Below are 230,686 nucleotides of genomic sequence, written 5' to 3'. Positions count from 1 at the left end.
ACCCGAATTAGCGACACAGATTGGGAAGTTCCTGACTGAAGGCGCCTGGATAAATACTTTGCCAACAGTATTCCCAGCCCCATAAAGCCAACAGAAAGAAGAATGGTTACTCCTTCGCCTGTTTGTATTATAGGTGTCAGGAACAACTCTGCTATGGTAGCGCCAAGAATCAACCCCAAAATGGGTAGTAGGTAGATAATCGAGGCGTATTTGACCAGATTTTGCTCCGACAAACCAATTTCAACGGTCTGCCCAACCTCAACCAGCTTATCTGTCATCAGTTCCCACTTATGGGTTTTGTTACCAATGGCTTTTGACACCAGGCCAGTCCCACAGCTTTTTTGTGATGAACAGTGACTGCAGCTAGTCTGTTGCTCACAGCTCAAACCAACTTTATTGCCTTTAGTTGTCGCCTCAACCGAGACGACTGTTGCTAGTGCAGTGATCATGGGTTACTCAGTAGAAGGCTCAGCTTTAGTAAACTCAACCGAAAGCGCTATCTGCTCCGCCGTTGCCGGAGGTATATCCCCCACAATCGAGATCTCTTTGTTCCCTTTAACCAGGCTGTGCAAAGTTCTTCGGCCTTGCCTAACTAGCTGGCTCTTAAGTGATGAATCATCAACTTCAGCGACATAAACAGAAAAGCTAAACAAGCCATCACTGTACATCTGGCTTTCTACCACTTTCTGCGTCATCAACATCTTATAACGGTTAAGATTATGTGGTTTAAAACCATCAGGAATCCAGTTTACTTTCCAGAAAGAAGACGTGGGCTCCTGTTTTGGAAGCGTTAAAACATCTGGTAACCGAGCCTGCTCCAACCCTTTCATCATTTCTGCTATCTGGTCATTCACCATGTAGGAGATAACACGATACTGCTCTAGAACCTCGCCATCGCGATCGACCAAATCAGCCCTCAAAGGCAAATGAGATTTTTCATCCACCCACATAACATAAGAGTAGCGTTGACCATCTTTAGGAACGACACGGACAACCTGAGCGGCAGTTCCAGCTTCTCGTGCTCTACCCATCAGAACGAAGTCGTAAAACTCACTAAGTACATCAATATCGTTTTCCAGAAGAGGAACGATGGGCGCTACCATATTTCCTGATTTAATTGAGAATGGCTCTACACCCGGTTCGATATAACTTACTTCTTCACCGCGGCGGATGACCTCACGAACAGGGCCACTTAAATAGACCAGATGTGCGAAGGTACTTCCTTCCACTTTCGCGTGTCGATAAAGGATTGGTTCAATACTATTTTTCTTAATCAGGATATAAGACAATTCATAATTAAGTTGCTGACCTGATTGGTTCATTTGATGCAACAAAGCCTCAGCTGAGATCTCCTCTGCTGAGGCTTGCGGTTGTATCAAACTGAACAGTGTCAGCGCACTGATCAGAAATTTTTTCATTCAACTACCGATTGTATTTCTTCTTTTGCTGCATCATCTGCCAAACGAAGTTGCAATTCATAATCCTGCAGCATTGCATTAATTCTACGGCGCTGTTCTAACAACTGCGCTTCATTCATCTGCTGCGCTTTTGGTGCTACAGATTCACGAGTAAGACTTACCGGTTCTACACTACCTGCGACAGGGATAGTCTGCAATACAGGAATTTCAGATTGTGTTTGATCCGCTTCTCCGCCGCCGTACTGTTGAACGCCAAGAATAACCGCTAACGATACACACGCAGCCATCGCAACCTGACCCACCTGAGTTAACCACGAAGGCAGATGTCTTTTAGCCTGTTGTGGTGTTGGCTGGGATTCTTCAACAAAAGGAGTGACCGTACTATGAGCAGGTTCACTTTCCAATGCAGCTGCAACACTTTCAGCGATATTCCAGCTTGGAGTCTCCGGCGCTTCTCCTCGCATAACATCACCAATCAGGTGGTAGTTTTGCCAGGATTTTTGGCTTTCCGGATTCTGTTCAAGCTCTGCGATTAAGGCCTTATCGACCGTTTCTCCATCCATGAGAGCTGAAAGCAGTTCTTTGTCAGACATGTTTTTCACCATAGTCTCTGAGTTATCTCTCGATTAACGGCTGAATTTTTTTCTCAACCGCTTCCCTTGCACGGAAAATACGCGAACGTACTGTCCCTACCGGGCAATCCATCACTTCAGCAATTTCCTCATAGCTTAAGCCATCTAGCTCTCGCAAGGTCATTGCTGTCTTCAAATCATCAGGAAGTGCTTCAATTGCACTGAAAACAACACGTTTCAACTCGTTGGACAACGTCATGTTCTCAGGGTTCGAAATTTCTTTCAGCGCACTTCCCGTTTCGTAATATTCAGCTTCTTCAGCGTCCACATCGTTAGCTGGCGGTCTTCTGCCTTGAGCAACAAGGTGGTTTTTAGCAGTATTAACAGCAATACGGTATAACCATGTATAGAATGCACTTTCTCCCCTAAAACCAGGGATAGCACGATAAGCCTTTATAAAAGCTTCTTGCGCCACATCTTGTACATCTCCCGAATTACTCACGTACCTCGAAATCAGATTACAAACTTTATTCTGGTACTTAATAACCAGTAGGTTAAATGCTTGTTTGTCCCCGTTCTGTACTCGCTCAATTAATACTTGATCGGTCAACTGCTCGTTCATTCGAGCACATACTCCTATTGTTATCGCCCGTACCTTCTCAGATATGAGCACTAATTATGCAAAATGTAGTGTTGACACCACTGTTTACATGAGCACTATTGTGACTATGTAAAAAATAGAAAGTTCCAAACTTTCTGAACATTTTATCTAATAATTTGATAATGTGATGAATAAGACATTTTAAAACTCCACAGGAATAGTGGAGGCACCTGAAAATAAATGCAACTCATTTATCAGGGAGTGTCAATTTTGAGAGTAGCTGTTTAACAGCGTAGAGTGTCGATTGCTCTACTATAGTTCGGGAAATTAAAAGTTTTATGAACGAAAACCGAGAACATCAGTGTGATGTATTAGTCGTTGGTAGTGGTGCTGCTGGATTATCACTGGCTTTAAGAATTGCAAAATATGCAAAGGTGATTGTCTTAAGTAAAGGCCCAAGAAGCGAAGGCTCGACCTTCTACGCGCAGGGCGGTATCGCCGCAGTGTTCGATGAGTCTGACAGCGTAGAATCGCATGTTGAAGATACATTGATAGCCGGTGCTGGATTGTGTGAAGAAGATACCGTTGAATTTATTGCCAAGAACGGTAAGCGATGTGTTCAGTGGCTAATTGATGGTGGTGTCCCGTTCGACAGAATCGAAGACGACACCAATGAAGATCCTAAATATCACCTAACGCGCGAAGGCGGACACAGCCATCGCCGTATCCTGCACGCCGCTGACGCAACCGGCATGGCGATGCAAACGTCCCTTCAGGAAAATGTTCTCAACCACCCTAATATCACCATCTTTGAACGTCATAATGCATTAGATCTAATCACTGAAGATAAAGTTGGTGGCGACAAAAATAAAGTAGTAGGCGCTTACATCTGGAATCGCAACGACGAACATGTTGAAGCAGTTCGAGCCAAGTTTGTTGTTCTGGCAACAGGCGGGGCATCTAAAGTTTATCAGTATACTTCAAACCCAGATGTCTCTTCCGGTGATGGTATTGCTATGGCATGGCGTGCCGGCTGCCGTGTAGCTAACATGGAATTCAATCAGTTCCATCCAACCTGCCTGTATCACCCGGAAGCACGAAACTTTCTACTGACAGAAGCGCTACGTGGTGAAGGTGCTTATCTGAAGCGTCCGGATGGCTCTCGCTTTATGCCTGATTTTGACAAGCGCGAAGAGTTGGCACCTCGCGACGTTGTTGCCCGCGCAATTGACTTTGAAATGAAGCGTCTTGGCGCTGACTGTATGTACCTTGATATCAGCCATAAGCCTGCAGAGTTTATAGAGAAACATTTCCCGACGATTCATATGAGACTTCAGGATCTTGGTATTGATATGACCAAGGAGCCGATCCCTATCGTTCCCGCAGCTCACTACACATGTGGTGGTGTAATGGTTAATCAGAAAGGTCGTGCTGACCTTGATAATCTCTACGCTATCGGTGAAGTTAGCTACACTGGCTTGCATGGTGCAAACCGTATGGCTTCTAACTCTTTGCTTGAGTGTGTGGTTTATGCCCGTTCTGCAGCTAAAGATATTCTTAAGAGGCTGGAAGAAGTTGAGCTTCCTTCGGATCTTCCAGCCTGGGATGAAAGCCAGGTTTGTAACTCTGATGAAGAGGTTGTACTTCAGCACAACTGGCATGAACTGCGTCTGTTTATGTGGGACTACATGGGCATAGTAAGAACAGATAAGAGACTGGAACGTGCTTTACGCCGTATTCAGTTACTTAAGCAGGAAACTCATGAGTACTACAGCAACTTCCGTGTATCCAATAATCTGCTGGAAATGCGAAACTTGCTTCAGGTAGCAGAATTAATGGTTAGATGCGCAATGCAGCGTAAAGAGAGCCGTGGGCTTCACTATACGCTGGACTACCCTGAGATGCAGGATAATCCAAAGCCAACAATTCTTAGTCCTGGTGACTTTCAGTAAATAGCCAATATATGCTAAAGGGGTGACATCTGTTCACCCCTTTTCTTTCGGTGCAATAACTTCAGAACGACTAACAAATGGCGGTAATCCGCTTCTTCACAAGCACCTCGCCAGATAATTACCTTCTCTCCCTGCTCACTATAGATAACAACAAACAAGGGCTTAAAGCTAAGCTCCGCCACCTTAAATTCATGGTTTTTGTAGCCCCATTCAAAATAACCATCCAATGAGATCTTAAACAAGCCAGAGGCTCTGTTAACGGATGAATACCAACAAAGCGAAAAAATAAGATAAACGGAAACAACAACAGGTGCGGGAGATACGAGTACAGCCCAGATAACAATTGCGGTAATTCCCCATGCTGCTATCTGAGCATTAAACGACTTTACAAGATAAAGCTTAGCGGACCTTACTGAGGTTATGGGCAACAATTTTATCTACCATTTTTGCCAACGCTTCGTCTTCACTTCTGCCATGTTGCATAACCCAGGTAAACAGGTCCGGGTCATCACACTCAAGCAGAGCAACAAAGTCCTGTTGTTCTGATTCACTCAGAGTGTCAAAGCACTCTTCGAAAAACGGCATAATGACGACATCTAACTCAAGCATTCCCCTGCGACATGCCCATTTGATTCTAGCCTTCTCTTCTGGCGTGTACATCTGGCTTCCTCTAATTGTTTTATATTTAATGAAAACTATATTAGCCTTTTAAGCCAATTAGAACGATGAAAACATCTGATAGCTGACAAATTTTTGTAAGCCGATTAACATTACGGCTATCTATTCGCCCGTTCTCTATTAGTAAAGGGTAACTAAATTATGACATGGCAAAATAAATTCACTTCTCTGAAGCTAAATGAAAAAGATGCACTGCCAGAGTTAGCAATATCATTGCTGAGTTCATGGAAGGTAATCACCGTATCTGGAGAGGATAAAAAGTCTTATCTTCAGGGGCAACTAACCTGTGATGTGGTTACCTTAGCCGATAGCGAATCAACGCTAGGTGCCCACTGCGATGCAAAAGGTAAGGTGTGGAGTACATTCCGCCTCTTTAACCATAAAGACACATACGCTCTTTTCCAGCACGGTTCCGGCATCGAGAAATCGCTCGCTGAAATCAAAAAATATTCGGTATTTTCAAAGGTTGAAATAGAGATATCCGATGCCGTGATTTTAGGTATCACTGGCACTGAATCTACCGCATTTATAAACCAGAACACAGAGACCCAAGGTTCTGTTCGAACGTTTGGCAATGGCACTGCAGTTAAGGTAGATGATAAGCAATGGCTCCTTATCATTGAAGAACAGGAAGCAGAATCTATAGTCGCAAATTTTGAAGGTACTCTTGCCTCAGAAGATTTATGGGATCTTTATGATATTCAGGCTGCAATCCCTAGAGTGACAGAGGCACAGCAGAACGTTCACATTCCTCAAGCTCTGAATCTGCATCTAGTTGGAGGGGTCAGCTTCAGCAAAGGGTGTTATACAGGCCAGGAGACGGTTGCCAGAGCGAAATATCGAGGCACAAACAAACGTGCTATGTATTTGGTTAAAGGTCATTCCCGTGACACATTGACAGGGACAGACGAGTTAGAGCGCAACGTTGGAGAAAACTGGCGCTCAGCAGGTGAGCTTTTAGCTGGTTATCAGTTTGCAGACAACGCCATTTATGGGTTGATCGTACTACCAAACAACCTCGAACCAGATACGCAGTTCAGGCTAACCAGCGATCCTGATTCGCGCTTTAGCCTTGTTCCTATGCCGTATAGCCTTGAAGATCCGGAAGCATGAACGAAAGAGTTACCTCTACTAAGATAACTGAGTTTTTAGATGTGCAGGGTGTACCTTATACACTCCTGCACCATCAAAGCCCGGCGATATCAATAGAGGATGCAGCACAACAGCGTGGTATATCTCCACACCAGATGGTGAAAACAATTCTGCTAAGAGACATGGATAATAACTATACGTTAGCCTGTGTTCCCGGAAATATGCAGGCAGATCCTAAGAAGGTAAGAGCGATATTGAATTGTCGGCGTATGACTTGTGTAGAACTCAGTGATGTTCCCTCAATTACTGGTTATGCTCCAGGAACAGTTGCCCCCCTTTTACTGCCTTCAAAAATGAACATATTTTTTGACTCCCGTTTTAGAGAACTAGATAGCATTACCATCAGCAGTGGCAGCAATATGGCGGGTATTGCGATGGAAACGACCCACCTTATTGCCTTGTGTGAACCAATATTCGCCGATATCACCCGATGAGACTAGCCACTTAGTATTGGATAAAACAATCAATCAGGTGATCTAGATCACATATCTAACGTAAAAATCATGAATTTAAAATCACATTTAATAAATAATTATTCATAACCATAATTAATGTGTATTATCGGAACCCTACTCGGTTGAGTGTTTTTCCTTCAAGTTTGGCAGGAAATTCAACCGGTAGTAAAAGTGAATCCACTGAATTATTCAGTCATATCCACTTTTGTGTAATGCATCTGTGACTATTGGCCCGCTAGAATAGCGGGCAATTTTTTTGCTTATTTAGTAGCAAACTTTCCGATGAGACATAAAAAATTAGTCTATCCTTATATAGTACCTTTGAATGATTCATCTCGGTTATTGTTGCGAGATGTATTCACAGCAAGGAATAAATATCCAATTTAGATTTTTGAGTGTAACGTCACACGGAAAATAGATTACAACTTCTATAGTGTTGTTTGCAGCACAAAACTCTTAATTAGTGCAGAAAGCGAGACTTTTAGTCGGTTTGAGTCACATAAATGTCACGCTCAATTATTTATAATTTACCGCGCTGTATAGAACACAAGGATTCAAGTATGAGGCTGTTTAAACGCTATTCACCAGGTATGATAGCGAAGCATGTAAGTCGGCTTTTTAAGGGGAGAATTTATATTTACGGGATCGGAAAGTTTGAATTTGATAACGGTAAACTCATTATACCGGATAGAGCAGAAAAGCGTCACTTTCAAGCAGTTAAAGAAGTTAATCAAGAAATCATGAGACTTCGCTGCTCCTATGCATAGATTCACCTCGCATAAATAATCACTATTAATAGATTTGAATTCTGAGGAACAAAAAGGGCTGATTTAACAGCCCTTTTGTTTTTCTGATAATAAAGTTTATTTACAGCTCATTGCTTAAGTTTATAGCTCATGGCTGTAGTTTAGAGCTTTAGCCAACTCAGGTAACTCACCCTTTAGCCCCAGGGCCCTTTTCATAATCTCATCTTTGGCTCCGGGCAACTGTGCAGCCAGCTTCATTCCAATACCACGGAACAGTTTCTTAGCAGGATTATCTCCTTCAAACAGATCTTTGAACCCCTGCATCGCCGCTATCATTTTCGCCGCTTCAGCCTTTCTCCAACGTTCGTAGTTTCTAAGATTCGAGCGCAGGCCTATATCCTCGCCTTCTTTCCAGATATTTACTAATGTCTGAGCTAATGAAGCAGCGTCTAGCAAACCAAGGTTAACTCCCTGCCCAGCCAAAGGATGAATGGTATGAGCGGCATCTCCTACCAATGCGATACGCTCAAGGGCAAAATCCCTTGCATATCTCATCTTTAATGGGAACGCCTGACGCTCGCCAATCACTTTGCAGCGTCCCAGTTTCATATCAAATTCTGCTGACAAGTGTTTATTGAACTCTTCATCTGGCATTGCAAGAAGCTGTTCCGCCCTATTGGGATCGGTCGACCAGACGATAGAGCTCATTTGAGGCTCTGACATTGGAAGGAAAGCTAAAGGACCCATTGGTGAAAAGGATTGTCTCGCTACACTATCATGAGCTCTTTCGGTCTTAACATTTGCCACAATTGCACTATGGCCGTAATCCCAGTTTGTTAAAGGAATATCAGCTTGCTGACGTACCCAGGAGTTTGCGCCATCAGCACCAACGACTAACTTAGTCGTCAACGACTGGCTATTATCCAGAGTCAACCATGCTTCACTTTCTCCCATCACCATAGACTGACACTTTGCAGGCATAAACATAGTGACATTATGCTGCTTAGAAACTTGATCCAACAAAGCCAGCTGAATAACACGGTTCTCTACAATGTGTCCCAGGTTTGGCTGTCCGAGGTTGTTCGCATTAAACTCGATACGGGCAAAGCTATCCTGTTCCCACACCTCCATTGCATTGTAAGGTGACAAACGCCTCCTTTCGATACCCGGCCAGGCACCGACATTTCTCAATATCAGCTCACTTGCCCTGCTTAGCGCTGATACTCTTACATCAGGCAGTAAATCTAAGTCTTCTGCTGGTTTGTTACCTTCAACTATAGCGATTCTCAAATCGGTGTTTTTTAATGCGGCTGCCAGGGTAAGCCCAACCATGCCTCCACCAATAATGGTGATATCAAAACTTTGCATCATAACTATCTTTTCACCAGTCCCATGGTTCTGTTCAGCAACGGACTTTTTAATGCCGGAATATTATCCATTGCCATCAATGAGAGATTACGCCCAACAACCATTGGCAGCCACTCATTAGAGAATATATGAACCAACCCGGCGGTTAGATCAATTGTAGAGTTTCTATCTGCGTCTCTTCTTTTCTGATATCGGCTTAACGTCTCGTAGCTACCGGGATCTGCAGACAAAGAAATTTCTTCAGCCAGAGAGGCAACATCTCGGTTCCCCAAGTTAAATCCCTGCCCGGCAATGGGATGAAGTGCCTGTGCCGCATTTCCAATAGTCGCAAAGCGATGAGCAGTAATCTGAGATTTCTTGTGTAAGATTAGCGGATAACTGGCTCTTGAACCTACGTGGCTAATTGCCCCTAATCGCCATCCAAACTCTGACTGCAATTCGGAGATGAAATCGTCTTCTGTAGCACTCATCATTTGCTCAGCTTTGTCAGCAGACAAACACCAGACCAACGACATGCGATTTTGGCTCATAGGCAATAGTGCGAGCGGTCCATTTGGAGTAAAACGCTCGAAAGCTCTGTCCTGATGCAGTTGAGAGACTCCAATATTGGCAATAACAGCAACTTGCTCAAAGTCTACCTGCTGATTATCAATCTTCATCAACCTGCAGCACTCAGAAACCGCACCATCTGCTGCAACCAGCAAAGCACACTCTATAACATTGCCTGATTCAAGAGTAATTCGCGTAACATGCTGTTGGCTATCAATTGACGCTACTGAATCAGGACAAATAAATTCGATATTAGAACTCTGTTCAATGCAGTGCTGATATACACGTCCGACATTGGCTAGCTCGACAACATACCCCAAAGCCTGGACGCCATAGTCCCTACTATCGATGTCTGTCATGCCTGCATGCCCTTTATCAGAAACATGTATGGTATTGATTGGTGTTGCGTCAGGTAATAGTTGCTCCCATAAGCCAAAAGCCTCAAGTATTTGAGTTGTACCGTATGAGAGAGCGATTGATCGGGAATCGAATCCCGGATGCTCGTTACTATCAACCTGATAAGGCTCTATTACCGCAATAGATAACGTTTTGTCACAGAATTTTGACAACGCCAGCGCAAGGGTTGCACCGGCCATAGCCCCGCCAGCAATTACAATATCGAAGTGCTTCTCTGCCATCCTTTCTTCCCTGCAAATCAAGCTTATTGATAAGATTCGTCATCCCTGCGAAGGCAGGGATCTAATATGTTGATTTATTGAGATTCCCGCCAAGGCGCACGGCTAGTGCGGGAATGACAATGTTGGGTCTGCCATCAGTCTGGTAAATCGCTTTTAATGAATAGTCTGAGACTCTTCTTCGCTTGGCTTCATGCCGTATTGAGCATGAATGGTCAGCACACATGCTTTAACATGCTCGATAACCTGTTCTAATAGATCAGCCTGCTCTTCCATATCGTCTTCTTCGTCGATACCAAGTTTGCCGATTTCCTCAAGGTCAGCCAGAGCTTCTTTCACATCTTCTGGCATATCTTTGAGAGAGACGTTGATCAGACCCAGACCAGAAATAAAGTGGTTTACCCACTCAGACAAAGCGTCTGCAAGATCAAGCAGCCCCGCATCTTCATCAGGAAGCAAAATAGACATCTCCATCCCGGTGCCAGTTAATTCAGATGTCGTTGTCTTAAGTAGTGTTTCCGCCGCAGCTAATGCTCTGGTTGGCCATCCCATGCCATCATTGGTGTAATCAAAAATTAGTGGCTGCCAGCTTTTATCGTTTAATGATAGCCCGCCACTCAACATACCTGTTAATAGTCCGTGTAACTCCGCCGGAGTAACAGACAACTCAGAAGACTGCAGTTCAGTTTCTACACTAAGATATTCTGGAAGCGTTGTTTCGCTCATGATGACTCACTTTATTTCGAAATGGATTGGGATTATTTATGCTCCATCGTATCATTTACTCGCTTCATGGAAAACTTTAGCCTCTCTTGCTTACCAATTATCCATTTTGCTTGTTTAGTGGGTAATTGTTATGTCAAAAGAAGATATTTGCGTGAGAAGCCCTTGAATCTTATTTGGGCTTTACCTATAGTTCCCCTTCGATGGCAATATTCCATCTTTGTTACACATTAAGAGTTCAGTCACTATGGGTCATCACGCGGTCGAAATCGAAATTCTGGGAAAAATCACCCGGGTTAACTGCCCTCCAGGGCAAGAACAAGCTCTGTTAAACGCAGCGCGAGATCTAAATAACCGCTTGAAAGAGATGACTGAAAAAACTAATGTTGCAAATACCGAAAAGTTACTGACTATTGCTGCTCTAAACGTCTGCTACGAACTCAACCAGTTTAAAGCTGATGAAGATAGTCAGAAACAGATAAAAGAACGAATGGAATTACTTAATCGCATCGCTGGAAGATGCGCTAAGTGGCGTTACACAAGAGAAGTAACGCAAGCACAGAACAAAAATTACCCTGGGGTGTTCGTCAGTAGGATTACGTCCCTGAGCCGATAAGCAATACCTAAGGGTTAGTACTTGGTAGCTATTGAGCAAGCTCGGCCCGTACCGAGAAGCCTACGGTTATCATTGCTGATCCGCCTTGAACCAGCTGGTTCAAGGGTCAAAATCCTCAACGGCACTCTGGGGTTTCTATTCAATGAGTTTTCTCATGAAGGGGTTCTTCTACTCATGCCTATGAAAAACAGAACCGAAATCCGCAAACTTATCCGTAGTAAACGACAATCCCTTTCTGCCTTAGAGCAGACACTCGCCGCAGAAGAAGTTCTGCAACAACTAAAATCTGTTCCTGAAATCAATAATGCTCAACGTGTTGCTATCTATTTGTCTGCCGATGGCGAAATTGATACCCACCCTATTATCGAGTATTTCTGGCAACAGGGAAAAGAAGTCGCACTACCTGTTTTGCACCCTTTTTCTAAAGGCCACCTGCTGTTTTTACGCTATACGCCAGATTCACCAATGTGTGAGAACAAGTTCAATATTCCGGAGCCCGTGCTCAACCAAACCGAGGTCATTCCGGTATCCCAGCTTGATATTGTATTCACACCACTGGTCGCTTTCGATAAAACAGGAAACCGAATGGGCATGGGTGGTGGCTATTACGACAGAACTCTGGAAAAGTGGTTTAAAACCGGGCAAGGACCAACGCCAATGGGAATAGCGCACAACTGCCAGCAAATAGAAAAGGTTCCTGTTGAACCATGGGATGTACCTTTGCCAGTCATTATTACCCCTGACAACATATGGCTAAGGGAAACAAATATACTCGGGTAGAATAAACCGTTATAATCCCGCCGAAATTACCCCCTAAGAACTAACTCTGGAGAATGGCATGACTCAAGATGAAATGAAGAAAGAAGCTGGCTGGGCAGCGCTTAAATATGTTGAAAAAGGCAGCATTGTAGGTGTTGGTACTGGTTCAACAGTGAAGCACTTCATTGATGCGCTAGGCACTATGAAAGATGAGATTAAAGGTGCAGTTTCGAGTTCTGTGGATTCTACTGAAAAACTAAAAGCGCTTGGCATTGAAGTTTTTGACTGTAACGAAGTAGACAAACTGGATGTTTACGTTGATGGTGCGGACGAGATCAACCCTGAAAGAGATATGATTAAAGGTGGCGGTGCAGCTCTGACCCGAGAAAAGATCGTTGCAGCTATCTCTGACAAGTTTATTTGTATCGTTGATGGAACCAAAGCGGTAGATGTTCTGGGTAAGTTCCCGCTTCCTGTTGAGGTTATTCCAATGGCTCGTTCTTATGTTGGACGTGAAATGGTAAAACTAGGTGGAGATCCTGCATACCGCGAAGGCGTTGTAACAGACAACGGTAACATCATCATTGACGTTTACGGCATGGAAATTACCAATCCAAAAGAGCTGGAAGACAAGATCAACAGTATCGCTGGTGTTGTAACTGTTGGACTGTTTGCACACCGTGGTGCCGATGTGGTTATCACTGGCACACCTGAAGGTGCAAAAATCGAAGAATAATGTTTTCAGGAAATTAGATTACAAAAAATCTGTAATTTCCATCATTTAAAGACAAACGGCGCTACTAAGTGCCGTTTTTTATTGCTTATTCCGTAAATTTCTTACCCAACCAGCCTTTTTTTTGATAAGTTTAATCCATATTTGACGCATAAATACTCAGTTCCGTGCGTCGGTTACCTTTTGTTTTAAGGATGAGAAGAGATGGCGAAAGTATCACTGGAAAAAGATAAGATAAAAATACTGCTTTTAGAGGGATTACACCCTTCAACAGTAGAAGTTTTAGAAGCAGCTGGTTACACCAATATTGAGTACCATAAAGGCTCGCTACCAGAAGAGGAGCTTCTTGAAGCAGTCAAAGATGTTCACTTTATCGGTATTCGTTCCCGTACTAACCTAACGGAAGAAGTATTCCAGGCTGCAAACAAATTGGTTGCTGTTGGTTGCTTCTGTATTGGTACTAATCAGGTAAACCTGCCCGCAGCTGCTAAACGCGGTATTCCAGTATTTAATGCGCCATTCTCGAACACTCGTAGTGTTGCTGAGCTTGTTCTTGGTCAAATTCTGTTACTGCTTCGTGGTATTCCTGAAAAGAATGCACTTGCACACCGTGGCATCTGGAAAAAAAGCGCCGATGGCTCATTCGAAGCTCGCGGCAAGCGCTTAGGTATTATCGGCTACGGTCATATCGGTACTCAGCTAGGTATTATTGCTGAAAACCTGGGGATGAAAGTTTATTTCTATGACATTGAGAATAAACTCTCACTAGGTAACGCGACTCAGATTCACACCATGAGTGAACTGCTAAACAAGTGTGATGTGATTACCCTGCACGTACCAGAAACAGACGGTACTAAAAATATGATGGGTGCTGAAGAGTTCTCACGTATGAAACCAGGCGCGATCTTTATCAACGCAGCACGAGGCACAGTTGTTGATATCCCTGCACTATGTGAATCTCTGGAATCTGGTCATCTAGGTGGTGCAGCAGTCGACGTATTCCCGACAGAACCAAAAACTAACGCAGACCCATTTGAGTCTCCACTAATGAAGTTTGATAACGTTATTCTTACTCCGCACGTTGGTGGTTCAACTCAGGAAGCGCAGGAAAATATCGGTGTTGAAGTAGCAGGTAAGCTGGCTAAATACTCGGATAATGGCTCAACACTATCTAGTGTTAACTTCCCTGAGGTATCACTACCAATCCATAGTGGCGCTTCCCGAATTCTGCACATTCACGAAAACCGCCCTGGTATTCTGAATCAGATTAACACCATCTTCGCAGAAGACGGTATCAACATCGCAGGTCAGTACTTACAGACTAACGCGGAAATCGGTTATGTTGTCCTTGATATCGAGGCAGATCGTTCAGAAGAAGCACTGGCTAAACTGAAAGGTATTGAAGGTACAATTCGAGCAAGGCTACTTCACTAATTTACCAGTCAGACTATAAAGCCCTCGATTGAGGGCTTTAATCTTAGATTAGTACTAGTTCTGCTGAAAGCGATATATCACATTAACACTATCGCTAATAGTTATGGATGTGTCCTGATAACCTGTGTCAGATGCGCCACCAGCGTCCATAGCCATAGCTCTCATCATTGGCTGTCGGCTTCTTGCCTGATAACTCACTTTCCAGACACCGTCTAAAGTTCCGTGAAAACCTTCAGCCAAAGAATGCGCTTTTCGGTTTGCATCCTTAATAGCAAGAATACGAGCCTGCTCTTGATACTTTTCCCGGTCACTGACTTTTAATAGGATGTCATCTATACGGCTAATCCCATCGCCCAATGCCTTATCCAGCAAATCATTCAGCTTCGGCAGGTCATCAAGGGTAACCGTAATCTGTCTTGAGGCGCGATAGCCAACTAACTCGGCGCTACCTGACTTAGGGTAATGGTATTGTGGAGCCAGGTGAATATTGGTCGAGCTAATACTGCGTCGATCAATTCCGGCTTCAGCAAGCCTTTTATGGAAAGCAATAACTGCACGATCAACGGCTTTCTTGGCTTGTTCGGCGTTTAGAGCAGACTCCACAACCTGCACTTTAAACTCAGCAAGATCAGGTTTAGCCACAACCTCACCATAGCCATTAGTTTCTATATGAGCGAAATCCGGCGTAGCAGCGTGCAAAGAAAAAGAGGTTACAAAGCTAACGGCCACTAATAATTTTTTCATTTTTCTAGACCTTATTAATTATGCTGGTCTATTTTATCGTCAATCTCTATTAATTTAGTGTTTTGTTGATTACTTTTTACCAAATTCTAACTCTGTCAATTTATATACAATACCGCCTATATTATTGAGGGAGGTACTCTCGCGCATAATCAATAATTGTGTCTGATAATTCCCTTAAAACGCCACTTTCCAATTGCCAGTGATGCCAATATAACCTGTGAGGGATGCTGAGATGAGGTGTAATATTTATCAACTTACCACTGTTTAACTCTTCTTCAATCTGAGGTTTGGGAATCAGAGAGTAAGCTATTCCCAGAGTAGCCATCTGAACAAAGGCTTCCGAACTTCTGACCGTATGTTTTACAACATGGCTAATAGAGAGCCCGAAGTGCTGTTGGATAAACTTTTCATGCATATGGTCATACTGATTAAATACTACGGCCGGAGCTTGTAACAGCGCTTCTTTCGAAGTGCCATTCGGAAAGTATTTCTCACAAAACTCCGGGCTTGCAACACAAATGTACTCCATTGTTCCCAGGTAGTCCGCAACACAACCGGGAATAGAATCAGGCTCAATACTGACAGCTCCTACTACCTCGCCAATACGCAGCTTTTCTAATGTTCGATGTTCATCATCGACATTTAGGTTGATAGCTAGGTTAGATTTCTTCAATAAACCCGCCAAACTCGGCAACAACCAGGTCGCCAACGTGTCTGCGTTGGTAGCTATCGAGACATCCAGCACCTGCTCACTATCGTTAATATCAAGATCTGGTAGCAGATCCTGTTCCAACAGGCGTACTCGCTTATATAAACCAAGTAGCTTCTGACCTGTAAGCGTTGCTCTAGGGGGCTGCTCTCTGACAAGTACTGCCTGAGAAGACCACTTCTCTAGCTGTTTAATTCTCTGCGACACCGCTGACTGAGAAATAAATAGCTTCTGAGCCGCACGTTCAAAGCTTCGGTAAGTGATTACTGCTTCCAGCGCCTCTATCCAACGATAATCTAATCCACGCATCGCTTTCTCACCTAGATAAGTTAAACTTATTAAAGATTAATATTATTAGTTATATTTATTAAATCAACCACCCTAAACTTAGCTTCAATTTGGAACAACACAGTGGTATTAACTTGAACTTTTGGATCTTACTGCAGGGCTTTAGCCTTGGAGCCAGCATGATTATCCCTATTGGCGCTCAGAACGCTTATGTACTCAATCAGGGCATAAAAAGGAATCACCATCTAACCACAGCCACACTATGTAGCACTCTGGATATCCTATTTATCTCACTGGGTGTGTTTGGAGGTGGCGCACTTTTATCCAGGAATGAAGCCTTACTGACTCTGGTTACTTTAGGTGGAATAGCCTTTCTCTCTTACTATGGGTATTTATCTCTAAAAAGCGCATTTAGTACAAGCGACGACGAGTTGGAGCTAAATAGCTCCGTTAAGGGGCGAAAGGCGGTGATTCTCGGTGCTCTTGCTGTTACTGTCCTCAACCCACACGTTTATCTGGATACGATTGTTGTCCTCGGCTCTATAGGCGGGCAATTCGAACACGATGACCGTATTGCATTTGCTCTGGGAACCATGATCGCATCGATTGCCTGGTTCTTCGGGCTATCTATAACCGCAGCCAAAGCAGCCCCAACACTCTCAAAACCTTCGGTTAAAAAAGCTATCGATATCATTGTTGCGCTTATTATGTTTGCGATTTCAGCATCGCTGGCTAAAGAACTCTGGTTGCAATATATGTGAGGTGAGCTATGAAATTACTGGAGCAAATTTATCAAAATAATCTGACCCTTTTTGACCAAACAGGTATTAACTATCAATCGTGGTCACACGAGCCAATACTGGATTTTGCAACCGATGAAAGAGTGGCTCTGGAGCTAGGCTGGACAGGTACACACAGCAAAAGCCTATTCCTGAAACTTAAAAGTGGTGGTTTTGCTCTTTACCTGACAGAAAAAAATAAGCGGTTAGATAGAAAGCCCGTTCAAAGCGTATTAGGGAAAAGAGTCTCGATTTGCAGCAACGAAGAGATGACAAAGGCTATTGGCTGTGTTCCGGGAGCGGTATGCCCGTTTGGCCTACCAGAAGAGATTCCTATAGTAGTAGATAAAGAACTGTTGGAAAAGGAGGAGATCTTGTATACGCCGGGTCTTCCTGAGGTAACCTTTGGATTCAGTGGCAAGGATTTAAAGCCATTGCTGGAACATAATCCAAATACCATCCACTACATATAGATCAAAAAAGCGCATGTTACCTTGCAACATGCGCTTTTTTAAATCAGCAGGCTTTAGCTTGCTTTATCAAGATGTACATCCATTTGAGGGAATGGAATTTCAATACCTTCTTTATCAAGCGCTTCTTTGATTGCCTGTAGTGAATCAAAGTATACGTCCCAGTATTCAGACGTCTTAACCCAAGGGCGAACCACAAAGTTCACTGAAGAGTCTGCAAGAGCAACAACACCAATCTGGATGCCCGGCTCTTTTAGAATACGGCTATCTGCTTTCAGAGTTGCTTCAATGACAGCTTTAGTTTTCTGTAGATCCGCACTGTAAGAAACACCAATAACATGGTCAATACGGCGCTTATTGTGGCGAGAGTAGTTTGTAATTGCGCCACCGATAACAGAGGCGTTTGGTACTACTACCATTTTATTGTCTGGTGTTGTCAGCACTGTCTGGAAAATCTGAATAGAGTCAACAGAACCAGCAACACCACCGATCTCAACATAATCACCAGATTTAAACGGACGGAAAGCTACAATTAACACGCCTGCCGCGAAGTTAGATAGCGAACCTTGCAGAGCAAGACCAACAGCAAGACCTGCCGCACCAATAACCGCAACAACAGATGCCGTCTCAACACCAACACGACCAAGAGCCGCGATAAGAACAATAACGAACAACAGGTAACGAACAAGAGCCGATATAAAGTCTACAACAGCCTTATCCATATCCCGCTTAGAAAGTAACCTGGATACACTGCCAGCAATCGTCTTAACAATGATATTACCAATAAATAGGATAATAATTGCGGAGAGAATATTTACACCATACTGGATAAACAAATCAGAGTTACCTGAGATCCAGTTTTCAATCTTTGAGATACCCTCTGTTACCTCAGACATCGTTTCTTCAACTGCCATATTAATTTCCCTTAAAGCTATAAACTATTATTAGTTTGGCCAATCTATTAGCTTTGAGCTGAGCTAATAGCAAGCCCAATAAGCGTAGCGACTATAGATTGTATGAAAAAAAGTAGAGTCATATTTCTGTAAATAAAAATAAGCACTTACAGATCCCAACGCTTAGTAGATATAAGATAACTTAGTGTGACAGGAAACATCCAGCTCCTGAATTAAGAAAACACGAAAATAACATATTTGCTCTAAAAATCAGGATTTTCAGACATAAAAAAACCGCTCCGAAGAGCGGTTTTTGAATTCTTTGCTACAGACGGATTATAGTACGTCTACAGCATTAAGGTCAGCGAACGCCTGCTCAAGACGAGCAACCATAGAAGCCTGACCAGCACGTAGCCATACGCGTGGATCGTAGTACTTCTTATTTGGAGCGTCTTCGCCAGTTGGGTTACCAATCTGACCTTGTAGGAACTCACGGTTTTCCGCTTCGTATGCACGGATACCATCCCAACATGCCCACTGAGTATCAGTATCGATGTTCATTTTAATTACACCGTAGCCGATAGACTCTTGGATTTCTTCCTGAGAAGAACCAGAACCACCGTGGAATACGAAGTTTAGAGCATTAGGTGCAATACCAAACTTCTCTGCACAGTATGCTTGAGAGTCACGTAGGATAGTTGGAGTTAAAACAACGTTACCTGGTTTGTATACACCGTGTACGTTACCGAAAGAAGCTGCGATTGTGAAACGTGGGCTTACAGCGTTTAGTTTCTCGTATGCGTATGCAACATCTTCAGGGGAAGTGTAAAGCTCAGATGCGTCCATATCAGAGTTATCAACGCCATCTTCTTCACCACCAGTACAACCTAGTTCGATTTCTAGAGTCATGTTCATTTTAGCCATGCGCTCTAGGTACTTAGCAGAAATTTCGATGTTCTCTTCTAGAGACTCTTCAGAAAGGTCAATCATGTGAGAAGAGAATAGAGGCTTACCAGTTTGAGCGAAGAACTCTTCACCAGCGTCTAGTAGACCGTCGATCCAAGGAAGAAGTTTCTTAGCCGCGTGGTCAGTGTGAAGAATTACAGGTACACCGTAAGACTCAGCTACAGCGTGAACGTACTTAGCACCAGCTACAGCACCAAGGATTTGAGCTTCCTGACCTTCTAGTTTCAGGCCCTTACCAGCGAAGAATGCAGCACCGCCGTTAGAGAACTGAACGATAACTGGAGACTTAACTTTAGCAGCTGCTTCTAGTACTGCGTTTACAGAGTCAGTACCAACACAGTTTACTGCAGGTAGAGCGAAGTTGTTTTCTTTAGCAACTTCAAATACTTTTTGTACGTCATCACCAGCAATAACGCCTGGCTTTACGAAATCGAAGATCTTAGACATGGAATAAGTCCTATTTTCTGTCGTATAAATTAAAAATTACAATCGAATTTTGCAATCGTTTGCTAACAACGTGCGGCATTTTAGCAACAAAATGGCAACTTCAGCAAACAAGAAAGCGGGAAAAAAATTCCCGCTTTATAAATCAATAATTAAGCTTTAGCGCGCTCTTCTAGCATTGCTACTGCAGGTAGTACTTTACCTTCTACAAACTCAAGGAAAGCACCGCCACCTGTAGAGATGTAAGAAACGTCAGCTTTGATACCGAACTTGTCGATAGCCGCTAGAGTGTCACCACCACCAGCTACAGAGAAACCAGCAGATTCTGCGATAGCTTTAGAGATACCAGCTGTACCAGCTTCGAAGTTCTTGAATTCAAATACGCCTACAGGGCCGTTCCAAAGGATAGTTTTTGCATTGCCGATGATTTCAGCAAGAGCAGCAGTTGAATCAGGACCAAGGTCGAAGATCATGTCGTCGTCAGCTACGTCTGCAACGTTCTTGATTTCAGCTTCAGCGTTTTCGTCGAATGCTTTTGCACAAGCAACGTCAGTAGCTACTGGGATTGAACACTCTTTCATTAGCTTCTGAGCAGTTTCAACAAGATCTGCTTCGTATAGAGATTTACCAACATTGTGGCCATCAGCAGCGATGAATGTGTTTGCGATACCACCACCAACAACAAGCTGGTCAGCTACTTTAGATAGCGACTCAAGAACAGTTAGTTTAGTAGAAACCTTAGAACCACCTACAATAGCAACAAGTGGACGCTCTGGGTTGTCCATTGCTTTACCTAGAGCTTCAAGCTCAGCAGCAAGTAGAGGGCCAGCACATGCTACAGGAGCGTTCATACCTACACCGTGTGTAGAAGCTTGTGCACGGTGAGCAGTACCGAATGCATCCATTACGAATACGTCACATAGTGCAGCGTATTTCTTAGAAAGCTCTTCTTCGTTCTTCTTCTCGCCTTTGTTGAAACGAACGTTTTCAAGAACAACTAGCTCACCAGCGTTTAGCTCAAGACCGTTCAGGTAGTCTTTAGCTAGTTTAACGTCACAATCAAGTGCATCGTTCAGGTAGTTAACTACAGGCTGTAGAGAGAACTCTTCTGCGTATTCACCTTCAGTTGGGCGACCTAGGTGAGAAGTAACCATTACTTTAGCACCAGCTTCAAGACATAGCTTGATAGTTGGAAGTGATGCAAGGATACGTGCATCAGAAGTTACTTTGCCATCTTTAACTGGCACGTTTAGGTCAGCACGGATAAATACACGTTTACCTGCTAGGTCCAGGTCAGTCATCTTGATTACAGACATGGTTCGTCCTCTCGATTTTAAATTTAGAAAGTTTGATTAGCCTGACAATACGTCAAGCCTTATTAATTCTTTACTACAAATTATTGTGGGGATATTTATATTTTTTTCAAGTCATGAAATAAATATTTTCCCCCCTGCCCTACCTACAGCTCAAAAGGTAGGGGGCTACGTTCAGCAATACACTACTTACCTGAACATAACTAACGCGGTATCCAGCATACGATTGGCAAAACCCCATTCGTTGTCACACCAAACCAGCATTTTCACCAGATGACCGTCACTTACTCTGGTCTGCGTACCATCGACAATCGCACTATGCGGGTCGTGGTTAAAGTCAATCGAAACCAGAGGTGATTCAGTATAGTCAACAATGTGACGTAATGTACACTGAGACGCCTCTATGATGGTTTGATTTACGTCATTAACTTTCACATTTGTATTGATTGTTACACTCAAATCCATTGCCGTGACGTTAACGGTTGGTACTCTAACCGAAATTGCCTCAAATTTGTTGGAAAATTTCGGAAAAATTCTTTCAATTCCTTTGTGAAGTTTTGTATCTACAGGAATGATAGACTGGCTGGCTGCGCGTGTTCGTCTCAGGTCAGAATGATAGGCGTCGATAACCTGTTGATCGTTCATTGAGGAGTGAATAGTCGTGATTGTACCAGACTGAATACCAAAGGCTTCATCTAACACTTTGATAATAGGGACAATACAGTTTGTTGTACATGAACCGTTGGAAACGATCTTATGTTCTGGCTTAAGAGTGTCGTGGTTTACGCCATAGATAATTGTGTTGTCTAAGTCGTTGGCTCCGGGATGAGAGAACAACACTTTCTTGGCCCCAGCGGCGATATGCTTTTCACCATCGGCTTTATTGCCAAACACACCTGTACAGTCAAAAACGATATCTATATTAAGATCGCGCCACGGTAGAAGCTCTATATCGGCAAGGTGAAGAATACGAACAGAGTCGTAACTGTTGTCGTCGTTATGGATAAACAGATGTTCCTGATCATTAGTAATTTTTTTACCAAAACGACCATGGCTGGTATCGTACTGAAGGAGGTGCGCCATGGCATCAGGCTGCGCCAGCTCGTTAACAGCAACAATCTGGATCTGCTCTCGCTTCCCACTTTCGTATAAAGCACGAAGGACATTGCGTCCTATCCGACCAAATCCATTTATAGCGACTCTTAGCATTTTAGTGTTGTTCCTTTTTTATTCTTGGTAGCCCTTTTACCATAAAGCCTGAATGTCGTCATTCCTGCGAAGGCAGGAATCTAAAAAAATGCCCTCATAATTATTGGAACAACATTTTCTTACTGTATGTATGGATTAGATCCCGGACAATTGCTAACGCAATTTCCGGGATGACAATGATAAAACGAGAGAACGATGGTATAAAAAAAACCGGGCATCTATAGCCCGGCTCTCGTAGTCGTTATTGCTTATTAAATTAAGCTAGTACTTCTTTCGCTGTCTCTACTGCATTTTCAACAGTGAAGCCAAACATCTTGAATAGCTCACCTGCTGGTGCAGATTCACCGAAGGTTGTCATACCGATGATGCGGCCGTCGAAACCAACGTACTTGTACCAGTAATCAGCGATACCTGCTTCGATAGCAACGCGAGCCGTCACGTCAGAAGGCAGTACAGATTCACGGTACTCAGCGTCTTGCGCGTCGAATACGTCCGTTGCAGGCATAGATACTACGCGTACCTTCTTACCTTCTGCCGTTAGTACTGCTGCAGCTTCAACAGCTAGCTCTACTTCAGAACCAGTAGCTATGAAGATAAGCTCTGGCTTGCCATCACAATCTTTCAGTACGTATGCACCTTTCGCGATGTTCGCTACCTGCTCTGCATCACGCTCTTGCTGTGCAAGGTTCTGACGAGAGAAGATAAGAGAAGTAGGACCATCTTTACGCTCAATCGCGTACTTCCATGCTACCGCAGATTCAACCTGGTCACATGGACGCCATGTGCTCATGTTTGGAGTGACACGCAGAGAAGCGATTTGCTCCACTGGCTGGTGCGTAGGGCCATCTTCACCCAGACCGATAGAGTCGTGAGTGTACACCTGGATGTTCTGCACCTTCATCAGTGCCGCCATACGCATTGCGTTACGCGCGTATTCCATAAACATCAGGAAGGTTGCACCGTAAGGAACAAAACCGCCGTGAAGGGCAATACCGTTCATGATAGCGGTCATACCAAATTCACGTACACCGTAGTGGATGTAGTTACCAGAGAAGTCTTCACGAGTTAGCGACTTAGAGCCAGACCACATAGTCAGGTTAGAAGGCGCAAGGTCAGCAGAGCCGCCCATGAATTCTGGCAGCATTGCACCGAACGCTTCTAGTGCGTTCTGAGATGCTTTACGTGATGCGATGTTTGCTGGGTTTGCCTGAAGGTCAGCGATGATAGCAGATGCTTTTTCTTCCCACTCAGCAGGCAGTTCACCGTTTACACGACGTTTGAACTCAGCTGCAAGCTCTGGGTAAGCCGCTGCGTATGCGTCAAACTTCGCGTTCCAGTCCGCTTCTTTTGCTGCGCCCGCTTCTTTTGCATCCCACGCTTCTGCGATGTCAGCCGGGATTTCAAATGGACCGTGCTCCCAACCCAGGAATTCACGCGCTGCTGCGATTTCTTCATGGCCTAGTGGTGCACCGTGACAGTCATGAGAACCAGACTTGTTAGGAGAACCAAAGCCAATGATAGTCTTAGTACAAATAAGAGTTGGGCGTGGGTCTGCTTTCGCTGCGATGATAGCCGCATCAATTGCCGCTGCATCGTGACCGTCAACAGCAGGGATTACGTGCCAGCCGTACGCTTCAAAACGCTTGGGAGTGTCATCTGCGAACCAGCCTTCAACGTGACCATCGATAGAGATACCGTTGTCATCCCAGAATGCGATTAGCTTACCAAGACCAAGCGTACCCGCCAGAGAACATGCTTCGTGAGAAACACCTTCCATCAGACAGCCATCACCCATAAATGCGTAAGTGTAGTGGTCAACGATGTCGTGGCCTTCTTTGTTGAACTGCTCTGCAAGAGAACGCTCAGCCATCGCCATACCAACAGCGTTAGTAATACCCTGGCCTAGTGGACCTGTTGTGGTCTCAACACCTGGCGCATAACCGTACTCTGGGTGGCCTGGAGTTTTAGAGTGTAGCTGACGGAAGTTCTTCAGGTCATCAATAGACAGCTCGTAGCCCGTCAGGTGAAGCAGAGAGTAAATCAGCATTGAGCCGTGGCCGTTTGACAGAATAAAGCGGTCGCGGTCAGCCCACTCTGGGTTTTGTGGGTTGTGGTTCATGTGGCCGCGCCATAGTACTTCGGCGATATCAGCCATACCCATAGGTGCACCTGGGTGACCAGAGTTTGCTTGTTGAACACCATCCATGCTTAGTGCGCGGATTGCATTTGCTAGTTCTTTTTGAGACGGCATGTCTGCTCCTGAATAGATAAGCGAATTCGTAAGAAAAAGGTAATAGAAAACGAAAAATTACTTGATATTCGTATTTACTAAATTGTATCCGGTCAATTTAGCGCGCCTATTCTCTCAAAGCCCCCATTTGACTGCAATCGTTTTCCCTTAAGAAAATACGGAATTTCCGAGTAGAAACCTCTTTTTTAAAGCGGTTTTTTTGTGCAATTTTCTCCATCGGAAAGATAAATTTTACTTGTAATTATGTAATCGCAAACTAGAATAGACGTCCAGATGTCGAAACACCCATACGTATGGTGTTTCCATAAATAATTATTTAAAGGGTGCCACTCGCATCCTTTTTCACTCTTAACTGGAGTTGACTATCATGGCTAAGCACCTATTTACTTCTGAATCTGTATCAGAAGGCCATCCGGATAAAATCGCGGATCAGATCTCTGACGCAGTACTAGATGCAATTCTTGAGCAGGATCCTAAAGCACGTGTTGCGTGTGAAACATACGTTAAAACCGGCATGGTCATGGTTGGTGGTGAAGTAACAACCTCTGCATGGGTTGATATTGAAGAACTGACTCGCCAGACTGTTCGCGAAATCGGTTATGTTCACTCGGACATGGGTTTCGATGCAAACTCTTGTGCCGTACTTAACACTATCGGTAAACAGTCTCCGGATATCAACCAGGGTGTTGATAAAGCAGATCCTAAAGAGCAAGGCGCTGGTGACCAGGGCATCATGTTCGGTTACGCAACGAACGAAACCGACGTACTAATGCCAGCTCCTATCACTTACTCTCACCTTCTTGTACAAAAGCAGGCTGAAGTACGTAAAGGCGGTCTTGACTGGCTACGTCCAGACGCTAAGTCTCAGGTAACATTCCAGTACGACCAGGGCAAGATCGTTGGTATCGATGCTGTTGTACTTTCAACTCAGCACTGTGACTCAATCTCTACTCCAGACCTTCGTGAAGCAGTGATGGAAGAGATCATCAAGCCAGTTCTTCCTTCTGAGTGGCTAAACAAAGAGACTAAGTACTTTATCAACCCAACCGGTCGTTTTGTAATCGGTGGCCCAATGGGTGACTGTGGTCTGACTGGCCGTAAGATCATCGTTGATACATACGGCGGCGCAGCTCGTCACGGTGGTGGTGCTTTCTCTGGTAAAGATCCATCAAAAGTTGACCGTTCTGCTGCATATGCTGCGCGTTACGTAGCTAAGAACATTGTTGCTGCTGGCCTTGCTGACCGCTGTGAAATCCAGCTTTCATACGCTATCGGTGTTGCAGATCCAACCTCTATCATGGTTGAGACTTTCGGTACTGAAAAAGTATCTCACGACATCATCATCGAAGCGGTACGCCAATTCTTCGACCTACGCCCATACGGTCTTCAGGAAATGCTGAACCTTCTTCAGCCTATCTACAAGAAGACTGCTGCATACGGTCACTTCGGTCGTGAAGAATTCCCATGGGAAGCAACAGATAAAGCAGCTCTAATTCGTGAGTTCGCAGGTCTAAAATAAGTAAATAGATTTTCTAAGCTTAAAGACAGATAATCGGGGTGCATTACGCACCCCTTTTTTATACTTAATTACGCTCACAGGGACATAAAATGACAAAAGCAAAAATTGGTATTGTTACCGTCAGCGATCGAGCAAGTGCCGGCGTTTACGAAGATATTTCAGGCAAAGCCATAATAGAAACACTCAACGATTACCTTACTTCTGAATGGGAGCCTGTTTACGAAGTTATCCCTGATGAGCAACATATTATTGAAGCCACTCTGATAAGAATGGCAGACGAAGAAAACTGCAGCCTGATCGTTACTACCGGGGGAACAGGGCCAGCGAAGCGCGACGTTACACCAGAGGCAACGGAAGCGGTATGTGATCGTATGATGCCAGGCTTTGGTGAGCTGATGCGTGCTGAATCATTAAAGTTTGTTCCGACCGCTATTCTTTCTCGCCAGACTGCAGGTCTTAGGGACGACAGCTTGATTGTTAACCTTCCAGGAAAGCCAAAATCAATTCGCGAGTGTCTGGATGCGGTATTCCCGGCTATCCCTTACTGCATTGACCTGATGGAAGGTCCTTTCCTAGAGTGCAATGAAGAGGTTATCAAGCCTTTCCGTCCTAAGAAAAAATAACTCAGATGACCGTCCTACCTTCAAACTTTGAAGATGATATTCGAAATAGAACAGCCTGGTGTATCCACCGGGCTGAAATTGCATTTCAGCGACCTTTCTCTCAACCGGAGATAAGCTTTAAGCTTCGTGGCAAAGCTGCCGGAAAAGCTTATTTACAAACCAATCTGGTTCGCCTGAATCCTGTTTTATTTCAGGAAAATTACCAGGCTTTTATCGATGAAGTCATCCCACATGAAATAGCTCATCTAATCACTTATCAACTTTTTGGTAAGGTTCGTCCCCATGGGTATGAATGGCAAATGGTGATGGAAAAAGTATTCCGTATTCCAGCTAAAACTACCCATAGCTTCGAAATTGCCTCTGTACAGGGAAAAACCTTTGAGTACAAATGCGGTTGCGAGACCTACCCCCTATCTGTGAGACGCCATAACAAAGTCCTAAGGCAACAAGCTAGCTATATGTGCAAAAGCTGCCAGCAACCGCTAGTATTTACAGGCACGCAACTTACCTGAACCTAAAGAATAGAAAACCCTTGTTTTTTTAGTTCTCTGCATCCATGTTATGGAAAGTTATTTATTTTCTTTCAGGAAACCACTGGCATGCGAGTTCCACGTATTTATCATCCAGAGTCAATCAACCAGCTAGGCACTATTTTTCTTAGTGATGACGCAGCCGGACACGTTGGACGAGTTCTTCGCATGAAACCCGGTCAGGAAGTTCTTTTATTTGACGGAAGTAACGCTGAATTTCCAGCCAAAATTACCGAAGTCAGCAAAAAGAACGTTCAGGTAGATGTTCTTGAGCGTATAGAGAAGAGCATTGAATCACCTTTAGATATACACCTCGGTCAGGTGGTATCTCGTGGTGAGAAGATGGAATTTACCATCCAGAAATCAGTAGAGCTTGGCGTCAACACCATTACCCCTCTCATCTCAGAGCGTTGCGGTGTAAAGCTGGACCCTAAAAGGTTTGAAAAAAACTCGCTCAATGGCAAAAGATTGCTATTGCGGCTTGCGAACAATGCGGCCGGAACCGCGTGCCTGTAGTAAGGCCTCTAATGAAGCTGGAAGATTGGTGTGCCGAGCAGGATGACGCACTAAAGTTAAATCTACATCCAAGAGCAAAATATTCCATCAATACCCTTCCAGAGCCTATACAAAAGGTGCGTCTGTTAATTGGGCCTGAAGGAGGCCTGTCTGCTGAAGAAATTAGCATGACCGAAGAACACAAGTTTGAAGAAACACTATTAGGGCCAAGAGTCCTTAGAACAGAAACCGCAGCACTCACTGCAATTACAGCATTACAAGTTCGCTTTGGCGACCTTGGTTAATATGGAGAGAACAATGATTAAGCTAGGCATAGTAATGGACCCTATCTCGTCCATTAACATAAAAAAAGATTCAAGTTTTGCCATGATGCTTGAAGCGCAGAAGCGCGGTTACGAAATTCACTACATGGAGATGGGTGATCTCCATCTTGATCAGGGCACAGCTGTTGCAGACACAAAAGTGGTTGAGCTAAAAGAAGATCCAAACGGCTGGTACGAATTCAAATCAGAGCAAACCATAGAGCTTTCTGAACTTGATGCTGTCCTTATGCGTAAAGATCCTCCTTTTGATACAGAGTATATCTACGCTACTTACATTCTGGAACGCGCAGAAGAGAAAGGCACTCTGATTGTAAACAAACCCCAGAGCCTACGAGACTGCAACGAAAAGCTATTTACCGCCTGGTTCCCGGAACTAACTCCAACGACTATCGTTACCCGCAAAGCAGAAAAGATCCGTGAGTTTCAGGCTGAGCATGGCGACGTAATTCTTAAACCACTTGACGGTATGGGTGGTGCTTCTATTTTCCGTGTTAAGCAGGGCGATCCCAATGTATCAGTGATCATTGAAACTCTGACTAACCACGGCCAGTACTACGCTATGGCTCAGACCTTCGTCCCTGACATTAGCAATGGTGACAAGCGCATACTGGTAGTAGATGGTGAACCTATGCCTTATTGTCTGGCGCGCATTCCTGCCGAAGGAGAGACACGCGGCAACCTTGCGGCTGGAGGTACAGGAGAGGCAAGACCATTAAGTGAGACTGATCTCAAAATTGCGCAAGCAGTTGCACCTACACTAAAAGAAAAAGGTCTTATTTTTGTAGGCCTTGATGTCATTGGAGACAAGCTGACGGAAATAAATGTCACCAGTCCTACCTGTATTCGTGAAATAGAAGCTGCATTTGACGTGTCTATTACAGGTAAGCTCATGGATGCAATTGAAAGAAGACTTGGCAAATAAGTCTGTCTTCTCACGGGAGAGATAACATGAATTTAGCTAATCATTTCCTTGTTGCTATGCCTGGTATGCAAGATCCACTATTTAAACGTTCTGTTATCTACATCTGTGAACACAACGAAGAAGGGGCGATGGGGCTTGTCGTTAATGTTCCCATCGATATTACCGTAGGTGGTATGCTTAAACAGGTTGATGTGGAGTCAGCCCATCCTCAGGTTAATCAGGACAGTCTGACTCAGCCAGTGCTAAGTGGAGGCCCGGTATCCGAAGATCGCGGGTTTATCCTCCACCGCCCTAAAGATCAATATCATTCAAGCGTCAATATGACGGATGACCTTACAGTAACCACATCCAAAGATATTCTTGGAGTGCTGGGAACAGAGGCCGAGCCAAAAGATTATATTGTCGCCCTGGGTTATTCTGGCTGGACAGCGGGACAACTTGAAAACGAACTGGCAGATAACTCCTGGCTAACCGTGGAAGCAGACCCAAGTGTTATCTTCGATATCCCTGTTCAGGAGCGCTGGAGCAAAGCGGTAGAAATGTTAGGTATTGATGCAGCGCAGCTATCGACAGATGCAGGACACGCGTAACGATAGCTTACGTAGAGCCTCATTCCCACGGTCTCCGTGGGAATGCATACCTGAGCTAGTAGTAACTTTATCCGCGTTTGCACCTGTATGAGATCTTTTAACTACAGTATGCGTTACCACGCAGGAGCGTGGTAACGAGTAAATATGAGCTAACTAATGTCTTCAAGAACAATAATGGCCTTCGACTACGGTACAAAAAGTATCGGTAGTGCGATTGGACAGGAAATTACAGGAACTGCTTCTCCACTGAAAGCATTCAAAGCCAATGATGGCATTCCAAACTGGGATGATATCGAAAAACAGCTAAAAGAATGGAAGCCAGATCTGATTGTCGTTGGGCTGCCAACGGATCTTCACGGTAAAGTTCTTGAAGCGATTACTCCAAGAGCGAAGAAGTTTGCTAATCGTCTGCATGGCCGGTTTGGTCTTCCTGTAGAGCTGCACGATGAACGCCTGTCGACGGCAGAAGCTCGTGCTGAACTCTTTGAGATGGGGGGTTACAAAGCCCTAAGCAAAGGAAATATCGACTGTCAGTCTGCTGTTGTTATTCTTGAAAGCTGGTTTGAAGCACAGTGGGGGTAATTCCCCACTGTTAATTCTGCTTAGTCCATATCTATAGTTACATTATCCAATAAACCGCTGCCGCCAATATCGCCTCGTTTGGTTTTTAGCATCATTCGAAGATCATTGGCTGAATCCGCGCTGTGCAGAGCATCTTCTTCCGAGATCTTAGCTTCCGCTACTAACTGATAGAGAGACTGATCGAAGGTCATCATTCCGCTTTCATTAGATCGAGCCATTGTTGCTTTGATCTCATGTAGATCGCCTTTACGGATAAGATCAGAAACTCGTGGAGTATTTAGAAGCAGCTCGAAACACCCATGACGACCATTTCCATCTTTGTCGCGAATAAGCTGCTGACCAATGATCCCTTTAAGGTTAACTGACAGATCAAACAGGAATTGCTCTCTGGCATCTTTAGGCACCAAATTAAGAATTCGTTCTAAGGCCTGATTAGCATTATTGGCGTGCAATGTTGCCATACAGAGATGTCCAGTTTCCGCAAAGTTCATTGCGTACTCCATGGTTTCCCGGGTTCTAATTTCGCCGATCAGAATCATATCTGGCGCTTGTCTTAGAGAGTTTTTCAGTGCAACTTCAAAGCTCTCCGTATCCAGGCCAACCTCACGCTGTGTAACAATGCATTTGTCATGCTGATGCACAAACTCTATAGGATCTTCTACTGTCAGGATGTGCCCGCTACGTTGCTGATTGCGGTATCCAGTCATCGCAGCCATGGTTGTTGATTTACCTGAGCCAGTGGCCCCAACCACCAGCACTAAGCCTCTCTTAGCCACTGCCAGGTCTTTCATGATATTAGGTAATCGCAGTTGCTCGATGGTCGGGATCTCTGTTTCGATCCGACGAATAACAGCCCCCGGAAGCTCTCTCTGGAAAAATGCACTGATACGAAAACGCCCATTGTCGCGAACGATGGCAAAATTAGCCTCTTTGGTTTGCACAAACTCTTGCTTGCGCTCTTCATCCATACAGGAATCAAGCATCTGAGATACATGCTCTTCGTCCATAACTGCACTGATTGCTTTCAGCTCTCCATCAATCCGCAAGAAACATGGTGCATCAACAGTGATATAAAGATCAGAGGCTTTGTTATCCAGCATCTGATTAAGCGCATAATCCAGTAGCATAGTGACTTTTCCTTTAAAACCCGTTAGCTGAAATAGTGGTTACTTCAATCTTTTTATTTACTTCCTGCTGATCAACAAAGCCTTGAGCCAGCAACTGTTTGGCTCCCTGTTCCATTGTCTTCATACCAGTTGCCGCCCCCGTCTGGATAATGGATTGCATCTGAGCCACTTTATCTTCCCGGATAAGATTTCGGATAGCGCTATTGGCAATCATAATTTCGTGACATGCGACCCGACCACCACCGATTCGTTTCAGCAACTTCTGCGCGATTACCGCTCTTAGCGATTCAGACAGCATAGAGCGAACCATGTTCTTATCTTCGCCTGGGAAGACGTCAATGATTCGGTCGATAGTTTTTGCGGCTGAGCTTGTATGCAGAGTACCGAATACCAGGTGCCCTGTTTCTGCTGCGGTAAGAGCAAGACTAATGGTTTCCTGATCCCTAAGCTCACCAACCAATATTACATCCGGATCTTCACGTAATGCAGAACGAAGCGCTGCTTTAAAGCTATGCGTATCCCTGTGAACTTCCCGTTGGTTGATCAGGCACTTATTATTTTCATGAACAAACTCAATGGGATCTTCAATCGTCAGGATATGTTTATTGTGGTGCTGGTTTATGTAATCCACCATCGCCGCAAGAGTCGTCGACTTACCAGAACCAGTTGGGCCTGTCACCAAAACCAGGCCTTTTTCATAGTTAGCTATTTCATTAAAAATATCCGGTGCTTCCAACTCATCCAAAGTTGGTATTCTGGTAGGAATAGTCCGAAATACCGCAGCACATCCCCTGCTCTGATTAAACGCATTCACACGGAATCGGCCAATTTGAGGCAACTCAAAAGAAAAATCGACTTCAAGTTTCTCTTCAAACTCAGCTCTTTGAGCGTCATTCATGATATCGAATACAAGTTTGTGCACATCTGAATGACTGAATGCTGGCACTCCAAGCTTTCTTACGTCACCATCTATCCTTATCATTGGAGGAACACCTGCAGAAAGATGTAGATCTGACGCATTATGCTTTACACTAAATTGCAGTAATTCGGCGATATCCATTTAATTTTCCTAAAAAGTTATTTATGTCTAGTATTCAACAAAATATTGAACAGGTCATCAAACAAATCCACACTGCTGAAGTTAAGTGTGGTCGACAACAAATTTCCGTGCAACTGCTGGCGGTAAGTAAAACCAAACCAATAGAAGCTATAGAGCAGGCAATCGAAGCGGGTCAGAAAGCTTTTGGTGAGAATTACGTTCAGGAAGGTGTAGAGAAAGTCGCGTATTTCAAAGAACACCACGCAGAGCAAAATCTGGAATGGCACTTTATCGGCCCTTTGCAGTCCAACAAAACCAGACAAGTTGCAGAAAGCTTTGACTGGGTTCACTCTGTAGACCGAGCCAAAATAGCGCAGCGCTTAAACGATCAGCGTCCGGGCTCACTAGAACCTTTAAAAGTCCTGATTCAGGTAAATACCAGTGGTGAAGAATCAAAATCGGGAACCAATGAAGAAGAAGTTTTTGCTCTGGCTGAGTTGATTTCTTCGTTGCCAAACCTCACTTTAAAAGGGTTGATGTCGATTCCAGCTAACGTATCCGACTACCAATCTCAGCTAGCCGCTTTTAACCAGCTTGCTGAACTGAAAAACAAATTAGAATCCCGCTATAACGGATTGGATACCCTTTCAATGGGGATGAGCGGAGATTTAGAGGCAGCCGTTGAAGCAGGTAGTACAATGGTAAGAATCGGTACTGCCATTTTTGGTGCCAGAGATTATTCCAACAAAAAATAACAAGCAGCACAGCCTAAGGAAGAAAGGTATGGAAAACAGAAAAATCGTATTTATTGGAGCTGGTAATATGGCTCGCTCTATCATCGCGGGGCTTGTTGCTAGTGGCTATGACTCTAAAAGCATCACTGCAACCGATCCAAATCAGGAGCAGCGTGATTTACTGACACAGCTTTATGATGTAAACACCACAAAAGATAACTTCGAAGCAGCACAAAATGCAGATGTCATCGTGCTGGCAGTAAAACCTCAGTTAATGGAGTTGGTATGTGGTGGCCTGACTGGTATCGATTTTTCTGACAAACTTGTTATCTCTATAGCAGCTGGTATTTCAGCTTCGCGCCTAAACGAGTTCCTGGAGACTAAACTAAAGCTGGTGCGTGTTATGCCAAATACACCCGCTTTAGTTGGTAAAGGAATGAGCGGGCTATTTGCAGCTGAGTCTGTTGATGACTCTGATAAAACTTTCGCAGGCCAGCTAATGGAAGCTGTGGGTGAAGTTTGCTGGGTTGATGAAGAATCAGGGATTAATGGCGTTATCGCAGCAGCAGGCAGTGCACCAGCCTATTTCTTCCTATTTATGGAAGCGATGCAGAAAGAAGCCATTGCTCAGGGTTTCGATAAAGATACAGCCCGACAGCTAGTTCAGCAGTCGGCTCTAGGCGCAGCAGAGATGGTTATCGCTAACGCTGATACTGAACTGTCTACGTTGCGTGAACAAGTAACTTCTAAAGGCGGTACCACGGCAGAAGCGCTACGAGTATTTAATGAAAATCAGCTTACCGAGATTGTATCTAAAGCAATGATTGCTGCGGTAGAGAGAGCTGAAGAGATGGAAAAATTATTTTAAACAAATTCTCCTAAACTACTAAAAGGTTTAATAATGAGTTCAATGAGTTTTCTTATATCCACCCTGTTTGACTTGTACATCATGGTGGTATTACTAAGAGTATGGCTTCAGGCAGCAAGGGCTGATTTCTACAACCCGTTCTCTCAGTTTGTCGTTAAAGCAACTCAACCGGTTGTAGCACCACTGCGCAGAACAATTCCTTCTATCGGCAGTATAGATTTAGCGACCATTCTGTTTGCTTATGTGCTTTGCACTATTAAGTTCGTTGCTCTAATAGCCATCGCTTCCGGTGGCAACGTTGTATTTGATGCCAGCTTCCCTCTGCTAGCTCTTCTATCCTTAGTAAAAGCTGCTGGCGGTCTTCTGTTCTGGGTACTATTACTTCGAGCAATTATGAGCTGGGTAAGCCAGGGTCGTAGCCCTATCGAGTATGTATTCCATCAGCTAACTGAACCGATGCTTGGTCCAATTCGCCGAATTATTCCTGCTATGGGCGGCCTTGACCTGAGCGTGCTTGTTCTATTTATCGGCCTTCAGTTTGCTAACTTTCTGATGGCGGACCTTATTGGCCCTATCTGGCACCAGCTATAATGGCTGCTGTAGTTATGGAAGGCGAAGACTTAGTGCTTCGCCTTTATATTCAGCCTAAAGCCAGCCGAGATAAAATTGTTGGCTTGCACGGTGAAGAACTGAAAATTGCGATTACTGCGCCTCCAGTAGACGGAAAAGCCAATGCTCACCTGACAAAGGTGTTAAGTAAGCAGTTTAAAGTGGCTAAGGGGCAGATTGATATTGAGAAGGGTGAATTGGGCAGGCACAAGCAGGTGCGGATTCATTCTCCTGCTTTGATACCATCTGAAATACAAGCCCTCTTATAAGCCCAATACCGCAACATACCTATACACAGACAACAAATCTCAATATCGTCATTCCCGCGAAGGCGGGAATCTAATAGAATCAAAAGTATTGTTTCAACCAGACCCCGGAATTCGCATAGGCTCATCCGGGATGACAGTTTTTTGTCGTTCCTCACGGTCCTCCGTGGGAATGCATATTAGGCGTAAAAATCTCAGATTAAGGTATGCGTTGCACCATAGAGCGTAGCAGCGAGACCTAAAACTTAAAAAGAGAATACACATGAGCAAAATAGTTTTAGCGACAGGTAATCAGGGTAAAGTCCGTGAAATGGCAGACTTACTGGCTGATTTCGGCTTTGAAGTAATAGCACAAAGTGAGTTTAACGTTTCTGAAGTGGCAGAAACGGGAACTACCTTTATTGAAAACGCGATTATCAAAGCTCGGCATGCAGCAAAAGAGACTGGCCTGCCAGCAATAGCAGATGATTCAGGCTTAGAAGTGGACTACCTGAAAGGCGCTCCGGGCATCTACTCAGCTCGTTACTCAGGTGAAGGCGCGACCGATCAGAAGAATCTGGAAAAGCTTCTAGTAGAGATGGAAGGTGTACCTGAAGAAGAGCGTACAGCACGTTTCCATTGTGTTCTGGTGCTTATGCGCCACGAAAACGATCCAACACCAATTGTTTGCCATGGTAAATGGGAAGGTCACATTCTTACCGAGGCTCGAGGTACAAATGGCTTTGGTTATGATCCAGTATTCTGGGTACCAGAAAAAGAGTGTGCTTCTGCTGAACTGGAAGGTTCAGAGAAGAAGAAATTATCACACCGAGGCAAAGCCCTAAAACAGCTTTTCGAAACGTTATCCCAGAAGTAATGATTTGAAGATACAATGAAAATCACCCCACCACCTCTTAGTCTTTATATCCACATCCCATGGTGTGTTCAAAAGTGCCCATATTGCGATTTCAACTCTCACGCATTAAAAGGTGAGATACCAGAACAACAGTATGTTGATGCTCTTCTTGAAGATCTTGATAAGGATATCGAAAACTACAAGCTAAAGAATGACAGCCGCAAGCTGCACTCAATATTTATCGGTGGTGGTACTCCAAGCCTGATTTCACCAGAAGAGATTGGTCGTCTGCTTAATGGAGTTCAAGAACGCATCTCATTTAAAGACGATATCGAAATCACCATGGAAGCCAACCCTGGAACCATCGAGGCTGAACGCTTTTCACAATACCAAAAGCAAGGTGTTACGCGTATCTCCATTGGCGTACAGAGCTTCGAGCAAAGCAAACTAGAAAAGCTGGGCAGAATTCATGGAGAGAACGAAGCAATAAATGCAGCCAAACTGGCACACACTATTGGATTGAAGAGCTTTAATCTGGATCTGATGCATGGCTTACCGGATCAGTCTGTAGAGCAGGCACTTAGTGACCTGGATAAAGCGATAGAGCTAAATCCCCCTCATCTATCCTGGTATCAGCTAACCATAGAGCCAAATACCCTGTTCTATTCAAAACCGCCTGAATTACCAAATGACGATGATCTTTGGGATATTTTCGACGAGGGTCATAAAAAACTAGCTGAAGCAGGTTACGTTCAATATGAAATATCGGGTTACAGCAAGCCGGGCTATCAGTGTCAGCATAATCTCAACTACTGGAGGTTTGGAGATTATCTGGGTATTGGTTGTGGCGCACACGGAAAGCTGAGCTTTGAAGATGGCAGGATTATCAGAACAACCAAAGTAAAACACCCAAGAGGCTACCTGAACCTGCTTAAACCATATCTGGATAGCGAAACTCAAGTCGCAGCAGAGGACCGTCCGTTTGAGTTCTTTATGAATCGGTTCCGGTTAATGGAAACATGCCCTAAGAATGAATTTCAAGAGCGAACTGGCCTGGATTTTTCAGCCATTCAGGAGCAGTTAGACTGGGCTTTCGATAAAGGGTATCTGGAAGAAACTGAAGCAGAATGGCAGATCACGAAAAAAGGCAAATTGTTCCTAAACGATCTGTTAGAAGGCTTTATGTAAGGGGATAACTCCCCTTATCTATTCAAAATATCGATCGCCCGAGTTTGGTTGTAAGTAACTCCAACGCAGCGGTTCCAGCAAGAGAATTTCCGGAGTCATCCAATTCAGGAGACCAAACCGCGATTGTCATTTCTCCCGGAATCACAGCCATGATGCCGCCACCAACGCCTGATTTGCCGGGCATACCAACCCTGTAAGCAAACTCGCCAGCACCATCATACAGGCCACACGTAGCCAGAAGCGCATTCAGCTGCTTGCTCTGTTGTGTCGTAATGATCTGTCGGCCAGTTTCAACAGATACTCCCTGATTCGAAAGGTAACTAAACGTTTTAGCCAGATCCACGCAACTCATCTTTAATGCGAATGCATGAAAATAGTTGTTCAGCACCGGAATCACGTCATTGTCAAAGTTACCAAAGGACTTCATCAGATAAGCGATTGCCGCATTTCTGTCACTGTGCATCATTTCAGAGGCCGCTACAATCTTGTCATAAACAATATGAGTCTCCCCTGAAAGATTCCTTACAAACTCAAGTAACCTTTGCTTGGGTGCAGAAAAGCGACTCTGAAGCATATCGGTAATAACAATAGCGCCTGCATTAATAAATGGATTGCGTGGGATTCCCTTCTCCATTTCCAGCTGGATTAATGAGTTAAATGCCTGACCAGAAGGTTCTTTACCTACACGTTGCCAGATTTCATCCGACTCATACACCATCATTCCCAAAGTCAGGCTCAGAACTTTTGATATAGACTGGATGGAGAACGCCTCATCCGCATCTCCTGCTTTATATATTTCACCTTCATTGGTGTAGATAGCCATGCCGAGCTTGCCACCGGAAATCTTAGCCAACGCTGGAATATAATCAGCGACTTTTCCCTGACCAATTAATGAACGGACTTCATCCAGAATATCCGATAACATTTCTTGTGTTGGCATATCTACTCCCACTAAGACCAAAAGAGCCAACATAATGTCGGCTCTCTAGAAAACTTAAACTGTACGTTTGTACTTAATATCCCAGACGCCATGCCCAAGCCTGTGCCCCCTAGCCTCAAACTTAGTTAGCGGACGTTCATCCGGACGAGGGATGTAATCACCGTCTTCGGCAATATTTTCAAAGCCTGGAGCCTGATTCATAATTTCAATCATATGCTCTGCGTAGTTTTCCCAGTCTGTTGCCATATGGAAGATACCGGCTTCCGGGATCAGTTTCGTACGCACCATCTCTGCAAAATCTAGCTGAACGATACGACGTTTGTGATGACGCTTTTTATGCCACGGGTCAGGGAAGAATAACTGCAAAGTAGACAAGCTACCCTCAGGAATCATATTTGCAAACACTTCTACCGCATCGTGACACATAACTCTAAGGTTTGTTACACCCGCTTCCTGGGCAGAGCTAAGACAAGCACCAACACCCGGACTATGAACTTCAATACCGATATAGTTCTTCTCAGGAGCATTCTTAGCCATTTCAACTAACGATGCACCCATACCAAACCCAATCTCCAGTACAACCGGATTATCATTACCGAACACTTCATTCCAGTTTAGAAGCTCTTCTTTGTAATCAATACCCATTGTAGGCCAGCATTCATTCATCGCTTTTTCCTGACCTTTCGTTAAACGCCCTTCCCGACGTACAAAACTACGCACCTTACGTATCAATTTGCCATCTTCGTTATATTCGTTTGTGGTCACTTCGCTCATGAATTTTGCCTGTTTAATTGAGTGAGATTTTAGTCAGAGCGGGAATTATCCAAAGATCTGCCTTCTGTGCAAGCTTTAATCGCCTTAAATACCCATACTCTTTGTCTGTTTTACACAGCGTGATAATTGTGGTGCAATTTCCAGCCAAAATAAAACCAATACAGAGTATGTCGTGACACCTTTCGCAAAGGCAATATTAACCTGGTACGACGCTTACGGTCGTAAAGAACTTCCGTGGCAACAAGAGAAAACACTTTATAAGGTTTGGCTATCTGAAATTATGCTTCAGCAAACTCAGGTAACTACGGTAATACCTTACTTTGAAAGGTTTCTTGAACGGTTTCCAACCATTACCGATCTCGCTAACGCGAATCAGGATGAAGTGCTTCATCTATGGACAGGACTAGGCTATTACGCCAGAGCCAGAAATCTGCATAAGGCGGCTCAGGTAATAAGAGATCAGTATCAGGGTAACTTCCCAACCAATATTGAAGAAGTAAACGCGCTTCCGGGAGTTGGTCGTTCTACCGCTGCTGCTGTACTCTCATCGGTGTTAAAACAGCCGCATGCGATACTGGATGGCAATGTAAAACGAACGCTTTCCAGAGCATTTGCTATCGAAGGTTGGCCGGGTAAAAAACAAGTCGAAAACCAGTTGTGGGAGATCGCGGAACAACATACCCCTCAAATCGACGTCGATAAATATAATCAGGCAATGATGGATATGGGGGCGATGGTATGCACAAGAAGCAAACCTAAGTGCGGACTGTGCCCAGTTGAAGCGACTTGTGCGGCCAAGAAGCAGGAGCGACAACTGGACTTTCCGGGCAAAAAGCCGAAAAAGAGAAACCGATACGTGAAACCTGGTTTGTGATGCTTTGTTATGACAACCATGTCTGGCTTGAACAACGGCCACAGTCCGGCATCTGGGGTGGACTATTCTGCTTTCCTCAAAATGGAAGCAAAGAAATACAAACACAACTTGATAGTCGCCTAATAACCGATAGAAGTATCGACTCAGTCCAGACGCTGATCGCATTCAGGCATACGTTTAGTCATTATCACCTGGATATCACGCCAGTATTAGTAAAACTCAATAAACAGCCCGATTTGATAATGGAAGGAACGAAAGGTCTCTGGTATAACTTATCTCAACCAGAAGAAGTAGGTTTAGCTGCTCCAGTAAAGCAGTTAATTGAAGCCTTACCCTTTGAATTGAACTAAAGGAATAATTATGAGCCGCAGCGTATTTTGTGCACGCCTTAAAAAAGAAGCAGATGGTCTGGATTTTCAACTTTATCCGGGTGAACTAGGCAAAAAGATTTTTGAAAATATCTCCAAAGAAGCCTGGGCTCAGTGGCAAAGCAAGCAGACGATGTTGATTAATGAAAAGAAACTAAACATGATGGACCCTGAGCACAGAAAATTGCTTGAAACCGAAATGGAGCAGTTTCTGTTCGAAGGTAAAGACGTCGTGATTGACGGCTACACACCACCCTCAGAGTAATTGAATCTAGTTTAAAAGATGGCTAATTGCCATCTTTTCTGTTTATAGCCGTACTATGAAAAAATTCTTCTATCTGATTTTGCCATTTTTGCTCGCAGGATGTAGCCGCGAGTTTATTGAAGCGCTATGTCTACAGTCCAAACTACGAGCCGACTAACCGTTTTGCTAAAAATCTGGCCCAGCTTCCGGGACAATTTCAAAAAGATACTGCGGCTTTAGATGCCCTGATTAATAGTTTCTCCGGTTCTATTGAAAAAAATGGGGGCGTGCTGAGATTCGGATTGCAGGCAAGTCAAACTACGTAAAGTATATCGATAACTATCTCAGCCGGGCGGAAGTTAACTTTTCAAACGGTATGATCACGATAGAAACCGTTTCGCCAACCGATCCCCAAAGACACCTTAAAACGGCTATCGTAACCACCCTTCTTACACCGGATGATCCTGCTCATGTCGACCTTTTCTCCTCATCAGATATCAAACTAGAAGGGGAACCATTTTTATATCAGCAGGTAGTGGACCAGGATAACAAGGCCATACAGTGGTCATGGCGCGCAAACAGATTCGCGGATTACCTGATAGCAAACAAGCTACAAACCAAAACCGTTGACTACAAAAAAGCTTACTATGTTCAGATACCTATGGTTAAAGAACACTATGAACTGCGTAGTTACAAATATGCAGACATAGTAAGGCGAGCCTCAAAACGGTATGACATTCCAGAAGATCTTATCTACGCCATCATCAAAACGGAAAGTAGCTTCAACCCCTATGCTGTGAGCTGGGCAAATGCTTATGGATTGATGCAGGTTGTACCTAAAACCGCTGGCGCTGACGTATTTAAGTTGGTGAAAAAACGTTCGGGAATACCAAGCCCCGAATACCTTTTTGACCCTGAAAACAATATCGATACTGGAACAGCATATTTCTACATTCTCAAAAATCGTTACTTAAAGAGTGTCGGTCATCCACTATCTTTAGAGTACAGCATGATTTCTGCATACAACGGAGGAACCGGTGGCGTATTAAACACGTTTGATCGTAATAGCCGTTCCAATGCAATGAAAAGGCTGAATTCTCTTCAACCAAATCAGGTTTACTGGGCTTTAACCAACAAACATTCGAATGCCGAAGCAAGAAATTATCTAAAGAAAGTGACCCGATACAAGAAGGATTTTAATAACGGAAAGAGTTGAATTTGAGCAAAGTGGTTAAATTCACATCAAACAGTCACAAATTTACTATTTTTTTCAAAAACAAGTTGACGTAGCGCCCGAAAATCCGTTTAATAGCGCTCCGTCGCCCGGATAGCTCAGTCGGTAGAGCAGAGGATTGAAAATCCTCGTGTCGGTGGTTCGATTCCGCCTCCGGGCACCACAATTTCTTATTGTTGGTGCTAGTCACGAACAGTAGTAAAAGAATAAAGTGTGCCGACTTAGCTCAGTAGGTAGAGCAACTGACTTGTAATCAGTAGGTCACCAGTTCGATTCCGGTAGTCGGCACCATTCTTTTGCCTCGATAGCTCAGTCGGTAGAGCAGAGGATTGAAAATCCTCGTGTCGGTGGTTCGATTCCGCCTCGAGGCACCATTATTTCTCGAAAGAGATAAAAATTTGTTCCCCCTTAGTTCAGTTGGTAGAACGGCGGACTGTTAATCCGTATGTCGCAGGTTCGAGTCCCGCAGGGGGAGCCACTTTTCCAAAAGCCAGGTCGCAAGACCTGGCTTTTTTGGTTTCAATGCGACTGATTTCTCCGAAATCAATGCAACTGATAGGAGACTGCCCAATCGTATCCTTTTCAATTTGACTGCAATCGATTTCTGTTAAAACAAGTCAAACTAAATAGTAACCAACTACCCCCTTTTCCAGTATTTCCAAGCCTCCAACACACGTATTAACACTCCCATAACTAAAATTCACTTTGTCTCCAAACATTGAAATCACTACTCCAAGTATAATTAACTGTCATAAATCACCCATTAAGTATAGAAAATCATCAAACAGGCATTTTTTTCTATTTTTCTATTGACCTGAAAGCCGAAAAACCGTTTAATACACACCGCGCCCGGATAGCTCAGTCGGTAGAGCAGAGGATTGAAAATCCTCGTGTCGGTGGTTCGATTCCGCCTCCGGGCACCATTTTTGTATTTGGTGCTTCAATAGTCGAAATATCAAATAATTGAATATAGTGCGCCGACTTAGCTCAGTAGGTAGAGCAACTGACTTGTAATCAGTAGGTCACCAGTTCGATTCCGGTAGTCGGCACCACTTATTTCTCGTAAGAGACAAAAATTTATTCCCCCTTAGTTCAGTTGGTAGAACGGCGGACTGTTAATCCGTATGTCGCAGGTTCGAGTCCCGCAGGGGGAGCCACTATTTAGTGTGCCGACTTAGCTCAGTAGGTAGAGCAACTGACTTGTAATCAGTAGGTCACCAGTTCGATTCCGGTAGTCGGCACCATTTATTTCTCGTAAGAGATAAAAATTTGTTCCCCCTTAGTTCAGTTGGTAGAACGGCGGACTGTTAATCCGTATGTCGCAGGTTCGAGTCCCGCAGGGGGAGCCATCATTAAGAAAAAAGCTGTAGCATTTGCTGCAGCTTTTTTCGTTTTAAACGCGAATAAATGATAGACTTCGCGCTGCACAAACTCTTTGTGCCCTGTCGTAGCACCAGGTAAAAAACACCGTCTTCAGTGATGCTGAAGATGTAGTGCTGCATTGTATATGAACATCTGAAGGACAATGCACTATGTACAGAATCCGTAAATCTTTCCAGTTCTCAGCTTCTCATCAATTAATGGGTTTGCCTGAAGATCATCCATGCACTCGCCTTCACGGACATAACTATGAAGTTATCGTCGAGCTGGCTTCAGAAACCTTAAACCAAACAGGCTTCGTAAGAGACTACAGAGAGCTTTCTGACTTAAAAGAGTATATCGATGGCACCTTAGATCACAGGCACCTGAACGAGGTTCTGGGCGAAGATAACACCACGGCAGAAAGAATAGCTAAACACCTTTATGACTGGTGCAAAGATCGCTGGCCTGAAATTGCTGCTGTAGCGGTTTCTGAAACGCTTAAGACATGGGCCGAGTATCGCCCTTAATTCGACTTTATAAAGCCCTGAGAAAAAGCTCAGGGCTTCTATCCTACCCAAATAACTTTTCTCAACCACCGTCCTTCTCAAAAATAATCTTGATCCCTTTTCTTAAGAACCTCGTATCACCTTAAGAATTTCATCCAATCAGGTGAACATCATTAGAAAAGGAATTGATCATGTTTAAGAAACTTATTACCGCAATTTTCACCTTCGCTATTAGCCTGTCATCATTTGCCGGAGGTAGTTACGCGATGAAAAAAGATATTGTCGATACTGCCGTAGAAAGTGGCTCCTTTAATACACTGGTTGCAGCGGTACAAGCAGCCGGACTTGTTGACACTCTTAAAGGAGATGGCCCATTCACGGTATTTGCACCTACAGATGAAGCATTTGCAAAACTACCAGAGGGAACTGTGGACAGTCTTCTTCTACCCGAGAATAAAGAGCAACTAATTGCAGTTCTTACCTATCATGTTGTTCCTGGGAAGGTAATGGCTTCAGATGTAGTTGGAATCAACAGTGCAGCTACCGTTCAAGGTCAGAACATCATGGTTTCGACATCAGGCAACAGCGTGATGATAGACAATGCCAACGTTGTCGCTACAGATGTTTTAGCAAGTAACGGAGTGATTCACGTGATTGATAGCGTGATATTGCCGAGGTAGCCCTCAGATTCAGGGAGCACCAGACGCAAAAAAGCCTTGTCTTACGTCGGGGACACCTAGTTAAGGCTTTAGAAGAAGTGGCGGAACGGTGGGAACGCCTAGTTCGGGATTGCGGTCATCGGGCTGGCCTTCCTGCGGGACTCGTACGACCGAAGGGCGTAAATTTCAGACATTAAAAAACCCGACGCTTTCGCATCGGGTTGAAATAAGTGGCGGAGCGGACGGGACTCGAACCCGCGACCCCCGGCGTGACAGGCCGGTATTCTAACCAACTGAACTACCGCTCCGCACTGGTTAGACTATAAGAGTCTAAATTTAAAGCCTGGCGATGTCCTACTCTCACATGGGGAAGCCCCACACTACCATCGGCGCTATTGCGTTTCACTTCTGAGTTCGGCATGGAATCAGGTGGGTCCACAACGCTATGGTCGCCAAGCAAATTCTTTAATTCGGAAAACTGATGTTAATTCTAGTTCTGTAGTTACACATTCAATATTCTTGGCTCTGAGCCCACAAAACCCTTTGGGTGTTGTATGGTTAAGCCTCACGGGCAATTAGTACAGGTTAGCTCAACGCCTCACAACGCTTACACACCCTGCCTATCAACGTCGTAGTCTACGACAACCCTTTAGGACACTTTAAGTGCCAGGGAGAACTCATCTCAAGGCTCGCTTCCCGCTTAGATGCTTTCAGCGGTTATCGATTCCGAACTTAGCTACCGGGCAATGCCATTGGCATGACAACCCGAACACCAGAGGTTCGTCCACTCCGGTCCTCTCGTACTAGGAGCAGCCCCTTTCAATTCTCCAACGCCCACGGCAGATAGGGACCGAACTGTCTCACGACGTTCTAAACCCAGCTCGCGTACCACTTTAAATGGCGAACAGCCATACCCTTGGGACCGACTTCAGCCCCAGGATGTGATGAGCCGACATCGAGGTGCCAAACACCGCCGTCGATATGAACTCTTGGGCGGTATCAGCCTGTTATCCCCGGAGTACCTTTTATCCGTTGAGCGATGGCCCTTCCATTCAGAACCACCGGATCACTATGACCTGCTTTCGCACCTGCTCGAATTGTCATTCTCGCAGTCAAGCGGGCTTATGCCATTGCACTAACCTCACGATGTCCAACCGTGATTAGCCCACCTTCGTGCTCCTCCGTTACGCTTTGGGAGGAGACCGCCCCAGTCAAACTACCCACCAGGCACTGTCCTCACCCCAGATAATGGGGCTAAGTTAGAACATCAAACATACAAGGGTGGTATTTCAAGGATGGCTCCACACTATCTGGCGACAGTGTTTCAAAGCCTCCCACCTATCCTACACATGTAGGCTCAATGTTCAGTGCCAAGCTGTAGTAAAGGTTCACGGGGTCTTTCCGTCTAGCCGCGGGTACACTGCATCTTCACAGCGATTTCAATTTCACTGAGTCTCGGGTGGAGACAGCGTGGCCATCATTACGCCATTCGTGCAGGTCGGAACTTACCCGACAAGGAATTTCGCTACCTTAGGACCGTTATAGTTACGGCCGCCGTTTACCGGGGCTTCGATCAAGAGCTTCGACACAAGGTCTAACCCCATCAATTAACCTTCCGGCACCGGGCAGGCGTCACACCGTATACGTCATCTTACGATTTTGCACAGTGCTGTGTTTTTAATAAACAGTTGCAGCCACCTGGTATCTGCGACTCTCAATAGCTCCAAGAGTAAATCTCTTCACCGTCGAGAGCGTACCTTCTCCCGAAGTTACGGTACCATTTTGCCTAGTTCCTTCACCCGAGTTCTCTCAAGCGCCTTGGTATTCTCTACCCGACCACCTGTGTCGGTTTGGGGTACGATTCCTTACAATCTGAAGCTTAGAGGCTTTTCCTGGAAGCATGGCATCAATGACTTCACACCCGTAGATGCTCGACATCGTGTCTCAGCCTTAAAGAGAGCCGGATTTACCTAACTCTCAAGCCTACGCACTTGAACCTGGACAACCGTCGCCAGGCCCACCTAGCCTTCTCCGTCCCCCCATCGCAATTGTAAGAAGTACGGGAATATTAACCCGTTTCCCATCGACTACGCCTTTCGGCCTCGCCTTAGGGGTCGACTTACCCTGCCCCGATTAACGTTGGACAGGAACCCTTGGTCTTCCGGCGAGGAGGTTTTTCACCCCCTTTATCGTTACTCATGTCAGCATTCGCACTTCTGATACCTCCAGCAGCCCTTACAGACCACCTTCAACGGCTTACAGAACGCTCCCCTACCCCGCTAGCAAATGCTAGCAGCCGCAGCTTCGGTTTATTACTTAGCCCCGTTACATCTTCCGCGCAGGCCGACTCGACTAGTGAGCTATTACGCTTTCTTTAAATGATGGCTGCTTCTAAGCCAACATCCTAGCTGTTTTAGCCTTCCCACATCGTTTCCCACTTAGTAATAATTTGGGACCTTAGCTGGCGGTCTGGGTTGTTTCCCTCTCCACGACGGACGTTAGCACCCGCCGTGTGTCTCCCGGATAGTACTTACTGGTATTCGGAGTTTGCAAAGGGTTGGTAAGTCGGGATGACCCCCTAGCCTTAACAGTGCTCTACCCCCAGTAGTATTCGTCCGAGGCGCTACCTAAATAGCTTTCGGGGAGAACCAGCTATCTCCAGGTTTGATTGGCCTTTCACCCCTAGCCACAAGTCATCCGCTAATTTTTCAACATTAGTCGGTTCGGTCCTCCAGTTGATGTTACTCAACCTTCAACCTGCCCATGGCTAGATCACCTGGTTTCGGGTCTATATCCAGAGACTGAGCGCCCAGTTAAGACTCGGTTTCCCTACGGCTCCCCTAAACGGTTAACCTTGCCACTGAATATAAGTCGCTGACCCATTATACAAAAGGTACGCAGTCACCCCACAAGGAGGCTCCTACTGCTTGTACGTACACGGTTTCAGGTTCTATTTCACTCCCCTCACAGGGGTTCTTTTCGCCTTTCCCTCACGGTACTGGTTCACTATCGGTCAGTCAGTAGTATTTAGCCTTGGAGGATGGTCCCCCCATATTCAGACAGGATATCACGTGTCCCGCCTTACTCGATTTCACGTAAAAGGGTTTGTCGGTTACGGGGCTATCACCCTGTATCGCCAAGCTTTCCAGCTTGTTCACCTGAACCATTAAACGCTTAAGGGCTAGTCCAATTTCGCTCGCCGCTACTTTCGGAATCTCGGTTGATTTCTTTTCCTCGGGGTACTTAGATGTTTCAGTTCCCCCGGTTCGCCTCATTAACCTATGTATTCAGTTAATGATAATTGCTTATGCAATTGGGTTTCCCCATTCAGGAATCGCAGACTCAAGTGGTTTTTACTACCTCATCTGCGCTTATCGCAAGTTAATACGCCTTTCATCGCCTCTGACTGCCAAGGCATCCACCGTGTACGCTTAGTCACTTAACCATACAACCCCAAAGAGTTTCGAAGAAACCTTTAAGATTGTTTAATCAAACAACCAAAGTTGTCTGCAATTATTTAAACATGATGCAGACACGATTTTGCCGGACTCAAATATGAATACTTACATAAAATGTAAGATTCCCAAGAACACTTGAATGTGTGTTGGTACCTACATCTTTAAAAGACATAGGATTTGAGAACTTTTAATTGAATAACAACGCATATCAATTGATATGGGGATTGTTGTTATTCGTCAGCTTTCCAAATTGTTAAAGAGCTAGATGTACAAAACATCATGAAAACTTCTCGTTAGAGAAACCTTTGATGATGTTTGTTTTATTTCATAGAACATAATGGTGGTAGCCTAAGGGATCGAACCGATGACCTCTTCGCTGCCAGCGAAGCGCTCTCCTAGCTGAGCTATAGCCACCACTATAGGTAACTGCTCTAAGAGAGCAATCTAGATAGGAGATTTCGATATAAGCTCCTAAGATACTCTATTACATTAAACCTAATCAATCTGTGTGGACACTAATCAACAACAATCTTATCGTTAAGGAGGTGATCCAGCCCCAGGTTCCCCTAGGGCTACCTTGTTACGACTTCACCCCAGTCATGAACCACAAAGTGGTAAGCGTCCCCCCGAAGGTTAAACTACCTACTTCTTTTGCAGCCCACTCCCATGGTGTGACGGGCGGTGTGTACAAGGCCCGGGAACGTATTCACCGTAGCATTCTGATCTACGATTACTAGCGATTCCGACTTCATGGAGTCGAGTTGCAGACTCCAATCCGGACTACGACGCACTTTTTGGGATTCGCTTACTCTCGCAAGTTAGCCGCCCTCTGTATGCGCCATTGTAGCACGTGTGTAGCCCTACTCGTAAGGGCCATGATGACTTGACGTCGTCCCCACCTTCCTCCGGTTTATCACCGGCAGTCTCCCCAAAGTTCCCACCCGAAGTGCTGGCAATTAAGGATAAGGGTTGCGCTCGTTGCGGGACTTAACCCAACATTTCACAACACGAGCTGACGACAGCCATGCAGCACCTGTCTCAGAGCTCCCGAAGGCACACCTGCGTCTCCGCTGGCTTCTCTGGATGTCAAGAGTAGGTAAGGTTCTTCGCGTTGCATCGAATTAAACCACATGCTCCACCGCTTGTGCGGGCCCCCGTCAATTCATTTGAGTTTTAATCTTGCGACCGTACTCCCCAGGCGGTCTACTTAACGCGTTAGCTCCGAAAGCCACTCCTCAAGGGAACAACCTCCAAGTAGACATCGTTTACGGCGTGGACTACCAGGGTATCTAATCCTGTTTGCTCCCCACGCTTTCGCATCTGAGTGTCAGTATCTGTCCAGGGGGCCGCCTTCGCCACCGGTATTCCTTCAGATCTCTACGCATTTCACCGCTACACCTGAAATTCTACCCCCCTCTACAGTACTCTAGTTAACCAGTTTCAAATGGCCTTCCGAGGTTGAGCCCCGGGCTTTCACATCTGACTTAATTAACCACCTGCATGCGCTTTACGCCCAGTAATTCCGATTAACGCTCGCACCCTCCGTATTACCGCGGCTGCTGGCACGGAGTTAGCCGGTGCTTCTTCTGCAGCTAACGTCAAATGATGAACGTATTAAGCTCACCACCTTCCTCACTGCTGAAAGTGCTTTACAACCCGAAGGCCTTCTTCACACACGCGGCATGGCTGCATCAGGCTTGCGCCCATTGTGCAATATTCCCCACTGCTGCCTCCCGTAGGAGTCTGGACCGTGTCTCAGTTCCAGTGTGGCTGATCATCCTCTCAGACCAGCTAGAGATCGTCGCCTTGGTGAGCTCTTACCTCACCAACTAGCTAATCTCACTTAGGCTTATCCAATCGCGAAAGGTCCGAAGATCCCCTCCTTTCCCCCTTAGGGCGTATGCGGTATTAGCTATCGTTTCCAATAGTTATCCCCCTCGACTGGGCAAATTCCTAAGCATTACTCACCCGTCCGCCGCTCGACGCCCAACAAATCATCCGAAGAGTCAATGTTGTCGTTTCCGCTCGACTTGCATGTGTTAGGCCTGCCGCCAGCGTTCAATCTGAGCCATGATCAAACTCTTCAATTTAAGATTTTGTTCGACTCAATGAATACTGAACATTCTTTTGCTAATAAATAGCTAAGTAATGTTTGAATTGACTGTGCTCTTATTGGTTTTCACTTTTAAAAAAGTAAAACAAAACAGCTCAAGGCTGATTCCCAATTTGAATTGGTCACTCTGTATCATTGAAATCAAGTTGAAACCGAAGTTTCGCTTTTGATTATCATCAACGAGTGCCCACACAGATTGATAGGTTTAAATTGTTAAAGAGCAACTTCAACTAAAACTTTCAGTTTTAAGCCTTTCAGCTTTTCCGTTGAAGTGGGCGGCTATTTTAGCGAGATAACTTAGCGTGTCAAACACTTTTTTAAGTTATTTATTTCTCTATTCCGCTTGTTGGTAGTAGAAGTTTCTTTTAAGAAGTTCCCCGTGCCAACGAGGAGCGCATTATAGGGAGCAGATTTTCTTTGGCAATACTTTTATTGAAAAAAGTGCACTTTTTTCGCCTTTTTATCATATACAGACTTAGACACTAAAAAGGAACAAGTTACCCACAAAGTATTGTGGATAACTATTGATTTTGATTAATCATCGCTATCAAAGAAATAAGAGATACGAGATCTTGGATTTAAGTATTCTCTAACAGCATCTGGAAGTTTTGCTGGTAACACTGCACCTTCTATCTTTATATCCTTATCCGCCAGATCAACAATAGGAGCCTGTGTGCGAGGTACGTTAGGATCATATAAAAGAACGTTAGGACAAAGAATATTGCTGGAGTTAACCGAAATAACTAAGCCAACCATCTTATTAGACAGATGAACAACCGTCCCTGGAGGATAAACCCCCATGAACTTGATCAAGATATTGAGATTTTCTGCATTGTATTGGCGTTGGCAGTTCTTATACAGATGAGATAAGGCCGTATAAGGTACTTTTTGTTCTGCGATGATATTGGTATGGCACAAGTTATCATAGGCATTCGCAACAGCAACGATCTGAGCCAGTTCGTCAATGTCATCCCCTTTTTTCCCATCGGGATAACCAGAACCATCTATAAACTCATGATGCTGTGAAATTATATTCTTAGCACTATCTGGAAAGCCATCTATGGCTTCTGCCATATCCTGGCCATATTTAGTATGTAACTTTAGATAATTACTTTCTGGACCTGATAAAGGAGTCGTTTTACGCAGAATCGCCGTTGGTATTTTGATTTTACCGATATCATGGAACAGCGCACCAAACGCGACTTCCTTGATAGCCTTACTCGATAGCTTTTTACTCTTAGCTATCATCATGGCCAAAATGGACACATTGAGTGAATGAAAGTAGATATCTTCGAATTCACTTTTTCCATTCATTAAATGAAGAGTAACGTTATCGTCTGAAAGCAGTTTTTCGACGATATCATCAACCATTACTGTCGCTTCTTCTACAGCCGATTCTGGTCGATTTCGAATTTTGCTCATCACTGAACGTAATTGAGAAAGGGAACGTTCAAACTCCTTTTCACACGCAATAACTCTTCTTCTATAATTGTTAAGCTTGTCGATGCGAGACTGTTTTTCATCCCACATTTTTTTTGCTTCTCTGTTTATTGCGTCAGCTTGTTCTTTGCTTTCTTTAACACCAACAGATTCTTCAACAGGAAGAGGAGTAGTATCACTCTGATTAGGGTCAATAAAGACATGCTGAATCCCAAGGTGCCTGATCAAGTTGATCTGCTCTTGTGATTTCAGTTTAAAGCTATTAAACAGAAACGGGTGCTCATTCCATTTTACTGGTAGACGAACGTGCAGCCCCGGTCTAATTCTGTCTACAGTAATCTTGATACTAGCCACTTTTTCCTTAAAAAATGCTCTATGGTTGAACAAAGGCTAGATTCTGGGGGTGTAATCCAGGCAGCCAATACATTCATAAACAATAATCATAACTTTAAATTATAAAGTAATAGTTATGAAGCGAAAAGAACCTGACCGTAACTTATGAAAGTATTGCATAAAAAAAGCAAACCGTTTTAACTTGACTGTATTTTAAGCGATTATTTTATGCCTTTGTATTATATGTAATTGTTTTGAAAGCACTTGGCTGTTTTATTGAGACACGCACCTTTATGCAACTATACTCACTACCTTTTACAGGGAAGCTAATGCTTTGCTTACTCGAATAACTTACTTACGCAGCCTCTTACTCATCACCCTAATAGTTTACCAGTCTGTTGCTAGTGCAAATGACCTCGGTAGTAATGTCTTAAAACACACTAACTGGAGTAACGGAAGAGCCATTATCAATCCAGATATTGGCTTCACTGACTTCCACTCATATAACATTAAAAACGATCCCTATTACTCTGTGCCATCTTATCCAGAAACCAGCGTTATCTACTTTCGATTTTATTGGGACCAAATAGAGCCTAACGAAGGAGAGTTCCATACAGGAAAGATAGAAGAGGTTTTTCAGCAGGCTAAAAAATTAGATAAGAAAGTCGTTTTACGCTTTATGACACTCGCCGACTCTTATCATTACCATTCAGGCATACCTTGCTGGGTTAAAAACAGGATTGAATTTAACAATAGTTATGATTCAGCACAAAGTTGTCCTATAAGCAAATCAACTGTCAAAAGTATGTATAAAACCCCTGAATTTAGACGGCTTGCTGAAAACTTCTTGATTGAGATGGGCGAAAGGTTCGGAAACAAAGAAGAACTCTTACGAGTGGATGTTGGTATGGTTGGCTCATGGGGTGAGTGGCACCTATCTGGTTGGGAGTTAGGTAATCCTAATCTTGGTTCAGAAAGTATTGGTCTAACCAATGATGACCTAAAACCATACGTTGATATGGTAAACAATGCCTTCCCAAACAAACAAAAAACAATGCTTATCGGTTCTATACACGAAGATATGTTGAGCTACGCAACCTCTATAGGTATGGGTTGGCGAGCCGATTGCTTGGGTGACTGGGGATATGGTGGCTGGAGCCATATGAAAAACGGATATCCGGAATCTATAGAACACGCAAAAAGCTTTGGTCCCATTTACAATCAATATCCGGATCCTGAATTCGATCAACGATGGAAAACAGCTCCGGTAGATTTTGAGATATGTTGGGGCAGCCTGAAGGAGTGGCAAAGCAGGCTTACTTATGACCAAGTGGTAAAAAGTTTCGAATGGGCACTGGAACACCACGCTTCTTTAATCAATGCTAAGTCTAGTTCAATACCAGATGAATATTATTCGCTGGTACAGGATGTACTCAGCAAACTAGGTTATCAGTTTGAGCTGCTTGGTATAGACACTGAAAGCAATATGAATAGAGGGCAAACGTATAAGGTAAAGAGTCAATGGGTAAATACTGGAGTTGCACCTTCATACTTAAACTACCCAATAATGTATCGATTGAGAGATAGCTCTAACAACATTGTTGCCACATTTGCTACAGATAGTGACATTACAAAGTGGATGCCAGCAGAAACATTAAATACCTATCCTGAAATATTCCATGAAACTGACTGGATTTATATTCCAGCAGATATTGATTATGGTACATATTCGCTAGATGTAGGCTTAGTAAAACCAGGGACTCATGACGCTAAAATACAATTGCGTAATCGATATGAAAGCCCTGATAGATGGTATAAGGCCAAAACAATTTACATATACCATTAAAGCTAGAGGTGCTGACGTTGTCAGCACCTTAAATTTATACACCTTAAACCTATAGCGTCCAGATAACCCTTAATGCTAATGCAATAAGCACTACACCAGATAGTTGATCAATTATCTTGGCTTTGGAGCGAAGTCTTTCGATAAAGATCGGAGACGAGAGCATAATCGTAATCAATGTGTACCATAAGCCATCTATGACATATGGCGTTGCAACAATAATCGCTTTTGATCCTACTTCATTTCCAACTGTAATAAATTGACTAAATAAAGCAGTAAAAAACATCATGATCTTAGGGCTAGTTAGCGAGATCAAAAAGCCTTCTTTAGCAGATTGGAAAACACTGACTTTCTCGCCTGATTCTAGCTTAGCCGCTATCCCCCCTTTAGACCTCAACGCATTCATACCAAGATAAGCAAGATACAGTGCCCCTACGATGCTTATGCCTTTAAAGAGTAGTGGCGATTGTTGCAGTATCGCGGCTAAACCAATTAACGTTATTAATGCATATATTGCGATCCCTGTAGCATGAGCCCAAGCCGTTGCAATTCCATTTATGCGTCCACCAGCCAGACTATGTTTCGCAACTATAGCCAGGCTTGGTCCTGGCGACATCGCTCCCAAAAGACAAATAGTAAAAAGTGAAAGCCAAACAGTTAAAGACATATATCCTCCTATTGATGGATGAACAGTATCAATATACGGACATCAATTGAAATCAAATATAATCATCAAGACCATGACTATAAGTCATAAGCAATGGAGTACATAGAAGTTTGAATGGCTCTGGTTGCCTGCTCCCTCATCCAGCGGTGAGCAGGATCTCTGTCATATTTAGGGTGCCATATAAGCCAGTATTTATGACTGACTATTTCCAAGGGGAATGTTCTATAAGTAATATCAACAGTCTCTGACACGTTTTTTGCCACATGCTCTGGGACTACAAGTAAATAGTCACAAACCGTTAATGTATCAAATGCGGCCGAAAAGAACGGAATTGTTAAACCAATGTTTCTGGTTTTATTAAGCCGGGATAACGCACTATCTATATGCGAGTTTTTATCTCCCCCGCCTGAGATCAGAATGTGTGGGAAGCCCAGAATATCTTCCACCGACAGTTCATCCTTTAACGCCAAAGGATGATGTTTCCCCATAACAACAACCGACTTATCTTCTCCTAACAGAATGCTTGATAAACCTTCGGGCTTTTCAGGCAGCATGGTTGATGCCAAATGTATATCAGACTTAGACAGATCAGACAGAAAATCACGCTCCCACATTACGTACTTAAAGCTCGCTTTAGGCGCTAGCTTCGAAGCTTGTGCCACTAATCCTGGAAAAATATACTGAGCGACATAATCGCTTGAGGAAAATACCATCTCCCCTTTCCATTCGTTAGGCTCAAACGCTTGTTCATCGAGTAGATGATCAAATTCTTCAAATAACGAGTCGAGCTTAGCTTTGATTTCAATTGCTTTAGAGGTTGGTACTAACTGGTTACCTTCTCTTATTAATAAAGGATCACCAAAAAGATCTCTCAGCTGAGAAAGCTGTCTACTCACCGCCGATTGGGTTACATGTAATCTTATAGCGGCCTTGCTGACATGGCACTCTTCCAATAAGACATGTAATGAACGAAGGAGGTTCAGGTTAATTTTGCTTAACATGGCGATTTCTTTATGAATGCGGGTCTCACCATTCTAGCAAACAAAAAAAGCCTCGAAAATTTCGAGGCTTCAAACTTATGTGTCCGGTATCCAGTAGTACTAGTTACCTTTCTTTTTTATCCCAGCTTTTTGTGAAAGAATCTTGAGCTTCGCAGCAAGGACAGTATGGCAAAACCTTACTATCATCTTCCAATACGACAGCGATTCGACACTTCTCACACATATAAGAACCTTTTCCAGGTTTATCGCCAGTAGAAAACATCCAACACCTCCCCTGTGAATATTTACTGGAAAAAATTCTAACTTAATTCAGTCTCTTCGCCGAGCAATAAAATCACATTTACGCAACATTGGGGATACATTTTTACATTCGAATGATCTCGATCAAAATACATGCATCAAACGAATAACATTGGAGTAACAATTCTATTTTATGAATGATTGTGAACTCCAGGAAACATTAATTGAGCGCCCATGCAAAAGAGGCCCAACATACTGTTGAGCCTCTTTTATAGTTAAAGCTTACTACTACTCTTTGTATTCAAACTCATCGATAATCACTTCTACACGACGGTTTTCCATACGACCTTCTGCAGTGTCATTAGACGCTTTAGGTTGAGTTTCACCCGCACCGGAAACCATTACACGAGACTTGTCGATTCCTTGAGTATACAGGTAATCAGCAACAGCCTGAGCTCGCTTCTCTGATAGAGCCTGATTGTAAGCTTCGGAACCTCTTGAATCAGTATGACCTACAATTTTTGCCTCAGCCTGAGGATACTTTTTCATAACCCCAACTAACCAATCGAAGTACTGCTCACTACCAGCCGCCAATTTATAGCTATCATTATCAAACAATTCAACACCGAACTCTTTGAACATTTTGATTTCTGGTACTGGCTCAGCTACTACTTCTTTTACTGGTTCAGGTTCAGGTTCAACTTTCTCTTCAACCATAGCCGCTGGAGCGGGCTCTACTGGCATAGGTTCTGATTTCGCACCAAATTTATAGGTCATACCCAGGAAAATAGAGTCTATGTCCATACCGTCAACGAACGAATCATCAATATCGTTGATTCTCTGATACTCTAATCTGGCAGCCCAATCACTAGAAAATGCATATTCGGCTCCAAGTGCAGTCAATAGAGTTACATCATCAATTGAACCGTAGTCAACCTTAACAGCACCAGCCTTCGCAAAAACAGAAAACGCATCAAACGGAAGCGTAAATTTCGGTGCCAATGACAAACCTCTTGCACTACCATCTATAGTATTCGAACTCGCAAAATTAGATTCGAATTTTCCAAGATAATCTAAACCAGCCTCAAGGCCAAAGTTCTCCGTAAAGTTGTAGCCCCCGTAGAGACCACCACCTACACTTTTGTCATCGCATGGTGAAGCGACATAACATGAATCATCCAACCAGGAATGGCCCAACTTACCACCGATATATGTATCAGCACTAACTGAAAGAGAGGATAGAGCAAGAAGAGATGAAACCGCCACAGCTACTTTCTTCATATTAATTCCTTTTATATTTATGAGTATTATTCATCAAGTATAACTATATCTATTTACCATACCTATCCATAGGGTGTGTATATCTAGAGCGTGTAAATGAATAATATTTGACATGCATCTCAAGAATGAGATTGCATTTACATGAATTGACATTTTGTGACAGGATATTTACCACATCTCTGTATATCGAAGTCTAATAAATTGCTTTTTTACAATAAACTACTAGGATCTAAGTAACCCCAAATACCGTAGAGGTACTGGGGCTCCTAGCCAAATGACGTTTTGTTTTATTTGTTTGATTTAAGCCAATCATCCCCATGGTTGGCTTTTTTATCAATAAGGATCGTAGTTATTCTAGAAAACTGTTTTCGTGTGTAATTGCTGCCCTGATATTAATTTATCCATCATTAACGTTGGCGTTTTTGTAGATTCACGCACAATGAATTCTGAAGATTCACAACAAGGACAATTAGGTAAAATACTATTACGTGAATCAATAGTAATTGCTATTCGGCAACTACTACATAAATAGGTACCCCGACATAACTTCTCTCCAGAATATACAAACATAACCAACCTCCATCGAAGTAAAATATATTCGGCAATCATTGCCATTTTTGTTTATTATTTAATCAAAACTAAATTACTGGAGTTGTTAACATTAAGAAATAAAATAAATATAAATAAATATAAAAAAACTAAATTTAGAAAAGTGAAAGAAAGTAAAACTAGGTTTATCATAAGGTTAAATTAACAGCCACCAAATAACTAAGGCCACACATGGTGACCTTAATTTAATGATTAAATGTTATCTAACTGGTTAGAACTTGGTATTAGCGTGCTGATACAGCTCTTCATACTCAACAGCAGTATGATGCCATGAGAAGTCTGTTGTCATCCCATTTACAACCATTTTTTCAACAGCAGGTTTGTCATAACGGTATATAGATGCAGCCCACCTTAGAGTATCGCGCAATGCCGCTGCGTATAGATCATAAAACTTAAACCCAGTTGCTTTGTTAATGTCTTTTGCAGAGTAGTTAATAACCGTATCCTCCAGGCCACCAGTTGAACGAACAATTGGGATAGTTCCGTATCGCATGCTGTACATCTGATTCAAACCACATGGTTCATAGCGTGAAGGCATAATGAAGAAATCAGAACCAGCCTCTACCAGGTGCGCTAGCTTATTGCTATAACCTACAAAGCTACCAAATTTTCCAGGATAGGTTCTTGTATAGTGTTTCAGCGCGTCTTCCTGCCACTCTTCACCAGAACCAACAACCACAACCTGAATATCATCTTCCCGAAGCATCTCATCAATACATTCAATAAAGACATCCAACCCTTTTTGAGTTGCCAGGCGCGACACTACACCATATACCGGCACATCTGCTCGTACTGTTAGTCCAAATTCTTTTTGCAGTTCAGCCTTACATAAGGCTTTACCAGAGAGATCGTTGTGCGAATAGTTATGAGGCAATAGTGGATCTGTAGCAGGATCCCACTCGTGTATATCAATACCGTTAAGAATTCCACGCAATTTCCCTTGAACAGCACGGTGCTGCAATGAATGTTCAAGACTAAAGCCATACTCTGGGGATAGTATTTCCATAGCGTAAGTCGGGCTTACCGTTGTTACCATATCAGCCATTTCTACCCCTGCTTTCAGGAAGTTAAGCTGATCGTAGTATTCAAGGCAGTGGAAGTTATAGTAATCCCAGCCTAAACCAGTCCAATAAAGGTTCGATTTATTGAATACGCCCTGATAACCAATATTGTGAATCGTCATTATTGACTTAGCATTGCTAAAATTGCTGTATTGATTATATAAATCACTTTTCAGATACACATTACATAGAGCGGTATGCCAGTCATTAGAGTGTAGAACATCTACATCAATATCCAGCGCAAGAACGGCTTGCATAATGGCGCGACTTAAGAAAATAAAGCGCTCTGCGTTGTCAGAATATTCGCTTCCGCCCCAATCATACAACTTAGGACGATCATAGTATTTGTCATTTACAATAAAGTAGAACGAGAGGTTTTCACTAACTTTGTGACGGCGAATACTGCCCCACTCTTCTCTGCCTTCACCAAAAGGAACGCCTAGAAGTTCGTATACCACTTCTGTGTCCGCACATTTGTCACCCATTACTTGGGGGTAGTAAGGCATGAAAACAGAAACATTATGTCCATTCTCTGCCAGAGCATAAGGCAGTGAGTACGATACATCAGCCAAACCACCGGTCTTTGCGTATGGTGCAGCCTCACTTGTTGCCCAAACTATATTCATTGTATTCCCTCAAATTATTCTTACTTACAATCCAAAATGGCTCAATGGCAGAAAACACTGCCGTGCTGATGTATAGAGCAAGCCCTAAATCAGCTAACTAATTGTTCTAACACTAGGGGGTGTGAAAATAATACAGTGAAAAGCATACAGAGTTACATGTTGTAATCACATTTTGTCATGAAAAGAAGAGAATACTGCCCCGATAAGCCGCATTTATGTCGGAACAGTAAAAAAATACACTATTCAGAGTTTCATTTTGCCGAATGGTAATCTTATAACCTATGCCAGCCCAGGAAACAGATTGCGTAATCCATTAGCAATAAACTCAACACCCAGAGCTCCCAGAATCAAGCCCATAATACGAGTGATAACGTTGATACCTGTTTGCCCAAGGAAGCGAACAATTAAAGGAGCAGATCGGAACAATAGCCATGCACCAGTACAAAACAGCACTATAGTGACGATAATTCCTACGGTATCCAACATGCCCGGATAACGAGAGCCATAAACAATGGTAGAACTGATAGCACCTGGCCCAGCCATAAGTGGCATAGCCAATGGCACGACACCTATCTGCTGACGACTGACGTATTCTGACTTCTCTTGTTTATTCTGCTTATCTTCGCCTAACTTACCGCTCATCATGGTAGAAGCAATACTTAACAGTAGAAGCCCACCAGCAACCCGAAAGGAGTCTAGCGATATGCTGAACATATCCAGCAATATCTGACCAGCTAACAATGAAACAGTAAGACTAATAGCAACGGAGATGTTTGCAGTAATCGCTACCTTACGCTTTTCTTCCACTGTCATATGATTGGTTAGAGAAACGAAAATAGGCATAATCCCTACTGGGTTCACAGCAGCGACCAAACCAAGGAAAAATTGCAAAAATATAGCCAATTCAAATTATTGCATCAGATCTATCCAGATAATTAATATGGGGAGGTATTTGATGGCGCGACTATAATCGATAAGCGAAAAATCTGCGAACAAAAAATATGTGAAAATGCTATGGCTCCAAAAATCAGAATTTTCGGGCACAAAAAAACACCAACTATCTCTAGCTGATGTTTTAAATTTTCTTCTTTTCAAAACGACGAAAGGTCGCTATAAAAGCGACCTTCCTATGTATGGTACCGGTGGGCGGACTTGAACCGCCACGCCCGAAGGCAACGGATTTTGAATCCGTCGTGTATACCAATTTCACCACACCGGCAATTTGTTCGATGCATTATACGGATGAAACTAACAGGCGCAAGGGAAAAACTTTTATTTGTGAATCAGTTGCTGCTTTAATCACCATCCTGACGTTTACCGAAAATGATAATCGCAAATCTATTTACAATGACTAAGTCAGCTGAGATGGATAATATGAGCTATTGGATAAACTCATATCTACCAACTGGCGGCTTGTTATAGTCAAACAGCATTTTTGATCGTTTTTCTCACCCCGTTTCCACATATGCAATTTGATCTATTCAGAAAGACGACAATACTTACTTTTAGAAATAGATAAAAAAAACAAATGGAATTGCTATGGCTAGGTACTCTATCGTTACGGTAGTGACGTTATTTGCCGCTTTAGTGTTCTCACCGGGGACGGTGCTTGCTGATACAAATAATACGATGAACTATATCGTAACCAACCCTTCCGTTCCCGATAGTGAGCTCACAAAGCAACAAATACGTGCTATCTATCTGGGTCAGCGGACACATTGGTCTAATGGCTCCAAGATTGTATTGATCATTTTTCCTCCCTCAGAAGTAAAACACAGCAATTTTGTTAAATATTCTCTCGGCTTATACCCGTATCAATACAAACGAAGATGGCAAAAACTAGAGTTCAGTGGCTTTGGTGTTAAACCAATCGAAGTATCCAGCGATGAAGAAATGTTTGAAATGGTTGCATCACTTCCTGGTGCTATTGGCTATGTAGAAGAGAACGTCATATTTGAGGGGGTGAATTATGCGAGCCTTAAATAAGTTAATACCAACTTTGTTTTTGGCTTCAATGCCCTGCTATTCCAGCGATTTTTTCTGGAGTGGTTTTGTTTCGCAAGGCATAGTCTATAACTCGGATAACCAATATTTTAGTGATCATGATGTCAGCCTGGATTTAACTGAAGCCGCTCTACAGGGTGGGTATGTGTTTAGTAATAACCTTCGATTTGCTGGTCAGATTCAGTATCGAAATTGGGGACATTACGACGATTTTAATATGGATCACCTTTTTCTTGATTACACAATATTTACCCGTCCAACCTCTACTGCCGGAATCAGACTTGGCCGAATAAAAACAGAGTTGGGCATTTATAACACCTCACGTGATATACCCAGTGCAAGGCCGACTATCTTCCTTCCTCAGTCTATTTACCTCGAGTTCATGAGGGAGCCTGAATCTTATTATGACGGAGGTAACTTATACGGAAATATGATGCTTTCAATCGGCACCATCAATTGGTCTGTGGCTTATGGAATGCACTCAGTTGGTGAAGATTTAGTAGAAAAAATATTTGACGATAGTCTGCAAGGTGAGTTTGACCCAGATTTCAGTCAGAAGCTTCACTTGTCTTGGGAGTCTTTAGAAAGTGACTGGCTCATTGGAGCAGGATTCCAAACTTTAGATATCACGTTCATTACCACCCCGAACCCAGTTATATCTATAGATAACGGTTCGTTTTCTCTGGATAAATACACTGTGTTTGCCCAACATTATCGGGAACGTTGGGAATGGACCCTCGAGTTAATGTACATGGATATAACTGGTGAAGGCTTTGACGCCAGTATAAACGGCATTCCAATTCAAAAACCATTTGGCACTAACACAGCAATGGACGGAGGTTATTTCCAGGCAAGGTACTTTGCTACTGACCAGATTACCCTATTGGCTCGTTATGATGTTTATTTCAAAGATAGAGATAACCGTTACAACAGTACAAATGCCAATGTAGTGGACTATGCACAATACTCCAAAGACTTTACCGCAGGTCTTATGTGGCAGTTCAACAAAGACTGGACACTTAAGGCAGAAGCGCATTTTGTCGAGGGAGCAGGCTTTATCGCTCCAATGATTCGAGTAAATAACAAGAATATTGGAGATAAGTACTGGCAAATGTATGCAGCAGAAATTTCTTACTCATTCTAAAGAAAGCGGTGATACATCAGCACCTCGATCCAGACTAGGCAAAATGGGGCTAATCTGGAAGGTATTTATCGTGCTTTTTATCTTCCTCACTACCGTGATGGGAACATATGCCTATATCTCTAACAAAGCGCTAGAAGAGCGCCTTGAACGCGAAACACAGTTGATAAGAGCTAAGACTCAAACTTACTTTTCCAACTCCATTGAGAACCATATAAACGACATTCAGGAAAGTATCTCTATGCTTTCCGGCTTTGAAAACAGCAAACTGAATACTTTTGTGTCATTTTTTGAGCGCCAATGGGACACTCTAGCGCTGGATTGGGAAGGTAAATCTGTAGGCATCTATAAGGGTTCAGAATTAGTTTTTGAGAAAGGGCATCAAACAGTAAGGGAACAGCCTCCATTTGCTGATTCTTTCACGGAGTCTTCGCAAAAAGGCTTTCCCGATTATTATTTCATATGCCAGCAAGAGTGTTCGATAGTCATAATCATCCCCGTACTAGTCTCTGGTGAAGAAATTATCGTTGTTGTTGAGACTTCACTTTTGAATCCTATACTCAGATTCAGAGAGTTTACTCAACTAAAAACCCTGGTTATAAGCCAAAAAGATCCAAATGAAACCATCACCAAGGTTCATTCATCTGAATTGCAGGATAAGTACCTCATAATGCGGCCGGAAAATAATCAGGTTCAGCTCAACGTACTAAAAAGAGCGGTTGAACAATATCCTCTGGATCACATTTACGCTTCGGGAGGAAACGTAAACCTGGGAAATCGTAATTATCTTATTGATATTATTTTATTTCCCCATCAAAAAGCCTCTAAGAGCTATTTAGTCATCATGTACGATATAACTCATAAACGCCAACTTGATAGTGCTTATTACCGATGGTTTTCTACCGTATCTATCATCTCGATCATATCCCTGGCTTTCATCATCTTCGCAGTGCTATGGCAACCCATTAACAGAATAAAAAAACTCAAAAACTATCTGCCGACATTGGCTCATGAAGGCGACATCCGGCCCCTTGATTTAGAGGAGCAAAAGATAACTTTCTATGATGAAATCAATGCATTAGAAAAGACCTCAAACAATCTAGCTATGCGTCTGATGCAACTTAATAATGTTGTTATCGAAAGAGAGGGGCAGCTTAAAGAACTGGCTCATTATGACAGTCTAACAGGACTCGCGAACAGGGTTAACTTCTATCAATCATTGAATAAATCGATTAATACACTGAAAAACAAGCAGGGCTTTCTGGCTGTTCTCTTTCTGGATCTGGATAGATTCAAACATATTAACGACTCTCTTGGTCACGATGTCGGCGATCAAGTGTTAAAAGTAACGTCGAAAAGGCTTTTGGCTAGTATTCGGGACACTGACTTGGTATCTCGTATTGGAGGAGATGAATTCACTATCGTACTAACAAATATCCATTGGAAAAGTGATGTAGTTAGGGTTGTAAACACCATACTGACTAAGTTTACCGACCCCATCCATGTAAACAATGAACGAATTGACCTGACTCTTAGTATTGGTATTACACTAATCGATAGTCCGTATGCCGATATGAGTAATATTATCCGCCAGGCTGACATCGCCATGTACTGCGCCAAACGAAACAAATTAAGTAGCTACGAGTTCTTTAGCACTGAAATGCAAAGTGAGATGTCTGAACAATTTAATATCATCAACGACTTCAACAATGCGCTGGAACAAGAACATTTCGTTCTGTATTTCCAGCCCATTATGTATGCTGGAACTTCTACTATCCGAGGGTTTGAGACCTTAATACGCTGGGAACATGAATCACGAGGTTTGTTAACACCAGATAAGTTTTTACCTACACTCCGAGAAACCAAACAGTTCAGGAAACTGGAAGAGAGGATCATTTATCAGGGAATCCTTAGTTGTAAACAAATTAACCAGGTTTCTGAACGGGAAATAATGGTATCCATTAACCTTACTGCAGAGATGTTTATGTCCTCTCATCTCTGTGAAGATATTCGCCTTCTGTTGAAAAAATTCAATGTAAGTGGTCATCTAATTCGTATCGAGATTGTAGAAGACACTCTGCTTGATGATATTGAGCTTGCAAGTCAGAGATGCCATGAGTTGGCTTCATTGGGTATTAATGTGTCTATAGATGATTTTGGTGTCGGCTATTCTTCTCTTAGTTATCTGACTCAACTGCCGGCAGACAACATAAAGATAGACCGTAGCTTTGTTACCCAATTTCTTGCAGCAGACGGCGACAGCAAAATATTGCTATCACTCATAGACTTTCTCAAAGACATGAATAAGTCAGTAACCGTAGAAGGCATTGAAACTCAGGTACAGGTCGATAAAGTCACAGACTTCGGATGTGACTTTATTCAGGGATATTTTTACAGCAAACCAGTACCACTGACTCATGCAATCAAATTACTGGAAGGCAATTTTGCAGATGCCGAGTTTTCTCCTCTTCAGCTCTCTTTTCCACTTAACGAGAGCTTTCAATAACCTTTACAAATAGCTATCCTGTTGCAAAACAAACGGTAAAGCAGCAAAAATGAAATCAAAAGTAGACTATCCAAAAGCGGGGCTGATCCGAAGGTTATCGGCACTCATATATGACGGGCTTGTTATCGCTGCCATTGAAATGATGGCTGCAGGCATAATTATTGCGGTTCTGGAAGCTTTGGTTGCTGCCGGACTAATGAACTATGCACCCTATTCAGATGCCAGTGACCTCCTTACTAAACACCCAATATTCAGCCATGTTTTTACCTTATATCTTGGTGCTATCTGGGTAGGGTTCCTTGTCTATTTCTGGACCAAAGCAGGTCAAACCGTAGGTATGAGAGCCTGGAGATTAAGGGTTCAAAAGTTGGATGGTACAACTATCACACCTACTCAGGCTCTAATACGTGTAGGAACCTCAGGCTTCGGGCTGGCGAATCTCACTGTGCCAATCGATCCTAAAAAGAGGGGATTTAATGATATGTGGGCTAAAACTGAGGTTGTCGTTCTACCAAACTAAATCAGCAAACCATATATGGAAAGAAGGGAAAGCTCTGCGCTTTCCCTTCTTCGTTTTATAGCTTCCGCCTCAACAGCATAAGTGCCACCATCAGGAATAATATACTTGGGGCTATCGCGCCGATATATGGTGGTATTTTATATACCAGACTAAGTGGTCCAAAGAACTCACTGGATATATAAAAAGTAAATCCAGCGATAACACCCGACAGTATTCGGGCCCCCATAGTTACACTACGTAGTGGTCCAAATACAAATGAAAGCGCCATTAGCATCATAACGGCAACTGAGAGCGGCTGAGTAAGCTTTCTCCAGAAGGCTAGCTCGTAACGAGATGCATCCTGCTCTGAAGCTTTAAGGTAATTTACATAATCATAAAGACCGCTCAATGCGAGCTCTTCAGGTTTTACAGTAACAACAGCCAGCTTGTCGGGCGCTAGTGATGTAGTCCAGTCGTAGGTATCGTAAGTTGCCTTTGACACCTCTACTTCGTTCTCCATATCGGTGATCTGGACATTGTTCATTTGCCATCGGTTATCACTGATATAGTCTGCTTTTTCTGCGTAAATCACCTGACTAAGCTTTTTATTGTCATCGAATCGCCAAAGGTTAATACCTGTCAGCTCATCGTCATCAACTCTTCCTATAAATATAAAATCACTGGCATCACGCGCCCACACACCACTTCGCACTGAAACAATCTGTCCCCCAGAGATAGAGAACGCTCTCAGTTCACGAGCCATTTTTTGTGCCTGTGGCGCTCCCCACTGACCTAATGCCATAACAATAAGCATTAAAGGAACCGCTGTTTTTAGCACAGAAAGACCGATATCAACTTTAGAGTAGCCTGCCGCTTGCATTACCGTTAGCTCAGAACTTGCAGCAAGCATACCTAATCCCATTAGTGCACCAAGCAGTGCTGCCATAGGGAAAAACATTTCGATATCACGAGGGATAGATAGAAGCACAAAATAGAGAGCATGCAACAGATCATAAGTACCACGCCCTACTTTCCGAAGCTGTTCAACATACTTGATGATGCCAGAGAGTCCGACAAGTGTAACGAGCACAAGTGAACTGGTAGCGATAATGGTTCTGCCAATATAGAGATCCAGAATTTTAAACATGCTTTACGCTACCTTCTTATTTACTTTTCTTTGTCTGAATCTGTCTTTGAACTTACGTACCGGAATACTATCCAAAGAGTTCATAATAATGCCCGATAGCAGAAGCGCAGTATTAATCGGCCACATTCCAATGTGTGGCGGTATCGAACCGTCCTCCATCGCCGATTTCATCGCACTGAGGGACAAGAAGTAGGCCAGATAAAGCAATATTGCCGGCCCCATCTTAGCAAAGCGCCCTTGACGGGGGTTAACCGCTGAAAGTGGTACCACCAACATGGTTAGCATTGGTATACAGATAATCAAAGAAATACGCCAGTGCAACTCGGCATTCGCTTTAATATCCGGATTACCAATGAGATCAAGGGTAGGCAGTGCTTCCCAGTCACGACCTTTTCTCTTCACTTCTCGCTGACCAATTAAAGCGTCATACTCATCAAAATGAGTAATCATATAATCAACGCGCGATGGAACCCCCTCATATCGAGAGCCATCCAGAAGTGTCAGCACCTGACGCCCATCAGACATCTCTTTTACAACCCCGCTTTTTGAAAGCGCGACACTAGGAAGTAAAGAGTCTCTCGGCACTATTTGAGCAATAAATACACTGTCGAGAGTTTTGTCCTCAACATCATCAATAAATACTACAGCAGTACCATCAGGCGTACTCTGAAATTGTCCTTTTTGTAACAACTCAACACTGTTGTCGGAAGCAACTTCTTCCATAAGCTGCGCTTCTTTGTCCTGCGCCCACGGGGCTAACCACAAAGAATTAAAAGCCGCCACGGATGCAGTGATAATTGCAAGATAAAGAGCAGCCTGGATAAGAAACTTATTTCCTATACCAGTGGCGTTCATTACCGTTATCTCACTTTCAGCATACAAACGGCCAAAAGTGACCAAAATTCCGATATACAAGCTGAGTGGCAACATTAACAACCCCATTGCAGGCATATTCAAGCCAACAATTGAAAGAATGAGGCTAGCAGGTATATCACCATCCGAAGCGTCAGCAAGAACACTGATGAATTTCTGACTAATAAATATCAGAAAGAGCACAAAAAATATGGCGAACTGGCTCTTAATTGTCTCGCGGGTCAAATATCTGACAATAATCACGCTAAAAGTACCTATACAAAACTTGTTTTTTTAGTCTAATCACTATAATTTCTCGATGAACCTTTCATTTTATTAATTTTTCGACTAAATGTTAGACAATAGGTTCAGAGCATTTTCTAGAATTCTACGTATTTAATTCTGATTATCTAACATTTAGTTCTATTTGTCTTCACGATGTAGGAGTACGCATGGAGTTTAGTGTAAAAAGTGGCAGTCCGGAGAAGCAGCGCAGTGCATGTATTGTCGTTGGTGTATTTGAACCACGTCGCCTATCTCCAGTGGCGGAACAGTTAGATAAAATTAGTGATGGCTATATAAGCTCACTACTACGCCGCGGTGATTTAGAAGGCAAGCCAGGTCAGATGCTGCTATTACATCAGGTACCAGGAGTCCTATCTGAGAGGGTATTGCTGGTTGGGTGTGGTAAAGAGCGTGAACTTGGTGAACGCCAATACAAAGAGATTATTCAAAAAACCATCAGTACGTTGAACGAAACAGGTTCAATGGAAGCGGTATGTTTCCTTACTGAGCTACACGTTAAAGGCCGCGACACCTACTGGAAAGTACGGCAGGCTGTAGAGTCCACTAAAGATGGACTGTACACTTTCGACCAATTTAAGAGCAATAAGCCTGAAACGCGCCGCCCTCTTCGAAAACTGGTGTTTAATGTTCCGACTCGTCGAGAACTTAACCTTGGTGAAAAAGCTATTACCCATGGACTAGCGGTTGCTTCCGGTGTTCGTGCCTCAAAAGATCTGGGCAACATGCCACCAAACGTTGCAAACCCTGCATATCTTGCTTCTCAAGCCCGTCGCCTTGCTGATGATTTCGAAACAGTAACAACCAAGATCATCGGTGAAGAAGAGATGGAAAAACTGGGCATGACTTCTTATCTTGCCGTAGGTCGTGGTTCTAAAAATGAATCCATGATGTCGGTGATGGAATACAAAGGAAATCCAGATCCCGAAGCTAAACCCATAGTTCTTGTAGGTAAAGGGCTAACATTCGATTCAGGCGGTATCTCACTTAAGCCGGGCGAAGGCATGGATGAGATGAAATATGACATGTGTGGTGCAGCTTCTGTGTTCGGCACTATGAAAGCACTAGCAAAACTAAACCTGCCAATTAATGTTGTCGCTATTCTTGCTGGTTGTGAAAACATGCCAGGAAGCAACGCATACCGCCCGGGTGACATCCTGACTACTATGTCAGGTCAAACTGTAGAGGTTTTAAATACCGATGCTGAAGGCCGTCTGGTTCTTTGTGATGCTCTAACCTATGTTGAACGCTACGAACCAGAGTGTGTTGTTGACGTAGCAACTCTGACTGGTGCATGTGTTATTGCCCTTGGCCACCATATCAGCGGTTTGGTATCCAACCATAACCCACTTGCCCATGAACTTGTAAATGCCTCTGAGCAAGCTGGCGACCGTGCATGGCGCTTACCGATGGCTGATGAGTATCAGGAACAACTGGAAAGCCCGTTTGCTGATATGCAGAACATCGGTGGCCGTCCAGGTGGAACTATTACCGCAGGTTGCTTCTTATCCCGCTTTGCGAAGAAGTATCACTGGGCTCACGTTGACATTGCAGGAACAGCATGGAAATCTGGTAAAGCAAAAGGCTCAACAGGTCGCCCTGTTTCTATGCTGGTTCAGTTCCTGCTGAATCGCAGTGGTCAGGAAATAGAAGAGTAAAAGTTAAATTAACTGTTATTCCTGCGCAGGCAGAAATAGTCTCGTTCCCACGGTCCTCCGTGGGAATGCATACCCTAGGTTAAATTGAACGCATACGCGCTAGTTCGACTACGATATGCGTTACCACGCAAGAGCGTGGGAACGAGTTAAGTATCACGCTATGCCTACCGCTACCTTTTACATCATCCAACCCGAATCACCCCAAAGCACCAGCGATGGATTTGAAGAATACGTGCTATTTCTGATAAAGCACTTTGTCTCTCAGGGGGCAAAGCTCTATTTGAATACCGCGGATAAACAAGAAGCAGAAAAATGGGACGACAAGTTGTGGCAGCTATCAGGAGATAGCTTCCTTCCTCACAATCTTGTAAGTGAAGGACCTAAGAACGGGACTCAGCTAGAAATTGGCTACAACAAGTTAAAGCCAAGCTGGAATCGCCAGATCATAATAAATTTGTCTAAAGATGAGACAATCTTTGCCCGAACCTCTGCACAAGTGGTAGACTTCGTGCCTTGCGATGAAAAAGCGAAGCAACTGGCTCGTGAAAGGTATAAACTATACCGTCAGGCTGGTTTTCAGATGCAAACCATCGATATTGAACACCAAATTTAATACTAACCGTATAGGTAACGTCCTTCTCCTCACTTAAGAGAAAGAAGAGGAAATTTACCTATACGGTTTATCTAGTTTAAAAATCAACGAAAAGTATCCATTAAGAACGCTATGGAAAAGACATATAACCCACAATCAATTGAGCAATCTCTATACCAAAACTGGGAAGAGAAAGGCTACTTCAAGCCACACGGTGACACCTCTAAAGAATCATACAGCATCATGATCCCGCCACCGAACGTCACAGGTAGCCTGCACATGGGTCACGCATTCCAGGACACTATCATGGATACGCTGATTCGTTGTGAGCGAATGAAGGGCAAAAACACCCTTTGGCAGGTTGGTACTGACCACGCTGGTATCGCAACTCAGATGGTTGTTGAGCGTAAGATTGCTGCCGAAGAAGGCAAAACCAAGCACGACTACGGACGTGACGCTTTCATCGACAAAATCTGGGAATGGAAAGGTCAATCTGGCGGCACAATCACTCAGCAGCTTCGTCGCCTTGGCGCATCTGTAGACTGGGAGCGTGAGCGCTTCACTATGGATGACGGCCTTTCTGACGCAGTTAAAGAAGTTTTCGTTCGACTGTTCGAAGAAGATCTTATCTACCGTGGTAAGCGCCTGGTTAACTGGGATCCAAAACTTCACACGGCGATCTCTGATCTAGAAGTTGAAAACAAAGACAAAAAAGGCCACATGTGGCACTTCCGCTACCCTCTTGCTGATGGAGCAAAAACTGCGGAAGGTAAAGACTACATTATCGTAGCAACCACTCGCCCTGAAACCATGCTTGGCGATACCGGTGTTGCGGTAAACCCTGAAGATCCACGTTACAAAGATCTTATCGGTAAAGAAATTATTCTTCCTATCGTTGATCGTCGCATCCCTATCGTGGGTGACGAACACGCGGATATGGAGAAAGGTACTGGTTGTGTGAAGATCACTCCCGCACATGACTTCAACGACTACGAAGTTGGTAAGCGCCACCAGCTACCGATGATCAATATCCTGACGTTCAACGGTGAAATTCTTGACGCAGCAGAAGTTTATAACACCAACGGTGAAGTATCTGATGTTTACGGCACAGAGCTTCCTGCGAAATACCACGGCGTTGAGCGTTTCGCTGCACGTAAACTGGTTGTTGCTGAGTTTGAAGAACTTGGCCTTCTGGACGAAATCAAAGATCACGACCTAACAGTTCCTTACGGTGACCGTGGTGGTGTGGTTATCGAGCCAATGCTAACTGACCAGTGGTATGTACGCGCAGCTCCACTAGCAGAAACAGCAACCAAAGCGGTTGAAGATGGCGAAATTCAGTTCGTTCCTAAGCAGTACGAGAACATGTACTTCTCTTGGATGCGTGACATTCAGGACTGGTGTATCTCTCGTCAGCTTTGGTGGGGCCACCGTATCCCGGCATGGTACGACAATGACGGCAATGTTTATGTAGGTCGCACTGAAAAAGAAGTTCGTGAAAAGAACAACCTTGCTCCTGTCGTGGTTCTTCGTCAGGACGATGACGTACTGGATACCTGGTTCTCATCTGCACTTTGGACTTTCTCTACTCAGGGTTGGCCAGCAGATACTGAAGATATGAAGGTATTCCACCCTTCTGATGTTCTGGTTACTGGTTTTGACATCATCTTCTTCTGGGTTGCTCGCATGATCATGATGACCATGCACTTCATCAAAGATGAAAACGGCAAACCGCAGGTTCCGTTTAAAACGGTTTACGTTACAGGTCTTATCCGTGATGAGAACGGTGATAAGATGTCTAAGTCTAAGGGTAACGTACTTGACCCAATCGACATGATCGATGGTATCGATCTTGAGTCACTGGTTGAGAAGCGCACTGGTAACATGATGCAGCCTCAACTAGCGAAGAAGATCGAGAAAAACACTCGTAAGACATTTGAAAACGGCATCGAAGCGTATGGTACTGACGCACTTCGTTTCACTCTTGCTGCTATGGCATCTACAGGTCGTGACATCAACTGGGATATGAAGCGTCTGGAAGGTTACCGTAACTTCTGTAACAAGCTATGGAACGCAAGTCGTTACGTACTGATGAACACAGAAGAACAGGATTGTGGCCTTCATGGCGGTGATATGGAATTCTCACTAGCTGATAAGTGGATCGAATCTCAGTTCCAGATTGCAGCGAAAGAGTTTAACGCACATATCGACAACTACCGTCTGGATATGGCAGCTAACACCATCTATGAGTTCATCTGGAACCAATTCTGTGACTGGTACCTTGAGCTGACTAAGCCCGTACTTTGGAAAGGCAACGAAGCACAGCAACGTGCAACTCGCCATACTCTGATTACTGTACTTGAGAAGACGCTACGCCTAGCGCATCCGGTAATTCCTTACATCACAGAGTCTATCTGGCAGAGTGTTAAAGGCCTTGCTGGTGTTGAAGGTGAAACCATTATGACGCAGGCACTGCCTCAGTTTGATGAAGCAGCTTACGACGAAGCGGTTGTTGCTGATATCGAGTGGGTGAAAGGCTTTATCTCAAGTATCCGTAACCTGCGCGCAGAATACGACATCAACCCAGGTAAACCTCTTGAAGTAATGCTGAAAGCAACAGATGAAGCAGATGCAGCTCGCCTTGAAGCGAACAAGCAGGTTCTGATTTCTCTGGCTAAGCTGGAAAGCGTACGTGTTCTTGCAGCGGACGAAGAAACACCAGCATGTGCAACGGCACTGGTTGGTAAGTCTGAGCTGATGATTCCAATGGCTGGCCTTATCGATAAAGATGCAGAACTTGCTCGCCTGGAAGGAGAAGTGAAGAAGACGCACGGTGAAATCAAGCGTATCGAAGGCAAGCTAAGCAACGAAGGTTTTGTAGCGAAAGCTCCAGAAGCTGTTGTTGCGAAAGAACGCGAGAAGCTCGAAGGTTACAAAGAGACTCTGACTAAGCTAGAAGAGCAAAAAGCGACTATTGCAGCTCTGTAACCCTTCAATGAAATAACAGTAATGAGGCCTGGTGAAAACCAGGCCTTTTTCTTTTCTACAAATAGCAGTGAAATTTTTTTTCCTTGTCTCAGGTCTGAATAGAAGTAAGCAACAGTGGAAGTTCCAAATAATTGAACAGAGTAAGATCTTTATAAATCTTTGCTAATCAATATTAGATACAGGCCGATAACAGTGATAGTATTTTTCAACTGAATATCACAAGGACTATTTCGGTTTATGCCACAAGAGAATCACGAACAACGACGCCAGTTTTACAGGTTACGTTACCCAAGGAATGACAGACCTGTTATTACACTGATGGACAAGAAATATCATGTCTGTGAGATCTCTGAGCAAGGGCTGAGAATCGTATTTCTTAGTCATACTCCTGTAGCTATTGGCTTAACTGTATCTGGAAATATTACGTTTCATGACAATGAAAAGATCCTTATAGAAGGTGACATTCTAAGACAAGACGACCTGGAAGTGATTATCAAACTCAGTAAGGGCGTTTCATTTAAACGTATGACCGTAGAACAGCTGTACTTACGTAAAAAATATCCCAAGGTTTATGCTAGAAAGAAAAAAGCGACTAAGAGTTAAAGCGTTATTTCCTGAGCAACCCGGTGACATTTATTTGTAATCAAGCTGTCACCATCTTCTCATTTAACTGACGCTTATTTGCAACTTAAACTTCATAGCATACCTTGAAATCATTACGTGAATATTGAGGTAGCAAGCTATGGAAAGTGTCAGTCCATTTCGCCTTCCAAGGAAAACACCATTTGGTATCGGAGAGTCATTCGCAGAATGGGCAACCGGTCTTAGTACACTAGACAAGTTTTATGCTCAACGTCCTGCTGGCTGTAATACCCAGGAGTTTCTTCGCTTTACTCTGGAAATACTGGGGATTGATTATCAGGTGATGCACGGTTCACTCAACTCCATTCCGGAAAAAGGAGCTACCGTCGTTGTAGCAAACCACCCTCTTGGATGTGTTGAAGGTGTTATTCTGGCAGAGATACTGCTTTCGGTAAGAAGTGACATTCAAGTACTGGCTAATCAATACCTGAAAACAGTTCCCGAGCTGGATAAATTATTTATTGGTGTGGATGTCTTCGAAACCCAAGATGCAACCAGAGCAAATATGCGAGCACTCAGAGCTGCAAATAAGCACCTTGCTGATGGTGGTTTATTACTTATGTTTCCGGCTGGAGAAGTATCTCAACTGGTCGATAGAAAGGCAAAAAAACTGGAAGATAAAGAGTGGAGCCGCTCAGTTAGTTCCTTGATACGTAAAAATAAAGCGGTAACCGTGCCTATGTTTATCAATGGCATGAACTCACAAAACTTCTATATGGCAGGTAAAATCCATCCTCTGCTGCGAACACTGATGCTTGGTCGCGAGTTGCTCAACAAAAAACAAGATACGATTTCCATCGCTATTGGTGATGCAATTAAGTACAAAGAAGTGAATAACCTGGATGACAAAAGCCTGGTTAATTACCTTCGCTTAAATACTTATCTTCTAAATAGAAGCGCTTACCCGTCAGCCCAAACTATGCATAACAATGAAAACGCAGAGCCTGTTGCTGACGCGCTCCCAGTAGATGCAATATTGGCGGATATTGACGCACTACCAGAGCAAGCACACCTACTGTCTAGCGCAGACTTTGATGTTTACTGCACCACAGCAGACAAAATACCAGCTTTAATGCACGAGATAGGCCGCCTGCGCGAAATAAATTTCCGTAAAGTAGGCGAAGGTACAGGGCTTGCGTTAGATATTGACGAGTTCGACAACTATTATCTTCACTTGTTTGTCTGGGATAGAGAGAATCAAAAGCTAGTTGGCGCTTATCGCCTTGGACTGGTCGATAAGATCATGGAGTCTCAGAAACTGGATGGCCTTTATTCAAGAACCTTGTTCAATTATGACCAACGCTTTCTAAACAAAATGAATAACGGTCAAGCTATAGAAATGGGACGCTCTGTGATTGGTGAAGAGTACCAACGTAGCATGAGTGCGCTTCTCCTGCTTTGGAAAGGTATTGCGACCTTTGTTCATCGTAATCCAAGTTACACTCACCTCTTTGGCCCGGTGAGTATAAGCAACGACTATAGCCATGAAGCACGTCAGCTTCTGGCTGAAACCATGACGCTACATCATTACGATGTAGAAAGTGCTAAGTGTGTAACTGCATCCAATCCACTTAAGAGTAAGCCATCTTCATGGAATACCAGCTTACTTACCGCGCTTGGTGATCTTCAGTTGCTTTCCCGGGTTATAGGACGCGTAGATATAGGAAAAGGGGTGCCGGTACTGTTAAGACAATATCTTGGCTTAAACGGTAAACTGGTGTGCTTTAATGTTGATCCTGCGTTCAACGACGCACTAGACGGGTTGATTGTGGTTGACTTACGTAAGGTTCGTCAAAAGACATTAGGTCGCTATATGGGTTCAGAAGAGAGTGTTGATTACCTTTCCCGCCACGAAGTTGTAGAAAGATAAATTCAAAATACAGCAAAGCCCGCCAAAAAAGCGGGCTTTATTCACTCTGCCGAGTCTAAAACTGGTGCAGATGGGGAGACTTGAACTCCCACGGCCGTGAGGCCACTAGCACCTGAAGCTAGCGTGTCTACCAATTCCACCACATCTGCCTGTAAATCAGATAATCCGCTTCGTTGTCAGATATTTAAAGCGAATTTAATCTGATTTGTGAGCTCAAGTTGAAATCCGTTTGTTAAGTGGTCATAAAGGGGACTATTACCCCCCTCAATCATTACTCAACCGTCACCGCTTTAGCCAGGTTACGTGGCTGGTCTACGTCAGTACCTTTGATTAAAGCTACATGGTAAGCAAGTAGCTGTGTTGGTACTGTGTAGAAGATAGGTGCGATAATTTCACTCACCGGAGGCATCTTGATCACTTTCATGTTTTCATCGCTTTCAAAGCCTGCATTTTCACCAGCGAATACATATAGCAGACCGCCGCGTGCACGTACTTCTTCAACGTTCGACTTCAGCTTCTCAAGCAGGTCATTGGTTGGCGCAATAACCACAACTGGCATATCTGCATCAATCAGAGCCAAAGGTCCATGCTTAAGTTCACCAGCTGCGTAAGCTTCCGCATGGATGTAAGAAATCTCTTTCATCTTAAGCGCTGCTTCCATTGCGATTGGATAGTACTCACCGCGACCAAGGAACATAGCGTGCTGCTTGTCAGCAAAGTCTTCAGCCAGCGTTTCAATCTCTTTGTCATATGCCAGAGCGCTTTCCATATAAACAGGAAGAGCATGGATCTCTTTTACGATTTCTGCTTCTTTGGCTGCATCTACACGCCCCTGATGTTTACCGATAGCGGTAACAAGCATCAGCATTGCTGTTAGCTGAGTAGTAAATGCCTTTGTTGATGCCACGCCGATCTCTGTACCAGCACGGGTCATAAACGCGATATCAGACTCGCGCACCATCGAAGAACCAGATACGTTACAGATAGTCATTGCAGACATGTAACCTTTCTCTTTTGCGATTCGAAGTGCAGCTAGAGTATCGGCGGTTTCACCAGACTGAGAAAGAGTGATAAGTAAGCTATTCGGGCGAGTTACAAAGTTACGGTAACGGAACTCAGAAGCGATTTCCACATCACAGCTTACGCCTGCAATATCTTCAAACCAGTAGCGAGCAGCCATACCTGAGTTGTAAGAAGTACCACAAGCGATGATCTGTACGTGCTCAACCTTAGACAGAATCTCTACCGCATTTACACCAATGCTTTCAGTAATAACGCTATCATTGGTTACTCTGCCTTCCATAACATTCTTCATAGAAGTAGGTTGCTCAAAGATCTCTTTCTGCATAAAGTGGCGGTAACCAGCTTTTGTACCAGCATCAAGCTCAACCGTTGATTCAATAATCTCACGCTCTACAGGTTTACCATTTACATCAAGGATATTTACTTCACGGCGAGTAATTTCAGCCACATCACCTTCTTCAAGGTAGCTAAAGCGGCGAGTTACGCTTAGAAGAGCAAGTTGGTCAGAAGCCAGGAAGTTTTCTCCGACACCGTAACCCACAACAATCGGGCTACCAGAACGCGCAACAACTAGGCGCTCAGGATCTTTACGATCAACAATTACTGTACCGTATGCACCTTCAAGCTGGGCTGCTGTTTTATGCAGAGCTTCGATAAGAGTATCTGAGGTACGGTATTCCCACTCCACTAAGTGAGCGATGACTTCTGTATCCGTCTCTGATTCAAATACATAACCGCGCGCTTTCAATACTTCACGCAGCTCTTCGTAGTTTTCGATAATACCGTTGTGTACAACCGCGATGTCACCAGACATATGAGGATGAGCGTTTGCTTCGGATGGTTCACCGTGAGTTGCCCAGCGTGTATGAGCGATGCCTGTACCGCCAATTACGTTTGCAGCTTCAACAGCGTCAGCCAATTCCTGAACCTTACCAAGACGACGTACACGAGTCAGATTGCTCTCTGCATCCACTACAGCAACACCCGCAGAGTCATATCCACGATATTCAAGGCGGCGAAGGCCCTCAACCAAAATTTCAGCCACATCACGTTGTGCTACCGCACCTACGATTCCACACATAGGAATGTCTCCATTTTATTTTTTGTTTCTTTCCTGCGTCGCAAGCAGAACGTTATGACAGGAAAGTAAATTAACGATACTTGTTTTTAATTTGACGCTCGCAGTACGCGAACACCATGAGATTCAATTTGTACTTTTTGTTCGTCTGGAAGCATTGCATCCGTAACCAGGATGTCGATCTTCTCCCAGGACAATTCTAAATTTGGTATTTTTCTTCCAACTTTGTCGGATTCAATCATAACGATGACCTCACGAGACACCTCCGCCATCACATTACTCAGGCCTGTCATCTCGTTGAACGTTGTAGTACCTCGCGCAATATCCACACCATCAGCACCAACAAATAGCTGGTCAAAATCGTAGGAACGCAAAACAGATTCCGCCACCTGCCCCTGAAAAGAGTCTGAACGGTTATCCCACGTCCCACCAGTCATAAGCAACGTCGGCTCATTTTCTAATTCTTTCAATGCATTAGCGACATACAATGAATTAGTCATCACTACAAGGCCATGCTTGTCATTCATTCTCGGAATCAGGGCACCTGTTGTACTTCCGCTGTCGATCACAATGCGATTATGGTCCTTAATTAGCTCTGCTGCACATTTCGAAATTTTAATCTTTCGTTCCGAAACCTGCAAAGACAGACCTTCAGTCACTACTTCTTTCGGAATAGAGATAGCACCACCATATCTTCTTAATAGTAGACCATTGGATTCAAGAGACGCGAGATCTTTTCTGATTGTCACTTCTGAGGTATCGAAACGCTGAGCAAGTTCTTCAACGCTGATTTCGCCTAGCTCGTCAACGAGCTTTGAAATCATATGCCGACGCAATTGTGTATTTCTTTTAGTCATTAAATCGAAAGTTATAAGTTACGAATCGAAAGAATTATATTCACTTCGTAACCTAGATGTCTATTTTTTTGATGCAAAAATTAAATATTTTGAGCAAAAACCTTGTCCTAAAACAATTCTGAGAAGTGATCTTGGTCAGATTCAGTGTTAGAATTCGCGCCGAAAAGAAAAAAAATTACAGAATTAGTCGTTATTTTTTTGCAATCTTTCACTGATAACATTGAAAGTGTTGTACTTGTATTTGAGATGTAAACCGCACATCCAGCCATTGTGAAACTGGGTCTGCCGTATTAATTGATATAAATTCAGGAAGTTGCCTCCTCAGGTAGCGAACAGAAAGTGAACTAAAAAATGTTGTCATTTTCTTTCTTATGTACTTACTCCTGAATGAACTAAATTTAAAACTGTAACTATACTTACCGGAGAGTATTTTCCATGAAAAAGACCAAAATCGTATGTACGATTGGCCCTAAAACAGAATCTGTTGAGAAGCTACGTGAACTAGTAAATGCAGGCATGAACGTAATGCGCCTGAACTTCTCACACGGTGACTTTGAAGAGCATGGTACTCGTATTGCTAACTTCCGCACTATCATTGCAGAACAGCAAAAAGAGCTAGCTATCCTTCTTGATACTAAGGGTCCAGAAATCCGTACTATCAAGCTAGAAAACGGCGATGACGTTGATCTAGTAGCTGGTCAAGAATTCACTTTCACAACAGATGCTTCTGTTGTAGGTAACAAAGACATCGTTGCTGTAACTTACACTGGTTTTGCTGCTGACCTAACAGCTGGTAACACTATCCTTGTAGATGACGGCCTAATCGAAATGGAAGTTATCTCTACTTCTGAAACTGAAGTTAAGTGTAAAGTTCTTAACAACGGTGCACTAGGCGAAAATAAAGGTGTTAACCTTCCAGGCGTATCTGTACAGCTTCCAGCTCTTTCTGAGAAAGACAAAGCTGACCTTAAATTCGGTTGTGAGCAAGGCGTTGACTTCGTTGCTGCATCTTTCATCCGTAAAGCGGCTGACGTTAAAGAAATCCGTGAGCTACTAGACGCGAACGGCGGTTCTGACATCCACATCATCTCTAAGATCGAAAACCAGGAAGGCGTTGATAACTTCGACGAAATCCTAGAGCTTTCTGACGGTATCATGGTTGCTCGTGGTGACCTAGGTGTTGAAATCCCGGCTGAAGAAGTAATCTTCGCTCAGAAGATGATGATCGAGAAGTGTAACCGTGCACGTAAGATGGTTATCACTGCAACTCAGATGCTTGACTCTATGATCAAGAACCCACGCCCAACTCGTGCAGAAGCTGGTGACGTTGCGAACGCAATCATGGACGGTACTGATGCAGTAATGCTTTCTGGTGAAACTGCTAAAGGTAAGTACCCTGTTGAAGCTGTAACTATCATGGCTCAAATCGCTAACCGTACTGATTCAGCTCTTAAAGCTGAGCTAGGTGACCGTCTGGACAGCCCACGTCTACGTATCACTGAAGCAGTATGTAAAGGTGCTGTAGATACTTCCGAGAAACTAGCTGCTCCACTAATCGTTGTTGCAACTGAAGGTGGTAAGTCTGCGCGTTCTATCCGTAAGTACTTCCCAACTGCAAACATTCTGGCTCTTACTTCTAACCAGAAGACTGCAGCTCAGCTTGCACTAACTAAGGGTGTTCGCCCAATCGTTGTTGAAGAGTTCGCTAACACTGACGCATTCTACACAAGCGGTAAAGAGCTAGCTCTTGAAACTGGTCTTGGTAAGAAAGGCGATATCGTAGTAATGGTATCTGGTGCTCTAGTTGCTTCTGGTACAACTAACACTGCATCTGTACACGTACTATAAGACGTCGTATTTCAGATACTGAAAGGAGAGCCTCGGCTCTCCTTTTTTATTTTCTGTTTGACTCAGACTTCTATCATGGGTTTACCGTGTATACCTGATGGAATTCCCTAGTTCCCACGCTCCTGCGTGGGAATTCATATCTGAGTTAAACTATTCCCTTTAGCACAGAACTAGATGCTGAAATTAGTCAGTACGTAGATAAATGAAAGCTAGGTAGGCATTACCACGCAGAGCGTGGGAACGAGTTTGCATTCGGTGACTCCCCCACCAAATTAGACCTTAGTCTAATTCGCAGACAGCTCACTTCGTTCAAGCGGTTGAATTTCAGATATAAAAAATCGGAGCATTTGCTCCGATTTTTCCTTACCATCCAAAGAATTCTTTATGATGTGTATTGAGTAGTAATACCATTGGCAAAAAGTAAATTGCAGAAAGTTTGATACCAAGTATTACTAGACTTCCGACGGTAAGCCTCACTAGAGATTGCGTTAACATACAATAGCCCCATGTACCCAGACAGTATGATTTCCTTAATAAAGCACGGAATACCGCGACTCGTCCTAGATAAGCTAACTGGGAGTTGTTTATAAAACACTCAGTTTACTCATTTGCAATTATAGCTCAAGCACAAAATGAGGTTATACTTTAGTCTAATGATGTTTTTTTAGGCGGTTGCAGAGACATTTGTGCTGTAGAAGGAGAAGGTTTTATTTATCTCCAATGACTTATAGCGCAGAAAAAAGGGACTGTACCGTCCCTTTTTTTAGTATCTCATTTGAACAGCTAAAGTTTACGCTTTCAATGCTCTGTCACCACGGACAATTCCAACTACTCCACTTCGGGCAACTTCAATCACATCCGTGATGTCTGAAATAGAAGTAATGAACGCATCCAGTTTGCCACTGCTACCAGTAAGCTGAATGGTATAGAGCGATGATGTCACATCAACAATTTGACCACGGAAGATATCAGATAAACGTTTCACTTCTTCGCGAGCCTGCCCACCAGCTTTTACTTTAACAAGCATCAGTTCACGTTCAATATGTTGATGCTCTGTGACTTCCTGAACTTTAAGAATATCGACCAACTTGTTCAGTTGCTTCTCAATCTGTTCCAAAACCATGTCATCACTATCGGTTGTAATATTCAGACGAGAAAGCGTCTCATCATCCGTTGGTGAAACTGTCAAAGACTCGATGTTATAACCACGCTGAGAAAACAGACCTACAACGCGGGAAAGAGAGCCTGGCTGGTTTTCTAATAATAGGGAAATAATATGTCTCATTAGGTTCTCTCCGTTTTGCTTAGCCACATTTTATCCATACCCTCGCCCTTAATCTGCATTGGGTATACGTGCTCGGTCTCATCCACATTGATATCGACAAACACTAGTTTATCTTTCATGCTCAACGCTTTCTCAAGACCAGATTCCAGCTCATCTTTTGAAGAGATGCGAATTCCAACATGGCCATATGCTTCTGCAATAGCGGCAAAGTCTGGAACGGAGTCCATATAAGAATGAGAGTGGCGACCTTGATAAATCATATCCTGCCACTGCTTAACCATCCCAAGGAAACGGTTGTTCAGGTTGATGATCTTAACCGGAATATCGTACTGCATTGCAGTAGAAAGCTCCTGAATGTTCATCTGGATACTTCCGTCACCAGTAACTACAACCACTTCTTCCTGAGGCATCGCAAACTTAATGCCCATAGCGGCTGGAAGGCCAAAGCCCATGGTTCCAAGGCCACCAGAGTTGATCCAGCGACGCGGCTTATCAAACGGATAGTAATGTGCAGCAAACATCTGGTGCTGACCAACATCCGAAGCAACGTAAGCGTCTCCGTTAGTTAGCTTGTACAGAGTTTCAATAACCTGCTGAGGTTTAATTCTGTCCGATGACGTGTCGTAACTCAGGCACTTACGTTCCTGCCATACATTAATCTCTTTCCACCACTGCTCAATCGCATCATGGTCATTAGTGCTATTTTGCTCTTCAAGCAGCTTTAACATCGCATCCAGTACAACTTCCGCAGAGCCGACAATTGGTAGATCAGCACGAATAGTTTTGGAAATAGAAGACGGGTCGATATCGATATGCATAATTTTCGCATTCGGACAGTATTTTTCTACGTTGTTTGTTGTTCTGTCATCAAATCGAACGCCGATACCAAATATCAGGTCAGCATTATGCATCGCCATGTTTGCTTCGTATGTACCATGCATGCCAAGCATACCGAGATTATTCTTGTGGGTTCCTGGGAAAGCACCCAGGCCCATAAGGGTATTTATTACCGGGATATTCAGTTTCTCAGCTAAGGATAGGATCTGCTCGTGACACTCTGAGATAATTGCGCCACCACCAATGTATAGCACTGGTTTTTTTGCTTCAAGAAGCGCCTTCAGTCCTTTCTTAATCTGGCCTTTGTGGCCTGATGTTGTCGGGTTATATGAACGCATCTTGATAGATTCTGGGTATTCATATGGAAACTTAACTAATGGGTTAAGCATATCCTTAGGAAGATCGACTACAACTGGTCCTGGGCGACCTGTTGAGGCAAGGTAAAATGCCTTTTTAATGATTTCTGGAATAGTCTGAGGATCGGTTACCAAAAAGCTGTGTTTTACTACAGGGCGAGAGATGCCCACCATATCACATTCCTGAAATGCATCATTACCGATCAGTGTTCCCGGCACCTGACCAGATAGCACAACCATAGGAGCAGAGTCCATGTAAGCAGTTGCAATGCCTGTTATCGCATTGGTTGCGCCCGGTCCTGATGTTACAAGAACGACACCAGTTTGACCTGTTGCACGAGCGTAGCCATCGGCCATATGCACAGCAGCCTGCTCATGACGAACTAATACGTGTTCAATATCGCTTTTTTCATGAAGAGCATCATAGATGTCTAGAACTGAGCCACCTGGGTAGCCAAAGATGTGTTCAACGCCTTCGTCGATCAAAGAGCGTACAACCATATCCGCGCCGGATAACATTTCCATTGAGTTGTCTCCTTAATACGCACAATACAGCTCCAATAGGCCTGATGAGGCACGTTACCTGTAACCTGTAACCTGTAACCTATTTTTCCGATTGTCGTATTTCATGTTAGGGCTTATTCGTAGCCTAAAAAATACCGCTATAAAGCAGGAACAGAGGTACAGCTTAAACGTGTTCTAATAGCGATATGTTCATGACAAACGCAAGGGATACCCTTGCGTTTTCACTCTAATTTCCAGCTTTACAGAAGCTAAATCAAGGGGGAATCCAAAAAAACATGAATCTCTTTAGGCTGAACTTTATACAGACAAATGTTCTGATTATTATCATAGGTTTAGATTAAAGGAATTATTGGCTGGATTTTTCACTAAAAAAAGCCCACTAATCCAAAGGGATTAATGGGCTTATGATCTCATTTTTAGAGTCGGCTACTTATCGCTTTTCTTTTCTGAGTACATTTCTTCAATCTCATCTTCGTAGCGTTCTTGAATCACTTTACGACGAAGTTTCTGAGTCGGCGTTAGCTCACCTTTGTCCATTGAGAATGCTTTTGGTAGCAAAGTGAACTTCTTCACCTGCTCAAACTTAGCCAAATCTTTTTGCAGTTCAGCCACACGCTTATCAAGCATCTCTACGATCTGACTATGCTTTAAAAGCTCTAAACGATCATGATACTTGATGTTTAGCTCTTTGGCGTACTCTTCCAGCGCTTCGTAGCTAGGAACAATCAAAGCAGAAACAAACTTACGCGTATCCGCTATGACAGCAATTTGCTCAATAAAGTGATCTTTACCAATCGCGCCCTCTACCACCTGAGGAGCAATATACTTACCACCAGATGTTTTCATAAGCTCTTTAATGCGATCGGTAATAAACAGGTTACCATCTGCGTCGAACTCACCCGCATCACCTGTTTTAAGGAAACCTTGTTCGTCAAAGGTTTTAGCTGTTTCTTCAGGCATTTTATAGTAGCCGCGCATCACCATCGGACCACGAACTAAAATCTCGTTGTCAGCGCCAATTTTAACTTCTGCTCCAGGGATTAGTGTACCGATAGAGTCAGGATTAAAAACATTGTCTCTCCAGCAAGAAACTGTCGCGGTTGTCTCTGTCATGCCGTAGCCAAGTTTAACATTGATACCAATAGCATGAAAAAAACGTCCAATTGTGGCATCCAGTTTCGCACCACCACATGGCATGAAGTTGATTCTGCCACCGAGAAGGTCACGCAACTTCTTTAAAACAACCTTATCTGCAAACTTGTAGCTTCTTTTAAGAAGCCATGAAGGCTCACGCCCCTCTTGCTTACATGCTGCAACTCTCGCGCCCATATTTACCGCCCAGGTAAATACAAGCTTTCTCTGAACTGGCGCTCGTTGAACCTTCTCGTGAATGGCTGAGAAGATTTTTTCGTAGAAACGAGGCACTGCACACATTACTGTTGGTTTTATTTCACCAAGTGCATCTCTCACCTGCATGGTGTCTTGTAGGTAGCAGTTAGTAGCGCCTTTATAAAGAACATAAAAAGTCCATGCTCTTTCATATACATGAGATAGCGGAAGGAAAGCCAGAGAAACATCATCAGGCGTTACTGTCATGCTCTTATCGTGGCTATCGCACTGAAACCCCATATTACGATAATCAAGCATAACGCCCTTCGGCTGCCCCGTAGTGCCAGACGTATATATCAGCGTAAACAAGTCATCCATATCAGCACCGCTTAGGCGCTCATTTAGCTGTTCCTGATATTCCTGCATACCTTTGGCAATAAATGCGCTCCAGGAAATCGCTGCCGGGTGTTCTTTTAGATCGATGTCATCAGACATAGCAACGATCAGCTCAAGCTTTTCACATTGTTCGAACGTACTTATCGCTGCATCAAACTGAGGCTGTTCGCCCACGAACAGTACTTTTACATCGGCATTTTGTGTAATGTAAGCCGCCTGATCAGCGGTATTGGTTGGATAAATAGGAACGGTGATACAACGGATCTGCAATGCACCTACATCGGCAATCGTCCACCGGGGCATATTGTTCGAGAATATGCCGATCTTGTCCTGTACTTTCAATCCCTGAGCCAAAAGTGCTAGCGACAGTGCGTCTAGCTTCTCACCAAATTGCTTCCAGCTAATGCTCTTCCATGCATTATTTACTTTATGACGAAGTGCTGTACGTTCACCACCTCGTGCAACCTGGTCCCTGATTCTTGTTACTATATGAAAATCTAAATTGGCCATCTTTCTACCTGTGGCTTACACATGTAAGCTAATTCGGCGTACAAGTGTACCTCCGGCTAATGAAAAGGCAACTAAGAATCCATGTCTTAACTGTTAAATTTATAAAAAATGTGTCCTGTAACTAGGTTGGTCAGATTTGCCCTCCAGAAATAAAAAACACCAATAAGCAATACGCTTATTGGTGTTTTTTTATAATCTTTTTATACAAATGATTAACGTTGAGTTGAAGCCACTGCTTCGCCACAAATCATCATCAGTTGATCACGCATCCAGATGTGACCTTTGTCTTTTTCACTAGACTCATGCCAGCTTAGGAATCCGCTGATACGTTTATTTGCCAGAGGGAAACTTAGAATCTTAAGCTGCTCGTTGTGTGGCAAGTTTTCAACCAGCCAGCGAGGTGCCACAGTCACTAATTCTGACTGGCTAACAACATAAAGGATGTTGCTAAGGCTAGTACCTTTGTAAGCAGCCTGTATATCGATATCGCGATATGCTTGCTCAGAGAAGCTACGCATGCCGTGCATCTTAGAAAGCTTCGCATGTTTTTCTGCTAGCAGTTCTTTTTCAGAAATAGTATCACCGATGCGAGGATGGCTTGTTGAAGCCACAACAACAAGCTCGTCGCTGAAGATTTCAGTGCTTGAGAAGCCAGGTTGCTCAAAACGTGCGTAATCAACAACAAAATCCACTTCCTGATAACGCATCTTTTCAGATAGATTCAGGTCAAAATCTGCATCCACATGTAACTGGATACTTGGCGCTTTTTCACCGATTCCCGCAAGAATTTTAGGTGCAAATCTCACATCACACGGGCTGCAAATCGCAAGCTTAAACATGCGACTTGAAGTTTCCGGAGTGAAGATCGAAGAAGGTAGTTCATTACGGACAAGCTGTAGCGCCTGACGGATAGGACCAAACAATTGGCGAGCACGCTGTGTTGGCTGGATACCACGACCATGACGCATGAACAACTCGTCATTGAACATAACTTTCAGACGAGATACAGCGTTGCTAACTGCTGGTTGTGACATACCAAGGTTATGAGCTGCTCTTGTAATGTTCTGCTCTTGCATTACTGCGTCAAAAACAGTTAGTAGGTTTAGGTCTACTCCGCGAAGTGTCGATTCCATTCGATAAGCTGTCGCTGCACTATTCAATTCATTTTTATTCAACATTGATGCGCCTCGTGTCATCTTTAAACTAGGACATAAATTACGGTAGGAGGACAACGATAATCTCAGGATCCTCCTCCTGAGTTATGGTCTTTTGTCCAATTATGTGTGACTAAAAGTCACGGAATAGAAACCTGTATTGATTATATTATTTGTCCGACAAATTTTTCGGCTTGGGGCTACTATCCACGAACCAGATAGCAACATCAATTAGTTTTACAAATAATTAGTATGTTTTAGTTAAAAAACAAAAAAGACCATATAAAACATGACATTAACATTAAATATAAAAAAATATAAATGGCAATTTTATATGTTTATATAGACACTCATAAGCATTATATATATGTAGGATAATTATGAGCATTTTCGATATGTTTTTGCCGAATTATTTGTAGTAGGTTTTAACGTAAAAAGCTGTCCAATTAGACAGCTTTTTACAGTGATACTTAATCGCTACTTATAGATCGAACATCAATCGTGAATTACTGCGTGGCTCGGGAAATCAACTTTATCCCACAGTGATTTCCACAAACCTTCTTGAACTTCCCAATCACCTTCAAGTAGCCAATCGGCAATATGACCTGCTACATCAGGATAATTTACACTCTCTGTATCCTGTTCATCCAACCATGTCCTCACCGCTGTTGGATCCAAATGGTCCATCGAATTCGCCAGCCCTAACGTCTCTAATGTAGCAACATTGCTTTCTTGCTCAAACTGACCCGATAAAGGTTTTAACAGCAGCTTTTTTCCAAGTATCAAAGACTCCGAAGGAAGTTCGAATCCACCATTAGCAATAACGCCCTGGCACTTGTGTAAGTCACGTTGAAAATTACTATGCGATAGCGGTTTAAGGTGAATATTTTCCATTACCTGCTCGTCATTAATATCGGGGTGATAGCAGATGAACTTTTGATTCATGAACCTTAGTAATAATGCGGTAATATCTTCCGCGCTTTCAAATGGCAGATAAACCAAAACAAAAGCCTCCTTTGCTACATTATGGTGATGGTTGGTGTGTACAATTGGCGGCAGAATCGGCTGTCCAAAGTGATACCAGTGCAAACCAATCAGAAAGTCTGCCGGCGCAAAGTTTTTGATAATACTCTGATCAAGCCAGCTTTCTCCTTTTTTGGGAACATCAAAACGGAAAGCGTTTTGATGGCTAATACCAATGCAAGGCACTTTCTGCAACTTTGCAGCCCATGCGGAAATGGGCTCGAAGTCATTAACCACAAGATCATAAGCGGATAAATCAAGTTCTTTAACTTCTTTGTGCAATTTCAGAATGTTGTTGTTAAAAGCTGTTTTGACGTAATTGATCCTTCCTTGCTCAGTAACAAAAGTCAGACCTTGGCGAGTCTGATAGTCACCAAAAGCTTCCATCGAAAAGTATTTTGATTCCTCCCGACCGCTAAAAAGGAAATCTACATCGACATTACGCTCTTTCAGTGCATAAGCCATCGCTCTCGCACGAGCACTATGACCGTTACCGGTGCCCTGGACGCCATAAAGTATCTTCAAAATTTGTTACACTCCGATAAGAGATATTGCAGCGGTTGCGCTACCAATACCAAGGGCTGCACCAATAACCACATCCGTCAGAAAATGAACACCTAACAGTATTCTGGCGGCGCCAATCAAAGTAGCCCAGATAACCACTCCTGAATAAACTTCCGGATAAAAATGTCCGATTAGAGTAGCCATTACAAAAGCAGCAGCGGTATGACCTGATGGCAAGCTGTATCTGTCAGAAGGAGTAATAAAAGAGTTTAATTTGGCAGATAGCTCTTCTGGTCGACGTCGGCGAAAACTATTCTTGGTTACCCAGTAAATTGGTAGTTCAATAGCAAACGCGGCAAGACCTGTAACTAAAAACAAGCTCCCAAAAACGGGCTCCATCCACCAGGCGAGCAAACCGATAACAACATAAAGGTGACCGTCGCCAGTATGTGAGATTGCTTTACTTACGCGAGCAACGTGATTGTTGAACTTGTGTGACAGGCAAAATAGCGAAAATGCTAAATCAATTTTGGCAATAGGCTCTATTCGCATCATAGACTCCTTACTAGAGGTTCCAATCTCCCTCAAATCTAGGGTATTCAAATGACAGCAAGGTGACGCTCTTTTTTATAATTGATTACAGTTTCATCTAATTTTAATGAACTAAGCCCTTTTCAAGGGCAATCTTTACAAGCCCAGCGGTTGAGGTTACACCTAGCTTTTTCTTGATGCGAAGCCTGTGAGTTTCTACAGTACGGACGCTAATATGCAAAGAATTGGCTATATCTTTGTTGCAATAGCCATTCACTATAGCTTTAAGCACATCCGACTCTCTCTTAGAAAGCGTTTCATCCTTCTGTTTTGGCTCTTCATTAAACTGTTCGAGCAACTTATCCGATGCCTGAGAGCTAAGATACGAACGCCCCTGAGCCACCTGATTGATTGCCATTACAAGCTCATCAGAACCCACATCTTTTAAAACATAACCTTTTGCTCCGGATTTCATAGAACGAACAACATACTCTTTGGTATCGTGCATAGAAAGCATAACCACTGACGTCTCCGAACCTTCTGATTTCAGCTTCTCCAATACCTCAATGCCATTTAATCCAGGCATATTGATATCAAGAAGCAACACATCAGGCTTCAGTTCTTGAGTGGCTTCATAAGCTTCTGTCCCAGTCCCGACACACTTTATAATCTGGAAATTGTCTTCTCGTTCTAGTCTGGACTTTAACCCATCCTGCATAAGGCGATGATCATCCGCCAAAATCAAGCTAATCATATAAACTCCATATTCAGACTGACCCGCACTTCTGTGCCCTCTCCTGGTGTGCTGGCAACCTTAAAGTCACCACCAATGGCCTGGATTCTTTCTCGCATATTCTGCAACCCCATATGCTCCAACAACGGAGTACGTCCTTTCTTTGTTTTGAGTAAGTTTGGAGATATACCTCTTCCGTCATCACTCACTGTTAGAATAATCATATGACCTTCACGCTGTAAAATCACATCCACTCCCTGAGCTTCAGCGTGTTTTTCTACGTTATGCAGAGACTCCTGAACCACCCTGTATAACGTAGTTTCTACCTCTGGTAGCATTTCGATATCATCAATGTCATGTTCAAAAATGAGCTCCAGATCGGTTCTGCTTCTCAACTCATTGATATAAGCCTCGATACCAGCAACTAAACCAAGATCATCTAACTGAGGTGGTCGAAGATCTCTTGAGATCCTCCTGAGCTCCACAATAGCGTGCTCCATTGCGCTTTTGCTCGCCGTAAGCTCCTGCTCTTTTTTAGCGTCATCTTTTTCCTGGGCCAAGTTATCAAGGCGATACTTAGCCGCCACCAATAGTTGGTTAACGCCGTCATGAAGCTCTCTGGAAACCCGCTTTCTCTCATTTTCCTGAGAATCGATAATCTGTTGATTTAATAGACTAAGTTGTTGGTTTGCCAACCTTCTCACATTTAAGTTCAGTGATGCTCCTAGGCCTGCTATGACAGAGACTGCGATAAACACCACCACAAACAGAGCGGAGGAACTTTTACCCACGTTTTCATCGAAGCCACTCTGCATATGTAGCATCTGTCGTTCGACATCATCCAGATAAATACCGGTTCCCACCATCCACTGCCACTTATCTAGTGATACTGCATAACTAAGCTTAGGTAGCGGCTCTTGCTTAGAAGGTTTATGCCAGAAATAATCAACAAATCCCCCTCCCTCACGGGAAACCCGAACCAACTCCTGAATCAACTTCTTGCCATGGAAATCTTCCACTTCCCACCAGTTTTTTCCAACCCTCTCTTTCTGGTAAGGAAGCACCAGAGAATCCCCTTCCCAGGTGTACGCAAAGAAGTATCCATCACTGCCATATGTGAGCGCGCTCAACTTTTCTGCAACTAATCGCTTCGCTTCTCGCTCATCCAGCTCTGAACTATCGTAATAAGGCGTGATGCTTTTTACTGCCAGTTCGACGTACTGTTTCAACTCCTGTTTTTTCGCCGCCATGATGTTGCTTCTGGTTATATGAACCTCATCAGCCACCAGCTGTTTTGCCTGACTAAACAATATGCTAGCAACAATAGTAACCACCAGAACCAGAGGAACTATCGAAAGCAAAATAATGTTAATTTTTAACTTTCTATTACTGATAAAACTCATAATTCCACCGCTATAACATCAAACAAAAGTACGTAGTAATACGGACAAGACATCGTAAAAACTGCACAAAATACCGACAAAATTTGCGCATTTATCCCAATAGAGCCATAGAAACAACCATTCTAAACTTAAGCTCAAATGTAACATCACATTAACAATAATTACCACACGATGTTCACATTTAAAACGTAAATCAAGGATATTCCTGATAAGGAGAACGAAATGAATTTCAAGAAAGTCGCCCTCGCTACCACTATTGCTCTAGCATCAACGGGATTTGCTGTAAGTGCAAACGCAGCCGGCAAAATTTTGCTCAAAACCCCGGTTGCATTCGGAACCCACCTTCCTGCACTTGGCACACCTATCAAATGGTATGCAGACCATATTACAGCCACTTCCGGTGGTACCATTAAGATGAAGATTTACGAGCCAGGCAAGTTAGTAAACCCTGCAGAAATTCTTGATGCCGTATCAACGGGTAAAGTGAACTCCGGTTATGCAACTGCCGGTTACTGGCAAGGCAAACTTCCAGCTTCAGCACTATTTTCTGCTGTACCTTTTGGACCTGAGGCTGGTGAATACATGGCGTGGTTATATTTCGGCAATGGCCTGAAGCTTTATCAGGAGATGTACGACCAGGGCGGCTACAACGTGAAAGTTCTGCCTTGCGCCATCATTTCTCCGGAAACATCTGGCTGGTTTAAAAAACCAATTGAGAAACCTGAAGACCTGAAAGGTTTGAACATGCGCTTCTTTGGCCTTGGTGCATCAGTTATGGAGAAGCTAGGAGTTGGTACCGTGCAGCTACCTGGGGGCGAGATCTTTGGTGCTCTGGAAAAAGGTGCAATCGACGCTTCTGAATTTTCTCAGCCAGCTATCGACCAACGTTTAGGCTTCCATAAAGTGGTGAAGTACAACTATTTCCCTGGCTGGCATCAACAATCAACCGTCTTTGAACTGCTGATTAACAAAGACACCTGGAACAAGATGGATGAAGCGCAGCAAAGCGCTGTTGAAACAACCTGTATGGCAACCATGACTTATTCCATTGCAGAAGGTGAAGCTATGCAGTTTAGCGTCATGCAGAAAGCGAAAGAAAATGGCGTAGAGATCCGTTACTGGAACGATGAAATGCTTAACTTGTTCGAGACGACCTGGATGGAGGTGGTCGATGAGAAGACATCTTCAGATCCGTTCTTTAATAAAGTCTGGAAAGACCTGAGTGAGTTCCGAAAAGGCTATGAGCTTTGGGAAGCCAACGCATTCCTACCTCGCGCCACCCGTCAATAATTAAATAGCTAACCAATGTCAGCCCCACTGTCCTCCCCCAGGGGCTGGCATTTTTTAGGAGGAGTCCATGAACAAGGTTGTATCTTCACCTCCCTCAGTTCCTTTCTATCTTCGTATAGAGAACTTAATTACCGCAGTCAGCAAGGTTTTTGCCTGGACGAATTTGGCACTGGTGGCTGTTATTATCATTCAGGTCATCTTGCGAAAAGTTTTTTCCAACGGGCAGATCGCTCTGGAAGAGTTGCAATGGCACCTTTATGCAACTGCGGTAATGTTTGGTACCGCGTATGCTCAGATATCAAATCTTCATGTGCGAGTTGACCTCTTTTATCACACTTTTAGCGCGAAAAAGCAGGCCATTATCGACCTGATTGGAATCCTGTTTCTCGCCGCGCCTTTTGTCATCATCGTCATTCTTCACTCTTATGATTTTGCTTACGAATCATGGCGCGTAAACGAAAGTTCTTCATCACCATCCGGGCTTCCATTTCGCTGGTTGATAAAGAGCGTTATTCCCGTGAGTTTTGCCTTGCTGTTGCTATCGCTGCTGGCACGAGTACTCAGAAACCTGGAAACCATTACAAAAGGAGCATCTCATGGAAGCTAATGAATGGATTGTTATCGCCATGTTTGGCTCTTTTATCCTGCTGCTGTTTACCGGTATTCCGGTAGCCTATGTGCTTGGCGGAATCGGCGTAATATTTGCTGCTGTTGGTTACTATGCTGATATCTATCTTGATACGTTTACCGGGCTTGATTACACCAGTCTTGGCTTGGTGGTAAACCGGATCTTTAAGATCATGGACAACTGGATTCTGGTTGCCCTTCCTATGTTTATCTTTATGGGAAACATGCTTGATAAGTCTGGTATTGCAGAAAAGCTAATGGCATCAATGCAGGCTTTATTCGGTAAGGTTCATGGTGGTCTGGCCGTAACTGTTATGGCTATCGGGATTATTCTGGCTGCCTCCACGGGCATTATCGGTGCATCTGTTGTCTTGCTTACTGTTATGTCTCTGCCAACCATGATGCGTCAGGGATACCACCTACCATTAGCATTAGGGACCGTTGCATCAGCAGGTACGTTAGGTATTCTTCTTCCGCCTTCCATAATGCTAGTTATCATGGCGGATCAGCTAGGTCTGTCCGTTGGTGACCTGTTTATGGGGGCGATTTTGCCTGGTTTACTACTGGGTTCACTATATATTGCTTACATCTTGATTGTCGGCAAGCTGAACCCTGAAAACGCACCGATTCCAGATGATGTAAAGCCTGTCGACTGGAGCCTGATCTTTCAGGTATTCAAAGATATTACCCCAACAGTGATCCTCATCTTCGTGGTTCTTGGTTCAATCTTTGCGGGTATTGCTACACCAACCGAAGCTTCTGGTATTGGTGCAATGGGTGCGACTATGCTTGCAGCCTACAACCGTAAATTGAATCTCAAGGTATTAAAAGAAGTATTACTCACCTCATATGGCACGACAGCTTATATCTTTATGATCTTCCTAGGTGCTTCCTGTTTCGCTTTGGTGTTACGAGAATTGGGAGGAGATGAGCTTATAGAGTCATTCTTGAGCGGGCTACCGTTTGGGCCATATGGAATTATCGCTTTTATACTGTTTATCGTATTCTTGCTTGGCTTCTTCCTGGACTGGATTGAAATTACCTTGATAGCACTACCCCTTCTTGCACCTGTGGTAAGCAGCTTAGGTATAGAGTTAGACGGTCATGGCGTGGTAGATAACCCAAGCCTGGTATGGTTCGTAATGTTGGTGGCAATGGCTCTGCAAACGAGCTTCCTGACTCCACCCGTCGGCTTTGCTCTCTTCTACCTGAAAGGAGTTTGCCCGGAAGGCGTTGCGTTGAAAGATATATATAGAGGGGTTATTCCTTTTATCATCATCCAGCTAATCGCACTGGTATGTCTGATAGCCTGGCCACAACTGGTACTCTGGTTCCCAAGTGTAGCTTACGGATAATAACGAGTTAAGGAGGGCTAAGCCCTCCTTAACTCACGCATAGATTTATTACTCCCCATCCCACTCTTCTACATGTTTATGGACAAGCCCCCAGTCAGCTAATATTGCGTAAGCTGAAGGGATCATAAACAGCACCAACAGAGTCGAAGCGAAGATACCAAACACAATAGAGATAACCAGTGGCTGAATAACCTGAGCCTGCAAACTTGTTTCCGCCAGTAGCGGTAACAAGCCAGCCGCAGTTGTCATAGAAGTCAGGAATACCGCACGAAAACGCTCCCGACTCGCCTTCACTACTGAGTCGTGTACGTTATCTCCTTCATCAACATGATGCCGGATATACTGCACCAGAAGTATCGAGTCATTAACCACCACCCCTGCCAGTGACACAAAACCCATCATGCTTGGCATACTTAAAGAGTGCCCTAACAAGAAGTGTCCCCAGATAACGCCAATAAATGCCAGAGGAATAGCTAACATAACCACAAATGGTTCCAGATAGCTCCTAAACTGGAAGCTAAGAATCATATAGACGCCAAACAGCCCAAGCAGAAAGCCTTTCTGCATTGATGATGAAGTATCTGCGCTATCTTTTGCCTGCCCCTCAAAGTCAAACTTTAAGCCTGGATACTTCTTAGTTAACTCCGGCGCTTTTTCATTGCGAAACTTATTTATGACCTCGGTAGAGCTGACTATTTTGTTATCAACATCACCAAAAATACTGATCGTTCGAACGCCTTCGATTCGGTTGATACGAACGTAATTTCTCTGGAAGTCGAAACTCGCAACGGTAGCGAGTGGGATCTGCACCCCATCAGGCATCATGATTGGGAAGTTAGCAAGCTCCCGAAGATCTCCCGCTTCGGTTTTTTCTAGCTTAACTTCGATCTTAATGTTTTCGACGCCAACCTGAATTTCATCTGCAGTCTGACCGTAGAATGCTGCACGCAACTGGCTTGCAATCATCTGACCATTAACACCGTATGTTTCAGCGCCAGGGCGAAGTTTAATTAGTATTTCCTCCTTACCCATACGCATATCATCCATTACACCGTGAATACCAGCAAATTTATTGAGGTAAAGCTGAACTTCTGTTGCAGCGGCTTTAAGTTCCGTTAAGTCGTCATGTCGGGCACGAATTTCAATATCCCGACCACCAGGTCCCATTGTTGGTTGCTTGAATACTAGTGAAATTGGTAACGCCAACTCCCCAACGTCTTCACGCCATGCATCGACAAAATCATCGATAACTGTATTTCGGCTTTCAGCCCCCAATAAATCAAGTCTTACCGTAGCAAGGTGAGGACCAGATTCATCGGCATCGGCATTCGCATTAAAATTACTTGTAATATGCTCAATTAAGTTCGTACCACCTTCCACTTCTGCAGACCACTTTTCATTCAGTCGCTCAGCCGAAGCGACAATATGGTCGACCACCATTTCAGTCTGGCTTAAAGAAGAGCCCGGAGGAAGAATGATTCTGGCTTCCGCTATGTCACCATCCAATTCAGGGAACGGCACAAACTTAACTGCGCCACCAACTATCAGAGCAACAGAGCTCAAGAGGATCGTGAACACCAGACCAATAAAGGCGTATCGATACTTAACCACTCTATCTACAGCGGTAACCAGTTTAGTATTACGAAAGTGTTCAAATCCATCCAGAAGCTTCTTCTTTAGCTTCATTGGTTCTCTCTCTTTTTTCGCCTTATGTAGCGAATGAGAAAGGTGATTGGGAAGGATAAGGAACGCTTCAATCAAGCTGAGCGAAAGTACCAGTATCAACACCTGAGGTACTACTTTGAGCACAGCCCCCATCTGACCTTCAAGGAACATTAAGCTACCGAAGATACAAACTGTGGTCAGGAAAGATGAGATAACGCCGGGAAGCACTTTCTTGACTCCCTTGATAACCGCATCATCTACCTTGTGCCCCCTATCGATATGAGCAGCAATGGATTCGGCAATAACAATGGCGTCATCCATCATGATACCGATAGCCATTAGCAGGCCTACAAGGCTCATAATGTTAATGGAAAGCCCTAGGTTCGCCATCAAAAACATACCACCGAGGAAAGCTACGGGCAGACCTGCTGCGACCCAAAACGAATACCTGAAACTAAAGAATAACCACATGGTTGCGAATACCAGAATGATACCCTGCCAGCCATTTCTTACCATCATGGTTAAGCGATCCCACAACACTGAAGAGAGATCATTTGTCATCTCCATTTTCACCCCATCGGGGGCAATGGCACGCTGATCCTCCAGAAACTGCACCACCTGATCTTTAACTCTTAATGCATCATCGGCTTTGTTTTTACTAATTTTCAACACCGCCGATGGTTTACCATCAAACAGTACCTTCTGCTCATCCAGTTCAAATCTGTCGGTGATGGTTGCGATATCTTTTAAGCGAATGACAGATCCATTTTTGCCAGAACCAACGACAATATCCTCTAGAGCTTCTGGCGTTATACGGCGCTCATCAAAGCGAATCAGAAAGTTTTTATCCGGCGTTTCTACATTACCACTAGGCAACTTAATGTTTTGTTTGCCAATTTGATTAGCGATATCGCTGATACTCAGACCAAGTTGTCGCATCGCCAGTGTATTTAATTCAATAAGATACTGATGGTCGGAAAATCCACTCACATCAACAAGAGATACGCCATAATCTAGCTTTAAGGTTCGTTTTAGTTGCTCAGCATAGGCTTTGAGTTCTGGCCAGGATAGATCTGCCGTAATAGCAATATCGACCACAGGTTCATTCATATCCAATTCCTGAACAACAGGAGATTCAATCTCGTCTGGGAAGTCCTGAATCGCATCTATCTGGGTCTGCACATCAATCAACATGCGTCCCATATCGGCATTATCATCTAGTTTTAGCACCAAACGAGCAGAGCCTTCTATCGCTTCGCAACGGGTTTCCTCAATGTTAGACAAACCATCCACGGCATCTTCAAGGCGAACACAGAGGCTTTCTTCAACTTCAAGTGGTGACGCACCGGGATAAGTAATACCAGCCATGATGTATGGCGGGTCAAACTCTGGAAAGGTTTCACGCTTTAGCGTTGGCAGTGCCGATAGCCCCACCACAAACAGAGCCAACATCATCAGATTGGCTGCTGTAGGGTGTTTAGCAAAGAAGCGAATCATACTGCATCCCCCTCTGCACTCGTATCAGCGCCATCTCTTAATTGCATGCCTTCTATTGCAGGCAATAAATCGTTAAGAATCAGTTTATCACCCGGGTTAATTGCCCCCTTGATAACCACCATGTTGTCTCTGCGGAACAAAACTTCTACTTCAAGAATCTTCAGTTTTTGCTCTTCATTCATTAGGTAGATTCTTGAGCCATGCAGAGCTCGCTCTGGAATAACCCAGTGCGATTTAGAAAACCCTTCAATACGAGCCTTAACAAACATACCGTTTACCAGAGGCGTTGCGCTTTCGGGGGTAAGATTATTGTAATCCTGCTCAATCTCCAGAATGACACCCGCTGTCGCCTGATTGGCATCGACCGTGTCGCTTATTCTGGCGACTTTAGCTGGCCAGCTAGCTTTCAAGTTTCCACTGGAGAGTTCTATCGTTGCATTAATGTTGCTTAGTTCAGGGCTAATAATGCCTTCTGCATTTTTAGCAAATGTTTCTAAGCTGGCACCCAACATCTGCATATCGTGAATAGAGAGCTGGGCGTCCACTTCCATCACATCAGTGCGGTGTGCTTCTACCATGGTTTGTTGAAGGTTAACGACCTGATTTTCTTCGACACTTACTTCGGAAATTCTCATCTGCTGTGGAAGTACGATCGTCGTCTTCTCCAGAGAACGCTGAGCCTCAGACACTTTAGAACTATTTACTGCAACCTGAGCTTCGGACACTTTTCTTTCATCAGGGAAAAGTGACAGCTGATTTTCCAGTTCCTGAACCAGTTTTTGCTGGGAAAGATACGATTGTTGCTGTTGATCAACATCGGACTGAGAGGTAAGGCCTCTACCTTTTAAGTTTTGTTTTCTTTCCAGCTCCTTCTTGCTAATCGTTAAGCGGTTCTTCTCTATCTGAAGAGTGTTACGGGTATTTTTCTCTTCAAGGTTTAGCTTCGCTAACTGAGTTTTACTGGAGTTAAGATCGGCATTCGCCTGCGCTAACTTAAGTTCATAATCCAGCGGATCAATTCTTAAAATTTCAGTCCCTGCAGGCAATACGCGCCCCTTTTCTAGCGCCGGATTTCGGTAGATAACCTTTCCAGAAACTTCTGCAATCGCTTTCCAGTCGAATTTAGGTGCGACCTTGCCATAACCGATAGCAATTGGAGCGATATCTTGCTGCTCCATCACTTGTGTATCCACCAATCTTGCACGATCAGTAGCAGGCTTTGCCGGAAGGTCTGGTTTGGTTTTTATAGCTATCACCAATATTGCAATTCCAATAGCTAATACAGGAAAGAAGAGCAGGCTTCGTTTAATTTTCATTGTTGTCTCCAGAAATTGTGTTCATTTCAGTAGCCTGAAATCCGTGTGCGAATACTTTGAGATTGTGTTCTAGAAGCTCGTCTAAAAATTCCTGATTCAGTTCGATACCATGAACCTTCATCATGGAAGGAGGAGCGAGAAATGGAAAAACCATCATGCTCATAAAGGTAATTCGGCAAAGCTTAGGATCCATATCCGGACGTATTTCATTCTTCTCCGCCAATTTTTTTCAATTGGCGATGAAACCTCACTAAATATTTTTTCCAATAACTTTCGCTGAACATCTGACGGAGGCATATTCATAATTTGTGCAATAAGTCGGGGAAATTGTGGCGTTTTTCCCATAGTTTGGTAGTAAGCTTTCATTATTTCACCCAACCCTTTATGGGTGTCATCTTCAGAAAACTGCCTCAGCTGTTTCACTACAGGCTTCATTGTTTCCCGAATCATTGCCTCAAACAGGCCTTCTTTGTTGCCAAAGTAATAACGAATCATTGCCGCATTAACGTTCGCTTTCTGCGCTATCATTCGGGTCGAAACTTTGTCGTACGGGAGTGTTACAAACAGCTCTCTTGAGCACGAGATTAGCGACTCCCTTGCGTCGGTCTTTTCATTGGGTCTACCCGCTTTTCTTACCATCAATACCTCAGAATTAATCAACTGGTTAATTATAGTTGCTCTGATCTATTTCCTACAGATGATTAATTAATCGATATTTAACCAAGTGATTAATTAAGTTCAATATCGTCAATTCCCCAGTGATTTGAATAAAAAATCAACTTTGTGCTTGACGCATGTGGGTGAGTGCGGTACTAATTGAACATCAATTTGTGGAATGACTAATTAATCAAAAAATGACAATACGTTTTTCATCACTCCTGAACCTCCTCCTTATCGTGAAAACTTCGCGCGGGTAGGTTGTGGACGAAAAACACCACAAAAGAATTTACGAAACCCGCTTAACGCGGGTTTTTTTATACCTAAATAAACTAAAGCAAACACAGCAACAACTGACATCAGACAAGAAAAGGAAGCAATCATGAACGATCAGGTCATTATTTTCGACACCACATTGCGTGATGGCGAACAGGCACTATCAGCAAGTTTGACGGTAAAAGAAAAACTGCAGATCGCATATGCTCTCGAACGTCTTGGCGTTGATGTTATCGAAGCAGGCTTTCCGGTATCCTCACCAGGTGACTTTGAGTCGGTACAGACAATTGCAAAACATATTAAAGATAGCCGTATCTGCGCTTTGTCTCGAGCTGTTGCCAAAGATATTGATGTTGCAGCGGAGTCGTTGAAAGTAGCCGAAGCATTTCGAATTCACACCTTCATCTCGACTTCAACCATCCATGTTCAGGATAAGCTACGCCGTAGCTATGATGATGTTATCGAAATGGGTGTACAGGCTGTTAAGCGCGCGCGTAACTATACCGATGATGTTGAATTTTCATGCGAAGATGCAGGTCGAACGCCAATCGACAACCTATGCCGTATGGTAGAAGCAGCTATTAATGCTGGCGCAACGACGGTCAATATTCCTGATACTGTGGGTTACACCATTCCAAGTGAATTCGGTGGAATAATCGAGCAATTGTTTAATCGGGTTCCGAATATCGACAAAGCGATAATATCTGTTCACTGTCATGATGACCTTGGTATGTCGGTTGCAAACTCTATAGCAGCGGTTCAGGCAGGTGCTCGTCAGGTAGAAGGTACGATTAACGGCATCGGTGAGCGTGCTGGTAACTGTTCTCTTGAAGAAGTGGCAATGATCATCAAGACGCGCTCTGAGTTTATGGGCGTGAACACAGGCCTTAAGCATGATGAAATTCACCGTACCAGTAAGCTGGTGAGTCAGCTATGTAATATGCCAGTTCAGGCAAACAAAGCGATTGTAGGTGCTAATGCATTCAGTCACTCTTCTGGCATCCACCAGGACGGCATGTTGAAAAACAAGAATACCTACGAGATTATGACTCCTGAGTCTATCGGTCTTCAAAATCAGGTTCTTAACCTAACCAGTCGTTCTGGTCGCGCTGCAGTGAAGAGTCATATGGACAGAATGGGTTATAAAGAGGAAGAGTACGATTTGGATACTCTGTATACTGAGTTCCTGAAGCTTGCCGACCGTAAAGGGCAAGTATTTGACTACGACCTAGAATCACTAATGTTCTTCGCAAATCTGCGTGAAGAAGATGACTACTACAAACTAAACTACTTTAGCTCACAAGCAGGTAGCGTTATGGCTACAACAACCATCAAGTTACAGTGCGGTGAAACAGAGAAATGCGAAGCGGCTGTAGGTAACGGTCCGGTTGATGCGCTGTACCAGGCAATCTATCGTTTGACTGGTTACGATATCGTTCTTGATAAGTTCGACCTAACCGCAAAAGGTGAAGGTGAAGATGGACTTGGTCAGGCTGATATTATCGCCAACTATAAAGGGCGAAAATACCATGGAACAGGTATCTCAACCGATATCATCGAAGCTTCAGGTCGAGCACTTTTACATGTAATTAATAGCATCCACCGTGCAGACAAGATTGCTGAGATTAAGCAAGCAAAACAAGAAGTACAAACCGTTTAACCATTTAACTGTTTGGCAAACACAACAATTTAAGACAACTTTAAATACAGGGATTAAATAACAATGGCAGGCAAAGAGTACAAAATTGCAGTTCTACCGGGAGACGGTATTGGCCCAGAGGTGATGCAACAAGCGCATAAAGTGCTGGATGCAATAGAAAAGAAGCACGACATCTCTTTCTCTCGTGAAGAACACGATGTCGGTGGTATTGCAATTGATAACCATGGCTGTCCACTACCGGAGAGCACTGTTAAGGGTTGTGAAGAAGCAGATGCTGTACTGTTCGGCTCGGTAGGTGGCCCTAAGTGGGAACACCTGCCACCAAATGACCAACCTGAGCGTGGTGCACTTTTGCCTCTGCGTAAGCACTTCCAGCTTTTCTGTAACCTTCGTCCGGCTCAGATCCACTCTGGCCTGGAAGCTTTCTCGCCTCTGCGTGCAGATATTTCTGAAAAGGGTTTCGACATTGTTGTTGTTCGTGAACTAACTGGTGGTATTTACTTCGGTCAGCCAAAAGGTCGTGAAGGCGAAGGCGCAAATGAAAAAGCGTATGATACCGAGGTTTATCACCGCTTTGAGATTGAACGTATAGCTAAGATCGCGTTTGAATCGGCACGTCTGCGCCGTAAAAAAGTTTGCTCAATAGACAAGGCAAACGTACTTCAAAGCTCTATCCTTTGGCGTGAAGTAGTAGAAGAGATCGCAAAAGATTACCCGGATGTTGAGCTGTCACATATGTACATCGACAACGCAACCATGCAGCTAATCAAAGACCCAGCGCAGTTTGACGTAATGTTATGTTCAAATATCTTCGGCGATATCATCTCTGATGAATGTGCAATGATTACCGGTTCAATGGGTATGCTACCTTCTGCAAGCCTTAACGAGAGCAAGTTTGGTCTGTATGAACCAGCAGGTGGCTCAGCTCCGGACATCGCAGGCAAGAACATCGCAAACCCGGTAGCTCAGATCCTTTCTGCAGCACTAATGCTACGTTACAGCCTGGGTGAAGAAGAAGCGGCTCAAAATATTGAAGTTGCAGTAAGTAAAGCGCTTGCAGCTGGTGAATTAACTGGCGATCTTGCGGGTGACAAGCCAGCATTATCTACTTCAGAGATGGGCGATAAGATCGCTCAATATATCGCAGAATAACTTAATACCGTCAGAGCAGAACAACTAAAAACCGTCATCCCTGCGTAGGCAGGGTTCTGGTCTGCCAATACGATAAAGGTTAACAAGATTCCTGCCTTCGCAGGAATGACAAAATTATAATCTTCTGGCGACTTACTTAAGTGGCACAGAGGATAAAGGACAATAGCAATGTCAAAAACACTATACGAAAAAGTTTATGATGCTCACGTTGTGGTTGCAGCGGAGGGCGAAAACCCGATTCTTTATATCGACCGCCAGTTAGTACATGAGGTAACGTCACCTCAGGCGTTTGATGGTTTGCGTGAAAAAGGCCGTAAGGTTCGCCAGCTTGGTAAAACCTTTGCGACCATGGATCACAACGTTTCTACTACCACTAAAGATATTAATGATGCCGGTGAAATGGCACGTATCCAAATGCAGACGCTTATCAAGAACTGTATGGATTTCGGTGTAACCCTTTACGACATCAACCATAAATATCAGGGTATCGTACACGTAATGGGGCCTGAGTTGGGCATTACTCTTCCAGGCATGACCATCGTTTGTGGTGATTCACATACGGCAACTCACGGTGCGTTTGGCTCTCTGGCATTTGGTATCGGTACATCTGAAGTTGAACATGTAATGGCAACTCAGACCCTGAAACAGCCTCGTGCCAAGACAATGAAAATCGAAGTGAAAGGCAAAGTAGCCGAAGGTGTTACCGCTAAAGATATCGTTCTGGCGATTATCGGTAAAACAACTGCGGCTGGTGGTACTGGTCACGTTGTAGAGTTCTGTGGTGAAGCTATCACTGACCTTACAATGGAAGGTCGTATGACGGTTTGTAATATGGCAATTGAGATGGGTGCAAAAGCAGGTCTTATCGCTCCGGATCAGACAACCTTCGATTACATTAAAGGCCGTAAGTTTGCACCAACAGGTGCTGACTGGGACGACGCGGTTGAATACTGGTCATCTCTGAAAACAGACGAAGGCGCTGAGTTCGATACAGTTGTTACCCTTGAAGCTGCAGACATCAAACCACAGGTAACCTGGGGTACTAACCCTGGTCAGGTAATCGCAGTTGATACACCAATTCCAGCTCCTGAGTCTTTCTCTGATCCGGTAGAAAAAGCATCTGCTGAAAAAGCACTGGCTTATATGGGACTTGAGGCTGGTAAATCTCTGACTGATTACAAAGTAGATAAAGTGTTTGTTGGCTCTTGTACCAACTCACGTATCGAGGATATGCGCGCTGCTGCGGAAGTCGCGAAAGGCCGCAAAGTAGCTGAACATGTGCAGGCACTGATTGTACCTGGCTCTGAACAAGTTAAAGCACAGGCTGAAGAAGAAGGTCTGGACAAAATCTTTATCGAAGCAGGCTTTGAATGGCGTCTGCCTGGGTGTTCTATGTGCCTTGCGATGAACAACGACCGCCTTGGCCCTCAGGAGCGTTGTGCTTCAACAAGTAACCGTAACTTTGAAGGTCGTCAGGGTCGAGATGGGCGTACCCACCTTGTAAGCCCGGCGATGGCTGCAGCTGCAGCGGTTGCAGGTCACTTTGTAGATATCCGTGAACTGGACGCATAAGGAGAGAACAGAAATGAGCGGTTTTAAACAACACACAGGCTTAGTCGTTCCTCTGGATGCAGCGAACGTTGATACAGATGCAATTATCCCTAAGCAATTCCTACAAAAAGTAACTCGTATAGGCTTCGGTAAGCACCTATTCCACGACTGGCGCTTCCTTGACGATGCAGGTGAACAGCCAAACCCGGAATTCGTAATGAACGAAGCTCGCTATCAGGGCGCTTCTATCCTACTGGCTCGTGAAAACTTTGGTTGTGGTTCATCCCGTGAACACGCACCTTGGGCACTGGCTGATTATGGCATTCGCGTAATGATCGCACCAAGCTTTGCTGACATCTTCTACGGTAACTCCATCAATAACCAGATGGTGCCAGTTAAGCTGACGGAAGCGGAAGTGGATGAGATCTTCACATTTGTACAGGCAACGGAAGGCGCCGAAATCAAGGTTGATCTTGAAGCGATGAAGGTAACAGCAAATGGCAAAGAATACTCATTTGAGATTGATGAGTTCCGCCGCCACTGTTTGCTGGAAGGTCTGGATAATATCGGCCTGACACTTCAGCATGAAGATAAGATTGCTGAGTATGAGAGTAAAATCCCTGCGTTTATGAGATAGGTTACTGGTTAAACTTTATAAAGCTTCGGGGTAATATTCGAAGCTTTTTTCTTTTCTAATGAAAGATATTCTTTGGTGGTAAGGTCTTGATAGTTAGTCATCTGATTAAGCTATTGGAACCCTTATGAAGCTACTTTTCACAATATTACTTTCGGTAATATCTTTTTCATCATTTTCAGCTCCAAAGTCTGAGTTATGGGCTTACTGGAACTTATCTGATGAAGCCAATTCAAATCAAATATCTCATTCTGAATGGCAGAATTTTTTGGAAAATTATTTAGTCACTCAAGGTGAGAACGCATTAGTTCGTTATGCTGATGTCTCCAAAGACGACCATCAAACGCTAAAGAGCTATATCAAGAATTTAAGTTCATTGAACCCTCTAGCGCACAACAAAGCTGAACAATACGCATACTGGGTAAACCTCTACAATGCTGTGACGGTTGATCTGATTTTGGATAACTACCCTATTAAGTCGATTACTAAGCTAGGTGGCCTATTTAGCTTTGGCCCCTGGGGAGAAGAGATCGTTACCGTAAACGGAAAAGAACTGTCTCTAAACGATATTGAACACCGTATCCTGCGTCCTATCTGGAATGACCCAAGGAGTCACTATGCAGTAAATTGTGCCAGCCTTGGATGCCCAAATTTACAAGCAGAAGCATTCACATCAAAAAACACACAAACCCTGTTAGAACAAGCAGCTAAAGACTTCATCAATAGTTCGAAAGGTGTAAGTTTAGGTAAGAACTCCACACAACTATCATCTATTTATGACTGGTTTATTGCTGACTTCGGAACTCAGACAGAGCTTGTTGAACACCTAGGTAAATACCGTAATGACCTGCCAGCAAGCCTGGGTAAAATCAAGTATGACTATGACTGGTCATTGAATGAACTCAAAGAGTAAACCCATAAACCCTGTCATCCCGCTAGCCGCGCGCCTGCGAAAGCAGGGATCTATTTATTATTACTGTCATAGTTAAATTAGATTCCCGCCTCCGCGGGAATGACGATAGGTGAGTTTAGGAATGACGGTTGGAGAGTTATAGTCTACTTAAAACCTTTCTCTTTCTTGATTAGATCGTAAGCAGACTGAATTTCCTGAGCTTTTTCTTTTGCAACTTCCATCATTTCCGGTGGCAAGCCTTTTGCCATCAGCTTATCAGGATGGTGCTCATTCATTAGTTTGCGATACGCTTTTTTCACTTCTTTGCTATCTGCACTCTCTTCTACGCCAAGCACTTTATAGGCATCTGCAAGATGGTCTCGTTGGTTCGCCTGGTGCCAACCACCATGGCTCTGCTGTCCACCAGCACCACCAAAACCACCACCTTGCTGGAAACGGAACGCTGCTTCCTGCATACGCAATCTTTGCTCTAATTGCTGAGATGAGAAGCCCAACCCCTGAGCAATGGTATGTAACATGCTTCTCTCAGCTGGGTGGAGCTCACCATCAGCAAATGCCGCCGAAATCTGAAGCTCTAAGAAAAACTGCAGCAGATCATGTCGGCCTGCTGAAGAGATACGCACGGCGTCTAAAACAGACTCAAGAGGAAAATCAGGTGATTTTCCTTCCCGGAATGCATCCTGAGCGGCTTTTCTCTGTTCACCGTGCAAGCGCATACGATCCATCATCGTAGAGGCTAACTGAATTTCTTGTTTAGTCACCTGCCCCTTTGCCTTGGCAACGTGACCCATTACTGCAAATCCGGCCTTAAAAAATTCAGCCTGACGCTCAGCCTGACTCGGTCCACCCGAAAAAGCACTGCTTGCCCTGAAGCCCGCCTGGCTCAGGCGCCTAGCCTTATCAAACTGGTGCCCTAGGAATAACCCAAACAGTGCACCAAAAGGGCCACCAAACAGAAAACCGAAAAAAATACCTAATATCTTGCCGAAGACATACATTATTTGTGCTCTCAATGCCGATTTTAATTATGTACTAAAGCGTAATTCCTTTATGATAGGGAACGTTTTATTCGAAATTCGGTCAATAAGTTAGCCGAAAAAAATAAAGTTACCAAGGATAGTAAATCTCGATGTCACATTACCCACGCACTTTATTAGCTACATCGATCTACGCTGCGCTATTTTTGCCAACAGCATTTGCCGAAACTACTGAAAGTACCAGTACCGATACAACCGAAGGTACTAGTGTGCAGGAAATGCCCTCACCAGATCAATGCCTGATATCAGAACAATCCAATAAAGAACAAGGTGAATTGCCAGTTCACGTTGAGGCAGACACTCTGGAAGGCGTTAACGGTGGAAAAGCAACTTATCAGGGAGATGTAGTTGTTACCCAGGGCAATAAGCGTATTACCGCTGACAAAGTAGATTATCACCAACAAGAAAATGTTGTGGTTGCTGAAGGTAACGTTGTCTATGCGGATGGCCAGATTAAAACCATATCAAAAAAAGCAACCACCTATCTGAATACCGATAATGCAACGCTAGAAGATACTGATTACGAGTTCCTGTGTGAAGCTGGCCGTGGTGATGCTAAGATAATCAATAAATCCGGAGCACGTTACTTCGAGTTGGAAGATGGCTCGCTGACTTCTTGCCCTGAAGGTAACGACGCATGGCGCTTAAGAGCCGCAGACATAAAAATCGATCAAGACGATGAAGAAGCGACGCTTTACCATCCTAGGGTAGAAATCGTTAACGTTCCTGTGTTTTATCTCCCCTATCTGACTGTTCCTATTGGCGATACCAGAAAAACGGGGTTCCTATACCCAAGCATATCTCTCGATTCCAAAAATGGTTTTGGTGTGGAAGTTCCTGTTTACTGGAACCTTGCACCAAACTATGACCTGGAAACCACTTTTAACTATATGGAAAAAAGAGGGACACAGCTGGATTCAGAGTTCAGGTACCTAACCGACCTAGGGCAAGGCAACATTAACTTGGAATATCTTCCTGAAGACCAGTTATACCCTAGCTACGGAGAGCGATGGGGAGTTAACTGGAGCCATTCAGCTATCATTCAAGAAAACTGGAAACTGGATGCCGACTATTCACAAGTGAGTGATATTGCCTATTTCACCGACCTGGATTCTAGTATTGGTAGTCGCGAAGATGGGCAGTTATTACAATCCGGCGAAGTAGCTTATCGAACTCAAGCATGGGATAGTACTTTAAAGATAAGGGATTTTCAGGTTCTGACTGAAGGTTCTACTCCATACCGCCTGATGCCACAACTTGCATTTAACTACTATGCACCAGCCTTCTATAACGCACTGGACTTCAACTTAGTTAGCCATGTAAGTCGGTTTGAAACAGATTCAACGACAGCCCCTTCAGCGACTCGTCTATATGTCGAGCCTGGATTGAAATTGCCGTTAGCCGCTACCTGGGGTAGTTTTACCACCGAAGCAAAGCTGATGTATGCCTATTATCAGCAAGAGTTAGATAACACTATTCTTGCAGAAGAGGGAAATGAAAACCTTGAAAAAGAAGTTTCGCGAGCACTCCCTAAAGTAAGACTGCACGGTGACCTTTATCTGGAGCGAGAAACTGAGTTTATTGGTGCCTATACTCAAACACTGGAACCTCAGGTACAGTATTTGTATGTACCCAAAACAGATCAGTCAAATATCTACTCTGGCTACGATACAACCAGACTGCAGCTAGACTACTATGGCCTGTTCCGAGATCAAAGCTATAGTAGCGTAGACTATATAGCTCCTGCAAACCAGTTAAGCTACGGTGCAACATCCCGATTTTATGATGATGAGTACCGTGAGCGAATGAATATCTCATTTGGTCAGATAGTCTATTTCAATTCACATGATCTGGATAATTCGAATAGTAATAGTGACGACTCAACGTATTCAGCATGGGCCGTAGAGACCGACTTTAACTACGATGACACCTACTATTATCACGGTGGCATTCAGTACGATATTAGTTCAGATGAGTTTCAGTTAGCTAACAGTACCGTAGAGTACAAATATGATGCGGGTTTTACTCAGCTTAATTATCGTTATGTAAGTATCGATTATATAAACAGTAACGCTTCAGACTATATTGACGATAGCAACACGTACACACGAGATGGTATTTCTCAGCTTGGTTTCATTTCAAGCTACAAGCTAGGGCGTAAATGGAATCTATATGGCCAGTACTTTTATGACTTAACTGAAGACGTACACCTGGAGTGGCTAGCAAGGCTAAATTACACCAGTGACTGCTGGTATATCAGCTTTACCTATAGTGACCAGTTAGAAAACTGGTCTGACGGTGTAGGGAATGACGGCTCTGAAGTCACCTACGACCAGAAGTTTAGCGTGAACTTTGGTATAACAGGATTTGGTACCACTATTGGCGCAGGTTCTGGGTTAGCGGAGATTGATAGCGCTGGAAGCTCTTTAGGTTATGGCCGACCATTTTATCTAAACAACTAATTACCTAAATACGTATTTATCTAAACAAGTAAGTTATTACGGATGATTGGCAAGTTAGCGTCATCCGGTGGATTGGAAATATTGAATGAAAATGTGGAAACACCTACTTTTTAGCCTTGCATTGGTTACTTCTGCGTTCCAAGCAAGCGCTCAACCTGTTGAACTGGATCGCGTTGTCGTTGTGGTTAACGACGGCGTAATCCTTCAGAGTGATATAGACAACACCCTAAAAACCCTGCAGGCAAATGCCAAAGCATCTAATCAACCATTACCGGAACAAGATGTGTTGCACGAGCAAGTGATTGAGAAGTTAGTCAACGACAAAATTCAGCTACAAGAGGCTGATCGTCTCGGTGTTCGTATAGACGATAACCGTTTAAATCTGGCTATTACAGATATTGCTCAGGAGCAGGGGAAAACCGTAGACCAGCTTAGAGAGTCTCTTGAAGCTGAAGGTATCCGCTATGAAGAGTTCCGCGAGCAAATCAGGCAAGAGATAAAAATATCTGAAGCTCGCAACGCTTTGGTAAGAAGACGAATTAACATTCTACCTGCAGAAGTAGAGAACCTAGCGAAAAACCTATCAGAAGAGAGTAATGCATCAGTTCAATACAACATTCAGCATATCCAGCTAAGATTCGACGATAGCGTTGATAAAAAAGAGCTAGAGAAACAGGCAAAAGAATTAGTTGAAAAGCTAAATGCTGGCGAAGATTTCAGCACTATGGCATACACCTACTCCAAAGGTCCTAAGGCACTAGAGGGTGGTAATTGGGGTTGGATGCGAAAAGAAGAAATGCCAACCGTATTCGCCGACCAGATCACCACTCAGGGTAAAGGAGCCATCATTGGCCCATTCCGAAGTGGCGTTGGTTTCCACATTCTGAAAATTGCAGACGTTAAAGGCCTGGAAACAGTAGCAGTAACCGAAGTAAATGCCCGACATATTCTAATCAAAACCTCTGTAATAATGAGTGATGACGGTGCACAGAAACTTCTAAATGACTACATCAAACAGATAAATGACGGTGAGGCGACATTTGGCGAGCTTGCTGCTCAACATAGTCAGGATCCGGGCTCTGCAGCTCAGAATGGTGAGCTAGGTTTTCAAACTCCGGATATCTATGTTCCTGAATTTAAACATCAGGTAGAGACTCTTCCTGTTGGGCAGATCAGTCAGCCGTTCAAAACAGTACACGGCTGGCATATCGTTGAAGTAATGGATAAAAGACAGGTAGACCGAACTGATTCCGCTCTAAACAATCGTGCATATCGCATTCTGTTTAACCGCAAGTTCAACGAAGAAGCAACGGCATGGATTCAGGAAATCAGAGCCAGTGCTTTTGTTGAAACTCTAGATCAGGATGAGGCGGAAGATGGCACAGGCAATTAAGCGAATTATCGTTACTGCTGGTGAGCCATCTGGCGTGGGGCCAGACCTGGTACTGGCACTGTCTCAGCACGACTGGACACACGAAATTGTCGTATGTGCCGATAAACAGGTGCTTAAGCAAAGAGCATCTCTTTTGGGAATCGAAGTAACCCTGATTGACTATGATGCTCAAGCTATTCCAGCAGCTCAAAAAGCCGGAACCCTAATAGTTGATCATATACCTGTTCAGGAAGAGGTTATCGCTGGCCAGCTAAACGAAAAAAATGGCCACTATGTTCTTAATACACTAGAGCGTGCAACTATCGGCTGTATGAACAACGAGTTTGATGCAGTAGTAACCGGACCGGTCCATAAAGGCGTTATCAACCGAGCCGGAGTTACATTTAGCGGGCATACAGAGTTCTTTGCAGAAAAATCAGATACCCCGCTGGTAGTGATGATGCTAGCAACAGAAGGACTAAGGACCGCTCTGGTTACGACTCATATTCCTCTGGCTGATGTATCAAAAGCCGTTACAGAAGAGCGACTAGAGAGTATAATCCGCATCCTTCATCATGATTTAGTCACCAAGTTCGCGATAAATGCGCCTAATATATATGTATGTGGTTTGAATCCACATGCCGGAGAAGACGGCTGTCTTGGTAACGAAGAGATAGATACCATCACTCCGACGCTTGAAAAACTAAAGCAAAATGATGGAATGAATCTGATTGGCCCATTGCCAGCAGATACCATTTTTAACGAAAAGTATTTAGAAGACGCTGATGCTGTCCTTGGTATGTACCACGATCAGGTATTGCCAGTATTGAAGTACAAAGGATTTGGTCGCTCAGTAAATATTACGCTGGGCTTGCCATTTATCCGAACATCTGTCGATCACGGAACCGCCCTTGATTTGGCAGGGAAAGGAATAGCAGATACAGGAAGTTTCCAGACAGCTTTGCGATACGCAATCGAATTAGTAGAGAATAAAGATGAGAAATGATGTCCACTTAGGGCACAAAGCGCGTAAACGTTTTGGTCAGAACTTCCTGAACGACCCATATATTATTGACGGCATTGTGTCTGCAATAAATCCACGTCCGGGGCAAAACCTGGTCGAGATTGGTCCAGGCCTGGGCGCACTAACAGAGCCTGTAGGCAGAGAGACCGATAAATTTACCGTTATAGAACTCGACCGCGATCTGGCTGAACGTTTAAGGAACCACCCAGAGCTAGCTGACAAGCTAACTATTCATGAAGGCGATGCGATGCGTTTTGACTTTACCCAACTAGTAAAGCCAAACAACAAGCTACGCATATTTGGTAACCTGCCGTACAACATATCAACACCTCTGATGTTCCACCTGTTTGAGTTCCACAAGGACGTTCAGGACATGCACTTTATGCTGCAAAAAGAGGTTGTTAACCGACTGGCTGCTGGCCCGGGAACGAAAGCTTATGGTCGTCTGACCGTTATGGCTCAATACTTCTGTAAAGTTGTTCCTGTTCTTGAAGTGCCACCGACCGCTTTTGTTCCACCACCAAAAGTAGATTCAGCAGTGGTAAGGCTAGTCCCTTATGAAGAGATTCCTTATCCAACTACAAGCCTGAAGTGGCTGGACAGAGTATGTCGTGAAGGCTTTAACCAGCGTAGAAAAACTGTTCGTAACTGCTATAAGAGCCTGCTAAGCTCAGAGATTCTTGAAGAGTTAGATATCAATCCGGGAATGAGACCGGAAAATCTAACCCTTAAGCAGTTTGTAGATATGGCTAACTGGCTGGACAAAAACCACTAAGCTAATGCTGATATTGAGGTAAGCATGGACGTCTCACAACCTTGTATCAAATGTCAGGTGCATACCAAATACATTGCCGAACAATCTCAACCGGATCTGAAACGCTATGTATTTGCGTATGTAATTACAGTTAAGAACCTGAGCAATCAAACCGTACAGCTGAAAGGCCGACGCTGGCTAATCACAGACTCCAATGGTAAGCAATTAACCGTTGAAGGTGATGGCGTAGTTGGCGAGCAGCCCTTTATCCAGGGCAACGATGAATATACCTATACAAGTGGCACTGCAATAGAAACTCCTGTAGGGGTTATGCAAGGGCAATATATTATGCTTGATGAAAACCAGCAAGAGTTCATCGTGGAAATAGAGCCTTTCAGACTTGCTGTTCCAAATATCCTGAATTAACGGAAAAACCAGTGGCAAACTATATTGTAGGTGATATTCAGGGTTGCTTTGACGAACTTGAACAGTTACTCACTCAATCAGAATTTGATCATAAGAACGACGTTCTATGGCTTGCGGGAGATCTGGTTGCCCGGGGGCCTAAATCTCTGGAAACCCTGCGATTTGTAAAATCTCTGGGAGACTCAGCAAGAGTCGTTTTAGGAAACCACGACTTACACCTGTTGGCCGTTTCTTTAGGGGTTCACCCTGCGAAAAAGAAAGATAAAACACTACCTATTTTTTCAGCACCGGATCGGGAAGAGCTTTTCCATTGGTTAAGGCAGCAACCTCTTATGGCCGAACATGATGAATTTGTTATGTGTCACGCCGGTATTTCTCCACAATGGGATTTATCCTCGGCCAGAGATGCAGCCAGAGAAGTTGAAAACATTCTAAAAGCCGATCACTGGCAGTGGTTGGTGGAAGAGATGTACGCTAACTCGCCTGATTCGTGGGACGAAAGCCTAAAAGGTATTGAAAGGTATATATACACAATCAATGCATTTACCAGAATGCGCTTCTGTTATCCTGACGGTCGGCTGGACATGTTCTGCAAACAACCACCAGACCAGATAAATGAAGATGATCTTACTCCCTGGTTTAAGGTAAAAAGTCGCGTGAAGCTTCCTAAAACCGTACTATTTGGGCACTGGGCTGCACTTAATGGTGGAGAATTTAATGGTGTGATTGGCCTGGATACTGGTTGTGTCTGGGGTGGAAAACTCACCATGATCCGTTGGGAAGATAAAAAGTACTTCTATCAGGATGCAATCAGTCATTAAGAATAGGTTTATATTTAGTGAAAATTAGTATGATCGCTGCAATGGCTCACGGCAGCAAAGTAGACAAAACTCAGAACTCATATCCTTCAACTACTAGCAAAAGAGTAATAGGCGAAGATAACCAGATGCCATGGCACCTGCCAGCTGACTTTGTCTGGTTTAAGAAGCAAACCATGGGTAAGCCTGTAGTAATGGGACGAAAAACCTATGAGTCGATTGGTCGCCCACTACCTGGAAGGCTGAATATTGTCGTTAGCCGTGATGAACACTTAACAATTGATGGCGTAACAACTGTCACATCGATTGAAAGCGCTATTGAAGCAGCGGGTCAGTGCGAAGAGCTAATGATTATTGGTGGTGGCTCTATTTATGAATATTGTCTTCCAAAAGCTGACAAGCTTTACCTGACTTTTATTGAAGCCGATATTAATGGCGACACCCGATTCCCTGAGTGGGGAGATAGTGGCTGGAAGTGCACCCATACTGAAGATTATCAAGCTGATGAAAAAAACAAGTTTGATATGCACTTTGTTATTCTGGAAAGAGAATAGCTCTCTTCGATATATACAGCACCTCGTTCCCACGGTCCCCGTGGGAATGCATACCTCACCAACAATTATCTTTAATTTCTATAAGTTACACGCAAACATCTAACTACAATATGCATTACCACGCATAAGCGTGGGAACGAGTCCGCCTAGAGCGTGGTAACGAGCTAAAATACGCAGGCACCCTACACAACCGGCTTACGACGATAAAACAGTAATCCCGGCATAGCCAACCCTACGGCCAAACCAGCAATGATAAATATCGCTGCTAAAAAGTTCTCCATCAGCACAGCGAGTAGTTCTGGAGAAAAACCTATATGGTTAATCTCTACCAACGCAATCATTGCTTTAAATGCAAATACTCCTGGAACCATAGGAATCAGAGCCGCGACAGTGAACACTTTCGGGTGGGCAAGAAACCTATGTGATAACCTTACACCAATCATTCCAACGATAGTTGCTGCAATGAAGGTTGCCCACTCAATAGGCATACCATATTGCATCATCAGATAACGGCTACCATGCCCCAACGCCCCTAGAATTGCGCAGTACTTTAGTGCTTTTTGCGGAACATTAAAAACCAGTGCGAAACCTACCGCAGGGATAGCCGCAAAAAACATATCATTCAAAAGGCCAAGCATTATTTCCATCATCCTACCCAGCCCCATACGCCAACGAACATCATTGCACCAACGATACCCAGACAGGTTGCGAAGGTAAGTAAACTCGCCATAACAAATCGCGCTATGCCCATATTGATATAACCTTTAACCACGTCGGCGACAGAGTTAATTAGCGGAAAGCCGGGGACAAGCATTAATACAGAAGAAGCCATCGCAATAAAAGGCTGATTACCAAGCTCAAAGACCATTGCCTGAGAGGAAATAACGGTAGTAACAAAAGCAGTAACAGCGAAGTTTAGAAGAGGATTGAAATGTCGGTGACCAATTTCCTGACGAACGATCATTCCCAATGCAGAAGCTAAAAAGGTAATAGCGAATATAATCCAATCCCCTCCCGCCAATCGACTAAACGAGGCACAGGACAAACCAATCATAAATACAACTAGCCAACGGTTATAACGGTCAGGATTTATGGTTTGAAGCTTTTCGTGGGCGAGTGAATAGTTCAGCACTCCCTTTTCCATCATGATGCAGATCCTTTGGATCTGAGTGATAACCCGCATATTGATACCACGATCCGGAGCCTGCCTGGTCGTCGTCATACATTTACCGCCAAAAAAGGTAGTAATAACAAGTGCATTTGCGGTAAGAGATACCTCAACTTCTTCTGCCCCACTCGCCTTACCCATACGGCGCATAATATCGCCAACCAATGTACTTTCCGCACCATGAGCCAGTAGCATCTGCCCCGCCTGCGCTATCAACCTGGACACCGCTCGCTGTTTACTTTCCACATCCCACCTATCAAATCACCTAACAACTCATATAGTTTGCTATAAAACGAACTGATTAAAAATGATTCAGACAAAAAAACCACAACAAATGTTGTGGTTTTTAAAAATAATTTAACTGATATGAGATTAGTCTCTTACGTAGATAACGTGGCCGTCATCTTCATCGTCATCCCAATCGTCGTCATCCCAATCATCATCGGTAACAACATTTTTACCAGACATTGCATCCTTATGGTAATCATCCCAGTTGAAGTCAACTTTCTCTTCTTCAGACTCTTCAACAACTTCTTTCGGAAGTGACTCCATAAAGTCAGCCAGCTGATAGCAAAGTTCTTTGGTGCCATTTTTGTTTACAGCAGAGATCTTGAAGTAACGATCTTCCCAACCCAGTGCATCAAGAATTTCCTGGATCTTTTCATTTGCTTCTTCTTCAGGCATCAGATCGACCTTGTTAAAGATCAGCCATCTTGGTTTAGCCGCAACCTTTTCACTGTATTGTTCAAGCTCGTCAATAATCGTTAGAGCATTCTGCGCAGGATCACTACCGTCGATTGGTAGAATATCGATCATATGCAGAAGAACACGACAACGCTCCAGGTGCTTAAGAAAGCGGATACCAAGGCCAGCACCATCAGCGGCACCTTCGATCAGACCAGGGATATCAGCAACAACGAAGCTCTTCTCAGGAACAACGCTTACTACACCAAGGCTAGGAATAAGTGTAGTAAACGGATAATCCGCCACTTTAGGCTTAGCTGCAGAAACCGCACGAATAAATGTAGATTTCCCTGCGTTTGGAAGACCTAGCATACCAACATCAGCAAGAAGCAGTAGCTCAAGACGAAGCTCACGCACTTCACCTTTTGTTCCCATTGTCTTCTGACGTGGAGCTCGGTTTACTGATGACTTAAAACGGGTGTTACCAAGACCATGCCAACCGCCTTTAGCCACCATCACTTTTTTGCCGTGTTCTGCAACTTCAGCTACGATCTCGTTAGTGTGGATATCTACAGCGCGTGTTCCAACTGGTACTTTTAGTACCTTATCTTTACCACGCTTGCCGGTACAGTTACCGCCTCGACCATTTTCGCCACGCTCAGCATTGTAGAAACGCTGAAAACGGTAGTCGATAAGCGTATTAAGGTTCTCATCAGCCTCAATATACACATCACCGCCGTCGCCGCCGTCGCCGCCATCCGGGCCACCTTTAGCCACAAATTTTTCTCGCCAAAAACTAACAACGCCGTTGCCGCCATCACCAGCATCTACTTTAACTACAGCTTCATCTACGAATTTCATTTCTTACTCCGCATTGGTACGAATACCATCTAGGTATCTATTTTAGCAGATCCAAATACCAATCAGATCGATCACCTAAGATCCAATGCTTATCTGCTCATGTGAACACAAAGAGAGTAAAGCTAACTACTCGTTCCCACGCTCCTGCGTGGTAATGCATACCATAGCCAGAAGTAAACACTATGCATTCCCACGGAGACCGTGGGAACGAGGCTATCTCGCTCTGGTGCAACTGATACTTTCTTTGTGCTCGTTATAAATAAAAAACCCCGCCGAATCGGCAGGGCTTTTGAATTCAGCTAGAAACTAAAATTATTCAGCTTCGATGCTTACAAATTTACGGTTCTTAGGACCTTTAACCTCGAACTTCACTTTACCGTCAGATAGAGCGAATAGAGTGTGGTCTTTACCGATACCAACGTTAATACCAGCGTGGAACTTAGTACCACGTTGACGAACGATGATGTTACCCGCAAGAACTGATTCACCACCGAAACGCTTTACACCAAGACGTTTACTTTCTGAATCACGACCGTTACGAGTAGAACCGCCAGCTTTTTTGTGTGCCATTGTTAAACTCTCCTAACTTTATTAAGCGCTGATGCCAGTGATTTTCACTTCAGTGAACCACTGACGGTGGCCTTGTTGCTTACGCGAGTGCTTACGACGACGGAACTTAACGATCTTAACTTTATCGCCACGACCGTGTTTAACTACTTCCGCAGTTACTTTACCGCCCTCTACAAGAGGTGCACCAACAGCGATTTCTTCGCCGTTAGCAATCATAAGTACTTTGTCGAATTCAACTGTTGCGCCAGTTTCAACGTCTAATTTCTCTAAACGAAGAGTTTGACCTTCGCTTACACGGTGTTGTTTACCACCAGATTGGAAAACAGCGTACATTTTTTACTCCGCTTTTTCCGCACAGCCTATTTGCATAATGAGCAATGTGGGTGTGCGCTAAACTAATCATCAATAGGGCGCAGATTCTACGCGAATGAGCACACTATGACAAGCCATATTTTTAAAAAATTGGCGAAAAGGTAATCGCCAACGAAAAGTGGGAGGATCATGCCTATGAATCTTGCATTAATCAATGTTTTTTAGTGTATTATTCGCCAATAAATTAAAACCTATATGCCTTATTGGGCCTTATCTCTGCCGGAAGTATCATGGATTTTAAAGCTATCCAAGCCCTCACTGCCGATGACATGGCAAAAGTGAATGAAACCATCCTCGCTCAACTCAACTCTGAAGTGAGTTTAATCAACCAACTGGGATTCTACATTGTCAGTGGCGGAGGAAAGCGCCTGAGACCCCTTTTGGCCGTTCTTTCAGCCAAAGCTTTGGGTTACAAGGGCGAAGCTCATACAACCGCAGCAGCGTTCATTGAGTTTATACATACAGCTACCCTATTACACGATGATGTGGTCGATGAATCTGATATGCGCCGCGGTAAAGAAACCGCAAACGCAGCATTTGGTAATGCAGCGAGTATTCTGGTTGGGGATTACATCTACACTCGCTCGTTCCAGATGATGACCAGTTTAGGATCTTTAAAGATCCTCTCTTTGATGAGTGAAGCTGTAAATGTGATCTCAGAAGGTGAAGTGCAACAATTAATCAACTGTAACGATCCTGAGACCACCGAAGAAAGTTATATGCAGGTAATCTACTCAAAAACCGCTCGGCTGTTTGAAGCGGCAACTCAAATAGGTGCTATTTTGGTTGAAGCACCTCAAGAGGTAGAAACTGCAATGCAAAACTACGGCAAATATCTTGGCACTGCATTCCAGTTGATTGACGATGTAATGGACTATACTGCAGATGGCAAAGAGATGGGCAAGAATGTCGGAGACGACCTCGCAGAAGGCAAACCAACACTCCCTCTTTTATATGCAATGTGGAATGGTAATGAACAACAGTCTGCGATGATTAAAGAAGCTATAGAGCAATCTAACGGTATGGAACGCCTGGATGAGATTATGGCAGCCATGAACGAGACTGGCTCCCTGGATTACACTACCGAGCTCGCAAATAGAGAAGCAGACAAAGCCATTGCTGAATTAGACATACTTCCTGACTCTGAATATAAAGAAGCACTTGTTGCGTTAGCGCATCTTGCGGTAAAGAGAAGCAAATAACTTCATGGCAACAACTTAAACTAAAACGGCAGCCAACTGGCTGCCGCTCTCTTATATAAGGCTAAATTTTATACAAACTCTTCGCCAATCTTGATATCACCGTTTAGTGTTTCAAGCATACCGTCCAGTGCAGATTTCTCGAAGTCGCTTAGAGCGCCATAGCTCAATACTTCCTCAACACCATCTTTACCTAGTTTAACCGGCTGTGCAAAGAAGCGTGCATGTTCACCGTCACCTTCTACGTATGCGCACTCAATAACGCCTTCTTCACCATTAAGCGCTTTAACCAGAGCCATACCAAAGCGACAAGCCGCCTGTCCCATAGACAGAGTTGCAGAACCACCACCCGCTTTTGCTTTAACAACTTCAGTACCAGCGTTCTGGATACGATCAGTTAGCGCTGCGATCTCTTCATCCGTAAACTCAACATCAGCTACCTGAGAAAGAAGAGGAAGAATGGTTACACCAGAGTGACCACCAATAACAGGTACACGAACGTCGCCTGGATCTTTATCTTTCAGCTCTGCCACGAAAGTTTCTGAGCGGATAACATCAAGAGTAGTAACACCAAACAGACGACGCTTGTCGTAAACACCAGCTTTTTTAAGAACTTCTGCAGCAATTGGGACAGTAGTGTTAACAGGGTTTGTGATGATACCTACCAGCGCCTTAGGGCAAGAAACGGCTATCTTTTCTGCCAAAGATTTAACAATACCAGCATTCACGTTGAAAAGATCCGCTCGATCCATACCAGGCTTACGAGCCACACCAGCAGAAATAAGAACAACATCAGCACCTTCCAGAGCTGGAGTTGGATCTTCACCTGCATAACCTTCAACAGCTACAGGTGTAGGGATATGACTAAGATCTTTTGCCACACCCGGAGTGACCGGAGCGATATCGTATAGCGCAAGATCAGAACCGGCAGGTAGACGATTTTTAAGCAATAGAGCTAAAGCTTGTCCAATACCGCCTGCAGCACCAATAACAGCTACTTTCATAGTAGTTCTCCTTAAGATTTTATAATTAAATTAAAAAATTGTTTCACGTAAGTATTAATTCTTTTAATGTAACAGCGTATGTCGCAAACTAAATCATTCACAATATGATTACAATTATCTAACTTCATCTTTGCGACTTCACGCAATACTCGCACCAATAACGACAAAAGTCGTATTGATATTTTAATCTATACAAAGGGTTAACTATGGTTCTATTACACACTAAACAGCCCTAAGTTATAGTGACAATCACTGCATTTTTTAGCTGTACGTTTGCTGAAATTCGCAAAATTGTGAGAAGATACTCTTCTTCCGTTACTGCACAAAAAACAGACTATGCGTAATACTGACAAACAAGATAATCTGGTAAGAGCCTTCAAAGCCATCCTTAAAGAAGAAAGATTCGGTTCTCAGGGAGAGATCGTTGATGCACTAAAGCACGAAGGCTTTGAAAACATAAACCAGTCGAAAGTTTCCCGAATGCTAACTAAATTTGGGGCAGTAAGGACACGAAATGCCAAAATGGAAATGGTTTACTGCTTACCAGCAGAGCTAGGTGTCCCTACCACTTCCAGCCCACTTAGAGAGCTAGTTCTGGATATCGACCATAACAATGCAATCGTCGTTATTCACACGGGTCCGGGCGCGGCTCAGCTTATTGCTCGACTGCTGGACTCTCTTGGCAAATCTGAAGGAATTCTGGGTGTTGTTGCGGGTGATGATACCATCTTTATCACTCCCACTCTTAACGTCACAACCAAACAGCTATATGACTCTGTATGCACATTATTTGAGTACGCGGGCTGATGCTAATATAAATAGCCATATGTGATGTGAAGCGCACCCAATCAATGTGACAAAGATCACATTAACAGTAATCTTCTTACAATTTTTAATCAGCAACTTAAGTTGCTGATTTTGTTTTATTTATCACGATTATTTTTTGTGGTCATGTATCTGTAGCACAGATAATACACCTGTATTTATGGTGAAAAATATCATTTTTCACCAAAGATTTGGTATTATTCCGGCACTTTTTCAACAAATGGATTGAAAAAGATGCCGTTTCCAAAGGAAATACTCCTCTCACCCAGAGAGAGAGCTAGATAATGAATAAGGAAGGAAAATTCATGGCATTCAAAAAACTTGTCCAGGCTGGCGCAATTGCAGCAGCGGTAATGGGAACAGGTGCAGTTCACGCTCAGGAGTTCATTACTATTGGTACCGGTTCAGTTACAGGTGTTTACTATCCTACTGGCGGTGCTATCTGTAAGCTAGTCAACAAAGGCCGTAAGGAACACAATATTCGTTGTTCGGTAGAATCAACCGGTGGTTCTATCTACAACGTAAATACAATCCGTGCTGGTGAGCTCGATTTTGGTATCGTGCAATCTGACTGGCAATATCACGGATATAACGGCACAAGCAAGTTCTCTGAACAAGGCCCGTACAAAAAACTACGTGCAATGTTCTCCCTTCACACAGAACCTTTCAACATTATTGCTCGTACCGACTCTGGTATAGAAAGTGTACAAGACCTTGAAGGCAAGCGTGTAAACATTGGCAACCCTGGCTCTGGTGACCGCGCAACTATGGGCGTGGTAATGGATGCAATGGGCTGGACTATGGACAGCTTTAAACTGGCATCTGAACTAAAAGGTTCTGAACGTTCACAAGCTCTGTGTGATAACAAAATCGATGCATTCATCTATATGGTTGGTCATCCAAACGGCTCTATCAAAGAAGCGACAACGTCTTGTGATGCTAAATTAGTATCTGCGACAGGTCCTGAAATCGATAGTATCGTTGCTGACAACCCATATTATGCATATAGCAATCTTCCTGCTGGTACTTACCGTGGTACAGATTCAGATGTAAATAGCTTCGGTGTAGCAGCAACAATGGTAACAACAACTGATGTTTCAGATGAAGTTGCGTACAACGTTGCTAAAGCGGTATTTGAAAACTTTGACACTTTCAAACGCCTTCACCCTGCTTTCAAAAATCTGAAAAAAGAAGATATGGTTAAAGCTGGTCTCTCAATTCCTCTGCACCCAGGTGCTGAGAAATACTACAAAGAAGTAGGATTACTTAAGTAACTGAGTTCAGTTACGACTAAGTAAATTAAGGAGGCGCATGCCTCCTTAACAATTTTTATACTTTCAAAAACTATTTTTAGGCTCGGGCAATACGCTGTTTTACCGGATAAAATCCTACAAACAAGCAAAACTTAAGCTCAAAATTAAACACCATCCTTATCTCAAGCTAAAATTAAGGAATTGGTGGTTAATGTAACAGCCGATTTCCTACTCTTTGGACAGACCATCAATAATAAGGATATAAGTACATGACGAAGACAAACACACCGTCTCCAGATGTGCAAGAAATGGTGGCACAATCAGATACTGGGGCACGTAACCCATCCGGTCTACCGGGCAGAATTCTCTGGTTTGTGCCGCTTTGCTGGTCACTATTTCAGTTGTGGTACGCCTCTCCACTACCGTTCATTTTTAACTTTGGCGTACTAAATGACACTGAAGCACGCGCAATTCACCTGACTTTTGCAATATTTCTTGCTTTTACAGCCTACCCGGCATTGACTCACTCTCCTAGAGACAGAGTTCCTTTGATCGATTGGGTATTAGCGCTAGCTGGTAGCTTTTCTGCTGCCTACATTTATATTTTCTACACTGAGTTAGCCGGACGTTCTGGCGCGCCAACTACCTTGGATATTGTTGCTGCGGTAACTGGTATGGTGCTTCTTCTTGAAGCGACTCGACGCGCATTAGGCCCACCACTAATGGTTGTAGCGGCAGTATTCCTGACCTACACCTTCGCTGGCCCTTACATGCCAGATGTGATCGCCCATAAAGGGGCAAGCCTTAACAAAGCAATGTCGCACCTGTGGCTAACAACAGAAGGTGTTTTTGGTGTTGCTCTTGGTGTATCTACCTCTTTCGTATTCCTATTCGTTCTGTTTGGTGCAATGCTGGAAAGAGCCGGAGCGGGCGCTTACTTCATTAAAGTTGCTTTCTCTCTTCTTGGTCATATGCGAGGTGGCCCAGCAAAAGCAGCTGTTGTAGCATCTGGCCTTTCTGGGCTGGTTTCAGGTTCATCCATCGCTAACGTAGTAACAACTGGTACCTTTACTATTCCATTGATGAAGCGTGTTGGATTCCCTGGAACAAAAGCAGGTGCAGTAGAGGTTGCAGCTTCAACAAATGGTCAGCTTACGCCCCCTATCATGGGTGCAGCAGCATTCCTAATGGTTGAATATGTTGGTATTTCATACGTAGAAGTAATCAAAGCGGCACTACTCCCTGCGCTTATCTCTTACGTTGCTCTACTTTATATCGTGCACCTTGAAGCGACCAAAGCGGGTATGAAGGGGCTTCCTCGTCGCCATAACCCGACAATCCTTCAAAGCATGACTTCTTTTGTCGGTACCATTGTCGGGCTATGTGTTCTAAGTGCGATTGTTTACTACGGCGTGGGCTGGACTAAAGATGTCTTTGGTGCTGCTGCGACTCCAATTGTAACTGTTGCTCTGTTGTTAGCTTATGTTGGACTGGTTCGCGTATCTGCTGCTTATCAAGAGCATGCACATATGGCTATCGATGAAGAGCTAAATGAAGTGCCTGACGCAGGACCAACCATTAAATCCGGTCTGCACTTCTTGCTTCCAATCGTTGTGCTAGTTTGGTGTCTGACTGTAGAGCGTTTCTCGCCTGGCCTGTCGGCATTCTGGGCTACAGTGTTTATGATCTTTATCCTTCTGACACAGCGCCCTCTAATCGCTTTCTTTGCTAAAGAAGGCGAGCTAAAAGAGGCAGCTAAAGAAGGCTGGGTTGATCTAACTGAAAGTCTGGTTTCAGGCGCGCGTAACATGATCGGTATCGGTGTGGCTACGGCAGCAGCTGGTACCGTTGTTGGTGTTGTAACGCTTACTGGTATCGGCCTGGTAATGACAGATTTCGTAGAGTTTATCTCTGGCGGTAGTATTATCCTGATGCTTCTTTTTACCGCAGTAATCAGCCTTGTATTGGGTATGGGTCTTCCGACAACAGCAAACTACATCGTTGTGTCAACGCTGATGGCTCCTGTAATCGTTACTCTGGGTGCATCTCATGGTCTTATCATTCCGCTGATAGCTGTACACTTATTCGTGTTCTACTTCGGTATCCTTGCTGATGATACACCACCAGTAGGTCTAGCGGCATTTGCGGCAGCAGCAATAGCGAAATCTGATCCTATCCGGACAGGTATTCAAGGCTTTACTTACGATATTCGTACCGCGATTCTGCCATTTATGTTTATCTTCAATACGCAGCTACTGATGATGGGCATTGATTCATGGTGGCACCTGTGTCTGACGATTATATCAGCTACCGCAGCAATGCTGATTTTCTCTGCGGCAACCCAGGGGTGGTGGCTCACTAAGAACAAATGGTGGGAAACTATTCTTCTGCTAGTACTGACCTTCAGCTTCTTCAGACCAGGATTCTGGTGGGATATGATCTATCCGGCAAAAGATCTTTATCCGGGAGTTGAGATAGCTCAAGTTACCGAAAATCTTCCTGTGGGACAATCACTTGAACTAAGGGTTGCAGGTGAAAACCTGGAAGGCAAGTTCATAGAGAAGACCGTTCGCCTACCTTTCGAAGACGTTGCTGAATCAGCAGAAGATCGCATTGCATCTATGGGTCTGATGTTAACTGAGAACGAAGGTAAGATGATCGTAGATATGGTGGAGTTTGGTAGTCCGGCAGAATCATCAGGTATCGATTTTGACTGGGAAATCAAATGGGTAGTAACTCCAGCTGATCGCCCGATGAAAGAATGGGTGTTTGTACCTGCCTTCCTGATACTTCTTGGTCTAGGATTAAATCAGAGAAGACGCGCTCGAAAGGAAGAGATGAGCGCATAGCTGTAACTGGTGTCAACTTATAAACTGGCACCAGACTCTAACCGGAAAGGGATATTAGGGCACACATCTCCCAAGAGGTGTCCATTTTAACGAAAATAAGAGTTACGCATATGTACAAACAGATCCTTGTTCCAGTTGATTTGAATGATAAAGGTTTTTCGGACAAAGCAGTTGCACAGGCAGTGTGGCTTGCTAAACATTCTAACGCTGAAGTACACCTGCTAAACGTACTTCCTGGAATACACATGTCTATGGTGGCTACATACTTCCCAAAAGATGCGGCCAAAAAGATGAAGCAAGACGTTAAAAGACAGCTTCAGCAGTTTGCTGATCAGCATATTGATGATGACGTTATCTACAAAACTCACGTTGCTGAGGGTAAACCATACTCAACAATTCTTGAGTATGCAGCAAAGCTAGGCGCTGACCTGATCATTATGCCAAGCCATAAGCGATCAAAAGTAGATAAGGTTGTACTTGGTTCTGTAGCAAGTAAGGTTGTTCAGAACTCACCTGTCAATGTAATGGTGATTAAACCGCAAGGCTGAGGCTAACACTTTTATTGATAACAAGGCTTGTTCACTGAACAAGCCTTTTCTTTTTATTCAATATGCGTATCTTAAATAGAGGTAACATTCACAAGGATAGTAAGTCATGATTAAAGGAATTATTGCTTTAGGAGTATTGGCTGTCGTTTTATCTACCCCTGCTGCTGCAGCTGACAATCACTCCTATAAAGAAAGACAACATGGCTCTGCATACTCTATAAGAAACTTTATGAGTCGAAATCATGATAACGAGTATGAGATTATTATCGCTATGTCAGGAGGAGGCACCAGAGCCGCCGCTTTTGCATACGGCGTATTAAAAGCGCTACGCGCCGAAACCCTGCCTGAAAAAAATCACCAAAGCCTTTTGGATGAAGTCGATGTTATCAGCTCGGTGTCAGGTGGTAGCTTTACAGCAGCCTATTACGGACTTTATGGCAATAAAATTTTCAGCGACTTTGAGCCTGATTTTCTCTATACCGATGTAGAAAGTGAACTTTATAGTGTTTTACTAAAGCCTTCTTCCTGGTTCTCAAAATCAGGTAGAACCGGTGAAGCTATCGAGTACTATCAAGAACGACTTTTTGGAGAAGCAACCTTTGCGGATATTCAAAAAGCTGGAGGTCCACTCATTATCATCAACGCCACCGACCTCGGTAATCGAGTACGATTTTCTTTCTTACAAGAGTTCTTCGATCCCCTTTGCTCTAACCTTTCTACCTATCCAGTAGCCAATGCTGTAGCAGCCTCTGCTGCAGTACCGGTAGTTTTCAATCCTGTTGTATTAGAGAACTATGATACTTGTGACAACTCAACAAATCGCTTTTTAGAAAGTAGTGACAAAGAAATTTCAAAGGTATCTGAGTCAACCTGGAGAGGGCTTGTTGGCTATAGGGATAAAGAGAACAAAAAATATGTACACCTTGTCGATGGAGGCATCAGTGATAACTTAGGTCTTCTTTCACTGTATGACACGGCCGAAATTGGAGGTGGTCATGAGAAGTTTATTCAGCGAGGTGGAAATAAAATTCCAAAGCATTATATCATCATATCAATTGATGCATCCGTATCACCCGAACGCACGATAAATCTATCTCCTGATGAGCCGAGTATCACTGATACCGTTAGCGCCATGTCTGAAGTTCAATTTTTCAGGTATAACACCAGTACAAGGCAGCTTATTGAAGACTGGGTCGACGAATATGTAAAGCTTGCCGCAGAACGCAATATCGAAATAGAACCATATATTATCAATATTAACTTTTCTCCGATGGCAATCATTGATGAGAAGCGGCGCAAATTCCTGAACAATATCCCTACAGACTTAACCCTGGAAAAAGAGCAGGTTGATATAGCAATAGAAGAAGGTTTCGTTCAGCTACAAAACCACCCGGATTTTCTTCGATTTAGAAGAAATATTGCCGAAGAGGCAAAGAAGCTTAGTACTACTCCATAGCCTCAAACAGACTGAATCAAGATTTAGGCAGCGTTTTGTAGTCAGGCAGAGTTGAGGGAAGGTTATATAACGATTCTATAAGTGACTCAGCTAAAGGATAAAAATCACATCTAACAAAAACTGAGAATAGCTGATCATTTTCGGGGTGATAAAAGCTTAACTCAGCAGAGTGTAATTGAAGCCTGTCAGAATACGCTCTCGCTTCTTCATGAGCATAGAACTCGTCTCCAACAATAGGGTGCCCTGCTTCCAACATGTGCACTCTAAGTTGATGAGAACGTCCAGTAATGGGAAGTAATCTAACTAAAGTGGTTTTCTCTTCACGTTGAACAACCTGATATCGGGTAATCGCGTGCTTTCCATGCTCATAACACACTTTTTGTCTTGGTCGATTAGGCCAGTCGCAAATCAACGGTAGATCGATAACACCTTCATCATTTTCTAGGTTTCCCCATACACGAGCATAATAGACCTTATGAGTAAGCCTATACTGAAATTGCTTTTTAAGGTGACGCTCAGCGGGTTTGTTTAAAGAAAACAACATTAAACCAGAGGTCGCCATATCCAGACGATGAACAACCTCTGCCTCCGGATATTGCTCGCGCACACGGCTCCACTGACTTTCAAAGTGCTCTTTTAATCGCCCAGGAACAGACAAAAGCCCAGCAGGCTTATTGGTTACTAGGATATGCTCATCCTGATAAACGATGCTTAACGGTACTTCGGGTGGGATGTAGTTTAATACAGACATATGTGTGATGTGGTTTGAAGGTTACTGGTCACAGGTTACAGGACGGGCTTCGCCCTACTGGAAGCGGACATATCAATCCCCCCGTAACCCGTAACCCGTAACCCGTAACCCGTAACCCGTAACCCGTAACCTAATTCTACTAGTTATGAGAAACAACGATCAGACGCAGCGAATCAAGCTGTACCTGAGCTTTACCGATATAACCTGTCAGCTCTTTAATCTGATCATCAATCGCCTGAATCTCTTCATCACGGATGTTCGGGTTAACCGCTTTTAGTGCCTGTAAGCGTTCAAGCTCACTGTTCAAGCTTTCTGACATATTGCTTTGAGCCTCACCACGAATGGCTTCTACCTTATCAACCACCAGCTTTTCAGCAGACTCGATCAACTTGTGTACATCACCCTGAACAGAGTTCACCAGCTTACTGGCCAGATGTCGGTTAACAGGGCTAAGCTGACGGTTAAAGCCCTCAAACTCAACCTGAGCAGATAGATCATTGCCACGTCCATCCATCATCAGACGAATCGGCGTCTTAGGCAGGTAACGACTGATACCACTGCGCTTAGGAGCCTGAGCATCCACAACATACACCAGTTCAAGCAGAATAGTACCTACAGGAAGCGCTTTGTTTTTCAGCAAAGAGACCGCAGAAGTACCCACCCCCTCACTCATTAGCAGATCAATACCACCCTGAATCATCGGGTGTTCCCAGCTAATAAAGTTCATATCTTCTCGAGATAGCGCAGTGTCGCGATCAAAGGTGATCGTTGCACCTTCATATGGCAACCCAGGGTAGCTAGGAACCATCATACGCTCAGACGGAGTCACGATAAGCGCATTATCCCCCTTATCATCCTGATTCAGACCAATAGTATCGAACAGGCTAAGCGCGAAGGTCACCAGGTTGGTATCACCATCGGTTGATGCGATCTGATCAACGATCTTTTGCGCATCTTCACCACCATTAGAATGCATCTCAAGCAAGCGGTCACGTCCCTGCTCCAGCTTAGACTTAAGCTCCAGGTTCATCTTCTTAGACTCTTCAATAACCTCATCCAGATTATCAGTCTCTCCGCTTGCAAGCATCTCAATCAGAGCATCAGAATACTGATCGTACACCGCACGCCCTGTCGGACAGGTTTCAGAGAACGCCTGCAAACCTTCTTCATACCAGCGAGCAAGAATCGCCTGAGAAGTGCCTTTCAGATAAGGAACGTGGATATCGATATCGCGCAGCTGTCCGATTCGATCCAGACGGCCAATACGCTGTTCCAATAGATCCGGGTTAAACGGCAAATCAAACATCACCAGTTGGTTTGCAAACTGGAAGTTACGACCTTCAGAGCCAATTTCAGAACAGATAAGTACCTGAGCACCGCCCTCTTCCTGCGCAAAGTACGCCGCAGCTTTATCACGTTCGATAATGGACATGCCTTCATGGAAAACCGTTGCACGGATACCTTCACGCTCACGCAGTGCCTGCTCAAGTTGTAAAGCAGTTGATGAGCGGGAAGCGATAACCAGAATCTTTTCTGAACGCCTCTCTTTTACTTTTTCAATCAGCCAGTCAACTCGTGAGTCAAACTGCCACCAGCTACCTGCATCGCCTTCAAACTCCTGAAAGATCTCTTCAGGATAAAGCATCTTCATTGCGCGAGCCTGAGGTGGCATCTTACCGCCAATCATTCCGGCAACACGCATTGAGGTTTCGTACTGCTTAGGAATGTCCATTGGCAGCAGGTGTACATTACGCTTAGGGAAGCCAGAAATAGCAGCACGAGTGTTACGGAACAACACGCGTCCAGTACCGTGACGATCCATCAGGTTATCGATCAGCTCATGACGCGCTTTGGCTTTCTCATCTTCAGCAACATCGCCTTCGATGATTCGGAAAAGAGGCTCAACATCCTGCTCAGATAGTAGCTCAGTAATCTGATTCTTGGCTTCATCTTCCAACTTGTCACCAGAAAGAAGTGTACTCACGGCATCTGCAACTGGTGCATACTGCTGTTCTTCTTTTACAAACTCGGAGTAATCGTAGAAACGATCCGGATCTAACAAACGAAGACGAGCAAAATGACTTTCATGACCTAGCTGCTCTGGTGTTGCTGTTAGCAGCAAAACACCCGGAGTTTTTTCAGCAAGCCCTTCAACTACCTGATACTGGCGGCTCGGTTTTTCCTGGCTCCACTCAAGGTGGTGGGCTTCATCGACCACCAGCAGATCCCAGTCGCCTTCGATTACCTGCTCAAAACGTTTCTTGCTCTTAGTAATAAAGTCCAGAGAGCAAAGCACAAGCTGAGCAGTATCAAATGGGTTGTCTGCTTCGGCATAAGCTTCTACACAGCGTTCTTCGTCAAAGATAGAGAAGTGAAGATTAAACCTGCGCATCATCTCTACCAGCCACTGGTGCTGAAGAGTTTCAGGAACAACAATTAGAATTCGTTCCGCGCGGCCAGACAGCACCTGCTGGTGGATTATCATACCGGCTTCGATGGTCTTACCCAGACCAACTTCGTCTGCTAACAAAACACGAGGTGCAAATCGGCGACCAACTTCATGAGCAATAAATAGCTGATGAGGAATTAATCCTGCACGCATAGCACAAAGGCCACGCATTGGGCTCTTATGCTGCTCAAATTGGTTCGTTAATGCACGATAACGGAGCACAAAGTTATCCATACGATCAACCTGACCGGCAAATAACTTATCCTGAGGTTTATTAAAACGAATTTGATGACTTAAAAAGATTTCCCTCAGAGCAACACCTGATTCTTCTGAATCCAGGCGCGTGCCAATGTATGTCAGGATACCATTCTCTTCCTGAATCTCTTCAACTTTAAGTGACCAACCTTCCTGGCTCTCTATTGTGTCTCCAACATTGAACGTCACTCGGGTAACAGGTGCATCGGCTCTTGCGTATACCCTATTCTCTTCAGAAGCAGGGAACATAAACGTTACCGTTCGCACATCGATTTCTACCAATGTGCCCAAACCTAAATCGCTTTCTGTATCGCTTATCCAGCGCTGGCCCAAAGCAAATGTCATATGATTGACTACCTCGTTGTTGGAGTCGACTTTCGTCTCTAAATTCTAGCGTCTATATAGGTACCTTTTAACCGCTAAGCCATTGGTACCAAAAATGGGCGCTTATATTACTCGAACCCGTGACACAGGTCACGACTAAATCATCAGGTTTCTACCTTTTTTGATCACCAATATTACTGAAATCAAACTGTAAACTTAGTATGCGATTTCTAGATCCCGAAGAGTTTTTGTATCTATACTGATATTAAGTCCAAGATATTGCGTACTGAATGAATATCAGGCACAAAATATGCTTGAACTTGGTATCAAACAGAGTTTGGAGTAAGTAGCTGAATTTACCGCTACTTTAGCGTCAAAATTCCAGCTGCAAGCTTACAAACGTTGCTTTGCAGGCTAGCCGCCACCCGGCGGATAAGGAGACGCTTATGGGCGATACCGATCGGAAAATTTTTGTACTGGATACTAATATCCTTCTCCACGAACCTTTTGCCATTTATTCCTTCCAGGAACATGACGTGGTCATCCCCATGACCGTCCTCGAAGAGCTCGACAAAATCAAAGACAGCAAGCGCGATGTTGCCCGCGATGCTCGAGTTGCTATTCGAGCTCTTGAGGATATCTTCCGTGATGCGACACCAGATCAAATCTCTGAAGGGATTCCATTTAGCAAGGAAAAAGAAGCAACCGGGAGTATTTCTATTCTTGCTGACTTCGAACTTCAGGAAACCGTAAAAGCTTTTGTAGATAAAGCTGGCGACAACCGAATCTTAAATGCTGTTCTTTATATTCAGAACAAACGCTCACCACGAGAAGTGGTTCTCGTAACTAAAGACATCAATATGCGACTTCGTGCCAAAGGTGCCGGTGTTCGCTTTGTTGAAGACTATCGTACTGATCAGCTTATTGATGATGTTCAGTACCTGACTAAAGGCTTCCACACATATGCAGGCGACTTCTGGAACAATGTTAGTAGGGTTGAAAGCAGAAATATTGGAGGAAGAACCTATCACACTATCGACAATGAGGCGCTTGAACCAACGTTTATCAATCAATATATGGTCGATGAAGAGACTGATTTCGCAGGCCGTGTCGATTCAATAGAAGAGAATAAAGTCACCATTAAAGATCTTAGCCGTGAACGACTGATGCATAGACAGGCCTGGGATATCAGACCGAAGAACATCTATCAGGGAATGGCTATAGACGCCCTTTTAGATCCTGATATCGATCTGGTGATTCTTACTGGTGCGGCGGGTAGCGGTAAAACACTATTAGCAATGGCTTGTGCACTCGAGCAAAGCATAGAAAAAAATATGTTCGACAAGATCATCGTTACCAGAAACACACCAGACATCGGTGAATCTATTGGCTTTCTGCCAGGAACCGAGGAAGAGAAGATGTTGCCCTGGTTAGCTGCGGTAACCGATACCCTTGAGGCTCTGCATAAAAACGATCATTGCACTGAAGGATCTCTCAAGTACATCTGCGATAAAGCCAACATTCAGTTTAAGTCGATCAACTTTATGCGTGGCCGTTCGATCCAAAATGCCTTCGTACTTTTAGACGAGTGTCAGAACCTGACCGCATCCCAGATCAAAACGATCATTACCCGTTGTGGTGAAGGCACCAAGATCGTCTGCTCGGGCAACCTCGCTCAGATTGATTCACCGTATCTGACACCAGTAACTTCAGGCTTAACTTACATGGTTGAACGATTTAAGAACTTCCAGGGAAGTGCCAATATACACCTTAATGGTGTCGTTCGTAGCCGACTTGCAGAGTTCGCGGAAGAGAATCTTTAACTCATTCACAAGGGGCATAAAAGTGCCCCTTAGCTACATAAACACATCCCAAAATCAACACAAAACCAATCATCACTCAAATCTATGAATAGAGCCAAGGTATAACTTTAAAGCCTATTTTTCACATACTTATGTAAGAATTGTTATTTTTTCGCAAGGAAAAATAAGACTAATTTAATCATCATTCAGAATCATTATACTACTCCGGAAAATTAAGTCCCTATCACCAATCCGTGGCCCATTTTTAGAGCATTGCTCTCTATTTTTCTCTCTGGCCACTTAGGTTTGAGAACGAAATGAAAAAGCAAGTATTCGAGTTAGCAGATAATGGCTATCGTAGCCTGATGAAAGTCCTGGACTTTCTCACGATCAACTTATGTCTTTGTTTACTCCTTGAAACCATTGGCAAGGAAGAAACAGCCGTAGACTTCAGCAGCGCTTTTATGACTTCCATCGCATTCCTGATTTGTGGTGGATATATGGGATTATACAGACATAAGTTGCGCCATAAGTTCAGCAACATGACTATTAAATTTCTGGCAACTGCTGTACTTACCATTGTCATCATTGAACTGGCCAAGTTTCCTCTAAAGCACTTGGAAGGTTTTCAGGATAACAGCCTTTTTCCTGCATTAAGATACTCCTGGTTACTGATTGCTATGACGGTATGTTTCTGTTACCGACCTCTGATGAAATTTTTAGCCATCACTATCGGTAAGATGCGGGAAAACAAGAAAAATATCGCCATCTTAGGCTTAACGCCAGCAGGAGTTCAGGTCGAGCGGGAGATTCTTAACGAGTATTCAAAACTCAATGCATCTGTCTACTTCTATGATGATCGAACAGTAAACCGCTTTGGTTATTTGACCAAATCTGATTACAAGGGCAACACAAACAAACTAATCGATGACATAAAAAACAATCTGATAGACACCGTCTATGTTGCTCTACCTGTCACTGCGAAAGAAAGGTTCAATTCCTCTCTTCATATGTTATCTGATACCACAGTAGATACTTATCTTGTACCGGACGTTTATACACGCCGCCTTGGTGTATCTAAAATCAGCAACATTGGCAATATGAGTACCTTCAGCGTTTTTGCGTCTCCTTTCTCGGGCGCGAACAGAGTAATCAAGCGCATTGAAGACCTTATCCTTGGCACGCTTATCGTAACCATGATCTCACCTATTTTGCTGTTCGTTGCTATCGGCGTAAAACTCAGCTCTCCAGGCCCAGTTCTGTTTAAACAGGACCGTTATGGCCTGGGAGGTAAAAAGATAAAAGTCTGGAAATTCCGCTCCATGAAAGTGATGGAGAACAAAGACACCGTAGTACAGGCAACAAAGAATGACCCGAGAGTTACGGCATTTGGTTCTTTCATTCGCAGAACATCTCTAGATGAACTACCGCAGTTTTTTAACGTAGTTCAGGGCTCCATGTCTATCGTAGGTCCACGTCCTCACGCCGTTGCCCATAACGAGCAATACCGCAAAATTGTAGACAACTACATGATCCGTCACAAGATAAAGCCGGGAATCACTGGTTGGGCTCAGATCAACGGCTACCGCGGAGAAACTGACACTGTCGACAAGATGGAGAAGCGTGTTGAGTACGACATCATGTACCTCGACAACTGGAGCCTATGGCTCGATATCAAGATTGTTTTCCTAACCATATTTAAGGGGTTTGTCAGTGAACAGGCATATTAAGTCGAACTGGGCTTCTGTTTCTCTATTTGTATTTACCAGCCTACATGCTGCAAATGCTTTAGCCGATACCAAACCCAAAGCTCATACTGGTCCATTAGGTATGGAGTACCTAATGGACGCAGAAGCAAGTTACGGCAGAGAGAACAATATTACCCTGCAAAGTGAACCAGAAGACGCTATCGATAGTGACTTCTACTCTGTCGCACCTGAATTTAGTATGCAGTCGCAGATCAACGATGACTATTATTCGCTTAGCTATAAGGGTGACTATAAAAACTATAATGCCAGCGATGCAGACTCCTATCAGGACCATCAGATAAGCACCAACAATGTATGGCAATTTGGTTCACGCCACTTACTGAAACTGTACTTCGGACATTCATGGGATCATGAGGTTCGTGGCGACGATAGCACTGGCGATCTATCGACAGAACAGCTGGAATATTATGGTGTAAAAGAAGCCCTGCTAACCGGGAGCACATTTGGTGAAATGCTTTACCAGTACGGAGCCTGGGATAGCGAAGGTAAACTTGAGTTTGCACTAACATACCGAGATAAAACATTCCGTGACCTGGACTCGGTAGCGGAATCTACCAGTGTGCCTGACTTTGTTGACTACCTGAAAGGTGAAGAATTCGCCGTTACATCAGCTCAGTTTGGGTTTGTCGATGACTATTCATCAGACACCACTTTCCGGTATAGCTTGCTTCGCAACAATATAGCTTATAACGCAGACTCGTCGAAGGATACGAACGAGTATTACTTACGAATGGGCATGAAGACCACGCTTGGTTCTAAGTTTGTTATTGATGGAAACATTAGCTGGCTTCACAAGGTATTCATCAACCTGGACGCCAAGCCGTTCGATGGTTTCAACTGGGATGCTAACTTAGCCTGGAAACCGGATAACTATTCAACCTGGAAAGCAACCACCTCTCAAAACACTGAAGACTCGAGTGAAGGGGGCGAATACACCCTAAATACTTCTGCGGGTATAAGTTGGCAGCACTTTTGGGGCAGCGACAGATTTTCAACCATAGCAGGTTACGACTACAGCCGTAAAAAGCATCAGAACGATGACTCAGGCCGGCTAGATCATAACAACGAGCTATCTCTGGCTATGAGTTACGACTTCCGACCATCAATTAATTTCACAATCAAATATATGACGGTGACTGATCGCTCAAACCTAGAATATGACAACTTTTATATCAATCAAAACCACAACCCGATGACCACATTGGGTTACGACCAATCGAAACTAGTCCTTACTGCAAAGGTACAGATTTAGATGAAAAAATCATTTATCAACATATTGCTCACGGCAAGTATGGCAACTCCTGCTTATACAAATGCGAGCGAGCAAAACACAACAAATAAGCTGCAGACGCACAATGTAAGCAGTTCTCAAAGCAGCCAGATGGATAAGGTTAAAAATACTTATCGCCTTAGTGGAGGAGATCTGGTTCATATCAACGTGTTTGGCGAACCAGACCTGGAAATGGATGTAGCTCTTAGCGCTAATGGCGTAATCAGCTTCCCTTATATCGGTAACGTTCAACTGAATAACCGAACTCCACTGGAAGTGGAACAGGAAATAGAGTCAAGACTACGTGGCGATTACCTTGTAAACCCAATGGTTACTGTTTCTATCGCAAACTTCCGCAAGTTCTTCATTCTTGGCGAAGTATCAGCTCCAAATGGTTTTGAATACCAGCCGGGTATGAACGTACAAAAAGCGATTGCGATGGCTGGTGGCTTTACCGATCGCGCAAGCCGAGACATAAACATACAACCGTCTGGTTCAAGGAAAGTTCTGGAAAACGTAGAACTTACTTTCCCTATAAATCCGGGTGACACAATTATTGTAGAGCAGAGTTTTTTCTAATATGACAGGCGTAATTTTGAATAAAAAAGGTAGCGTTGAAAGCACCATCAACTTTAGTCTTTACACTAAAGTGCTAAGAAAACAATGGCTAAAAATACTGGCTGTCGTTGCCGCTGTAACTGCGGGTATGTACCCACTGGTAAGTAATATCACCGATATCTACGCATCAACCGCAACTGTGTATATTCAGGCGAGTGAAGACAATATCTCTCCGTTAAGCCAGGTAGAGAGCTTAGACTCATCTCAGGCAGAGTACTACACCACCCAATATGAACTAGCTAAATCTCGTGGTGTATTGACCAATGCGATCGAAGCACTAAAGCTTGATGAGAACCCAGGCTTCAACGGGGTAAACCTAAGAGTTGATGCAGGGCTATCCGTCGATCCCGAGGTATACACTCATTACGATCGTATTGTGAATACTATCCAGTATATGCGTGAGCATCTTACTGTTACCGGTGTACGTAAAACTCAGTTAATGACAATAACGTACGAAGATGCCGATCCTCAGCTAGCTGCTGATATCGCAAACGCCATTGCTAACGCTTATATCGACCTTGAAGCGCAGAAGCGAATGGAAAAAACCGCCAATGCGAAAGCATGGAACGAAAAGCAGAACGCTGAACTGAAAGCACAGATTCTTGCTAAGCAGAGAGAAATTCAAAAGCTGCTGAAAGATGAAGACATGCTGACATTCAACGGTATCGATGGCTATGAAACTGATCAGCTAGCACTTCTTAACCGCAATTACGCTGAAGCAAAAGCAAAACGTATTGCTGCAGAAGCAGAGTACAACACAGCCGAGAGCTATCGCGGCCGTGATCTTGAAGAGATCATCACCCTGCCAATGTTCTCAGATAATGCTCAGCTTAGAGACCTTCGTAGTTCACTGACACAATCTAAGCGTGAACTATACGAACTTGAAAAAACTTATGGTCCAAAACACCAAAAAGTTCTTCAGGCTAACTCTCAGATCACTGCAATTAACGAACAGTCTGAAGAGCTATTCGAAGAGCTAATGGAAACTGTGCATAAGCGTTATGAATCCGCTCTAGCTGAAGAGAACGAATATCTTGCTCAGATCGAGGAGCATAAGAAAAACTTCCATAAGATGGCTGAGAAAAAGGACAAGTACTACGACCTGAAAGTCGATCTTGAACAAATGGAAGCACTATACAAATCACTATTTGTAAGAACTAAAGAGCAACAGCTTAGCCTGAACTTCCAGAAGTCGAATGCCTCGCTTTATGACGAAGCTATTCCAGCGATTAAGCCTCTGAAGCCAAACAGAATCTTCCTGATGATAATGATCATGGTTGTTACAACCATCTTCACTTGTCTGTTCCTGATTGTTAAAGCGTCGCTAAATAACAAAGTGCGCACAATGAGTGAGCTGGAAAAATTCGTAGGTATCAAAGCGCTGGGCGAGTTCAGAAAAGATAAGAAACTGCAAAACCTTCCTGTTGAACAGGTAAGAAAGACCGTATTCAGTATCGATAGCTATGCAGAAATGATTCACGGTATCCGTACCTCTATCATGCTGGATAAAGAGCAGGATTCCACCACTATGGGTGTGGTTTCCGTTGATGAAAACGAAGGCAGCAAAACCATTAGCTACCTACTAGCACATTCGTTCAGTGAGCACCGTAAAACTGCACTGGTTGATCTGGACTTCAGAAGCTCAGATTCTCTAAGCAATGTTCTAGTGCAAAAGTCAGCGAAAGGCGTTTCAGATATCTGTAGCTCTGGCTGTAACATGCAAGAAGCGGTTGTGTCTTTAGACAAACTAGACTTCTATTCAACAGGCACAAACTCAGCATCTCCATTGTCTGTTCTTGCATCAAAACGTTTTGTAGCGTTTATCAAGAGCCTGGCTGCTCAGTATGAACAGGTAATCTTTAGCCTTCCTTCATGTAAGCACTCTAAAGATGCTCAATTGGTTGCTCAGCATATCGACTCTGCACTTATTGTTACCAAAGCTAACTGCACAGTGGTAAATAATATCACTTCAACTGTAGACAAGCTTGAAACCGCTGGTGCATCAGTGATTGGTGGTGTTGTAAACGAGGTCGAAGACAGAGATCTTGAAAGTGAAGAAGGCCTTCGCTACCTGGACAAGCGCGTTGTTAAGATGAACGCTTCAAAGGGTAATACTGCTAACAAAAAAGTTAGACGCAGCTAAGCAATGAGCCTGATTAAAAGTACAACCACAATTGCAGGCTCATCCGTTATCTCCCAGCTCATTGGAGCGGGAGCTATCTGGCTGATATCCCACAAATATGGAATGGCTGAAGTTGGTCACTACGCTCTGATCTACAGCATTGTGCTGATCGGAGCGCAAGTCTGCACTTACGCAACTCATCTGCTGCTTCCCAAACAAGAAGACTCTCATCTTGCGCAGAATGTGGTGTATTGCTGTTTGCAGAGTGCATTGATTGCACTTCCCTTTTCATGTGGGATAGCAATTGGTTTTGATTTGTCATTGGGCTTTATCTACGTACTGACGTTAGCTTATGGCCTATTGCTTATCTCTGAAAATCTGCTGCTTCGCGATGAAAAAGTTAAGATTCTGGCAATGCAGCGCTTGTCAGTATCTATCGTTGTTATCTGCGCTTTAGTCATCACCAAGACCGAACCTCTCTTTTATTGGGTGTGGGCGGTTGTACTTTTGGTCAACGCTATCTCATGGCTGTCTTATTCACTTAAGCAGTCGCACTTTACTTTCGGCATGTTTTCCTTCCGAAGTAATCATGCATTCTTTGTGAAAAACAAAGCACATATTACCAAAGTGGGAAGCGCTGAGGTGCTGGCAATGGCCAGTGCCAACCTGCCAACCATTCTGGTTAACCTATGGTTTTCCTCGCTGACCGCTGGCTACTTTGCTGTTGTAACTCGATTCTGTCTGTCACCGGTAAACATTGTGGGTAACGCAGTTAGAAACTCGATATTTTCTAGCTGGTCTCTGGATTTCAGAAATAACCGCTTCAACCTGAGCGAATATAGAAAAACACGCAAACTGCTGTTCATACTCGCGTTACTAGCAATTACGGGAATATTTATCTTCTACCCATTAGTTATGAACCAGTTCTTTAGCGAAGAGTGGCAGAGCTCTGTTCCGACCTCGCGCTATATGCTGCCATATATGTTTATTGCACTGGCAATTTCACCATTAACCGTTATTGAGCTGGTTTTTGGCGATCCCAAATACTTCCTTCGTATTCAGATTGAACAACTGACGATTGTACTTATCGCCTTTGCAGCATTGCCATACTGGCATCTCGATTATTCAACTTCTGTTATGACATACGCACTACTCTCTTTCACGCGATACATGTTTATTTTTTACCGAATGAACAGACTTGCAAATAACCTAGCAAAAGAAAAATCATGTTAAACACTAGCCACTACCTGACTTTCGCGACAGTGACTACGCTGGTCTTTTGTGGACTGGCGCAATACGTAACCGGCATCACTAGTTTTTTCTGGCTACCATGTATTCTTGCCCTAATGATGGTGGGAATGCAGTTGATGCAGAAACGCTATAAAAGTAGACCACTTGATCTAAAAGAGTGGATAGTCTTTCTGCTATTTTTTAGTGGCATCGGTGTAGCAATGGTTAGCACCATTCTTCAGGGTGGCATCACCGTGACCATTATCGGGTTCAAAAATACCTTTTGTTTATCATTGGTCATGTACTGCCTGATTGCTGGTTTTGTCAATCAGGATCAGCTATATCGGGCGTCTAAGGTGTTCTACGCCATCTACTACGCGCAGTTTCCCGCGATCCTTTACCAGATATTCGTCATTGTTCCTCAACGAGTAGCAATAAAAGGTGATACAGAAAAATGGGACTCTGTGGTTGGCACCTTTGGTGGTGAGAAGTTCAATGGTGGTAACAGTGCCGCTTTAGGTATGTTCTGCTTGTTTATCATTTTGCTGAAACTTTCAGAATATAAGCACGGTGTTTGTAGCAAACGTTCACTAATACTTCATGCTTGTTCTGCCTTCGCAATCTGCATCCTGGGTGAAATTAAGTTTGTCATCATGTTGGCCCCTTTCATGATGGCGTACATATGGCTATCCAGTAGCTACCTGAAAGGAATGAAAACCTATAGCGTTAAAACGCTCTTGATGATTGATCTTTCTTCCCTAGCTTTGGTTACGCTTGCAGCCTATATCCTGGGTATGGTTTACGCCAATACAGCCAGTTTCTACTCTGACCCAACCAAAAGCCCATTTATGGTTTTCTGGGATTCCATCGAATATGTGTTTGACCCTAACTACATTATGGATGGTGGTCAGATAGGTCGTATGACAACGGTATTCTTCTGGCATAACCACAGTGACCTTCATGGTATTGCGGGGCGGTTATTCGGGTATGGTCTGAACTCGACCAACCACGGTAGTGCCATGTCTCGTGGTTTTCTGGATCTGAAATTTAATCTAGAGCTTGACTCAACATCTCTTGGTGCCTTGTTGTGGGAAACAGGTTTTGTCGGCGCAATGCTCTACATATCTTTGATTATTTACGTATTTAAAATAACCAAGCCAATTCCTGTTCTTGACCCTAATAAGCTGTGCAAAGACGAAATTCAGTTTATGTCGATGCAAGCCGCCTTCAGGGCATTCATGATTGTTATTTTGTGCAGTATCCCTTACAGCCAGATTCTAATCCACGTTTCTGGTCTGCAATATCTCTTCTACTTCTGCATGGGCGCTAGCCTCGTTATTCGCAGAACAGTTTTAACAAATATTGGTAAATAACGGTAAGTCCACATGAAAGATAAACCATTTATCTCCGCCATCATTAAAACCTTTAATGAAGAAGAAGGCATTGCGGCAACGATTCAAAGCATCCGTGAGCAAATTGGCAGTTATCCATACAAGATTATTGTTGCTGATAGCCTTTCTACCGACAAAACTCAGGAAATTGCGTTAGAAAACGGAGCTACTGTTGTATCACTAACCAATAGTAACGAACGCTGCTGTGGCGTTGGTCACCAACTAGGCTATCTACACAGTGAAGGTGACTACCTGTTACTGCTTGATGGTGATATGCAGCTAGAAGCTGGATTTGTTGATCATGCCATTACATTTATGGAAGAAAACACTAACTACGCAGGCGTTGCGGGGCTAGTAGAGATGGACGATGCAGCAAACTATGAGTTTAAGTCGCGAAAACAACGAATTAACCAAATTTATCCTGTAGGTGATTGCGATCACCTTGGTGGCGGCGGTCTCTATAGAAAATCAGCAATCGATGAGATTGGTTACTTAACCAACCGAAACCTGCACGCTTTTGAAGAAGCCGAGCTTGGTATGCGACTAACAAAATCTGGATACAAGCTCCATCGTCTCGCGGTGCCATATTTCCATCATACCTCATACGACATGTCCACTTTTGAGTTAATAAAGTATCGTTGGAGAAGCGGCTATTTATTTGCAACTGGCGAACTACTAAGGAACTCCTTTGGTAGCAGCCATTTCACACACGCTCTGAAAATAATTAAAAACGAAGTTATCTTCGCACTTTACCTATTGATTCTGGCATCGAGCCTTCTGACTCTGAATCCAACATCTATAGGTTCTACCCTTCTTCCTCTGGTGGCTTTTGTCAGCTTAAAAGCTGTGAAAAACCGCTCGTTACACGACGCAACTCAAAGCGTCATCAACCTAACCATCATTTCTGCAGGCTTAATCCGGGGACTATTTAACCCTGTGAAAAACCCATTCGAAGCTCCTGACAACAAAGTGATTCAAAAGTAAGGCTAAAAATGAAAATACTTCAGGTAAATAAGTTCTTCTTTATGAAAGGAGGAGCGGAGACCGTCTATTTCCAGGAAAAGGAAATGCTGCAATCAGCAGGCTATGAAACCATTGAATTTTCAATGGATCACGAAAAAAACTTCGCTTCTGATTACGCCGATTTTTTTGTCGAGAATGTTGATTACCATCGGGAAGGTTCAAAGTTAGCAGCGTTAAAAACGGCGATTAACTTTATTCACAACAAAGATGCTTGCACAAAGATGCAGGCACTGCTTGAGCAAGAAAAGCCAGATCTGGTGCACTTTCACAACATCTACCACCAACTTACGCCCTCTGTGATAAAGGTTGCGAAGAAGTTTGGTTGTAAAACCGTTTTAACGGCTCACGACTCAAAAATCGTCTGTCCTAACTACACCATGTACCGGGATGGTAAAACATGTGAAAAATGCCTGCACGGCTCTTTCCTTAACGCTACCAGATACCGTTGTCAGGAAGGCTCACTGGCAAAAAGTGCCTTGCTAACAGCCGAAGCACTTTATCAGAAGTTTTCGAAAAACTACTCATACCTTGACGCTATCGTTGCCCCAAGCGCTTTTCTTGGCAATCTGATTAAGCAAAAGCTACCAGATGCCCGAATCGAAGTGATCGTAAATGGCGTGGATGAAAATGTCGCTTTCGAAGAAAGCACTGATAAGGGTTACTTCCTCTATTTAGGCCGTCTGTCCGACGTTAAGGGTGTACACACTCTGGCGAAGGCTCATCAGCTAATGGAGCACAACGCCGAATTGAGAATTGTTGGTGATGGCCCTCTATACAACAAGATCAAGCAAAGCTACCCAAGCGCACAACTCTACGGCTTCCAGAGTGGGGAAGCACTGATCAACTTGATCAAAGGTGCTAAAGCGGTGGTTGTTCCTTCTGAGTGGAGCGAGAACTGCTCAATGTCGGTACTAGAAGCCCTCGCTTACGGGAAGCCAGTTATCGGCTCAAGAATTGGCGGTATTCCGGAGCAAATCCGTGATGGCATCGATGGCTATCTGTTCGAAGCGGCTAACCCAATCGATCTAGCGAAAAAGATGGATCAACTGGTTATCGACAAAAGCGCGTCAATCGAAATGGGCAAAAACGCCAGAGAACGCTTACTGCAAAAGTATTCGTTAACCCGACACAAAGAAGCACTAATCGAACTGTACAAAAAGCTACTTGAGGAGTAACCCATGAAAGATAAACGAATCACTGTATTGGGTACTCGCGGTATCCCAAATGTTCTTGGTGGTGTAGAAACTCACTGCCAGAATCTGTATCCGGAAATCAAAGATCAATCCCACAGCGATATTACTATTATCGCTCGATCTCCTTATGTCGAATACGACGTAGCAGAATATAAAGGGATAACTACGAAGTCCGTTTGGGCACCAAAGAAAAAGTCTCTGGAAGCTATTATTCATTCAACTCTGGCATCTTTTAAGACTTTGTTTGACGGTTCTCAGGTTGTCCACGTCCATGCTATTGGTCCCGGCCTTGTTGTGCCTCTACTTCGTCTGTTCGGTAAAAAGGTGGTGTTTACCCACCACGGCCCCGACTATGATCGTCAAAAATGGGGCAAGGCAGCGAAAAGAGTTCTGAAGCTTGGTGAAAAGTGGGCTGTAAAGTACGCCAGTGAAGTGGTGGTAATCTCTGATGTTATCAACTCATCGATTAAAAAGATGTATAACCGATATGACGCCAACCTTATCTATAACGGTGTTCTTAAACCGAAAGAGCTTTCACCATCCGTTGTTGATGATGCAATGTCTAAGTTCAATCTTGAGCGCAAAAAATACATTGTCGCGGTAGGTCGCCTTGTGGAAGAGAAAGGCTTTCACGACCTTATAGAGGCATATAAACAAAGTGGTATTGAGTACCCATTAGTGATTGCTGGCGATGCAGATCATGAAACTGAGTACAGCCAAAAGCTAAAAACGATGGCTAAAGATACCAGAGGCGTTGTAATGACAGGGTTCTTAACCGGAGATGAGCTACAAGCCGTTTTCTCTCAGGCACGGCTATATGCGATGAGTTCGTACCACGAAGGCTTGCCTATTTCCCTGTTAGAAGCGCTTTCCTATTCACTTCCATGCGTTGTAAGTGATATTCCTGCTAACAGCGAAATTGGTCTGGAGTCGGATATCTATTACGAAACAGGCAACGTTGAACAGCTATCTGAAAAACTGCGTCAGAGGATTGATATTCTTGATGCTGACTACTCCACCTTCCTGCAGCGATACGACTGGAAAAAGATAGCAGATCAAACTATTCAGGTTTACAAAAAATGTTTAACAAAATAGATAATAGACCATTGGATGAGCAACACGCATCAAAGCGAGGAGCTCACCTGTTAAATCGGTTTCACACCGCTCTTAGCGATCAGGCCATGGAAGACCTGACCGAAAAACAGAAGCAGGAAATAAACAATGCGATCCTTTCACTCAGTATACCTGAACATCATAGTATCAATATAAAAAGTTCCATATCTATATTCAAAAAAGATATTACTACTCGTTTCTATTTGGCAAAGATAATAGAGAAGATAACGAGAGTTCTTTATTAGGATTAATAGTTTTCTTGTTAACATTATTTTTATTAATAAGTTCTGCCACCATAGGCTTGTTTATTATTGTCTATTTAATAAAATCTGCGGCAGGGATCGATATCTTTGATCACTATTCTCTAGGACTTTGGGATTGGTTCAAGACTAAAATATTGCACTCGGTATAAGTTAACCCTTTATTTAAAAAGGGATTTATATCTTGAGTTTATTATCAATCAAAAACATATCTAGCTTATCCATACTTGTCTCTAGCGCTTTGTGCGCTCAAGAATTAACAACAGCATACCCTGAACCTATATCAGCAGTTCTAGTAAACCCAGGGATGGGAATAGAGGAGTTCCACAGTAGCTGGGGTATGCAGCTATCAAATGATGAATATCCTGAAGGTGGCATAAACTACCTTCGTTATTACTGGGGTGAAGTTGAGCCAAAAGAAGGTGAATATAATTTCGCCCTCATTGATGAAAAAATCAAAGAGACAGAAAATAATGAACACCCAATACTAGTGGCATTTCGATTTATGACACAGGATGAACCATGGAGCGGTAGTAAAATTCCACAATGGTTAATTAATAAAGGCATAAAGGGAGATTGGGTAAACAATGGAAAAACATTTGTTCCTGATATATCTGATGAAACCTACCTATATTATGTCGAAAAACTCCTAAATGCCTTTGGTGATAGATACGACGGAAACCCCAATATCAGTCATATTGATATTGGTATGGTTGGTTCCTGGGGAGAGTGGCACCAGAGTAACTTTGCTCCTCTGAATAACATCGAACAGGAGTACAGTGACGAAGTACAGAATCGATATGTGGATTTACATTTTAACGCCTTTCCTAAAACACCTAAAGTGATGCTGATTAGTGGTAACGAGGCACTCTCTTATGCCACCTCAAAAGGTGCAGGTTGGCGTGCTGATTGCTGGGGAGACTGGCGTAACTTCTCCGATAGCTGGAACCATATGGAACACGACTATCCTTACCGTATAAACAAAGCAACACGAGAAGACCCGACATTCCCTGACGCATGGAAAACAGCGCCTGTTTCAATGGAGATCTGCTACAACATGGAGATGTGGCAGGACAACTATAACTACACCAGAGAAGAAGTTAAACGCGCGTTAGATTGGGCTATTGAGCAACACACCAGCTCTATCAACCTCAAGTCGAATAAGATCCCGCCTCAGTACCGAGATTTAGTCGATGATGCCCTGAAAAAGATGGGCTACCGATTCCGGGTAGAATCCATGACTCACCCTACCTCTGTTGAATCAGGTACGACATTTAATATCAAATCAACCTGGTTAAACGAAGGTGTTGCGCCTGTTTACCATCCTTACACTTTGGCGTACCGAATTCAGGATGATCAACACAACACCGTCGTATTCAGAAAACTGGCACGCGACATCACTAAATGGGTTCCGGGAAGCCATGAGATCAATACCAGCATTTCGGTGCCAAAATCACTGCATCGCGGGCACTACCACATTCAGGCAGCTATGTTAGACAGATATGGAAAACCAGTGATCCAATTTGCTAACGTAGGCAAACAAGCCGATGGCTGGTACCAGATTTCTGATATCGAAGTTCGTTAATTAAGTAGGATAGAAGTGGAGTAAAAGGTTATTGCCTTTTACTCCGCCGCTAACACAAAGTTTCTGAGCCCCGAATGAGCGTGCTCGGAGCTTAAGCTATCTACCGGCTCACAAAGCTGAACCCGATAATCATCGACAAAGACGAAGTTGCTGGCAATGGCTTTGGTATCGCTAAGGTGGTGTGTCACCATTAATACCGTGATATCTCGCTCTGCAGCCAGCTGCTTTACCAGATTTAGCATTTCTGAACGAAGTACGGGGTCGAGCGCAGAAAAAGGCTCATCGAGCAGCCAGATTGGATGTGGCTGAACAAAACAGCGCGCTAACGCGACCCTCTGCTTCTGCCCTCCAGACAACTGCTCAGGCAATCGTTCAAGGTGCTCTACTATTCCAACCTGTTGTGCCGCCTGCTCTACCTGTTGTTTCTGTTCATCACTTAGTTTTAAGCCAGGATGCAGACCCAGGCCTATATTTTCCCTTACAGTCAGATGACCAAACAGGTTATGCTCCTGAAACAACATCGCAAACGGTCGCTGGTATGGCTCTAGCGATAAAACACTTTTGCCATCGACGCTTATCTCCCCACATTCAGGAGTGATAAACCCAGAAACCAGAGCAAGCAATGTCGATTTACCCGCGCCACTTGGGCCCATAATTGCGGTAATAGAGCCTTTGCAAATACTGGCATCAAATTGAAACACCGCTTGATGATATCGATATCGCACATCTTTAATTTCAAGCATCTACCGATCTCCGGAATAGTTTTTCTGTAACAGTAAACGAGCCCAGGCTAAGCAAAAGCAGACACAGAGAAACAACCGCTGCCGCTTCCATCTGATAGCTTCCCATTAGCTGATAGAGGTAAAGAGGCAGAGTTCTGAAATCCTGACTGCCAAACAACGCTATAGCACTTAGGTCACCAATAGAGACCATAAAACCTAGAGAAAAGGCATGAGCCAAAGGCTTTCTTAATGCCTTGCCTTCCACCAGCCACAAACGCTTTAGCCCCTTCATACCAAGGCTGGTGCAAAGCACTTGATATTGTTGCTCGATGTGTAACATTGGCTGGGATAAAGTTTTAATGACATATGGCAAAGCCATCAGGCTGTTTACCGCGATAACAATATAGAAGGCATAGCTAAATACGTCCCCAAGCCCTCTAAGTAACAGGAATAAGCCTGTACTGACCACCAAGCCAGGAGTAACCAGAATAATCATTCCTACAAACTCAAGACGGTCAGAGTTTCCGTTTTTACCCTGAATTCGCCATGCCCGACTGGTGAGCAGCAAAATGATTCCCGCTAGCAACGCTAATGTACTGGATAAGCCAGCCACGGTAACTGAAGCTTTAACAGCACTCCAGAATCGACTATCCGAAAAAATAGTGACCAGCTTACTGTTCAACCCACTGAGCACAACCATAAACATCGGTGGCAAAACTAACAGCGCTGAGAGCAATATCCAGAACCAGTCCCAGATTTTTGACTTACTATTGTCCCGAATCATCATTGAACGATGGTTTCTGTAGCTCGAAGCGACTTTGCTTGTTTTGGATAAACGGTGAACCGCCATGTAGAGGATGGCACAAATCAACATCTGCCAGATAGCGAGTAGAGCTCCTGCCTGAAGGTCAAAATCAAACTTAATCGCCTGATATATGGCTAACTCTATAGTCGTTGATTTAGGACCGCCCCCAAGCGCCATGACCGTAGCAAAGCTGGTAAAACAGAGCATAAACACCAGCCCGCAAACCTGCGGTATCTGCTGCTTTATTCTAGGCCATTCCACCCATTTAAACTTATCCCAATGACTCATACCAAGGTGAGCGCACAGCTTATGCTGTTCTAGCGGAATACTCTCTAAAGATTGAATAAACATCCTACTGGCGTACGGCAGGTTAAAAAATACATGCGCAATCAGGATCCCGGTTAATCCGTAGATCGAGAATGGCAGTTTTGAGTCGAACCATGAAAACAGCTCGGCAAGTAACCCACTGTTACCATATATCGCCAGAATTCCAAACACACCAACAAGAACCGGAAGTACCAGCGTCGAAGCAAACAGCTTTAGCAGTAGTGCTTTGCCGGGAAATTCCCTACGAAAAATAGCGTGAGCAACGGGTATAGCAAACACTACACTAAGCAAGGTAGACAATCCTGCCTGATAGAAACTAAAACGCGTTACGTGTCGATAATAAGGGTCAGAGAATACCTGACCAATATTTAAAGAAGGTGTGTATGTGAGAAGAGCGGATAATGCAGAAAACACAAAGGCCAGAATAATTAAGCCTATAAAAAGTCCTGCTTTTGGTGTTTTCTGCATAAGGTGAATATTACTCTACAGCGGCGGTTTGCCACTCTCGGATCCAGGTTTTACGGTTTTCAGCTACTTTCTCAGGCGTAAACTCCAGAGATTTAGCAGGAACAGTTAAAGCACTAAAACCTTCTGGCTGCTCAACGTTGGTAACCGGATACATCCAGTTACCTGTAGGGATCACAGACTGGAACTCATCGCTCAAGATAAAGCTCATAAATTCATCGGCCAGTTTCTGATTCTTCGAGCTCTTAACCTTGGCTGCAACTTCTACCTGCATATAGTGACCTTCAGAAAAATCAGCGGCAGCGTACTTGCTGTCACCTTCCGCAATCAGGTGGTAAGCAGGTGATGTTGTGTAAGAGAGCACAAGGTCAGACTCACCCTCAAGGAACATAGAATAGGCTTCAGACCAGCCTTTAGTCACTGTTACTTTCTTCTTGTTCAGTTGTTTCCACGCCTGCTTAGCATCATCGCCGTATACCGACTTCATCCAGAGCATCAAACCCTGACCCGGAGTAGAAGTGCGGGGATCCTGATAGATAACCTTTAGATCATCGCGTTGCTCGACCAGCTCTTTCAAGCTTTTAGGTGGGTTGGTTAGCTTTTCCTTGTTATAAACAAACGCGAAATAACCGTAATCAAATGGAACAAAAGTGTTATCTGTCCAGCCATTTGGAAGCGTAATAGATTTAGTATCTACACTGTGCTCTGCCAGTAATCCACTCTTCTTGGCTTCTGCCATCAGGTTGGTATCTAAACCAAGAATGATATCCGCTTTGCTATTTCCACCTTCCAAGCGAAGACGGTTAAGTATCGAAACCCCATCATCCAACGCCACAAACTCCAGGTTACATCCACACTTTTCTTCGAATGCTTTTTCGATCTTAGGGCCTGGACCCCAATCAGAAGAAAATGAATCGTAGGTATAAACAGTTAATGTGTTATCAGCAGCTAAAGCTGAAAATGATGTGGCTAATGCCAAAGCAGAAATAGTGTATTTCACCGGTCGCTCTCCTTTATGAGCGGCACAGGATAAAGCGGAAAACCTGGGGGGATTCGAGCTCAATTCCTACGCCAGTATTATCTGGTTCAGGTCTACGGGTTTATCTCAGCCTTAAACGCTTAATCGCGCAATCAGCACCCCGTTGAGTATATTGGCTTATATCAAATGCATAAGACTGATGAATTGTAATCTGCTTTTAATAATCACACCAGAGGGGAAGCATCATTCCCTATGATCGTATCCCCACCTCGGAACTAAAGCCTGTTCAATCTTCAGATGATCCAGAACTCTCGCCACCATAAAATCGACTAGATCATCGATGGATTTCGGCTGATGATAAAAGCCCGGAGCCGCAGGCATTATGGTTACTCCCATTTGAGATAGCTTATGCATGTTCTCCAAATGCAGGGTAGAAAAAGGTGTTTCCCTGACAACCAGAAGAAGCTGACCTCGCTCTTTGATAACCACATCGGCAGCACGCTCAATGAGGTTATCGGACATACCATGTGCGATAGCCGCTACGCTCCCTGTGGAACACGGACACACGATCATCTGCTTTGGAGCCGCACTTCCTGAAGCAACCGGAGAAAACCAGTCCTCTTTACCACACACTTGCAGTAGTTCGGGATTGCAACCCAGGTATTCCACCAGCGCCTGCTGCATTTTTTCAGGATTTGCTGGTAGCTTTAGATCCTCCTCCGTTGCAAGTACAACACGAGCAGCAGAAGAAACCAGCAGATACACCTTATATTCGGCAGCGATTAAACACTGGAGCAAACGAAGCCCATAAGGTGCTCCTGATGCGCCAGTAAATGCCAGAGTAATCCTCTTCTCGACCTTATTCATATTTATGCCCTCGCTCCCACGGTCTCCCGTGGGAATGCATACAAAACTCAAACAAGCCATATATGTTAAAACACTTAAGGTATGCGAGAAATTGGGATATATAACCTACGCCTGGCACCCTAAAGTAAGGTATGCATTCCCACGCAGGAGCGTGGGAACGAAGAAATGTGACAGACTGATCCTGTTGGCTCATTATTTTTCCTTTAGTTTCTGTAGCAACTTGCCGTGAATACCTTCAAAGCCACCATTACTCATCACCAGAATCTGGTCCCCTGCTTTAGCTTCAGAAACGATCTGATCTACTAGCTCGTCAATATCGGCGCTAACGGTTGCTGGCTGAGAGCAATGATTCGCGACATCGGTAACGTCCCATTTGATATTATCTGGTTGATAAAGATATACGGAATCGGCTTGTTCCAGTGACTTAGCCAGAGTTTCTTTATGAACGCCCATTTTCATGGTTGCCGATCTTGGTTCAAGAACAGCTATTATCTTTTTCTCTTCAACCTTATTACGCAAGCCACCAAGAGTAAGATCAATCGCAGTTGGGTGGTGGGCAAAGTCATCATAAACAGTTACACCATTCACTTCACCCTTCAGCTCCAACCTTCTTTTGGTATTTATAAATTTCCCAAGCGCTTCACAAGCTAGATCCGGTGATACACCCACGTGCCTTGCAGCCGCAATAGCCATTAGCCCGTTATTTACGTTGTGGTCACCAACCAGATTCCACTTAACTTCACCAACTCGCTCACCTTTCAGGTAAACCTCAAAGTGGCTACCATCTTTCTGAATTTTCTTAGCATCCCAGTCCTGCTGTGCGCCAGAAAACTCAAGCTCACTCCAGCATCCCATATCTAACACTTCCTGAAGTGTAGTTTCTGATTTAGGAGCCAGAATGCGACCATTTCCCGGAACGGTTCTTACCAAATGATGGAACTGCTTCTTGATTGCAGCAAGATCTTCAAAGATATCAGCGTGGTCAAACTCAAGATTATTCATTACCAGTGTTCTTGGATGGTAATGAACAAACTTAGAGCGCTTATCGAAGAAGGCGCTATCATATTCATCCGCTTCTACCACGAAGAACATACTCTCCCCAAGACGAGCTGAAACGCCAAAGTTACCCAAAACGCCGCCGACCAAAAAGCCTGGTGTGTACCCACAATCCTCAAGTACCCAGGAAAGCATACTTGCTGTGGTCGTCTTGCCATGTGTTCCCGATACAGCCAACACCCAGCGATCGTGCAACAAAAACTCTTGTAGCCATTGAGGGCCTGAAGTGTATTTCAGGTTGTTGTTCAGTACATACTCAACACAAGGATTTCCGCGGCTCATCGCATTACCGATAACAACCAAATCGGGTTTTGGTTCTAGTTGAACAGGGTCAAACCCTGCAATGATTTCTATTCCCTGAGACTCCAACAAAGTACTCATTGGAGGGTAAACATTAAGATCAGAACCGGTTACTTTATGCCCCAACTGACGGGCCAGAATTGCAGCACCACCCATAAAAGTGCCGCAGATACCTAAGATATGAATATGCATTAATTTTTCCTGACGAAACCAACTTAAGTGATCTGTGCCACTTAAATCATGCAACAGAGTGCTCCATTAATACTACAAAAGTGATCACCCTGTGAAAATATTAGTAACTTGATGATTTTCTTCGTTACTCGTAATAAATCGTATCCCATACAATCGGAATGGTTACACAAAAAACACGCTAATAACAATTCATTATGTTTTTTTCATTGTAACGAATTCCCACCTAAATCAAAAAAATGATAAGGATATAAGATGTCTGAATTTCGCACCCTCGGCGAATTTATTGTAGAGAAACAAACTGACTTCCCCCACGCTAGTGGTGAGTTGTCATCATTATTGGCTTCAATTCGACTTGCTGCAAAAATAGTAAACCGTGAAATCAACAAGGCCGGACTTGCTGATATCACTGGTGCAGTTGGCGGAGAGAACATTCAGGGTGAAGAGCAGCAAAAATTAGACGTTTATGCAAACGACAAGTTTAAAGCTGCTCTGGAAGCTCGCGACCAAGTATGTGGTGTTGCGAGTGAAGAAGAAGATGAAGCGGTTGCGTTTAATAAGGAGCTAAACAAAAATGCTAAATACGTTGTTTTGATGGATCCACTAGATGGCTCATCAAATATCGACGTAAACGTATCGGTTGGTACTATTTTCTCCATATATCGACGCGTTTCACCTGTAGGCACTCCACCGACAGAAGAAGATTTCCTTCAGCCGGGAGAAAAACAGGTGGCTGCTGGCTACGTGATTTATGGTTCATCCACCATGTTGGTGTATACAACTGGCAACGGTGTTCATGGCTTTACGTACGACCCATCTATTGGTTCTTTCTGTCTATCACATGAAAAGATGATGATTCCAGAAGATGGAAAAATCTATTCAATCAACGAAGGAAACTATATTCGTTTCCCTCTTGGTGTTAAGAAATACATTAAGTTCTGCCAGGAAAATGTACCTGCAGATAACCGCCCATATACTTCTCGTTATATCGGTTCTCTTGTAGCGGATTTCCACCGTAACCTTCTAAAAGGCGGTATTTACCTATACCCAAGTACAGAAGGCTATCCAAAGGGTAAACTTCGTCTACTTTATGAATGTAACCCAATGGCCTTCTTAATTGAGCAGGCTGGCGGTATTGCTTCGGATGGTGTGAATCGTATTATGGAACTAAAACCAACTGAGCTGCACGAACGTGTACCGTTCTTCGTTGGTTCAAAGAGTATGGTTGAAGACGTTGAGAAGTTCCTTAGAGAGTTCCCGGACGAAGAGTAATCAACAAGTAGCTTAATTCCAAAGGCACCCTAAATTGAAAACAGGGTGCCTTTTTCATTCTAGTAGTTTCTGTTTAACCAATTTCCCGAATCTATAACTTGATCCTGAGTAACCGGTTGCTGGTAAATGTAAATCCAGGTTTGGCCAAAGGGTGTTTCGATACTTTCACGTCGATATTCGATTGGCACATCTTCAAGTATGTCCAGCTCTGCCAGCGTTGAATCACTCACACGATAAACTTCACCTGTGATGCTGTGCATTCCTTCCATTAACCCGGGGTACTGCCCCAGGTCAAACAGCTGAAAATTTGGCTCGGTTTCGTACATTCCTAAATATTCACTTTGCGCTAGCAAGTGATGGTTACACTCACCTTTACGCAGAGTACCGTAGACAAAAACCAGATGCTGCATACCCCACCTAACCCTTCTATTTGATAAATACTAATCAGTAAATAGCATTCATATCTAAAAATGTCTATTTTTTGAACATGAATTGGAAGTACTTCAAAAGCCGGGATAGCAAACTAACAAAACCGCTTACTCAAATTCAAACTGGTACAGAATATCCATAGCGCTGTTAGTACCAGAGACCGCTTCAAGGTAAAGATCCTTTGTTAAGCGATACCGGACAGTAAACTCGCCAATGGCGTCAAAAATGCCTACACCATATTTAACCTGTAAGCCAGGGAGTATGTAACCACTTACTGTCACCTGAGAGTCGTCGCCAGAACCTTCTGTATCTAGTTGAAGATCGCTTACACCAAATGCAGCACCGATTTCGCCGACAAGGCGTCCACTTTGAGCTAGGCTTAAGCCAATTAATGCTGTCGTCATTGCGTTACCGCCCGCTTCACCATCAATATCCTGCCCGCGCAATAGGTATGAGAGTGCATTCTGTTGCGGCATTGTTGGATCAGAGTAAATTTCAATCTGCGGTTCACTGGCGGGTCCTGTCACCTGGATACCAGCGGTAACACCATCGGCTGTGTTATCTGGATTGCGGATGGCCGTCACCTGAAGATAAGGCTGATCTGCCGGACCATTCATCAGAATTTTACCTTCTTTAATGATTAGATCTTGCCCGAAGGAACGGTAAGTACCATCAGTCACGTTGATCTCACCAACAATGAACGGGCCCTTATCCTTTTGAGTAACGTTCAGGTTGCCCTTCAGCCCCCTTTCAGTCCGAATGCAGATAAGTCAAAGTCATCACCAATATGGATGTTTACATTTGTCTCTAACACCATTGGTATGGCACTTTTGGTCTCTAAAGGTTTCAGATTTTCATCCAGAATAACCTGATCGGAAGAGACACTTACTGCACTTGGTGGCAACTCTTCAATGGTAATTCTCCCCCATGGAAGGTAGATATCTCCATCTATCTTCGCTAACTCCGGAGTCAGAGTTATTGCCATATCAGGTTTAACTTTAACTCTTACCATTGGAGGTAAATTAACGTTCAGCTCATCGGAATGAACTTTTATCCTGGTATACCAGGCTGACATATCCTTCCAGACTGCATCACCATCGACCGTTAACAGTCCATCGGCACTTTCAATATCGGCATCAAGCACTGCGTTATAGCCATTAAAGGCCACATTTACCCGGCCTTTTTTCACCTCAATCGGTGCGATTTCACCAGCAACCACTAAATCATGTAGTGAAAGGGATCCTTTAACAGCAGGTTGCATAACCGGGCCAGAAACATGTAGTTCAGAATCAAGCTGGGCTTCTAACTTGCTGTACTCTCCTAACAGTGGCTTCAACATATCCATTGTTATCTGCTTTATTGCCAAGTTTGCATCAATAGATTGCTCTTTAGCCCGCACATTCGGGATAGTCGCATTACCTTCAACAGTTCCGTTATCTGTAAGATTTAAGTCCCAATCAAGGCTGAGTTTATCTTTCTTCAACACTGCATTTGCTGTTATAGAATCCCAACCCAGCTCTACAGTAGTTTCACCAGTTTGAATAACCTTACCGCTGGAAAGATTTACGTGTGTCTCTGCCTGTGGGCTTACATCCGGGGCCCACGAAGCCCGGCTCACTACATCAACAGCACCATGAACCTGAATGTCTTCAGGCATAAACATCTTCACCTGTTCAAAATCAAAGTTCTTGATTGCTATTTCAGCGTCACCGGACTTACCTGCTGTAATATCCTTTGTAAGGCAAACGCTAGAGTTAGCCTGAGACCAGCAGTGTGCCTGAACTTTCGCTAACTGCTCATTAAGTAAGAAGCTCATATTGACCGGATGGTTGAGGCTCCAGGGCCCTTGTTCAGTTTCAAAGTTAGCCCCATTTAAAACACCCACCCACTTCAATTCCGGCTTCTCTTCCAGTCCGCCTGAAACGTGCAAGTTGAAGTTCAACAGCTCTGACAGCATGGAGATAGTTAAACCATGTTTTTGCTGACTACCCGAAAATGAAACATCTAAAGAATCAAACTTGTTCCCCTGAGCTTCGATGCCCTTAACAAGTAGGTTAATCTGCCCCTCTGGGACAGGTAACGGAGAAATGCCGCCTCTCAGACTAATAGAAGAGACTGAAGCTGCATCCTGATATGAAAGGTTCCTTGCGGTTAACTGTGTTTCCAGCCTAGGTTTTTTAAGATCACCTCTGAGGTTCAATTTCCCGGATAGACGTCCTTTTGCATCGGGGACGGATTTTGCAATGTCAGGGAAGTTGATTCTTGTATCAAGGTGCAAAGTCTTATCAACACTACCTTCAACATAAATTCCATTGACGCCATGCTTGAGATTAAGTCCAGTAGTGTTTAACTGAAAATCACCTTTTCCTTCCAAATCACTGGCTTCAAAACTGCCTGCCAGATCAAGCGGGTAACCTCTGATTATCCCATCAATATCGAGCTCTGGAACGACTACACGCCAGCCACCTGCTGCGGTTAATTCACCAGATGTCGTCAAACTCCCGCTAATATTTCCTTCAGCGTCTTCCCACTGCAGGCCTGGCTGAATATCAGACAAAGACAATGCTGCTTTCCAGTTAACAGGCTCCTGCCAGTTGGCCATTACCTGGCCGGACACTTCACCACCAAGGGTGTTTAAGGTAATGGTCTCAAGCTCAATCTGGTTCAGGTCACCTTTCCCAGAAACCGTTAGATCAAGTTCAGGAATCGCATTTCCTTTCACGTTTGTATCAAGCTTAAGCTGATAACCATCCAGAGAACCGGATGTCTGCAATGAATGAACATCAACGACATACTCTGTTTTTCCGGTAAACGGCCAGCTTACATGACCTTTCTGCAGCGAGAGTTCGAATGGAAGTTTAGGATCCAGAGGACTAACTTTGCCTTCCAGAGATGCTTTCACCAGTTCAGACAGGGAGGCATGGAGATTCAGCTGCTCAACACTGCCATCAGCAGACAGTTTTAGCTTCTGCCCTCGTAGATCCGTCTGTTTAACATCAGCTTGAGCGTTAAGCTCTAACGGGTAACCACCTTTCAACGTCACTTTTGTATTCAGACTTAAATCAGCCTGAGGAACATCTAACTCTAACTGTTTTATCTCTATATCATTGTTTTCAGCGTGAGCTTTGAGCAATAGTGAATTAACGGTGAAAGGCGTATCCCCTTTTAAATTAAAGCGTCTTAGATCGAGCTCTTGCAAGTCGATCTCAAGCGGAATATCCACCTCAGGCAACACAATAGGTTTAGCAACCTGATTGTCTTTGCTTATTTCAGGCTCTTTGTCTGCTTTAGGAGCAGGCTCACTGCTTTCTGGCTCACCCAGTTCAAGGTTAATATCGTAGAACTGTGTCGGATAGATAGTCAGGGTACTCCCGGACATACCGATCTGGGTAGAAAAGCGTTTCCAGTCAACCTTATTACCCAGAATATCCAGATTGATATTGGAGAACTCAACGTTGTTCAGGTCGATGCCGATTGGCAGATTAATTTCTGCTGGGCTTTCCTGAGTATCCCCTGACACCTCTTCTTCCGAAGTTGGTAGCTCAGCTAATGAGAAATTAAGTCCGTCTAGCTTAAACTCATCAACACATACGGAAGGCGTAAGAAAGCAGTGCGGATTGATACCCAGTGACAGAGAGCTCAGCTTTAAATCTACGGTAAGCTGTTGATCGGTATATCCGACATTATGAAGAGTGAAGTGTGGTAGCAGGGCCCCTTCTGTTTTATCGACATTCACAGATAATGCAGGAACGGCTTTTTGAGCCCCCCACAAAACCAGCTTTAAGCCAGGGTTAGTAAACAGAGTTCCCGCCAACAGCAGAAAAACAGATATCATCAGAACCAGAATAGTGATGAAACCTCTTTTCAACCATTTTGCTGTCCGTTTCATCATAGCTCTGGACCTAACGTGAAGTGGAACCTGAATCTGTCTCCCGGTTCAGAATCTAGGCCCCAGGCAAAATCTAGTTTTACCGGACCAACAGGAGATGCCCAGCGAACACCGAATCCTGTACCTACTTTTCCTTCTGGCAAATCATTATTCCATGCATCACCATAATCGACGAAGGTTGCAGCCCACCAGTTTCCTGTTAACCGATACTGATATTCCAGACTTGTTGTTGCCATATACTTTGCACCAGTCAAAGCACCACTCTCATCTTCCGGAGAGATAGACTCGTAGCCATAACCCCTAATGGAGTTATCACCACCTGCAAAAAATCGCAGAGAAGGCGGAAGATCTTCTAAATTCTCGACAAAGTTTGCGTTGAAATCAAAACGAGCTAATCCTCGGTGGTTTTGCCCTGCACTCCGGATCCATGCAGTCCTTCCCATCACCCGAATAGCACGAGCTCTAGACACAATATTCTTGTCCGAGATTTCAAATGCGATAGATTGCTTATTGCCTGACATTGGCATTGAGCCACCACTTGTCTGGGTCTTGGAAAAGGATATACCAGGCAGAATCATTGCAATATCATCATCTTGTAAGCCCTGGGTAAAGTCTTCATGCAATACGCGGATAGATGCCGTTCTGTGCCAGCCTGAATCAAGCACCCAATGCCTTTCAAGAGACAAGCTTGATTCAAAACTATCTGTATCGTTGTTATCTTCGTTCTTCATTCCATACTCGATGCGATAATAATCTTTCAGTACATCTTCGAGAGGAATCTTATAGCCAGCAGTGATTACCTGTTCAGGATTCGACAGGGACAAACTCGAGTCAAAGCTGTGCCCACGACTATTCACCCAGGGCTTCTTCCACTTAAAGGTTCCTCGAACCCCGACATCGGTTGAGTAACCCAAACCGGTCTCAAACTGATTTCTTGCCTGGGGAGCCAATGAAACCTTCATGGGTAACTCTTTCTGCTTATCAACAAAACTGAGATCAGGCTGGACAAATACGGAAGAGAACCAGTCAGTATTAGACATTCTCTGGTTGTACAAGCCTACCTGGGAGGATAAATACGGATCGCCGGTTTCGTATGGTGCTAAATTTCTAACAAGCTCTTCATTGATCTGACTGCCTTCAACTATCGTTTCACCAAAGTGATACCTGTCACCACTTTTGTAGTGCAGATAAACAAAAGCTTGCAGGCGTTCAGGAGCAACCTCCAGTTTAGTTTCAGAGAAATCACCATCAAAATAACCACGACCTAATGCCAGGTTACGAATACCCGACTTTAATGCTTCATAATCACCATGGTTAAGCACCGCACCTTTTTTAAGCCGGCTTGAGTCGATTAGCTTTTGAAATTCCGGATCTTCTTCGGCTTCGCCGATGATCTGGATATCAACAACTTCTAACTTAACCGGCATACCCGGGTCTACCGTTATCGTAAGTTCCTGTTCATCGTCAGAAACAGAAAAAGTTATTTCCGGTTGATAGTAACCTAATGCCTGAAGAGCATTAACGATATGCTCCTGAACCTGAGAACGAAAGCGTAGTGAAGTGGAATAATCAGTTTCAGGAATAGCTGACATGTATGCGGCAACATTTTCTGACAACGCCCCTTCCAACCCATTAATGGTTAACTGGGTTTCAGCCCGAACCGATTGCGTTAGGATTAAAGAAAGAAGAGTTAGAGGAACAGTTTTTTTAATCATCGCCAGAGGAATACCACTCCGAATATAAACGGCGTTAAATTAGCAAAAATCATGTTGTTACGAAAGTAGTATACACAAGTGTTCTCAAGATACATCTGAGGTTATTTAGGTATATACTCGATACAGCAATAATCATAAATTACACCAATAAGAAGAAAAAGTAACAGCACAAAAAGGATAATTAAAAATATGTTAAACAATCCCTCTATGGTTCAGCCTGATACGGCACTGAAGGGTCGCTCAACCCCAATGCCAGTTACTGAGCCTCATTTTGTAAACAACACTATTTTGAATGCTCCGCTTTCAATAGGGCAAGAAGAGATTTTGCTTGGTATGGGGTGTTTCTGGGGTGCAGAAAGACTGTTTTGGCAGCTTGATGGCGTAGTTTCCACCTCGGTAGGGTATTCAGGTGGCTACACCCCAAATCCGACCTATCAGGAGGTATGTACAGGTGATACCGGACATGCAGAAGTGGTTAGGGTTGTTTTCGAACCTGAAAAAATGCCGCTAGATGTTTTATTGGCACATTTTTGGGAAAGACACGACCCGACTCAGGGCATGCGTCAAGGAAATGACCTGGGGACTCAATACCGCTCTGCTATTTACACCTACTCTGCCCAACAGCAATCTATAGCAGAAAACAGTATGCAGCAGTATCAAACAGCTCTGGGTAACGTAGATTCCAAATCGATTACAACCGAGATAACGCAAGCAGGTGATTATTATTTTGCGGAGACATACCATCAGCAATACCTTGCCCGAAATCCTGATGGCTATTGCGGTCTTGGCGGGACAGGCGTTTGCTTCCCGCCAAAGTAGAGTGAATTAGTGTTGTGGAGACAAGGAGTCAATCATCAGGTTGATCTCCTTCCTGACCGTTAACATTTGACGGTCTTCAAGATCTGGTAGCAGTACTCTCCCCTTATCAAAGTAAAAAGTACCGACTCCTGCAATTGAAAAAGTCCCTTTAAACAGGGTCAATACAAACTTAGCAATTTGCTGCGGTCTATAGGTTGTAAACTCACGTAACATCACGATTTCTATACCTTATCAAAATTTGAACCACTCAAGGCTCTTTCCTAGCCAACTGATTATTTATTTTTTTATGAACACACATATCTGTAAGTTCTTGTGTATTAAATTTATTCTACAACTGCTTAACTTTTATGAATTCATAAAAAATAATGCAAATTTAACGCCATCAATGTGTAAAAATTACCTAACATCGACTAGTCTTTTGAATGCCTGATTGTCAGGCATAGATTCTAATAATTATGGAAATATCAACATGAAACTAAAGTCTCTCATCGCCTTAACATTGTGCGCTGCACCATTTGTGAGCATGGCACACAACCTTTCTGTCGGCAGTTCCTTGCCAGACATTACGGTAGAAAAACATGGCGAGATCACCCTAAAAGGCGAAGAAGTTAGCTACAGCGAATGGAACAATCAAAAAATGCTCGGCAAAGTTCGCATCATTCAGGCAATCGCTGGCAGAAAAAGTTCTAAGAAAATGAACGCTCCACTTATGACAGCAATCGGGGAAGCAAAGTTTCCTGAGGATAGTTACCAAACGACTTCAATCATCAATCAGGACGATGCGATGTGGGGAACGGGTTCATTTGTGAAGTCCTCCGCTCAGGACAGTAAAAAAGAGTTTCCGTGGTCTTCGATTGTTCTCGATAAAGATGGAAGTGTCGCAAATGCCTGGGAACTTCAGGAAGAAAGCTCAGCTATTATTGTTCTGGATAAACAAGGCCAGATCCTTTTTGTAAAAGAAGGCGCTCTGAACGAAGCTGAGATTCAGGATGTTTTGAATCTGGTGAAATCAAACCTGTAACGCGCCTCCTTCTCTATAAAGCTCTCCTCACCAGAGAGCTTTTCTTATATCTGACAACAAATTTAACTAATTTTTCTTGAAGCAGAATTGTTATGTTATTACATTAAGCTTTTATGAGAGTTAATATCATTCGAGCTTGTCGATAATGAGCTTACACTCAGCTTCAAACAAGGTTTAGTTAGATTTATTTCGGATAAGGGTTCCCCCATGAAAAAGACATTTAAGTACTCATTATTAGCAGGCCTGGTTGTATCAGGTCTGGCGCAGGCTGAAGAGTTCCGTCAGCACGAAGCTCACGTTCACGGCCACGTTGAGTTCAATATTGCTCAGGATGGTAAAGAGCTACTTGTAGAGATTACAGCACCTGGTGCAGATGTTGTTGGCTTTGAACATGCTCCAGAAAACGAAGAACAACACCACAAAATTGAAGATGCAGAAAAAGTACTAAAGAACGCATCGGATATTATCCTTCTTAGCTCTGCGGCAAGCTGTAAAGTTGAGCACGTAGAAGTTAGAAATACGCTTGAAGGCGACGATCATGAAGGTCACGACCATGATAAGCACGAAGAACATGATCACCATGACCACAACAAGCATGATCATGATTCCCATGAAGGCCATGAAGGCCATGACCATGAAAACAAACATGGTGGACATGGAGAGTTCACAATCGAGTACCACTTCGAGTGTGACGATATCGCAAAACTAAATCAAATCGATACAAGCTGGTTTAAACACTTCCCATCTACCGAAGAAATCGATGTAAACTTGCTGACAGATACCGCGCAGATAGCTGCGGAACTAAACAAAAATAGCACTGTCATTAAGTTCTAAGTAAGCACTTATTCTTACCGCTAAATTTACAGCAGAGGTTGAGCAATCAGCCTCTGCTTCATCGTTATATGGGTAGTCAAATGGACAAGTCAACAGAGGTTGTGACGCTTTCTGATATCAGTTTTAGCTGGAATGAAAAGCAGGATCCAACATTATTGTTCGATCAACTCACCATCAGTCAAAAAGAACACGTATTTATAAAAGGTCCAAGTGGTAGTGGTAAGTCAACTTTATTGAGTTTGCTTACCGGTATCCTTTCACCACAACAAGGCAATGTCTCCATTCTGGGTACAGATATAGCGAAACTAAAACAAAATCAACGAGACAGCTTCAGGGCTGATCACATTGGTTATATTTTTCAGCAATTTAACCTGCTCCCATACCTGTCTGTTCTCGAAAACGTCGTCCTGCCTTGCCATTTTTCCAAACTGAGAAAAACACGAGCAGGCGATGATATTAAAGCAACGGCAAATCACTTACTGGAGCGTCTGCACCTAAGCAAAAATTTGCTTGAGAAACCAGTAGCAGAACTCAGCATCGGTCAACAACAAAGAGTTGCAGCTGCAAGAGCGCTTATCGGTCAGCCCGAGCTATTAATTGCTGATGAGCCCACATCTGCCCTGGATTTCGACAACAGAACGGCATTTATCGAACTGTTAATGGAAGAAGCAGAAAACGCCAATTCCACGTTGGTATTTGTCAGTCACGATCCGACGTTGGAGTCTATGTTTCACAGAAGTATTCATCTGAACGAACTCAATTACAAAGCACTACAAAACCAGGTGGAGGCATAACAATGAAAGCAACCGCACATTTAGCCTGGAAGAGCCTGTTAAACCGCAAAACAACCGCACTTTTAACCATCCTGACTGTAGCAATTTCCGTAGTACTTCTTATGGGTGTTGAACGAATTCGAACTCAGGCAAAGGATAGCTTCGCCAATACGATTTCCGGAACAGACTTAATCGTGGGTGCCCGTTCTGGTTCGGTCAATTTACTATTGTATTCGGTATTCAGAATCGGTAATGCTACTGCGAATATTGATTGGAAAAGCTATGAGGAGTTTGCATCCGACCGTTCTGTGGACTGGGCAATTCCTATATCTCTGGGGGATTCTCATAAAGGCTTCAGAGTAATGGGAACCAATCAGGACTACTTTAAGTTCTTCAGATACGGTCAAAAGCAGCACTTAAAACTCAGTGAAGGCAAAGAATTTGATGGACTGTTTGAAACGGTTCTTGGAGCCGATGTTGCTAAAGAACTCGGCTATCAGATAGGCACTGAAATTATTATTGCTCACGGTATCAGTGATGTCAGTTTCAGCCGCCACGATACTCTGCCATTTAAAGTAGTAGGTATCCTTGCACCTACAGGCACCCCAGTGGATAAAACGGTACATGTATCCCTGGAGGCGATAGAAGCGATTCACGTAGGTTGGGAAACCGGCACAAATATGGGAAGTACTCCTAGTGCTGAAGACTTATTAAAAATAAATTTCCACCCCAAGCAGATCACAGCATTTATGCTTGGGTTAAAGTCCAAGATTCACACCTTCAGGCTACAAAGACAGATCAATACTTACAGACAAGAACCACTGAGCGCGATTTTACCGGGTATTGCCCTTCATGAACTTTGGGGCATGATGTCTGTTGCGGAGCAAGCTCTTATGGCGGTATCAGGGTTTGTTGTTGTAGCAGGGTTGCTTGGAATGCTAAGCAGCCTGCTAACAAGCCTGCAAGAACGCCGCCGAGAGATGGCAATACTACGAGCTATGGGTGCACGACCGAGGCATATTTTTGTGCTACTGGTCAGTGAAGCAGGCTTCCTGACTTTTGCCGGAATTGCTTTTGGTGTTATGTTGCTTTACGCCTTGCTGGCTATAATCCAGCCAGTTGTACAGCAAATGTATGGTATCAGTATTGCTTTGTCACCAATAAGTGCTTACGAGTGGATGCTACTTGGGCTGGTACAATTAGCTGGTATTATTATTGGGATTATTCCTGCACTTAGGGCTTACAGGCAGTCTCTTGCAGATGGTATGACTATTAGAATCTAACCCCCTGGATACGGATCAAAGATGAAAAAAATCTTATTTTTACTCGGCTTAATACTGGCGTTTTCTTTCCCCCACTTTGCGTCAGCAAGTGATGGCGATGGAGCTAGCAGTGAAGTTCTTGAACTAGACTGGCTGGATCTAATTCCGGAAAAGGAGCGGAATTTATTCAATAATTTGGGAATGCCAGCAATGGATCACTCTGGTGATGCTGCTTCCCAATCCCAGATTGGTAGCATTCGTCCTGAGCTTAATGGAAGTCAGGTAAAGATTCCTGGATTTGTAATTCCTCTTGAGGGCACAGCAGATCTGGTCACCGAGTTTTTGTTGGTGCCATTTCTTGGCGCATGTATTCACGTTCCACCACCACCGGCGAATCAGATTATTTACGTAAGGTTTAAAGAGGGTGCACCCGTAACACAGCTATGGGATGTTGTTTACGTTGTTGGGACACTAAAGACAGAGACGGTATTCTCTGAAGATTATTTGGCTGAAGCCGGGTATGTAATTGAAGGGGTTAGGCTGGAAGACTACGACGACATGTAACCCTGTATTCTTCGCTTATCTGTTACACGATGTAGTTTGACAGATAAGCGAGCACTCCAACATAAACAACGGCCAGAAGCGCTACAGAAATCTGCTTCTTAAAACGATTTTCTTCAGGTTGGTCCATAACTCTTTCTCTTAACATTTTTAACATTTCCATATCAATAATATCAGAAAAATTACACATTGCGAATTAATGCCGTGATTCTATTGCTTTTTGACAGATCACTTATTGATTAATAACAAGTTTCTATTTAGTTAACCATGTTTCAGAGAAATTAACATTTGTTTACGTATTTACTAATTTACTTCTTGCTTAATCAAATAACGGCTTAATCACGTTTATTTTTTCTTGAGTAGAAAATTCAACCGTTTCTCGGTACATTCACTGTTACAACAGTGGGATAGGAATACAGAGCACATGGCTGAAAAAAGAGCACCTGTTACCATTGAGCAAACTAGCTCAACCAGCAACGGTAACTATTCTGGCAGAAAGAGTTCGATAAAAGACAGCGCAAGCAGAGTAATAAACATTGCTCAGGCATTTGGGCTGGATGCCATGTTGCAGCCGCAAAAAAACGAGAAAAAGACCCTTCTGGACAGGGCAATCAATCGTGAAAAAAAACGCCAGGAGCAGAGACAAAAAAATCTGGAGCAAATCGTTAAGTTTTCTCATAGTTTCTGTAAGGATGAAACTGCCGGAGATCCTGACCAGGATTGGTTATATCGCTTCTTTGATATGGCGCAGGATATCCATAATAGTTCAATGCAACGACTGTGGGCTCAGGTACTAAAGCTGGAAATCACCAATCCAGGCTCTACATCAATGAAAGCGCTTCAGGTGTTAAAAGATATGACGCCGAAGGAGGCACAAAATCTTCAGCGTGCTGCTTCACTTGCATGCAGCTTTGGCAGCGATAACTCGAAAAAGCTGCTTCTTGGCTTCAGAACCCAGGCAGGAATTTTCAGTTTTAATCGTAGAGACAAAACCAATACTGTTAACCTCGGTAATTACAAGCTTCCCTATTCAAGCCTATTGCACCTGATTGAGCTGGGTTTAATACTGGGCACAGAGCTAGAATCTGGCGAAATCGAGTTTGATCCTGCCCTTACACTCAACTATCAGGGTGAAACGATCTCTTTGCAGCCTATGAGTAAAGGTTCAAGGCTTATTTATTATCGCTTCAGCCCTGTAGGTAACGAGCTGTGTAAACTGTTAGGCAATAAACCTAACATGCAGTATTACGATCAGCTTGTCGCATTGCTAAGCCAGAAGTTTACTGTTCACGCGGAAGCCAAAGGCAACTCTGTTGATCAACTGGTTTAAGCTGACAGTGATTCAGCATATTCTGAGCTTTCTGTATTAAACCAGGACAGTTTTTCAGAAAGCTTAACCACCTCTCCTATCACGATTAACGCTGGTGACTGCGCATCCCTGGCTATTTCTGAGAGTTCAGATAATTTGCCTTTGAGTACCTTTTGAGAACTCTGTGTTCCACACTCAACTATTGCAACTGGAGTATCGCTTGCCCGACCATGCTCTATCAGTTGCTGCTGGATATATTTAGACTTCATAAGCCCCATATAGATAACCAGAGTCTGGTTGCCACGAGCCAGAGTAGACCAGTCCAGATTGTTGTCTTCGTCTTTTAGGTGACCCGTAACGAATAGCGCCGACTGAGCATAATCACGATGAGTCAAAGGAATGCCTGCATACGCGGTAGCACCAGCCGCAGCTGTTATCCCAGGTACAACCTGAAAAGAGATCCCGGCATCAAACAATACTTCCAGCTCTTCCCCTCCACGACCAAACACAAACGGATCTCCGCCTTTGATACGTGCAACTTTGTATCCCTGCCTGGCAAAATCGACCAGTAGCTTATTGGTTTTTTCCTGAGGGACACTATGGTGCCCCGCCCTCTTTCCTACGCAAACCAAAACAGTATCTGAAGGAACAAGAGACATAATTTCGTCAGACACCAGATAGTCGTATAGAACCACATCGGCTTGCTGCAAAAAGTTAAGAGCTTTTATTGTTAAAAGTTCCGGGTCGCCCGGCCCTGCACCAATTAAAGCAACTTCACCAGCCTTGAACATACTCCGATTTAAAACAGGTGCTCGGCTGTCGTGTATCAACTTAGGCTTATTCGTGTTCGACTCATTAATTGGTATGGCTTTGCTCATCGCTCTGTCTCTATGTAAGGGAGTACAGGCATTATGCCTTTGTATACTTATTACACATAAGTTCAAAAATTAATTCTTTATTCATTATTGGAATAAAGAACTAGTAAAGATCACATAGTGACAGAAATCATATTAAGCAATGTTATCGATTTCGTTAACAGAATTGAGTATTGAATGCCAAGGTCGCACGATTAATACAAATCAAAAACAAATTATTCATAAAAAAGATGCTAAAGTCTTCGGTGTAATTATCCCACATGGACTGGAGAAACAAATGAAAACCAGAACTTCCCCTGTAGCAGCTGCAGTTCTTACCGGTATGCTGGCTATGTCTGGTTCTGCATTCGCAGAAACGGTTAATTTGCGTATTATCGAAACTACCGATATCCACGCTAACGTAATGGCGTATGACTACTACAAAGACCGAGCTTCAAAGAAGATTGGCCTTACTCGAGCTGCAACTCTCGTTAAGCAGGCTCAGGCTGAAGCCGCGAACAGTGTAATCGTTGATAACGGTGACCTTATCCAGGGTAGCCCGATGGGTGACTACATGGCATCGAAAGGTATCGAGCCAAATGAAGTGCACCCTGTCTATAAAGCGATGAATCAGCTTGATTACGATGTCGCAAACATCGGTAACCACGAGTTTAACTATGGCCTTGAGTTTCTTGCTGAATCTTTGAATGACGCAGACTTCCCTTACGTTAATGCTAACGTTTATATCAAGGCGACGGGCGAACACCTTTTCAAGCCATACCTGATTAAAGAGCACCGCGTAGCAGATACTGATGGCAAAATTCATGTAATCAAGGTCGGTTATATCGGTTTTACTCCACCTCAAATCATGACGTGGGACAAGAAAAACCTTGAAGGTAAGGTATACGCTGAAGACATCAAAGAAACAGCAGAAAAGCTAGTTCCTAAGATGAAACAGGAAGGAGCGGACGTTATCGTTGCGATTCCTCACTCTGGTTTCTCTTCAGACCCGTATAAACAAGGCGCTGAAAACTCTGTTTTCTATCTATCAGAAGTTGAAGATATCGACGCTATCGCATTTGGTCACGCACACGCAGTGTTCCCGGGTAAAGGCTTTGATGGTATTCAAGGCGTAGATAACAAAAGCGGTACAATCAATGGTGTTACCGCAGTTATGCCTGGCCGTTGGGGTAGCCACGTAGGTGTTATGGATCTTGTTCTGGAAAAACAAGGCGATGAGTGGGAAGTAGTTTCTGGTAAAGCAGAAGCTCGTCCTATCTACGACAGAGCTAGTAAGAAGTCACTAGCCGCTGTCGATCAGGATATGGAAAAAGCTCTGAAAGCGGACCACGATGCGACACGTGACTTCGTTAACCAGCCTATCGGTAAAGCTAACGACGTGATGTACAGCTACCTGGCACTTGTACAGGACGACCCAACAATCCAGATCGTTAACGCAGCTCAAAAGGCTTATGTTGAGAAATTCATTCAGGGCGATCCAGAATTAGATGGTATTCCTGTAGTTTCTGCTGCTGCACCATTTAAAGCAGGTGGTCGTAAGAATGACCCTTCAGGTTACACAGAAGTTGAATCTGGTCAGCTAACTTTCCGTAACGCAGCGGATCTTTACCTGTATCCAAACACCCTAGTTGCTCTGAAAGTTACTGGTAACGAAGTTAAAGAGTGGCTTGAGTGTTCTGCTGGTCAGTTCAAGCAAATTGACGTGAATAGCACTGCTCCTCAGTCTCTTCTGGAGTGGGATGAGTTCCGTACTTACAACTTCGATGTAATTGACGGTGTTGAATATCAGATTGATGTTACTCAACCACCTAAATACGATGGTAGCTGTAAAGTTATCAATCCTGACTCTCAGCGTATTGTTAACCTGACCTACAACGGTAAGCCTGTTGATCTGAAGCAAGACTTCATTATCGCAAGTAACAACTACCGTGCATATGGTGCCAAGTTTGCTGGTACAGGTGCGGACTACATCGCTTTCGATGCTCCGGATGAAAACCGCAGTATTCTTGCAGCTTACATCACTGAAGTAAGTAAAGAGAAAGGCGAAGTAACACCAAGTGCAGACAATAACTGGTCATTTGCTCCAATTACGTCTGATAAGAAACTGGATATCCGCTTCGAAACTTCACCAAGTGAAAAAGCCGCTCAATTTGTTAAAGACAAAGCTCAGTACCCTATGAAGCAGGTAGGCACTGATGAAGTAGGCTTTGCTGTTTATCAGATCGACTTGCAGAAGTAACGACTAGCTAAGATTCATAGCTACTTGTTTCATTTCTTCGTCATCCCGGAAATTGCCTAAGCAATTGTCCGGGATCTATTACCCGGATTTACCAAGGTTCCTGCCTCCGCAGGAATCACAATGTTTGGGTTTGTCATCCATTCAAAATGCCGTACTCTTGTAGTACGGCATTTTTTAGGTCTGATTTATAGGTCTGAGTAATGGATAAAGTATTTCTGGAACAACTGGTAAGCCACAACTTTACATCAAGCGAAATTGACGAAATCTCTGCGCTGGTCACCCCGCTGGAACTGCCGACAAGGCACATTCTGGTTAATCAGGGCGATACACCTACACATTTTTATTTTGTTATTGAAGGCCTCTGTCACGCTAACTACTTAACTGATGATGGGAAACAGTTCAGTAAAGAGTTTTACTGGGAACAGGATTGGATTATTGGTTTTGAAAGTTTAATTAGTGAAAAACCTTCTCCTTTTTTACTCGAAACACTAACGCCAGCAATGTTGCTCTGCATTCCTTTTGAATACCTGAAACAGTGGCGAATTCAGAATAACCCTTTATACCTGAAGCTATTAGAAACTCAGTTAATGTATAAAGAGAACAAAGAGCGTTTTATGCTTCTTTACTCTCCTCAAGAACGTTATGAACTATTTTGCCAAAGCTATCCCGACCTTGAAACTCGGTTAAGTGATTACCAAATTGCAGCTTATCTTGGCATAACACCAATTAGCCTAAGTAGGATAAAAGGCAGGATCAAAGAGAATAATTAACAAAAGTTAATGCTCTGCTTACGTTTGGCTGTTAGCTTTAAGCCAGAACTTAAAACCAATAGAAGCAGTAAAGCAATGACCGAATGGAAACTCCTGACTTTTGACCAACTAAACACCTTCCAGCTCTATCAGTTACTTAAACTTAGAGTAGATATATTCGTTGTAGAACAAACCTGTCCCTACCCGGAACTGGATAATAAAGACCTAAACGAAGGCGTTTATCAGCTATTGGGTTATCAGGGTGGTGAGCTGGTTGCCTGTGCCCGACTTTTACCACAAGGCATTAGCTTTGATAATGTATCTATTGGCAGAATCGCTACTAAACAAGAAGCCCGTGGCTCCGGACTTGGACACGAACTGATGAGAGTCGCCTTGCAACATTGCTCAGAGCTCTGGCCCGAACAAATCATCGATATTCAGGCTCAGGAACATCTTCAGGCCTTTTACCAGCAGCATGGGTTTATTCCCTTCAGTGAAAGCTACCTGGAAGATGATATCCCTCACATAGACATGCGTCTTGCTAAGTAAGCACTTACATTGAACGCTTATACTCTTGCAGTGATTAGCCTTATTGCGGGCAACTTACTCGCTTCACTTTCTGATGTGGCGGTTAAGTTGCTCGATGGTTCCATCCCTTCTTTCCAATATGTGTTTATACGTCAACTAATCGCAATAATAGCTCTTGCACCTATCTATCTGCATTTGAATCGAAGCGCAACGCTTTCAGAACATTTAGCAAACTCACGCATTAATATAATAAGGGGTCAGCTGATATTAGTTGGTGCTGCCTGTATGGTTGTTGCTATTACCCACCTACCACTGGCAACCGCTAATGCAGTGTTCTATGCCGCGCCGTTATTGATGCTACCGCTCTCTATGTGGATTCTGAAGGAAGCCCAAAAGCAGCCAAAGTAATTGCAACCCTGATTGGATTTATCGGTTGTATTGATCGTATTGCGTCCATCTCAGTTTCACTGGGCGGCACTCTTCGCACTTGGAACTGCAATAACGCTGGCGCTGTTCCATATACTAGTGAAAAAAATCCCTACTAAGACGTCAGTTATTCACACGCTTTTTTGGACAAGTTTTTACTCACTACCAGTATCAGCACTTTTAGCACTGAGTAGCTGGCAGACTATAAACACAGAGCAATTAGCGTGGATAGTATTCAGTTCGTTAGCTATTTTGGGATACAACGGACTGGCGGTATACGCCTATAAAAGATCGGAAGCCAACAAGGTGGCATTGGTTGAGTATAGTGGTCTGGTGTTTGTAACCCTGTTTGGAGTTCTTTGGTTCAGCGAAGTCCCAGACCTTCTGACATTAATAGGAATAGCTATGATTATTGTCCCTATAGCCTACAGAAAGCGTACTCCAGAACCTAGACTTTCAAAGCAGAAGTAACTACTTACTTCTGCCAAACCCACCATCTGACAATCGGAAAAACATTACTGCTGTACCTTGTTTTTCAAGCTGCAAGATATCAAGACTGCCCTCAGGAGTTCGCTTGAAACGAATAAGTTGCCCTTGCTTAATCTTGCTAAGAGGTTTATCCAACCCTTCTATTGCAACCAATGCATTTAAATCAGTAATTGGAAGGTCGTTGCTACGAAACACCTTAGACAAAGTATCACCGGACTGAACTATGTATTCTTGCCAGTCAGCAGTCTGAACTACAACCTGCTTTTCTCCACCCTGCTCGCTTAGCCCGGTAGTATTCACACCAACCTCTACCCGTTTTGGTTGGCTGGTCGAAGCTGAAACTTTTGGTTCACTCTCTGACTCTGGAACAGGAACAATCAGCACAACGACAAACAGTGGCACTAATACCTTAAGTGCTTTCTGATGAAACTCAGGCAACATCTGCCAATATGAAGCTAACCTCTCCTTATCTATCGAAGGTAGGTGTTCTTTCATAGTATCGAAAGAAGATGTCTGTTTTTTCTTCCTGTTACGACGGCTCATGCCTCAAATTCCTTAGATAATCCGCAAAAGACAGATACCCAGATTATAAATTTTCCCGACAAAAATATACACTCCAGTATAACGAATATACCAATTCAGACATTAATCTGACTTTTGTAACGATTCTTTTCGGTGATAACTCACTATCTGCGCAATCAAGGTTCCTTCACCCTTTTAATACTGTTATTCTTTGGCCTTTATTTTATTCAAATAAAGAGAGACACAATGTCTGAAATCAAACTAGAAACTGTAGAGCAAAAAGCTAGCTACGGTATTGGTCTACAGATGGGCCAACAGCTTGCAGGTAGTGGTCTTGAAGGCCTGAACGTTGACGCTATCGCAAAAGGTATCGCAACTGCACTTACTGGTGATATGCCAGAAATCGAAGTAGACGAAATCAACAAAGCTCTACAAGAACTACACCAGCGTGCTGAAGCAGTTCGCGCAGAAGCGGCAAAAGCTGCAGCTGCAGACGGTGAAGCGTTCCTGAAAGACAATGCTCTACGCCCAGAAGTAACAGTTCTTGAGTCTGGTCTTCAGTACGAAGTTATCACTGAAGGTACTGGCGAAATCCCAACTTCAGACAAGCAAGTTCGCGTACACTACCACGGTGAGCTAACTGACGGCACTGTATTCGACAGCTCTGTATCTCGTGGTCAACCAGCAGAATTCCCTGTAACAGGCGTAATCAAGGGCTGGGTTGAAGCACTTCAGCTAATGCCTGTAGGCTCTAAGTGGAAACTATACATTCCACAAGACCTAGCATACGGTGAGCGTGGCGCTGGTGCTGCTATCCCTCCATATGCAGCTCTAGTATTCGAAGTTGAGCTACTGGATATCCTATAATTCCCGTCTCATAATCGAATCAAGTTCAAATAAGCGATGCCTGTGCATCGCTTTTTTTCATCTGCTGAATTACACTAGTCGTTGCTTACTATTAACTTCTAGGGAATGAAGTATGAAAACTATAAAAAAGACACTAGTAATATCAGCTATTGCGCTTTCCATGACTGCGTGCCAATCAACGGGAAGCTCTTCAGATAGTACTTCTGGCAGTGTAGACGCAACCTCCATCGCTTCTATGGTGGGCTCACTAACCAATAACGTTCAAGCTCAGGAAACTTCTCCTATCGTACAAGCATTAACTGGTCAGTTAGGAGTTACAGCCGAGCAAGCAACAGGTGGTGCTGGTGCGCTTTTAGCTCTTGCTTCTAACTCTCTGACGGGTTCAAACTCAAGTGAACTATCCAACCTTATCCCTGGGATGAGTTCACTTCAGGAATCCGCACCTGGTTTGATGAGCCTTGCAAGCAATATGGATGCTGTAAACCAGGTGTTTGGAGCGCTTGGGTTGGATGCTTCCATGGTAAGTCAGTTTGCTCCAGTAATTTTGCAATACCTAACAAGCCAAAATGCATCTTCTGGATTGCTTAGTTCACTAGGTAGCCTATGGGGCACTCAATAAGTACTTAAGCACTAAAGGCGGTTAAAACCGCCTTTGTACTACTTGTCTACCACGCTCGTTTTGTGCCATCCTGTTTTATCAAACACAACACATGGACGAGAGAACAAGAATGAAAGACGAAACCCTTTCCATCCACTACGGCTACGAGACCGACCCAACAACCAAATCAGTCGCAACACCTATTTACCAAACCGTAGCCTACGAGTTTGATAACGCTCAGCATGGTGCAGACCTGTTTAACCTTGAGGTACCAGGAAACATCTATACGCGCATTATGAATCCGACTAACGATGTTCTGGAAAAGCGTATGGCAGCTCTTGAAGGTGGTATCGCTGGCCTTGCGGTAAGTGCTGGTAGCTCTGCTATCCATTATGCCATTCTGACTCTTGCAAAAGCCGGCGATAATATTGTTTCGACACCTCAGCTTTACGGTGGAACTTACACATTGTTTGCACACATGTTTCCAAACATGGGTATCGAGGTTCGCTTTGCTAAAGATGATAAGCCTGAAAGTCTAGCTGAGCTTATCGATGACAAAACTAAAGCGGTTTACTGTGAATCAATTGGTAATCCAGCCGGTAATATCGTAGACCTAGAAAAAGTGGCTGAACTTGCACATGCTCAGGGCGTGCCAGTGGTTGTCGACAATACAGTAGCTAGCCCGGCAGTTTGTAAACCAATTGAGTTTGGTGCAGATATCGTGGTTCACTCGCTGACTAAATATGTAGGCGGACACGGAACCAGCCTTGGCGGCATGATTATCGACTCAGGTAAATTCCCGTGGGCAGAGCATAAAGAGCGTTTCCCTGAGTTTAACCAGCCAGAACCTTCATACCACGGAGTTGTTTACGCCGAAGCATTTGGTGAAGCAGCATTTATTGGCCGGGCCCGTACCGTTCCACTGCGTAACACTGGCTCAGCACTATCACCAATGAACGCATTTATGCTTCTTAATGGCCTGGAAACTCTATCTCTTCGTATGGAAAGACACTGTGAAAACGCAATGAAGGTAGCGGATTTCCTGCAAAACCATGAGAAGGTAAGTTGGGTTAGCTATGCTGGTCTTGAAGATTCTGAGTTCTACCCTCTTGCTCAGAAATATATGAAAGGTAAGCCATCTTCTATTCTCTCTTTCGGTTTGAAAGATGGATATGAAGCAGGTGTACGTTTCTACGATGCTCTACAGATCTTTAAACGCCTGGTGAATATTGGTGATGCGAAATCGCTGGCTTGCCACCCGGCATCAACCACTCACCGTCAGCTTGATGAAGCAGAACAAAAACAAGCGGGCGTTACGCCGGAAATGATTCGTCTATCAGTAGGTATCGAGCATATCGACGATATTCTGGAAGATTTGGATCAAGCTCTTAAAGCTTAGATTACGGGTTGCGGGTTGCGGGTTGCGGGTTGCGGGTTGCGGTATTTTAACTTGTAACCTGTAGAACGAAGTTCGTCCTATAACCTAGAGCCTAATTCCAGATACAAAAAAGCCGAGCTTACGCTCGGCTTTTTCATTCTTACGAACTCTGATTACTCAGCAGCTTCTTCAGCTTCTGGGCGATCTACAAGCTCAATGTAAGCCATTGGAGCTTTGTCACCAGCACGGAAGCCAGCTTTTAGGATACGAGTGTAACCGCCTTGGCGGCTAGCGAAACGTGGACCTAGTTCGTTAAATAGTTTTGCTACAACTTCGTTATCACGAGTGCGAGCAAATGCTAGACGACGGTTAGCAACACTGTCTGTCTTAGCTAATGTAATCAAAGGCTCAACTACGCGACGTAGCTCTTTAGCTTTTGGCAATGTAGTCTTGATAACTTCATGACGTACAAGAGAGCTAGCCATGTTGCTGAACATCGCTTTGCGATGACTGCTGTTGCGGTTGAGTTGACGACCACTCTTACGATGGCGCATGACCTAATCCTTCTAACTAGTATCGATTAATCTTCAGCGATTGACGCTGGTGGCCAGTTCTCTAGGCGCATGCCAAGAGAAAGACCGCGTGAAGCAAGAACGTCCTTGATCTCAGTAAGAGATTTCTTACCAAGGTTAGGAGTCTTAAGAAGCTCCACTTCAGTACGCTGTACAAGATCACCGATGTAGTGAATCGCTTCTGCCTTTAGACAGTTAGCAGAGCGAACTGTTAGTTCAAGATCGTCTACAGGACGCAGTAGGATCGGATCGAATTCTGGCTTCTCTTCCTTCTCCTCAGGAACACGTACATCACGAAGATCTACGAATGCATCCAATTGCTCAGCTAGGATAGTAGCTGCGCGACGGATAGCTTCCTCAGGTTCCAGAGTACCATTCGTTTCCATATCGATAACAAGCTTATCCAGGTCGGTACGCTGTTCTACACGAGCTGCTTCTACAGAGTAGGCAATTTTGTCTACTGGGCTGTAAGTAGCGTCTACTAGTAGACGACCGATTGGACGCTCATCTTCTTCAGTATGAATACGAGCAGAAGACGGAACATAACCACGGCCACGCTCTACTTTGATACGCATAGCGATCTCAGCGTTGTCATCCGTTAGGTGACAAATAACGTGTTCCGGGTTAGCGATCTCTACATCACCATCATGGGTGATGTCACCTGCAACAACAGGGCCTGAGCCTGATTTGTTCAGTGTAATAAACACTTCATCTTTGCCTTCTGCAACGCGTACTGCCAAACCTTTAAGGTTTAGAAGGATTTCAAGAATATCTTCCTGAACACCTTCCTTAGTGCTGTACTCGTGCAATACGCCTTCAATCTCAACTTCTGTTACGGCACAACCCGGCATAGAAGATAGAAGAATACGACGAAGCGCGTTACCTAGAGTGTGGCCAAAACCACGCTCTAACGGCTCAAGAGTTACTTTCGCATGTGTCGTGTTGATTTGTTCGATGTCAACAAGACGTGGCTTAAGAAATTCTGTTACAGAACCCTGCATTGTGTCCTCTCTTTAGTTTAAACCTTACTTAGAGTAAAGCTCGACGATCAGGTGTTCGTTGATGTCAGCTGATAGGTCAGAACGTTCAGGCATACGCTTGAATGTACCTTCCATTTTGCCACCATCTACTTCAATCCAAGTTGGTTTTTCGCGTTGTTCAGCAACTTCTAGAGCAGCTTTAATACGAGCTTGCGTTTTAGCTTTCTCGCGAATTGAAACAACGTCGTTAGCCGCAACTTTGAATGAAGGAACGTTTACAACTTTACCGTTTACTAGGATAGCTTTGTGGCTAACTAGCTGACGTGCTTCTGCGCGAGTTGCGCCAAAGCCCATGCGGTAAACTACGTTATCAAGACGACCTTCAAGAAGCTGAAGTAGGTTTTCACCTGTGTTGCCTTTAAGACGCGCAGCTTCTTTGTAGTAGTTACGGAATTGTTTTTCTAGAACGCCGTAGATACGACGAACTTTTTGCTTCTCACGAAGCTGAACGCCATATTCAGACAGACGGCCTTTACGAGCACCGTGTACGCCTGGAGCGTTATCGATTTTACACTTGGTATCGATCGCGCGAACACCAGACTTAAGGAATAAGTCAGTACCTTCGCGGCGACTAAGCTTCAGCTTAGGACCCAAATATCTTGCCATGTTTCTTCTCCAATTATCCTAGAAACGGAACGTTACACGCGACGTTTCTTAGGTGGACGACAACCGTTATGAGGGATCGGAGTTGCATCAACGATGTTAGTGATGCGGTATCCAGCTGCATTTAGAGCACGGATAGTTGACTCACGACCAGGACCTGGGCCCTTAACCATAACTTCCAGATTCTTAAGGCCATATTCTTTAGCCATTTCGCCTGCGCGTTCTGCTGCAACCTGTGCTGCGAACGGAGTAGACTTACGAGAACCACGGAAACCTGAACCGCCTGCAGTAGCCCAAGCTAGTGCGTTACCTTGACGGTCTGTGATCGTAACGATTGTGTTGTTGAAAGAAGCATGGATGTGCGCTACGCCATCTGCTACTTGCTTGCGTACGCGCTTACGAGCGCGAGTTGGTTGTTTTGCCATTGTACTTTACCTCTCCCGACTATTTCTTGATCGGCTTGCGCGGACCCTTACGGGTACGAGCGTTGGTTTTAGTACGCTGTCCACGTAGAGGTAGACTGCGACGATGACGAAGGCCACGGTAACAGCCAAGGTCCATAAGACGCTTGATGTTCATTGACACTTCACGACGAAGATCACCTTCTACAGTGTATTTAGCTACACCATCACGCAGTTGATCAATCTGCTCTTCAGTTAGTTCACTGATCTTAACACTTTCAGCAATACCCACTTCAGCTAGAATAGCTTGAGCGCGAGTTTTACCGATACCGTAAATCGCAGTAAGTGCGATTACAGAGTGTTTTTGATCAGGAATGTTAATGCCTGCTATACGGGCCACTATTCACTCCTAGTACTTATATAAAGAATTATCCGCAGCAAAGCCCGTAGAGGATACGCTGCGGCATACTACTTCTTTTGCACGCAAAAGGTAGGCCGAGCAATATACTCGACCAACCTCATAATTTCAAGTAAAAACTTCTGCTTTATTAGCCTTGGCGCTGCTTGTGCTTTGGCTCACTGCAGATCACGCGAACAACACCGTTGCGCTTGATGATTTTGCAGTTACGGCAGATTTTTTTAACGGAAGCACGAACTTTCATTGCTAAACTCCGTAAATGAGAATCTTATTAAAACTAAAACCGTTAAATTAACGGCCGTAGCCTTTTAGATTCGCCTTTTTCAACACAGAATCATACTGTTGTGACATCAGATGAGTCTGTACCTGTGCCATAAAGTCCATAATTACTACCACTACGATTAGTAGTGATGTACCGCCAAAGTAGAAACGTACGTTCCACATGACCATCATGAACTCGGGAATCAGACAGATAAAGGTAATGTAAAGAGCACCTGCAAGGGTAAGTCTAGTCATTACTTTATCGATGTACTTAGCTGTCTGCTCACCTGGGCGGATGCCGGGTACGAACGCGCCGGACTTCTTCAAATTATCTGCTGTTTCACGCGGGTTGAATACCAACGCCGTGTAGAAGAAACAGAAGAAAATTATCGCTGCTGCATAAAGCATAACGTACAGAGGCTGACCTGGGCTCAGAGCCAAAGACACATCAGTTAACCAACCAAATGTGCTGCTCTCGCCGTTCTGACCAAACCACTGAGCCAATGTTCCTGAGGAACAAAATAATGCTTGATGCAAAAATCGCTGGTATTACACCCGCCATGTTTATCTTAAGTGGCAGATGAGTACTCTGTGCTGCAAATACTTTACGACCCTGCTGACGCTTTGCGTAGTTTACAACGATTCGACGTTGACCACGCTCCATGAAAACAACGAAGTAAATTACAGCAAAAGATAATACCGCAATTAACAATAGTAGAAGTACGTGCAGTTCACCTTGACGCGCTTGCTCGATAGTTTGTCCGATTGCTGATGGCAATCCAGCAACGATACCCGCAAATATAATTAGCGAGATACCATTACCAATTCCACGCTCTGTAATCTGTTCACCTAACCACATCAGGAACATGGTGCCGGTTACTAGACTCACGGTAGCAATCAGGGTAAACATGGTTTGGTCGATAACAACCAGATTATTGACCATGTTTGGTAGGCCTGTTGCAATACCAATTGCCTGGAATGTTGCTAACACAAGCGTGCCGTAGCGTGTGTATTGGCTAATCTTACGACGGCCTGCTTCACCCTCTTTCTTGAGTTCAGCTAACGCTGGATGAACTACAGTTAGCAACTGAACAACGATCGACGCCGAAATATACGGCATGATGCCCAGTGCTAATATAGATGCACGCTCAAGAGCACCACCAGAGAACATGTTAAACATTTCAACGATGGTGCCTTTTTGCTGTTCGAACAAATCGGCAAGTACAGCTGCGTCAATACCAGGTAGCGGTACAAAAGAACCGGCTCTGAATACTAATAACGCTATTACTACGAATAGTAAACGCGACTTTAATTCAGCCACGCCGCTCTGTGCACTTTTAAAATCTTGTCCTGGTTTCTTAGCCATCTGTACCTCAATCCTCGAGATTATTCCTCGATTTTACCGCCTGCAGCTTCGATTGCAGCTTTAGCGCCTTTAGTTACGCGTAGACCTTTAACAGTCACAGCTTTGCTAAGTTCACCAGAAAGAACAACTTTAACAAATTCGATGTTCTTAGTGATTACGTTAGCAGCTTTAAGGCTGTTTAGGTCAACCACGTCACCTGTTACTTTCGCTAGCTCAGCTAGACGAACTTCAGCAGACACTAGGCTCTTACGAGAAGTGAAGCCGAACTTAGGTAGACGCTGTTTCAGAGGCATCTGACCGCCTTCGAAACCTGGACGAACTTTACCGCCAGAGCGTGACTTTTGGCCTTTGTGACCACGGCCACCAGTTTTACCAAGGCCTGAACCGATACCACGACCTAAACGCTTCTTAGAAGGTTTAGAACCCGCAGCCGGTGATAGAGTATTCAAACGCATTCTGATTACTCCTCAACTTTAACCATGTAGTAAACTTTGTTGATCATGCCACGTACACATGGCGTATCTTCAAGTTCTACAGTGTGGTTGATGCGACGAAGGCCTAGACCACGCAAAGTAGCTTTGTGCTTTGGTAGTCGACCAATTGAGCTTTTAGTTTGAGTTACTTTAATAGTTGCCATGTGTTCTTACTCCGAAATCGCTTCAACAGTTAGACCACGTTTAGCTGCAACCATTTCTGGTGACTTCATACCCGCAAGACCATCGATCGTCGCGCGAACGATGTTAATTGGGTTAGTTGAGCCGTATGCTTTCGCTAGTACGTTATGTACACCTGCAACTTCAAGTACTGCACGCATCGCACCACCTGCGATTACACCAGTACCTTCTGCAGCTGGCTGCATGTAAACTTTAGAGCCCGTATGACGACCTTTCACCGCGTGGTGAAGAGTACCGTCGTTAATCGCAACAGTAACCATGTTACGACGTGCTTTTTCCATTGCTTTTTGAATCGCTGCAGGTACTTCACGAGCTTTGCCGTAGCCGAAACCTACGCGACCATTACCGTCACCAACTACAGTTAGAGCAGTAAAGCTGAAAATACGACCACCTTTAACCGTTTTAGAAACACGGTTAACTGCGATTAGCTTTTCCTGCAAATCTGAAGCTTGTGCTTGTGCTTGTTCTTTAGCCATCTTCCAAACCCTACCTTAGAATTTCAGACCAGCTTCGCGAGCAGATTCTGCTAGCGCAGCTACGCGGCCGTGGTATTGGAAACCAGAACGATCGAATGCAACTTTAGAGATGCCTTTTTCGATAGCGCGCTCAGCAATAGCTTTACCTACAGCTTTAGCAGCGTCTACGTTACCAGTATTCTTAACTTCTTCACGGATCGCTTTTTCTACAGTAGAAGCGGCTGCGATAACTTCAGAGCCGTTCGCTGCAATAACCTGAGCGTACACATGACGTGGAGTACGGTGTACAACTAGGCGATCAACGCGAAGTTCTGCAATCTTACGACGTGCACGTGTAGCACGACGGATGCGAGATGCTTTCTTATCCATAGTGTTACCTTACTTCTTCTTAGCTTCTTTAGTACGCACATGCTCATCTGCGTAACGAACACCTTTACCTTTATAAGGCTCAGGCTCACGGTAAGAACGAATGTCAGCCGCAACCTGACCAACAAGCTGCTTATCACAACCAGTTAGTACGATTTCAGTTTGGCTTGGACACTCAGCTTTAACACCTTCTGGTAGAGCGTGCTCTACAGGGTGAGAGAAGCCAAGGGTTAGGTTTACAGAGTTGCCTTTAACAGCAGCACGGTAACCAACACCTTTAAGCATTAGCTTCTTAGTAAAGCCTTGAGTAACACCAACAACCATGTTGTTTACTAGTGCACGAGCAGTACCTGCTTGAGCATTAGCCTTTGCAACACCTTCAACAGGTGCGAAAGTTAGGTTGTTTTCTTCCTGAGCTACAACTACTGCGTCGTTAAGAACGCGAGATAGTTCGCCTTTAGCACCTTTTACAGTGATTTCTTGGCCGTTTAGTTTCACCTCTACGCCAGCTGGAATAGCGACAGGTGCTTTAGCAACACGAGACATTTTCTACTCCTATTACGCTACGTAAGCGATGATTTCACCACCAAGACCGGCTTTACGTGCAGCGCGATCGGTCATAAGACCTTTGGAAGTGGACACTACAGCAATACCCAGACCGCCCATCACAGAAGGTAGCGAGTCTTTGTTCTTATAGACGCGCAGACCTGGACGTGAAACACGTTGGATTTGCTCGATTACTGGTTTAGCTTGGAAGTACTTAAGAGTAACTTCTAGCTCTGGTTTTGCTTCGCCTTCAACAGCGAAGTCAGCGATATAACCTTCAGCTTTTAGCAAAGTAGCAATTGCAACTTTAAGCTTTGAAGAAGGCATTTTTACAGCAACTTTATTTGCTGACTGACCGTTACGAATGCGGGTCAGCATATCCGAAATCGGATCTTGCATGCTCATAGATTTCTCTCCAAATGATTAAGTGGCAATTACCAGCTAGCCTTACGAAGTCCAGGAATCTCGCCTTTCATGCAAGCTTCACGAACTTTGATACGGCTTAGACCGAACTTACGTAGGTAACCGTGTGGACGACCAGTTTGGTTGCAACGGTTGCGCTGACGTGATGCACTCGAATCACGTGGAAGAGATTGCAATTTAAGAACTGCATTCCAACGATCTTCTTCAGATGCGTTTACATCGCTGATGATAGCTTTTAGTGCCGAACGCTTTTCAGCGAAACGAGCAACTAGCTTTGCACGTTTTGCTTCACGTGCTTTCATTGATTGTTTAGCCATAACAGTAACCCTTCACCTTACTTACGGAATGGGAAGTTAAAGGCAGCCAGCAGAGCACGGCCTTCCTCGTCGTTTGCAGCAGATGTCGTGATAGTAATATCAAGACCGCGCACACGATCGACTTTATCGTAGTCGATTTCCGGAAAGATGATTTGCTCGCGAACGCCCATGCTGTAGTTACCGCGTCCGTCAAAAGACTTAGCGCTAACGCCACGGAAGTCACGTACACGTGGAAGAGCGATGTTAATCAGACGCTCAAGAAAATCCCACATACGTTCGCCACGCAAGGTTACTTTACAACCAATTGGGTAGCCTTCACGAATTTTGAATCCTGCAACAGATTTACGCGCTTTAGTGATAAGAGGCTTCTGACCAGAGATCGTTGCCATATCAGCTGCTGCGTTTTCTAGCAGTTTCTTATCGTTGATTGCTTCACCAACGCCCATGTTTAGGGTGATTTTTTCAATCCTAGGGACTTGCATGACGCTTGTATAGCCGAACTCTTTGGTAAGCTCAGCCACTACAGACGACTTGTAGTAATCATGCAGTTTCGCCATAGTAGAACTCCAAATTACATTCTATTAGTTAGAAACAGTTTCGCCGTTTGATTTGAAGAAACGCACTTTTTTGCCTTCTTCGAAACGGAAACCGATACGGTCTGCTTTACCAGTAGCCGCGTTAAAGATTGCAACGTTAGAAGCGTCAATTGCTGCTTCTTGTTCAACGATGCCACCTTGTACACCCATTGCCGGTACAGGCTTCTGGTGTTTTTTCACAAGGTTGATACCTTCAACGATGATTTTACCGGTAGAAAGAACCTTAGTTACTTTACCGCGCTTGCCTTTATCTTTACCAGCAAGAACGATTACTTCGTCATTACGACGGATTTTAGCTGCCATTATTGTGCTCCTTACAGAACTTCTGGAGCCAGTGAAACAATCTTCATGAATTTCGCATTACGAAGTTCACGAGTCACTGGGCCAAAAATACGTGTGCCGACTGGTTGCTCAGTAGTGTCGTTCAACAATACACAAGCATTACGGTCGAAGCGAATGACAGAACCGTCAGGGCGACGTACGCCTTTACGGGTGCGCACTACTACCGCCTTCAGAACATCACCTTTCTTAACTTTACCGCGAGGAATTGCTTCCTTAACAGTAACTTTGATGATGTCACCGATATGTGCATAACGGCGGTGTGAGCCACCCAGAACCTTAATACACATTACCTTGCGCGCGCCAGAGTTATCTGCTGCGTCAAGTGTACTTTGCATTTGGATCATGTTAGTGCTCCGCTAAATATTAAAAACTAGACCCTCTCGGGTCGGGCTGCCTCTTTATAAGGGCTGCGAATTGTACCACCCTTTTTTGTGATTGGGTAGACAAAAAACAAGCGGCTCCAAAAAAATTTGGAGCCGCTTTTAAGCCTAGATAAAAAAGTGAATATCTATCTTAGATTTTCGCTTTTTCTAGTACTTTTACCAAAGTCCAAGATTTCTTCTTAGACAGTGGACGACATTCACGAATCTCAACAGTATCGCCTAGGCCACACTCGTTGTTTTCGTCATGTGCGTGTAGTTTAGTCGTGCGTTTTACGAACTTGCCGTAAATTGGGTGTTTAACCATACGCTCGATAGCAACTACGATAGACTTGTCCATCTTGTCGCTAACTACACGGCCTTGCATAGTACGGATTTTGTCGCTCATTATGCGCCTGCCTTCTCAGTCAAAACAGTTTTCACACGTGCGATATCACGGCGTACAGCTTTCAGAGTATGAGTCTGCTGTAGCTGACCAGTCGCAGCCTGCATGCGCAGGTTGAACTGCTCGCGCAGTAGATTCAGTAGCTCTTCATTTAGCTCTTCAACGCTTTTTTCGCGTAGATCTTGTGCTTTCATCACATCACCTGCTTAGTTACAAATGTTGTTTTGATTGGCAGTTTACGTGCCGCTAGGCGGAACGCTTCACGTGCCAACTCTTCAGGTACACCGTCCATTTCGTACATTACCTTACCAGGTTGGATTTGGGCTACCCAGTACTCAACGTTACCTTTACCCTTACCCTGACGAACTTCAAGTGGTTTTTCAGTGATTGGCTTATCTGGGAAAATACGAATCCAGATTTGACCTTGACGCTTAACGTGACGCGTCATCGCACGACGAGCCGCTTCGATCTGACGAGCAGTAATACGGCCACGGCCAACTGCTTTAAGACCAAAAGTACCGAAGCTTACATCAGTACCTTTAGCTAGACCACGGTTGCGACCAGTCTGAACCTTACGGAATTTAGTACGTTTAGGTTGTAGCATCAGTCGACTCCTTATTTACGGCCTTTACGCTGCTTCTTAGGCTTGTCAGCCTTTGGCTCTACTGCGTTAGCAGCTGGCATACCGCCTAGAATCTCACCTTTGAAGATCCAAACTTTAATGCCGATCACACCGTATTGAGTGTGAGCCGAAGAAGTTGCGTAATCGATGTCAGCACGTAGTGTGTGTAGTGGCACACGGCCTTCACGGTACCATTCAGTACGCGCGATTTCAGCACCGCCAAGACGGCCGCTTACTTCAACCTTGATACCCTTCGCACCTAGGCGCATTGCGTTTTGTACTGCGCGCTTCATAGCACGACGGAACATAACACGACGCTCTAGCTGAGACGCGATGCTATCAGCCACTAATTGACCGTCTAGCTCAGGCTTACGTACTTCAGCGATGTTAATTTGCGCTGGTACACCTGCAATTTTAGCTACAGCTGCGCGTAGCTTCTCAACGTCTTCACCTTTCTTACCGATAACAACGCCTGGACGAGCAGTGTGAATAGTCACACGGATGCTCTTAGCAGGACGCTCGATAACGATACGTGAAAGAGACGCTTTCGAAAGTTCCTTAGTTAGGAACTGACGTACCTTGAAGTCGCCGTCTAGGTTGTCAGCGAATTCTTTGGTGTTAGCAAACCATGTAGCATTCCAAGGCTTAACGATGCCAAGACGAATACCATTTGGATGTACTTTCTGACCCATTGCTTACTCTCCTAGTCTTAAGCGTCTGCTACAACAACAGTGATGTGGCAAGAACGCTTCAAGATACGATCCGCGCGACCTTTAGCACGAGGCATAATACGCTTCATGATAGGGCCTTCATCTACGAAGATCTTAGCTACATTAAGATCGTCGATATCTGCACCTTCGTTGTGTTCTGCGTTAGCGATTGCTGACTCAAGAACTTTCTTAACTAGTACAGCAGCTTTTTTGTTGCTGAAAGTTAGTAGTTCTAGAGCCTGGTCTACAGATTTACCACGAATTTGATCAGCAACTAAGCGAGCTTTCTGTGGAGAAATACGAGCAAAGTTATGTTTAGCGATAGCTTCCATCATCTACTCCTTATTTCTTCTTAGCTTTCTTATCCGCAGCGTGGCCGCGGTAAGTGCGAGTTGGTGCAAATTCACCCAGTTTGTGACCGATCATTTCTTCGGTTACGAATACTGGTACGTGCTGACGACCATTATGGACAGCGATGGTCAAACCGATCATTGTAGGAATGATCATTGAGCGACGGGACCAAGTCTTAATAGGCTTCTTGTCTCCGCTTTCCACCGCTTTCTCTACCTTCTTCAGCAAGTGTAGGTCAATAAATGGACCTTTCTTGAGAGAACGTGGCATGGCTTATCCTCTTTAAATAGATTACTTGTTACGACGACGTACGATGTACTTGTCAGTGCGCTTGTTCTTACGAGTCTTGAAGCCTTTAGTAGGCTGACCCCAAGGAGATACTGGATGACGACCACCAGATGTACGGCCTTCACCACCACCGTGTGGGTGGTCTACTGGGTTCATCACAACACCACGAACGGTTGGACGAACACCACGCCAGCGCGTAGCACCAGCTTTACCTAGTTCACGTAGCATGTGCTCAGCATTACCTACTTCGCCGATTGTTGCACGGCCTTCAGATAGTACTTTGCGCATTTCGCCAGAACGTAGGCGTAGAGTTACATATGCACCGTCGCGAGCGACGATCTGTGCGTATGCACCTGCAGAACGAGCAATTTGTGCACCTTTACCAGGCTTAAGCTCAACACAGTGAACAGTAGAACCTACTGGGATGTTGCGCATTGGCAGAGTGTTACCTGCTTTGATTGGCGCATCAACACCAGACTGGATCTGATCACCAGCTTGAATGCCTTTTGGTGCAATGATGTAGCGACGCTCACCGTCTGCGTACAGAACTAGAGCAATGTTTGCGCTACGGTTTGGATCGTATTCGATACGCTCAACTTTCGCTGGGATACCGTCTTTAGTACGTTTAAAGTCAATTACACGGTAATGGTGTTTGTGACCACCACCGATGTGACGTACTGTGATACGACCGTTGTTGTTACGACCACCATTCTTAGAGTTTTTCTCTAGAAGTGGTGCGTATGGCTTACCCTTGTGTAGGTCAGCGTTAACAACTTTAACTACGTGACGACGACCAGGGGAAGTCGGCTTACATTTAACAATAGCCATTGTTCAACTACTCCTGTTATTCCGCACCGCCAATGAAGTCAAGATCCTGACCTTCTTTCAGAGTTACGTAAGCTTTCTTCACATCGCTGCGACGGCCTTCACGCATACCCTGACGTTTGGTCTTACCCTTAAGAACAAGAGTATTTACAGACTTAACTTCAACTTCAAATAGCTTTTCTACAGCTGCTTTGATCTCTTTTTTAGTTGCATCTTTTGCTACTTTGAAAACGATAGTGTTCGCTTTCTCTGCAGCCATAGTTGCTTTTTCAGAGATATGTGGAGCACGTAGAACCTTTAGTAGACGCTCTTCAGTGATCATGCCAGCATCTCCTCAACTTGCTTAACAGCTTCAGCTGTCATTAGAACCTTGTCGAACGCGATCAGGCTTACTGGATCAACACCAGCAACGTCACGTGCGTCAACTTTGTATAGGTTACGAGCAGCTAAGAATAGATTTTCATCCACTTCGCCAGTTACGATCAGAACATCATTAAGCTCAAGTTCTTTAAGCTTAGCTACTAGCTCTTTTGTTTTTGGTGCTTCAACTGAGAAGTTATCAACAACGATTAGACGCTCTTGACGAACAAGCTCAGAAAGAATGCTTTTCATAGCACCGCGGTACATTTTTTTGTTTACTTTCTTGCTGTGATCCTGTGGTTTCGCAGCAAAAGTAACACCACCTGTACGCCAGATTGGGCTACGAATTGTACCAGCACGCGCGCGGCCAGTACCTTTTTGACGCCATGGCTTAGCACCACCGCCTGATACTTCAGAACGAGTCTTCTGAGCACGAGTACCCTGACGAGCACCTGCTGCAAATGCAACAACTACCTGGTGTACAAGAGCTTCGTTGAACTCACGTCCGAAAGTAGTTTCGGAAACAGTTAGTGCGTCAGCACCTTTAACCATCAATTCCATTACTTACTCCTAGACGTTATGCTTTAACAGCTGGTTTAACGATCACGTCGCCACCAGTTGACCCTGGTACTGCACCTTTAATAAGAAGCAGATTACGCTCAGCGTCAACACGTACGATCTCAAGGTTTTGAGTCGTTACACGCTCAGCACCCATGTGACCTGCCATTTTCTTGCCTTTAAACACGCGACCTGGAGTTTGGCACTGGCCAATTGAACCCGGAGCACGGTGAGACAATGAGTTACCGTGAGTCATATCTTGAGTAGAGAAGTTCCAACGCTTAACAGCACCTTGGAAGCCCTTACCTTTAGATGTACCAGTAACGTCTACTTTTTTAATTTCGTTGAAAAGTTCTACGTTTAGCTCGGCGCCAACTTCAAACTCTTCGCCGTTTTCTAAACGGAATTCCCAAAGACCGCGGCCAGCTTCTACACCTGCTTTCGCAAAGTGACCAGCTTCTGGCTTAGATACACGGTTAGCTTTCTTACCGCCAGCAGTTACCTGGATAGCAGCGTAGCCATCGTTCTCAAGAGTTTTAACTTGAGCAACGCGGTTTGCTTCTACTTCAACAACTGTTACTGGGATAGAAACGCCTTCTTCAGTAAATACGCGGGTCATACCCACTTTACGTCCGACTAGACCAATCATTCTTCTAATCTCCCTTAACCTAGGCTGATTTGAACATCAACACCAGCAGCAAGATCTAGACGCATAAGAGCATCAACAGTCTTGTCAGTTGGTTCTACGATGTCGATCAGACGCTTGTGAGTACGGATTTCGTACTGGTCACGCGCATCTTTGTTTACGTGTGGAGAGATAAGAACAGTGAAACGCTCTTTACGAGTAGGTAGTGGAATTGGACCACGAACCTGTGCGCCGGTACGCTTTGCTGTTTCTACGATTTCCGCAGTTGACTGATCGATTAGCTTGTAATCGAAAGCTTTAAGGCGGATACGAATACGTTGGTTCTGCATGAGACAGAGCTCCAAAATCAAATAAATTACACAAACAATATCGCCACTCACACTCGTAAAGACGAGGGAATGCCGATTGATTTATGTGAAACCGTAGCCTCCAAAATTAGGAAGCATTGTCAGTTAAATTTGAATTAACTAATGTGGCTTGCGCCTCGTTAATATTTTATTAACCGCGAACATAAGCTGAGTATACATTACCTTGTTTAGAGCGTGCTCTAACAAGCTCCTCAGTGCTCATTGGTTCACAACTGACTTAAGTCAGTGCGGGGCATTATACAGATCACAGAATGGGATGCAAGGGGTGAACAAAGATTAATCGGAAAAAATAGCCACACTCTCGTTCCCACGGTCCCCGTGGGAATGCATATAAGGGTAGAGACTGGATATATGTAAACCAGATTTTATTAAGCTATGAAGCAAATCACTAAAGAATCTTGTCGAAATGGATAAGTTTGGTATGCGTTAACCTTTAACCTTATAAACGCAAAAGGGAAGCCGAAGCTTCCCTTTTCTGGTATGCGTATTACCGCAAAATCATTCGATATTAGTCGAAGATTTTAGCAACAACACCAGCACCAACTGTACGGCCACCTTCACGGATTGCGAAGCGTAGACCTTCGTCCATCGCGATTGGAGCGATTAGCTCTACAGTCATCTGTACGTTATCACCTGGCATTACCATTTCTACGCCTTCTGGTAGCTGGATGTCACCAGTTACGTCAGTTGTACGGAAGTAGAACTGTGGACGGTAGCCTTTGAAGAATGGAGTGTGACGACCACCTTCATCTTTAGATAGTACGTATACTTCTGACTCAAACTTAGTGTGAGGAGTGATTGAACCTGGTGCAGCTAGAACCTGACCACGCTCTACTTCGTCACGCTTAGTACCACGTAGTAGTGCACCAACGTTCTCACCTGCACGACCTTCGTCAAGCAGCTTACGGAACATTTCTACACCAGTACATGTAGTTGTAGTAGTTTCTTTGATACCAACGATCGCTACTTCATCACCTACAGTTAGGATACCACGCTCGATACGGCCAGTTACTACTGTACCACGACCCTGGATTGAGAATACGTCTTCGATTGGCATTAGGAACGGCTGGTCTACAGCACGCTCTGGCTCTGGGATGTAAGAGTCTAGTGCTTCTGCAAGCTCTACAACCTTCGCTTCCCACTGCTCTTCACCGTTTAGTGCACCTAGAGCTGAACCCTGGATTACTGGTAGGTCATCACCTGGGAAGTCGTACTCAGATAGAAGTTCACGAACTTCCATTTCTACTAGCTCTAGAAGCTCTTCATCGTCAACCATGTCACACTTGTTCATGAATACGATGATGTATGGGATACCAACCTGACGGCCTAGTAGGATGTGCTCACGAGTCTGTGGCATTGGGCCATCAGTCGCAGCTACTACAAGGATACCACCGTCCATCTGCGCAGCACCAGTGATCATGTTTTTAACATAGTCAGCGTGTCCTGGGCAGTCTACGTGTGCGTAGTGACGAGTTGGAGTATCGTATTCTACGTGTGAAGTTGCGATTGTGATACCGCGCTCACGCTCTTCTGGAGCGTTATCGATTGATGCGAAGTCTTTCGCTTCACCGCCGTATACTTTTGAAAGAGTAGTACAGATAGCTGCAGTTAGAGTTGTTTTACCGTGGTCAACGTGGCCGATAGTACCAACGTTTACGTGCGGTTTCGTACGTTCAAATTTTTCTTTAGACACGATCGTGTTCCTTACCTAGTTATGATTCGCCCCGCTCATGAACGGTCAGGGCGCGCCAGAATTTGCTATTCTATGCGCCAACTTCCGTTAGCGCAATATTTGGACGCATTGATCTTACAAATTTAATAGAAGATCTATTTAATTTTCGTCAAAAAACGTCCAATTTCTCTATTTACACACGTTCTGCAATGATTGCTTCAGCAACATTCTTAGGAACTTCAGCGTACTCGGAGAACTCCATTGAGTACGATGCACGCCCCTGAGTTGCAGAACGTAGGTCGGTTGCGTAACCAAACATTTCTGAAAGTGGTACCTGAGCACGAACGATCTTCAGACCAGCCGGTCCTTCATCCATACCCTCGATGATGCCACGACGACGGTTAAGGTCGCCAACAACGTCACCCATCCAATCTTCAGGAGTGGTTACTTCAACCTTCATCATTGGTTCAAGAAGTACAGGTTGTGCTTCAAGAGCACCTTTCTTGAATGCCATTGAGCCGGCGATCTTAAACGCCATCTCATTTGAGTCGACATCGTGGTACGAGCCGTCGAATAGTGTTGCTTTAACATCCAGTACTGGATAGCCCGCAAGAACACCATTGTTCATCTGCTCTTCGATACCTTTAGATACCGAGCTGATGTATTCCTTAGGAACAACACCACCCACAATCTCGTCCACAAAGACGAAGCCTTCGCCTTGCTCTGCTGGTTCGATCTTAAGCCAAACATGACCATACTGACCACGACCACCAGACTGGCGAACAAATTTGCCTTCAACTTCGGTTTTACCACGAATCGTTTCACGGTAAGCAACCTGAGGTTTACCAACATTACAGTCAACACTGAACTCACGCTTCATACGGTCTACGATGATATCAAGGTGAAGTTCACCCATACCAGAGATCAGTGTCTGGCCTGTTTCATCGTCAGTCTCAACGCGGAAAGATGGATCTTCTGCAGCTAGTTTACCTAGTGCGATACCCATTTTTTCCTGGTCAGCCTTAGAGCGCGGTTCTACTGCAATCTGAATTACCGGATCAGGGAACTCCATACGCTCAAGAACTACTTTTGAGTTCATATCACATAGAGTGTCACCTGTAGTCACTTCTTTCAGACCAATCGCTGCTGCAATATCACCAGCTCGAACTTCTTTGATCTCTTCACGCTTGTTCGAGTGCATCTGAACAATACGGCCAAAGCGTTCACGCTTCTGCTTAACTGAGTTATAAACCGTGTCACCCGAGTTAACTACACCAGAGTAAACACGCATAAAGGTCAGTGTACCTACAAACGGGTCTGTCGCGATCTTGAATGCAAGTGCTGAGAACGGTTCGTTGTCATCAGCATGACGCTCAACTTCGTTTTCGCTCTCATCAACACCTTTGATAGCAGGCACATCAACAGGAGCAGGTAGATATTCGATTACTGCGTCAAGCACAGCCTGTACACCTTTGTTCTTAAATGCACTACCACAGGTAGCAAGTACAATCTCGTTATTTAGTGTACGGATACGAAGACCTTCTTTTAGCTCTTCTTCTGTTAACTCACCTTCTTCAAGGTATTTTTCCATCAAATCTTCGTTAGCTTCAGCTGCCGCTTCAATCATATTGGTGCGGTACTCTTCAGCTAGCTCTAGCATATCAGCCGGAATCTCTTCATATGTGAAGGTCATGCCCTGATCGGCTTCATTCCAGTTGATTGCTTTCATCTTGATAAGGTCGATGACACCCTTGAACTCGTCTTCCGCACCAATGTTTAACTGGATTGGAACCGGGTTCGCACCAAGACGATCTTTAATTTGGTCTACCACGCGTAGGAAGTCTGCGCCAGCACGGTCCATTTTGTTAACGAATACCATGCGAGGAACACTGTACTTATCGGCCTGACGCCATACAGTTTCAGACTGAGGTTCAACACCTGATGCACCACAGAACACAACTACGGCACCATCAAGTACACGCAGAGAACGTTCTACTTCGATAGTGAAGTCTACGTGTCCCGGAGTATCGATGATGTTAACGCGGTGTTCGTCGAATTGTGCTTCCATACCACGCCAGAAGGTAGTAGTAGCAGCAGATGTGATAGTAATACCACGCTCTTGCTCCTGCTCCATCCAGTCCATGGTCGCAGCACCATCGTGCACTTCGCCGATTTTATGAGAAAGGCCAGTGTAGAACAGAATACGCTCGGATGTGGTTGTTTTACCTGCATCTACGTGAGCAACAATACCGATGTTACGGTAGCGCTCGATAGGAGTTTTACGAGCCACGATTGTATCCCTCTGTAGCTAAGTTGCCTTGTAAGTAAGGTTATCTTAGAGAAAAGAATAAGTGCTGCGAGAGAGCCTCGCAGCACTGAAGGTATATTACCAGCGGTAATGTGCGAACGCTTTGTTCGCGTCTGCCATACGGTGAACGTCTTCACGTTTCTTAACAGCAGTACCTTTGTTTTCTGACGCGTCTAGCATTTCAGCAGCTAGGCGTGCAGCCATAGATTTTTCACCACGCTTACGCGCAGCTTCAACCAACCAACGCATAGCAAGTGCGTTACGGCGAACCGGACGTACTTCTACAGGTACCTGGTAAGTTGAACCACCCACACGGCGAGACTTAACTTCTACCGCAGGGCGAACATTTTCAAGAGCTTCTTCAAATACAGCTAAGTGGTCTTTGCCAGACTTCTCAGCCATAGTATCTAGTGCACCGTATACGATTTTTTCAGCAGTTGATTTCTTACCGTCAACCATAACGATGTTTACAAATTTTGCCAGCAGCTCAGATTTGAACTTAGGATCTGGAAGGATCTTACGCTGACCAATAACGCGACGACGTGGCATGGTTTATCTCCGTTGTCTTCTTCAGGTTATCCAAAACTTTTCAGTTTCTTCAAAATTAAAATAATTTAGTGTTTGGCCTTACTTAACGGGGAACCATTAAGACTTAGGTTTCTTCACACCGTACTTAGAACGACCTTGTTTACGGTCATTTACGCCTGCACAGTCAAGTGCACCGCGAACAGTGTGGTAACGCACACCTGGAAGGTCTTTAACACGACCGCCACGGATTAGAACAACTGAGTGCTCCTGAAGGTTGTGACCTTCACCGCCGATGTACGAAGTTACTTCGAAGCCGTTTGTCAGACGTACACGACAAACTTTACGAAGTGCTGAGTTAGGTTTTTTAGGTGTAGTAGTATATACACGAGTACATACACCACGTTTTTGTGGACACGCTTCTAGCGCTGGCACGTTGCTTTTTACAACTTGCTTAACGCGAGGTTTACGTACCAACTGGTTAATAGTTGCCATTAACTAGCTCCTGTTGTTACTAAAAGTAAGCTTTGTGAAAAATCTATTCCCCAGATGCACGATGTACATTTAGGGACGCAAAATTCTATTTAGGAATGAGATGTGTGTCAAGAAATAAAAGGATCTTTTTTAACCAGCAAAGAAGGTTACCAGCTGATTGATTTTGGTTCGCTATCAGTCAGTTCCACCCACTCTGAATAATCAATCACTTTAATGTATTTATTGACCAGTTCGGAAAGGCCTCTGGCTTCAAGATCTGCCTTTAATATATAGACGCTTTTGCAACTTTCTAGCAGCTCTGCGCAACTTGAGGTGTCAGCGACTGCCACATACACAGAATCTTCGGTAAGAAGGATTTTATCCTCCGCTAATGAATATTCTATCGCGTTAGAAATATCGTTTATTTGCTTAACTATGTGCAGCATCGTTTGGTCTCAAGAGTAATAAGCTCAAAAAGTAAGAAGTTTATCGCACTCATGCAATTTAGCTGCAATCTCTGGCTTAGATAACTTTTCTGTCTCGATTAAAAGCTCTGCTCCTGCCAGCCCCATTTCATTGAGTGAAGCCTCACAGAGGTAGACGTTTTCAATATCGTACAGCTCCATCAACTTAAATGCAGGCGCATAGTCACGAGAATAAATCCCTTTTGGATCCTGGGAACCCAAAAGCTGGGTGACTCCTTCTTTTATAAAGAAGACAGAGATATCTTCACAGTATGCCGATGCAGCCAGAAGCGCGTCTAAACCTTCTCGACCACTACTGGTGCTATGAGGGAAAGACTTAAAAACATAACCTAACTTCATTAGAACTGAACCACCCTATCCTGAGTCAGCATAGCTTCAGCAAGGCTACCCAGGCCTATCTGATCAAAGCCACTAGCCAGGTTATGAGCACTTAGCTCATGCTGTTGCGCCTCTTGTGAGCTAACAATGCCGCGACGCAGTGCGGCCGCTACGCATGTTTCCAGCTTTACACCATGTTCTGTAGCTAATTGCTGCCACGCCGATGTGAGATTAAACTCGTCGTTTGCAGGCACCACAAGGTTGGAGCCATTGGAGACACCATCTTGATAAAAGAAGACTGAGTTCAGCTTGTGCCCTTTTTCGATAAGCGCACAAGCAAAGCCATAAGCGTTCCTTGCAGACTGAGATCCGTACACCGAACCATTTACCAGCAAGGTATAGCTCAAACTCACTTTTCGCCATCCTCAGTTTTACGCTGACGAATGTATAGGTATACAGTGTGCTTGGAGATATTTAAGCGTTCAGCTACCCGGTTAATTGCATCTTTGATATCGAAGATACCTTTGTCATACAGTTCCATCACTATCTGACGGTTCTTGGTGTTATTAGATACCGACTTATCGGCATTGATTTCTTCGATAGTGTGTTCAACAGTCTGATCGACCAGCTCAACAACATCGCTTGCAAAGTTAACCGCAGAAGCGGCTTCTTTTGCTTCTTCTGTTGGCATAAATGATTGCAGAATTTGTGAGAACGGAGCATCAAGGTTTACGTTGATACATAAAAGACCAATCACACGATTATGGCCATTGCGAATCGCTATCGTCACTGATTTCATCAATACTCCACCCTTAGCTCGGGTGAAATAAGCTCTTGAGAAGTTTCGCTCTGAACTTTCAATATCTTTTAGCGTTTTTAGCGCCATATCAGTGATTGGAGAACCAACGTGTCGCCCGGTATTTTCACCGTTAGCAATCTTTATTGCAGAAGTGTCCAGGTTTTCCAGCGAGTGCAATACAATTTCACAAAATGGCCCAATAAGACCAGCTAACCCATCTACTACTGCTTCGTAGGACTTTAATATTATTTTGTCGTGTTCAGAAAATGGCTGAACCACAACCGATTCCATTTCCATTAATGCATCTGCATGCATTGCTTCCGTTGTAGTCACGTGAGGGCCTCGGGTTAATAAATCAACTAATTAGTGCAAGTTTATCAGAAAATTTGAATCGCGCACCGTTTTGGGTCAAGAATTATGCTCAAGTAACTTCAAGATCAAAAAAGCCCCGATAAAAATCAGGGCTCTATCAACCATTTAGCAACGGTTATTGAGTTACTTCTTCCGCAACTTCACCATTGTCGATACTTAGCAGCTCCACTTCAAATACCAGTGTAGAGTTTGCTGGAATTGTTGGTGTATCCTGCTCACCATAAGCGAGTTCTGGCGGGATAACGAACTTAAACTTAGAACCAACAGGCATTAGCTGAACGCCTTCTGTCCAACCTGGAATCACGCGGTTTAGCGGGAATGTAGCTGGAGCATTGCGATCGTATGAGCTATCAAACTTAGTGCCATCAATTAACGTACCTTTGTAATGTACTTCTACTGTATCAGTAGCAGCTGGCTTATCACCTTCAGCGTCTGTCATTACTTGGTATAGAAGACCAGATTCAGTCTTAGTTACACCTTCTTGTTTTTCGAACTCTGCACGGAACTCGTCACCCGCTTTCTTAACTGCTGCTGCTTTTTCTGCAGCCACTTCCTGCATCTTAGTTGCAACACGCTGATCTAGCTCTTCAAGCGCCTGACGTGTTTCATCTTCAGTCAGTGTTGGATTACCAGCAAAAACGTCTTCGATACCTTTCAGAACAAGCTCTTTCTTAAGCTCGATACCGAACTCAGATGGCTTTTCAATGCTTTCAGAAAGATAGTTAGCAAATGAAAGCCCAATTGCATAAGACGCTTTGTCATCTTCAGATGCAAAAGTAGGTGCAGCTGCTTCTGCCTGCACTTGCTCTTCAACTTGAGGAGCTGTTTCTGTTTTTGGGGTTTCTTCTTTCTGACAACCCGCAGCTAGCATAACTGTCGCTGCAAGCAGTGACACTTTAAAGAAAGGTTTCATTTAATACTCCAATTCATGGCAAAGCCATTTCCATTTTGATACACGCCTCATTTACAAACAGAGACATGCAAATATCTTGTTGCATCAATATACTAGGTATATACCCGTTGACACAAACCGGATTAAGCCTAGTGAAGCGAACATACTCACATTTAATGACATTGCTCTTTGTCATAACCATGTTAAATGGCTGTTTTTTTCCAGCCAGGATGACCAAAGATGGATTATCGAGCCCAAAGGCACTACCAGCTTTGCTCTGAGCAGAGATGGACGCTTCGCTCTGCTTTACTCAAAAGAAAACCAACTTGTACTTTGGGACTTAGATGAAAGCCAGGAACTTGCTTCTCTTGGAAAGCAAGATCCAGAAGGCAACACTGTTTCCCATATTCGCATCTCAGATAATGGCCGCTATGCCGTTACAGCCACTCAATTAAATTTTGCCGTCTGGGACTTAGCCTGGTCCAAAGCCGAAGGTCTTTGGTCTATATCCGATGGTCTTATCCGGGATGTAGATGTTAGTAGTAACGGTGAACAAGTACTACTTGGTTTATCTAATGGTAAAGCCATATATGTGAACTTAGTCACTGGAAGACGCATGGAGTTCCTTGCTCACCGAGAAAAAGTTAATACAGTGGCACTTTCTGCTAACGGCAAATATGCATTATCTGGGGGAAATGACTACAAAGCCTACTTCTGGGACACCTCAACAGGACAAGCGCTCTATATGTTTGAACACGATGCCAGAATCAATCGTGTAGCCTTACATAGGGATGGAAAGCTTGCTCTGACATCTGATGGAGCTAATGACAGCTATATCTGGGATTTGTCTAACGGAAAAAAGATTACTGAGCTTAAGTCTCTATCCAGACAATTAGTGTTCTCTACCGCCAGGTTTTCTGATGATGGTAAGTATCTAGTTACGGGAACCCCATCAGGCAGGGTAATGCTTTGGGATACTAAAACAGGAAAACGCCTCGATGGCTGGGAAGTTGAACCTTTAAAAGAAACTCGCCCTCCTCGCGCAGTAGTGTATGATGCGGCCTTTGATTATAAGAACAGAGTAATTTCGGCGACATCAGCCGGTATTGCGCAAGCCTGGAAAATAGATAATGACTAAGACTGAAGAACTTGAACAGAGAATCAATGATCTGGAAATCAAGAACTCATTTCAGGAGCAGACCATTGATGAGCTTAATGAAGCATTAGGTCAGCAGCAGTTGCTCATCTCTAAGATGCAGGAGCAGATGCGTTTTATGGTAACCAAGATTAAAACCATGGATACCTCGAATATGGCTAAAGAGTCGGAAGAAACGCCTCCACCGCATTATTAACATTCTTATTTTGTAAGCTCTTACACTTGTTCCCATGCTTCGAGTGGGAATACATACCTGAGCCAAAATAGGCATTCCCACGGAGGACCGTGGGAACGATGATAGCTATAGAAATTAAGCTACTTGATTAGTGCGAACAGCCGCAGCCGCCTTCTTTTTTACCTTCGCCACCGCCACAGCATTCGTGGTCGTCACCGTGACCTTCACCGCCGCAACAACCGCCTTCACCTTTGCCTTCGCCGCCACAGCAACCACCAGCTTTATGAATATGACCGTGCTCAATCTCTTCAGCAGTTGCTTCGCGAGTTGCCACAACTTCCACATCAAAGGTCAGAGTCTGGCCAGCTAGCATATGGTTACCATCAACCACGACTTCGTCACCATCAACTTCTGTTACTTCTACAGGGATTGGACCCTGATCTGTGTCTGCAAGGAAACGCATACCAACTTCAATTTGCTCAACACCCTGGAATACATTTGCAGGAACACGCTGTACAAGCGCATCGTTGTGCTCGCCGTAAGCATCGTCCGGAGCTACTGTCGCTGAGAACTTATCGCCTGCTACTTTGCCTTCAAGTTCATTTTCAAGGCCTGTGATCAGGTTATTGTGACCATGAAGATAATCCAGTGGAGCTTCAACTGTTGACTGATCAACAACCACACCGTCTTCAAGTTTTACCTGGTAAGCAAGGCTTACTACTACGTTCTTTTCAATTTTCATGATAACTCCGGAGGATGTAATGAAATAAATCGCCCTGCTTGAATCTTTTTCCAATAATCAGGAACTCCACCCATTATGGGGGCAAATTATATAAACTCAATTATTCCATACAAACTTTGTTGAGAACTTATCTCAATACACCTTACTCAGGTTTAAAAACTCCAATCATTTCTTGTCCGTTGTGCTCACTCTGTTCAACAGCCTTTGGTAACCGCTGTTCTTTGTAGTCACAGTCGACGCACTCAACCACTTCTACATCGTTCTCCACCCACCAGCGCAGAGAGTCGATACTATGACACTCCGGGCAACTTGCTCCTGCTATAAAGCGTTTCTTGGTTTTCATTTTTATCCTGATATTTAAATTTTGGGTTACTTTTACAGACTACACTTGCATTTACTTTAGTATCTTTTGCCTGTAGGGCGAAGCCCGCCCTATAGCCTATAGGACGCAGTCCGTGCTGTTGTCTATTTCCAGTGATCCATTGAATGATTATCGGTTTCCATTTCTCTGCCGAATATCTCTTCAAGCTCTTTACGGGCTTCTTTCGAACGAAGAGCCAGATTCTTATCATCCTGATGTTGCGGTAATAACTCCTGAAGCATTGCGTTATCAAGTTTTCTGAAGTGCGATTCAGCCCTCTTCGCCTGATAAGGGTGAAAGCCCAACTCAACCAAAGTTTGACGACCGAGATCCAATGCCCCAAGGAACATTTCACGCGAGTAATTAGGCACACCATGATTTAACAACTGATAAGCTTCTACACGACTTCGGGCCCGAGCTAATATCTTCATGTTAGGGAAGTGATGCTGACACATTTCAGCCACGGCTAAGACCTCATCCGGATCGTCTGTACAGATAACTATTGCTTTCGCTTTCTCTGCACCAGCGGCTCGAAGCAGATCAAGTTGAGTAGCGTCACCGTAGTAAACCTTATAACCATATTTTCTTAATAGTTGAATCTGGCCGGCATCACTTTCCAGAACCGTGACTTTCACTTTATTGGCGTACATAAGCCTGCCAACAATCTGCCCAAAGCGACCAAAACCAACGATGATGACTCTCGGCTTTTTGTCTATTACGTTATCTGACTCTGGGGAGTCAGTTGTAGGATTGATGGTCGCAGAAAACCACTTCTTCTGAGCCAGCAGCAATAATGGCGTAGTAACCATAGATAAACTCACTACCACCAGCAAAAACTCGACCAGATCCTTACTTAGCAGGTTTTCAGCCTGTGCTGCAGTAAACAGTACGAACGCGAACTCACCACCCTGGCTTAGTATTGCAGCCATTCGGCTACGCGCTTTGGGCCTTGTTCCAAATAACCGGGCCAACAGATATAGAATTAACCCTTTAACCACGACTAAACCAACAACTGCTAATAAGATCTTCACAGGCTCCAAGACCAGCAGACCTAAATTAACCGCCATACCAACAGCGATAAAAAATAGACCTAGCAATAACCCTTTAAAGGGCTCAATAGCGATTTCCAGCTCGTGTCGATATTCACTCTCAGCTAATAGAACACCAGCCAGGAATGTACCTAGTGCCATAGATAAGCCCAGCTTCTGCATGATTACCGCAATACCAATAACAAGAAGCAGTGCCGCTACGGTGAACAGCTCCCTCACCCCGCTCATCACGACATAGCGGAAAAGTGGCCGCAATAGATAATGTCCGCCAACCAGAAAGACGATTATGCTACCTAGCATTAACAGCGCATCTCGCCAGTCGCCACCGACTTTACCCGCCAGCAATGGCAACATCGCTAGCATAGGTATCACAGCAATGTCCTGGAACAGCAGTACTGCGAAACCCGATTGCCCTGTTTCTGATCCAGCAAGACCCTGCTCTTCAATAACTTTCAGGGCGATAGCTGTGGATGAGAGTGCTAAAGCCATCCCGATAACAATGCTGTTCTGCCAGGACAAGCCAAATAAGCTGGTTATCGCCGCAATAACACATGTGGTAACAACGACCTGTGCTCCGCCTAACCCAAGTATCGGGTTACGCATTTGCCAGAGTTTCTTCGGATTAAGCTCTAACCCGATTAAGAACAGAAGCAGCACCACGCCAAATTCAGCAAAATGAAGAATTTCCTCTACATCGCTGATTAAGCCGAATCCCCAGGGACCAATAGCGACACCGGCGAGCAAATAACCCAGCACCGAGCCAAGCCCCATTCTCTGAGCCAAAGGAACCGCAATCACTGCGGATGAGAGAAAAATAACTCCACTTTGAAGGAACTCACTAGTCGCTGCCATGGCTTAACTCCCCTTCATCCGAGGTGATTACAGGCACCTCGCTAAATGGATTCTTTAACCAGCTACGGTAATTTTCAGCATGTTCATATCTTTCTACCTTTGATACATGCCTAGCCCAGTGCAGTACAAAAGGCTGGAACCAATGCATTTGACAAAGAGCAGCGGTTAATTCAAATGGCTGGAGAATTTCTTGCAGCGGATATTTGTTGTAACCAGAAGTAGCGAACGCTTCTTTAGCTCCGCCAGTGGTGATCACACTACGCCAATATTTCCCTTTCAGCGCACAACCTTTTCCAAAGGCAAAGCCTTTACCTAAAACCCTGTCCATCCACTCTTTTAACAGTGCCGGGCAGGAATACATATAGAGGGGATGTTGAAAAACAATAATGTCGTGCTCTTGCAGTAGCCTGTGTTCATGCTGTACATCGATAAAAAAATCCGGATAACAGGCATAGAGGTCATGGACAGTAACATGCGCAAGATCGCTGACTTTACTGACCATTACTTTATTGGCGATAGATACTTCCTGATCCGGGTGCGCAAATATCACCAGAATCTTAGGTAGCTGATTTCCCTCTGACTTCATCCCTGAGACCAACATCCATTTGTTTTTAATTTGTTAATGAAACCATCATATACCCAAACTAACTCAAGATGCGAGCCTCAATAACATCTGATACTATGCACCGGAAAAATTCGTACTCACCTCATCTATAAGATTTCTATGATTACTTTCTCAGACATTCAGTTATTACGTGGCGGTAAGCCACTACTTGACCAGGCTACGGCAACTATCAATCCAGGCGATAAAGTGGGTCTGGTGGGTAAAAACGGCTGCGGTAAATCCACACTGTTTGCGCTGCTGAAAGATGAACTTTCTATTGATGCAGGTAATTTCCAGATGCCATCGCACTGGGAACTAGCCTGGGTTGCGCAGGAAACTCCAGCTCTTGAGCGTCAGGCTCTGGAATATGTTATCGACGGTGACAGAGAGTATCGCCAACTCGAAGCGGAGCTAGCTAAAGCTGAAGAGAATGACAACGGTACACTTGCAGCAGAGATCCACGGCAAGATCGAAACCATTGGCGGTTACACCATCAGAGCACGAGCAGCGGAACTTCTAAATGGTCTTGGTTTTAGCCAGGAACAGATGAGCTGGAACCTGACTCAATTTTCCGGTGGTTGGCGTATGCGACTCAACCTTGCGCAGGCTCTGCTATGTCGCTCAGATCTGCTATTACTCGATGAACCAACCAACCACCTGGATTTGGATGCGGTAATGTGGCTGGAACGCTGGCTACAATCTTATCCTGGGACTCTTATTCTGATCTCTCACGACAGGGACTTTTTAGACCCTATCGTCGGTCGTATTGTTCATATCGAAAACGAGAAGTTAAACGAGTACACAGGTAACTACTCTTCGTTTGAAAGTCAGCGAGCGCAAAAGTTAGTGCTTCAACAAGCGATGTTCCAGAAGCAACAGAAGCAAATGGCGCATATGCAGAGCTATATTGACCGCTTCCGCTATAAAGCATCAAAAGCTCGTCAGGCTCAAAGCCGAATTAAGGCACTTGAGAAGATGGAAAAGGTTCTGCCAGCTCAGTTTGATAACCCGTTTAGCTTTGAATTCAGAGAACCATCAGCGCTTCCAAATCCGATTCTGATGATGGATGAAGTTTCTGCTGGTTATGGTGACAACCTGATTCTGGAAAAGATTCGCCTGAATCTGGTACCAGGCAGCCGGATTGGCCTGCTTGGTCGTAACGGTGCCGGTAAATCAACCCTGATTAAACTATTATCCAGCGAATTGACTCCAAAAGGCGGAGACTTAACTTACTCGCAAGGCGTTAAGATTGGTTATTTTGCTCAGCACCAGCTTGAGACTCTGCACCCTGAAGAGACACCGCTCCAGCATATGATGCAGATTGCTCCGGAGAAAACTGACCAGGAACTCAGAAATTATCTGGGGAGCTTTGGTTTCCACGGCGATAAAGCGCTGGATAAAGTGGCGCCGTTCTCTGGTGGTGAGAAAGCACGTTTAGTACTCGCTCTTATCGTGTGGCAAAAGCCAAACCTGCTATTACTCGATGAACCAACCAACCACTTAGATCTGGATATGCGTCAAGCACTGACTCTGGCATTGCAGACTTTTGAAGGTGCAATGGTAATTGTCAGCCACGATAGATACCTATTGAGAGCGACAACTGATGACTTGTACCTTGTTCATGACCGTCAGGTTGCTCCTTTTGATGGCGATTTAAATGACTACTACAAGTGGCTGACTGATCAGAGTAAAGCTGAACGAAAAGAAGCTCAGCAAGATGCACCACCAAAAGACACAACCAACAGTGCGGCGGCTCGAAAAGAGCAGAAACGTCGTGAGGCTGAATTCCGTAAACAGACTGCTCCGCTGAGGAAAAACCTGGAAAAACTTGAAAAGCGAATGGATAAGCTGAATGATGTTTTAGCGGAAATTGAGCAGCAATTAACAGATACTTCGCTGTACCAGTCTGAAAATAAAGCTAAACTTAATAAAGTATTGGCGGAACAGGCTGCTTCTAAGTCAGAGTTAGAAGAAGTGGAAATGGAGTGGATGGATATTCAGGAAACTCTTGAACAAATGGAATCTGAGTTCTCTTGAGTTTAGTTCAGAAACAACACGTCATTCCTGAACTGGCCGTCCGCCTTGGCAGGAATCTAATCAAAGTATGTAGTAATAACAGATAGGTTCTACAAATTAACAAGAATAGATCCCGGACAATTGCTTAGGCAATTTCCGGGATGACGAAGAATTCAGTATTAACTAAATCGCAAGGATGTAGGTTTATGGCGTCAGATTCTTCTATTAATCTCACTATTGAACGACTGTGGCAATTCAGCCTGCAGTATTACAGCGTGAGAGAAGTGAAAGAAGCCTGCCTGAATCTGCAAAACAAATTCCACGGCAACGTGAATCTGCTTTTAATGCTTAAATGGCTGGATGAGCATAACCTTACGTTTAAGCAGGAAGAGTGGAGTCAGGTACAAAGATGTATTTTACGCAGCGAAGTACTTTTATTGCATTATCGAGAGCTGAGAAAGAAGCTAAAAAACAATTTGCCAGATTCCTTGTACCGGGAATCTCTAGAGTTTGAATTGCTGCTGGAAAAGCAGCAGCAATCGGATCTGGTAGATTGCATCAACTCTCTCGAATTACATGAAAACCGTGGCGATCCACTCACCAAACTCTATTGCGAGCAGTTAAGTGCCGATCACCTGACTGAAGCCTTTTCTAAAAAGTTTTATTGAATCAATACCTTCCTTTCTTTACATTGGAACCTAGTTGATCACGGAAGATCGGAAGGTACCAATGAAAAAAATTTATATTGTGAACGTGGGTCATGCACATCAGGAGCAAATCGACAGGTGGGGAGACTTTGAAGCCTGGGCATCTAAAGCTTTAACCGAGCAAGGAATAGAAGATTCAACCATAGAACTCATTGATGGAGTAGCTAGTCCGCTTCCCAAGCCGGAGCTATGTACTGGCATAATTATTATGGGTTCCCTATCCATGGTCACTGAAAAGACAGAATGGATGCTCAGACTCTCACAACAGATCGTTAGTTATACAGAACAGCACATACCCATGCTTGGTATCTGCTTTGGCCACCAGTTAATAGCTCAGGCATTAGGGGGTAATGTGGGCTTTCATCCTCAAGGATTGGAAGCGGGAACTACAAGGATATCTGTCTTACCAGAGGCAAACAATGATCCTCTGTTTTGTGCGATGCCGACGTCTTTTCCTGCGCACGTTGTACACTTTCAGTCGGTAATTTCACTACCAGAGGGTGCTCAACTGTTGGCGAAAAATGATTTTGAGCCACACCATGCATTCAGGTATGGCACATCAACCTGGGGAGTACAGTTTCATCCCGAGTTCACCGAAGAAATCATGCTAAGCTCCCTAGAGCATCTGAAAGGTGAACTCAGTGATAATTACCAACAGAAACTAGCGGAGATTGAAGAGACCCGCTTTGCAAAGCAATGCCTCTTTAACTTTGCTAACTATGCATTAGAGAAATCGCGCTGAAACTAGTGTGCTACCCAAAGGTGGCTACCACATAAAAGCGACACAACTTGCTGTTAAAGCACCCATACCAAAGTTAAAACGTCTCCAGGCCGAAGGATTAGAAAGCCATCGGCCAAGCAAAGACCCAAATCCGACCCAGAGAGATGAGGTATGCAGCTGAGTTATAAAGAAAATCAACGCTATATAAGCCACTGATAACCAATAACTCTCACCCGCTAAGGAAAAGGAACCAATCGCAGTAACCATCATCATCCAGGCTTTAGGATTCATGTACTGGAATATCGCCGCCTCAAGAAAAGACATAGGCTTATGCTCTTTCTCACCATTCAAAGAAACAGGGCTAGTTTTAGCAATTTTTAGTGCCAGATAGAGAATATACGCACTCCCCATCCACTTCATCGCTTCCTGAATTTCTGGGTACGCCTTAAATGTCGCACTCAAACCAGCGGCCAACATAAAGATCATGCTAATCAGCCCAAGGCTTATTCCAAGAAAGTGAGGAATACTGCGCTTGTATCCAAAGTTTGCTCCAGAAGCGGTTAACATTACGTTGTTTGGTCCTGGTGTGCCTGTCATCACAATTGCAAATACTAATACCGACAAGAAAAATTGCCATTCCATTCTATTTACCTCACACAATACAAATTGTATCGATACAATTAAGTTAAACTTATTGACCTGTTACTATTGTGCGCACAAAATAACCATAACAATGGTTATTAATAAGATCAAAAGGTTTATTGTCACCATGACAATTATCGAATTTGAGTTAGACAGCAAAGAGACTTCTCCTAAGTACAAACAAATTGCGGATCTTATCGAGCAGAAGGTCGTGTCTGGCGAGTTAGGAGCCAACGATAAACTACCAACTCATCGCTATCTTGCCGATCGGCTCTCCGTTACGGTAGGTACTGTCACCAGAGCTTACGCGGAAGCAGAGCGCCGGGGACTAGTAGAAGCCAGAGTAGGAGCTGGCACATTTGTTGTCGATTCACAGAAAGCTTATTGGGCATTTGATCAAGGTGAACAGCGAGAAGAAAAAGAAGCAAATCTAGGTTTCAATATCCCTCCTCTGATCGACCGCAGTGACATGCTACGTGAGGCCATGGAGACATTGTCTCGCTCCCCCCAAGCCCTGAATCAGTTTATGATTTACCAAAAACCCACTGGTATTGAATCTCATAGAAAGATTGTCGCTGATTGGCTTGCCAACAAAGGGATCAAGCTGAATGCAGAGACTATGTTGTTCAGCTCTGGAGCACAACACGGTGTTCAGATGGTACTTGATGCGTTCACCAGAGCAGGTGATACGATTCTTGTAGAGAAACTCACCTACCCCGGCCTTATCAGTCTGGCAAAGCAAAACCAGCTAAGTATAAAAGGGGTAGAAATGGATTCAGAAGGCATTATTCCAGACGCACTGGATGCTGCTTGTAGGCAGTTTCAATCTAGATTTATCTATTTAACACCAACGCTTCAAAACCCAACAACCGCAACCATGTCATTAGAGCGGCGAGAGGCTATTTTAGAAATTTGTCGCAAGTACGATCTTTTTGTGATTGAAGACGATGTAAACGGCCTCCTCCCAGAGAACTTCCTCCCTCCTATGGTTAACCTCGACCCTGAACGAGTTATCCATATTGGAGCAGTATCCAAATGGCTAGCACCGGGATTGAGAGTTGGTTACATACAGCCCCCCGAAAAGCTCTACCAACCAATAAGTATGGCTCTACAAAATCATAGCTGGATGATAAGTCCATTATTAACCGCGTTAACATGTGAACTCATGAACAACGGGAAAGCAGATCAAGCGTTAAACGCCATACGGGAAGAGATGGAACAAAGGCTCAAACTAACCCTGGATTATCTGGGTAACTACGACCTTTTATATCAAAAGCACAGTTTTCATGCATGGTTAAAACTCCCGGAACACTGGCGACTGAGTGATTTTGTTGAACAGGCAAAACAATCCGATGTGATAGTGAAGTCGGCAGAGCTCTTTACCCCCCTGCAGGTAACGTCACACCTGCCGTGAGGCTTGCTCTTAGTTCTCCTTTAAATCAGACTGAGCTGGAAAATGGACTGAAAAAGCTAAAGCAGCTTCTAGAGATAAAACCAATAAGCGACTTCACGTTATGACTGAATTTATACCAGCCAAGGGATTAAAGAACCCGCACCTGCAGACTATTGTTCCCAGACTGATACGCAAATCTGTACTGTTTGAACCAGTGTGGCTGACAATGGAGCTACCTGATGGCGACTTTCTGGATTTAGCATGGAGCGAAGAGTGGCAAAGTGAGTCAGCCAAAAATAAGCCTATATTTGTACTGTTTCACGGATTAGAAGGCAGCTTTCACAGCCCGTACGCTAATGGCCTAATGAAGGCCTTTGCCGATAACGGTTGGCTTTCGGTGATGATGCATTTCAGAGGCTGTAGCGGAAAACCCAATCGACTTGCCCGAGCTTATCACTCTGGAGAAACCGAAGACGCTCGCTATTTCTTAACACACTTAAACAGCCTGTTTCCACAACAACCAAAAGTAGCGATTGGAATTTCCCTCGGCGGGAATATGCTGGTCAGGTATCTGGCTCAATATCGTGACGACCCTATCCTGAATGCAGCAACAGTTGTATCTGCGCCTCTCGATTTGGCTGCCTGTTCAAAACGAATCGAGAGCGGATTCTCTAAGGTATATCGAAATTACCTGCTGGGTTCTCTGAAGGGCAATGCTCTTAAGAAAGAAGACAAACTTAACGAAGCAATCGGGATAACCTCAACGACAATCAAACAAGTTAAGACTCTATACGGGTTCGATGACGCCATTACTGCGCCATTGCATGGTTTCAGAAATGCTGCCGAGTACTACGCGAAGTGTTCCGGCTTACCGGTTCTCAATCAGGTATCCATACCGCTCCAGGTTATCCACTCTAAAGATGATCCGTTTATGACAAAGAAAGTGATTCCCGACTTTAAGCTCAATGACAATATTCGCTACCGTTTGTTTAACCAAGGTGGTCATGTTGGCTTTTTATCCGGATCGATACGTCGCCCTGAATTTTGGCTTGAATCCGCGATGCCAGACTATTACCGTCGCATGTATTTGTAAGCATCATAGAAAGAGAAGTATTTATGATTATTCCATGGGAACAACTGGAAGAAGAAACACTAACAAACCTGATTCAGGAGTTCATCCTACGAGAAGGTACAGACTATGGTGATATCGAGTTTTCACTGCAAGATAAAGTTGATCAGGTAAAGGCTCAGATACAATCTGGTGATGCTGTTATCGTATTTTCTGAGCTGCATGAGACTATTGATATTAAGCTTAAAAGAGAACTCTCTTAACCACAGTTCTGATTCGGATTAATTGACGTTTAGTCCGAATCTCATAAACTATATTGTTCTAAACAGGAATATGTTGCTCTTAATTAGGTAGTTAACAAACAGACAGGGTTTGTCATGTCAGCGAAACATCCAATCATCGCAGTAACCGGTTCATCCGGAGCGGGAACCACCACCACCACCGAAGCATTCAGAAAAATGTTTAATGTCATGAATCTGAAGCCAGCATGGGTAGAAGGTGATAGTTTCCACCGTTTTACCCGCCCGGAAATGGATGTAGAAATCCGAAAAGCGAAAGAGCAAGGAAAGCACATCAGTTATTTTGGTCCGGAAGCCAACGACTTTGGGATGCTTGAGAAATTCTTCCGACAATATGGCGATGAAGGCACAGGACAGTTTAGAAAATACCTTCACTCATTTGATGAAGCAGTTCCGTACAACCAGATGCCTGGTACATTCACTCCCTGGCAGGATTTACCGGAAAATAGTGATGTCCTCTTCTACGAAGGCTTACACGGCGGCGTAAAGTGGGGGGATGTAAATGTTTCTCAACACGTTGACTTGTTGATTGGCATGGTGCCAATAGTTAACCTGGAATGGATTCAGAAGTTTGTGCGCGATACCCGAGACCGAGGACATTCTCGTGAGGCGGTAATGGACTCTATTGTGCGCTCAATGGATGATTACCTAAACTACATTACGCCGCAGTTTTCCCGTACACATATAAACTTCCAGCGTGTACCCACTGTTGATACATCAAACCCGCTAAATGCGAAAGGTATACCTAGTCTGGACGAAAGCTTTGTCGTTATCCGTATCAGAGGAATAAAAAACGTCGACTTCCCGTACCTTCTGGCAATGATAGATGGCTCATTTATGTCAAGGCATAATACGCTTGTTGTGCCTGGTGGAAAAATGAGCTTTGCTATGGAGCTCATCATTCGACCTGCTCTTCAGCAGCTTATCGAAACTGGGAAAATTGGTTAAAACACAGCCTGCTTCACAAGATAGTTGTAAGACCGTGATAGCGTGCACATTTTTACTTTAAAAATCGGGATTCGTGAGCGATCAAAATCAAGAAATCGTTTGCAAAAAGAGATAATATTCATAACGAAATATAAGTTGCTTGCAGCCAAAGGTAAGAAAACCTATGCTATTTGTCCTATAAGAAAAGTTCAGTAGCAATGGATGCTGCTGAGCATCAGGCCCTGCAGATAAAGTGAGATAATTATGGTTCTAGGTAAACCTCAAACCGATCCAACGTTAGAGTGGTTCCTTTCACACTGTCATATTCATAAGTACCCTTCGAAGAGTACTTTGATTCATGCGGGTGAAAAGGCCGAGACTCTGTATTACATTGTTAAAGGCTCTGTTGCAGTCCTGATCAAGGATGAAGAAGGTAAAGAGATGATTCTTTCTTACCTTAACCAAGGTGACTTCATTGGCGAACTAGGTCTTTTTGAAGAAGACCAAGAGCGTACCGCATGGGTTCGCGCTAAGTCTCCTTGTGAAGTTGCAGAGATTTCGTTTAAAAAATTCCGTCAGCTAATTCAAGTTAACCCAGATATTCTGATGCGTCTGTCTGCTCAGATGGCGAGCCGTCTACAGGTAACTAGCCAGAAGGTTGGTGACCTTGCATTCCTTGATGTGACTGGTCGTATCGCTCAGACTCTTCTGAACCTGGCTAAACAGCCTGATGCGATGACTCACCCAGACGGTATGCAAATCAAGATTACTCGTCAGGAAATTGGTCAGATCGTAGGTTGTTCACGTGAAACTGTGGGTCGTATCCTGAAAATGCTTGAAGAGCAGAACCTGATTTCTGCACACGGTAAAACTATCGTGGTATACGGTACTCGTTAATATTTTCGAGTCTGTTACAGTTATCCTAAAAACGCAGCCACCTGGCTGCGTTTTTTATACCTATCTATAAAGAGTAGTGAATGCACTCGAATACACGAACCGCTTAACGGTAATAGTTTCAATGCGCTTTAGATAGGGAAGCCGCATGTTCGTTCCTTCGAGTACACACACTACCCTTTAGCAGCTCTAAGCAAGCGTGATAGCATATTCATTACATTGAGCACACCCAACAAACAAAGTACAAGCGTACAAATGATCACCGAACCTTTATGGGATAAGAAATGGAAAAGTTTGAATCTATATATCAGAGAGCTGCGGAAAGAAAAGGCGGAGTACAACGCCTTGAAGAGTTACTGAGTAAGCCTCTGACTTCAGTTGAAGTCGCTGCTATCCCTAATGACCGCTGGTTATCAGCTTTTACCATGAAGGTTTTCCAGTGTGGTATTTCCTGGAGCGTGGTCCGTAAGAAGTGGCCAAACTTTGAAGAAGCATTTTTCGACTTTAAAGTGGAGCCGTTACTGATGCTTTCCGATGAACAATGGGAAGAAAAAGCAAAGAACCCAGCCATAATCCGCCACCTAACTAAGGTAATGTCGATTCCAGCTAACGCCGATATGATTCATTCAGCTTCAATTGAACATGGTTCTTTTGGCAAGATGGTCGCCAATTGGCCTTTAGAAGACATTACCGGCTTATGGGAATATCTGAAAAAGAACGGTAACCGCTTAGGTGGAAATACAGGCCCATACGCTCTCAGAGCACTCGGCATAGATACTTTTATTCTTTCCTCAGACGTTGAGTCACACCTACGAAATATCGGTGTTATCGATTCAGGAAGAGGCACTAAGAGAGCTCAAAATGCAGCATGCAAAGCATTTGCAGAGTGGCAACAGGAGTCAGGGCGCTCTTTAACCGAGATAAGCCAAACTATAGCGTTTAGTTGTGGTGATAACCGGGTGGTTTAGTCGTTGTTTTTTTAATTTGTACAGCAAAACCGAAGGAAGGATCATGGGTGTCCAAAAGCTAATTAAGCTGTACTGAACAGCTTTCTGACCTTATGATCTACTGGTAGTCAAAAGCTATTTAACCTGCTCATGTACACCTTTTAGCAAGGAAGGGTTACAGGTACTCAAAAGCTAATTTAGCTGCACAGAGCAGCTTTTCGACCTTATGATCTACCGGTAGTCAAAAGCTATTAAACCTGAACACGTACACCTTTGGGGAAGAAAGGGTTATTGGTACTCAAAAGCTAAATTAGTAGGTAACTGGCAGTTTCCAATTTCAAAATTTACTTCTAATCTTTATTACTATGTATTAAGAACTGACGCGATTAAGAATACTTGAATCGCATCTAGTTGCGAGCGCCTCGCTAATGTACACATTAAACATGAAAGGAAAAGTTAGCTTTATGATATCTCATCATCATAAGTGTATTTTTGTTCATATACCAAAAAATGCAGGACAAAGTGTAGAGCATGTTTTTCTTAATCTGTTGGGCCTAAATTGGGAAACCCGTGCTCCACTTTTACTTCGATATAACGATAAACCGGAGTTAGGCCCTCCAAGACTTGCTCATTTGAAAGCTAACGAATATGTTCGCTACAACTACCTGACTCAAGAAATGTTTGATGACTACTTTAAATTTGCGTTTGTCAGAAACCCCTGGAGCCGAACAGTATCCATGTATAAATATCTTGGATATAGCAAAAAATGGATTTCAAATCATTCTTATTCGAACATTTGAAAGATAGGATGTTTGAGAATAAACGGTGGTTTGTTGGACCACAAAGTGATTTCATTTATGGAGAAGATGGCAAGCTTCTTGTTGATTTTGTGGGCAAGTTCGAAGACTTGCAAAATGGATTCAACTCTGTGTGCGAAAACATTGGAATCCCGCCAACTGAACTGCCGCACGTTAATGAATCCCAAAACAAGGATATAGATCCCAATTCAAACCTTAAAGCTACCATTAAGAACTTTTTACGTGCTTACAAACAAAAATCGCAGCCGGACTTCAGGAATTGGCGAGAATATTATGATAATGAGTCAATAGATTGCGTATCTCAACTATATAAGAATGATATTAAGTTGTTTGAATACGATTTTCAAAGATAGATAGCTATTGAGAGCCTGAAACGAACGGAGATATTGTGTATTTATCAGGGCGTTAGTGTGATCAAAACTTGAGACTGATTATGATACGTTCCGTTCCACAATCAGTCTCAATACATTAATAACCTATTGATTTACAATAAATATAGGCTGGCGGGCAAAACTTACATCATGCCTGGCATGCCACCCATACCACCCATGCCGCCCATATCAGGCATTGCTGGAGCGTCGCCAGCAGGCATATCAGTAACCATAGCTTCTGTAGTGATCATCAGACCGGCAACAGATGCTGCGAACTGTAGAGCAGAACGAGTTACTTTAGTTGGGTCTAGGATACCCATCTCGATCATGTCGTTGTATTCGCCAGTAGCTGCGTTGTAGCCGTAGTTAGCTTCACCACCTTTAACATTGTTAGCTACCACAGACTCTTCATCACCTGCGTTGGCAACGATTTGACGAAGTGGTGCTTCCATTGCACGAAGTGCTACGCGGATACCAACGTTCTGCTCTTCGTTTGCACCTTCAAGGCCAGCAACTTTAGATGCTGCACGAACAAGAGCGACACCACCACCAGCAACAACACCTTCTTCAACTGCTGCGCGAGTTGCGTGAAGTGCGTCTTCTACGCGGTCTTTCTTCTCTTTCATTTCTACTTCAGTTGCTGCACCAACTTTAATTACTGCAACACCACCAGCTAGCTTAGCAACACGCTCTTGTAGCTTCTCTTTGTCGTAGTCAGAAGTTGCTTCTTCAATCTGCTGACGAATCTGAGTAACACGGCCGTTGATCATCGCTTCTTCACCCACACCATCGATGATAGTTGTGTTTTCTTTAGTGATAGTAATGCGCTTCGCCTGACCTAGATCTTCAAGAGTTACTTTCTCAAGTTCCAGACCAACTTCTTCAGAGATAACAGTACCAGCAGTTAGGATAGCGATGTCCTGAAGCATTGCTTTACGACGATCACCGAAGCCAGGAGCCTTAACAGCTGCTGCTTTAACGATACCACGCATGTTGTTCACAACTAGAGTTGCTAGCGCTTCACCTTCTACATCTTCAGCGATGATTAGAAGAGGACGAGATGCTTTTGCTACTGCTTCCAGAGTTGGAAGAAGTTCACGGATGTTTGATACTTTCTTATCGATCAGAAGGATAAATGGATTTTCCAGATCAACAGAACCCGCTTCCTGGTTGTTGATGAAGTAAGGAGACAGGTAACCGCGGTCGAACTGCATACCTTCTACTACGTCTAGCTCATCGTGAAGAGCCTGACCTTCTTCAACAGTGATAACACCGTCGCGGCCTACTTTTTCCATCGCTTCTGCAATGATGTTACCTACAGTCTCATCAGAGTTTGCAGAGATAGTACCAACCTGTGCGATTGCTTTAGTATCTGCACATGGAACAGAAAGTGCTTTTAGCTCTTCTACTGCCGCAGCTACTGCTTTGTCGATACCACGCTTAAGATCCATTGGGTTCATGCCCGCAGCTACCGCTTTAAGACCTTCATTTACGATTGACTGTGCTAGTACAGTTGCTGTTGTTGTACCGTCACCCGCTGCATCGTTAGCTTGTGATGCAACTTCTTTAACCATTTGTGCGCCCATGTTCTGGAATTTGTCTTCCAGTTCAATTTCACGCGCAACAGATACACCATCTTTAGTGATGGTTGGAGCACCGAAAGATTTGTCCAGTACTACGTTACGCCCTTTAGGACCAAGCGTTACTTTTACAGCGTCAGCTAGAACGTTTACACCTTCCAGCATTTTAACTCGTGCGTCGTTACCAAATTTAACGTCTTTAGCAGCCATCTTTATTTCCTTTAATCTTTAATTCTGTTTCTGTTGAAAAATGAATTACTCAACGAGTGCTTATTCAACGATCGCCATGATGTCGTTTTCAGACATGATAAGAACTTCTTTACCGTCGATCTTTTCAGTCTTAGTACCGTAGCCTTCAGAGAAGATAACAGTATCGCCAACTTTAACGTCCAATGGCTGTACTGAGCCATTTTCCAGGATGCGGCCTTTACCCACAGCCAGAATAGTACCGCGAGTTGATTTCTCTGCAGCTGAACCAGTTAAAACGATGCCGCCCGCAGACTTAGATTCCACTTCCTGGCGTTCAACGATAACACGGTCATGTAAAGGACGAATATTCATTGGTCGTCTCTCCTGATTGATTTTCCATTTATTTGATTAATGCCGTTTTTCGGCGGTTGAATTTTATGTGGGGGGCAAGCACAGGGATAACAAGGGGGAAGTGGGATTTTTTTGCGATAAATACCCAAGTATTAGATACTGGGCGGAAATTATAGGTTAAAGGTAACGGGACGGACGTTGTCCTACAGGTTACAGGTTGATATCACCGTAACCCGTAACCCGTAACCCGTAACCCGTAACCCGTAACCCGTAACCCGTAACCCGTAACCCGTAACCCGTAACCCGTAACCCGTAACCCGTAACCCAAGATTATGTCGTGCAAATACTGTAAAGAAAGCTGGTTCTGGAAAAAGATTGGTCGCTGCCAACGCTGCATGGATCAGCTTACCGTACTTTCTGTTTTGTGCTGGATCGTCTGGTGGTTTGGATTTAGAGACAACCTATTTAGTGTTGAGTCTATCGCTCTGATTTTTGCTGGCTTTGCTTTCAATGGGTTGCTGTTTTTACATCTGTGGTTTAGGTTTGTGGTGATTCCGTATCGCCGCAGAAATGGACTTGAGAAAGATGATTAGCTTAATAATGCCATTCCGCTCGAGCCTAAACGAGTGGCCGGAATCTTCTATCGGCCCCTCGTTCCCGCGCTCCGCGTGGGAATGCATATCTAGGTTAATGAAACCACCAAAAACCTATCCCGCCGTATATTTCTCGCTCTATATTCAGTTCTTCATTACAGAAATTGGGTTGAAATGAAGAGCATTGGGAAACACTACCCACGCAAGTTTTTTTAAGTAATGTATGCATTCCCACGCAGGAGCGTGAGGAACGAGGTTCATGGGGAGCGAGAGGAATGGGGCTCACCAGAAAAATGTAGGGGCTTAAAAAGAAAAAAGCCCCTAAATCAATGTCTGATTAGGGGCCTTCTTAGATTCTTCTAAGAAAAAGCAGTGGTACTTATTAAGACCGGGCTTTTTCTTATTTGTTCCCAAAAAGATCAGATTTTTTTCAACTTTTTCCTAAATAATGATCTTCTAATTTATATTCAATAAGTTAGGCAACACTTGTTCTAATGATCGTTTGTTCAGAAAGATCGAACTCTAGTGCAACTTCATCACATGCATGGATTCGTGGACACTGTTCGCAATCTTTCATCACTTTCTCCGGCAACAAGCTCTTCGATGTCGGAGCAAAGTTGTGATGCATAAAGAACTCAGGTGTACGAGTCAACACAAACACCTTCTCAATTGCCATTTGCTTGGCTTTCTTCATCAGATGCTGGACGATTGCACTACCCTGCCCCTGACGCTGCCATCCAGCTTCAATGCCTAGAGAACGGATTTCAGCCAGACCAGAATCGTACACGTATAATGAACCACAGCCAGTTACTTCACCCTGATGCTCAACAACAGCGAAAGAACCAACATCACGCACCAGTTCGCTGCGTGTTCTTGGCAAGTTTTCACCAAGGTTAGCCCAGTAAGCCACCATACCTTCAAGTGCATCGATATCAGTAAGTCGTGCAACACGAACCTTAATACCAGATGTATCACGTTTCTCAAGACGCTGCTGCGCCTGATCAACAGCATAAGCAACCTGCTTAGGCGACACGCCACCAAGAGCGCTTCGTTTCTCCAGGCAGGATTCGATAGTCAGGATGTCATATACATCTTCATCGATAACTTCCGAGAACTCTTTCAGCTCTGCAATTGAAAGCTCTTCAAGTGCACAACCTTTAGCAATGGCTCCCACCACAGCGACGCCTACAATATGGTGAGCCTCACGGAATGGAATATCTTTCGCTACCAGATAATCAGCAAGTTCTGTGGCGTTTGCGTAACCTTGCTTAGCAGCTTCAAGCGTACGCTCTTTGTTAACTTTGATGCCATCGAAACAAAGCGCCGCTAGCTCCATGCAGTCGTTCCATGTATCAAGAGCATCAAACAGGCCTTCTTTGTCTTCCTGCATATCTTTGTTGTATGCAAGCGGAAGCGCTTTAACTGTCATCATCATGCCAGCCATAGAACCGTATACACGGCCACACTTACCACGGATTAGCTCAAGTGCATCCGGGTTCTTCTTTTGTGGCATCAGTGACGAGCCAGAAGTTACTGTATCTGCTAGTTCGATAAAGTTAGATTCACCCGAGTTGTAGAAGATCATATCTTCAGCAAGACGGGAAAGGTGAAGCATAGAGATAGATGCAACCGACATCAGCTCCATCACATGATCACGATCAGAAACCGAATCAAGGCTGTTACGCGTCGCTCTGCGGAAACCAAGGTTATGCGCAAGATCTTCACGATCCATTGGATATGCAGTTCCAGCAAGTGCACCCGAACCAAGAGGACAAGTATCAAGACGCTTGATTGCATCGCTTAGGCGAGAATAATCACGCTCGAACATCTCAACGTATGCCAGACACCAGTGTGCAAAGGTTACAGGCTGAGCGCGTTGAAGGTGAGTGTAGCCCGGAAGAACCGTGCCCTGGTGCTTAGACGCGACGTCAACCATTTGAGTCTGAAGGCGATCAAGAGCGATAAGCAGCTGCTGACCTTGTTGGCGACACCACAGTTTCAGGTCTGTCGCTACCTGATCGTTACGGGAACGACCAGTGTGAAGTTTTTTACCCAGATCACCAACCTTCTGGATAAGTTGTTGTTCAACCCAGCTATGAATATCTTCAGCATCCGATTTCAAGATCTGCTCTGGGTCTTCCATAACTTCAAGCTTTAGCTCGTTTAATGCAAGCTCAAGCTTCTGTTGTTCTGTTTCGGTCAGTACGCCAACCGAATGCAAAGCTTTAGACCAGGCGATAGAGCCAACAATGTCTTGCTCAGCCAATCGGTAATCAAAGCGCAACGAATCGTTAAAGTCTTTGAACCGCGTATCTGCTGCCTGGGTAAACCTTCCGCCCCATAATGCCATTGTTAATCTCCCGCTCTAATCTGTGCTAATGCTTATTTGTGTAATACCCTCCCTAAAGAGGGAGGGTTAATCAAGGTTGTATTTCTAAACGCTATTATTATTTTTTCTGAGAGTTTAGCGTACGAATTCTGCTTGCCAGTGAGTAAAGACGGATAAAGCCTTCAGCGTGGCTCTGGTTATATACCTCATCTTCACCGAATGTTGCAAACTCTTCGCTGTACAAGCTATTGTCCGAACGCTTCTGAGTTGGCGTTGCCATACCTTTGTATAGCTTGATAACTACTTCGCCATTCACGTCCTGAGCAAGCTCTTCGGTTGCCGCAAGAATTGACTTACATAATGGAGTAAACCAACGACCATCGTAGATTAGATGTGAAGCTTTAACGCCCAGCTCTTCACGGAACTCAAAAGAACTCTTATCAAGAACTAGCTGCTCAATTGCACGTAGCGCTTCCATCATGATAGTGCCCCCTGGAGTTTCGTAACAACCACGAGACTTCATACCAACAAGACGGTTTTCTACGATATCGATACGACCAATACCGTGCTCAACACCTTTGTCGTTCAGGTACATCAGTGCGTTGTACGGAGTCATTGTCTCCCCGTCAACAGCTACAACTTCACCTTTTTCTACTTTAATAGTTACGTATTCAGCTTCGTTTGGTGCCTCTTCAGGGCTCTTAGTCCATGCCCAGCAATCGTCGTTTGGCGCGTTCCATGTTTCTTCCAGAACACCACCTTCTGTAGATATGTGCCATGCGTTTGCATCACGAGAATAAATCTTAGTCAGAGACGCTGAACAAGGGATGTTACGCTCTGCAAGATAATCAAGACACTGCTCACGGCTTACTAGAATCCCACTCACGCCATGGTGCGATTACATGTAGATCCGGTGCTAGTGCAGCAAATGCGCCTTCAAAACGAACCTGGTCATTACCTTTCCCAGTACAACCGTGTGCCAGTGCGTCTGCACCTACTTTACGTGCACACTCTACCTGCGCTTTTGCAATGATAGGACGAGCCATTGATGTACCTAGCAGATACTTACCTTCGTAAAGTGCACCCGTTTTAAGTGATGGGAAGATGTAGTCCGCTACCATCTCTTCTTTCAGGTCTGATACGTAAACCTCAGAAGCACCAGAAGCGATTGCTTTCTCTTCAATGCCTACCAGCTCTTCTTCACCCTGACCAACATCCGCTACGAACGCCACAACTTCACAGTTATAGTTCTCTTTCAGCCACGGAATGATCACAGATGTGTCCAGACCGCCGGAATAGGCTACTACTACTTTTTTAACTTCAACCTTGCTCATATTGTTTCTCTCCAATTTCCCGGACTGCTCTGGCGGTCAGTGACTCGGGTTTTTCTAGGTAAATAACTATCTAGGTAATTCTTTTAATAAGAAATCTGTTTACTGAGGTAAGAACTGTGTTCCGATGCTCTTACCTGAAAATAGTTCGTTCAGTTTTTCCGGGTAACGCCATGTTGCGACTTCAATTGGTCTACCCAGCTCTTCTGCTGCTTCAAGTGCTGCCTGCACTTTTACAATCATTCCGTCTGTAATGACGTGTCCTTCAATCAGTGCTTCTGCCTGCTCTTTATCCAGATTAGGCAGAAGGTGGCCTTTACCATCCAGCACACCACTCACATCAGAAAGCAGAACCAGTTCCGCATCCAGCGCTCCTGCAACCGCAACAGCCGCCTGATCTGCGTTCACATTCATCATCTGGCCTTCAGATGTAAGACCGATAGAACTGATAATAGGAAGAGCACCAACAGCAAGAATCGCCTTAACAACACCAGCATCGCCGGATGAAGCTTTACCAACTGCGCCCAGTTCTGAGTCAAGCTCTTCAACCTGACAAAGACCACCGTCAGCCAGGCTAAGGCCAACGGCGTTGATTCCATTCTTAATCGCTTCTCCCTGAAGCATTTTGTTTGCTGTACCTGCAAGCGCACCTGCAATAACAGGAATCTGATCGTAAGGAGTTACACGTAAGCCGTTTTTCTTAACGGTTTCCAGTTGCAAACCTTTCATCAGATCATCAACCAGATACCCGCCACCGTGAACAATCACCATTTCACGCTGTGCTTGTGCCTGATAGGTCTGAATAGCGTTGAACAGCTTTTCCAGTGTTTCGGAATTTTCCAGCGCTGCTCCGCCTAATTTAATTACTAATGGTTTTAGTTCGCTCATAACCGTTCCTCACAGCAGTGATGTAAGCGGCGAGAAGCCGTTACGAATGTTTAAACATTGCATCGCATGACTGGATGCACCTTTAAGCAGGTTGTCGATAGCAGAAACCACGATGACGTGCTCACCCTCGACCTTCCAGCCGATATCGCAGAATGGCGTATACTGAACATCCTGAATCTTAGGGCTCTGCTGATACTTAAGACGAACTGCAGGCTTGTTCTGATAAGCCTTTTCAAATGCCATCTGTACATCTTCAGCGGTAACACCTTTGTTCAGCTTCATGGTAATTGTCGCCAGGATGCCGCGCTTAAAGTTACCCAGATGCGGAGTAAAAATAAGGTCACAGCCAAGATGGGATGCAATTTCTGGTTGATGTCTGTGGTTAAACAGACCGTAAGCCTGAAGGCTCACTTCGCAGAAGCTGTTTGTCATTGTCGCTTTCCGACCTGCACCAGAAACACCACTAGTCGCGTTAATCACCGGCCACTGATTTAAATCCAGAAAGTTAAGCTCAATAAGAGGTTTGATTGCCAGCTGAGAAGCCGTTGGGTAACAACCTGCTACTGCAACCAGATCTGTGTTTTTGATTTCATCTTCATTCCACTCAGCAAGACCATAAACTGCGTCATCCAGGAGTTTTGAATATTTATGCTCGAAACCGTAGAACTTCTGGTAAAAGTTATCTGCTTTCACACGATATGCACCTGACAGGTCGAATACCTGACAACCTTCTTCCAGAAACACAGGCGCCAGGTCATGGCTTACTTCATGCGCAGTAGCCAGAAAAACGACATCACACTCTTTAGCAACCGCTGACGGGTCAGTCAGAGGAAGTACTGGCATATCTACCACGCCAGCTAGTTTTCCGTGTAATTCGCCAATTGGCTTATTTGCGTCCACACTATTGGCGGAAACATATAAACCTGTTAACGTGAGCTCAGGGTGTTTTGTCACCATTAAGGCCAGTTCAGCTCCTGTATAACCGCTAGCGCCAATAATTGTGGTTTTCAACATCTCATTACATCCGAATCTTGGGAGTTAACGCTTACTTTTTCGTCAAAAATCGGTAAGCCCAAAATGATTATTCATACTTAAAAATAGCTATTTTTTGATTTTATATTCATAAATATTGATTTAATATGCTTTTTAACTTCTTATCGGTTATCTGTCAATAGGGGAAGCAAAGATAATATGCAATTACCAAAATTTACCGATGTATACAGAGGGCTTATTTCTACCTCTTCCATTAGCTCATCAGACACTTCCTGGGATGAAGGAAATGCCGATGTAATCGCGCTTCTGGCTGGCTGGTTTGCAGATCTGGGATTTGAAACAGAAGTCGTTGAAGTAGAGAAAGGCAAACACAACTTGATTGCAAAGCGAGGAAGTGGTGAAGGTGGCCTATTACTCTCAGGCCACACAGATACCGTTCCGTTTGATCAAGGACGTTGGAACTTCGACCCACATGCCCTTACGGAGGCAAATAATCGCTTTTATGGTTTAGGCACTGCCGATATGAAAGGCTTTTTTGCTTTTATTCTTGAAGCAGTAAAAAGCATCGACTGGAAAGATCAGAAGAAACCCGTTTATATTCTGGCAACCTGTGATGAAGAAACAACCATGCTGGGTGCTCGCCACTTTACTCAGGACGCACCTTTCAAGCCTGACTACTGCATCATCGGCGAACCCACCAGCCTGACTCCGATACGAGCGCATAAAGGTCACGTAGCCAATGCCATTCGTGTTACAGGAAAATCGGGGCACTCATCGGATCCTTCCTATGGCGTTAATGCGATAGAAGTCATGCATGAAATTCTCTACGTTATGATGCAATTGCGCGACAAGCTGATTAAAGAATACCACCACCCCGGTTTTGAAATACCTTCTCCTACACTGAATCTTGGTTGTATTCATGGTGGCGATAGCGCAAACCGAATCTGTGGCTGCTGTGAGCTGCACTACGATGTTCGTCCTTTACCGGGCATCAGTCTAGACGGGCTAGACAATATGTTGCGAGAAGCACTGAAAGAGGTAGAAGCGAAATGGCAAGGGCGTATATCCGTAACCCCTCTACATGAGCCTATTCCAGGTTATGAGTGTGAGCACGATCACCCTTTTATACAAGGAATGGAAGAGGTCTGTGAAAAGCCATCAGAAACGGTGAACTACTGTACCGAAGCGCCTTTCCTTCAGGAGCTATGCCCTACTCTTGTATTAGGGCCGGGATCAATCGAACAAGCACACCAACCCGATGAATACCTTGCATTTGAGTATATTGATCCGACAATTGATGTATTGACCAAAGCAATCTGGAAGTACTGCTTTTAGCGTGAAATAAAATTTCACAAATGACATTTCACTTCCTGTTTATTAAGTGAGCAAAATCAATTTTAGGTCATAAAACCCATTTACACTATCGGATTATTTGACTCAGACAACAGATTTTGGCTAGATTGTCTGAATAACAAGGACAATAGATGTAATTTATTTACAGGCAGGACGAGAATGATTGAGAAATACTCTGCTTTAAAAAGCAATGTGCGTATGCTCGGGCATCTACTGGGGAATACCATTAAAGATGCTCATGGTGAAGAGATTCTGGAAAAGGTTGAATTAATCCGAACTCTATCTAAAGCGGCGGAGCGCGAAAATGACACTAAAGCTCGTGAAGAGCTTATTAAAGAGATTTCAAATCTGACCGACGAGCAACTGAGCCCGGTTGCGCGTGCATTTAACCAGTTTCTGAATCTGACAAATATGGCAGAGCAATATCATACGATTTCTCGCCATTGTGACGCGCACATCTGTCAGCCAGACGCTCTAAACACCCTTTTCGCAAAGCTAAATCAAAAAGACATAAGCAAGCTTGATACTGCACAGGCAATTAAAGACCTAAGCATTGAGCTGGTGCTTACTGCGCACCCAACAGAAATTGCGCGTCGTACCATGATCAACAAGCTGGTTAAGATAAATAAATGTCTTTCTCAACTAGAGTTGAGTGACCTTTCCATTAAAGAGCGCCAGAAAACAGAACGCCGCCTTGAGCAATTAATCGCTCAGTCCTGGCACTCTGATGATATGCGTAAACAGCGTCCAACTCCTCTGGATGAAGCTAAATGGGGCTTTGCTGTAGTAGAAAACTCTCTATGGCAGGCTGTTCCAGATTTCCTTAGAGAGCTAGATGAAAAGGTAACAGGTTACCTTGGCGAAGGGCTTCCTATTGATGCACAGCCAGTACACTTTTCATCCTGGATGGGTGGTGACCGCGATGGTAACCCGTTTGTAACCCATAAGATTACCCGTGAAGTACTTCTTCTTTCCCGCTGGAAAGCGGCAGACCTTTACCTTGGTGACATTCAGGAGCTAATCACTGAATTGTCTATGGTGAGCTGTAACGAAGAGCTAAGAACTTTTTCAGGTGATGCACACGAACCATACCGTGCAGTACTAAAACCGCTTCGCTCACTGCTTCAGGATACACTGGAAGTGCTGGATGCGGATATCAACCTGAAGGACGTACCAAACAAAGCAATTCTTGAAACGGTAGATCAGCTTTGGGAACCGCTACTGGCTTGTTATAAGTCCCTGCACGAATGTGGCATGGGCGTTATTGCTGATGGCTCTCTACTTGATACGCTGCGCCGTATTAAAGCATTCGGTGTGCACCTTGTGCGCCTGGATATTCGCCAGGAGAGTACACGCCACTCAGACGTGCTTTCTGAAGTAACTCGTTACCTTGGCATCGGTGATTATGACCAGTGGAGTGAGCAAGACAAAGTAGCATTTCTGGTTAAAGAGCTAAGCTCTAAGCGCCCACTTCTTCCACGCGACTGGGAACCATCTGAACAGGTTAAAGAAGTGCTGGATACCTGTAAGATCGTTGCAAGTCAGTCTCGTGAAGCATTTGGCGCGTATGTTATCTCTATGGCTCGTACAGCATCTGATGTACTGGCCGTACACCTTCTTCTTCAGGAGTCAGGCTGTCAGTTCCGTATGGACGTTTGCCCGCTATTCGAAACACTGGACGACCTGAACAACTCTGAAGCGGTAATCAAGCAGCTTCTTTCTATCGACTGGTACCGTGGATTTATTCAGGGTCACCAGATGGTAATGATTGGCTACTCAGACTCAGCGAAAGATGCTGGTGCAATGGCTGCGGGCTGGGCACAGTACAGCGCTATGGATTCTCTGGTTAAGGTATGTGAAGAAGCTGGTATTGAGCTGACTCTGTTCCACGGTCGTGGCGGTACTATCGGCCGTGGTGGTGCGCCTGCTCACGCAGCGCTTCTATCTCAGCCACCGAAGAGTCTGAAAGGCGGTCTGCGTGTTACCGAGCAGGGTGAGATGATCCGCTTCAAGCTTGGTCTGCCAGATGTAGCGGTAAACAGTCTGAACCTGTACTCAAGTGCGATTCTGGAAGCAAACCTACTCCCACCACCAGAGCCTAAGCAAGAGTGGCGCGACCTGATGGATGTGCTGTCTGAGGTATCTTGTGAGTCTTACCGCGACGTTGTTCGTGGCGAACCGGACTTTGTTCCTTACTTCCGTGCAGCAACGCCAGAGCAGGAGCTTGGTAAACTTCCACTAGGTTCTCGTCCGTCTAAGCGCAACCCTAAAGGTGGCGTTGAAAGTCTGCGTGCAATTCCATGGATCTTCTCATGGAGCCAGAACAGGCTGATGCTTCCTGCATGGTTAGGTGCTGGTGAGTCGATTCAGTACTCCATCGATAAAGGTCACCTTGCCCTGCTTGAAGAGATGTGTCGCGAATGGCCATTCTTCTCTACTCGTCTTGGTATGCTGGAAATGGTTTACACTAAGTGTAACCTGGAGATTTCCCGCTACTACGATCAGAGACTGACCGATGAGTCACTATGGCGCCTAGGTGACAGACTGCGTAATCAACTTCAGACCGACATTCAAGCAGTACTGAAAGTTGAAAACAATGAAAACTTGATGCAGAGCGATCCGTGGGGACTTGAATCCATCAAACTTCGTAACGTTTACGTGTTACCAATGAATATTTTGCAGGCTGAACTTCTATATAGAACCCGTCAACATGAGACACCGGTTCAAGAATTAGAGGAAGCTTTAATGGTAACTATCGCAGGTATTGCTGCAGGCATGCGAAATACCGGATAACAGCAGCATAAAACTCCAAACAAGAGACAAAAAGACCGACTTGTTCGGTCTTTTTATTTACAGAACCACAACTTCCCAGCCACTTGTTAGTTTTTTGCGACAAAATACCCTTCTATTCTACTTAATACTTAATAATTAAGATATTCTTACGCTCCGCCAAACAAATATTGTCTAAACTTATAACTAAATTGGCACTTATGGAAAAAATTCTAAGACTATCTAGATGATGTCGAGGCTAGATTGGAAAATAACATCACCTGATTGTGGGGACGTTATACTGGTCGGTTTAATCATATTTATTAATCAGTGACAAAGAAGCACAGGTAACGATTAAACCAGGAGTTTTACAGTTTTTAATATCGGATTTAAGACATGTCATTACCACACGTAATCCTTACCGTTTTAAGCACTCGCGACGCTACCGGATACGATATTACGAAAGAATTTTCGTACAGTATCGGTTATTTCTGGAAAGCCAGCCATCAACAAGTTTACCGGGAACTTAATAAGATGGCACAAAACAACCTTGTTACCTGCGAACTCCAGCCACAAGATGGCAAGCCAGACAGGAAAGTTTATTCAATCACAGAAAACGGCCGCACAGCTCTTGGCGAGTGGTTCGCTCAACCAACAGCACAGCAAACTATTCGTGATGAATTTGCAGCTAAACTTATGGCTTGTGACATCGAAGACCCTGCTATTTTCAAAGAGCAGTTGTCTGGATTAATTGAAGAGGCCCAGAAGCTCGTCGTTCACTACCAGGATATTGAATCAAACTACTACACACCTGTAGAGAACTTAGACAAGCACGCCCGGCTAGAGCGACTAACATTGAGGAGAAACCTTCTAATGCGTGAAGCGTGGATTGAGTGGGCACAAGAAGTTCAAAATGAACTGGACCAGATGAACTAAAATAGTTCGGAAGATAAATAACAGAAAAGGTTGAGTGGAAATCCCCTCAACCTTTTTTAGTATTCAATGTTACAGGCTTGGTTATTGCGCGTTCGGACGAACACCCAGTGTGTGGCAGAGTGCAAACGTCATTTCAGCGCGGTTTAGCGTATAGAAGTGGAAATCTTTTACACCTTCACGACTCAGGATTCGAACCATGTCAATTGCCTGACTTGCACCAACTAGCTGACGAGTTGTCGGGTCATCCTCCAAACCTTCAAACTGCTTCGCCATCCAGCCTGGGACTTTTACATTATTCATTGCAGCAAAGCGAGAAGCTTGTTTAAAGTTTGATACCGGGAGAATGCCCGGAACGATCTCTACATCAATACCAGCGGACACACAGCGGTCGCGGAAACGAAGGTAAGACTCTACATCAAAGAAGAACTGTGTGATTGCACGGTTTGCACCAGCATCTACTTTGCGCTTCAGGTTAAGCAAATCTGCCTGAGTACTTTTCGCTTCTGGATGCACTTCAGGGAAAGCGGCAACTGAGATATCAAAATCATGCAGAGACTTCAGCAGCTCAACAAGGTCAGAAGCATACATGTCAGGAGCACCGCCACCAGGAGGAATATCACCACGTAGTGCAACGATGTTTTTGATACCATTCGCCCAGTAGTCGTTAGCGATGTCTTTAAGCTCATCACGAGATGCATCAATACAAGTAAGGTGCGGAGCCGCAACAAGACCTGTCTGATCCTTGATCTCTTTGATAATTGAGTGGGTTCTGTCACGCTCACCTGAGTTGGCACCGTAAGTAACGGAAACAAACTTAGGTTGAAGTGTTTTCAGGCGATGTACTGAGTTCCACAGCGTTTCTTCCATCTTCTCGCTGCTCGGCGGAAAGAACTCAAAAGAAACATTAATATCACCAAGCTCAGCAATATTCTGATTAAGAGCGTCAAGATGACTCGCGTGTGTATATCCCATTCCAATCTCCCTACTAACTTTTTGACGTTTAGACGTCTACATGTCTGTAGAATGTAATGAATTGAATTTAATGTCAATAGCGTTAACATGAGAAATTTTCATGCTTATAGTGAGCAGTCTTCAGAAATGGAAAGAGCCCAACAATCCGTCATTCCTGCGAAGGCAGGAATCTAAAAGGAACGTCAAGAAAAGTTTGACTAGATCCCGGACTTCGCTTTGGCTCATCCGGGATGACCGTTTTTACTATTAGCAATTCTGATTAAAGCAAACCAGCCAGACGATTTATATCCGACTGAATCGCGCCAGCGGTCACTTCTTTACCCGCACCTGGGCCTCTGATAACCAGCGGGTTGTCTTTATACCAGGCACTTTCGATAGCAAAGATGTTGTCACACGGAAGTAAGTTTGCCAAAGCATGTTCACGGGAAAGCGCTTCAATACCAACAAACGCATTGCCATTGCGATCCAGCTTTGCAACATAACGCAGCACTTTATCTTCGCGTTGCGCCTTCTCTAGTCGCTCCGCTAACTCAGTGCTCAGTATCTCTCCCTGTTCAAAAAACTCATCCAGAGTTAGGGACTCTAGCTCTTTTGGCACCAGCGATTCTACTTTGACGTTTTCAGGCTCTATAGAAAGACCGGACTCACGGGCTAGAATCACCAGCTTACGCATCACATCTGAGCCATCCAGGTCAGAACGCGGGTCAGGCTCAGTTAAGCCCTGCTGCCACGCTAAGTCCACCAGCTCCATAAACGGTATAGAACCATCATACTGCTGGAATAACCAGGAAAGTGTCCCAGAGAAGATACCAGACAAGGCTACTATGCTGTCGCCACTTTCTCGAAGATCTCTTACTGTGTGGTTTACAGGCAATCCCGCACCAACCGTTGCATTGTACAGCCAATGTCTTCCTGTTTTCTCGAAGGCGTCCTGTACGTGGTGATAAAACTCACCACATGCAGAACCCGCCACTTTGTTTGCTGATATCAGATGAAATCCTTTCTCTGCAAACTTAGGGTAAAGCATAGATAGTGGCTCACTTGCCGTAACATCTAAAACAATAACTTCATCGTATCCTTGATGATGGGTGAGCTTATCAAGCCATTCATTTTCAACATTTGGAATCGACTCATCATCAAACTTGCTTAAAACACCTTGAGGATCTATTCCTTCGTAATCCATCCAGTATGTCTGACTATCAACAACAGCAACTAGCTCGAAACTCATACCATGTCGCTTTTCTAGTTCAGTTTTTTGTTTTGCAAACAGCTCAATCCAGCTAGAACCAATGTTTCCTTTTCCACACAAAACCAGCCCAATGCGTTTCTGAGCCTGAAATAGCTGCTTATGAATAGCATTAACCAGAAGGTTGGTTTCAGTTTTACGTAATACAGCGACAAGGCTAAGGCCAGATTCAGCCTCACACATAAATTTCACCGGTGCGTTTTTAAGCTGCTGGTAGATACCATGGCTATGAATCGGATTGTTAGTGACCCCTGCCCCTACAGCAGCAATCATCGAATACCCTTCACGCAGATGAATCTCAGCTTCGATTGCAGCATCCTGCAGATACTCTAGTGCCCCAGTTGCCACTTCTGCAGTATAAGCTAACAACATCTCACCCTGATCTGACTGAACATCAAATGCCAGAGGTTGAAGCTGTGCTCTTTGCAACCGGCCCATTACGTCTGCCTGTAGCCTTTCAAAGTCATGCCCGTGAGCAAAGCTAAGCTCAATCAGCAGGACTTCATCTAGGGATGAAATAATCTTTGCGCCACGGCCAGAGGCAAGCACTCTCTCAATTCGTGTAGAACCAGATTCTGGTTGATAGCTGCATCTTAACTCCAGATTCATTGCGCTTTGAGCAACTGGCTGAAGTGTCCGGCTGTGAAGAACTGGCGCAGCCAAACGAGCAAGTTCACTCGCTTCATCAAGGCGAAGTAAAGGAAGTAGGCATGCATCATTTACTTTTCTCGGATCAGCGCTATATACGCCGGCGACATCACTCCATATAGTTACCTGTTTTGCTTCAGCAAGTGCACCAATGATTGTGGCTGAATAATCGGAACCATTTCGGCCAAGCAAGACTGTCTCTTCTTGCTGGTTTTGAGCCATAAAGCCAGTGATAACTAGTCGGTGATTGGAGTGTTGAGCTAAAACCTCTTTAGCCAAAGGCCATGAGCGGGCACTATCAACTTCTGGTTGTGTTGCTCGCTCTGCTCTTAAGAAGCTACGCGAGTCAATGGCAACGGCTGAGAGCTCCTGTTCATTTAACAGCGCTGCCAGTAACCTTGATGACCACACTTCGCCGTGCCCCTGAATATTCGCTCTTTGTGCTTCCGTTAGTGGCGCAGAGATCTCTCCAAGAGCCGATATTTCAGTATGCAGTGTATCCAGTAAAATGCCGCTATCTTCTAACAGCCCTTCAATCAAGCTACTTTGATATTCCCTTAACGACATCAATAATTCATGAGCAATACGACCATCTTTGTCCAGGGCATCAATCCAATCAATTAACTGGTTAGTCGTATCACCTGCCGCAGACACGACGATCAAATCTTCGGATTCAGAGTACTCTTTCAGTATATTCGCGACTCTTTTATAACACTCCGGATTAGCCAGGCTGCTACCACCAAACTTATGTAACTGGCGTGAAACGGTCATTTACACTTCCTCCGAAACCGAATTGAATGCTTTTTCTAAATCGCTGATAAGATCCTGGCTATCTTCAAGGCCAACAGACAGTCTCAGTAAGCTTTGGGATACACCGGCTTCCTCAAGAGCGGCTTCTCCCATAGCACGGTGCGTCATTGAGGCTGGGTGACAAATCAGGCTCTCGACACCACCTAAAGATTCTGCAAGCGAGAAAAGCTCAAGCTTTCCTACGAAGGCTTTCAGCTGCTCAAACGAGCCTGCAAACTCAAAGCTAAGCATAGAGCCAAAGCCAGACTGCTGTTTTTTAGCAATTTCATGACCAGGGTGATCTTCAAGGCTTGGATGGTAAATATTGCCAACAAGAGGTTGTTGCTTAAGAAAATCCAGCACAGCCAGAGAACTCTCTTCATGAACCTTCATCCTTGCACCCAAGGTACGCAGGCCTCTTAAGGTCATGTAGCTATCAAATGGTGTACCTGTTGCACCAATACAGTTCCCCCACCAACCCAGCTCTTCCGCATGCTCTTCTGATTTAGTGATGATAACGCCACCGATAACATCGGAGTGACCATTCAGGTATTTGGTTGTCGAATGGATTACCAGATCTGCGCCCAGCTCCAGTGGCTTCTGGTAGATAGGAGTCAAAAAGGTATTGTCTACCGCGACTAACGCGCCAACTGTTTTTGCTTTCTCACACACCTTCGCGATATCTACCACTCTCACAAGAGGGTTAGATGGTGTTTCCATCAGGATAAGTTTTGGCTTTAAGGCGATAGCTGCATCAAACGCTTCTTCATCTGTTTGATCAACAAACTGAACCTTAAAGTCTCCTTTTTGCGCTCTGGTGTTAAATAGCCTGTATGTACCGCCGTAGCAGTCATTTGGTGCCACGATTAAATCTTCAGGCCCCAGAAAAGCCGATACCATTAAATTAAGAGCAGAAGTGCCACAGTTTGTTACTACAGCACCCTTGCCCGATTCTAGCTCATACAGAGCTTGCTCCAACAAGCCCCTGTTAGGATTACCTGAACGGGTATAATCGTATTTAGGAACATCGCCAAGCTCAGGGAAACTGTAATTGGTAGATAGGTAGATAGGTGGTACTACTGCGTTGAACTGGGAATCGGATTCAATCCCTGTACGAACAGCAATTGTAGAAGGTTTCCTTTGAGACATGAACTGACTTTCCTTTTTGCTACAAAACTGACTCTTAATAATAGGAGATTTATTCACTCTGGGTTATCTTAAACCCCTATCCATTTTAAAGAGTGTTCTCTAAGAACATATTTTCAACTACTTTAACCCGCGCAAAATTAGCCGTCAACACTTCTAGACGTCTAAATGTCTTTGCTTATGGCAGTAAATCCCGCTAAAATTCAACTTTAAAATTTTTATTAGATTCTGATTACAATTAAAGGTGTGCAATGGCTGACTGGAATGGCGAATATATAAGCCCGTATGCGGAACACGGGAAAAAAAGTGAGCAAGTTAAAAAGGTCACTGTATCTATCCCTCTAAAAGTACTTAAAGTGCTAACTGATGAGCGTACCCGCCGACAGGTAAACAACCTACGCCACGCAACAAACAGTGAACTGCTATGTGAAGCATTTCTGCATGCTTATACAGGCCAACCTTTACCAACAGATGAAGATCTGAGAAAAGATCGTCCGGATGATATTCCAGCTGAAGTGAAGAAACTGATGACCGAGATGGGCATCGAGTTCGAAGCTTTTGACGAAGAGTAGTATCTGGTAGATAAACAGTGTGCGATATTTGTTATCTTATCACGAAGTGATTCCCGCAAAGGCGGGAATCTGACTGCTCATACTGTAACCTGTAACCTGTAACCTGTAACCTAGTTAGCGTGCATGGCTTTTATGCCATCTTCAATCAGTTGTACCTGTTCTAGGCCAGCGGTGGTGGCGTGCGGTTTGACGATAGATATCAACTGCAATACCCCTTGATGAATAATCTGCTCAGTGATTTTTGCTTCCTGGGACATTGCCGCCCGATAGCTCAACCAGCTAGTAGCGACTAGGTGCAAAGAGGTCACCAAAGACTTTCCATCAGCCTCGCTGACCTTAAGTAAATCCCTGTCTATAAACATCTTAAAAATAGAAGCAATATTCGCCTGCATCTTTTCCTGAACAGCCAGGTATTTTTGGTGCAGAATCGTGTCTCTTTGAAGAATCTCTGGCAAGTTGGCATAGAAGAAACGGTATTTCCACATCAATGCAAACACGGAGTCCATATAACGTTTTAGCAGGACCAGATCTTCTTCCTGGGTTCCCACCGGAGTAAAACGCTCAAGCAACTCCTCAGAGTAACTTTCAAAGATCTCCCTTACAATTTCCTGCTTATTGCGAAAATGGTAGTACAGGTTCCCAGGGCTAATATCGATATGAGCAGCAATATGGTTTGTGGTGATGTTTCGCTCACCATGCTCATTAAATAGCTCAAGCGCGGCAAGTACAATCTTTTCACGCGTCTTCATAATATCCCTTACTTCAATGTATTAAGGTAAGTATATGAACAAAGTCATGGAACGAAAAGGAACTATTACGAAAACTGAATATTTACTTTAGATGATGACGCTCTCTCGAGCGTAGCCCTCTTTGATAAGCGTGGAACGCAACCCTCTTTTGGGCTCGTCATCACCGTGAATCAGGTGGATTTCTTTCGGTGCCTTACTAATCCCTTTTACAAACTTAATCAGGTCTTGCTGATCTGCATGTGCGGAATAACCAGACATAGTATGAATATGAGCATTTATACGAACTGCTTCACCATCGATTTCAATCTGTTCAAAACCAGACTGAATCATTCTCCCTAACGTGCCCTCAGCCTGATAACCCGAAAAGATAATATCTGTACGAAAGTCTGGTAAAAGCTCTTTGAGGTAGGCCATTACTCTACCACCTTCACACATGCCAGAAGCTGCAACCACAATTGCTGGTTCGCCAGTTGATGCTAATCGGTTAACAACCGCAAGGTGCTTTCTGTAGTCACTGATTACCGTACACTGCTCAAATGCCAGCGGGTGACGCTGATCTGCTACCT

General features: G+C 44.1%; 210 protein-coding genes, 12 tRNA genes, 3 rRNA genes, 1 other RNA gene, 9 pseudogenes and 1 riboswitch (2 of these 236 only partly in view). Of the genes and pseudogenes, 114 read left to right on the top strand and 121 right to left on the bottom strand.

Annotation, left to right across the window (positions count from 1 at the left end; translation table 11 throughout):
* The 4 genes in view from P7F88_RS14080 to rpoE are tightly spaced (at most 10 nt apart) and all read right to left on the bottom strand, a layout consistent with a single transcriptional unit that may run on beyond the window.
* Positions 1 to 449, bottom strand: the 5' portion of a protein-coding gene (locus P7F88_RS14080) for a SoxR reducing system RseC family protein (protein ID WP_277825677.1). The gene continues 28 nt to the left of window position 1, outside the view; only the first 449 of its 477 coding nucleotides appear in the window; it begins with the start codon at positions 447 to 449; the stop codon falls past the left edge of the window.
* 3 nt (positions 450 to 452) lie between these two features.
* On the bottom strand, positions 453 to 1,418 hold the full coding sequence (gene rseB / locus P7F88_RS14075; RefSeq protein ID WP_277825675.1) for a sigma-E factor regulatory protein RseB: 966 nt from the start codon (positions 1,416 to 1,418) through the stop codon (positions 453 to 455).
* The gene (locus tag P7F88_RS14070; protein WP_277825672.1) at positions 1,415 to 2,023 is read right to left on the bottom strand and encodes an RseA family anti-sigma factor; all 609 of its coding nucleotides are present in this window, start codon (positions 2,021 to 2,023) and stop codon (positions 1,415 to 1,417) included. The genes rseB and P7F88_RS14070 overlap by 4 nt, the downstream gene beginning before the upstream one ends.
* Before the next feature lie 10 nt (positions 2,024 to 2,033).
* Positions 2,034 to 2,612, bottom strand: coding sequence for an RNA polymerase sigma factor RpoE (gene rpoE, locus P7F88_RS14065; protein ID WP_277825670.1), 579 nt, complete (start codon positions 2,610 to 2,612; stop codon positions 2,034 to 2,036).
* Positions 2,613 to 2,929: 317 nt separating this feature from the next.
* Between rpoE and nadB the strand changes: the two genes are divergently transcribed.
* The gene (nadB, locus tag P7F88_RS14060) at positions 2,930 to 4,543 is read left to right on the top strand and encodes an L-aspartate oxidase (protein WP_277825668.1); all 1,614 of its coding nucleotides are present in this window, start codon (positions 2,930 to 2,932) and stop codon (positions 4,541 to 4,543) included.
* Between the two features lie 14 nt (positions 4,544 to 4,557).
* Here the strand turns inward: nadB and P7F88_RS14055 are convergent, their stop codons facing one another.
* Positions 4,558 to 4,974 carry a hypothetical protein gene (locus tag P7F88_RS14055; RefSeq protein ID WP_277825666.1) on the bottom strand — a complete coding sequence of 139 codons (417 nt, stop codon included), beginning with the start codon at positions 4,972 to 4,974 and terminating at the stop codon, positions 4,558 to 4,560.
* Positions 4,943 to 5,203 (bottom strand): FAD assembly factor SdhE, encoded by a 261-nt coding sequence (locus P7F88_RS14050; protein WP_277825664.1) that lies wholly within the window; start codon positions 5,201 to 5,203, stop codon positions 4,943 to 4,945. Before P7F88_RS14050 ends, P7F88_RS14055 begins: the two co-directional genes overlap by 32 nt.
* A 159-nt stretch (positions 5,204 to 5,362) precedes the next feature.
* Between P7F88_RS14050 and ygfZ the strand changes: the two genes are divergently transcribed.
* The 3 genes from ygfZ (at position 5,363) to P7F88_RS14035 (ending at position 7,595) form a co-directional block, all read left to right on the top strand.
* Positions 5,363 to 6,334, top strand: a complete 972-nt coding sequence (gene ygfZ, locus P7F88_RS14045; RefSeq protein WP_277825662.1) for a tRNA-modifying protein YgfZ — start codon at positions 5,363 to 5,365, stop codon at positions 6,332 to 6,334.
* A complete protein-coding gene (locus tag P7F88_RS14040) occupies positions 6,331 to 6,807 on the top strand; it encodes an aminoacyl-tRNA deacylase (protein ID WP_277825660.1) in 477 nt (158 codons plus the stop codon). The genes ygfZ and P7F88_RS14040 overlap by 4 nt, the downstream gene beginning before the upstream one ends.
* A 581-nt stretch (positions 6,808 to 7,388) precedes the next feature.
* A complete protein-coding gene (locus tag P7F88_RS14035) occupies positions 7,389 to 7,595 on the top strand; it encodes a DUF1107 domain-containing protein (protein ID WP_277825658.1) in 207 nt (68 codons plus the stop codon).
* Positions 7,596 to 7,715: 120 nt separating this feature from the next.
* On the opposite strand, the gene P7F88_RS14030 is transcribed toward P7F88_RS14035, so the two are convergent.
* From P7F88_RS14030 to P7F88_RS14020, 3 genes are all read right to left on the bottom strand, one after another.
* A complete protein-coding gene (locus tag P7F88_RS14030) occupies positions 7,716 to 8,945 on the bottom strand; it encodes an FAD-dependent 2-octaprenylphenol hydroxylase (RefSeq protein ID WP_277825656.1) in 1,230 nt (409 codons plus the stop codon).
* 2 nt (positions 8,946 to 8,947) lie between these two features.
* On the bottom strand, positions 8,948 to 10,129 hold the full coding sequence (gene ubiH / locus P7F88_RS14025; protein ID WP_277825654.1) for a 2-octaprenyl-6-methoxyphenyl hydroxylase: 1,182 nt from the start codon (positions 10,127 to 10,129) through the stop codon (positions 8,948 to 8,950).
* A gap of 153 nt (positions 10,130 to 10,282) precedes the next feature.
* The gene (locus P7F88_RS14020; protein WP_277825652.1) at positions 10,283 to 10,852 is read right to left on the bottom strand and encodes a YecA/YgfB family protein; all 570 of its coding nucleotides are present in this window, start codon (positions 10,850 to 10,852) and stop codon (positions 10,283 to 10,285) included.
* 244 nt (positions 10,853 to 11,096) lie between these two features.
* On the opposite strand from P7F88_RS14020, the pseudogene zapA reads away from it, so the two are divergent.
* The 5 genes and pseudogenes from zapA (at position 11,097) to serA (ending at position 14,391) form a co-directional block, all read left to right on the top strand.
* Positions 11,097 to 11,400, top strand: a pseudogene (zapA, locus tag P7F88_RS14015) (cell division protein ZapA).
* An 18-nt stretch (positions 11,401 to 11,418) separates the two neighbouring features.
* Positions 11,419 to 11,602: non-coding RNA, 6S RNA (gene ssrS, locus P7F88_RS14010), on the top strand.
* A gap of 43 nt (positions 11,603 to 11,645) precedes the next feature.
* A complete protein-coding gene (locus P7F88_RS14005; RefSeq protein ID WP_277825785.1) occupies positions 11,646 to 12,245 on the top strand; it encodes a 5-formyltetrahydrofolate cyclo-ligase in 600 nt (199 codons plus the stop codon).
* Positions 12,246 to 12,303: 58 nt separating this feature from the next.
* Positions 12,304 to 12,960, top strand: a complete 657-nt coding sequence (gene rpiA, locus P7F88_RS14000; RefSeq protein ID WP_277825650.1) for a ribose-5-phosphate isomerase RpiA — start codon at positions 12,304 to 12,306, stop codon at positions 12,958 to 12,960.
* Positions 12,961 to 13,161: 201 nt separating this feature from the next.
* Positions 13,162 to 14,391, top strand: a complete 1,230-nt coding sequence (serA, locus tag P7F88_RS13995) for a phosphoglycerate dehydrogenase (RefSeq protein ID WP_277825648.1) — start codon at positions 13,162 to 13,164, stop codon at positions 14,389 to 14,391.
* 54 nt (positions 14,392 to 14,445) lie between these two features.
* Here the strand turns inward: serA and P7F88_RS13990 are convergent, their stop codons facing one another.
* Complete coding sequence (locus P7F88_RS13990) at positions 14,446 to 15,135, bottom strand: oxidative stress defense protein (protein ID WP_277825647.1); 690 nt, start codon at positions 15,133 to 15,135, stop codon at positions 14,446 to 14,448.
* A 121-nt stretch (positions 15,136 to 15,256) separates the two neighbouring features.
* Positions 15,257 to 16,153: a LysR family transcriptional regulator ArgP gene (locus tag P7F88_RS13985; protein ID WP_277825645.1), complete on the bottom strand. Its 897-nt coding sequence runs from the start codon at positions 16,151 to 16,153 to the stop codon at positions 15,257 to 15,259.
* Positions 16,154 to 16,266: 113 nt separating this feature from the next.
* Here P7F88_RS13985 and P7F88_RS13980 point away from each other — a divergent pair, with 113 nt between their 5' ends.
* Together P7F88_RS13980 and P7F88_RS13975 are read left to right on the top strand one after the other, a co-directional pair.
* Positions 16,267 to 16,893 carry a LysE/ArgO family amino acid transporter gene (locus P7F88_RS13980; RefSeq protein ID WP_277825643.1) on the top strand — a complete coding sequence of 209 codons (627 nt, stop codon included), beginning with the start codon at positions 16,267 to 16,269 and terminating at the stop codon, positions 16,891 to 16,893.
* 8 nt (positions 16,894 to 16,901) lie between these two features.
* Positions 16,902 to 17,384, top strand: a complete 483-nt coding sequence (locus P7F88_RS13975; RefSeq protein ID WP_277825641.1) for a YbaK/EbsC family protein — start codon at positions 16,902 to 16,904, stop codon at positions 17,382 to 17,384.
* A 53-nt stretch (positions 17,385 to 17,437) separates the two neighbouring features.
* Here the strand turns inward: P7F88_RS13975 and mscS are convergent, their stop codons facing one another.
* The 5 genes from mscS to tkt form a co-directional block, all read right to left on the bottom strand.
* Positions 17,438 to 18,295, bottom strand: coding sequence for a small-conductance mechanosensitive channel MscS (mscS, locus tag P7F88_RS13970; RefSeq protein WP_277825639.1), 858 nt, complete (start codon positions 18,293 to 18,295; stop codon positions 17,438 to 17,440).
* A gap of 315 nt (positions 18,296 to 18,610) precedes the next feature.
* A complete protein-coding gene (gene fbaA / locus P7F88_RS13965) occupies positions 18,611 to 19,687 on the bottom strand; it encodes a class II fructose-bisphosphate aldolase (protein ID WP_277825637.1) in 1,077 nt (358 codons plus the stop codon).
* Between the two features lie 149 nt (positions 19,688 to 19,836).
* Complete coding sequence (locus tag P7F88_RS13960; protein ID WP_277825635.1) at positions 19,837 to 21,000, bottom strand: phosphoglycerate kinase; 1,164 nt, start codon at positions 20,998 to 21,000, stop codon at positions 19,837 to 19,839.
* Between the two features lie 186 nt (positions 21,001 to 21,186).
* A complete protein-coding gene (gene epd, locus P7F88_RS13955) occupies positions 21,187 to 22,206 on the bottom strand; it encodes an erythrose-4-phosphate dehydrogenase (RefSeq protein ID WP_277825633.1) in 1,020 nt (339 codons plus the stop codon).
* 256 nt (positions 22,207 to 22,462) lie between these two features.
* Positions 22,463 to 24,457, bottom strand: coding sequence for a transketolase (tkt, locus tag P7F88_RS13950; RefSeq protein ID WP_277825631.1), 1,995 nt, complete (start codon positions 24,455 to 24,457; stop codon positions 22,463 to 22,465).
* Positions 24,458 to 24,824: 367 nt separating this feature from the next.
* On the opposite strand from tkt, the gene metK reads away from it, so the two are divergent.
* The 7 genes and pseudogenes from metK (at position 24,825) to ruvX (ending at position 30,062) form a co-directional block, all read left to right on the top strand.
* Entirely contained in the window at positions 24,825 to 25,976 is a 1,152-nt protein-coding gene (gene metK / locus P7F88_RS13945; protein WP_277825629.1) for a methionine adenosyltransferase, read from the top strand.
* Between the two features lie 89 nt (positions 25,977 to 26,065).
* A complete protein-coding gene (gene mog / locus P7F88_RS13940) occupies positions 26,066 to 26,599 on the top strand; it encodes a molybdopterin adenylyltransferase (RefSeq protein WP_277825627.1) in 534 nt (177 codons plus the stop codon).
* Between the two features lie 5 nt (positions 26,600 to 26,604).
* Positions 26,605 to 27,111, top strand: a complete 507-nt coding sequence (locus tag P7F88_RS13935; protein ID WP_277825625.1) for a SprT family zinc-dependent metalloprotease — start codon at positions 26,605 to 26,607, stop codon at positions 27,109 to 27,111.
* An 87-nt stretch (positions 27,112 to 27,198) separates the two neighbouring features.
* Positions 27,199 to 27,929 (top strand): annotated as a pseudogene (gene rsmE / locus P7F88_RS13930) (16S rRNA (uracil(1498)-N(3))-methyltransferase).
* Between the two features lie 13 nt (positions 27,930 to 27,942).
* Positions 27,943 to 28,890, top strand: a complete 948-nt coding sequence (gene gshB, locus P7F88_RS13925; protein WP_277825623.1) for a glutathione synthase — start codon at positions 27,943 to 27,945, stop codon at positions 28,888 to 28,890.
* A 26-nt stretch (positions 28,891 to 28,916) separates the two neighbouring features.
* Positions 28,917 to 29,480 (top strand): YqgE/AlgH family protein, encoded by a 564-nt coding sequence (locus P7F88_RS13920; RefSeq protein WP_277825621.1) that lies wholly within the window; start codon positions 28,917 to 28,919, stop codon positions 29,478 to 29,480.
* Between the two features lie 156 nt (positions 29,481 to 29,636).
* Positions 29,637 to 30,062: a Holliday junction resolvase RuvX gene (gene ruvX / locus P7F88_RS13915; protein WP_277825619.1), complete on the top strand. Its 426-nt coding sequence runs from the start codon at positions 29,637 to 29,639 to the stop codon at positions 30,060 to 30,062.
* A gap of 20 nt (positions 30,063 to 30,082) precedes the next feature.
* Here ruvX and P7F88_RS13910 read toward each other — a convergent pair whose 3' ends face one another.
* Both P7F88_RS13910 and P7F88_RS13905 read right to left on the bottom strand, forming a co-directional pair.
* A complete protein-coding gene (locus P7F88_RS13910; protein ID WP_277825617.1) occupies positions 30,083 to 31,189 on the bottom strand; it encodes a PilT/PilU family type 4a pilus ATPase in 1,107 nt (368 codons plus the stop codon).
* Positions 31,190 to 31,202: 13 nt separating this feature from the next.
* On the bottom strand, positions 31,203 to 32,249 hold the full coding sequence (locus tag P7F88_RS13905) for a type IV pilus twitching motility protein PilT (RefSeq protein WP_277825615.1): 1,047 nt from the start codon (positions 32,247 to 32,249) through the stop codon (positions 31,203 to 31,205).
* A 23-nt stretch (positions 32,250 to 32,272) separates the two neighbouring features.
* Between P7F88_RS13905 and P7F88_RS13900 the strand changes: the two genes are divergently transcribed.
* From P7F88_RS13900 to hemW, 6 genes are all read left to right on the top strand, one after another.
* On the top strand, positions 32,273 to 32,983 hold the full coding sequence (locus tag P7F88_RS13900) for a YggS family pyridoxal phosphate-dependent enzyme (protein ID WP_277825613.1): 711 nt from the start codon (positions 32,273 to 32,275) through the stop codon (positions 32,981 to 32,983).
* A 28-nt stretch (positions 32,984 to 33,011) separates the two neighbouring features.
* Positions 33,012 to 33,830, top strand: coding sequence for a pyrroline-5-carboxylate reductase (gene proC, locus P7F88_RS13895; protein WP_277825611.1), 819 nt, complete (start codon positions 33,012 to 33,014; stop codon positions 33,828 to 33,830).
* Between the two features lie 33 nt (positions 33,831 to 33,863).
* Positions 33,864 to 34,421 (top strand): YggT family protein, encoded by a 558-nt coding sequence (locus tag P7F88_RS13890; RefSeq protein WP_277825609.1) that lies wholly within the window; start codon positions 33,864 to 33,866, stop codon positions 34,419 to 34,421.
* Positions 34,421 to 34,708, top strand: a complete 288-nt coding sequence (yggU, locus tag P7F88_RS13885) for a DUF167 family protein YggU (protein ID WP_277825607.1) — start codon at positions 34,421 to 34,423, stop codon at positions 34,706 to 34,708. The genes P7F88_RS13890 and yggU overlap by 1 nt, the downstream gene beginning before the upstream one ends.
* A 259-nt stretch (positions 34,709 to 34,967) precedes the next feature.
* On the top strand, positions 34,968 to 35,561 hold the full coding sequence (locus P7F88_RS13880) for an XTP/dITP diphosphatase (RefSeq protein ID WP_277825605.1): 594 nt from the start codon (positions 34,968 to 34,970) through the stop codon (positions 35,559 to 35,561).
* Positions 35,562 to 35,576: 15 nt separating this feature from the next.
* Complete coding sequence (gene hemW, locus P7F88_RS13875; protein ID WP_277825603.1) at positions 35,577 to 36,728, top strand: radical SAM family heme chaperone HemW; 1,152 nt, start codon at positions 35,577 to 35,579, stop codon at positions 36,726 to 36,728.
* A 22-nt stretch (positions 36,729 to 36,750) separates the two neighbouring features.
* Here hemW and glsB read toward each other — a convergent pair whose 3' ends face one another.
* Both glsB and trmB read right to left on the bottom strand, forming a co-directional pair.
* Positions 36,751 to 37,668: a glutaminase B gene (gene glsB, locus P7F88_RS13870; RefSeq protein ID WP_277825601.1), complete on the bottom strand. Its 918-nt coding sequence runs from the start codon at positions 37,666 to 37,668 to the stop codon at positions 36,751 to 36,753.
* 54 nt (positions 37,669 to 37,722) lie between these two features.
* Positions 37,723 to 38,442 (bottom strand): tRNA (guanosine(46)-N7)-methyltransferase TrmB, encoded by a 720-nt coding sequence (gene trmB, locus P7F88_RS13865; RefSeq protein WP_277825599.1) that lies wholly within the window; start codon positions 38,440 to 38,442, stop codon positions 37,723 to 37,725.
* Between the two features lie 172 nt (positions 38,443 to 38,614).
* Between trmB and mutY the strand changes: the two are divergent.
* The 14 genes and pseudogenes from mutY (at position 38,615) to P7F88_RS13795 (ending at position 43,710) form a co-directional block, all read left to right on the top strand.
* Positions 38,615 to 39,666 (top strand): annotated as a pseudogene (gene mutY, locus P7F88_RS13860) (A/G-specific adenine glycosylase).
* 10 nt (positions 39,667 to 39,676) lie between these two features.
* A complete protein-coding gene (locus tag P7F88_RS13855; protein WP_277825597.1) occupies positions 39,677 to 39,949 on the top strand; it encodes an oxidative damage protection protein in 273 nt (90 codons plus the stop codon).
* Positions 39,950 to 40,004: 55 nt separating this feature from the next.
* Positions 40,005 to 41,144: pseudogene (mltC, locus tag P7F88_RS13850) on the top strand (membrane-bound lytic murein transglycosylase MltC).
* A 105-nt stretch (positions 41,145 to 41,249) separates the two neighbouring features.
* Positions 41,250 to 41,325 (top strand) — tRNA-Phe (locus tag P7F88_RS13845).
* A gap of 52 nt (positions 41,326 to 41,377) precedes the next feature.
* A tRNA-Thr gene (locus tag P7F88_RS13840) sits at positions 41,378 to 41,453 on the top strand.
* Positions 41,454 to 41,460: 7 nt separating this feature from the next.
* Positions 41,461 to 41,536, top strand: a tRNA-Phe gene (locus P7F88_RS13835).
* Positions 41,537 to 41,564: 28 nt separating this feature from the next.
* Positions 41,565 to 41,640, top strand: a tRNA-Asn gene (locus P7F88_RS13830).
* A 369-nt stretch (positions 41,641 to 42,009) separates the two neighbouring features.
* Positions 42,010 to 42,085: transfer RNA gene (locus P7F88_RS13825), tRNA-Phe, on the top strand.
* Positions 42,086 to 42,138: 53 nt separating this feature from the next.
* Positions 42,139 to 42,214: transfer RNA gene (locus tag P7F88_RS13820), tRNA-Thr, on the top strand.
* Positions 42,215 to 42,243: 29 nt separating this feature from the next.
* Positions 42,244 to 42,319: transfer RNA gene (locus P7F88_RS13815), tRNA-Asn, on the top strand.
* A gap of 11 nt (positions 42,320 to 42,330) precedes the next feature.
* Positions 42,331 to 42,406: transfer RNA gene (locus tag P7F88_RS13810), tRNA-Thr, on the top strand.
* Positions 42,407 to 42,435: 29 nt separating this feature from the next.
* Positions 42,436 to 42,511: transfer RNA gene (locus P7F88_RS13805), tRNA-Asn, on the top strand.
* A 183-nt stretch (positions 42,512 to 42,694) separates the two neighbouring features.
* Positions 42,695 to 43,051: a 6-carboxytetrahydropterin synthase QueD gene (gene queD / locus P7F88_RS13800; RefSeq protein WP_277825595.1), complete on the top strand. Its 357-nt coding sequence runs from the start codon at positions 42,695 to 42,697 to the stop codon at positions 43,049 to 43,051.
* Positions 43,052 to 43,221: 170 nt separating this feature from the next.
* A complete protein-coding gene (locus P7F88_RS13795) occupies positions 43,222 to 43,710 on the top strand; it encodes a fasciclin domain-containing protein (RefSeq protein ID WP_277825593.1) in 489 nt (162 codons plus the stop codon).
* Positions 43,711 to 43,920: 210 nt separating this feature from the next.
* On the opposite strand, the gene P7F88_RS13790 is transcribed toward P7F88_RS13795, so the two are convergent.
* From P7F88_RS13790 to P7F88_RS13770, 5 genes are all read right to left on the bottom strand, one after another.
* A tRNA-Asp gene (locus tag P7F88_RS13790) sits at positions 43,921 to 43,997 on the bottom strand.
* 33 nt (positions 43,998 to 44,030) lie between these two features.
* Positions 44,031 to 44,146, bottom strand: a 5S ribosomal RNA gene (rrf, locus tag P7F88_RS13785).
* Positions 44,147 to 44,243: 97 nt separating this feature from the next.
* A 23S ribosomal RNA gene (locus P7F88_RS13780) occupies positions 44,244 to 47,134 on the bottom strand.
* A 551-nt stretch (positions 47,135 to 47,685) separates the two neighbouring features.
* Positions 47,686 to 49,237, bottom strand: a 16S ribosomal RNA gene (locus P7F88_RS13775).
* The 16S, 23S and 5S rRNA genes sit together here with 1 tRNA gene alongside, the layout of an rRNA operon.
* A gap of 557 nt (positions 49,238 to 49,794) precedes the next feature.
* Positions 49,795 to 51,054, bottom strand: a complete 1,260-nt coding sequence (locus P7F88_RS13770) for an HD-GYP domain-containing protein (RefSeq protein WP_277825591.1) — start codon at positions 51,052 to 51,054, stop codon at positions 49,795 to 49,797.
* 313 nt (positions 51,055 to 51,367) lie between these two features.
* On the opposite strand from P7F88_RS13770, the gene P7F88_RS13765 reads away from it, so the two are divergent.
* Positions 51,368 to 52,879, top strand: coding sequence for a DUF4832 domain-containing protein (locus tag P7F88_RS13765; RefSeq protein ID WP_277825589.1), 1,512 nt, complete (start codon positions 51,368 to 51,370; stop codon positions 52,877 to 52,879).
* Between the two features lie 49 nt (positions 52,880 to 52,928).
* Here the strand turns inward: P7F88_RS13765 and P7F88_RS13760 are convergent, their stop codons facing one another.
* The 6 genes from P7F88_RS13760 to P7F88_RS13735 all read right to left on the bottom strand — a co-directional run bounded on the left by P7F88_RS13760 (position 52,929) and on the right by P7F88_RS13735 (position 59,580).
* A complete protein-coding gene (locus P7F88_RS13760; protein ID WP_277825587.1) occupies positions 52,929 to 53,543 on the bottom strand; it encodes a LysE family translocator in 615 nt (204 codons plus the stop codon).
* A 77-nt stretch (positions 53,544 to 53,620) separates the two neighbouring features.
* Positions 53,621 to 54,544: a LysR family transcriptional regulator gene (locus P7F88_RS13755; protein WP_277825585.1), complete on the bottom strand. Its 924-nt coding sequence runs from the start codon at positions 54,542 to 54,544 to the stop codon at positions 53,621 to 53,623.
* 528 nt (positions 54,545 to 55,072) lie between these two features.
* Entirely contained in the window at positions 55,073 to 56,065 is a 993-nt protein-coding gene (locus P7F88_RS13750) for an OmpA family protein (protein WP_277825583.1), read from the bottom strand.
* Between the two features lie 820 nt (positions 56,066 to 56,885).
* Positions 56,886 to 58,361 carry a glycogen synthase GlgA gene (gene glgA / locus P7F88_RS13745; protein ID WP_277825581.1) on the bottom strand — a complete coding sequence of 492 codons (1,476 nt, stop codon included), beginning with the start codon at positions 58,359 to 58,361 and terminating at the stop codon, positions 56,886 to 56,888.
* A gap of 279 nt (positions 58,362 to 58,640) precedes the next feature.
* Positions 58,641 to 59,264, bottom strand: coding sequence for a YchE family NAAT transporter (locus P7F88_RS13740; protein ID WP_277825579.1), 624 nt, complete (start codon positions 59,262 to 59,264; stop codon positions 58,641 to 58,643).
* A 231-nt stretch (positions 59,265 to 59,495) separates the two neighbouring features.
* Positions 59,496 to 59,580 (bottom strand) — tRNA-Leu (locus P7F88_RS13735).
* A gap of 320 nt (positions 59,581 to 59,900) precedes the next feature.
* Here P7F88_RS13735 and P7F88_RS13730 point away from each other — a divergent pair.
* Genes P7F88_RS13730 through P7F88_RS13715 form a run of 4 tightly spaced genes read left to right on the top strand, consistent with a single transcriptional unit; the run spans position 59,901 to position 64,532 of the window.
* Complete coding sequence (locus tag P7F88_RS13730; protein ID WP_277825577.1) at positions 59,901 to 60,347, top strand: type 2 periplasmic-binding domain-containing protein; 447 nt, start codon at positions 59,901 to 59,903, stop codon at positions 60,345 to 60,347.
* Positions 60,331 to 61,509: a TonB-dependent receptor gene (locus tag P7F88_RS13725; RefSeq protein WP_277825575.1), complete on the top strand. Its 1,179-nt coding sequence runs from the start codon at positions 60,331 to 60,333 to the stop codon at positions 61,507 to 61,509. The genes P7F88_RS13730 and P7F88_RS13725 overlap by 17 nt, the downstream gene beginning before the upstream one ends.
* On the top strand, positions 61,481 to 64,012 hold the full coding sequence (locus P7F88_RS13720) for a putative bifunctional diguanylate cyclase/phosphodiesterase (RefSeq protein WP_277825573.1): 2,532 nt from the start codon (positions 61,481 to 61,483) through the stop codon (positions 64,010 to 64,012). Before P7F88_RS13725 ends, P7F88_RS13720 begins: the two co-directional genes overlap by 29 nt.
* 49 nt (positions 64,013 to 64,061) lie before the next feature.
* Positions 64,062 to 64,532, top strand: coding sequence for an RDD family protein (locus P7F88_RS13715; protein WP_277825571.1), 471 nt, complete (start codon positions 64,062 to 64,064; stop codon positions 64,530 to 64,532).
* Positions 64,533 to 64,587: 55 nt separating this feature from the next.
* Here P7F88_RS13715 and lptG read toward each other — a convergent pair whose 3' ends face one another.
* Complete coding sequence (lptG, locus tag P7F88_RS13710) at positions 64,588 to 65,658, bottom strand: LPS export ABC transporter permease LptG (RefSeq protein WP_277825569.1); 1,071 nt, start codon at positions 65,656 to 65,658, stop codon at positions 64,588 to 64,590.
* A 3-nt stretch (positions 65,659 to 65,661) separates the two neighbouring features.
* Positions 65,662 to 66,774, bottom strand: coding sequence for an LPS export ABC transporter permease LptF (gene lptF, locus P7F88_RS13705; protein WP_277825567.1), 1,113 nt, complete (start codon positions 66,772 to 66,774; stop codon positions 65,662 to 65,664).
* A gap of 188 nt (positions 66,775 to 66,962) precedes the next feature.
* On the opposite strand from lptF, the gene pepA reads away from it, so the two are divergent.
* The 5 genes from pepA to P7F88_RS13680 all read left to right on the top strand — a co-directional run bounded on the left by pepA (position 66,963) and on the right by P7F88_RS13680 (position 74,563).
* Positions 66,963 to 68,471 carry a leucyl aminopeptidase gene (gene pepA, locus P7F88_RS13700; protein WP_277825565.1) on the top strand — a complete coding sequence of 503 codons (1,509 nt, stop codon included), beginning with the start codon at positions 66,963 to 66,965 and terminating at the stop codon, positions 68,469 to 68,471.
* 160 nt (positions 68,472 to 68,631) lie between these two features.
* Positions 68,632 to 69,084: a DNA polymerase III subunit chi gene (locus P7F88_RS13695; RefSeq protein WP_277825784.1), complete on the top strand. Its 453-nt coding sequence runs from the start codon at positions 68,632 to 68,634 to the stop codon at positions 69,082 to 69,084.
* Positions 69,085 to 69,195: 111 nt separating this feature from the next.
* A complete protein-coding gene (locus P7F88_RS13690) occupies positions 69,196 to 72,051 on the top strand; it encodes a valine--tRNA ligase (RefSeq protein ID WP_277825563.1) in 2,856 nt (951 codons plus the stop codon).
* A 237-nt stretch (positions 72,052 to 72,288) separates the two neighbouring features.
* Positions 72,289 to 72,654 (top strand): PilZ domain-containing protein, encoded by a 366-nt coding sequence (locus P7F88_RS13685; RefSeq protein ID WP_277825562.1) that lies wholly within the window; start codon positions 72,289 to 72,291, stop codon positions 72,652 to 72,654.
* Between the two features lie 139 nt (positions 72,655 to 72,793).
* Positions 72,794 to 74,563, top strand: coding sequence for a lysophospholipid acyltransferase family protein (locus P7F88_RS13680; protein ID WP_277825560.1), 1,770 nt, complete (start codon positions 72,794 to 72,796; stop codon positions 74,561 to 74,563).
* A 62-nt stretch (positions 74,564 to 74,625) separates the two neighbouring features.
* On the opposite strand, the gene P7F88_RS13675 is transcribed toward P7F88_RS13680, so the two are convergent.
* The 3 genes from P7F88_RS13675 to P7F88_RS13665 form a co-directional block, all read right to left on the bottom strand.
* Positions 74,626 to 74,712: transfer RNA gene (locus P7F88_RS13675), tRNA-Leu, on the bottom strand.
* 122 nt (positions 74,713 to 74,834) lie between these two features.
* Positions 74,835 to 76,667 (bottom strand): glutamine--fructose-6-phosphate transaminase (isomerizing), encoded by a 1,833-nt coding sequence (gene glmS, locus P7F88_RS13670; protein ID WP_277825558.1) that lies wholly within the window; start codon positions 76,665 to 76,667, stop codon positions 74,835 to 74,837.
* An 86-nt stretch (positions 76,668 to 76,753) separates the two neighbouring features.
* Entirely contained in the window at positions 76,754 to 77,521 is a 768-nt protein-coding gene (locus tag P7F88_RS13665; protein ID WP_277825556.1) for a DeoR/GlpR family DNA-binding transcription regulator, read from the bottom strand.
* 435 nt (positions 77,522 to 77,956) lie between these two features.
* Here P7F88_RS13665 and pykF point away from each other — a divergent pair, with 435 nt between their 5' ends.
* Complete coding sequence (gene pykF / locus P7F88_RS13660) at positions 77,957 to 79,369, top strand: pyruvate kinase PykF (RefSeq protein WP_277825554.1); 1,413 nt, start codon at positions 77,957 to 77,959, stop codon at positions 79,367 to 79,369.
* Between the two features lie 790 nt (positions 79,370 to 80,159).
* On the opposite strand, the gene ilvN is transcribed toward pykF, so the two are convergent.
* From ilvN to P7F88_RS13620, 8 genes are all read right to left on the bottom strand, one after another.
* Entirely contained in the window at positions 80,160 to 80,654 is a 495-nt protein-coding gene (gene ilvN / locus P7F88_RS13655) for an acetolactate synthase small subunit (protein ID WP_277825551.1), read from the bottom strand.
* Complete coding sequence (locus P7F88_RS13650) at positions 80,654 to 82,372, bottom strand: acetolactate synthase 3 large subunit (RefSeq protein WP_277825549.1); 1,719 nt, start codon at positions 82,370 to 82,372, stop codon at positions 80,654 to 80,656. Before P7F88_RS13650 ends, ilvN begins: the two co-directional genes overlap by 1 nt.
* Before the next feature lie 426 nt (positions 82,373 to 82,798).
* Positions 82,799 to 84,607 carry an AMP-dependent synthetase/ligase gene (locus tag P7F88_RS13645; protein WP_277825547.1) on the bottom strand — a complete coding sequence of 603 codons (1,809 nt, stop codon included), beginning with the start codon at positions 84,605 to 84,607 and terminating at the stop codon, positions 82,799 to 82,801.
* Positions 84,608 to 84,819: 212 nt separating this feature from the next.
* Positions 84,820 to 85,785 carry a transcriptional regulator LeuO gene (gene leuO, locus P7F88_RS13640; protein WP_277825546.1) on the bottom strand — a complete coding sequence of 322 codons (966 nt, stop codon included), beginning with the start codon at positions 85,783 to 85,785 and terminating at the stop codon, positions 84,820 to 84,822.
* Positions 85,786 to 86,256: 471 nt separating this feature from the next.
* On the bottom strand, positions 86,257 to 87,309 hold the full coding sequence (locus P7F88_RS13635; RefSeq protein ID WP_277825544.1) for an MJ1255/VC2487 family glycosyltransferase: 1,053 nt from the start codon (positions 87,307 to 87,309) through the stop codon (positions 86,257 to 86,259).
* Between the two features lie 6 nt (positions 87,310 to 87,315).
* Positions 87,316 to 87,843, bottom strand: a complete 528-nt coding sequence (locus tag P7F88_RS13630) for a phosphatase PAP2 family protein (RefSeq protein ID WP_277825540.1) — start codon at positions 87,841 to 87,843, stop codon at positions 87,316 to 87,318.
* A 100-nt stretch (positions 87,844 to 87,943) separates the two neighbouring features.
* Positions 87,944 to 88,573, bottom strand: a complete 630-nt coding sequence (locus P7F88_RS13625) for a response regulator (protein WP_277825538.1) — start codon at positions 88,571 to 88,573, stop codon at positions 87,944 to 87,946.
* Positions 88,570 to 89,955: a cache domain-containing protein gene (locus P7F88_RS13620; protein WP_277825536.1), complete on the bottom strand. Its 1,386-nt coding sequence runs from the start codon at positions 89,953 to 89,955 to the stop codon at positions 88,570 to 88,572. Before P7F88_RS13620 ends, P7F88_RS13625 begins: the two co-directional genes overlap by 4 nt.
* 222 nt (positions 89,956 to 90,177) lie before the next feature.
* Between P7F88_RS13620 and P7F88_RS13615 the strand changes: the two genes are divergently transcribed.
* The 3 genes from P7F88_RS13615 to P7F88_RS13605 all read left to right on the top strand — a co-directional run bounded on the left by P7F88_RS13615 (position 90,178) and on the right by P7F88_RS13605 (position 93,227).
* The gene (locus P7F88_RS13615; protein WP_277825534.1) at positions 90,178 to 91,245 is read left to right on the top strand and encodes a TRAP transporter substrate-binding protein; all 1,068 of its coding nucleotides are present in this window, start codon (positions 90,178 to 90,180) and stop codon (positions 91,243 to 91,245) included.
* Positions 91,246 to 91,312: 67 nt separating this feature from the next.
* Positions 91,313 to 91,852: a TRAP transporter small permease subunit gene (locus tag P7F88_RS13610; protein WP_277825532.1), complete on the top strand. Its 540-nt coding sequence runs from the start codon at positions 91,313 to 91,315 to the stop codon at positions 91,850 to 91,852.
* The gene (locus P7F88_RS13605; RefSeq protein ID WP_277825530.1) at positions 91,842 to 93,227 is read left to right on the top strand and encodes a TRAP transporter large permease; all 1,386 of its coding nucleotides are present in this window, start codon (positions 91,842 to 91,844) and stop codon (positions 93,225 to 93,227) included. The genes P7F88_RS13610 and P7F88_RS13605 overlap by 11 nt, the downstream gene beginning before the upstream one ends.
* Positions 93,228 to 93,275: 48 nt before the next feature.
* Here the strand turns inward: P7F88_RS13605 and P7F88_RS13600 are convergent, their stop codons facing one another.
* The 3 genes and pseudogenes from P7F88_RS13600 to P7F88_RS13590 all read right to left on the bottom strand — a co-directional run bounded on the left by P7F88_RS13600 (position 93,276) and on the right by P7F88_RS13590 (position 98,347).
* The gene (locus P7F88_RS13600; RefSeq protein ID WP_277825528.1) at positions 93,276 to 96,389 is read right to left on the bottom strand and encodes an efflux RND transporter permease subunit; all 3,114 of its coding nucleotides are present in this window, start codon (positions 96,387 to 96,389) and stop codon (positions 93,276 to 93,278) included.
* On the bottom strand, positions 96,386 to 97,705 hold the full coding sequence (locus P7F88_RS13595) for an efflux RND transporter periplasmic adaptor subunit (RefSeq protein ID WP_277825526.1): 1,320 nt from the start codon (positions 97,703 to 97,705) through the stop codon (positions 96,386 to 96,388). The genes P7F88_RS13600 and P7F88_RS13595 overlap by 4 nt, the downstream gene beginning before the upstream one ends.
* Positions 97,695 to 98,347: pseudogene (locus P7F88_RS13590) on the bottom strand (TetR/AcrR family transcriptional regulator). Before P7F88_RS13590 ends, P7F88_RS13595 begins: the two are co-directional and overlap by 11 nt.
* A 397-nt stretch (positions 98,348 to 98,744) precedes the next feature.
* On the opposite strand from P7F88_RS13590, the gene leuA reads away from it, so the two are divergent.
* The 5 genes from leuA to P7F88_RS13565 all read left to right on the top strand — a co-directional run bounded on the left by leuA (position 98,745) and on the right by P7F88_RS13565 (position 104,548).
* Complete coding sequence (leuA, locus tag P7F88_RS13585; RefSeq protein WP_277825524.1) at positions 98,745 to 100,298, top strand: 2-isopropylmalate synthase; 1,554 nt, start codon at positions 98,745 to 98,747, stop codon at positions 100,296 to 100,298.
* A 63-nt stretch (positions 100,299 to 100,361) separates the two neighbouring features.
* On the top strand, positions 100,362 to 101,450 hold the full coding sequence (leuB, locus tag P7F88_RS13580; protein WP_277825522.1) for a 3-isopropylmalate dehydrogenase: 1,089 nt from the start codon (positions 100,362 to 100,364) through the stop codon (positions 101,448 to 101,450).
* Between the two features lie 168 nt (positions 101,451 to 101,618).
* Positions 101,619 to 103,022 carry a 3-isopropylmalate dehydratase large subunit gene (leuC, locus tag P7F88_RS13575; RefSeq protein ID WP_277825520.1) on the top strand — a complete coding sequence of 468 codons (1,404 nt, stop codon included), beginning with the start codon at positions 101,619 to 101,621 and terminating at the stop codon, positions 103,020 to 103,022.
* A 13-nt stretch (positions 103,023 to 103,035) separates the two neighbouring features.
* On the top strand, positions 103,036 to 103,638 hold the full coding sequence (gene leuD / locus P7F88_RS13570) for a 3-isopropylmalate dehydratase small subunit (protein WP_277825518.1): 603 nt from the start codon (positions 103,036 to 103,038) through the stop codon (positions 103,636 to 103,638).
* A 124-nt stretch (positions 103,639 to 103,762) separates the two neighbouring features.
* Entirely contained in the window at positions 103,763 to 104,548 is a 786-nt protein-coding gene (locus P7F88_RS13565; protein ID WP_277825516.1) for a DUF547 domain-containing protein, read from the top strand.
* 143 nt (positions 104,549 to 104,691) lie between these two features.
* Here P7F88_RS13565 and djlA read toward each other — a convergent pair whose 3' ends face one another.
* The gene (djlA, locus tag P7F88_RS13560) at positions 104,692 to 105,546 is read right to left on the bottom strand and encodes a co-chaperone DjlA (protein ID WP_277825514.1); all 855 of its coding nucleotides are present in this window, start codon (positions 105,544 to 105,546) and stop codon (positions 104,692 to 104,694) included.
* 131 nt (positions 105,547 to 105,677) lie between these two features.
* Here djlA and lptD point away from each other — a divergent pair, with 131 nt between their 5' ends.
* The 7 genes from lptD to folA all read left to right on the top strand — a co-directional run bounded on the left by lptD (position 105,678) and on the right by folA (position 112,995).
* Entirely contained in the window at positions 105,678 to 108,047 is a 2,370-nt protein-coding gene (gene lptD / locus P7F88_RS13555; protein WP_277825512.1) for an LPS assembly protein LptD, read from the top strand.
* Between the two features lie 85 nt (positions 108,048 to 108,132).
* Entirely contained in the window at positions 108,133 to 109,440 is a 1,308-nt protein-coding gene (gene surA / locus P7F88_RS13550; protein WP_277825510.1) for a peptidylprolyl isomerase SurA, read from the top strand.
* On the top strand, positions 109,424 to 110,425 hold the full coding sequence (gene pdxA, locus P7F88_RS13545; protein ID WP_277825508.1) for a 4-hydroxythreonine-4-phosphate dehydrogenase PdxA: 1,002 nt from the start codon (positions 109,424 to 109,426) through the stop codon (positions 110,423 to 110,425). The genes surA and pdxA overlap by 17 nt, the downstream gene beginning before the upstream one ends.
* The gene (gene rsmA / locus P7F88_RS13540; protein WP_277825506.1) at positions 110,415 to 111,218 is read left to right on the top strand and encodes a 16S rRNA (adenine(1518)-N(6)/adenine(1519)-N(6))-dimethyltransferase RsmA; all 804 of its coding nucleotides are present in this window, start codon (positions 110,415 to 110,417) and stop codon (positions 111,216 to 111,218) included. Before pdxA ends, rsmA begins: the two co-directional genes overlap by 11 nt.
* Positions 111,219 to 111,242: 24 nt before the next feature.
* Positions 111,243 to 111,623 (top strand): Co2+/Mg2+ efflux protein ApaG, encoded by a 381-nt coding sequence (gene apaG, locus P7F88_RS13535; protein WP_277825504.1) that lies wholly within the window; start codon positions 111,243 to 111,245, stop codon positions 111,621 to 111,623.
* Between the two features lie 11 nt (positions 111,624 to 111,634).
* Complete coding sequence (locus tag P7F88_RS13530; RefSeq protein ID WP_277825502.1) at positions 111,635 to 112,444, top strand: symmetrical bis(5'-nucleosyl)-tetraphosphatase; 810 nt, start codon at positions 111,635 to 111,637, stop codon at positions 112,442 to 112,444.
* 17 nt (positions 112,445 to 112,461) lie between these two features.
* Positions 112,462 to 112,995 carry a type 3 dihydrofolate reductase gene (gene folA, locus P7F88_RS13525; protein ID WP_422127943.1) on the top strand — a complete coding sequence of 178 codons (534 nt, stop codon included), beginning with the start codon at positions 112,462 to 112,464 and terminating at the stop codon, positions 112,993 to 112,995.
* Positions 112,996 to 113,177: 182 nt separating this feature from the next.
* Here folA and P7F88_RS13520 read toward each other — a convergent pair whose 3' ends face one another.
* The 5 genes from P7F88_RS13520 to rplU form a co-directional block, all read right to left on the bottom strand.
* On the bottom strand, positions 113,178 to 113,645 hold the full coding sequence (locus P7F88_RS13520) for a threonine/serine exporter family protein (RefSeq protein WP_422127941.1): 468 nt from the start codon (positions 113,643 to 113,645) through the stop codon (positions 113,178 to 113,180).
* Positions 113,642 to 114,409, bottom strand: a complete 768-nt coding sequence (locus P7F88_RS13515; RefSeq protein ID WP_277825498.1) for a threonine/serine exporter family protein — start codon at positions 114,407 to 114,409, stop codon at positions 113,642 to 113,644. The genes P7F88_RS13520 and P7F88_RS13515 overlap by 4 nt, the downstream gene beginning before the upstream one ends.
* 126 nt (positions 114,410 to 114,535) lie before the next feature.
* Positions 114,536 to 115,708 carry an Obg family GTPase CgtA gene (gene cgtA / locus P7F88_RS13510; protein ID WP_277825496.1) on the bottom strand — a complete coding sequence of 391 codons (1,173 nt, stop codon included), beginning with the start codon at positions 115,706 to 115,708 and terminating at the stop codon, positions 114,536 to 114,538.
* Positions 115,709 to 116,020: 312 nt separating this feature from the next.
* Complete coding sequence (gene rpmA / locus P7F88_RS13505) at positions 116,021 to 116,278, bottom strand: 50S ribosomal protein L27 (protein WP_277825494.1); 258 nt, start codon at positions 116,276 to 116,278, stop codon at positions 116,021 to 116,023.
* A gap of 21 nt (positions 116,279 to 116,299) precedes the next feature.
* Positions 116,300 to 116,611 (bottom strand): 50S ribosomal protein L21, encoded by a 312-nt coding sequence (gene rplU, locus P7F88_RS13500; RefSeq protein WP_277825492.1) that lies wholly within the window; start codon positions 116,609 to 116,611, stop codon positions 116,300 to 116,302.
* 269 nt (positions 116,612 to 116,880) lie between these two features.
* Between rplU and ispB the strand changes: the two genes are divergently transcribed.
* A complete protein-coding gene (gene ispB / locus P7F88_RS13495) occupies positions 116,881 to 117,852 on the top strand; it encodes an octaprenyl diphosphate synthase (RefSeq protein ID WP_277825490.1) in 972 nt (323 codons plus the stop codon).
* Between the two features lie 68 nt (positions 117,853 to 117,920).
* Here ispB and mdh read toward each other — a convergent pair whose 3' ends face one another.
* Positions 117,921 to 118,853: a malate dehydrogenase gene (gene mdh / locus P7F88_RS13490; RefSeq protein ID WP_277825488.1), complete on the bottom strand. Its 933-nt coding sequence runs from the start codon at positions 118,851 to 118,853 to the stop codon at positions 117,921 to 117,923.
* Positions 118,854 to 119,189: 336 nt separating this feature from the next.
* On the opposite strand from mdh, the gene argR reads away from it, so the two are divergent.
* From argR to P7F88_RS13465, 5 genes are all read left to right on the top strand, one after another.
* Positions 119,190 to 119,660, top strand: a complete 471-nt coding sequence (gene argR / locus P7F88_RS13485) for a transcriptional regulator ArgR (protein ID WP_277825486.1) — start codon at positions 119,190 to 119,192, stop codon at positions 119,658 to 119,660.
* A 323-nt stretch (positions 119,661 to 119,983) separates the two neighbouring features.
* Positions 119,984 to 120,952: a TAXI family TRAP transporter solute-binding subunit gene (locus P7F88_RS13480; RefSeq protein ID WP_277825484.1), complete on the top strand. Its 969-nt coding sequence runs from the start codon at positions 119,984 to 119,986 to the stop codon at positions 120,950 to 120,952.
* 248 nt (positions 120,953 to 121,200) lie between these two features.
* On the top strand, positions 121,201 to 123,780 hold the full coding sequence (locus P7F88_RS13475) for a TRAP transporter permease (protein WP_277825482.1): 2,580 nt from the start codon (positions 121,201 to 121,203) through the stop codon (positions 123,778 to 123,780).
* 110 nt (positions 123,781 to 123,890) lie between these two features.
* On the top strand, positions 123,891 to 124,328 hold the full coding sequence (locus tag P7F88_RS13470; protein WP_277825480.1) for a universal stress protein: 438 nt from the start codon (positions 123,891 to 123,893) through the stop codon (positions 124,326 to 124,328).
* Positions 124,329 to 124,434: 106 nt separating this feature from the next.
* Complete coding sequence (locus P7F88_RS13465) at positions 124,435 to 125,784, top strand: patatin-like phospholipase family protein (RefSeq protein WP_277825478.1); 1,350 nt, start codon at positions 124,435 to 124,437, stop codon at positions 125,782 to 125,784.
* 16 nt (positions 125,785 to 125,800) lie between these two features.
* Here the strand turns inward: P7F88_RS13465 and rluA are convergent, their stop codons facing one another.
* Positions 125,801 to 126,535 carry a bifunctional tRNA pseudouridine(32) synthase/23S rRNA pseudouridine(746) synthase RluA gene (gene rluA / locus P7F88_RS13460; RefSeq protein ID WP_277825476.1) on the bottom strand — a complete coding sequence of 245 codons (735 nt, stop codon included), beginning with the start codon at positions 126,533 to 126,535 and terminating at the stop codon, positions 125,801 to 125,803.
* Positions 126,536 to 126,674: 139 nt separating this feature from the next.
* Positions 126,675 to 129,584 carry an RNA polymerase-associated protein RapA gene (rapA, locus tag P7F88_RS13455; RefSeq protein ID WP_277825474.1) on the bottom strand — a complete coding sequence of 970 codons (2,910 nt, stop codon included), beginning with the start codon at positions 129,582 to 129,584 and terminating at the stop codon, positions 126,675 to 126,677.
* 425 nt (positions 129,585 to 130,009) lie between these two features.
* Between rapA and P7F88_RS13450 the strand changes: the two genes are divergently transcribed.
* The 11 genes from P7F88_RS13450 to P7F88_RS13400 all read left to right on the top strand — a co-directional run bounded on the left by P7F88_RS13450 (position 130,010) and on the right by P7F88_RS13400 (position 144,939).
* Positions 130,010 to 131,386: a PhoH family protein gene (locus P7F88_RS13450; RefSeq protein ID WP_277825472.1), complete on the top strand. Its 1,377-nt coding sequence runs from the start codon at positions 130,010 to 130,012 to the stop codon at positions 131,384 to 131,386.
* Positions 131,387 to 131,682: 296 nt separating this feature from the next.
* Complete coding sequence (locus tag P7F88_RS13445) at positions 131,683 to 133,095, top strand: undecaprenyl-phosphate glucose phosphotransferase (protein WP_277825470.1); 1,413 nt, start codon at positions 131,683 to 131,685, stop codon at positions 133,093 to 133,095.
* Entirely contained in the window at positions 133,079 to 134,386 is a 1,308-nt protein-coding gene (locus tag P7F88_RS13440; protein ID WP_277825468.1) for an outer membrane beta-barrel protein, read from the top strand. The genes P7F88_RS13445 and P7F88_RS13440 overlap by 17 nt, the downstream gene beginning before the upstream one ends.
* Positions 134,387 to 134,983: a polysaccharide biosynthesis/export family protein gene (locus P7F88_RS13435; protein WP_277825466.1), complete on the top strand. Its 597-nt coding sequence runs from the start codon at positions 134,387 to 134,389 to the stop codon at positions 134,981 to 134,983. It abuts the gene before it with no gap.
* A 16-nt stretch (positions 134,984 to 134,999) separates the two neighbouring features.
* Positions 135,000 to 137,165 (top strand): GumC family protein, encoded by a 2,166-nt coding sequence (locus P7F88_RS13430; RefSeq protein WP_277825464.1) that lies wholly within the window; start codon positions 135,000 to 135,002, stop codon positions 137,163 to 137,165.
* A gap of 3 nt (positions 137,166 to 137,168) precedes the next feature.
* Positions 137,169 to 138,377 (top strand): lipopolysaccharide biosynthesis protein, encoded by a 1,209-nt coding sequence (locus P7F88_RS13425; protein WP_277825462.1) that lies wholly within the window; start codon positions 137,169 to 137,171, stop codon positions 138,375 to 138,377.
* Complete coding sequence (locus tag P7F88_RS13420; RefSeq protein ID WP_435329002.1) at positions 138,371 to 139,747, top strand: capsular biosynthesis protein; 1,377 nt, start codon at positions 138,371 to 138,373, stop codon at positions 139,745 to 139,747. The genes P7F88_RS13425 and P7F88_RS13420 overlap by 7 nt, the downstream gene beginning before the upstream one ends.
* 12 nt (positions 139,748 to 139,759) lie before the next feature.
* Complete coding sequence (locus P7F88_RS13415) at positions 139,760 to 140,749, top strand: glycosyltransferase family 2 protein (protein ID WP_277825460.1); 990 nt, start codon at positions 139,760 to 139,762, stop codon at positions 140,747 to 140,749.
* Between the two features lie 8 nt (positions 140,750 to 140,757).
* Complete coding sequence (locus tag P7F88_RS13410) at positions 140,758 to 141,963, top strand: glycosyltransferase family 4 protein (RefSeq protein ID WP_277825458.1); 1,206 nt, start codon at positions 140,758 to 140,760, stop codon at positions 141,961 to 141,963.
* 3 nt (positions 141,964 to 141,966) lie between these two features.
* Positions 141,967 to 143,076, top strand: coding sequence for a glycosyltransferase family 4 protein (locus tag P7F88_RS13405; RefSeq protein WP_277825456.1), 1,110 nt, complete (start codon positions 141,967 to 141,969; stop codon positions 143,074 to 143,076).
* A 462-nt stretch (positions 143,077 to 143,538) separates the two neighbouring features.
* Complete coding sequence (locus tag P7F88_RS13400) at positions 143,539 to 144,939, top strand: DUF4832 domain-containing protein (RefSeq protein WP_277825454.1); 1,401 nt, start codon at positions 143,539 to 143,541, stop codon at positions 144,937 to 144,939.
* Between the two features lie 38 nt (positions 144,940 to 144,977).
* On the opposite strand, the gene thiQ is transcribed toward P7F88_RS13400, so the two are convergent.
* The 5 genes from thiQ to mpl form a co-directional block, all read right to left on the bottom strand.
* The gene (gene thiQ / locus P7F88_RS13395; RefSeq protein WP_277825452.1) at positions 144,978 to 145,682 is read right to left on the bottom strand and encodes a thiamine ABC transporter ATP-binding protein; all 705 of its coding nucleotides are present in this window, start codon (positions 145,680 to 145,682) and stop codon (positions 144,978 to 144,980) included.
* Positions 145,675 to 147,261 (bottom strand): thiamine/thiamine pyrophosphate ABC transporter permease ThiP, encoded by a 1,587-nt coding sequence (thiP, locus tag P7F88_RS13390; protein WP_277825450.1) that lies wholly within the window; start codon positions 147,259 to 147,261, stop codon positions 145,675 to 145,677. Before thiP ends, thiQ begins: the two co-directional genes overlap by 8 nt.
* Before the next feature lie 10 nt (positions 147,262 to 147,271).
* On the bottom strand, positions 147,272 to 148,258 hold the full coding sequence (gene thiB / locus P7F88_RS13385) for a thiamine ABC transporter substrate binding subunit (RefSeq protein WP_277825448.1): 987 nt from the start codon (positions 148,256 to 148,258) through the stop codon (positions 147,272 to 147,274).
* Positions 148,259 to 148,304: 46 nt separating this feature from the next.
* Positions 148,305 to 148,410, bottom strand: a riboswitch (TPP riboswitch).
* A gap of 70 nt (positions 148,411 to 148,480) precedes the next feature.
* Positions 148,481 to 149,104, bottom strand: coding sequence for a flavin prenyltransferase UbiX (locus P7F88_RS13380; RefSeq protein WP_277825446.1), 624 nt, complete (start codon positions 149,102 to 149,104; stop codon positions 148,481 to 148,483).
* A 192-nt stretch (positions 149,105 to 149,296) separates the two neighbouring features.
* Positions 149,297 to 150,652: a UDP-N-acetylmuramate:L-alanyl-gamma-D-glutamyl-meso-diaminopimelate ligase gene (gene mpl / locus P7F88_RS13375; RefSeq protein WP_277825444.1), complete on the bottom strand. Its 1,356-nt coding sequence runs from the start codon at positions 150,650 to 150,652 to the stop codon at positions 149,297 to 149,299.
* A 252-nt stretch (positions 150,653 to 150,904) separates the two neighbouring features.
* Between mpl and fbp the strand changes: the two genes are divergently transcribed.
* Positions 150,905 to 151,921 (top strand): class 1 fructose-bisphosphatase, encoded by a 1,017-nt coding sequence (fbp, locus tag P7F88_RS13370; protein ID WP_277825442.1) that lies wholly within the window; start codon positions 150,905 to 150,907, stop codon positions 151,919 to 151,921.
* A 59-nt stretch (positions 151,922 to 151,980) separates the two neighbouring features.
* Here fbp and P7F88_RS13365 read toward each other — a convergent pair whose 3' ends face one another.
* From P7F88_RS13365 to tamA, 4 genes are all read right to left on the bottom strand, one after another.
* Positions 151,981 to 152,331 carry a gamma-glutamylcyclotransferase family protein gene (locus P7F88_RS13365; protein ID WP_277825440.1) on the bottom strand — a complete coding sequence of 117 codons (351 nt, stop codon included), beginning with the start codon at positions 152,329 to 152,331 and terminating at the stop codon, positions 151,981 to 151,983.
* Positions 152,332 to 152,457: 126 nt separating this feature from the next.
* Positions 152,458 to 153,036, bottom strand: a complete 579-nt coding sequence (locus tag P7F88_RS25680) for a translocation/assembly module TamB domain-containing protein (protein ID WP_338405567.1) — start codon at positions 153,034 to 153,036, stop codon at positions 152,458 to 152,460.
* Positions 153,037 to 153,089: 53 nt separating this feature from the next.
* Positions 153,090 to 156,242 carry an autotransporter assembly complex protein TamB gene (gene tamB, locus P7F88_RS13360; RefSeq protein ID WP_338405564.1) on the bottom strand — a complete coding sequence of 1,051 codons (3,153 nt, stop codon included), beginning with the start codon at positions 156,240 to 156,242 and terminating at the stop codon, positions 153,090 to 153,092.
* Positions 156,239 to 157,954 carry an autotransporter assembly complex protein TamA gene (gene tamA / locus P7F88_RS13355; RefSeq protein WP_277825438.1) on the bottom strand — a complete coding sequence of 572 codons (1,716 nt, stop codon included), beginning with the start codon at positions 157,952 to 157,954 and terminating at the stop codon, positions 156,239 to 156,241. Before tamA ends, tamB begins: the two co-directional genes overlap by 4 nt.
* Positions 157,955 to 158,143: 189 nt before the next feature.
* Between tamA and msrA the strand changes: the two genes are divergently transcribed.
* Entirely contained in the window at positions 158,144 to 158,773 is a 630-nt protein-coding gene (gene msrA, locus P7F88_RS13350) for a peptide-methionine (S)-S-oxide reductase MsrA (RefSeq protein ID WP_277825436.1), read from the top strand.
* 6 nt (positions 158,774 to 158,779) lie between these two features.
* On the opposite strand, the gene P7F88_RS13345 is transcribed toward msrA, so the two are convergent.
* Complete coding sequence (locus P7F88_RS13345; protein ID WP_277825434.1) at positions 158,780 to 158,986, bottom strand: DUF1107 family protein; 207 nt, start codon at positions 158,984 to 158,986, stop codon at positions 158,780 to 158,782.
* Between the two features lie 256 nt (positions 158,987 to 159,242).
* Between P7F88_RS13345 and P7F88_RS13340 the strand changes: the two genes are divergently transcribed.
* The 6 genes from P7F88_RS13340 (at position 159,243) to P7F88_RS13315 (ending at position 164,554) form a co-directional block, all read left to right on the top strand.
* Positions 159,243 to 159,794, top strand: coding sequence for a YtfJ family protein (locus P7F88_RS13340; RefSeq protein WP_277825432.1), 552 nt, complete (start codon positions 159,243 to 159,245; stop codon positions 159,792 to 159,794).
* Positions 159,795 to 160,001: 207 nt separating this feature from the next.
* Positions 160,002 to 160,628: a zinc uptake protein ZrgA gene (zrgA, locus tag P7F88_RS13335; RefSeq protein ID WP_277825430.1), complete on the top strand. Its 627-nt coding sequence runs from the start codon at positions 160,002 to 160,004 to the stop codon at positions 160,626 to 160,628.
* 80 nt (positions 160,629 to 160,708) lie between these two features.
* Positions 160,709 to 161,422 (top strand): ABC transporter ATP-binding protein, encoded by a 714-nt coding sequence (locus P7F88_RS13330; RefSeq protein WP_422127929.1) that lies wholly within the window; start codon positions 160,709 to 160,711, stop codon positions 161,420 to 161,422.
* 2 nt (positions 161,423 to 161,424) lie between these two features.
* Entirely contained in the window at positions 161,425 to 162,684 is a 1,260-nt protein-coding gene (locus P7F88_RS13325; protein WP_277825428.1) for an ABC transporter permease, read from the top strand.
* 21 nt (positions 162,685 to 162,705) lie between these two features.
* Positions 162,706 to 163,227: a DUF3299 domain-containing protein gene (locus P7F88_RS13320; protein WP_277825426.1), complete on the top strand. Its 522-nt coding sequence runs from the start codon at positions 162,706 to 162,708 to the stop codon at positions 163,225 to 163,227.
* Positions 163,228 to 163,648: 421 nt separating this feature from the next.
* Complete coding sequence (locus P7F88_RS13315) at positions 163,649 to 164,554, top strand: TIGR03899 family protein (protein ID WP_277825424.1); 906 nt, start codon at positions 163,649 to 163,651, stop codon at positions 164,552 to 164,554.
* Here P7F88_RS13315 and cobA read toward each other — a convergent pair.
* Positions 164,551 to 165,411, bottom strand: a complete 861-nt coding sequence (cobA, locus tag P7F88_RS13310) for a uroporphyrinogen-III C-methyltransferase (RefSeq protein ID WP_277825422.1) — start codon at positions 165,409 to 165,411, stop codon at positions 164,551 to 164,553. The two genes, P7F88_RS13315 and cobA, sit on opposite strands and share 4 nt — an antisense overlap.
* Before the next feature lie 274 nt (positions 165,412 to 165,685).
* Between cobA and P7F88_RS13305 the strand changes: the two genes are divergently transcribed.
* The 4 genes and pseudogenes from P7F88_RS13305 (at position 165,686) to P7F88_RS13290 (ending at position 169,821) form a co-directional block, all read left to right on the top strand.
* Positions 165,686 to 167,647: a bifunctional 2',3'-cyclic-nucleotide 2'-phosphodiesterase/3'-nucleotidase gene (locus P7F88_RS13305; protein ID WP_277825420.1), complete on the top strand. Its 1,962-nt coding sequence runs from the start codon at positions 165,686 to 165,688 to the stop codon at positions 167,645 to 167,647.
* 200 nt (positions 167,648 to 167,847) lie between these two features.
* Complete coding sequence (locus P7F88_RS13300; RefSeq protein WP_277825418.1) at positions 167,848 to 168,417, top strand: Crp/Fnr family transcriptional regulator; 570 nt, start codon at positions 167,848 to 167,850, stop codon at positions 168,415 to 168,417.
* Positions 168,418 to 168,492: 75 nt separating this feature from the next.
* Entirely contained in the window at positions 168,493 to 168,945 is a 453-nt protein-coding gene (locus tag P7F88_RS13295; RefSeq protein WP_277825778.1) for a GNAT family N-acetyltransferase, read from the top strand.
* Between the two features lie 9 nt (positions 168,946 to 168,954).
* Positions 168,955 to 169,821, top strand: a pseudogene (locus P7F88_RS13290) (DMT family transporter).
* Here P7F88_RS13290 and P7F88_RS13285 read toward each other — a convergent pair.
* Positions 169,822 to 170,382 carry a LysM-like peptidoglycan-binding domain-containing protein gene (locus P7F88_RS13285; protein WP_277825416.1) on the bottom strand — a complete coding sequence of 187 codons (561 nt, stop codon included), beginning with the start codon at positions 170,380 to 170,382 and terminating at the stop codon, positions 169,822 to 169,824.
* Positions 170,383 to 170,607: 225 nt separating this feature from the next.
* Here P7F88_RS13285 and P7F88_RS13280 point away from each other — a divergent pair, with 225 nt between their 5' ends.
* From P7F88_RS13280 to P7F88_RS13270, 3 genes are all read left to right on the top strand, one after another.
* Positions 170,608 to 171,228: a BamJ family beta-barrel-assembly machinery protein gene (locus tag P7F88_RS13280; protein ID WP_277825414.1), complete on the top strand. Its 621-nt coding sequence runs from the start codon at positions 170,608 to 170,610 to the stop codon at positions 171,226 to 171,228.
* A gap of 112 nt (positions 171,229 to 171,340) precedes the next feature.
* Positions 171,341 to 171,847: a DUF2780 domain-containing protein gene (locus tag P7F88_RS13275; RefSeq protein ID WP_338405563.1), complete on the top strand. Its 507-nt coding sequence runs from the start codon at positions 171,341 to 171,343 to the stop codon at positions 171,845 to 171,847.
* A gap of 109 nt (positions 171,848 to 171,956) precedes the next feature.
* The gene (locus P7F88_RS13270) at positions 171,957 to 173,225 is read left to right on the top strand and encodes an O-acetylhomoserine aminocarboxypropyltransferase/cysteine synthase family protein (protein WP_277825413.1); all 1,269 of its coding nucleotides are present in this window, start codon (positions 171,957 to 171,959) and stop codon (positions 173,223 to 173,225) included.
* Between the two features lie 152 nt (positions 173,226 to 173,377).
* Here P7F88_RS13270 and rplQ read toward each other — a convergent pair whose 3' ends face one another.
* The 37 genes and pseudogenes from rplQ to fkpA all read right to left on the bottom strand — a co-directional run bounded on the left by rplQ (position 173,378) and on the right by fkpA (position 194,964).
* Positions 173,378 to 173,758 (bottom strand): 50S ribosomal protein L17, encoded by a 381-nt coding sequence (rplQ, locus tag P7F88_RS13265; protein ID WP_277825411.1) that lies wholly within the window; start codon positions 173,756 to 173,758, stop codon positions 173,378 to 173,380.
* Positions 173,759 to 173,784: 26 nt separating this feature from the next.
* Entirely contained in the window at positions 173,785 to 174,777 is a 993-nt protein-coding gene (locus P7F88_RS13260) for a DNA-directed RNA polymerase subunit alpha (RefSeq protein ID WP_275130922.1), read from the bottom strand.
* Positions 174,778 to 174,801: 24 nt separating this feature from the next.
* Positions 174,802 to 175,422 (bottom strand): 30S ribosomal protein S4, encoded by a 621-nt coding sequence (rpsD, locus tag P7F88_RS13255; protein ID WP_277825409.1) that lies wholly within the window; start codon positions 175,420 to 175,422, stop codon positions 174,802 to 174,804.
* 32 nt (positions 175,423 to 175,454) lie between these two features.
* The gene (rpsK, locus tag P7F88_RS13250) at positions 175,455 to 175,844 is read right to left on the bottom strand and encodes a 30S ribosomal protein S11 (RefSeq protein WP_004398450.1); all 390 of its coding nucleotides are present in this window, start codon (positions 175,842 to 175,844) and stop codon (positions 175,455 to 175,457) included.
* Positions 175,845 to 175,863: 19 nt separating this feature from the next.
* Entirely contained in the window at positions 175,864 to 176,220 is a 357-nt protein-coding gene (gene rpsM / locus P7F88_RS13245; protein WP_275130920.1) for a 30S ribosomal protein S13, read from the bottom strand.
* A gap of 148 nt (positions 176,221 to 176,368) precedes the next feature.
* A complete protein-coding gene (gene rpmJ / locus P7F88_RS13240; protein WP_039969906.1) occupies positions 176,369 to 176,482 on the bottom strand; it encodes a 50S ribosomal protein L36 in 114 nt (37 codons plus the stop codon).
* 47 nt (positions 176,483 to 176,529) lie between these two features.
* Positions 176,530 to 177,865 (bottom strand): annotated as a pseudogene (gene secY / locus P7F88_RS13235) (preprotein translocase subunit SecY).
* Positions 177,866 to 177,885: 20 nt separating this feature from the next.
* On the bottom strand, positions 177,886 to 178,320 hold the full coding sequence (gene rplO / locus P7F88_RS13230; RefSeq protein WP_277825407.1) for a 50S ribosomal protein L15: 435 nt from the start codon (positions 178,318 to 178,320) through the stop codon (positions 177,886 to 177,888).
* A 5-nt stretch (positions 178,321 to 178,325) separates the two neighbouring features.
* Positions 178,326 to 178,502 carry a 50S ribosomal protein L30 gene (rpmD, locus tag P7F88_RS13225; protein WP_004398455.1) on the bottom strand — a complete coding sequence of 59 codons (177 nt, stop codon included), beginning with the start codon at positions 178,500 to 178,502 and terminating at the stop codon, positions 178,326 to 178,328.
* Positions 178,503 to 178,508: 6 nt separating this feature from the next.
* Positions 178,509 to 179,015: a 30S ribosomal protein S5 gene (gene rpsE, locus P7F88_RS13220; protein ID WP_277825405.1), complete on the bottom strand. Its 507-nt coding sequence runs from the start codon at positions 179,013 to 179,015 to the stop codon at positions 178,509 to 178,511.
* A gap of 15 nt (positions 179,016 to 179,030) precedes the next feature.
* Positions 179,031 to 179,384: a 50S ribosomal protein L18 gene (rplR, locus tag P7F88_RS13215; protein ID WP_277825403.1), complete on the bottom strand. Its 354-nt coding sequence runs from the start codon at positions 179,382 to 179,384 to the stop codon at positions 179,031 to 179,033.
* A 9-nt stretch (positions 179,385 to 179,393) separates the two neighbouring features.
* Positions 179,394 to 179,927: a 50S ribosomal protein L6 gene (rplF, locus tag P7F88_RS13210; protein WP_277825401.1), complete on the bottom strand. Its 534-nt coding sequence runs from the start codon at positions 179,925 to 179,927 to the stop codon at positions 179,394 to 179,396.
* A 12-nt stretch (positions 179,928 to 179,939) separates the two neighbouring features.
* Positions 179,940 to 180,332 carry a 30S ribosomal protein S8 gene (gene rpsH, locus P7F88_RS13205; RefSeq protein WP_277825399.1) on the bottom strand — a complete coding sequence of 131 codons (393 nt, stop codon included), beginning with the start codon at positions 180,330 to 180,332 and terminating at the stop codon, positions 179,940 to 179,942.
* 29 nt (positions 180,333 to 180,361) lie between these two features.
* Positions 180,362 to 180,667, bottom strand: coding sequence for a 30S ribosomal protein S14 (gene rpsN, locus P7F88_RS13200; protein ID WP_277825397.1), 306 nt, complete (start codon positions 180,665 to 180,667; stop codon positions 180,362 to 180,364).
* A gap of 17 nt (positions 180,668 to 180,684) precedes the next feature.
* The gene (rplE, locus tag P7F88_RS13195) at positions 180,685 to 181,224 is read right to left on the bottom strand and encodes a 50S ribosomal protein L5 (RefSeq protein ID WP_277825395.1); all 540 of its coding nucleotides are present in this window, start codon (positions 181,222 to 181,224) and stop codon (positions 180,685 to 180,687) included.
* Between the two features lie 24 nt (positions 181,225 to 181,248).
* Entirely contained in the window at positions 181,249 to 181,566 is a 318-nt protein-coding gene (rplX, locus tag P7F88_RS13190; protein WP_277825393.1) for a 50S ribosomal protein L24, read from the bottom strand.
* Between the two features lie 11 nt (positions 181,567 to 181,577).
* Entirely contained in the window at positions 181,578 to 181,949 is a 372-nt protein-coding gene (gene rplN / locus P7F88_RS13185) for a 50S ribosomal protein L14 (RefSeq protein ID WP_006075569.1), read from the bottom strand.
* Positions 181,950 to 182,118: 169 nt separating this feature from the next.
* Positions 182,119 to 182,373, bottom strand: a complete 255-nt coding sequence (gene rpsQ, locus P7F88_RS13180) for a 30S ribosomal protein S17 (RefSeq protein ID WP_277825391.1) — start codon at positions 182,371 to 182,373, stop codon at positions 182,119 to 182,121.
* A complete protein-coding gene (rpmC, locus tag P7F88_RS13175) occupies positions 182,373 to 182,564 on the bottom strand; it encodes a 50S ribosomal protein L29 (RefSeq protein ID WP_277825389.1) in 192 nt (63 codons plus the stop codon). The genes rpsQ and rpmC overlap by 1 nt, the downstream gene beginning before the upstream one ends.
* The gene (rplP, locus tag P7F88_RS13170) at positions 182,564 to 182,974 is read right to left on the bottom strand and encodes a 50S ribosomal protein L16 (protein ID WP_084888990.1); all 411 of its coding nucleotides are present in this window, start codon (positions 182,972 to 182,974) and stop codon (positions 182,564 to 182,566) included. The genes rpmC and rplP overlap by 1 nt, the downstream gene beginning before the upstream one ends.
* A gap of 11 nt (positions 182,975 to 182,985) precedes the next feature.
* Complete coding sequence (rpsC, locus tag P7F88_RS13165; protein WP_275130909.1) at positions 182,986 to 183,684, bottom strand: 30S ribosomal protein S3; 699 nt, start codon at positions 183,682 to 183,684, stop codon at positions 182,986 to 182,988.
* Positions 183,685 to 183,701: 17 nt separating this feature from the next.
* On the bottom strand, positions 183,702 to 184,034 hold the full coding sequence (gene rplV, locus P7F88_RS13160; protein WP_277825776.1) for a 50S ribosomal protein L22: 333 nt from the start codon (positions 184,032 to 184,034) through the stop codon (positions 183,702 to 183,704).
* Positions 184,035 to 184,044: 10 nt separating this feature from the next.
* Positions 184,045 to 184,323 carry a 30S ribosomal protein S19 gene (gene rpsS, locus P7F88_RS13155; RefSeq protein WP_004736729.1) on the bottom strand — a complete coding sequence of 93 codons (279 nt, stop codon included), beginning with the start codon at positions 184,321 to 184,323 and terminating at the stop codon, positions 184,045 to 184,047.
* Positions 184,324 to 184,344: 21 nt separating this feature from the next.
* Positions 184,345 to 185,169, bottom strand: a complete 825-nt coding sequence (rplB, locus tag P7F88_RS13150; RefSeq protein WP_277825387.1) for a 50S ribosomal protein L2 — start codon at positions 185,167 to 185,169, stop codon at positions 184,345 to 184,347.
* Between the two features lie 16 nt (positions 185,170 to 185,185).
* Positions 185,186 to 185,488, bottom strand: a complete 303-nt coding sequence (gene rplW / locus P7F88_RS13145) for a 50S ribosomal protein L23 (protein WP_277825385.1) — start codon at positions 185,486 to 185,488, stop codon at positions 185,186 to 185,188.
* Complete coding sequence (gene rplD / locus P7F88_RS13140; RefSeq protein WP_277825383.1) at positions 185,485 to 186,087, bottom strand: 50S ribosomal protein L4; 603 nt, start codon at positions 186,085 to 186,087, stop codon at positions 185,485 to 185,487. The genes rplW and rplD overlap by 4 nt, the downstream gene beginning before the upstream one ends.
* 16 nt (positions 186,088 to 186,103) lie before the next feature.
* Entirely contained in the window at positions 186,104 to 186,733 is a 630-nt protein-coding gene (gene rplC / locus P7F88_RS13135; RefSeq protein WP_277825381.1) for a 50S ribosomal protein L3, read from the bottom strand.
* A gap of 14 nt (positions 186,734 to 186,747) precedes the next feature.
* Positions 186,748 to 187,059, bottom strand: coding sequence for a 30S ribosomal protein S10 (rpsJ, locus tag P7F88_RS13130; protein WP_031495630.1), 312 nt, complete (start codon positions 187,057 to 187,059; stop codon positions 186,748 to 186,750).
* Positions 187,060 to 187,606: 547 nt separating this feature from the next.
* The gene (tuf, locus tag P7F88_RS13125; RefSeq protein WP_277821360.1) at positions 187,607 to 188,791 is read right to left on the bottom strand and encodes an elongation factor Tu; all 1,185 of its coding nucleotides are present in this window, start codon (positions 188,789 to 188,791) and stop codon (positions 187,607 to 187,609) included.
* Positions 188,792 to 188,963: 172 nt separating this feature from the next.
* On the bottom strand, positions 188,964 to 191,060 hold the full coding sequence (fusA, locus tag P7F88_RS13120) for an elongation factor G (RefSeq protein WP_277825379.1): 2,097 nt from the start codon (positions 191,058 to 191,060) through the stop codon (positions 188,964 to 188,966).
* A gap of 96 nt (positions 191,061 to 191,156) precedes the next feature.
* Positions 191,157 to 191,627 (bottom strand): 30S ribosomal protein S7, encoded by a 471-nt coding sequence (rpsG, locus tag P7F88_RS13115; RefSeq protein ID WP_275130904.1) that lies wholly within the window; start codon positions 191,625 to 191,627, stop codon positions 191,157 to 191,159.
* Between the two features lie 96 nt (positions 191,628 to 191,723).
* The gene (rpsL, locus tag P7F88_RS13110) at positions 191,724 to 192,098 is read right to left on the bottom strand and encodes a 30S ribosomal protein S12 (protein ID WP_275130903.1); all 375 of its coding nucleotides are present in this window, start codon (positions 192,096 to 192,098) and stop codon (positions 191,724 to 191,726) included.
* Positions 192,099 to 192,244: 146 nt separating this feature from the next.
* The gene (tusB, locus tag P7F88_RS13105; protein WP_277825377.1) at positions 192,245 to 192,523 is read right to left on the bottom strand and encodes a sulfurtransferase complex subunit TusB; all 279 of its coding nucleotides are present in this window, start codon (positions 192,521 to 192,523) and stop codon (positions 192,245 to 192,247) included.
* A gap of 24 nt (positions 192,524 to 192,547) precedes the next feature.
* A complete protein-coding gene (tusC, locus tag P7F88_RS13100; protein WP_277825375.1) occupies positions 192,548 to 192,901 on the bottom strand; it encodes a sulfurtransferase complex subunit TusC in 354 nt (117 codons plus the stop codon).
* Positions 192,901 to 193,293: a sulfurtransferase complex subunit TusD gene (gene tusD, locus P7F88_RS13095; protein WP_277825373.1), complete on the bottom strand. Its 393-nt coding sequence runs from the start codon at positions 193,291 to 193,293 to the stop codon at positions 192,901 to 192,903. Before tusD ends, tusC begins: the two co-directional genes overlap by 1 nt.
* Positions 193,290 to 194,012 carry a helix-turn-helix transcriptional regulator gene (locus P7F88_RS13090; protein WP_277825371.1) on the bottom strand — a complete coding sequence of 241 codons (723 nt, stop codon included), beginning with the start codon at positions 194,010 to 194,012 and terminating at the stop codon, positions 193,290 to 193,292. The genes tusD and P7F88_RS13090 overlap by 4 nt, the downstream gene beginning before the upstream one ends.
* Positions 194,013 to 194,166: 154 nt before the next feature.
* Positions 194,167 to 194,964, bottom strand: a complete 798-nt coding sequence (gene fkpA / locus P7F88_RS13085) for an FKBP-type peptidyl-prolyl cis-trans isomerase (protein ID WP_277825369.1) — start codon at positions 194,962 to 194,964, stop codon at positions 194,167 to 194,169.
* Between the two features lie 155 nt (positions 194,965 to 195,119).
* Here fkpA and P7F88_RS13080 point away from each other — a divergent pair.
* Both P7F88_RS13080 and P7F88_RS13075 read left to right on the top strand, forming a co-directional pair.
* Positions 195,120 to 196,081: pseudogene (locus tag P7F88_RS13080) on the top strand (WD40 repeat domain-containing protein).
* On the top strand, positions 196,074 to 196,295 hold the full coding sequence (locus P7F88_RS13075) for a SlyX family protein (RefSeq protein ID WP_277825367.1): 222 nt from the start codon (positions 196,074 to 196,076) through the stop codon (positions 196,293 to 196,295). Before P7F88_RS13080 ends, P7F88_RS13075 begins: the two are co-directional and overlap by 8 nt.
* Before the next feature lie 127 nt (positions 196,296 to 196,422).
* On the opposite strand, the gene slyD is transcribed toward P7F88_RS13075, so the two are convergent.
* From slyD to kefG, 4 genes are all read right to left on the bottom strand, one after another.
* A complete protein-coding gene (slyD, locus tag P7F88_RS13070; protein WP_277825365.1) occupies positions 196,423 to 197,016 on the bottom strand; it encodes a peptidylprolyl isomerase in 594 nt (197 codons plus the stop codon).
* A 142-nt stretch (positions 197,017 to 197,158) separates the two neighbouring features.
* Positions 197,159 to 197,359, bottom strand: a complete 201-nt coding sequence (locus tag P7F88_RS13065) for a YheV family putative zinc ribbon protein (protein WP_277825363.1) — start codon at positions 197,357 to 197,359, stop codon at positions 197,159 to 197,161.
* Positions 197,360 to 197,481: 122 nt separating this feature from the next.
* On the bottom strand, positions 197,482 to 199,278 hold the full coding sequence (gene kefB / locus P7F88_RS13060) for a glutathione-regulated potassium-efflux system protein KefB (protein ID WP_277825361.1): 1,797 nt from the start codon (positions 199,276 to 199,278) through the stop codon (positions 197,482 to 197,484).
* On the bottom strand, positions 199,265 to 199,864 hold the full coding sequence (gene kefG / locus P7F88_RS13055) for a glutathione-regulated potassium-efflux system ancillary protein KefG (protein WP_277825359.1): 600 nt from the start codon (positions 199,862 to 199,864) through the stop codon (positions 199,265 to 199,267). Before kefG ends, kefB begins: the two co-directional genes overlap by 14 nt.
* A 138-nt stretch (positions 199,865 to 200,002) precedes the next feature.
* Here kefG and P7F88_RS13050 point away from each other — a divergent pair, with 138 nt between their 5' ends.
* The 3 genes from P7F88_RS13050 (at position 200,003) to P7F88_RS13040 (ending at position 203,347) form a co-directional block, all read left to right on the top strand.
* Positions 200,003 to 201,919: an ABC transporter ATP-binding protein gene (locus P7F88_RS13050; protein WP_277825357.1), complete on the top strand. Its 1,917-nt coding sequence runs from the start codon at positions 200,003 to 200,005 to the stop codon at positions 201,917 to 201,919.
* A gap of 185 nt (positions 201,920 to 202,104) precedes the next feature.
* Positions 202,105 to 202,566, top strand: coding sequence for a TIGR02444 family protein (locus P7F88_RS13045; protein ID WP_277825355.1), 462 nt, complete (start codon positions 202,105 to 202,107; stop codon positions 202,564 to 202,566).
* A gap of 61 nt (positions 202,567 to 202,627) precedes the next feature.
* The gene (locus P7F88_RS13040; protein ID WP_277825353.1) at positions 202,628 to 203,347 is read left to right on the top strand and encodes a glutamine amidotransferase; all 720 of its coding nucleotides are present in this window, start codon (positions 202,628 to 202,630) and stop codon (positions 203,345 to 203,347) included.
* A 24-nt stretch (positions 203,348 to 203,371) separates the two neighbouring features.
* On the opposite strand, the gene P7F88_RS13035 is transcribed toward P7F88_RS13040, so the two are convergent.
* Positions 203,372 to 203,968, bottom strand: a complete 597-nt coding sequence (locus P7F88_RS13035) for a LysE family translocator (protein ID WP_277825351.1) — start codon at positions 203,966 to 203,968, stop codon at positions 203,372 to 203,374.
* Positions 203,969 to 204,095: 127 nt separating this feature from the next.
* Between P7F88_RS13035 and P7F88_RS13030 the strand changes: the two genes are divergently transcribed.
* The 8 genes from P7F88_RS13030 (at position 204,096) to P7F88_RS13000 (ending at position 210,668) form a co-directional block, all read left to right on the top strand.
* Positions 204,096 to 205,382 (top strand): aminotransferase-like domain-containing protein, encoded by a 1,287-nt coding sequence (locus P7F88_RS13030; RefSeq protein ID WP_338405562.1) that lies wholly within the window; start codon positions 204,096 to 204,098, stop codon positions 205,380 to 205,382.
* Positions 205,383 to 205,482: 100 nt separating this feature from the next.
* A complete protein-coding gene (locus P7F88_RS13025) occupies positions 205,483 to 206,454 on the top strand; it encodes a hydrolase (protein ID WP_277825349.1) in 972 nt (323 codons plus the stop codon).
* 23 nt (positions 206,455 to 206,477) lie between these two features.
* Positions 206,478 to 206,693, top strand: a complete 216-nt coding sequence (locus P7F88_RS13020; protein WP_277825347.1) for a YheU family protein — start codon at positions 206,478 to 206,480, stop codon at positions 206,691 to 206,693.
* Positions 206,694 to 206,807: 114 nt separating this feature from the next.
* On the top strand, positions 206,808 to 207,677 hold the full coding sequence (locus tag P7F88_RS13015) for a phosphoribulokinase (protein ID WP_277825345.1): 870 nt from the start codon (positions 206,808 to 206,810) through the stop codon (positions 207,675 to 207,677).
* A 243-nt stretch (positions 207,678 to 207,920) separates the two neighbouring features.
* On the top strand, positions 207,921 to 208,553 hold the full coding sequence (gene crp / locus P7F88_RS13010) for a cAMP-activated global transcriptional regulator CRP (RefSeq protein WP_004410522.1): 633 nt from the start codon (positions 207,921 to 207,923) through the stop codon (positions 208,551 to 208,553).
* Positions 208,554 to 208,834: 281 nt separating this feature from the next.
* Positions 208,835 to 209,518 carry a DNA-3-methyladenine glycosylase I gene (locus tag P7F88_RS13005; protein ID WP_277825343.1) on the top strand — a complete coding sequence of 228 codons (684 nt, stop codon included), beginning with the start codon at positions 208,835 to 208,837 and terminating at the stop codon, positions 209,516 to 209,518.
* A gap of 407 nt (positions 209,519 to 209,925) precedes the next feature.
* Entirely contained in the window at positions 209,926 to 210,297 is a 372-nt protein-coding gene (locus P7F88_RS26450; RefSeq protein WP_422127914.1) for a sulfotransferase family 2 domain-containing protein, read from the top strand.
* A gap of 8 nt (positions 210,298 to 210,305) precedes the next feature.
* Positions 210,306 to 210,668 (top strand): sulfotransferase family 2 domain-containing protein, encoded by a 363-nt coding sequence (locus tag P7F88_RS13000; protein WP_277825341.1) that lies wholly within the window; start codon positions 210,306 to 210,308, stop codon positions 210,666 to 210,668.
* A 161-nt stretch (positions 210,669 to 210,829) separates the two neighbouring features.
* Here P7F88_RS13000 and groL read toward each other — a convergent pair whose 3' ends face one another.
* Together groL and P7F88_RS12990 are read right to left on the bottom strand one after the other, a co-directional pair.
* Positions 210,830 to 212,476, bottom strand: coding sequence for a chaperonin GroEL (groL, locus tag P7F88_RS12995; protein WP_277825338.1), 1,647 nt, complete (start codon positions 212,474 to 212,476; stop codon positions 210,830 to 210,832).
* Positions 212,477 to 212,536: 60 nt separating this feature from the next.
* Positions 212,537 to 212,827: a co-chaperone GroES gene (locus tag P7F88_RS12990; RefSeq protein ID WP_004733324.1), complete on the bottom strand. Its 291-nt coding sequence runs from the start codon at positions 212,825 to 212,827 to the stop codon at positions 212,537 to 212,539.
* Positions 212,828 to 213,138: 311 nt separating this feature from the next.
* Here P7F88_RS12990 and P7F88_RS12985 point away from each other — a divergent pair, with 311 nt between their 5' ends.
* Positions 213,139 to 213,399 (top strand): DUF3624 domain-containing protein, encoded by a 261-nt coding sequence (locus tag P7F88_RS12985; protein ID WP_277825335.1) that lies wholly within the window; start codon positions 213,139 to 213,141, stop codon positions 213,397 to 213,399.
* Positions 213,400 to 213,874: 475 nt separating this feature from the next.
* Here P7F88_RS12985 and argH read toward each other — a convergent pair whose 3' ends face one another.
* The 4 genes and pseudogenes from argH to argC all read right to left on the bottom strand — a co-directional run bounded on the left by argH (position 213,875) and on the right by argC (position 218,961).
* Positions 213,875 to 215,749 (bottom strand): argininosuccinate lyase, encoded by a 1,875-nt coding sequence (argH, locus tag P7F88_RS12980; RefSeq protein ID WP_277825333.1) that lies wholly within the window; start codon positions 215,747 to 215,749, stop codon positions 213,875 to 213,877.
* A gap of 97 nt (positions 215,750 to 215,846) precedes the next feature.
* Positions 215,847 to 217,062, bottom strand: a pseudogene (locus tag P7F88_RS12975) (argininosuccinate synthase).
* Between the two features lie 99 nt (positions 217,063 to 217,161).
* Complete coding sequence (gene argB / locus P7F88_RS12970) at positions 217,162 to 217,947, bottom strand: acetylglutamate kinase (protein ID WP_277825331.1); 786 nt, start codon at positions 217,945 to 217,947, stop codon at positions 217,162 to 217,164.
* 9 nt (positions 217,948 to 217,956) lie between these two features.
* Positions 217,957 to 218,961 (bottom strand): N-acetyl-gamma-glutamyl-phosphate reductase, encoded by a 1,005-nt coding sequence (gene argC / locus P7F88_RS12965; RefSeq protein ID WP_277825329.1) that lies wholly within the window; start codon positions 218,959 to 218,961, stop codon positions 217,957 to 217,959.
* A 177-nt stretch (positions 218,962 to 219,138) separates the two neighbouring features.
* On the opposite strand from argC, the gene argE reads away from it, so the two are divergent.
* From argE to P7F88_RS12950, 3 genes are all read left to right on the top strand, one after another.
* Positions 219,139 to 220,275, top strand: a complete 1,137-nt coding sequence (argE, locus tag P7F88_RS12960) for an acetylornithine deacetylase (protein ID WP_277825327.1) — start codon at positions 219,139 to 219,141, stop codon at positions 220,273 to 220,275.
* Between the two features lie 177 nt (positions 220,276 to 220,452).
* The gene (gene ppc, locus P7F88_RS12955) at positions 220,453 to 223,086 is read left to right on the top strand and encodes a phosphoenolpyruvate carboxylase (RefSeq protein ID WP_277825325.1); all 2,634 of its coding nucleotides are present in this window, start codon (positions 220,453 to 220,455) and stop codon (positions 223,084 to 223,086) included.
* Between the two features lie 372 nt (positions 223,087 to 223,458).
* Positions 223,459 to 223,998 carry a PadR family transcriptional regulator gene (locus P7F88_RS12950; RefSeq protein ID WP_277825323.1) on the top strand — a complete coding sequence of 180 codons (540 nt, stop codon included), beginning with the start codon at positions 223,459 to 223,461 and terminating at the stop codon, positions 223,996 to 223,998.
* A gap of 81 nt (positions 223,999 to 224,079) precedes the next feature.
* Here the strand turns inward: P7F88_RS12950 and metF are convergent, their stop codons facing one another.
* From metF to P7F88_RS12935, 3 genes are all read right to left on the bottom strand, one after another.
* Positions 224,080 to 224,970: a methylenetetrahydrofolate reductase gene (metF, locus tag P7F88_RS12945; RefSeq protein WP_277825321.1), complete on the bottom strand. Its 891-nt coding sequence runs from the start codon at positions 224,968 to 224,970 to the stop codon at positions 224,080 to 224,082.
* A gap of 259 nt (positions 224,971 to 225,229) precedes the next feature.
* Positions 225,230 to 227,635: a bifunctional aspartate kinase/homoserine dehydrogenase II gene (locus P7F88_RS12940; protein WP_277825319.1), complete on the bottom strand. Its 2,406-nt coding sequence runs from the start codon at positions 227,633 to 227,635 to the stop codon at positions 225,230 to 225,232.
* Positions 227,636 to 228,802, bottom strand: a complete 1,167-nt coding sequence (locus tag P7F88_RS12935; protein ID WP_277825317.1) for an O-succinylhomoserine (thiol)-lyase — start codon at positions 228,800 to 228,802, stop codon at positions 227,636 to 227,638. It lies immediately after the preceding gene.
* A 248-nt stretch (positions 228,803 to 229,050) separates the two neighbouring features.
* On the opposite strand from P7F88_RS12935, the gene metJ reads away from it, so the two are divergent.
* Positions 229,051 to 229,371: a met regulon transcriptional regulator MetJ gene (gene metJ / locus P7F88_RS12930; protein WP_277825315.1), complete on the top strand. Its 321-nt coding sequence runs from the start codon at positions 229,051 to 229,053 to the stop codon at positions 229,369 to 229,371.
* A gap of 110 nt (positions 229,372 to 229,481) precedes the next feature.
* Here the strand turns inward: metJ and P7F88_RS12925 are convergent, their stop codons facing one another.
* Entirely contained in the window at positions 229,482 to 230,120 is a 639-nt protein-coding gene (locus P7F88_RS12925; protein WP_277825313.1) for a TetR/AcrR family transcriptional regulator, read from the bottom strand.
* Between the two features lie 87 nt (positions 230,121 to 230,207).
* Positions 230,208 to 230,686, bottom strand: the final stretch of a protein-coding gene (locus P7F88_RS12920; protein ID WP_277825311.1) for an MBL fold metallo-hydrolase. Its footprint extends 841 nt past the window's final position; only the last 479 of its 1,320 coding nucleotides appear in the window; its start codon lies off the right edge, out of view; it ends in the stop codon at positions 230,208 to 230,210.

The organism is Vibrio hannami, assembly GCF_029589055.1.
In the GTDB taxonomy this organism is placed as follows: Bacteria; Pseudomonadota; Gammaproteobacteria; order Enterobacterales; family Vibrionaceae; genus Vibrio; species Vibrio hannami.
Note: the sequence above shows the minus strand (reverse complement) of the source record. Positions and strands in the feature narration are given on the sequence as shown.

Bases quoted from the DNA above. Each gene is read 5' to 3' on its own strand.
- rseB (WP_277825675.1), bottom strand. From the start codon at position 1,418: ATGAAAAAATTTCTGATCAGTGCGCTGACACTGTTCAGTTTGATACAA.
- P7F88_RS14070 (WP_277825672.1), bottom strand. From the start codon at position 2,023: ATGGTGAAAAACATGTCTGACAAAGAACTGCTTTCAGCTCTCATGGAT.
- rpoE (WP_277825670.1), bottom strand. From the start codon at position 2,612: ATGAACGAGCAGTTGACCGATCAAGTATTAATTGAGCGAGTACAGAAC.
- nadB (WP_277825668.1), top strand. From the start codon at position 2,930: ATGAACGAAAACCGAGAACATCAGTGTGATGTATTAGTCGTTGGTAGT.
- P7F88_RS14050 (WP_277825664.1), bottom strand. From the start codon at position 5,203: ATGTACACGCCAGAAGAGAAGGCTAGAATCAAATGGGCATGTCGCAGG.
- ygfZ (WP_277825662.1), top strand. From the start codon at position 5,363: ATGACATGGCAAAATAAATTCACTTCTCTGAAGCTAAATGAAAAAGAT.
- P7F88_RS14040 (WP_277825660.1), top strand. From the start codon at position 6,331: ATGAACGAAAGAGTTACCTCTACTAAGATAACTGAGTTTTTAGATGTG.
- P7F88_RS14035 (WP_277825658.1), top strand. From the start codon at position 7,389: ATGAGGCTGTTTAAACGCTATTCACCAGGTATGATAGCGAAGCATGTA.
- P7F88_RS14030 (WP_277825656.1), bottom strand. From the start codon at position 8,945: ATGATGCAAAGTTTTGATATCACCATTATTGGTGGAGGCATGGTTGGG.
- ubiH (WP_277825654.1), bottom strand. From the start codon at position 10,129: ATGGCAGAGAAGCACTTCGATATTGTAATTGCTGGCGGGGCTATGGCC.
- P7F88_RS14020 (WP_277825652.1), bottom strand. From the start codon at position 10,852: ATGAGCGAAACAACGCTTCCAGAATATCTTAGTGTAGAAACTGAACTG.
- P7F88_RS14005 (WP_277825785.1), top strand. From the start codon at position 11,646: ATGAAAAACAGAACCGAAATCCGCAAACTTATCCGTAGTAAACGACAA.
- rpiA (WP_277825650.1), top strand. From the start codon at position 12,304: ATGACTCAAGATGAAATGAAGAAAGAAGCTGGCTGGGCAGCGCTTAAA.
- serA (WP_277825648.1), top strand. From the start codon at position 13,162: ATGGCGAAAGTATCACTGGAAAAAGATAAGATAAAAATACTGCTTTTA.
- P7F88_RS13990 (WP_277825647.1), bottom strand. From the start codon at position 15,135: ATGAAAAAATTATTAGTGGCCGTTAGCTTTGTAACCTCTTTTTCTTTG.
- P7F88_RS13985 (WP_277825645.1), bottom strand. From the start codon at position 16,153: ATGCGTGGATTAGATTATCGTTGGATAGAGGCGCTGGAAGCAGTAATC.
- P7F88_RS13975 (WP_277825641.1), top strand. From the start codon at position 16,902: ATGAAATTACTGGAGCAAATTTATCAAAATAATCTGACCCTTTTTGAC.
- mscS (WP_277825639.1), bottom strand. From the start codon at position 18,295: ATGGCAGTTGAAGAAACGATGTCTGAGGTAACAGAGGGTATCTCAAAG.
- fbaA (WP_277825637.1), bottom strand. From the start codon at position 19,687: ATGTCTAAGATCTTCGATTTCGTAAAGCCAGGCGTTATTGCTGGTGAT.
- P7F88_RS13960 (WP_277825635.1), bottom strand. From the start codon at position 21,000: ATGTCTGTAATCAAGATGACTGACCTGGACCTAGCAGGTAAACGTGTA.
- epd (WP_277825633.1), bottom strand. From the start codon at position 22,206: ATGCTAAGAGTCGCTATAAATGGATTTGGTCGGATAGGACGCAATGTC.
- tkt (WP_277825631.1), bottom strand. From the start codon at position 24,457: ATGCCGTCTCAAAAAGAACTAGCAAATGCAATCCGCGCACTAAGCATG.
- metK (WP_277825629.1), top strand. From the start codon at position 24,825: ATGGCTAAGCACCTATTTACTTCTGAATCTGTATCAGAAGGCCATCCG.
- mog (WP_277825627.1), top strand. From the start codon at position 26,066: ATGACAAAAGCAAAAATTGGTATTGTTACCGTCAGCGATCGAGCAAGT.
- P7F88_RS13935 (WP_277825625.1), top strand. From the start codon at position 26,605: ATGACCGTCCTACCTTCAAACTTTGAAGATGATATTCGAAATAGAACA.
- gshB (WP_277825623.1), top strand. From the start codon at position 27,943: ATGATTAAGCTAGGCATAGTAATGGACCCTATCTCGTCCATTAACATA.
- P7F88_RS13920 (WP_277825621.1), top strand. From the start codon at position 28,917: ATGAATTTAGCTAATCATTTCCTTGTTGCTATGCCTGGTATGCAAGAT.
- ruvX (WP_277825619.1), top strand. From the start codon at position 29,637: ATGTCTTCAAGAACAATAATGGCCTTCGACTACGGTACAAAAAGTATC.
- P7F88_RS13910 (WP_277825617.1), bottom strand. From the start codon at position 31,189: ATGCTACTGGATTATGCGCTTAATCAGATGCTGGATAACAAAGCCTCT.
- P7F88_RS13905 (WP_277825615.1), bottom strand. From the start codon at position 32,249: ATGGATATCGCCGAATTACTGCAATTTAGTGTAAAGCATAATGCGTCA.
- P7F88_RS13900 (WP_277825613.1), top strand. From the start codon at position 32,273: ATGTCTAGTATTCAACAAAATATTGAACAGGTCATCAAACAAATCCAC.
- proC (WP_277825611.1), top strand. From the start codon at position 33,012: ATGGAAAACAGAAAAATCGTATTTATTGGAGCTGGTAATATGGCTCGC.
- P7F88_RS13890 (WP_277825609.1), top strand. From the start codon at position 33,864: ATGAGTTCAATGAGTTTTCTTATATCCACCCTGTTTGACTTGTACATC.
- yggU (WP_277825607.1), top strand. From the start codon at position 34,421: ATGGCTGCTGTAGTTATGGAAGGCGAAGACTTAGTGCTTCGCCTTTAT.
- P7F88_RS13880 (WP_277825605.1), top strand. From the start codon at position 34,968: ATGAGCAAAATAGTTTTAGCGACAGGTAATCAGGGTAAAGTCCGTGAA.
- hemW (WP_277825603.1), top strand. From the start codon at position 35,577: ATGAAAATCACCCCACCACCTCTTAGTCTTTATATCCACATCCCATGG.
- glsB (WP_277825601.1), bottom strand. From the start codon at position 37,668: ATGCCAACACAAGAAATGTTATCGGATATTCTGGATGAAGTCCGTTCA.
- trmB (WP_277825599.1), bottom strand. From the start codon at position 38,442: ATGAGCGAAGTGACCACAAACGAATATAACGAAGATGGCAAATTGATA.
- P7F88_RS13855 (WP_277825597.1), top strand. From the start codon at position 39,677: ATGAGCCGCAGCGTATTTTGTGCACGCCTTAAAAAAGAAGCAGATGGT.
- queD (WP_277825595.1), top strand. From the start codon at position 42,695: ATGTACAGAATCCGTAAATCTTTCCAGTTCTCAGCTTCTCATCAATTA.
- P7F88_RS13795 (WP_277825593.1), top strand. From the start codon at position 43,222: ATGTTTAAGAAACTTATTACCGCAATTTTCACCTTCGCTATTAGCCTG.
- P7F88_RS13760 (WP_277825587.1), bottom strand. From the start codon at position 53,543: ATGTCTTTAACTGTTTGGCTTTCACTTTTTACTATTTGTCTTTTGGGA.
- P7F88_RS13755 (WP_277825585.1), bottom strand. From the start codon at position 54,544: ATGTTAAGCAAAATTAACCTGAACCTCCTTCGTTCATTACATGTCTTA.
- P7F88_RS13750 (WP_277825583.1), bottom strand. From the start codon at position 56,065: ATGAAGAAAGTAGCTGTGGCGGTTTCATCTCTTCTTGCTCTATCCTCT.
- glgA (WP_277825581.1), bottom strand. From the start codon at position 58,361: ATGAATATAGTTTGGGCAACAAGTGAGGCTGCACCATACGCAAAGACC.
- P7F88_RS13730 (WP_277825577.1), top strand. From the start codon at position 59,901: ATGGCTAGGTACTCTATCGTTACGGTAGTGACGTTATTTGCCGCTTTA.
- P7F88_RS13725 (WP_277825575.1), top strand. From the start codon at position 60,331: ATGCGAGCCTTAAATAAGTTAATACCAACTTTGTTTTTGGCTTCAATG.
- P7F88_RS13720 (WP_277825573.1), top strand. From the start codon at position 61,481: ATGCAGCAGAAATTTCTTACTCATTCTAAAGAAAGCGGTGATACATCA.
- P7F88_RS13715 (WP_277825571.1), top strand. From the start codon at position 64,062: ATGAAATCAAAAGTAGACTATCCAAAAGCGGGGCTGATCCGAAGGTTA.
- lptG (WP_277825569.1), bottom strand. From the start codon at position 65,658: ATGTTTAAAATTCTGGATCTCTATATTGGCAGAACCATTATCGCTACC.
- pepA (WP_277825565.1), top strand. From the start codon at position 66,963: ATGGAGTTTAGTGTAAAAAGTGGCAGTCCGGAGAAGCAGCGCAGTGCA.
- P7F88_RS13695 (WP_277825784.1), top strand. From the start codon at position 68,632: ATGCCTACCGCTACCTTTTACATCATCCAACCCGAATCACCCCAAAGC.
- P7F88_RS13690 (WP_277825563.1), top strand. From the start codon at position 69,196: ATGGAAAAGACATATAACCCACAATCAATTGAGCAATCTCTATACCAA.
- P7F88_RS13685 (WP_277825562.1), top strand. From the start codon at position 72,289: ATGCCACAAGAGAATCACGAACAACGACGCCAGTTTTACAGGTTACGT.
- P7F88_RS13680 (WP_277825560.1), top strand. From the start codon at position 72,794: ATGGAAAGTGTCAGTCCATTTCGCCTTCCAAGGAAAACACCATTTGGT.
- glmS (WP_277825558.1), bottom strand. From the start codon at position 76,667: ATGTGTGGAATCGTAGGTGCGGTAGCACAACGTGATGTGGCTGAAATT.
- P7F88_RS13665 (WP_277825556.1), bottom strand. From the start codon at position 77,521: ATGACTAAAAGAAATACACAATTGCGTCGGCATATGATTTCAAAGCTC.
- pykF (WP_277825554.1), top strand. From the start codon at position 77,957: ATGAAAAAGACCAAAATCGTATGTACGATTGGCCCTAAAACAGAATCT.
- ilvN (WP_277825551.1), bottom strand. From the start codon at position 80,654: ATGAGACATATTATTTCCCTATTATTAGAAAACCAGCCAGGCTCTCTT.
- P7F88_RS13650 (WP_277825549.1), bottom strand. From the start codon at position 82,372: ATGGAAATGTTATCCGGCGCGGATATGGTTGTACGCTCTTTGATCGAC.
- P7F88_RS13645 (WP_277825547.1), bottom strand. From the start codon at position 84,607: ATGGCCAATTTAGATTTTCATATAGTAACAAGAATCAGGGACCAGGTT.
- leuO (WP_277825546.1), bottom strand. From the start codon at position 85,785: ATGTTGAATAAAAATGAATTGAATAGTGCAGCGACAGCTTATCGAATG.
- P7F88_RS13630 (WP_277825540.1), bottom strand. From the start codon at position 87,843: ATGATGCGAATAGAGCCTATTGCCAAAATTGATTTAGCATTTTCGCTA.
- P7F88_RS13625 (WP_277825538.1), bottom strand. From the start codon at position 88,573: ATGATTAGCTTGATTTTGGCGGATGATCATCGCCTTATGCAGGATGGG.
- P7F88_RS13620 (WP_277825536.1), bottom strand. From the start codon at position 89,955: ATGAGTTTTATCAGTAATAGAAAGTTAAAAATTAACATTATTTTGCTT.
- P7F88_RS13615 (WP_277825534.1), top strand. From the start codon at position 90,178: ATGAATTTCAAGAAAGTCGCCCTCGCTACCACTATTGCTCTAGCATCA.
- P7F88_RS13610 (WP_277825532.1), top strand. From the start codon at position 91,313: ATGAACAAGGTTGTATCTTCACCTCCCTCAGTTCCTTTCTATCTTCGT.
- P7F88_RS13605 (WP_277825530.1), top strand. From the start codon at position 91,842: ATGGAAGCTAATGAATGGATTGTTATCGCCATGTTTGGCTCTTTTATC.
- P7F88_RS13600 (WP_277825528.1), bottom strand. From the start codon at position 96,389: ATGATTCGCTTCTTTGCTAAACACCCTACAGCAGCCAATCTGATGATG.
- P7F88_RS13595 (WP_277825526.1), bottom strand. From the start codon at position 97,705: ATGAAAATTAAACGAAGCCTGCTCTTCTTTCCTGTATTAGCTATTGGA.
- leuA (WP_277825524.1), top strand. From the start codon at position 98,745: ATGAACGATCAGGTCATTATTTTCGACACCACATTGCGTGATGGCGAA.
- leuB (WP_277825522.1), top strand. From the start codon at position 100,362: ATGGCAGGCAAAGAGTACAAAATTGCAGTTCTACCGGGAGACGGTATT.
- leuC (WP_277825520.1), top strand. From the start codon at position 101,619: ATGTCAAAAACACTATACGAAAAAGTTTATGATGCTCACGTTGTGGTT.
- leuD (WP_277825518.1), top strand. From the start codon at position 103,036: ATGAGCGGTTTTAAACAACACACAGGCTTAGTCGTTCCTCTGGATGCA.
- P7F88_RS13565 (WP_277825516.1), top strand. From the start codon at position 103,763: ATGAAGCTACTTTTCACAATATTACTTTCGGTAATATCTTTTTCATCA.
- djlA (WP_277825514.1), bottom strand. From the start codon at position 105,546: ATGTATGTCTTCGGCAAGATATTAGGTATTTTTTTCGGTTTTCTGTTT.
- lptD (WP_277825512.1), top strand. From the start codon at position 105,678: ATGTCACATTACCCACGCACTTTATTAGCTACATCGATCTACGCTGCG.
- surA (WP_277825510.1), top strand. From the start codon at position 108,133: ATGAAAATGTGGAAACACCTACTTTTTAGCCTTGCATTGGTTACTTCT.
- pdxA (WP_277825508.1), top strand. From the start codon at position 109,424: ATGGCACAGGCAATTAAGCGAATTATCGTTACTGCTGGTGAGCCATCT.
- rsmA (WP_277825506.1), top strand. From the start codon at position 110,415: ATGAGAAATGATGTCCACTTAGGGCACAAAGCGCGTAAACGTTTTGGT.
- apaG (WP_277825504.1), top strand. From the start codon at position 111,243: ATGGACGTCTCACAACCTTGTATCAAATGTCAGGTGCATACCAAATAC.
- P7F88_RS13520 (WP_422127941.1), bottom strand. From the start codon at position 113,645: ATGATGGAAATAATGCTTGGCCTTTTGAATGATATGTTTTTTGCGGCT.
- cgtA (WP_277825496.1), bottom strand. From the start codon at position 115,708: ATGAAATTCGTAGATGAAGCTGTAGTTAAAGTAGATGCTGGTGATGGC.
- rpmA (WP_277825494.1), bottom strand. From the start codon at position 116,278: ATGGCACACAAAAAAGCTGGCGGTTCTACTCGTAACGGTCGTGATTCA.
- rplU (WP_277825492.1), bottom strand. From the start codon at position 116,611: ATGTACGCTGTTTTCCAATCTGGTGGTAAACAACACCGTGTAAGCGAA.
- ispB (WP_277825490.1), top strand. From the start codon at position 116,881: ATGGATTTTAAAGCTATCCAAGCCCTCACTGCCGATGACATGGCAAAA.
- mdh (WP_277825488.1), bottom strand. From the start codon at position 118,853: ATGAAAGTAGCTGTTATTGGTGCTGCAGGCGGTATTGGACAAGCTTTA.
- argR (WP_277825486.1), top strand. From the start codon at position 119,190: ATGCGTAATACTGACAAACAAGATAATCTGGTAAGAGCCTTCAAAGCC.
- P7F88_RS13480 (WP_277825484.1), top strand. From the start codon at position 119,984: ATGGCATTCAAAAAACTTGTCCAGGCTGGCGCAATTGCAGCAGCGGTA.
- P7F88_RS13475 (WP_277825482.1), top strand. From the start codon at position 121,201: ATGACGAAGACAAACACACCGTCTCCAGATGTGCAAGAAATGGTGGCA.
- P7F88_RS13470 (WP_277825480.1), top strand. From the start codon at position 123,891: ATGTACAAACAGATCCTTGTTCCAGTTGATTTGAATGATAAAGGTTTT.
- P7F88_RS13465 (WP_277825478.1), top strand. From the start codon at position 124,435: ATGATTAAAGGAATTATTGCTTTAGGAGTATTGGCTGTCGTTTTATCT.
- rluA (WP_277825476.1), bottom strand. From the start codon at position 126,535: ATGTCTGTATTAAACTACATCCCACCCGAAGTACCGTTAAGCATCGTT.
- rapA (WP_277825474.1), bottom strand. From the start codon at position 129,584: ATGACATTTGCTTTGGGCCAGCGCTGGATAAGCGATACAGAAAGCGAT.
- P7F88_RS13450 (WP_277825472.1), top strand. From the start codon at position 130,010: ATGGGCGATACCGATCGGAAAATTTTTGTACTGGATACTAATATCCTT.
- P7F88_RS13445 (WP_277825470.1), top strand. From the start codon at position 131,683: ATGAAAAAGCAAGTATTCGAGTTAGCAGATAATGGCTATCGTAGCCTG.
- P7F88_RS13435 (WP_277825466.1), top strand. From the start codon at position 134,387: ATGAAAAAATCATTTATCAACATATTGCTCACGGCAAGTATGGCAACT.
- P7F88_RS13425 (WP_277825462.1), top strand. From the start codon at position 137,169: ATGAGCCTGATTAAAAGTACAACCACAATTGCAGGCTCATCCGTTATC.
- P7F88_RS13420 (WP_435329002.1), top strand. From the start codon at position 138,371: ATGTTAAACACTAGCCACTACCTGACTTTCGCGACAGTGACTACGCTG.
- P7F88_RS13415 (WP_277825460.1), top strand. From the start codon at position 139,760: ATGAAAGATAAACCATTTATCTCCGCCATCATTAAAACCTTTAATGAA.
- P7F88_RS13410 (WP_277825458.1), top strand. From the start codon at position 140,758: ATGAAAATACTTCAGGTAAATAAGTTCTTCTTTATGAAAGGAGGAGCG.
- P7F88_RS13405 (WP_277825456.1), top strand. From the start codon at position 141,967: ATGAAAGATAAACGAATCACTGTATTGGGTACTCGCGGTATCCCAAAT.
- thiQ (WP_277825452.1), bottom strand. From the start codon at position 145,682: ATGCTTGAAATTAAAGATGTGCGATATCGATATCATCAAGCGGTGTTT.
- thiP (WP_277825450.1), bottom strand. From the start codon at position 147,261: ATGCAGAAAACACCAAAAGCAGGACTTTTTATAGGCTTAATTATTCTG.
- P7F88_RS13380 (WP_277825446.1), bottom strand. From the start codon at position 149,104: ATGAATAAGGTCGAGAAGAGGATTACTCTGGCATTTACTGGCGCATCA.
- mpl (WP_277825444.1), bottom strand. From the start codon at position 150,652: ATGCATATTCATATCTTAGGTATCTGCGGCACTTTTATGGGTGGTGCT.
- fbp (WP_277825442.1), top strand. From the start codon at position 150,905: ATGTCTGAATTTCGCACCCTCGGCGAATTTATTGTAGAGAAACAAACT.
- P7F88_RS13365 (WP_277825440.1), bottom strand. From the start codon at position 152,331: ATGCAGCATCTGGTTTTTGTCTACGGTACTCTGCGTAAAGGTGAGTGT.
- tamB (WP_338405564.1), bottom strand. From the start codon at position 156,242: ATGATGAAACGGACAGCAAAATGGTTGAAAAGAGGTTTCATCACTATT.
- tamA (WP_277825438.1), bottom strand. From the start codon at position 157,954: ATGATTAAAAAAACTGTTCCTCTAACTCTTCTTTCTTTAATCCTAACG.
- msrA (WP_277825436.1), top strand. From the start codon at position 158,144: ATGTTAAACAATCCCTCTATGGTTCAGCCTGATACGGCACTGAAGGGT.
- P7F88_RS13345 (WP_277825434.1), bottom strand. From the start codon at position 158,986: ATGTTACGTGAGTTTACAACCTATAGACCGCAGCAAATTGCTAAGTTT.
- P7F88_RS13340 (WP_277825432.1), top strand. From the start codon at position 159,243: ATGAAACTAAAGTCTCTCATCGCCTTAACATTGTGCGCTGCACCATTT.
- zrgA (WP_277825430.1), top strand. From the start codon at position 160,002: ATGAAAAAGACATTTAAGTACTCATTATTAGCAGGCCTGGTTGTATCA.
- P7F88_RS13330 (WP_422127929.1), top strand. From the start codon at position 160,709: ATGGACAAGTCAACAGAGGTTGTGACGCTTTCTGATATCAGTTTTAGC.
- P7F88_RS13325 (WP_277825428.1), top strand. From the start codon at position 161,425: ATGAAAGCAACCGCACATTTAGCCTGGAAGAGCCTGTTAAACCGCAAA.
- P7F88_RS13320 (WP_277825426.1), top strand. From the start codon at position 162,706: ATGAAAAAAATCTTATTTTTACTCGGCTTAATACTGGCGTTTTCTTTC.
- P7F88_RS13315 (WP_277825424.1), top strand. From the start codon at position 163,649: ATGGCTGAAAAAAGAGCACCTGTTACCATTGAGCAAACTAGCTCAACC.
- cobA (WP_277825422.1), bottom strand. From the start codon at position 165,411: ATGAGCAAAGCCATACCAATTAATGAGTCGAACACGAATAAGCCTAAG.
- P7F88_RS13305 (WP_277825420.1), top strand. From the start codon at position 165,686: ATGAAAACCAGAACTTCCCCTGTAGCAGCTGCAGTTCTTACCGGTATG.
- P7F88_RS13300 (WP_277825418.1), top strand. From the start codon at position 167,848: ATGGATAAAGTATTTCTGGAACAACTGGTAAGCCACAACTTTACATCA.
- P7F88_RS13295 (WP_277825778.1), top strand. From the start codon at position 168,493: ATGACCGAATGGAAACTCCTGACTTTTGACCAACTAAACACCTTCCAG.
- P7F88_RS13285 (WP_277825416.1), bottom strand. From the start codon at position 170,382: ATGAGCCGTCGTAACAGGAAGAAAAAACAGACATCTTCTTTCGATACT.
- P7F88_RS13280 (WP_277825414.1), top strand. From the start codon at position 170,608: ATGTCTGAAATCAAACTAGAAACTGTAGAGCAAAAAGCTAGCTACGGT.
- P7F88_RS13275 (WP_338405563.1), top strand. From the start codon at position 171,341: ATGAAAACTATAAAAAAGACACTAGTAATATCAGCTATTGCGCTTTCC.
- P7F88_RS13270 (WP_277825413.1), top strand. From the start codon at position 171,957: ATGAAAGACGAAACCCTTTCCATCCACTACGGCTACGAGACCGACCCA.
- rplQ (WP_277825411.1), bottom strand. From the start codon at position 173,758: ATGCGCCATCGTAAGAGTGGTCGTCAACTCAACCGCAACAGCAGTCAT.
- P7F88_RS13260 (WP_275130922.1), bottom strand. From the start codon at position 174,777: ATGCAGGGTTCTGTAACAGAATTTCTTAAGCCACGTCTTGTTGACATC.
- rpsD (WP_277825409.1), bottom strand. From the start codon at position 175,422: ATGGCAAGATATTTGGGTCCTAAGCTGAAGCTTAGTCGCCGCGAAGGT.
- rpsK (WP_004398450.1), bottom strand. From the start codon at position 175,844: ATGGCAAAACAACCAACTCGCGCTCGTAAGCGCGTACGCAAGCAAGTA.
- rpmJ (WP_039969906.1), bottom strand. From the start codon at position 176,482: ATGAAAGTTCGTGCTTCCGTTAAAAAAATCTGCCGTAACTGCAAAATC.
- rplO (WP_277825407.1), bottom strand. From the start codon at position 178,320: ATGCGTTTGAATACTCTATCACCGGCTGCGGGTTCTAAACCTTCTAAG.
- rpmD (WP_004398455.1), bottom strand. From the start codon at position 178,502: ATGGCAACTATTAAAGTAACTCAAACTAAAAGCTCAATTGGTCGACTA.
- rpsE (WP_277825405.1), bottom strand. From the start codon at position 179,015: ATGGCTAAAGAACAAGCACAAGCACAAGCTTCAGATTTGCAGGAAAAG.
- rplR (WP_277825403.1), bottom strand. From the start codon at position 179,384: ATGGATAAGAAAGCATCTCGCATCCGTCGTGCTACACGTGCACGTCGT.
- rplF (WP_277825401.1), bottom strand. From the start codon at position 179,927: ATGTCTCGTGTTGCTAAAGCACCTGTCGCTATTCCAGCTGGCGTAGAG.
- rpsH (WP_277825399.1), bottom strand. From the start codon at position 180,332: ATGAGCATGCAAGATCCGATTTCGGATATGCTGACCCGCATTCGTAAC.
- rpsN (WP_277825397.1), bottom strand. From the start codon at position 180,667: ATGGCTAAACAATCAATGAAAGCACGTGAAGCAAAACGTGCAAAGCTA.
- rplE (WP_277825395.1), bottom strand. From the start codon at position 181,224: ATGGCGAAACTGCATGATTACTACAAGTCGTCTGTAGTGGCTGAGCTT.
- rplX (WP_277825393.1), bottom strand. From the start codon at position 181,566: ATGGCAGCTAAAATCCGTCGTAATGACGAAGTAATCGTTCTTGCTGGT.
- rplN (WP_006075569.1), bottom strand. From the start codon at position 181,949: ATGATCCAAATGCAAAGTACACTTGACGCAGCAGATAACTCTGGCGCG.
- rpsQ (WP_277825391.1), bottom strand. From the start codon at position 182,373: ATGAGCGACAAAATCCGTACTATGCAAGGCCGTGTAGTTAGCGACAAG.
- rpmC (WP_277825389.1), bottom strand. From the start codon at position 182,564: ATGAAAGCACAAGATCTACGCGAAAAAAGCGTTGAAGAGCTAAATGAA.
- rplP (WP_084888990.1), bottom strand. From the start codon at position 182,974: ATGCTACAACCTAAACGTACTAAATTCCGTAAGGTTCAGACTGGTCGC.
- rpsC (WP_275130909.1), bottom strand. From the start codon at position 183,684: ATGGGTCAGAAAGTACATCCAAATGGTATTCGTCTTGGCATCGTTAAG.
- rplV (WP_277825776.1), bottom strand. From the start codon at position 184,034: ATGGAAGCTATCGCTAAACATAACTTTGCTCGTATTTCTCCACAGAAA.
- rpsS (WP_004736729.1), bottom strand. From the start codon at position 184,323: ATGCCACGTTCTCTCAAGAAAGGTCCATTTATTGACCTACACTTGCTG.
- rplB (WP_277825387.1), bottom strand. From the start codon at position 185,169: ATGGCTATTGTTAAATGTAAGCCGACTTCCCCTGGTCGTCGTCACGTA.
- rplW (WP_277825385.1), bottom strand. From the start codon at position 185,488: ATGATCACTGAAGAGCGTCTACTAAAGGTTCTACGTGCTCCACATATC.
- rplD (WP_277825383.1), bottom strand. From the start codon at position 186,087: ATGGAATTGATGGTTAAAGGTGCTGACGCACTAACTGTTTCCGAAACT.
- rplC (WP_277825381.1), bottom strand. From the start codon at position 186,733: ATGATTGGTCTAGTCGGACGTAAAGTGGGTATGACCCGCGTATTTACT.
- rpsJ (WP_031495630.1), bottom strand. From the start codon at position 187,059: ATGCAGAACCAACGTATTCGTATCCGCCTTAAAGCTTTCGATTACAAG.
- rpsG (WP_275130904.1), bottom strand. From the start codon at position 191,627: ATGCCACGTCGTCGCGTTATTGGTCAGCGTAAGATCCTTCCAGATCCT.
- rpsL (WP_275130903.1), bottom strand. From the start codon at position 192,098: ATGGCAACTATTAACCAGTTGGTACGTAAACCTCGCGTTAAGCAAGTT.
- tusB (WP_277825377.1), bottom strand. From the start codon at position 192,523: ATGCTGCACATAGTTAAGCAAATAAACGATATTTCTAACGCGATAGAA.
- tusC (WP_277825375.1), bottom strand. From the start codon at position 192,901: ATGAAGTTAGGTTATGTTTTTAAGTCTTTCCCTCATAGCACCAGTAGT.
- fkpA (WP_277825369.1), bottom strand. From the start codon at position 194,964: ATGAAACCTTTCTTTAAAGTGTCACTGCTTGCAGCGACAGTTATGCTA.
- P7F88_RS13075 (WP_277825367.1), top strand. From the start codon at position 196,074: ATGACTAAGACTGAAGAACTTGAACAGAGAATCAATGATCTGGAAATC.
- slyD (WP_277825365.1), bottom strand. From the start codon at position 197,016: ATGAAAATTGAAAAGAACGTAGTAGTAAGCCTTGCTTACCAGGTAAAA.
- P7F88_RS13065 (WP_277825363.1), bottom strand. From the start codon at position 197,359: ATGAAAACCAAGAAACGCTTTATAGCAGGAGCAAGTTGCCCGGAGTGT.
- kefB (WP_277825361.1), bottom strand. From the start codon at position 199,278: ATGGCAGCGACTAGTGAGTTCCTTCAAAGTGGAGTTATTTTTCTCTCA.
- kefG (WP_277825359.1), bottom strand. From the start codon at position 199,864: ATGAAGTCAGAGGGAAATCAGCTACCTAAGATTCTGGTGATATTTGCG.
- P7F88_RS13050 (WP_277825357.1), top strand. From the start codon at position 200,003: ATGATTACTTTCTCAGACATTCAGTTATTACGTGGCGGTAAGCCACTA.
- P7F88_RS13045 (WP_277825355.1), top strand. From the start codon at position 202,105: ATGGCGTCAGATTCTTCTATTAATCTCACTATTGAACGACTGTGGCAA.
- P7F88_RS13040 (WP_277825353.1), top strand. From the start codon at position 202,628: ATGAAAAAAATTTATATTGTGAACGTGGGTCATGCACATCAGGAGCAA.
- P7F88_RS13035 (WP_277825351.1), bottom strand. From the start codon at position 203,968: ATGGAATGGCAATTTTTCTTGTCGGTATTAGTATTTGCAATTGTGATG.
- P7F88_RS13030 (WP_338405562.1), top strand. From the start codon at position 204,096: ATGACAATTATCGAATTTGAGTTAGACAGCAAAGAGACTTCTCCTAAG.
- P7F88_RS13025 (WP_277825349.1), top strand. From the start codon at position 205,483: ATGACTGAATTTATACCAGCCAAGGGATTAAAGAACCCGCACCTGCAG.
- P7F88_RS13020 (WP_277825347.1), top strand. From the start codon at position 206,478: ATGATTATTCCATGGGAACAACTGGAAGAAGAAACACTAACAAACCTG.
- P7F88_RS13015 (WP_277825345.1), top strand. From the start codon at position 206,808: ATGTCAGCGAAACATCCAATCATCGCAGTAACCGGTTCATCCGGAGCG.
- crp (WP_004410522.1), top strand. From the start codon at position 207,921: ATGGTTCTAGGTAAACCTCAAACCGATCCAACGTTAGAGTGGTTCCTT.
- P7F88_RS13005 (WP_277825343.1), top strand. From the start codon at position 208,835: ATGGAAAAGTTTGAATCTATATATCAGAGAGCTGCGGAAAGAAAAGGC.
- P7F88_RS26450 (WP_422127914.1), top strand. From the start codon at position 209,926: ATGTACACATTAAACATGAAAGGAAAAGTTAGCTTTATGATATCTCAT.
- P7F88_RS13000 (WP_277825341.1), top strand. From the start codon at position 210,306: ATGTTTGAGAATAAACGGTGGTTTGTTGGACCACAAAGTGATTTCATT.
- groL (WP_277825338.1), bottom strand. From the start codon at position 212,476: ATGGCTGCTAAAGACGTTAAATTTGGTAACGACGCACGAGTTAAAATG.
- P7F88_RS12990 (WP_004733324.1), bottom strand. From the start codon at position 212,827: ATGAATATTCGTCCTTTACATGACCGTGTTATCGTTGAACGCCAGGAA.
- P7F88_RS12985 (WP_277825335.1), top strand. From the start codon at position 213,139: ATGTCGTGCAAATACTGTAAAGAAAGCTGGTTCTGGAAAAAGATTGGT.
- argH (WP_277825333.1), bottom strand. From the start codon at position 215,749: ATGGCATTATGGGGCGGAAGGTTTACCCAGGCAGCAGATACGCGGTTC.
- argB (WP_277825331.1), bottom strand. From the start codon at position 217,947: ATGAGCGAACTAAAACCATTAGTAATTAAATTAGGCGGAGCAGCGCTG.
- argC (WP_277825329.1), bottom strand. From the start codon at position 218,961: ATGTTGAAAACCACAATTATTGGCGCTAGCGGTTATACAGGAGCTGAA.
- argE (WP_277825327.1), top strand. From the start codon at position 219,139: ATGCAATTACCAAAATTTACCGATGTATACAGAGGGCTTATTTCTACC.
- ppc (WP_277825325.1), top strand. From the start codon at position 220,453: ATGATTGAGAAATACTCTGCTTTAAAAAGCAATGTGCGTATGCTCGGG.
- P7F88_RS12950 (WP_277825323.1), top strand. From the start codon at position 223,459: ATGTCATTACCACACGTAATCCTTACCGTTTTAAGCACTCGCGACGCT.
- metF (WP_277825321.1), bottom strand. From the start codon at position 224,970: ATGGGATATACACACGCGAGTCATCTTGACGCTCTTAATCAGAATATT.
- P7F88_RS12940 (WP_277825319.1), bottom strand. From the start codon at position 227,635: ATGACCGTTTCACGCCAGTTACATAAGTTTGGTGGTAGCAGCCTGGCT.
- P7F88_RS12935 (WP_277825317.1), bottom strand. From the start codon at position 228,802: ATGTCTCAAAGGAAACCTTCTACAATTGCTGTTCGTACAGGGATTGAA.
- metJ (WP_277825315.1), top strand. From the start codon at position 229,051: ATGGCTGACTGGAATGGCGAATATATAAGCCCGTATGCGGAACACGGG.
- P7F88_RS12925 (WP_277825313.1), bottom strand. From the start codon at position 230,120: ATGAAGACGCGTGAAAAGATTGTACTTGCCGCGCTTGAGCTATTTAAT.